Genomic DNA, 167,114 nt, shown 5'->3' on the forward strand with positions numbered 1-167,114 from the left:
CAGAGCGGATACGGCAACGCCTTGACCGGCGATGCTGAAGCTCTGTGTGCCACCTGTCAAAACACCGTCAAACACCACAGCGCCTGTCACACCCTCGGGAGCTGCGTAGGTGATGTTAATGGCCGCTCCGGTCGTGCCTGCAGCGCCCAAGCCGAACGTGGCCATAGTCGCGCCGGTGGTATTGGTGTCATTGAACGTCGTGGTGATGTTGCGACCATCAGCTGCGATCAGCTCGATACCCGAGCCAGTGTCTTTGGCGACCACACCTGTCACTGCCGACTTGGCATTGATGGCGTCGAGTGCGTTGGAGCGATTGGTTGTGGCATTGGTTGTGGCGCCAATAGTGATGTCAGTGCCATTGATGTTGACGGTAACATCACCAGGGGCGGTCACTTCTGTGCCGTCGGTTTGGGTTCCCTGGGCTACCGTTGTTTTGCCTGCGGTGGCCGACAGACCAGGTGCACCTGAGGCATTGATGGCTGCGGCAATGGCCTTGGCGTCGTTGGCGATGGTGCCAAGACTGTAGTCCGTGCCACCGATGGTGACTTTGGCTGCTGCTGTGGTATCGCTGGCAGTGCCGATGCTTTGGTTGGTTGCCAAGACGCCTTCAAACTTGCCCAGATCGCTGGTGCGTGCGCTGGCAATCTTGTCAATGGTGATGGTCTGGCCTGCATTGGCGCCGACTTGGAACTGCTCTGGGCCATTGGCTCCGAATGAGCCGTCCAACAGTTTTGTGCCGTTGAACTCGGTCTGGGTGGCAACCCGTTCAATCTCTTGAGCCAGCTGCGCCACTTCTTGCTGCAGTGCGGCGCGGTCCGACGCGCTGTTGGTCGCGTTGGCAGACTGCACTGCCAGTTCGCGCATGCGCTGCAGGTTGCTGGTCACGCTGGCCATCGCACCTTCCGCTGTTTGCGACAGGGAAATGCCATCGTTGGCATTTCGTATGGCCACATTCAGACCTCGAATTTGCGTGGTCATGCGCTCGGAAATGGACAAGCCGGCAGCATCGTCTTTGGCGCTGTTGATGCGCAGGCCCGAAGACAGGCGTTGCATCGAGGTGGCCAGCGAGTTCTGCGATGAGTTCAGATTACGCTGCGCATTGAGCGACTGGATGTTGGTGTTGATGATGGCTGCCATGGTGATAGCTCCTGAATAAAGCCCAAATTCAGCACACGGCCAGCAACTGTCAGGTCGCCTTCGGTGCCCACAACTTTGAGATGGAAGGCTTGGGGCTCCATCTCATATGGACTCATTTTGCTGAACTTCGCCTCGGCTCAATCGCGCCTAAAAGCGGTGATTCTTGGCCTACTTCTCGACGCTATCAAAAACAAAAAGGCGCAGAAGCCAAAGCTTCTGCGCCAAGTTGAAACGCCAGCCTCTTGGCGCGGTGGCGTTTAACTTTTTTCTCTTAACGAAGCAGAGAGAGCACACCCTGGGGCAACTGGTTGGCCTGGGCCACCATGGCAATACCGGCCTGCTGCAGAATCTGCGCGCGGCTCAGGTTGGCCGTTTCCTGTGCAAAGTCGGCATCCATGATGCGACTGCGCGATGCGGTCAGGTTCTCAGTGGTCGTTTGCAGGTTGTCAATGGTCGAGCTGAAGCGGTTCTGCACGGCACCTAGTGCCGCACGGCTGGAGTTCATAGCCGTCAAGGCTGCATCAATGGATGTCAGTGCTTCGTTTGCACCGGCGACGTCCGAGATATTCAGAGCGGATACGGCAACGCCTTGACCGGCGATGCTGAAGCTCTGTGTGCCACCTGTCAAAACACCGTCAAACACCACAGCGCCTGTCACACCCTCGGGAGCTGCGTAGGTGATGTTAATGGCCGCTCCGGTCGTGCCTGCAGCGCCCAAGCCGAACGTGGCCATAGTCGCGCCGGTGGTATTGGTGTCATTGAACGTCGTGGTGATGTTGCGACCATCAGCTGCGATCAGCTCGATACCCGAGCCAGTGTCTTTGGCGACCACACCTGTCACTGCCGACTTGGCATTGATGGCGTCGAGTGCGTTGGAGCGATTGGTTGTGGCATTGGTTGTGGCGCCAATAGTGATGTCAGTGCCATTGATGTTGACGGTAACATCACCAGGGGCGGTCACTTCTGTGCCGTCGGTTTGGGTTCCCTGGGCTACCGTTGTTTTGCCTGCGGTGGCCGACAGACCAGGTGCACCTGAGGCATTGATGGCTGCGGCAATGGCCTTGGCGTCGTTGGCGATGGTGCCAAGACTGTAGTCCGTGCCACCGATGGTGACTTTGGCTGCTGCTGTGGTATCGCTGGCAGTGCCGATGCTTTGGTTGGTTGCCAAGACGCCTTCAAACTTGCCCAGATCGCTGGTGCGTGCGCTGGCAATCTTGTCAATGGTGATGGTCTGACCCTTATTGGCTCCGACCTGGAATGCTTGACTGAGGAAGTCACCGGTCAGCAACTTGGTGCCGTTGAACTCGGTCTGGGTGGCAACACGGTCAATTTCTTGCGCCAACTGCGAAACTTCTTGCTGCAGTGCGGCGCGGTCGGAGGCGCTGTTGGTGGCGTTGGCCGACTGCACAGCCAGTTCACGCATGCGCTGCAGGTTGCTGGTGACACTGGCCATCGCACCTTCGGCCGTTTGCGCCAGGGAGATGCCATCGTTAGCGTTACGCGTGGCGACGTTCAAGGCGCGGATCTGGGTACTGAAGCGCTCGGAGATGGCCAAACCAGCGGCATCGTCCTTGGCGCTGTTGATGCGCAGGCCTGACGACAGGCGCTGCATCGAAGTGGCCAGCGAGTTTTGCGAAGACGACAGGATGCGCTGCGCGTTAATCGACTGAATATTGGTGTTGACTGACATAGCCATGATGATCTCCTAGTGTTTCAAAAGTCCCGGCGAGTGCCGCCGACAAACTGCAAGACCGTCGCTAGTCAACCGGATCATCTGCGTGGTTGAACCACCTGATGCATCGGCCGGCTAACCGGACCACGGGCCTCTTTGGAAGACCGTTGTTTTACTTATCGGCGAGCCCTTGCCAGGACTTGAGATCTTTTTTATCGGCTACGTCAAAACACCTTTTGCCCCGTCAACCTCTCATGCTCCCGCACCGCAAACCGGTCCGTCATCCCCGCGATGTAATCCGCCACAGCCCGATGCTGATCCTCGCGCTGCGCAAAGTCAGAAGGCATCCCTGACGGCTGCGCCACATACGCCGCAAACAACTCCGACAACACTTGCTTGGCCTTGGCGGTCGTCTCATTGACCTGCGGATGCCGGTACAGCTCCTTGAACAAAAACCGCTTCAAGGCCGTGCTGTCTTCCCGCATGGCGGTGCTGAACCGCACCAACGGCGGACACAACCTAGCCTCATCCGCCGATCCAGGCCCATGCTCCGCCAACAAGGCCTGCGTCGCGCCAATCACGTCGTACACCTGCTGCGAGAGCATGCGCCGAATGGTGTCAAACAACAGCCGGCGCCCTTGCAGTTGCGGAAACTCCGCCAGCGTTTCATCCCGAAAGCGCACGAACAGCGGCACCGCCTCCAACTGCTCCATCGTGATCAGCCCCGAGCGCACGCCATCGTCAATGTCGTGTGCGTTGTACGCAATCTCATCGGCCAGGTTGCACAACTGTGCCTCCAGGCTGGGCTGCGAGCCTTCCAGAAACCGCCGCCCCACGCCCCCCGGCTCTTGCGCCTCCAGCATCTCCGCATGCCGACGCGAGCAATGCTTCAAGATGCCCTCGCGCGTTTCAAACGCCAGGTTCAGTCCGTTGTACGCCGGGTAGCGCTCTTCCAGCTCATCCACCACCCGCAGCGACTGCAGGTTGTGCTCGAACCCGCCATGCCCTTGCATGCACTCATTGAGCACATCCTGGCCTGCGTGGCCAAACGGCGTGTGGCCCAGGTCATGCGCCAGGGCAATCGCCTCCACCAGGTCTTCGTTCAGCCCCAGCGAGCGCGCAATCGAGCGGCCCAGCTGCGCCACCTCCAGCGAGTGCGTCAGGCGCGTGCGAAACAGGTCGCCCTCGTGGTTCAAAAACACCTGGGTCTTGTACACCAGGCGCCGGAACGCCGTGCTGTGCACGATGCGGTCGCGGTCGCGCTGAAAATCGCTGCGGGTGGGGGCGGGCAGCTCGGGGTAACGACGCCCCCTTGTCTGCTCAGGATGACTGGCGTAGGGGGCGAGGGTCATGGTGCGTCCGGGTCAGCGCGTATGAAAGGCAATCACGTCGCGCACGACCGATTCGGGTGCGGGGCGCATCCCGGCTTGCCCCAAGGGCCCGATCACCACAAAGCGGATTTCGCCGCCTTCGGCCTTCTTGTCCACCTGCATCAGCTCCAGATAGCGGTCGGCGCCCAGGTCGGGCGCGGTCACGGGCAGGCCGGTGCGTGCGATCAGTGCGCGGATGCGCTGGGATGTCGCTTCGTCGATCAACCCCAGGCGGGTCGACAGATCGGCGGCCATCACCATGCCGGCGCCCACGGCTTCGCCATGCAGCCACTCGCCATAGCCCAGACCCGACTCGATGGCGTGCCCGAAGGTGTGGCCGTAGTTCAGGATGGCGCGCAGGCCGGATTCTTTTTCGTCCTGCCCCACCACCCAGGCCTTGATCTCACACGAACGCTGGATGGCGTGCTTGAGCGCGGCACGGTCGCGGGCCAGCAACTGGTCCATGTGGGCTTCCAGCCAGCTCAGGAACTCGGCATCGGCAATCGGGCCGTACTTGATGACCTCGGCCAGGCCGGCCAGCAGTTCGCGCTGGGGCAGGGTGTCGAGCGTGGCCAGGTCGCAGATCACGCGCTGGGGCTGGTAGAAGGCCCCGATCATGTTCTTGCCGGCCGGGTGGTTGATGGCGGTTTTGCCACCCACGCTGGAGTCCACCTGGGCCAGCAGCGTGGTGGGCACTTGCACAAAGGGCACGCCGCGCATGTAGCAGGCGGCAGCAAAGCCGGTCATGTCGCCAATCACGCCGCCGCCCAGGGCGTACAGCACGGTTTTGCGGTCAGCGGCTTCTTCCAGCAGCTTGGTGAAAATCTGGTTCAGCGCGGGCCAGTCCTTGTGCTGCTCGCCATCGGGCAGCTCCACATCCAGCACGGCTTTGTGGTGCGGCGCAATGGCGGCGCGCAAGGCGGCGGTGTAGAGCGGGCCCACCGTGGTGTTGGTGACGATCAGGGCTTTGGACGACTTGGGCAGGCCTGCAAACGTGGCTGGGTTTTGCAGCAGGCCTTCGCCAATCAGGATGTCGTAGCTGCGGTCACCCAGGTCAATGGCGACCGTGGAGGTGCCGGACGACGGGGTGGAGGCGGGCGGGAGGGGAGTCGATGCCATGAACGCAGTGGGTCGCAGGTGGAAACGTGGTGAGCACGCCCCGAACTTCGCGGAAGTTCGGTCCCAGCCGCGACGCATGGGGCATCAAACACAAAAATGAGGTGACGAGCCTGATCCTGGCACTGTTGGCTAACGGTTAGGGCTGCTTCGTTCCCGACCTGACCCGGTTGGCCGCGCCCCCATGCAGGGAGGCCCGTCACGGGCGATTATAGGTGATCCTGAGGCCTCAGGCTGTCGGCAATCCGTGACGCTCACGGGCGCGCAGGCACTGTGCGTCGCCCACTTGTACGGCGCGGCAGGTGCTGGCGCGCAAATCGTAGATCCGGCAAGACACCTGCTGGCCGACTTGTCCTTCCAGGGCGATGCAGTGGGGTCGCCGCGACGAGGTGCCTTGCATGCATCGCAGGTGGGGGCTGATGGCTTCGGTCAGCGCCACGGGCACCGTGCCGCCGGGGGCGTCGTCGGCTTCTGCCCAGTAAAACGAAACGCGGAACTGAGCGCAGCACGCGCCGCAGGTCTGGCAGTCAAACGCAGCGCTCACACACTCACTTGCTCAGGTGCTGTTGCAGGAAGCTGACCGTGCGCGCCCACGCCTGGGTCGCGCAGGCTTCGTTGTACACCTCAGGGCGCGTCTTGTTGACGAAGGCGTGGTCGGCCTCGTAGTGGTGGAGGTCGGGTGACTGCCCTGCCGCCTTCATGGCCGACTCCAGCTGCGCCACGGCGGCGGGCGTGCACCACCCGTCTTTCGTGGCGAAATGGCCCTGGAAGGGGATGCGGATCTGGGCCGGGTCGGCAAATTCAGCAGGGGGGATGCCGTAGAAGCACACGGCCGCCGAGACGCCCTTGAGGTGCACGGCCGCGGCCACGGTCAGTGCGCCACCCATGCAGAAACCCGTCACGCCCACAGGCTGGTCACGCTGGGCCAGGAAGTCCACGGCGCCGCGCAGGTCCTGGTGGGTGGCGTCGCCAAAGTCCAAGCCGGTCATCAGGTGGTTGGCTTCGTCGGCATCGGTGGTCAGGCGGCCACGGTACAGATCAGGCGCCAGCGTGGTCAGACCAGCGGCAGCCAGACGATCGGCCAGATCCTTGATGTGGTCGTTCAGGCCCCACCATTCCTGGATCAGGATGACGCCGGGCGCGCTGGCGCCTGCATCGGCCAGGTAGCCGCGGGTCGTGCCGCCATCCGGGCGGGTGAAGTCGATCATCTGTCCCATGGTCATGCTCCTCGTGTGGGCGGCGGGTCGATCCCGCCGCGGCAGGGTTCAAGCAGGTTCAGCGCAATTGCAGCTCTTCCGCGCCGTACACCACGTTCAGGGGCTCGATCACCACCTGCTTGGGGCCGTCTTCCACGCGGCCGGCCACCCAGGCGTCAATGCCCAGCGACTTGGAGATGGCGACCACGCGTTCGGCCTGTTCCGGCGCCACATACAGTGCGAAACCGGCGCCCATGTTCAACGTGCCATAGGCCTCGTGGTCGTCCAGTCCGCATTCCTGCTGCATGAAGGCCAGCACCGGGGTCTTGGGCGGCACGGTTGTGATGCGGTATGTCAGCTGCTTGGGGTGGCGCAGCAGTTTGCGCCAGCCGTGGCCGGTGACGTTGGCGCAGTAGTGCGGGATGATGCCTTCCTTGGCCATCGCTTCGGTCACAGGCGAATACAGCGTGGTGGGGGCGAGCAGGGCTTCGCCGTAGCTCTGGCCGTTGCCGATGTCGGTCAGGTAGCCCTGGGGCAGGCGCTCGGCCAGCTTGCGTGCCAGCGACAGGCCGTTGGCGTGGATGCCGCTGGAGGCGAGGAAAACGATGGCGTCGCCCGCGCCCAGTTCGTCACCCACGGACAGGCGGGTCTTGGGGCTGATGATGCCGGTGCACGATGCGGCCAGGTCGACGCGGCCGTCGGCCACGATGCCAGCCAGCGCGGGGGTTTCACCGCCACCCCAGGCGACGTTGCACACCTCGCAGGCTTTTTTCCAGCCGGCCACCAGGGCGTTGGCACGCACCTTGTCGCCAAACCAGTCGGAGCCGCCGGCAGCCCAGTAGGCTTGCACCACCAGGGGAGTGGCGCCCACGGTGATCAGATCGTTCACCGCCATGGCGATGGTGTCCTGTGCGATGCCGTCGTAGTAGCTCTTGCCCGTCAGCGTGGCCATTTCGTCGGCCACGAGGGTCTTGGTACCCAGGCATTCCACGATGGAGGCCAGGTACATCGGGCCCACATCGACCACATAGGCCGATTCGCCGCGCGAGGCCAGCACTTCGCTGAAGCCATGGCTGGCCAAGTGGCCACCGGTGGCGGCCGCAGCACGCTGAGCGGCCACCTTCAACGGGTCGATCAGGTCATAGTTGACACCGGCCTGGTCGTAGGTGAGGGGCGCGTTGGCGTTGTGATGCGGATCGGTGGGCGTGGTCATGGCGCGTCAAAGAGCTAGGGGTCGCAAAACCGTGATTATCCGGTAAGGCGGACCGCCTTGCGCGCGCGGCGCCTTGTCGATGCGACGCGGCTCCTCACTGGCTGAGCTTGCGCGCCTCTTCCACCTGGTATTCGAAATAGCGCTGCCCCGAAAAGGCAATGGTGGACATCAGCACGGTCGCGCCGACCAGCAGGGCCAGGATCACCCCGATGATGGCGGCCCAACCGCTGGGGCGGGCGGTACGAAGGTCGCGTCCGGCGTTGTAACGCGCGTGCCAGCGCTCGTCAGGCATCAGGCCGTAGACGATGGCTTGCAGCATGGTGCCTGCCACCATGAAGCCCAGTACCGGGATCAGCAGCCAGGACAGTTGGTCGTCGAGTCCGAACTCGGCCACGCGCCGCAGCCCCACGGCGCCCACCAGCGTGGGCAAAGGGTGCAGCCAGGCCCATACATCGTTCCAGCCGTACAGGTAAAACCGGTGTGCGCCCAGGGGGCCGCCCAGCAAGGCCAGCCAGGTGGCCACCGTCTTGGAGTGCAGCGAGGGAGGGGCGTCGGCGAGGGTGTCAGTCATGTGGGTGCGGGGACGCTTGGCGCGAAGCTTCAAGTCAGACTATAATTTGCGGTTTTCCGGCCCGAGTTGGGTGGTTTCCATGGCGAGCGCCTGGCAACACCTCAGCGCGTATCTAAACGGGACGGATGATTGGAGCGGTCGGGCGGGTGCCTGGCCGAGCCTTGGCTGCTTGACCCCGAGTGTCTCCCGGGAAGAGTGGTCGCCCATTCGATTTGAAGGACACATCATGGTCGTGATTCGACTTGCACGCGGCGGCTCCAAGAAGCGCCCTTTCTACAACATCGTCGTGGCTGAACAGAAGAACCGTCGTGACGGTCGCTTCCTGGAGCGCGTGGGTTTCTACAACCCCCTGGCTTCCGGCAACGCTGAAACCCTGCGCCTGGCGCTGGACCGCGTCGACGCCTGGGTCAAGAACGGTGCACAACCGTCTGACGCCGTGAACCGTCTGGTCGTGATCGCCCAGAAGGCTGCTGCGCCTGCTGCCTGATCGAGGCCGCATGAACGATCGCTCGACCTCTGCGCTGGTGCTGGATGACGGTGTTGTCTGGCCTGAAGATGCGGTGGAAGTCGGGCGCATCGTGGACGCCTGGGGCGTGAAGGGGGGCATCAAGGTGATGCCCTTTTCTTCTGATCCTCAGGCGCTCTTCTGTACGAAGAAATGGTTTTTGCGCCCGGCCGAACAGGCTGCGGGCACTTTGTCGCGTCCGTCTGCCAAGACCGGAGAAGCTGGCACATCGGTCGTGAGCAAGGCTGCTGCGCCCAAGGCGGCTGCACCTGCACGCCTGGCTGCCCCGCGCTTCCTGCAGATGAAGACGGTGCGCGAGCAGGGCGACATCATTGTCGGGACCGCCGAAGGGCTGGAAGACCGCAATGACGCCGAGGCCCTCAAGGGCGCCCGCGTGTTCGTGTCACGCTCGGCATTCCCGACGCCGGACGCCGACGAGTTTTACTGGGTCGACCTGATCGGCCTGAATGTGGTCAACCGCCAGGGTGAATTCCTGGGCCAGGTGGCCGACCTGATGTCCACCGGACCGCACAGCGTGTTGCGCTGCGTCGTGCCCGCGGCCGAAGGCCAGGACGTCACCGAGCGTCTCATCCCCTTCGTGTCGGCTTACATCGACAGCGTCAGCCTGGCTGACAAGCGCATCGTGGCCGACTGGGGTCTGGACTACTGACCCCCCTCGGATTTCACCGGAGGGCTGAGATGGCCGTTCGCTTCGATGTCATCACCCTGTTTCCCGAATTGTTCGCCCCGTTTCAGACGGTGGGCGTGACGCGTCGTGCTTTCGAAACCAAGGCGGTCGATGTGCGCCTGTGGCCGTTGCGCGACTTTGCCGAGGGGGTGTACCGTCGGGTCGATGACCGACCGTTTGGCGGTGGCCCGGGCATGGTCATGCTGGTCGAACCCCTGGTGCGTTGCCTGTCGGCGATCCGGTCGGATCAAGACGCCGCTGCCGCGCCACGCTTGCCTGTCGTGTTGTTCAGCCCCGCCGGCAAGCCTTTGACGCAGCAACGTGTGCAGCAGCTGGCCGAGGGGCCCGGCGCCGTGCTGGTGTGCGGACGCTACGAAGGCATTGACCAGCGTTTCATCGACGCCCATGTGGACGAAGAAATCAGCCTGGGTGACTATGTGCTGTCGGGCGGTGAGCTGCCGGCCTTGACGCTGATCGATGCGGTGACCCGCTTGCAGCCCGGAGTCTTGCACGATGCGGCCTCGCACGAGCAGGACAGCTTCTCCGACGGTTTGCTGGACTGCCCGCATTACAGTCGCCCGGAAGTGCTGGATTGGCCGGCCGATGGCAACGAGCGGGGCGTCGATGCGGCGGTGCCGCCGGTGCTGATGTCAGGCCATCATGCCCACATTGCGCGCTGGCGTCGTGAGCAGCAACTGCGGATCACGGCACTGCGGCGCCCCGAGCTGATCGAGTTGGCCAGGGCGCGTGGCGAATTGTCCAAACACGACGAACACTTTTTATCTCAACTCACGCTATAATCTGCGGTTTTCCGATCCTCTACCCGGCTACCATTTTTTCACCCCGGTCGAGATCCTTGTGAAACCCACGGGTGAGCACAGGGCGTCATGACTGGATTTTCAAGCGCGGGCAAGATCAATTAGGAGCTTTTGATGGCCAACATCATTCAACAGCTCGAGCAAGAAGAAATTGCTCGTCTGAACAAAGAGATCCCTTCTTTCGCCCCTGGCGACACCGTGATCGTTTCGGTCAACGTGGTGGAAGGTACCCGCAAGCGCGTCCAGGCTTACGAAGGCGTCGTGATCGCCAAGCGTAACCGTGGCCTGAACTCCAGCTTCATCGTCCGCAAGATCTCGAGCGGCGAAGGCGTGGAACGTACGTTCCAGCTGTACAGCCCCCTGATCTCCAAGATCGAAGTCAAGCGTCGCGGTGACGTCCGTCGCGCCAAGCTGTACTACCTGCGTCAGCGCAGCGGCAAGTCGGCACGCATCAAGGAAAAGCTCGCCTAAGAGCACAGCGTTGTTCTCCGTGGCCTTCGGGTCGCGGGCCAACCCCCCAAAGCCGCCTGCTGCGCAAGCCCAGGCGGCTTTTGTTATGGTGCTGCCATGGCTTTGAAAATCGACCCTCACCAAGCGGAGCATCTGGGCAGTGACGGGCATCTGCCCCCAGTGCCTCTGGAGCGTTTGACCCGTGATGCACTCATCCAGCGCTTTGCGGCGCCGCCGGCGTGGAAGACCGATGCCGACAACGAGTTGTGGATTCGTGCGAAGGAGTTCGTGCCTGCGTCGGTGCTGGTGCCTCTGGTGATGCGAGATCAGGTGTCGGTGCTGCTGACGCAGCGCACGGCGCATTTGAGCAAGCATGCGGGGCAGATCAGCTTCCCGGGCGGGCGACAGGAGCCGACCGATCCGGACCCGGTGGCCACGGCCTTGCGCGAAGCGCAGGAAGAGGTGGGCTTGGCGCCCTCTCGTGTCCAGGTGCTGGGCACCTTGCCGCCGTATGCCACGGGCACGGGTTTCATGGTCACGCCCGTGGTGGGCCTGATCGATCCGCTGGAAGACGAGATGCAGCGCCTGCGGCTGCAGGCGGATGCCAACGAGGTAGCGGACATCTTTGAAGTGCCGCTGCCTTTCCTGATGGACCCGCGGTTCCATCAGCGTCATGCGCTGGAGGTGAGCGGGGCGCGCTTCGAGTTTTTCTCGATGCCCTGGCGACCGCCGCAGGAGCAGCAGCGCGAGTACTTCATCTGGGGCGCCACGGCCGCGATGTTGCGAAATTTCTACCGCTTCCTGTCTGCCTGACGCACCGTACACGTTTCTGTCGCATGCCGGTGTGAGCAGGCGGCTATCATCACGCCATGAGTTTCTTTGCCGTGCTCTTCGCTTTGTTGGCGGAGCAGCTCAAGCCTCTTTCTTCGCTCAACCCGATTCACCAGGCTTTGACGTCTTGGGTGCGTTGGGTCGGCCGCAATTTTGATGCGGGTGCCGATGTGCACGCCCGCGTGGTTTGGGCCGTCACGGTGTTGGCCCCGGCCGTGCTGGTGGGGCTGCTCTATGTGGTGATCGACCGCTACAGCACCATTTTGGCTTTGCTGTGGGACGTGGCCGTGTTGTACCTGACGTTGGGCTTCCGGCAGTTCAGCCACAACTTCACGGCGATCCGCGATGCGCTGGAGCAGGGACGCGAAGACCGTGCCCGCGAGCAACTCGCGCATTGGCAGCACCTGGACGCCAGTGACCTGCCGCGCACCGAGGTGCTGCGTCATGTCCTGGAGTACTCGCTGTTGGCCGCGCACCGCCATGTGTTTGGCGTGTTTTTCTGGTTTGTGGCTTTGTCCACCGTGGGCCTGGGCCCAGCGGGCGCGGTGCTGTACCGCATGGCCGAGTTCGCCAGCCGCTATTGGTCGTACAAGAGCCAGGTGACCGGCGCGGCGACGCACGATCGCCTGATGAACCTCTCGCTCAAGTTGTTCAGCCTGCTGGATCACGTGCCTTCACGCATGACGGCCTTTGGTTTTGCGGTGGTGGGCAATTTCGAGGATGCCGTGGATGCTTGGCGCCGTCATGCGGTGCTGTGGGTGCGTCCGAACGAAGGCACCATCCTGTCGGCGGCGTCCGGCGCCCTGGGGGTACGTCTGGGCGGTCAGGCAGCACCGAGTGCCGATGGCCGTGACGTGAGCCGCACGCTGAGTCAAGGTGATGGCTCGGATGTGATCGACGCCGAGGGCAGCACCACCGGTGCCCCGCCTGAGTTGGCGCACCTGCGCAGCGTGGTCGGTTTGATCTGGCGCTCGGTGGTGTTGTGGATGCTGCTGCTGGCGCTGCTGTCGCTGGCCAACCTGATTGGTTGAGTGAACCGCTGACGAGACGGGCACCTCAACGGGTGCCCTGAGCCTGTCCTTTCAATTCCGCTTCGGTGTCGGCGGGTTCAGTGTCTTGTTGGACCAGTCCTGCGCGCGGGCCAACCACTCCACCAGAGCTGACACCATGTCTTCGCGGCTGAAGGAGCAGCTCTCTTCGCTGAACAGCGCGGCGCTTTCCAGTTGGTTCAACAAGCGTTCCAGCACGTCCAGGTAGCGGTCGGGCAGGGCAGGCTCGTGCTCTTGCGAGGCGTCGCGCATCGTGCGGGCCAGGTCTTCCAGCGACAAGGCGCCGATGGAGAAAGCGTCCAGGGCATCGGGGATCAGCGAGAGGGTGTCGTTCATGGTTGTCGTGCAGATCGGGTGTCGGCGGGGCCGTGTGTCAAATCTTCGGGCGTGAGCCGTGCATCACAGACGGGGGGATTACCAGCGCTGCTGGCTGAGCTCGTCAAACAGGCCGGTGTAGAGGCTCAGGCGCATGGGGCTGATCTCGCCGCGGTCGGCAGCAGCCCTCACGGCACAGCCGGGCTCTTGGCGGTGGGTGCAGTTGTAGAAGCGGCAGTCGGCGATGTGGGCGGCGATGTCTGGCATCCACTTGGCCAGCTCGGTGGGCGCGATGTGGTGCAGGCCGAATTCCTGAAAGCCGGGCGAGTCGATCACGGCGCTTTCGTGGCTGTCGTCCAGCCAGTACCAGAGGCTGGTGGTGGTGGTGTGGCGGCCGGAGTTGAGCGCCTGCGAAATCTCGCCCACCTCGGCGCGGGCGTGGGGCAGCAGGGTGTTGATCAGCGTGCTCTTGCCGGCGCCAGACGGCCCCAGCACGAGGCTGGCCTTGCCTTGCAGCAAGGGCATCACCTGGGCCTTGGCGGCCTCGGCGTCGGAGGTGAGGGACATCTCGACCACGGGGTAGCCCATGGCTCGGTAGGGCGCGAGGCGCTGGCGGGCGGTTTCGGCACCGGGCAGGTCCACCTTGTTGAGCACGATGGTGACAGGGATGTCGGCGTAGCGGGCGGCCAGCAGGGCGCGCGTGAGCTGTGCTTCGCTGAACACGGGCTCGACGGCGATCCACACCAGCATCTGATCCAGGTTGGCGGCAAAGGACTTGCTGCGCCATTCATCTTGCCGGTAGAGCAGGTTGCGGCGCTCTTCGACCTGCACGATCAGACCTTCGCCGCTGCCCTCCAGCGTGGGTTGCCACAGCACGCGGTCGCCCACGACGGCTTCACTCTTCTTGCCACGGGGATGGCAGATCAGACGGCCGCCTTGCTCGTCTTCAACGATGACGTGGCGACCGTGGGTGGAGACGACCAGGCCGCGCTGGCATTGGCTGGTGTCGGCGTCCTTGCCTTTGGCTTTGCGCAGGGGCGCGTTGTGGCCGTGGCGCTTCATGCCTGCATGGCCGCCAGGCGCTCGGAGGCGGGCGGGTGGGAGTAGTGGAAGCGGACGTACATGGGGTCGGGCGTGAGGGTGGACGAGTTGTCCTTATAGAGCTTGATCAGGGCGCTGGCGAGGTCTTGGCCGCTGGCCTGGGCGCAGGCGTAGGCATCGGCCTCGTACTCGTCCTTGCGGGAGAAGTAGGCGAACACCGGCGAGATGAAGAAGGCGAAGGGTGGCAGGGCCAGCATGAAGAGCAGCAGGGCCAGGGCGTCATTGGGGGCGCCAAGGTTGGGGCGCACGCCCAGGCCGGTGTAGAAGCCGACCTGCTGCGACAGCCAGCCCAGCAGGGCGAAACCGGCCAGGCTCAGAGCGAACATCATGACCATGCGCTTGAGCACATGGCGGTGCTTGAAGTGCCCCAACTCATGGGCGAGCACGGCTTCGACTTCGCCGTGGGTGAGCTTGCTCAGCAAGGTGTCGTAGAAGACCACGCGCTTGGCGGCGCCCAAACCCGTGAAGTACGCGTTGGCGTGGGCCGAGCGGCGGCTGCCGTCCATGACGAAAAAGCCCTTGGCGGTGAAGCCGCAGCGGGCCATCAGGGCGTTGACGCGCTCGATGAGGCCCTGGTCTTGGAGCGGTTCGAACTTGTTGAACAGCGGGGCGATGAAGATGGGGAAGATCACCATCAGCAGCAGGCTGAAAGCCACCCAGGCACCCCAGGCCCACAGCCACCAGTTGGCGCCGGCCGCACCCATGAGCCACAGGATGAGGGCGGCGATGGGGCCGCCGAGCAGCAGGCCCAGCAGCATCTGTTTGAACTGATCGCCCAGCCACATGCCCCAGGTCATGCGGTTGAAGCCGTGTTTTTGCTCCAGACGGAAGGTGTGCCAGGCTTCGAGCGGGAGCTCGATCAGGGCGCCGATCAGGGTGAAGGTGCCAAGCAGCACGAGCTGGTAGGGCAGGGCACCCCAGGTGGGCAGCACGGCGTCGCGCACGGCGATGTTGAGCGCGTCGAGGCCGCCCAGCAGGGTCCAGCCGATCAGCACAACGGTGCTGACGGCGGTGCTGAGCAGGCCAAATCGCAGCTTGTCGAGCGTGTAGTTGGCGGCCCGTTGGTGGCTGAGCGCGGGCACGTGCGGGGCGAAGGCCTCGGGCACCGTGTTGCGGTGGCGGGCCACGTGGCGCGCCTGGCGGGTGTCGAGCCAGAGTTTGGTGAGCAGGGAGGCGACGATGAAGGCCGCGAAAAGCAAGGTCAGGGTGCTGGATGGCATGACCGGGAGTGTACGTTTGCCCGCACAATCCGGGGCTCGTCCGGCGTGCAAATCCCTGTGCCCAGGTGCCTGTGCCGGAAAATGACCGACGCGCCTGTCTACCGGGCCGGACAACCGTTGTGTGTGATGCCCATGAGTGATGTGACCCCCGGCACGCCCGTGCCACTGGAGGCCCCGGCGACCCCGGTCTTGGCCAAGAGCGATTTGAACCTGATCTGGATCGACCTGGAGATGACCGGGCTGAAGACTCAGAGCGACCGCATCATCGAGATCGCGGTGGTGGTGACGGACCCGCAGTTGACAGTGCGCGTGGAGGGGCCGGTGCTGGCGATTCACCAGAGTGACGACGTGCTCAACGGCATGGACAAGTGGAACAAGGGCACGCACGGCAAGAGCGGGCTGATCGACCGGGTCAAGGCCTCGACGGTGACGGAGGCCGAGGCCGAGCACGCGGTGATCGCCTTCTTGAAGAAGTATGTGCCCACCAACAAGTCACCGATGTGTGGCAACTCAATCTGCCAGGATCGGCGCTTTCTGGCGAATTACATGCCCAAGCTGGAGGCGTTTTTTCACTATCGCAATCTGGATGTGAGCACGCTCAAGGAGCTGGCACGTCGCTGGCGGCCGGAGCTGGTGAGTGGCTTCAAGAAGGCGCAGAAGCACACGGCACTGGCCGACATCCACGAGTCGATCGACGAGCTGGCGTACTACCGCACGCATTTCCTGATCGATGTGGCGCCGGTGGTGGCGGCTGCCACGGATGCTGAGGCGGCTGCGGGTGTTGGGGAGGGCGCATGAGCGGGCCTGTACATGGCCTGCCGGGTGCACCGCTGCCTGCCATCGTGCGCTTTGATCCGCCTGCGCAGGGCGGCGTCATCGACCACCCCAAGCCAGAACGGCTGCAGCAGGGCAACCCTCGGCGCGAGACCTGGACGCTGTACGAGTCGGCCGATGGGCAGACGAGCGCGGGCATCTGGGCCTGTGAGGTGGGGCGCTGGCGCATCGTGTTTCCGGCCGACAAGGAAGAGTACTTCTTTGTGCTGAGTGGGCATGTGCGCCTGCACGACACAGCCGGCGGCTGGGTGGATGTGCGCGCAGGCGAGGGGGCGGTGATTCCGACCGGGTTTGAAGGCGCGTTCGAGGTGATCGAGCCGGTGCGCAAGCACTTCGTGGTGGTCGATCGGGGCTGAACCTGGGGTGCGGCCCAATCGTGAAAAGGGGCAGGGCCACACCGCAAGCCTACCGCGCTGCCGGTGCTTGCTGGGCGTGACTTAGCGCAACGGCCAGCGTGTCAGCTGGTCCTGCCAGGCCGTGACGGCGGCGGCCAGCCAGTCGCCTAGTGTGGTTCCCTCTGCGGACAGACCGAGGGCGCGGCCCGCTTGTTGCAAGGTGACCAGCGGGTCGTCGAGTGACAGGGCTTCGGCACCGTTCTGTTTGGACAACTTTTCCCCGTTGGGGCCGCACACTAATGGTGTGTGCAGGTAGCGCGGGGCAGTCAGGCCCAGGCACTGCTGCAGCCAGAGCTGGCGCGGCGTGTTGTCGGTGAGGTCCTCGCCGCGCACGATGTCGGTGACGCCTTGTTCGCCATCGTCCACGACCACAGCGAGCTGGTAGGCCCACAGGCCGTCGGCGCGGCGGATGACGAAGTCGCCCACGGCTTCAGCCAGGTTCTGGCTTTGCGGGCCGAGGCGGCGGTCATGCCAGTGCCACAGGCCGTCGGGTGCATCCGTCCGCGTCGGGACCTGCAGGCGCCAGGCGCGTGCGGGCTTGCCTTTCAGGCCGCCTCGATCGGGTCGGCAGGTGCCGGGGTAGACGAGGTCGCCGTGACGGGCCTTGTTCAGCCCCAGCGCCGCGTTGGCCTGGGCGATGTCGGCGCGGGTACAGCCGCAGGGGTAGGCATGGCCAGCGGCCACGAGGCGGTCGAGCGCGGCCTGGTACAGATCCCCGCGCTGGCTTTGGTACACGGGGGGCGTGTCGGGGTGCAGGCCGCAGGCGGCCAGCTGCGACAGGATCAGTTGGTCGGCGCCGGGCACGCAGCGTGGGGTGTCCACGTCTTCGATGCGCACCAGCCAGCGCCCGCCACGCGCACGGGCATCGAGCCAGCTGGCCAGCGCGGCCACCAGGGAGCCGGCGTGCAGCGGACCGGTGGGCGAGGGGGCGAAGCGGCCGATGTAGCTCACAGCAACAGGCCTCCGTGCAGGTCCATCAGGGCCTGGCGGGTGGTGGGGCTGCTGAGCTGGTGCAGCCACCAGGTCAGTGCCATGCCGGGGGGCGTCTCGCCCTGGCGCCATGCGTAGTGGAGGCGGGTGACGCGCGGCGGGCCGCTCACGGTCTTGCTGACGAGTTGCCCACTGCTCAGGTAGGGGCGCACCATGGGCTCGGGCAGGAAGCCACAGCCCAGGCCACGCATCTGCGCTTCGAGCTTGGACGACATGGACGGCAGGGTGAGCACGTCCTGACCAGGCAGGATGCCGATGGTCATGGGCTCGAGGCCGCGGGCGGTGTCGGCCACGGCCACGATGCGATGTTGGGCCAGCACGGTCTGGTTGACGGGTTCGGCCGCCTGGGCCAGCGGGTGATGCGGGGCGACCGCCAGCACGAAGGGCACGTCGCCGATGACCTCCAGACGCACACCGGGGGTGGTGATGCGGTCGCCCGGGATGCCGATGGCGAGATCGGCCGTGCCGGAGGCCAGCGCCTCCCAGGTGCCGTTCATGACCTCGCTGAGCATGCGCACACGCGTGGGGGGCTTGAGGGCGTAGAAGCCTTCGATCAGGTCGAAGATGGCGTGGGGCGCGATGATCTTGTCTACGGCGATGGTGAGTTCGGCCTCCCATCCCGAGGCCACGCGCTTGACCCGGTTGGCCACGGCGTCCATCTGTTGCAGCAGCAGGCGCCCCTCACGCAGCAGTTCGTCGCCGGCAGCCGTGAGGCGAGCCTGGCGGCTGCGGCGGTCGAACAGCAGCACGTCGAGCGCGTCCTCGAGCTGGCGCACGCTGTAGGTCAAGGCCGAGGGCACTTTGCCCAGTTCGCGCGCGGCCGCCGCAAAGCTGCCCGTGCGCGCGATGGTGTCCATCATCAGCAGGGCTTCAGGGGTGAGGGCTTGACGGCGTTCAGTCATGGCTTAGCTTCAATTTGTTTGAATGATGCTATCAGTCGCGCGCAGCCAAGAAGTGCCCCCGGGCTTCTACAGTCACCCGTAAAGGATGCACACATTGAAGGACCCACGCCATGTTGACCTTGCGCCGATCTGAAGAACGCGGCTATGCCGACCACGGCTGGCTGCAGAGCTTTCACAGCTTTTCGTTTGCCGAGTATCACGACCCGGCCCACATGGGCTTTGGGCCGCTGCGCGTCATCAACGACGACATGATCGCCCCGGGGCGCGGCTTTGGCATGCACGGTCACCGCGACATGGAGATCGTGACCTACGTGCTGCAGGGCGCGATCTGGCACAAGGACAACCAGGGCAACGATGCGCGCATCGTGCCGGGCGAGGTGCAGCGCATGTCGGCGGGGACCGGCATCCTGCACAGCGAGTTCAACCAGGCGCTGTACGACACCACGCACATGCTGCAGATCTGGATTCAGCCCGCGCAGCGGGGTTTGCGTCCAGGCTATGAGCAAAAGGGCTTTGCCGAGGCCGACAAGCGCGGTAGCTTGCGGGTGGTGGCCTCACCCGATGGGCGAGAAGGCTCGGTGACGATCCATGCCGACGCCACGCTGTATGCGGGGCTGTTCGACGGGGACGAGGCCCTGGAGGTGCCGCTGGATGCTGCACGCAAGACCTATGTGCACCTGGCGCGCGGCGAGTTGAGCGTGAATGGCCAGGCCTTGAAGGCAGGCGATGCCCTCAAGCTGGAAGGCGAGAGTCGCCTGAGTCTGAGTCAGGGCAAGCAGGCCGAGGTGCTGGTGTTCGACCTGGGGGCCTGATCGGGAGCACGGGCAAGCGTGGTGCTGCCCGCTCCCCAACCCGCTCAACTCTGCTGGGCTTCGAGCGTGTAGGCCGCGTGGTCATCCTGGCCGATGGTTTCGACCAGCCAGGGCAACGCCTCGGCCAGCTTGTCGTACAGGGTGTAGGGCGGGTTGATGATGAACATGCCGCTGCCGAACAGGCCGACGCCATCGCGCTCGGCGCCCTTGACGCGCAGCGTGGCGTGCAGCCAGTCAACCTTCGGTAGCTCAGAGGCCAGGCGCTTGAGTTGGGCCGGGAACTGGATGGCTTCACGGCGCGCCACTTCGGGGTACCAGATGGCGTAGGTGCCCGAGGTGAACTTGGGGATCGCGTCCTTCAAGGTCTGCAGGACGCGGCGGTAGTCGTCCTTGATTTCGTAGGGCGGATCGATGTGCACCAGGCCACGACGTGGCGGCGGTGGCAGGCAGCCCTTCAGACTGGCGAAACCATCGGCGCATTGGATGCTGACGCCGCGCTTGACGCCGGCGAAGTGGTTTTCCAGCAGCTTGATCTCGGTGGGGTGGAGCTCGAACAGGCGCAGGTGGTCACCTTCGCGCAGCATCTGCGCGGCCAGCTGAGGCGAGCCGGGGTACCACTTGAGCTCGTCGCCATCGTTGAGCGCGGCGACCTGTTTGAGCAGGCCGCGCACGGCTTCAGGGATGGACTTGTCGCGGCGCAGCGGCCACAGCGTGGCGATGCCGGTGGCGGATTCGCCGCTCTTGGTGGCGTAGCCGCTGGTGAGGTCGTAAATGCCCCCGCCCGCGTGGGTGTCGACCACCCAGAAGGGTTTGTCTTTGTGCAGCAGGTGCTCAAGCACCTGCACCAGCACCATGTGCTTGAGCACATCGGCGTGGTTGCCCGCGTGGAATCCGTGTCGATAACTGAACATGGCCCAAGCGTAGCGGTTTTATGGCCGCTTGCCTCATCGACCCCACCACATTTTTGGCAATCGAGGGGCCATTCGCTCCGGATTCAAGAGCCCAGGAAGGCGCGTACCGCCTGCAGGGTGGCTTCCGGGTCTTCTTCTTGAGGCAGGTGGCCCAGTTGGGGGAAGGTCACCAGGCGGCAGCGCGGGATGTCTTCGCAAAAGCGTGCGCCCAGATCGGGCGAGATCATCTCGTCACGCTCGCCCCACAGCACCAGGGTGGGCTGGGTGATGCGGCGGATGAGGGGCGCGCTTTCGCCGAAGGTGGCCTGGTCCATGCGCTGGAACAGGGCGCGGCGGTTGCCGACGCGCAGGTTCAGCTCGAAATACCGGTCGATCCGCTCGGGGGTGACCCGCTCCGGTTCACCGAACACGCTGCGCAGGCTGGCAGCCATCAAGGGGCGGGGCAGGATGCGTTCGGACACCCAGCGCAGGCCGCGCATGCTGGCAATCTGAAAGCCCAGGGGCATGGAGAGCACGGCGGGTTGGTAGCCATCGGCGTCGATCAGGATCAGCTTTTGAACGCGCTCGGGTGCCAGCAGGGCGGTCTGCCAGGCGATTTCGCCGCCCAGGGCATTGCCGGCGAGCACCACGCGTTTGACTTCCAGGGTGTCGAGCAGGCGAAGGATGAAGCGGGTGTAGACCTCGATGCGGTAGTCGCCCTGGGGGCTGGGGCCGGTCAGGCCGAATCCGGGCAGGTCGACGCTGATCACCCGTCGCTCGCCTTGCAGGGTACCTTGCCAGCCTTCGAAGCTGTGCAGGCTGGACGACATGCCGTGCAGCAGCACGATGGGGGTGGGGTCGTTGCGGGGGCCGGTGTCACGGATGTGCACCTGCATGCCGTCGAGTTCGATGAAGCGCGAGGGCTCGGGGGCCCAGCGGGCGACGAGTTCGCCCAGTTGCCGGTCGGGCTCCCAACTCCAGGCCACGGCGCCTGCCAACACCAAGGCCAGCACGATGGCCGACCACCACAAACGTTTCAACCAGTTCATGTGCGCATCATGCCTGCTGGGCGGACGAGGTCGTGGCACTGCGGGTGATGCGGGCGATGAAGTCACCGCAGTGGTGCAGGGTCTGGCGGGCCTCCGGCAGCATCAGCATGGTGGGCCACACGTGCGGCATCTTGGCTTTGAGGTGCAGTTCGCTGCGCACGCCTTGTGCCTGGGCGCGCTCGTGCAGGCGGGTCGAGTCGGCCAGCAGGATTTCGTGTTCGCTGGCGTGGATCATCAGCGGCGGCAGGCCGTGCAGGTCGGCAAACAGCGGCGAGGCCAGGGGCGTGGTGCTGGGCTGACCGGCCAGGTAGAGCGCCGCGGCCTCGGGCAGAGACTCGGGGTTGAACATCACGTCCACATCGGCCTTGGTGCGCATGGTCTCGCCCGAGCAGGACAGGTCGGTCCAGGGGGAGAAGAGCACGGCCCCGGCGGGCAGGGGCAGGCCCTGTTCGCGCGCGGCGAGCATGCAGGCCAGAGCCAGGCCGCCGCCAGCCGAGTCCCCGGCGAACACGACTTCCGAGGGCTGGAAGCCCTGGTCGAGCAACTCTTTCCACCAGGCAACGGCGTCGTTCACAGCGGCTGGGAAGACATGTTCGGGCGCCATGCGGTAGTCCACCGACAGCACGCGGGCCTGGGCGGTACGGGCCAGGTAGGCGCAGGTGGGGCGGTGCGTGTCCAGTCCGCAGAAGAAGTAGCCGCCACCATGGAAGTAGAGCACCGTGCGTTGCGGGTGGGCCACGCTGAGCCACTCGGCCGAACACAGGCCCGCGCCCGTGCGCCCTGCCAGCGGCGTGTGCGCGATGTCTTTGGGGGGCGGCGGGTAGCGCTTGGCCATCTTGTTGACCATGTGCCGCGCCTTGTGCACGTTCAGCGGCCCCCGCCCGGCGCGCTTGAACTGGTAACGCAGGACGAGGTTGGTGAGGACAGCTTGGATGCTCATGCGCGCACGACCCGTGAGTGGAGGGTTTACGTTGTGACAATTAATGTTGTCAAACTATAAGCTGACAATAGGGTCTGTGAATATAGGTCTTCCCATGGACGTCAGTCTTTCCGATACCCCCCCCTTGAACAAGCGTCGCTATGGCGGCGTGTTGCCCGAAGAGCGCCAGCGTCTGCGGCGCGCCAAGCTGATCGAAGGGGCGATCGAGGTGTTTGGCACCAAGGGCTTTCATGGCGCCACGGTGCGCGAGGTGTGCGTGGCCGCCCACCTGACCGAGCGTTACTTTTACGAGTCGTTCAAGACGCTGCCGGAGTTGTTTCTGGCGGCCTACAGCGAGTTGCGTGAGCAGTTGATGGCGCTGACGCTGGCCGCGATGGAACAGTTGCCGCGTTCGTCCGATCCGCTGGCTTTGTTGGCCCCGGCGATGCGGGTGTTCCTGGTCTTCATCCGCGATGACCCGCGGCGTGGCCGCATCATGCTGGTGGACTCTCTGGCGGTGAGCGACGAGGTGGCTGCGATGAGCGGGGCCACGGCGCGCGACTATTCCGCCTTGCTCAAGCATCATCTGACCCGTCTGCTGCCCCCCGAGCAACTGGAGGGCATCAGTCTGCCCTTGTTGGCCGACGGCATGATCGGTTTGAATGTGTTGCTGGCAGCGCGCTGGATGCAGCACGGGTTTGTCGAGCCGATCGACAAGGTGGTGCGGACCAATTTGCTGCCCTACCAAGGGTTAATGTATTTGGCCAAATGCAAAAAAGATGAATAACAGCTAAGGTCGGGCCTGGGCGACGTCGCCCGAGAGGAATCCTGACCCATGCAAGAACATTTACCTGACTGGATGGCTTGGCTGGAGCGCCATCCGGTGTCGTACACCGTGCTGGCGCTGGCGGCCTTGCTTGCCCTGGCGTGGCTGGCCGATTGGTTGACCAAGCACATCCTGTTGCGCAGCGTGGATCGGGTGTTGAGGTCCACGACGCTGGCCCATGACCCCGAGGTGAGGGCGCTGCGGGTGATCTCGCGCTTGGCCCATGTGGTGCCGGCTCTGGTGCTGACCTGGGGCATCCAGACCGTGCCCGAGTTGCCGGAGGCGGTGGTGACGGTGGTCCAGAATGTGTGCGGGGCTTTCATCGTGCTGACGGTGGCGCTGGCACTGGCCGGCTTGCTGGACCTGATCAACACCGTGTGGCAACGCCGGCCCGATGCGGCGCAGCGTCCCATCAAGGGCTATGTGCAGGTCGTCAAGATCGTCATCTATGCGCTGGCGGTGATCCTGATGATCGCCACGCTGATCGACCGCTCGCCGTTGATCTTGCTGTCTGGTCTGGGAGCGATGGCGGCGGTGCTGATGCTGATCTTCCAGGACACGTTGCTGTCGTTGGTGGCGAGCGTGCAGTTGAGCTCAAACGACATGGTGCGGGTGGGTGACTGGATCCAGATGCCGCAAATTGGCGTGGACGGTGGCGTGGTCGACATTGCCCTGCACACGGTGAAGGTGCAGAACTGGGACAAGACCATCACCAACATCCCCACCAAGCGGCTGATTTCGGACTCGTTCCGCAACTGGCGGGGCATGACGGAGTCGGGCGGGCGGCGCATCAAGCGCAGCGTTTACCTGGACCAACAGAGCATCCGCTTTTTGACCGACGCCGAAGCCCAGGCGCTGAGCCGCTTCGATGTGCTCAAGGACTATCTGGCCGCCAAGGAGGCGGAGTTGGCCGAATGGAACGCCCGCGCGCCGGGCACTGACCGGGATGTGGTGAACCGCCGCCGCGTGACCAACATCGGCATCTTCCGGATGTACGTGGAGCGCTACCTGCGCCGTCAGCCCGGCATCCACCAGGGCATGACGCTGATGGTGCGCCAGCTGGACCCCACCTCGGACGGCCTGCCGATGGAGGTGTACTGCTTTACCAACACGACGGAGTGGGTGGCCTACGAGGGCATCCAGTCGGACATCTTCGATCACCTGCTGGCCATCCTGCCGGAGTTTGGCTTGCGGGTGTTCCAGCATCCGTCGGGCGCGGACATGAGGGCCTGGTCCATGGGGCCGGCGCAGACCAGGGCCTAGGGTTCTTACAATGCCCGGATGCCTTTCGTTCACCTGCGCTCCCACTCCGAATATTCCGTTGTCGACGGCACCGTCCGCATCGACGACCTGGTCAAGGCCGCGGCCAAGGATGGTCAACCCGCCGTCGCCGTCACGGACCTGAGCAACCTGTTCGGGGCGCTCAAGCTGTACAAGAGCGCGCAGAAGAAGGGCGTGCAGCCCATCATCGGTGCCGATGTGTGGCTGGAGCCCGAAGAGCCAGGCAAGGCGCCCACGCGGTTGCTGCTGCTGGTTCAGAACCGCCAGGGCTACCTGCGCCTGTCGGAGCTGCTGGGTGAGGCCTGGACAGCGCCGGGCCAGCGCAGCCATGCCTGGGTGTACTGGGCCTCGCTGTGCGAGCGCAATGAGGGGCTGATCTGCCTGTCCGGTGCGGAAATGGGGCTGGTGGGGCAGGCGTTGTCCCACGGGGACGTGCCCAAGGCCGAGGCCCAGGCGCGCAAGCTGGCGGCCGCTTTCCCGAACCGTTTCTACATTGAGCTGCAGCGCAGCGGGCACGCCACGAACGAGCCCTATATCCGGGCGGCGGTGCCTTTGGCCGCCCGCCTGGGGCTGCCCGTGGTGGCCACCCATCCGATCCAGTTCCAGGAGCCCGACGATTTCGAGGCGCACGAGGCACGCACCTGCATCGCCGAGGGCGAGACGCTGGGCAATCCCAAGCGCATCAAGCGCTTCACGCGCGAGCAGCATTTCAAGACCACCGCCGAGATGGAGGCGCTGTTTGCCGACATCCCCTCGGCGATTGCCAACACGGTGGCGATTGCGCGCCGCTGTGCGCTGACCCTGGTGCTGGGCAAGCCGCAGCTGCCCAACTTCCCGACGCCGATCATGCCCAACGGCGAGCCGCAGCCGATGGAAGACTACTTCCGTGAGCTGTCGCACGAAGGCCTGGAAGAGCGCCTGCTGCACCTGTTCCCCGATGAGGCCGAGCGCAACGCGCAGCGCCCGACCTATGTGGAGCGCCTGGACTTCGAGATCAACACGATTTTGAAGATGGGCTTCCCGGGCTACTTCCTGATCGTGCAGGACTTCATCAACTGGGCCAAGAACAACGGCTGCCCGGTGGGGCCGGGCCGGGGGTCGGGCGCCGGCTCGCTGGTGGCCTATGCGCTCAAGATCACCGACCTGGACCCGCTCAAGTACAACTTGCTGTTCGAGCGCTTCTTGAACCCTGAGCGGGTCTCGATGCCCGACTTCGACATCGACTTCTGCCAGGGCAACCGCGACCGCGTCATCGACTACGTGAAGGACCGCTACGGGCGCGACGCCGTCTCGCAGATCGCCACCTTCGGTACGATGGCCGCCAAGGCTGCGCTGCGCGACGTGGGCCGCGTGCTGGGCATGGGCTATGGCCATGTGGACAGCATTGCCAAGCTGATTCCGGCGCCTCCGGGCAAGACCGTGACCTTGGCGCGTGTGCCCGAGAACCCCGATGGCGGCGTGATCTACGCCCGCAAGGAGGCGCCCGAGCTGGAAGAGCGCGAGAAGGCCGAAGAAGAGGTGGCCGCCTTGCTGGAGCTGGCCATGCGCGTGGAGGGCATGGTGCGCAACATCGGCATGCACGCCGGGGGCGTGCTGATCGCGCCGGGCAAGATCACCGACTTCTGCCCGCTGTACATGCAGCCGGGCAGCGATTCGGCCGTGAGCCAGTACGACAAGGACGATGTGGAAGCCATCGGCCTCGTGAAGTTCGACTTTCTGGGCCTGGCCACGCTGACCATTCTGGAGCTGGCCAAGGACTACATCGTCGCGCGGCACCCGGATCAGAAGGGCTTCGACTTCGCCAAGATCCCGCTGGATGACGCCAAGTCCTACCGGCTGCTGTCCGAAGGCAAGACCGTGGCCGTGTTCCAGCTGGAATCGCGCGGGATGCAGGGCATGCTGCGTGACGCCAAGCCCAGCGTCTTCGAGGACATCATTGCCCTGGTGGCGCTGTACCGTCCGGGCCCCATGGACCTGATTCCCTCCTTCTGCGCCCGCAAGCACGGCAAGGAAGAGGTGACCTACCCACACCCGCTGATGGAGACGGTGCTCAAGGAAACCTACGGGATCATGGTGTACCAGGAGCAGGTGATGCAGGTGGCCCAGATCGTGGGGGGCTACTCGCTCGGCGGCGCCGACCTGCTGCGCCGCGCGATGGGCAAGAAGAAGGTCGAGGAGATGCAGCACCACCGCGGCATCTTCGCGGAGGGGGCGGCCAAGAACGGCATCAGCACCGAGTTGGCCAACGAGATCTTCGACTTGATGGAGAAGTTTGCGGGCTACGGCTTCAACAAGTCGCACGCGGCCGCGTATGCCCTGCTGGCGTATCACACCGCCTGGCTCAAGGCGCACTACCCGGCTGAATTCTTCTCAGCCAACATGAGCGTCGCCAGCGACGACACCGACAAGCTCAAGATCTTCCACGACGATGCCACGCAGAACTTCGGCATCACCTTCACGCCGCCCGATGTGAACCAGGGCGCGTGGCGCTTCGTCCCGATCGACGACAAGACGATCTGTTACGCGCTGGGCGCAGTCAAGGGCACGGGGCAGGGGGCGATCGAGGCCATCGTGCGCGAGCGCGAGGCCAATGGCCCGTTCAAGAGCTTCTTCGATTTCTGTTCGCGCGTGGACCGCAAGCTGGTCAACAAGCGCGTGGTCGAAGCCTTGATCAAGGCCGGGGCTTTCGATTCGCTGGAGCCACATCGCGCCGGCCTGCTGGCGTCCACATCGCTGGCCTTCGAGTACGCCGACACGCTGGCGGCCAACGCCGACCAAGGCGGCCTGTTCGACTTTGGGGACAGCCATGCCGCGTCCACCAACGAGCCCGATCTGGTGCCCACCGAGCCGTGGACGCTGAAAGAGCGGCTGGGGCTGGAGAAGACCGCGATCGGCTTCTACCTGTCCGGCCACCTGTTCGATGAGGCTGAATCCGAGGTGCGTCGCTTCGCGCGCCAACGCATCGGCGATCTGAAAGACAGCCGTGAGCCCCAGGTGGTGGCCGGCATCATCAGCGAGCTGCGCGTCATCAATGGCACGCGCGGCCGGGTGGGCCTGTTCAAGCTCGACGACAAGAGCGAGACCATCGAGGCTGTGGCCAACCAGGACACGCTGGACGCCAACAAGGACCTGCTCAAGGACGACGAGCTGGTCATCATCACCGGCAAGGTACAGACCGATCGGTTCTCGGGTGGTCTGCGCTTGAATGTGCAGTCGGTGATGAGCCTGGCGGCGGCGCGTTGTCGGTTTGCGCGCTTCGTGCGCTTGACCGCGCGTGACGCCAAGCTGCCGGTGGACGAGTTGTTGCGCGAGTTCCCGGCACGGCGCATCGAGGCGCCTCAGCCGGATCTGCCCGACACCTACCAGGGCCTGAACCTGCGCGTGGTGGTGGAGCGCCGCACGCCCGAGATCTCGGCCCGCGGTGAGCTGGACCTAGGCGATCAGGCCCGCGTGTATCCCAGTGACGCCGCCTTGCAGCGTTTGAAAGAGCTGATGCCCGACGCCCAGGCCACCGTGGTCTACGGCGAAGGCTGATCGGGCAAGAAAAAAGGCGTGCCCCGTGGGGGACACGCCGTCAAAAGATGGGCCGGCACGCCCATCGTCGCATACCCGCTGGTGGGCGGATTCAGAACTGGTCGTCTTGCAGGGCCAGGGTGCTGATGGCGCCGTTGATCACGCGGTCACGCCAGCCATTGGCCTCGACCAGCACGTGGTACTGGTAGTGGCGCGCGGTGATGACCTTGGCGCTCAGGAAGGCATCGTCCTGACCGTTGTCGCTCAGCTGGCGCTGGGCGGCTTCGGCCGCGCGGTTCATCAGCCAGGCACCCAGCACCGTGCCGCACAGCTTCAGGTAGGGCACGGCACCCGCCGCGGTGGCGGCTGGGCTCTGGTTGGCGCGGGTCAGGATCCACTCGGTGGCTTGTGACAGCGCTTCCAGGCCGCGTTGCAGGCTTTGTCCCAGGGCTTGCAGCACGGGGTCCCCGCTGCCCACCTGGCGTTGCGCCTCGGCCGACACCGTGTGCAGCAGCGCCTTCATCGTCACGCCCTCGTCGCGCACCAGCTTGCGGCCGATCAGGTCGTTGGCCTGGATGCCGGTGGTGCCTTCGTAGATGGTGGTGATGCGGGCATCGCGCACATACTGCGCTGCGCCGGTCTCTTCGATGAAGCCCATGCCGCCGTGGATTTGCACGCCGTCAGCGGTGATGCCTTGGGCTTGTTCGGTGCAGCAGCCCTTGACGATGGGGATCAGCAGATCGACCAGAGCCTGGCTCTTGGCACGTGTGGCTTCGTCCGGATGGCTGTGGGCGCGGTCCATCTGTGCAGCGGCAAAGTAGGCCAGGGCACGCATGGACTCGGTGCGGGCCTTCATGTCCATCAGCATGCGGCGCACATCGGGGTGGCCGATGATGCCGCGGCTGCCTTCGGTCAGGGTGCGACCTTGCACGCGCTCGATGGCGTAGGCGCGGGCGCGCTGGTAAGCGCGCTCGGAAATCGCCACGCCTTCCAGACCCACGTTCAGGCGGGCGTAGTTCATCATCGTGAACATGTAGCCCAAACCCTTGTGGGGTTCTCCGACCAGATACCCGATGGCGCCAGGTCCGTCGCCAAAAGACATCACGGCCGTGGGGCTCGCATGAATACCCATCTTGTGCTCGATGGACGCACACACCAAATCGTTGCGCTCCCCCAATGAGCCATCGTCGTTGACGAGGAACTTGGGGCACACGAACAGCGAGATGCCCTTCACGCCTGCAGGCGCGTCGGGCAGGCGGGCCAGCACCAGATGGACGATGTTCTCGGCCATGTCGTGCTCACCCCAGGTGATGAAGATCTTGGTGCCGCTGATGCGGTAGTGATCTCCCTCCGGCACGGCGCGGGTGCGGATGGCCGACAAATCCGACCCGGCTTGTGGCTCGGTCAGGTTCATCGTGCCGGTCCACTGACCCGACACCATCTTGGGCACGAAACGCTGCTGCAGTTCGGGGCTACCGTGGTGCACCAGGGCTTCGATGGCACCCAGGGTCAGCATCTGACACAGCGAGAACGCCATGTTCGACGACTTCCACATCTCCAGCACGGCGGTCGAGACCAGCGTGGGCAGGCCCTGGCCACCGAACTCGGGCGAGGCGGGCATGCCGTTCCAGCCGGTTTCGCAGAAGGCCGCGTAGGCCTCCTTGAAACCGTCGGCCGCGGTCACGACCCCATTGTCCCAGCGGGCACCTTGTTGGTCACCCGGCCAGTTCAGCGGATCGAGCACGCCGGTGGCGAAGCGCGAGGCCTCTTCCAGCACCGCCTCGACCAGGTCGGGCGTGGTTTCTTCGAAACCGGGCTGGGCGCAGATGCCCTCCAGCCCAGCCACCTCCTTCATCGTGAACAACATGTCACGGACGGGGGCGTTGTAAGTCGACATGGCAAACGTCTTTCTTCAAACAATCGATCAGTGGGCGCTGGCAGCTGCGGCGCCGATGCCGGTCTGGGCACGCACGTTCTGGTCACGGAAGCCCGAGACGTCGACGGCGGCACGCGCGCTCTTATCCGTCACCGAGAACAGCCAGGTGAAGAAGAAGGCCAGTGGCATGGAGAACAGCGCAGGTTGCTCGTACGGGAAGACAGGCTTGTCAAAGCCCAGCACGACGACCCACACGGCCTTGGACAGCACGACGAAGGTCACGGCCGACACCAGACCGACGATGCCGCCGATCAGGGCGCCACGGGTGGTCAGACCCTTCCAGTAGATGGACAGCACCAGCACAGGGAAGTTGGCCGAAGCGGCGATGCCGAAGGTCAGGCCGACCAGGAAGGCCACGTTCTGCTTCTCGAACATGATGCCCAGGACCACCGCGACCACGCCGAGCACGATGGAGGCGATCTTGGAGACGCGCATTTCTTCGGCTTCCGACGCATGGCCCTTCTTGATCACGCGGGCATAGATGTCATGGGCGATCGACGAGGCACCGGCCAGCGCCAGGCCCGAGACCACGGCCAGGATGGTGGCGAATGCCACGGCAGACAGGAAGCCCAGGAACAGGTTGCCGCCGACGGCCTTGGCCAAGTGCATCACGGGCATGTTGTTGCCACCGATCAGCTTGCCGCCCACTTCACCGTTCTCGAAGAACTGGGGGTCTTGACCCACGATCACGATTGCAGCCAGGCCCAGCAGGCACACCACGATGAAGAACAGACCGATGAAACCACTGGCCACGAAGACCGACTTGCGGGCTTCCTTGGCGTTGGGCACGGTGAAGAAGCGCATCATGATGTGCGGCAGGGCGGCGGTACCAAACACCAGGCCCAGCGACAGCGACACGGCGGTCACCGGATCAGCCAGCAAAGTACCGGGGTGCATGATGGCGGCGCCATCCTTGTGGGCGTCCACCGCGCGGGCAGCCAGCGTCTCGATGCTGAAGCCGAAGTGGCTCATGGCCAGACCCAGCATCAGCATGCCGCCAGACAGCAGCAGCACGGCCTTGATGATCTGCACCCAGGTGGTGGCGATCATGCCGCCGAAGGTCACGTACACGACCATCAGCACGCCGACCACGACCACGGCGATCGGGTAGTCCAGACCGAACAGCAGCTTGATCAGCTGGCCGGCGCCAACCATCTGCACGATCAGGTAGAAGCACACCACCGTCAGCGAGCCGAAGGCTGCGAAGGTGCGGATCGAGCCCTGATGCAGGCGATACGAGGCGATGTCCGCGAACGTGAAGCGGCCCAGGTTGCGCATGCGCTCGGCCAGCAGGAACAGGATCACGGGCCAGCCGATGAAGAAGCTGATGGTGTAGACGAAGCCGTCGAAGCCGCGCAGGAACACCATCGAGCTCAGACCCAGCAGGGTCGCAGCCGACATGTAGTCACCGGCAATGGCCAGGCCATTCTGGAAGCCGGTGATGCCACCGCCAGCGGTATAGAAGTCAGAGGTAGAGCTCGTGCGCTTGGCTGCCCAGTAGGTGATGCCCAGCGTGAAGACCACGAACACCAGGAACATGGCAATGGCCGTCATGTTGACGGGCTGCTTGGCCACCTGGCCCACATCGCCGGGGCCGGCGAGGGCCACGCCCGCGCACAGCAGCATCAGCGCGCTCAGCGCGCCGGTTTTCATCAAAGGTTTCATTTGGCGCGCTCCGCGATGGCGTGGGTCAGTTGGTCGAATTCGGTATTGGCCTTGCGCACATACCAGCCGGTCAGCAGCCAGGAGCCGATGATCAGGGCAGCGCCGATGGGTGCACCGATGGTCAGGGTGCCACCTTCAAAAATCGTGGGGCTCAGCGCATGAGGCGCAAACGCCACCACGGCCATGAAGGCGTAGTACGCCACCAGGGTGGTCACCGACAGCAACATGGCCAGGCGGCCGCGGCGTTGCACCAGTTGCTGGTAGGCCGGGTCGGCCTCCACGCGACGGTAGATCTCATTCGACATGGGTCTTCCTTGTGGGAGAGATGGAGGGAGGGTGCCGGTGGGCACCCGGGTGTAAGCAAGGCGCGTGGGGCCTTTACTCGATGGCGCTGGCCGACTTCACCTGTTGGCGCAGCACGAACTTCTGGATCTTTCCGGTGGAGGTCTTGGGCAGCTCGCCAAAGACCACGCGCTTGGGCACCTTGAAGCGCGCCAGATGCTGACGGCAGAACTCGATCAGCTCCTCCTGGGTCAGCTGGTGACCGGGCTTGAGCTCGACGAAGGCGCAGGGCACTTCGCCCCACTTCGGATCGGGCTCGGCCACCACGGCGGCCGACATCACGGCGGGGTGGTGGAACAGGGCGTCTTCCACCTCGACCGACGAGATGTTCTCGCCGCCGGAGATGATCACGTCCTTGCTGCGGTCCTTGATCTTGATGTAGCCGCTGGCATCGCGCACGGCCAGGTCGCCGGTGTGGAACCAGCCGCCCGCGAACGCTTCTGCCGTGGCCTTCTCGTTCTTGAGGTAACCCTTCATCACCACGTTGCCGCGGAAGCAGATCTCGCCGATGGTCACGCCATCGCAAGGCACTGGCTCTCCCGTCATCGTGTCGAGCACGGTCACGTCTTCCTGCAGCGCGTAGGGCACACCCTGGCGGCCGTTCAGTCGGGCACGGTCTTCGATGGGCAAGGCATCCCACTCGGCGTGCTTGGCGCAGATGGCGGCGGGGCCGTACACCTCGGTCAAGCCGTAGACGTGGGTCAGGTTGATGCCGGCGGCTTCGCAGCCTTCGATCACGGCGACCGGGGGCGCTGCGCCGGCGATCAGGCCATTGACCGTGTGGTTCAGGCCCTCACGCAGCTTGGTCGGGGCACTGATCAACAGGTTGTAGACGATGGGGGCGCCGCACATGTGGGTGATGTGGTGCGCCTTGATCAGCGAGAAGATCACGGCCGGGTCGATGCGACGCAGGCACACGCTGGTGCCGGCGATCAGGGCCATGGTCCAGGGGAAGCACCAGCCATTGCAGTGGAACATCGGCAGCGTCCACAGATAGGTGGTGTGCTGCGGCAGGTTCCACGAGATCACGTTGCTGGCCGAGTTCAGGTAGGCGCCGCGGTGGTGGGTGACCACGCCCTTGGGGTTGCCGGTCGTGCCCGAGGTGTAGTTCAGCGAGATCGCATCCCACTCGTCGCCCGGCAGGTACCAGGGGTGCTCCGGGTTGCCTTCGGCCAGCAGGGCTTCGTAGGTGATCGAGCCCAGGTTGTCTCCCGGAGGCGCGGTCTCGTCTTCCACGTCCACCACCAGGATGTCGTTGCGGCCCAGCATGTCCAGGGCGGCGCGCATCACGCGGGCAAATTCGCGGTCGGTCAACAGGGCCTTGGCTTCACCGTGCTCCAGTTGAAAGGCGACGGCTTCGGCGTCCAGTCGCGTGTTGAGCGTGTTCAGCACCGCGCCGGTCATAGGGATGCCGAAGTGGGCTTCCAGCATGGCGGGTACGTTGGGCAGCATCACGGCCACGGTGTCACCACGGCCAATGCCGCGGGCTTGCAGGGCGCTGGCCAGACGGCGGCATCGTGCAGCGGTCTCGCCCCAGGTCTGACGACGCTCGCCGTAGATGATGGCCAGGCGGTCGGGATAGATGGCCGCGGTGCGCTTGAGGAAGCTCAGTGGCGAAAGGCTGACATGGTTCGCGGCATTTTTGTCCAAACCTGTTTCATAAGGGTTTATACTGATCATCACGGTCTCCATTGATTCGCTGTCGCGCTGACTCAAAGCGGCTCCGAAATACGGACGCCGACAGTCCTGTCCGAGGACGTCGGGGCGGATGATCGGGGAGGACTTTTTCACCACCTCCCAGCAAATGTGACGAATGTTTGCAAGCCGGATTCGGTGTGTTCCAGGCGCGGTGCGCTGCCTAGAATCAGCAGGCTTTGAGCCTCGCAACCGGAGACCCGCGTGACCCATCTAGATGCCGCATTGCAGACTGACACCGGCCACTGGCGTCAACAGACCTTGCAAGCGGGCCTCGACCTGCTCGACCAGGGGCTCACCGTTTTCGACGCCGATTTGAAGCTGGTCGCGTGGAACCGCGCCTTCCTGCAGCTGCTCGATTTCCCGGCGGATCTGGCCTTTGTGGGCGCCCCGTTCGAGAGCTTCATCCGCTACAACGCCCAGCGTGGCGAATATGGGGAAGACGACATCGACGCTGCCGTGGCCGCCCGCGTGGACAAGGCCCGCGAGTTCGTGCCGCACGACATCGAGCGTGTGCGCCCCGATGGCAGCGTGTTGCGCATCACCGGCCAGCCCCTGCCCGGACACGGTTTCGTCACCCTGTATTCCGATGTGACCGAGCAGCGCCGTGCCGAGCAGGCCTTGCGCCAAGCCAACAGCGAGCTGGAATCCCGCGTGCTGGCGCGCACCGCCGAGCTGCAGGCCAGCAACCAGCGCCTGCGCGAGGCACTGGAGGCCAACGAACAGATCACCGCCTCGCTGCGTCGCAGTGAGCACCAGATGCGCCTGGTCACCGACTCGATTCCGGCGCTGGTGGCCTATTTCCGCGCCGATCGCACCTACACCTACGTCAACCGCGGCTATCAGGATTGGTTCGGTCTCGATCCGCACAAGCCCGATGCGGTCAGCGCCCGCGAGTTCCTGGGCTCGGACGTGTACGAGCGCATCAAGCCCAACATCAGCCGCGCGCTGGCAGGGGAAGCCGTCACCTTCGACTACGAGCTGCACACCGTGGCCGGCCAGACCCTGGCCGTGCGCACCACGCTCGTCCCCGACATCGCAGCCGATGGGGACGTGGTGGGCTGCTTCGAGCTCACCTTTGATGTCACGCAGGAAAAGCAGTCACAGGCCCTGGTCGTGCGCGCCCAGAAGATGAAGGCCATGGGCCAGCTCACGGGCGGCTTGGCGCACGACTTCAACAACATCCTCACGGTCATCATCGGCAACCTCTCGGCCCTGGCCGATGCCCGCCCGCAAGACCCACTGGTCACCGAGTTCACCGGCCCGGCCATCGCCGCCGCCCGTCGGGGCGCCGAGCTGATCCGCGGCCTGATGACCTTTGCACGCCAGCAGCCCCTTCAGGCCGGGGCGGTTGATGTCACGGCGCTCACCCAGTCGGTGACCCGCCTGGTGCGGCCGGCTTTGCCAGTGACCCTGCAGTTGGATGTGGTGCTCGACCGTGAACCGGCCTGGACCTGGGTGGACGCGACGCAGCTCGAAAACGCCTTGGTCAACCTCATCCTCAACGCCCGCGATGCCACTCAGTCGCACGGTCGCATCGTCGTGCGCACGTCCACACACACCATCGACGAACGCCAGGCCGAACGCCAGCGTGTGCAGCCCGGCACCTATGTGTGCCTGGAGGTGGTGGACGACGGCGTGGGCATGGACGCGGCCACCGTCTCTCGCATCTTCGAGCCCTTCTTCACCACCAAGCAGGCTGGCAGTGGCACTGGCCTGGGCATGTCCATGGTGTACGGCTTTGTGCGCCAGTCGGGCGGCGCCATCCAGGTGAACAGCACGCCCGGGCAAGGCACCACCGTGTCGCTGTGCCTGCCTGCGATCGAGGTGCCCACCGACGTGCCGGCGCTCGATGACACCGATTTTGCGTCCGACCGCAGTCGCCGTGGTGTGGCGCTGCTGGTGGAGGACGATCCCGATGTGCGCCGTGTCGTGCGCCGCAGCCTGCTCGACCTGGGCTTTGCCGTCATCGAGGCCGCGCACGCGCAGGAAGCGCAGGCTATCCTTGCGCAGATGCCCGATATCAATCTGCTCCTGTCCGACATCATGATGCCCGGTGAGATGAACGGCGTAGGCCTGGCTCGCCTGGCGCGTTTGCAGCGACCTCAGATGCAGGTGTTGCTGATGAGCGGCTGTGCGCCCAGTGGGGACGAGCTCATGGACCTGCCCGTCTTGCCCAAGCCCTTCAGCACCCGCGATCTGGCGGCGGCCCTGGAAGGGCTGACCGCGTGAGCATGCCCCCGGCCCTGATTTACGTCATTGAAGACGAGCTCTCGATCGCCCGTCTGGTGCAATCCGTGCTCGTCGAATTCGGCTTCGAGGTGGAGTGTTTCCACACCGGCGCCAGCGCACTGAGCCGTCTGCCGGTCCGCCGCCCCGATCTGTGCATCATCGACCTGGGCCTGCCCGATATGGACGGCATCGACCTGGTGCGTCAGATCAGCCAGCAGTCTCCCTGTGGCCTCCTGATCCTCAGTGGTCGAGGGCACTCCGCTGACCGCATCATGGGTCTGGAGTTGGGCGGAGATGACTATGTCACCAAGCCTTTCGAGCCGCGTGAACTGGTCGCCCGTGTGCGCAGCATCCTGCGTCGTCGCGGCCAGGTGCCGGGCGGCGGCCAAAGCGAGTCGCGGCGCGTGGCACGCTTTCTGAACTGGACGCTGGACTGCTCGGCCAACACCCTGCGCTCCGACGAGGGGGGCGAGCATGTGCTGGGTGTGGCCGAAGTGCAGGTGCTGCGCACCTTCCTGGAGCGGCCCCATCAGATCCTCACCCGTGAACAATTGGTCGGACGGCGTGGCTTATCTCCCCTGGATCGCAGCATTGACGTGAGGATTTCACGCCTGCGCCGCAAGATCGAAGATGACCCGCTCGATCCGCGTATCATCAAGACCGTCTACGGCGCCGGGTACGTTTTCTCGGCGACTGTCATCTGGGGTTAGGTGCCTGGCGGCACCCGCGCGATGAGAGGGTCTCCATGCGATCTGCCAAGAAAACTGTGAATGTCTCTGGACTTGCCGCTCGCTGCGGGATGGCCTTGGCGCTGGCGGGCGTGCTGTCTGCGTGCACCTCGCTGTCCTTGCCTTGGTCTGAGCCCACAGGGGGCAACCGCCCCGAAACGGTCTGGGCGGTCACGGCCAACCACGAACTCATCCACTTCAATGCGGGCCAGCCTGGCAAGCTGCTCAGTCGCCGTCCACTGCAAGGCCTGAGTGAGGGCGAGGTCATCGTCGGCATCGATTACCGCGTGGCCCGTGGGGTGCTGTATGCCCTCAGCAGTGCCGGGCGCCTGTACACACTCGATACCGTTCAGGCACGTTTGAACTGGGTGCCGGCTCCACTGCTGTCTTTGTCACCGCAACAGGCCCACGGATTCGATTTCAATCCCACCGTCGACCGTATCCGCGTCATCAGCGAAGATGGGCGCAACATGCGTGTGCACCCCGATACGGGCGCGCTGGTCGATGGCGATCCTGCCCAAGCCGGTGTGCAGCCAGACGGTGCCCTGCGCTACGCCGACGCGACCGTTCGGCCGCGCGTGGCCGGCATGGCCTACACCTACAACACCCGAGATGACAAGTTGACCACCGGCTATGCCATCGACATGAGTCAAGGCACGCTGGTGACGTTGGGCAGCGCCGAGGGCGTCAGCCCTGTCGTGTCTCCCAATGGTGGCATGCTGTTCAAGGTGGGCGGCCTGGGCCTGGGGCCTTTGCGTGAGGTCTCCTTCGACATTTCGGACGTGCGCAACACCGCCTTGGCGGCCGTGGTCACGCAGGCCGAGGCCCGGACCCGCCTCTATCGCATTGATCTGCGCACGGGGCAGGCCTCCTTGCTGGGCACCGTGGGCCAGGGGCAATCCTTGCGAGGGGTGGCGATTGAGCCATAAGGGTTGGATCGCTTGGGGGCTCGCCGCATGCTTGAGCCTGGGCGTGGGCACCAGCGGTGCAGCCAGTTTGCAGGTCACAGTGGTGGACGAGCAAGGGCGTCCCGTACCCGATGCCGTGGTGTTCCTGGATTCGGTCCAGGCCAGCAAGGCCGTGCGTCCCATGGCGCAGGTCGACATGGCCCAGCAGAACAAGCGTTTTGTGCCCGATGTGCTCCTCGTCACACGGGGGACCCCGGTGGCCTTTCCCAACCGCGACACCGTGCGCCACCATGTGTACTCGTTCTCGCCCACCAAGCGGTTCGAGCTCAAGCTCTACGTCGGCACGCCTGCCCAACCGGTGGTGTTCGACCAGCCAGGTGTGGCCGTGCTGGGCTGCAACATCCACGATCAGATGATTGCCTGGGTCGTGGTGGTGGACACGCCATACCGAGCCCAAGCCGACGCCGATGGCCGTGTCGTGCTGGACAACGTCCCGCCTGATGCCTACCAACTGCGCCTGTGGCACCAGCGTCTGCCCGTGGGGGCGTCTGCCCAGGCTCAGGCGCTGAGCATGACGGACAAGTCCCTGGCGCTGCGCGTTGTGCTCCGCAAGCTGGAGGCGCCATGACCGACATGGCTCGCTCGTACTGGCGAGACATGTCGCTGTCCACTCGCATCGTGCTGGTCATGCTCATCTTGCTGCTGGTCGTGCAGGCGGCAGGTGGTGCGGTCGTGCGGGCCGCTGTCGAGCAACTGGTGCGGCAAGGGGTGCGCACCGAACTGGAGGTTGGCGAGCGCGTCTGGCAACGTCTGCTGGACTTGCGAGCACAGCGCTTGCAGGAGGCGTCGGTCGTGCTGGCGGCAGATTTCGGCTTCCGCTCGGCCATCGCCAGTGGCGATCAAGGCACCATTGCCTCGGCACTGGACAACAGCAGTGCCCGCATTGGCGCCACCTTGGCGGTGATGCTGTCGCCTGACTTCACGCAGTCCACTGTCAGTGAGGGTGCGCCACCGGTGCCCCACGAGGTGTTCCAGCACTTGGGCACACAGTTGGCTCGGGTGCCGCAAGGCGGGCGATTGGCCCGCATCGGGCCGCAGCCTTACCAGTTCGTCATGGTGCCTGTGAAGGCACCCGTGTTGATCGGCTGGGTGCTGATGGGTTTCCCGCTCGACCAACGGCTGGCCGAAGACTTTGTGCGCCTGTCCAATGTCCACATCGCCATCGTGTCCGAGCAGTCTGATCAGACCCTGGTGCCAGTCGTCTCGACCTTGCCACGGGTGCAGCAGGCCGCCCTGGTCGATGTGGTTCGTCAGCGCCTGTCGTCTGTCACGTTGGGCGAGGACATCTTCGCCGTGCGACAAGGCGCCATGGGCGCCACCGATGGCGCGATGCGCGCGATCTTCTTGCGCTCCATCTCTGAGGCAAGTGGGCCTTACCGGCAACTCCAGCTTCACCTGATCTTGATCACCTTGGGTGGTCTCTTGTTGTTCGCCGTGGGCAGTCACCTCGCCAGCCGACGTGTGACCCGTCCTCTCAAGGAGCTCACCGAGGTCACCGGGGTGTTGGAGCAGGGCCGCTTTGACATTGCCGTGCAAGGCACGCAGCGACACGACGAAGTGGGGCAGCTGGCCCGCGGTTTTGATCGCATGCGCACCAGCTTGGCCCAGCAGCATGAGCAGATCCTCAAGCTCGCCTACTGGGACCGTCTCACCGGCCTGCCCAACCGCGAGCAGTTCCGGGATCGCCTGGTGGCGGCACTCGATCAGGCAGGGCAAGGTCCCCTGGTGGTTCTCACCCTCAACCTGGATCGATTCAAACACGTCAACGAAGTGCTGGGCTATGCCTTTGGCGACGAGCTGCTCAAGGTGGTGGCCGCTCGCCTGCAGCAGCATGTGGGCACCGCAGCCGATCTGGTGGCGCGTGTGGGGGGCGACGAGTTCGTCATCCTGTTGACCCAGGCGGATGCCCAGGCCGCGCTGGCCGTGGCCGATCGCATCACCAGAGGTTTCGAGCACCCACTGGCGCTTGGGGAGCAGACGGTTGATCTCAGTGCCAGCATCGGTGCGGCCTGCTGGCCTGGCGATGGCGACGACGCCGACACCTTGATGAGCCGCTCCGAAGTCGCGATGCACGCTGCCAAGGCACGGACCACCGGCGTGGTGCTGTACGCCCCAGCGCTCGACTCGTCCAGCGCCCAGACCCTGTCTCTGCTGAGCGACCTGCGCCACGCACTGGCGCACGAGGAGTTGCGTTTGTACTTGCAGCCCAAGCTGCACACCGCTTCCGGGCAGATCAGTGCGGCCGAGGCTCTGGTGCGGTGGCAGCACCCTGAACGCGGACTCGTTCCCCCCATGGCCTTCATTCCGTTTGCCGAGCAAACCGGTTTCGTGCGCCAACTCACCTTGTGGGTGTTCGAGGAGGTGGCCCGTCAGTGGTCCAGTCTGCAAAGCGCCGAAGCTGGCCTGCGTGTGGCCATCAACCTGTCCACCCGAGATTTACTGGACCTGGATTTTCCGCAAAAGCTCAGCGCCATCATGGCGCGCCATGGTGTGCAGGCCGAGGCCTTTTGCCTGGAGATCACCGAGAGCGCGATCATGGACGACCCTCAGCGTGCCGAGAACACCCTCAACCGCTTGGCTGAGTTGGGCTTCAAGCTCTCCATTGACGACTTTGGCACCGGCTATTCGTCGCTGGCCTACCTCAAGCGTCTGCCGGTCAGCGAACTCAAGATCGACAAGTCTTTCGTGATGGGCATGGCAGACGACGACAGCGATGCCAAGATCGTCCGCTCGACCATTGACCTGGCCCACAACCTGGGCCTCAGTGTGGTGGCCGAAGGCGTGGAGACCGAAGCCATCTTGCAGCGTCTGCGCGATTGGCGGTGTGACGAAGCCCAGGGTTATTTGGTGAGCAAGCCCATGCCGGCGGCAGACTTCATCGCCTGGCGACAGCGTTGGCAGCGCCGTTGAGCGAGCCTGGTCAGAGTGGCTGACAAAATCCGTGTACTGTATGAAAATACAGTGCATGAGCGATTGGACGCCACCCCCTGATGCCCGTCTGCGTGCCATCCCCCTCAAGGGCCGTGGCACGGCCACCCGTTGGGCGCATCGCTTTGCGGCGCAGGCGCGCGAGGCGGTCGCCGATGGTTGGGAGCGCGAGGAGGATGAGACGACTGCGCGCCCCACCCAGGTCACGCCCGAGCAGGCCCGCAGCATCCTGTCGGGCAACCAGTCTCCCGACATCCCCTTCACCTGGTCCATCAACCCCTACCGCGGATGCGAGCACGGCTGTATCTACTGCTATGCCCGTCCCACCCATAGCTACCTCAACCTTTCGCCCGGTCTGGACTTCGAAACCCGTCTGGTCGCCAAGGTCAACGCTGCCGCCTTGCTGCGCCAGGAGTTGCAAAAACCCAGTCACGTGTGCAGCCCCATCAACATCGGCTCGGCCACCGATCCCTACCAGCCCATTGAACGTGAGTGGCGCATCACTCGCAGCGTGCTGGAGGTGCTGAACAGCTGCCAGCATCCCTACACCCTGATCACCAAGTCCAGCGGCGTAGAGCGCGACATTGACCTGCTGGCGCAAGCCGGTGCGCGCCAGCAGGCCTATGTGATGATCAGCCTGACCACGCTGGACGCCGCGCTGTGCCGCAAGCTGGAGCCCCGTGCGGCCGCACCGCACCGCCGCTTGCAGACCATCCAGCGTCTGTCCGAAGCCGGGGTCCCGGTCGGCGTCAACGTGGCGCCCATCATCCCCTTCCTCAACGAGCCCGAGATTGAAGCGCTCATCGAGGCCGCAGCACAGGCCGGTGCGCAGTCCATCCACTACACCGTGTTGCGCCTTCCCTGGGAGGTCAAGCCTCTGTTCGAAGAGTGGCTCGGCCACCATGTGCCCGACAAGGCCGCGCGCATCATGGCCCGCGTGCGTGAACTGCGCGGCGGCAAGGATTACGACGCCGACTTCAGATGGCGCATGAAAGGCGAGGGCGTCTGGGCGCAGTTGATCTCGCAGCGTGTGCGCAAGGCCGTCGCGCGTCATGGGCTGGAACGCCGTCTGCCGGTGCTGGACGGCAGTGCGTTCAATCCGGCCGCCTTGCGTCCGCCCTCTCCGCAGCTGGGCCTGTTCTGAACCGCCATCCCGGTCAACTGGGGCTGCGAGGGCGATTGTTTGCCGGGCAAGGCACGCCAGCAGAGCCGGGCGCGTCTAAAATCGACGCTTTCGTTTCTCTACCTAGACTCGACCATGTCCAAAACCGCCAAGCCCGTCAAGCCTGCCAAGGCTCCCAAGGCGGCACCTGCTGCCCAGCCGGTTGCTGCTCCTGCTGTTGCCTCCGACAAGGCCCAGAAGATCAAGAAGGTCGTGCTGGCCTACTCAGGCGGTCTGGACACGTCCATCATCCTGAAGTGGCTGCAAGACGAGTACAACTGCGAAGTCGTCACCTTCACCGCTGACATCGGCCAGGGTGAAGAGATCGAGCCCGCACGCGCCAAGGCCCTGAAGATGGGCATCAAGCCCGAGAACATCTTCATCGAAGACCTGCGCGAAGAGTTCGTGCGCGACTTCGTGTTCCCGATGTTCCGCGCCAACGCGCTGTACGAAGGCGAATACCTGCTGGGCACCTCCATCGCCCGTCCGCTGATCGCCAAGCGCCTGATTGAAATCGCCAAGAAGACCAAGGGCGACGCCATCTCGCACGGCGCCACCGGCAAGGGCAACGACCAGGTGCGTTTCGAGCTGGGCGCCTACGCCCTGATGCCTGGCGTCAAGGTCATCGCCCCGTGGCGCGAGTGGGACCTGCTGTCGCGTGAAAAGCTGCTGGCCTATGCCGACAAGCACGGCATCCCGGTCGACTTCAAGAAGCGCAAGGGCGGCGCCCCTTACTCGATGGACGCCAACCTGCTGCACATCAGCTACGAAGGCGGCGTGCTGGAAGATCCGAACTTCGAGCCCGAAGCCAATATGTGGCGCCTGACGGTGTCCCCCGAGAAGGCCCCCAACAAGCCCGAGATCATCGAGCTGACCTATGCCAAGGGTGACGTCGTCGCCATCAACGGCGTGAAGATGTCGCCTGCCACCGTGCTGACCAAGCTGAACGAAATCGGCGGCAAGCACGGCATCGGCCGCCTCGACAAGGTCGAGAACCGCTACGTCGGCATGAAGAGCCGTGGTTGCTATGAAACCCCGGGCGGCACCATCTTGTTGACCGGCCACCGTGCCATCGAGTCCATCACCCTCGATCGCGAAGTGCTGGCGCTGAAGGATGACCTGATGCCGCGTTACGCCCGCATGGTCTACAACGGCTACTGGTTCAGCCCGGAGCGCGAACTGCTGCAAGGCCTGATCGACGCCTCGCAAGCCACAGTCAACGGCACCGTCAAGCTCAAGCTGTACAAGGGCACCATCATGTGCGTGGGCCGTGCCTCCGCCACCGACAGCCTGTTCGATCCCACCATCGCCACCTTTGACGATGACGGCGGCGCCTACAACCAGGCCGACGCAGCGGGCTTCATCAAGCTCAACGCCCTGCGCCTGCGCATCGGTGCCAACGTCAAGGCCAAGCGTGTCGGCGCCAGCCGTGCTGCCAAGCCGGCTGCGAAGCCTGCGGCCAAACCCGCTGCCAAGCCCGCAGCGAAGCCCGCTGCACAGCCAGTGGCCAAGCCCGCTGCCAAGAAGGCGGTCGCCAAGCCTGCAGCCAAGAAGGCCGCTCAGTAACGCCCTTTGAAAGACCGGTGCCTGCGCACCGGTCTTTTGTCATTTTGGAGAGAGACACATGACCACCAACACCCTGGCCGGCACCGTCGCCACCCAAGCCAATGTCTATTTCGACGGCAAGTGCGTCTCGCACACCGTCACCCTGGCCGATGGCGTTCGCAAGTCCGTCGGCGTGATCCTGCCCGCCACGCTGACCTTCAACACCGGCGCGCCCGAAATCATGGAAACCGTTGCAGGCAAGGCCACCATCAAGCTGGCCGGCTCGGACGAATGGAAGACCTATGGCGCCGGCGAGAGCTTCAACGTGCCCGGCAATTCGTCTTTCGAGATCAAGGTCGAGGGCGAGCCCTACCACTACATCTGCCACTTCGGTTGATGCTTGCGGCGTGATGCGCCCATGAAAAAGCCGCTCTTCGGAGCGGCTTTTGTGTTCTGGGTTGCTGGTGCACCCAACATCCCTCGAGAGGCATCAAATCACCACGGGCTCCGGTTCCAGCCGGATGCCAAAGCGCCCGTACACACTCTCTTGGATCGCTCGCGCCAGCGTCACCACCTCGGCCCCGCTGGCGCCACCCCGGTTCACCAGCACCAGCGCCTGGCGTTCGTACACCCCGGCGCGGCCGATCGATTTGCCTTTCCAGCCACAGGCATCGATCAGCCAACCGGCCGCAAGCTTGAACGTGCCGTCCTCCAGGGGGTAGTGCACCACATGCGGGTCGCGCCCAATGATGTCGCGACACTGCTCGGCCGTCACCACCGGGTTCTTGAAGAAGCTGCCCGAGTTGCCGATCACGGCGGGGTCCGGCAGCTTGGCGCGCCGCACCTCGCACACCCAGTCAAAAATCTGCCGCGCATCCGGGGCGGTGATGCCGGTCTCGGCCATCTTGCGCTCCAGCTCCAGGTAGCCCAGCACCGGCTGCCAGGGGCGCGGCAGGCGCAGGCGCACCGTGGTGATCACGCTCTTGCCCGCCAGCGCCTGCTTGAAGATGCTGTCGCGGTAGCCAAAGCGGCACTGCGCGGCCGTGAGCGTGACCGTGCGCCCGGTGATCAAGTCCACCGCGTCCAATGACTCGAAGCGGTCTTTCAACTCCACACCATAAGCGCCGATGTTTTGAACGGGCGAAGCGCCCACCGTGCCGGGAATCAGCGCCATGTTCTCCAGGCCGGGCAAACCGTTGTCCAGACACCAGGCCACTGTCTCGTGCCACGATTCGCCCGCACCCACCTCCACGATCCAGGCGTCGTCACGCGTTTCCAGCAGACGTCGGCCTTTGATCTCCATCTTCAGCACGCAGCGGTCCACGTCCTGCGTCAGCACCAGGTTGCTGCCGCCACCAAGAATGAACTTCGGTGCTCGCCCGAGTTCCGGGTCGTTGACCACGCGCTTCACATCGGCCTCGGAGTGCACATGCACCAGCGTCTTGGCGGTCGCAGGCAGGCCAAAAGTGTTGAACTCACGCAGGCTCGCCTCCCGCTCCAGATCGAGCGAAACAGAAGAAACAGGCGAATCGGCGGCGCGAGAGGGTGTGTGCATGGCAGAATTTTCGCAGACAAAGGAGAACCCATGCCCAGTTTTGACATCAAGCTCGATCCCAACCTGGAAGCCGTCGGCAACGCCGTTGACACCAGCAGCAAGGAAATCGGCACCCGTTTCGACTTCAAGGGCACCAGCGCCGCCGTCGAGTTCAACAAGAAGGACAAGCAGGTCATCGTGTTCGGTGACTCGGACTTCCAGATCGACCAGGTGCGCGACGTGCTCTACAACAAGCTCACCAAGCAGAAGGTCGACATCCGTTTCATGGACGTTGGCAAGGTCGAGAAGATCGGTGGCGACAAGGTCAAGCAGGTCCTCAAGATCAAGGCCGGCATCGAAGCCGAACTGGCCAAGAAGATCACCAAGCTGATCAAGGACAGCAAGCTCAAGGTCAACGCCAGCATCCAGGGCGAAGAAGTGCGCGTGCAAGGCGCCAAGCGCGACGACCTGCAGGCGGCCATGGCCCTGGTCAAGAAAGACATCGCCGACGCCCCGCTGTCCTTCGACAACTTCCGCGACTGAGTCCACACCATGCGACACGCCCATTCGATTCCTCAGATCCTGTTGGGCGTGAGCCTGAGCTTGTGTGCCTGTGCCGCGATGGCGCAAAGTGTGGCCATGACCGGCGGCATGGGCAGCAAGGCCCTGCTGGTCATCAACGGGGGCCAACCCAAGGCCTTGGCGGCCGGTGACACGCACCAGGGCGTGAAGGTCATCAGCGTGACGCCTGATCAGGCCGTGGTCGACGTGGCAGGGCGGCGCCAGACTGTCACGCTCGGCGGCGCGCCAGTCAGCGTTGGGGGGCGTGGTGGCGCAGGCGGCGGCACCGAGATCGTGCTGACGGCAGGCCCGGGAGGGCATTTCGTCACGCAGGGCAGCATCAACGGGCGCGGCACGCAGTTTGTGGTCGACACCGGTGCGACCATGGTGTCCATGGGGGCAGCCGAAGCCCGTCGTCTGGGCATCAATTTCGAGACTGGGCAGCGCATGCAGGCCCACACCGCCAACGGCGTGACGACCGGTTATCGCATCAGCCTGTCGACCTTGCGCATTCAGGATGTCGAGGTTCACAACGTCGAGGCAGCGGTGATGCCCATGGGGATGCCCTACATTCTGTTGGGCAACAGCTTCCTCTCACGTTTTCAGATGAAGCAGGAGAACGGCACGATGACGCTCAAGCGTCGCTTCTGATCGCTCTCTTCACGAACGCGCGGGTCCCTGCGAGAGTCCATCGCGGTCGGAGTGGTAGCACAATGGCGGCCTCGCCCACTCGGGGCTGTCTCATTGCGTTCTCACACCATGGCCAAACGACCACGCCTGCCCGCCGGGCACAACACCCTCGATCAGATCCTGTTTGATCAGGGGTTTGGCGAACGCCGGGTGTGCGAGGGGCTCGTCCTCAACGGCCTGGTTCAGGTCAATGGTGAGGTGGTGGATGACCCGGATGCCGTGTTTCCCGAAGACCGTTTGTCCCTGAGCGTCGATGGCATGCCCTGGGTCACCCACGTCAAGGCGCTGATCATGCTGCACAAGCCGGCGGGCTACGAATGCTCGCTCAAGCCGGGTGCTTGGCCGGGTGTGCACAACCTGTTGCCTGTGCCGCTGCGTCGCCGGGGTCTCCAGCCCGTGGGGCGGCTCGATCAGGACACCACCGGCCTGTTGCTGCTGACCGATGATGGCCCCTTGCTGCACAAACTCACCTCACCCAAGCACCACGTGCCCAAGGTGTACGAGGTGACCTGCAAGCACCCGGTCACCTCGGTCATGTGCGAGAAGTTGCGCAAAGGTGTGGTGCTGGACGACGATCCGGCCCCCGTGCATGCGGATGCGGCCGAGCCGGTGGGAGAGGGCGAGACCTGCCATCTGCGTCTCACCTTGTTGCAAGGCAAATACCATCAGGTCAAGCGCATGGTTGCGGCCGTCAGCAACCGGGTCGAAGGACTGCACCGCAGCCAGATCGGCCGTCTGACGCTGCCCGACGACTTGGCGCCGGGGCAGTGGCGTTGGATCGAAGACCCGGCCATCGTGCTGCCCTGATCTGTTCGCCGGTTTTTTGACTCACTCGTGCGCCGAGGCGAGCAGCCGCAAGATCCTGAGGGGGCTCACAGAATGTTCTTGAAGTCCGTGTTCAGGTACTCGTCCTGCACGCTGGGCGCCTCCCAATCGCGCACCCATGCCACGAACGCATCGGGTGGCATGGGCCGGCTGATGAAGAAACCCTGCGCTTCATCGCAGTGCAGGCCCTCCAGCAGCTTCCAACTCTTGGCCGATTCCAGGCCTTCCGCCACCACACGCATGCCCAGGTTGTGCGCCAAGTCAATGACGGAGCGCACGATCTTGGCGTCGTTCAAGTCGTTTTGCATGTTCAGCACAAACGACTTGTCGATCTTCAACTCTTGAACCGGCAGTGTCTTCAGGTAAGCCAGTGAGGAATAGCCCGTCCCGAAGTCGTCAATCGACAGTTGGAAGCCCAGCTCGCTCAAGCGACTCAAGATTTGTTGACCGTGAACCGGATCGTCCATCGTCGCACCCTCGGTGATCTCCAGCACGATGGCACTCGCTGGCACGTGGTGACGTGTCACGATCGCATGCAGGTGTTGGGGCAACTCACGGTCCATCAGATCTCTGGGAGACAGGTTCACGGCGATCTTCAGATCCAGTCCCGCTTGCAGCCATGCGCGCCAGATGGCCGATGCCTGATCCACGGCCCACAAGGTCAGCACCCGCATGAAGCCGGTCTGTTCGGCAAATGGAATGAAACGATCGGGTGTGATGAGACCGTGCTCAGGATGCTGCCAGCGGATCAAGGCCTCCGCGCCGAGCACCGTGTTCGTGGCCAGGCAAATCTTGGGCTGCAGGAACAACTTCAGTTCATGGCGGTTCACGGCCTGCTTCAGCTCTGTCAGCAAACTCAGTGACGCGGCCTGGTCCGGATCCATGTCTGGGCTGTAGACCATCACACTGCTCATCTTCTGGCGGGCCACATTCATGGCCATCTCGGCATGTGACAGCAATTCATCGGCAGTGCGGCCATCTTCCGGGAACAGCGTGACCCCGGCTTGGGCCATCAGATCAATGGCCTGACCATCCAGCTCGAAAGGCGTGTCCATGTTGCGCAGCAGGGCTTTGGCCAGTTGTGTGGCACTCACCTTGTCCGCGCGAGGGACCAGGCATGCAAACTGATTGCCGCCGATGCGTCCCAGCACATGGTGGACGTCCGGCAGGCTGGCCGTCAGGCGATGTGCCACCTTGCGCAGCAGGGCATCACCCGATGCCTGGCCCAGCACGGCGTTGACGTGTTTGAAGCGCTGAATGTCCAGGGTGATCAGGGCGCCACTGCGCTGTGCTTTGCGCGCCTCGGTGATCTGTTGCGCCAGTCGCATCTGAAAGAAGGCGCGGTTGGGCAAGTGGGTCAGGGTGTCACGGAAAGCCGTCTGGCGAATGTCTTTTTCCCGCTCGTGACGGAACTGTGTGAGGCCCTGCATCATCTTGCCCAGATGGTGCAACTCCGCCGGCCCTGCTGGGATGGGCACATCGGGCCATTCCTCTTGTGTGGCCCGGTGTGTCCAGCCGCTCAGGTCGAGCAAGCCGCGCCGCACCCTGGCACCTTGTTGCCACAGCAGCGCCCCGGCCAACGAGAAGCCCCCTAGCGTCACCAGTGCCAACTGCCAGCGCGCCCGCGCCCAGCCAGGATCGGCCACGGCGGGCCCGGTTCGCAGCCACACCACCGCTCGTCCTCCGGGCAGTGCCGGAGCGCTCACGGACAAGGCAGCATGCAGCCAGCCATCGGCCTCAAACTCAAGGGGGGCGCCATCGCTGCGGTGAGCCGTGAGCGTGCGGCGCTCAGTCAGGCTCAAGGCCTCGTAAGCCGAGGTCCATGCCTTGGCATCCCCGTGGCTGGGTTGCCAGGCGCCATCCACGCGTTCTTGCGCGAGCACTGCCACCTGGACCTGGGGCATCAGGTGCAAGGCGTGTTGCAAGCCAGACTGCAGCGCCTCTGGCGATGCATGCAGGACGGCCGCCTGTCCATGCGGCGGCTGCAGGCCGTTTGGCTGGAGCATGACGCGTGCGACCTGCACACTCTGCCGCAACTCTTCGCGTGCATGGCGCAAATCTGCGCCCGCCTGCTGCTGGCGCAGCACCAGCCACACCAGGCCAGACACGGCCACCGCCAGAATCACGATCGGCAGGACCAGCAAGGCAGGCAGCGGGAGAGCAAGGCGCTTGAAGGGCATGGAGGCGTGGGCAAGGCGCAGAAATAGGTTGACCTTCATTCTCGGACAGAAGGCGGATCGTCGAATCTGCTCCTGCAGAGAATCGTGCTGAAAATTGCGTTTCTGTCACGCTCAACCAGCATCGTCGACGTCTCGGTGCAGGCTGGCCGGATAATGCGCCCCATGCAGATCTTTCGTGGATTCCATCATGCAGCACTGGCGCCCGCCTGTGCGCTGACCATCGGTAATTTTGACGGTGTTCATCGCGGACACCAGGCGATGCTCGCCCTGTTGCGCAACGAGGCCCAACACCGAGGGCTACCCGCGACGGTCCTCACTTTCGAGCCGCACCCGCGCGATTACTTTGCCGCGCTGACGGGCAAGTCCGACCTGGCGCCCGCGCGCATCGCCACCTTGCGTGACAAGCTCTCTGAGCTGGAGCGCTGCGGCGTCGACCAGGTCGTGGTCCTGCCCTTTGACCAGCGCCTGGCCAGCCTCAGCCCCCAGGCCTTCATCGACGATGTGCTGGTGAACGGCCTGAAGGCCCGCTACGTGCTGGTGGGGGATGACTTCCGCTTTGGCGCCAAGCGCGCCGGCGACTACGACCTGCTCGATGCCGAGGGCAACCGCCAGGGCTTCGATGTCGCTCGCATGATGAGTTACGAGGTCCATGGTCTGCGCGTGTCCTCCTCGGTCGTCCGTGACGCCTTGGCTGCGGGCGACATGCCCCAGGTCGAGCGCCTGCTGGGCCGCCCCTACACCATCAGCGGTCACGTCATCCACGGCGCCAAACTGGGCCGCAGCCTCGATTGCCGCACCCTCAACGTCCGCTTCGGGCACGAAAAACCCGCCACTTCAGGCATCTTCGTGGTCCGTGCCCACGGCTTGGCCGAGCAGCCCCTGGAGGGCGTCGCCAGCCTGGGCGTGCGCCCCACGGTGGAGGACGCCGGCCGCGTCCTGCTCGAGGTCCACTGCTTTGATTGGCCCAACACCCTCGGCAAGGAAGGGGGCTACGGTAAAATCGTGCGCGTAGAGCTCTTGCACAAGTTGCGAGACGAGGCCCGTTACGACGGCCTGGAGGCCTTGCAGGCCGCCATCCACCAAGACATTGCCGACGCGCGCGGGTTTTTCGAGGCTCAGCGGCGCGGCGTTTAAGCCGAACCCTGAGCCCCCATGAGCCAAGACCAGACCGCCAAGCCCGGCAAGAGCCAACAAGAAGCCAAAAAGGGCGGCGCCAAACCCGCCGAGGCACCCGAGTCCAAGTACCGCGCCACGCTGAACATGCCGGACACCCCCTTCCCGATGCGGGGGGACCTGCCCAAGCGTGAGCCCGGCTGGGTGGCCGAGTGGGAGCAAAACGGTCTGTACGACAAGCTGCGCGCGGCCCGTCAAGGAGCGCCCAAATTCGTGCTGCACGACGGCCCGCCGTACGCCAACGGCAACATCCACATCGGTCACGCCGTCAACAAGATCCTCAAGGACATGATCGTCAAGGCGCGCCAGCTCAAGGGCATGGACGCCATCTACGTGCCTGGCTGGGACTGCCACGGTCTGCCCATCGAGAACCAGATCGAGAAAACCTTCGGTCGCAACCTCAGCCGCGACGACGTGCAGGCCAAGGCCCGCGTCTACGCCGCCGAGCAGATCGACGGCCAACGCACCGACTTCAAGCGCCTGGGCGTGCTGGCCGACTGGGCCCATCCCTACCGCACCATGGACTTCGGCAACGAAGCCAACGAAATCCGCGCGCTCAAGAAGATCATGGAGCGCGGCTACGTCTACCGTGGCCTCAAGCCTGTCTACTGGTGCTTCGACTGCGGCTCGTCCCTGGCCGAGTTCGAAATCGAATACGCCGACAAGAAGTCGCAAACGCTGGACGTGGCCTTCCCGAGCGCCGAGCCCGCCAAGCTGGCGGCCGCCTTTGGCCTGAGCAGCCTGAGCAAAGACGCCTTCACGGTGATCTGGACCACCACCGCCTGGACCATCCCGGCCAATCAGGCCCTGAACGTCCACGCCGAACTCAGCTACGCCCTGGTCGACACGCCCAAGGGCCTGCTGGTGCTGGCCGAGTCGCTGGTCGAAAAAGCCGTGGCTCGTTACGGCTTTGCCGCCGACGACTGCAAGGTCATCGCAACGACCACCGGCGCCAAGCTCGAAGGCCTCAAGTTCAAGCACCCGCTGGCCCATGTGCATGAAGGCTACAACCGCGAAGCCCCCGTCTACCTGGCCGACTACGTCAGCGCCGAAGACGGCACCGGCATCGTGCACGCCGCCCCCGCCTACGGTGTGGACGACTTCAACTCCTGCATCGCCCACGGCCTGAAGTTCGACGACATTCTCAACCCCGTGCAAGGCAACGGCGTCTACGAGGCCGAACTGCCCCTGTTCGGCGGCATGCACATCTGGAAGGCCGCCCCCGTGGTGCTGGAGACCCTGCGCGAGCACGGCCGCCTGCTGGCCACCCAGGACATCGTCCACAGCTACCCGCACTGCTGGCGCCACAAAACGCCTGTCATCTTCCGCGCTGCCGCCCAATGGTTCGTGCGCATGGACGAAGGCGAGGGCGTCTTCACCACCGACAAGGCCGAGAAGACCCTGCGCCAGACTGCGCTGGACGCCATCGACCACACCACCTTCTACCCCGAGAACGGCCGCGCCCGCCTGCGCGACATGATCGCCAACCGCCCCGACTGGTGCATCAGCCGCCAGCGCAACTGGGGCGTGCCGCTGCCCTTCTTCCTGCACAAGGTCACGGGCGAGCTGCACCCCGACACCATGGCTCTGATGGACAAGGCCGCCGACCTGGTCGAACAGGGCGGCGTCGAAGCCTGGTCCACGCTGGACATGGCCGCCTGGCTGGGTGACCAGGCCGACGACTACGCCAAGTCCACCGACATCCTCGACGTTTGGTTCGACTCGGGCACCTCCTTCTTCCACGTGCTCAACCCTGCCCAGGGCAGCCACCCTGACGCCGGCCACGACGAGCTGCACGAAGCCGACCTCTACCTCGAAGGCCATGACCAGCACCGCGGCTGGTTCCACAGCTCCCTGCTGGCCGCCTGCGCCATCTACGGCCGCGCGCCCTACAAGGGCCTGCTGACCCACGGCTTCACCGTCGACGGCCAGGGCCGCAAGATGTCCAAGTCGGTCGGCAACGTGGTCGCTCCGCAAGAGGTGTCCGGCAAGATGGGCGCGGAAATCATCCGCCTGTGGGCCGCCTCCACCGACTACTCCGGTGACCTGGGCATCGACGACAAGATCCTCGCCCGCGTGGTCGATGGCTACCGCCGCATCCGCAACACCCTGCGCTTCCTGCTGGCCAACACGTCGGACTTCAACCCGGCGACCGACGCCGTGCCGCTGAGCGAGTTGCTCGAGATCGACCGCTACGCCCTGGCCCGTGCCTCGCAGTTGCAGGAAGACATCCTGGCCCACTACGAGCGCTACGAGTTCCACCCCGTGGTCGCCAAGCTGCAGGTGTACTGCTCCGAAGACCTCGGTGCCTTCTACCTCGACGTTCTGAAGGACCGCCTGTATACCAGCGCGACGAACAGCAAGGCCCGCCGCGCTGCGCAAACCGCGCTGTGGCACATCACGAACGGCATGCTGCGCTGGATGGCCCCGTTCCTGAGCTTCACCGCCGAAGAGGCCTGGAAGATCTTCAACGGTGGCGAGACCATCTTCACCGAGACCTACTGGGACTTCCACGAGGCCGACAAGGACACCGAGCTGCTGGCCAAGTGGTCGCGCATCCGCGCCTTCCGCGAAGAGGTCAACCGCCAGATCGAAGAAGTGCGCACCCGTGGTGAAGTGGGCGCCTCGCTGCAAGCCAACCTGTTCGTCACCATCAACGCCGACGACCAGCGCCTGCTGGCCGACCTGCGCAGCCTGGGTGACGACCTCAAGTTCGTGCTCATTGTCTCCAGCGTCGAGCTGGCCGAAGGCCACAGCACCCAGATTGAGGTCAACCCCTCCAAGGCCGTCAAGTGCGAGCGCTGCTGGCACTACCGTGACGACGTGGGCGTCAACCCCGAGCACCCGACGATCTGCGGCCGTTGCGACAGCAACCTGCACGGCGACGGCGAACACCGCGAGCACGCCTGATGGCCACCAAGAAGTCTTCCGGCGCCGCCGCGCGTGGCGGCAACCAGGGCTTGTTGCCCTGGCTCGGCATTGCCGCCATCATCATTCTGCTCGACCAGTTCACCAAGGTGCTCATCGTCGGCTGGATGCAGCACGGTGACAGCCGCGAGGTCTGGTCCTTCTTTAACATCGTGCGGGCGCACAACACCGGCGCGGCTTTCTCGTTCCTGGCGGGGGCGGGGGGCTGGCAACGCTGGTTCTTCGTCGGCCTGGGGGCTGTGGCCACCGTCTTCATCGTCTACATGCTGCGCCAACACGGCAACCAGAAGCTCTTTGCCTGGGCGCTCACGCTCATCCTGGGTGGGGCCATCGGCAACGTCATCGACCGCCTGGTGCACGGCTATGTGGTGGACTTTCTGGACTTCCACTGGGCCTTCCTCTCGGGCATCTTCCCCGGCGGCCATTTCCCGGCCTTCAACGTCGCCGATTGCGCCATCAGTGTGGGGGCGGTGTTGCTGATCCTCGACGAGATCCTGCGCGTGCGCCGCGGGGGCTAAACCCCGCTTTGCTCAGGGATGCGCCTGCGATGTGAGGGCAGGGCGGTGTGCTACGCTGAACGCAGTACATTGACTCTGCCCTTGATTGCCATGCCTGGACTGCTTCCCGCCATCGACCCTGACGGTCTGCTCGAGTTTTCGGTGGTCTACACCGACCGTGCGCTGAACCACATGTCCAAGCGCTTCCAAGGCGTGATGACCGACATCTCGGCCATGCTCAAGCGGGTGTACAACGCACATTCGGTCGCGCTCGTGCCCGGCAGTGGCACCTTCGGCATGGAGTCGGTCGCACGTCAGTTTGCACACGGCCAGCATGTTCTGGTGATCCGCAACGGCTGGTTCAGCTACCGTTGGACCCAGATATTCGACATGGGCCAGATCCCGGCCAGTCACACCGTCATGAAGGCGCGCCGCCTGCGCGACGACTCGCAAAGCCCCTGGGTGCCAGCCCCCATCGACGAGGTCGTGGCCACCATCGCCCGCGAGAAGCCCGCCCTGGTGTTCGCTCCCCACGTCGAAACCGCGGCCGGCATGATCCTGCCCGATGACTACCTCAAGGCCGTCGCCGATGCCGTGCACGCAGTCGGTGGCCTGTTCGTGCTCGACTGCATCGCCTCGGGCGCCATGTGGGTGGACATGAAAGCCACCGGTGTCGACATCCTGATCTCGGCACCACAAAAGGGCTGGAGCAGCTCGCCCTGCTGCGCCATGGTCATGCTCAGCGAGCGTGCCCGCCAGGCCATCGACGCCACCCAAAGCAGCACCTTCGCGATGGACCTCAAGAAGTGGTTGCAGATCATGGAAACCTACGAGGGTGGTGGCCATGCCTACCACTCGACGATGCCCACCGATGCCCTCGTGCGTCTGCGCGAGGCCATGGCCGAAACCGAGGCTTACGGATTCGAAAAGGTACGCCAGGAGCAGATCACCCTGGGCCTCGAAGTGCGTGCGCTGCTGGCCCGACACCGCTTCGAGAGCGTGGCGGCCGAGGGCTTCCAGGCACCCGGCGTCGTGGTCAGCTACACCACGGATCCCGATATTCAATCCAGCAAGAAATTCCTGGCTCTGGGCCTGCAAACGGCTGCAGGTGTGCCCCTGCAGTGTGATGAGCCGACCGATTTCCGCACGTTCCGTCTGGGCCTGTTCGGCCTGGAAAAATGGCACAACGTTCCGCGCACCCTGCAGCAACTTGACCAGGCCCTGACGACCATCCAGTCTGGCGCTTGATCCTGTCGCACGGGCGACCAGTGGGAGCGGGCTATGCCGTCGTGCCCGAGAGCCCTGTCCCCCGCAGGGCTGCGTGCTTGTCCCAATGACGATCCTCTTGCGGGGGCGTACTGTCTTGTCAACATGACTTCCGGCGGGAGGACGTATGGGCTCAGTGGGTCGCTTGTCGCATCACGTGCTTGTTTCGCGTCGGCGGGGAACCCGTCGGCGTTCGGTTCTCAAGCGCCACCATGGTCACTGGGCCGTGTCCTCTTACGGCCACCAGCGTGACGATCGGGATGCCACGCAGGCCACAGCATCCGACACCCTGGTCGACCGTTCACCCGCGGCGCGGTCCGACAGCGACCTCGTCACAGCGGAAGGCTCTCGCGCGCCCAGTGTCTTGGACATGCCTCAGGCCACTTTGTCGTGGTCAGATCCCTGGCGCTGGCTGCAGCGAGGCTGGTCCGACTTCCTGCACGCGCCTGCCATCGGCCTCTTTTATGGCGCCTGTTTTGTGCTGATGGGCTGGGCGCTCCTCGCGGTTTTCGAATTCGCGCCGCAGTACACCCTGGCCCTGTCGGCGGGATTTTTGCTGATGGGGCCCTTCCTGTGTCTGGGCTTGTACCAGGTCAGTCGTGGGCTGGAGCGTGGCGAGCCGCCCGACTTCTGGCGCTCTCTCACAGCGTGGCGCATCAGCAGCGCACAGTTGGCCATCTTCGCGGCCATCTTGCTCGTTCTGGAGATGCTGTGGGGGCGTGCCGCCATGATCGTCTTCGCGATCAGCTTCACCGGTATGCCAGACTTCACCGGCCCCCTCTCATCGTTCCTGACCGAGGAGTACCTGACCTTTTTCGTGACGTACACGCTGGTGGGCGGCATCTTTGCGGCGCTGATCTACGCCATCAGCGTGATCAGCATGCCGATGATCCTGGACCGAGGTGTCGATGCCATCTCCGCTGGTCTGGCGAGCCTGCGCCTGGTCAGCACGCAAACTGGCGTGATGCTGTTGTGGGCCGCCTTGATCTCTGGCCTGATCTTGTTGGCCTTGCTGCCTGGTTTCCTGGGGTTGCTGGTGGTTGGACCGGTGTTGGGGCACGCCTCTTGGCATGCCTATCGCGCGGTCATGCCAGTTGAGGTGCGACGCACCGAGGTCTCGTCGCCGCCCGGCACATGACGGGTGCGATGTGCTGGGTCACGGCCTGTGGTCAAGAATCAGAAACGACGCGGGCCGCGACCTGACTTGAACGGAGGTTGGCCGCGCCAGTAGCGCAGCATCAGCCAGCCTCCCAGCATGCCACCCAGGTGCGCGAAGTGCGCCACGCCAGAGGTGGTGCCAGTGACGCCCAAGAACAACTCCAGTCCGCCATACACCGCCACGAACACCTTGGCCTTCATCGGGATGGGAGGGAACAAGGGCATGATCGTGCGGTTAGGAAACATCATCCCGTACGCGAGCAGCAAGCCAAACAGGCCGCCCGACGCTCCGACGGTTGGGTTGCCCCATCCCCCTAGCATCGAGATGAACAACTGGCATGCGGCAGCCGTCAGCACACTGGCCAGCAGGAACTGCATGTACCGCCGAGGCCCCCAGATGCGTTCCAACTCGCTGCCGAACATCCACAAGCCCATCATGTTGAAAAAGATGTGACCCAGCGAGCCATGCATGAAGGCGTAGGTCACCACCTGCCAGGGCATGAAGTAGCCGCTTTGCAAAGGCCACAAGGCCATGTACTGAGACAACAGATGACCAAAAGCCAAGTCCAGGCAGAACAAAGCCACGTTGATCAGAAGCAGGGCCTGGGTGATGGGGGGCAAGGGAGGCATGCGTCGCGTCGGTCAAATTGCAAAAACGCATCATAGAACGCCGCGAGTCTCGTTACGCCTCGTCAGGGCGCCTTGGCTTGTGCTATCCTCTCGTTCTTCACACAGATGCCCTGGTGGTGAAATTGGTAGACGCGCCGGATTCAAAATCCGGTCCCGCAAGGGGTGCCGGTTCGAGTCCGGCCCGGGGCACCACTCAATGCCATCAAGAGCTCCGATCCAGGGGCTCTTTTTGTTTGCAGAGGACGGTTGGCCGCGATGACCTATCCCACGCTTGAAGACGCCATTGGCAAAACCCCTCTCGTGCGCCTGCAACGCATCCCCGGGGCTGACAACGCCGCCCGTGGCAACGTCATCCTGGCCAAGCTTGAAGGCAACAACCCGGCCGGCTCTGTCAAAGACCGCCCCGCCATCAACATGATCCGTCGCGCCGAAGAGCGTGGTGAGATCAAGCCCGGCGACACCCTCATCGAGGCCACCTCGGGCAACACTGGCATCGCATTGGCCATGGCCGCCGCCATCCGCGGTTACCGCATGGTCCTGATCATGCCGGAAGACCTCAGCATCGAACGCGCCCAGACCATGAAGGCGTTTGGCGCCGAGCTCATCCTCACGCCCAAGAGCGGCGGCATGGAGTACGCCCGCGATCTGGCCGACCAGATGGTGCGCGAGGGCAAAGGCGTCGTGCTCGACCAGTTCGCCAACCCCGACAACCCGGCGGTGCACTTTGAGACCACCGGGCCTGAAATTTGGCTGGACACCAAGGGGCAGATCACCCACTTCGTCAGCGCCATGGGCACCACCGGCACCATCACCGGCGTCTCCAAGTACCTGAAAGAGCAGAACCCGGCCGTGCGCATCGTGGGTGCCCAGCCGCAAGAAGGTTCGCGCATCCCCGGCATCCGCAAATGGCCCGAGGCCTACCTGCCCAAGATCTACGATCCCAGCCGCGTGGACGAGCTCATCTACGTCAGCCAGGCCGATGCCGAGGACATGGCGCGCCGTCTGGCGGCCGAAGAGGGGCTCTTCTGCGGCATCTCGGCCGCCGGTGCCTGCTGGGCCGCCCTGCAATTGGCGCAGAATCTGAGCAACGCCACCATCGTGTTCATCGTCTGTGACCGGGGTGATCGCTACCTCTCCACCGGGGTCTTCCCGGCCTGACTCACCCCGTCCGAGCCCTCCAGCCCGGCCTACCAGCCCGCATCGCCATGGACATCCACAAAGAACTCGACGCCCGCGGCCTGATCTGCCCCTTGCCCATCCTCAAGGCCAAAAAAGCCCTGTCGGACATGCACAGCGGCGAGATCCTCAAAGTCCTGGCCACCGACCCCGGCTCCGTGCGCGACTTTCAGGCCTTTGCCCGTCAGACCGGCAACGACCTGATTGACCAGCAAGCCCTGCAGGGTGATGGCCACGAGGAATACGTCCACCTCCTGCGCCGTCGCTGAGCCGGCGCCAATTCGCACGCTGATCAGTCCAGCAGGCTGTCTCCCTGAGGTGCCAGCAGGCCCAGATGCCGGAACGCTGCGGCCGTGGCAATGCGCCCGCGCGGTGTGCGCTGCAGGTAGCCCTGCTGAATCAGATAGGGCTCAATGACATCTTCGATGGTGTCGCGCTCTTCGCCAATGGCGGCAGCCACGTTGTCCAGCCCCACCGGGCCGCCGTCAAAGCGGTGAATGATGGCTTCCAGCAGCTTGCGGTCCATCACGTCAAAGCCTGCGGGGTCCACATCCAGCATCGCCAGTGCCTTGTCGGCCATCTCGCGCGTGATGCGGCCATCGCCCTTCACCTCGGCATAGTCCCGCACCCGGCGCAGCAGGCGGTTGGCAATCCGGGGCGTACCGCGTGAGCGCCGCGCCACCTCCATCGCCCCTTCCGCGTCAATCGGTGCGCCCAGCAGACCCGCTGACCGCGTCACGATGCGCTGCAACTCCAGCGCCGAGTAAAACTCCAGCCGGGCGACGATGCCAAAGCGGTCGCGCAGCGGGTTGGTCAACATGCCCGCGCGTGTTGTGGCCCCTACCAACGTGAACGGCTGCAAATCCAGCTTGATCGAGCGGGCGGCTGGCCCTTCGCCAATCATGATGTCGATTTGGTAGTCCTCCAGCGCGGGGTAGAGGATCTCCTCCACCACCGGGCTCAGGCGGTGAATCTCGTCAATGAACAAGACGTCATTGCGCTCCAGATTCGTCAGGATGGCCGCCAGGTCCTTGGGCTTCTCCAGCACCGGCCCGGAGGTCTGGCGCAGGTTCACTCCCAGTTCCGTGGCGATGATGTGGCTCAGCGTCGTCTTGCCCAGGCCGGGGGGGCCGAACAGCAGCACATGGTCCAGCGCCTCGCCACGCTTGCGCGCCGCGCCAATGAAAATCTCCAGCTGCTCGCGGGCCTTGGCCTGGCCCACGTACTCGTCCAGGTCCTTGGGCCGCAAGGCCCGCTCCATCACATCCTCCAGCGGCGACGTCACCGCCGCGCCCACCACGCGATCGGCCGCCTCGGTCACGAAGGGATTGGCGGAGGTGGAGCGTGCCCGGCGAGGGGCGTCGAAGTCGTCGGTCTGGATGCTCATGCCCGGATTATCCGCGGCGCAGGTGAGTTGCGCCCATGCAACACAATCGCGGGGGCCATGTCCATGTGACAACGCTGTCATCAGTAGTGTCACAGAACTTTGCTGGAATACCCCGAGTTTCAGCGGACTTCGGCCTGGCTCTCAGGTCCAACCACCGAGGTGCCAGTCACCCGTCCACCGTCTCACGACATCGCTGAAGCGTGTAGTTCAACTTTGGAGAATTCCATGAAAAAGACTCTGCTGGCTCTGGCCGCCATCGCCGCTTCCTCGGCTGTTTTCGCTCAATCTTCTGTCACCCTCTACGGCGTGGTCGACGCGTCGGTTGAAAGCGTCAAGGGCACCGACACCGTGACCCGTGTGTCTTCCGACAACCTGGCTTCTTCGCGCCTGGGCTTCAAGGGCACCGAAGACCTGGGTGGTGGCTTGAAGGCTAACTTCGTGCTGGAAGCAGCTCTGGCTGTGGACACTGGCGCAACGAAAGATCGCTTCTTTGACCGCGCTGCCTGGGTGGGCGTGTCGGGTGGTTTCGGTGAACTGCGCTTCGGTCGTCAGGACACCTCGATTGGTGTGTTGGCTGGTAACAGCAGCATCCTGGGCGCTCAAGCCTACGACGATCTGAAAATCGCCAAGACCTTTGCAGGTGATGAATATCGCCGTACCGACAACGCCATCACCTACATCCTGCCCAAGTTTGTGGACGGTCTGTCCGCTCAGGTGCAATACAGCACCGCATACGGTACCAAGGGCGCGCCCGTTGCTGCCACCCAAGAAAACGCTGACAAAATTGGCAGCCACTATGGCCTGAACGTTCAGTACGCAGCCAGTGGCTTCAGCGCTGGCCTGGGCTACATCCAAGCCAAGCGCACCGCCACCGTGGATGACACGGGCGTGCTGGCTTACCTGGGTTACGACTTCGGTGTGGCCAAGCTGACGGGTTACTTTGAGCAAGACAAGCGCGACGGCCAAGCTGAAAAGGTGCAAGTTGTGGGCGGTCGTCTGGATGTGCCGGTTGGCAAGGACGTCAAGCTGCAGGCTTCGGTGTCGCAAGTTAAGGACGGCAAGTTTGGCGCTAAAGCCAACGAAGACGCCACCATCGTCGCTCTGAAGGGTATCTACACCCTGTCCAAGCGTACCTCTGTGTATGCACTGTTCACCAACGTCAAGAACGACGACAACCTGAACCGTGACGTTGGCGCAGCTGTTGCCAACGGTGAGACCGCTCGCGGCTTTGCCATCGGTCTGAGCCACAAGTTCTGATTCACCTCAGACGTACAAGCAATGCAAAAGGGGCTTCGGCCCCTTTTTGCTGAGTACACTCAGGAGCTGTGTTGCCATTTGACTACATGCGCAATGTCGCTGACGATGCAAGCGCGTCAATCTCGGCAAATAATCCCTCATCACCGCCAACGCATGTTGGTGGCCCCTTTTTTCACCTTAACGGAGAAACCATGAACAAGAAACTGTTTGCTCTGGCCATCATCTCGGCTGCCTCGGCGGCTTCAGCTCAATCTTCGCTGACCCTGTACGGCGTGGTCGACGCTTCTGTCGAGAGCATCAAGGCTGACGACAGCGTGACCCGCGTGAGCTCCGACAACCTGGCCTCCTCGCGTTTTGGCCTGAAGGGCACGGAAGACCTCGGCGGTGGCCTGAAGGCTCTGTTCAATCTGGAAGCTTCCCTGAAGACCGACACCGGCGCCGCTGACTCCACGCGTTTCTTCGGCCGTCAGGCTTGGGTTGGTTTGAGCGGTGGCTTCGGTGAACTGCGTCTGGGTCGCACCGACTCTTCGATCGGTGCACTGGCTGGCAACACCGGCATCCTGGGTGCTCAGGACTATGACGACTTCAAGATCGCCAAGACCCTGGCTGGCGACAAGTACCGTCGTGTGGACAACAGCATCACTTATTTCCTGCCTAAGCTGGTGAATGGTCTGACCGCTCAAGTTCAGTACAGCGCTCAGTTCAATGGCAGTGAAATTGCTGGCAACAAGACTGGCCGCCTGTACGGCCTGAATGCACAGTACGCAGCAGGCGGTTTTGGCGCTGGCGCTGCTTACCTGGAAGCCAAGACCAACAATGTTGGTGGCAAGGACAAGTCGGCTCTGGCGTACCTGTCGTATGACTTCTCTGTTGCCAAGGTGACTGGTTACTACAACCGCAATGCTTCCGCAACGCTGGAAGGCGCTCGTGAACTGTTCGGTGCTCGTTTTGACGTGCCGTTGGGCAACGCTTTTGCACTGCAGGCCTCCGTGTCGCGTGCTCGCGACTATGGTGACGAACGCACTGATGCCGATTCCACCATTGTGGCCTTGAAGGGTATCTACAGCCTGTCCAAGCGCACCTCGGTCTACGCTCTGGCAACCACCGTGTCCAACGGTGACAACGCCAACATCAAGGTGGGCTCCAGCGCACCGACTTTGACTGACGGCGAGCGCGCCAGCGGCTTCGCTCTGGGCGTCAGCCACAAGTTCTGATCCACCTGTTGGATGTAAATGCAAAAGGGGCTTCGGCCCCTTTTGTCGTTTCTACGCCCCGATGAGTGTTACCAACCGGCCGAACTATCTTCACTGGGTGTAGTGCGCTGACCACACACTGGTGTAAACCCGTGAGCCCCTACGGGGGCGTGCCAGCAACAATTCACGACACCCTCCCTGGGTTTCATTAGGAGATTCAAGATGCAAAAAACCGCGCTGAACATCGCAGCTGCGCTCGCTCTGGCCACCTTCGGTGCCAGCACCGCTTTCGCTCAATCGACCCTGACCCTGTACGGCAACCTCGATGTTGCTGTCGATAACGTTCGCAAAGGTCAAGGTAATGTAGTTAGCGCACCTGGAAATTTGTTCATGAATCCTGCGTACGCGCCGAGTTTTGTGAACAAATCCAATACGACCCGGGTTACCTCAAGTGTGTCTTCTGTTAATTCTCTTGGCGTAAAGGGAACAGAGGATCTTGGTGGTGGCTACAAGGGCAGCTTTGTACTTGAAGGCCAAATGCAGTTGGATACTGGCGCACAAAGCGGTCAAGACGGACGTATGTGGGGGCGTCAAGCCTATCTGGGGTTGACGACACCCTTTGGTGAGGTGCGTCTGGGTCGCCAGTACGCTCCGATGTTTTACAGTTTTGCTTCCGCGACTGTTGAGGCCTTGGGCGGTGCGGACATTCAGGGTTCTGGTTTGATCGCAAACACCCTGCAAGTTCGCCAGGACAACCAAGTTAGCTATTGGCTCAAGAGTGGCGGTTTGACTGCATCTGTGTCCTATTCGCCTCAGGCTGGCGTGGACCAGAAGATCTCTTCTGCTCGTGCTTCCACTGGCACCTACACCCCGACCAGTGGTCAGATTGTTGGTGGTGCATCAGCGGGTACGGAAGCGACAAATGCCCAAGGTCGTGGTCGGACGCTGGGCTTGTTTGTAAACTACCTCGTGATGCCTGAATTGCTGGTAAACGGTAGTTATCACCATAACAAGTTTGGTGATGCAGTGTTGCAAACGGCGACGGGTGTGCCACTCTTCAATCTTGACAAGTACTCTGCATACTCGCTGGCTGCCAAGTACACTGTGCCGGGTTTGGGTACACAAGTGTCCGGAATTTGGCACGCAGGCAAGTTCTCGATGGACGATGGCAGCGATGTTAAGCTGGATACAATCGCCCTGGGCGTGAAGCATCCAATCGATAATTTTTCGGTGGGCGCTCAGGTCTCCCAGTCTAAGTTTACGAATTTCACCAAGGGTAAAGACACTGCGGTGATGCTGACTGGCGACTACAACTTTTCTAAGCGGACGAAGTTGTACGTCCGTGCCGGCTATGTTAAGGACGATCGCGGTGATCTCGCCCAGACTACAGCGGCAGGCGTTCCCATCGTTGGTGGTCCTCTGCCTTTGCTGACAGGTTTGGGTTCGATTGAAACCCCGTTCTTCTCGGGTGGTGGTGCTAACATCGATGCCACGACGCGCGTCATCGCAGTTGGTGTTCGGCATCAGTTTTGATTTGTTTTGCTAATCAGATCGAAAAACCGCCTTCGGGCGGTTTTTTTATTCCCGAAGCCAGATGTCATGGCGGCAAAAAAGCGCCCGAAGGCGCTTTAGGAAGATCTGCTCTGATGATGACTGGATCAGAACGCGTGGATCACACCCAGAACAAGCGCCGACTGCTTCTTATCGGCCACGCCGCCGACTGCAAACATGTAAGGCGTGAAGTTCACGCCCTTTGTCCCGTTGTCGGCCATGGCGATCATCGCGTACGTGGTCGTGCGCTTGGACAGGGCATATCGAGCCTGCAGGTTCAGCAGCGATGAATCCTGGTTGTTGTGCACATAGGTGGCAGAAACGATCGCTTGCGGGTTCACTTGGTAACCCACGCTCAGGTTGTAGCCGTGGCTTGAGGGAACCGGGATGGCAGTTGTGCCGTTTGATGCCTGTGCGCGACCCACATCTGCGTTGATGGCCGTGGTAGTTACTGTGTCCCCTTGGTCCACCTTGTACCAGCCTGCACCCAGTTTGAAGGCGCCCCAGGTGTACTGGCCGTTCACGTTGTACCAAGTCCGCGAGGTTTCTCCGTCCAGTCCCTCGACCTGCTGAGCGGCAGCAGCCAGTCGCAAGCCTGCGGTGGTGTAGACCAGTGACGCAGCCATTTTGCGGCCAGCGCCGGAGTCGCCTGCGACTTCGCCAGGGCTGTACTGCAGGGTGGCGCGAACGCCCGACATCACGGGCGAGTAGTAGGTGATGGCGTTCTTGGTGAAGAAGTCTGCCGCGGTGCCGGTAGCTGCCGCTGCCGAAACACCAATGCTGTTGCCTGGCGTCACCACACCACCTTGGGCGTTGGCAATGGCTGGCGACATCGTGCGGCCCAGGCGCAACTCACCGTAGCTCGCGCTGACCAGCGAAACGTTGGCTTCACGACGGAAGAAGTCAGCATTGCCAGCGCCGGTGTCGGTGCGGACATCGGACTGCAAGTTGAAGTTCACCTTCAGTCCGCCGCCAATGTCTTCGGAGCCGCGCAGGCCCCAGTAGGACGACTGCAGAGCGCTGTCGTTCATGTAAGTGGCAGACTTACCGGCGGCATTGGCTTTGTTCACATAACCCACGCTGGCATCCAGGATGCCGTACAACGTGACAGACGACTGCGCAAACGCGCCAGTGGTGGCGCTCAGTGCCGCGAGGGCGACGAGGGTCTTTTTCATGGTCAGGGTTCCAATCTTGGGTTGAGGCGGCGCGCTCGGTGGGTAACCTTGGGCGCTGTCACCCCTCATAAAGGGGGGGTATCTCGATTGAAACCGCCTGACCAACCTTGGCAACTAGGGGCACAGCCTAGGTTGACGCCATATTTGTCGTGTAGATGCAACGAAATTCAGGCGTTACCTGGTGTGCGATTCAGGGTTTCACTCTAATTTCTGCAGGGCAAAACCGGACACGCGTTGCCTGCCCGGTCCTGCATTGCTGGGCTGCGACTCACATGGCGTCGCAGCCGGCGTCGTGTGACAAGCCGTTCAATTCACCCGTTCAGAACGAGTGCATCACGCCAACTGCCACACCCGTTTGCTTGGCATCGGGAACGCCCTTGGCGGCATCGATGTACATCGGGATGAAGTTCACACCCTCTTTGCCGTTGTCGGCGCGGTTGAAAACGGCGTACACCGTCGTGCGCTTGGACAGGGCATAGCGAGCTTGCAAAGAAACGGCCGAGGAATCCTGCAGGCTCTTGATGAGGCCAGCGAACAACGTGACCTTGGGGTCAAGCTGGTAGCTGCCGTTGAGGATGTACCCTTGGTTGTCGACGGAGGTGGCTCCCGTGTTGTGGTCGACGTCGTAGTAGGATGCACCCAGTTTGACCTTGCCCAGCGTCACGGTGCCATCAATGGTGTACCACTTGCGGCCAAAGGCAGGTGTCGTGACACCGGTGAGGTCGTCCACGTTGACATACGCGCCACCGACAGTGAAGTTGCTGCCTTGGTACTTCACTGCGGCGTGGACAGCACTGCCATTGCTGCTGTCGCCAGCCTGCTCGCCAGGCGCGTACAACAGCGAAGCACGCAGGCCAGACAGCGATGGTGAGACGTAGGTGATGGCATTGGGTACAAAGAAGTCACCGGCCAAACCTGCACCGATCAGCATCGTGCCGTGCATGGCATTGCTCGGAAGGACGATGCCACCCGACACCAAGTGAGCCACCGCCACCGACGTGGCGCGACCCAGGCGCAGTTCGCCATATTGATCGCTGGCCAGGGAGACATACGCAGAGCGTCGGAACATGCCGGCAGGGTTGTTGGCCCCAGTCCCCATGTTCACGTCGCTTTCCAGGTTGAAGTTGGCCTTCAAACCACCGCCAAGATCTTCGGTGCCCCGCATGCCCCAGCGCGAGGTCGAGATGGCACTGTCGTTCAGATAGGTGGCCGACTTGCCAGTGTTGTCTGTGGGGTTCTTCACATACGCCACGCTGGCATCCAAGGTGCCGTAGATGGTGACGTTGGATTGGGCAAATGCGCCAGCGGCGGCGCTCACTGCGGCCAGGGCCACGAGGGTCTTCTTCATGAATCACTCCAATGTATTGACGTAAATCCGAGCAGTGGGCGAATACGTCGCCACTTGCATGGCCCCTGTTCAAGGGGTATCAGCATTGGAGCAAACGGGGTGATGTGGCGCTCTCAGGGCTCACCCTGAGATGCACCGGATTCGTCTCAATATGGCAACATGTTTACGTATATTGAAAACTCCATCCCAGGGTATACCTGGGGTTGGCATCAGTTGGGCAGCAAATGCTCGTGCTTGAACAGGTCGGCAGGCACTTCACGTTCCCGAATCACCCAGGCTTGTGAGCCATCCACCATCACCTCGGCTGCGCGACCTCGGGTGTTGTAGTTGCTGGCCATCGTCATCCCGTAGGCTCCGGCCGACAACACCGCCAGCACGTCCCCTGGTTGCACGGACAGTTGCCGATCTCGTCCCAGCCAGTCGCCTGACTCGCACACCGGCCCCACCACATCCCACACCTCCGTGGCGCCCTCACGGCGACGGGTGTTCACAATGCCCATGAAGGCCTCATACAGCGCAGGCCGCATCAGGTCGTTCATGGCGGCGTCCACCACGCAGAAATTCTTCTGCTCACCCGGTTTGAGGAACATCACTTCTGTCAGCAGCACGCCCGCATTGCCCACCAGCGAACGGCCGGGCTCGAACACGATCTCGCGATGGCCATGCCCGCGGGCATCGATTTTGGCTAGCAACTGGGCAATCAGCACGTCAGCCGCAGGCGGTGTTTCGTCGGTGTAGGTGATGCCCAGCCCACCACCCAGATCGAGGTGGTGCAAGGTGACTCCGGTCGCCTCGATGGCCTCCACGAGGTCCAGCACACGGTCCAGCGCATCCAGGTAGGGCGCAATCTCCGTGATCTGCGAGCCAATATGGCAGTCAATGCCCACCACCTCGATACCTGGCAGTTGGGCGGCGCGCTGGTAAGTGGCCACGGCCACCTCGTGTGCGACGCCGAACTTGTTGCCCTTCAGGCCGGTCGAGATGTAGGGGTGCGTGCCTGCGTCCACATCCGGGTTCACGCGCAGGCTCACCCGCGCCGTGCGGCCAATCTGTGTCGCCACCTCCGACAGCACTTCCAGCTCGGCCGTGCTTTCCACGTTGAAGCAGCGCACGCCAGCCTCCAGTCCCTGCTTCATCTCACGGCGCGATTTGCCTACCCCGGAGAACACCACTTTGCCCGCATCGCCTCCTGCTGCGAGGACACGCTCCAACTCACCGCCGGATACGATGTCAAATCCGCAGCCTGCCCGGGCAAAGGTCTGCAGCACCGCCAGGTTGGAGTTGGACTTCACGGCGAAGCACACCAGGTGAGGGCGGCCCTGCAGTGCCTTCTGGTAGGGGGCCAGTGCCGCCAGCATGGCGCGGCGCGAATACACATACAGCGGGGTGCCATGCTCGCGTGCCAAGTCGTTCAGCGAGAGGTCGTCCATGAACAGGTCTTGGCCGCGATAGGCCAGAAACGGGGCGCCGGGGAGTGTCATTTGGATGGGGGGGTAGAGGGTTGAGCGACGCTCGCAGCGGGGGCGGGAAGGTACAAGCCCCCCTTCATGCCGCAGCCTGTTGTCAGCAGGGTCATGAGCGAAAGACTGGCGATGGCCAGTGCGCCTCGTAGAATTTGTGTCTTGCTTTTCATTCCCGCATTCTAAGGAAGCCGACATGTCCCATCCCGATTCCCCTTACGGACTGAGCGACGCGCAGTACGACGCAGCCATCCGGTCGGCCCTGTCGCGCATCGAGTCGACGGTGGATCGGTGGCTGGAGGAGGATGTGGTTGACATCGACACGGCACGCACCGGCGGCATGTTGACGATGACCTTGCCCAATCGGTCCCAGTTGATCGTCAATGCGCAACCGCCGTTGCATGAACTGTGGTTGGCGGCGCGCCGTGGTGGGTTTCATTTCCGGCTGGATGGCGAAGGTCTCTGGCGTGACACCCGCAGCGGTGATGAATTTTTTGCGCTGCTGTCGGCCTGTGCCAGCGAGCAAAGCAAGCCCGGCCTGACCTTCTGACAGGATGCGGCTGGCGAGAACTTGGCCCGGGTGTGGGCCTCACTCACTCGCCGGCTTGCCAAACATGTCCAGAATGTCGCTTTTTTCGGATGCCGACGGGGCGGAAGGCGCGCCCTCTTCAGCGTCTGGGCTCTGAAGGCCCACGTCGCGCACCCCGCTGCTGCGGGTGTACTCTTCGTAGAACCATTCGCCGCCGATGTTGACCAAGCCCTCGGGCGGCGTGTACTCCACCACGGGCGTATGGCGCAGCGCGAATGCCATGTAGTCAATCCAGACCGGCAATGACAGCCCGCCGCCTGTCTCTCTGTCACCCAGTTTCCGTGGCTGGTCGTAGCCTATCCACACCACCGCTACCAGGTGGGGGTGGTATCCGGCAAACCAGGCGTCCATGGAGTCGTTGGTCGTGCCTGTCTTGCCATAAAGGTCGGGGCGCTTGAGGGTGCTTTGGGCGCGTGCGGCGGTGCCTGAACGTGTCACCTCTTGGAGCAGGCTGTTCATCACGAATGCATTGCGGGCATCAATGCCACGCATGCTTTCGTCCAGCACGTTGGGGCGGTACTGTGCCAAGGTGTGCCCCCGGCCGTCGGTCACCTTCAGTACCAGTGTGGGGTTGACGCGATAGCCGCCGTTGGCGAATACGGCGTACGCATCCGCCATCTGCATGGGGGTCACCGAGCCTGCGCCGAGGGCCATTGGCAGGTAGGGGAGGTGCTTGTCGGCGTCAAACCCGAAGTTGGTCAGCCAATTCTGTGCATAGTGGGTGCCCACCGATTCAAGCACTCGGATGGATACCATGTTCTTGGATTTGGCCAAGGCGCGTCGCAGGCTCATGGGGCCTTCGAATTTCCCATCGTAGTTTTTGGGCTCCCAGGCGCGACTGCCTGTGCTGCCTGCGTCATAAAACAGCGGCGCATCATTGACAACGGTGGCGGGGGTGAAGCCCTTTTCGAGTGCCGCGGAGTATATGAATGGCTTGAAGCTCGAGCCAGGCTGGCGCCAGGCTTGGGTCACGTGGTTGAACTTATTGCGTTCAAAATCAAACCCACCGACCATGGCGCGGATCAGGCCGGTGCGAGGGTCCATGGAGACAAAGGCACCTTCAACCTCTGGTAATTGTCGGATGGCCCATTTGCCATCACTGCCTTGCTCCAACCGAATCACGGCGCCACGACGAATCTGGTGCTTGGGGCTTGCTTGCTCAGTCAGGGCCTTTCCGACACTCTTGAGTCCGTCGGCGCCGATTTCCACCTGTTCTCCCGACTGCAGTGTGGCGCGCACACGTTGTGGGCTGGCATCGGTGACCAACGCTGCACGGATGGTGTCACTGTCGGGATGTTCTTCCAGAGCCTCGGCAATCATGATGTCCACCTGCTTCGGATCGGTGGGCAACTCGACATAAGCCTCGGGCCCGCGCCATGGCTGGCGTCGATCGAAATCGAGCAAACCCTTGCGCAGGGCTTTCGCCGCGATCGCTTGCTCCTCCAGGTCCATGGAGGTGTAGACGTTCAGTCCGCGTGTGTAAGCCTCGGCGCCGTACTGTTCATGCATCAGCGAGCGAGCAGCCTCTGCAACATACTCGGCATAAGGCGGGATGGGGGGCTTGGTTCGGTAGCGCAAAGCTTGCGCTTTCGCCTCATCGCGCTGCTCGGCGGTGATGAAGCGGTTCTCGTACATCCGATCAATGATGTACTGCTGTCGGATCGTCGCTCGGCGAGGGTTGCGAATCGGGTTGTAGGCCGAGGGGGCTTTCGGTAGTCCGGCCAGCATTGCGGCCTCGGCCACGGTGAGATCTTTGATGGGTTTGCCGAAGTAAATATCGCTGGCGGCCGCAAAACCATAAGCGCGTTGCCCCAGGAAGATCTGATTCATGTAGAGCTCCAGGATCTGATCCTTGCTCAACTTGCTTTCAATCTTCATCGCCAGCAAGATCTCGTAAATCTTGCGAGTGAAGGTTTTCTCTGAGGGGAGATAAAAATTCCGGGCGACCTGCATCGTGATGGTGGATGCGCCCTGGCTGCGAGATTCACCGAAATTGGCCAAACCAGCGCGCAAGACGCCGAGATAGTCCACGCCACCGTGTTGGTAAAAGCGTGCATCCTCAATCGCCAGCACGGCATCGCGCATGACCTTCGGGATCTCCGAAATCGGGAGGAAGTGTCGTTTTTCTTCCCCGAACTCACCAATCAGGGTGCCGTTGCTGGCGTAGACCCGCAGTGGCATCTTGGGCTGGTAGACCGCCAGTCCATGCACTTCCGGCAAGTTGGGGTAGGCCACGCACAGGCCGATACCGACCAGGAGCAAGACGCTCATGGCGCCGGCTGCGCTCAGGCCAATCACCGTCAGAATGGGGGTGAGCACCCAGCGACGCCACCAGGCCTTGGGTGCGATTGCGGGTTTGTCTTGGGGGGCTGAGGTGTTGGGCGAAAGCTCGGGCTGGCTCATGGGTTCATGCATGGATGCAGGTGGGATTATATGAAGCACCACCCTTGTGCCCGATCATCCACAACTGACACGATGCTTGCGTCAAGTCACGGGCTGATTGAAACTGCTTGTAAGGCGTGTGCATGGCGCAACGAATTGGGGATTACTCAGGGCAACTAAGCTCTCTGTTTGAAATCCTTTGCTGCTAGCATTGAAAGTGGTTTATTAACTTTCCAGCGTCTTTGATGGGCGCATGGGGGACGGTGTGAGCTTTCTTGATACGCTCCTAGGCCGAAAGCATCAGGCAATGATTGGGCTGGACATCAGCTCATCGGGCGTGAAGCTGGTCGAGTTGAGCCAGGCTGGGTCTGGCGAATTCATTCTGGATCGGTTTGCTTCAGAGTCTTTTGAAAAAGGCTGGATTGCTGACGGCCAGATCGAAAAGTTCGACGAGGTGGCCGATGCTGTCCGCAAGGTTGTGGCGAAAAGCGGCACCCGCACCAAGTTGGTGGCGATGGCCATGCCTCAGTCGGCAGTGATCACCAAACGGATCATGCTGCCCGCCGGACTCCGTGAAGAAGAGATGGAGATGCAGGTAGAGGCCGAGGCCAACCAGTACATCCCCTTCTCACTGGACGAGGTCAGCCTGGACTTCTGTGTCGTGGGGCCCAGTCCGACTTCGGCAGGCGATGTTGAGGTGCTGATCGCAGCTTCGCGCAAAGACCGTGTCCAAGATAGACAGGCCTTGGCGGAGGCCGCCGGGCTGAAACCAGCCGTGCTGGACATCGAGTCCTATGCATCGCGTCTGGCCATGCAGCGCATCGTCAGCGCGCTACCGGGGGAAGGCAAAGACGCCCTGATCGCCTTGTTTGAAATTGGCGCGGAAAACACCAGTTTGAAGGTGTTGCGGGACGACGAATTGCTGTACGACCGAGATCAGGCGTTTGGCGGCTCTCAACTCACGCAACTCATTTCCCGCCAATACGGTTTCTCCTTCGAGGAGGCGGAGGCCAAGAAGTTGTCCGGCGACCTGCCTGAGGATTACCAGTCCAGCATTCTGGGGCCCTTCGTTGACAGCCTCTCCCAGGAAATCGGACGAGCCTTGCAGTACTTCTTTACCAGCACGCCGCATCACAAGGTGCACTATGTCATGTTGGCGGGGGGGACGGCAGGTTTGCCGGGGCTCAAAGACCGGGTGACCGAGCTCACGGGCTTCGCCTCCATGGTTGTCAATCCGTTTGAAGGCATGAAGCTCGGGTCGGCTGTGCGCGAAAGCAAGCTCCGTCGTGAGGCGCCTTCTTACCTCACCGCTTGTGGCTTGGCCATGCGGAGGTTTCTTGCATGATCTTGATCAACCTTTTGCCTCACCGTGAAGAGAAGCGGCAACTGCGCAAGCAGGCGTTTTTTGCGGGCTTGGGTATTTCCGTCGCGGCAGGCGCAGTGGTGGTGGGCTTGTGGTATGCCTTCCAGCAGCAGATGATCAGCGGCCAACAGGCGCGCAACGATTTTCTGGCCGAGGCCAACCGCAAGCTCGATGCAGAGATCAAGGATGTTTCTTCGCTGAAAGCGGAGATCGAGGCGCTCAAGGCGCGCCAGCGCGCGGTAGAAGACTTGCAGACAGATCGGAACATGCCGGTTTACCTGCTCAATGAACTGGTCAAGCAGACGCCTGAGGGCATCTACCTGACCTCCGTCAAGCAGGATGGGCAATCGGTGATGGTCGCGGGCACAGCGCAGTCCAACGAGCGCGTCTCTGAGTTCTTGCGCAACACCAGCAATCACTCCGAGTGGTTGGAGCGCCCGGAGTTGCAGGAGATCAAGGCGGCCGTTCGTGCTGCCAAAGATCCTCGCGATGCCAAGCGGCTTTACGACTTCTCTGTGCGGATCAGCTTGAAGCGACCTGCTGACGTGTCGGCCGCGGCATCCGCTGCGAGCGGCGCTGCGCAACCGACCGCTTCTGCGGCTCATCCGTCCTGAGGTGCGCAAGATGGCAAATCCGAACATCAATATTGATTTGAACGAGTGGTTTGAGAAAGCCCAGGAGCAGTTCCGGGGTCTCAATCCCAACGAGCCTGGACAATGGCCCCTGTTGCCCAAGGTGACCGCCTTTGTGGCGGCGGCATGCTTTGTCGTGTTCCTGGGTTGGTACTTGCTGCTATCGGCACAAGCAGAAGAGTTGCAGGCTGAGCGCGACAAGGAAAATCAACTCAAGAGCGACTATCAGTCCAAGGTCGTTCAGGCTGTCAACCTGGGTGAGTTGCGCAAGCAACTTGTTCAGGTGGGTGAGTACGTCAAGCAGTTGGAGAAGCAATTGCCTGGCAAAGCTGAGATGGCGGCGCTGTTGTCTGACATCAACCAGGCTGGATTGGGGCGCGGCCTCGACTTTGACCTGTTCCGCCCTGGTCAGGTGGATGTCAAGGAATACTACGCAGAGTTGCCGATTGCCATCCGCGTTACAGGCCGGTACCACGACATCGGCGCGTTCACGGGCGACATCGCAAATCTGTCCCGTATCGTGACCTTGCACAACCTCAACATTGGCAGCTCCACCGGCAAAGACAGCTCCGGTACGCTGTTCATGGAGGCGACCGCTCGCACCTATCGTTACCTTGACTCTGCCGAGATCGATGCGGCTCGGGCCGAGCAGCAGAAGAAAGCAGGGGGCAAGTGATGCGTCAACCCCATTACAAACTGCTGGCCGTGATGGCTTTGCTCAGCCTGACGGCATGTGGTGGCGAGCAGGAAGAGTTGCAGGCCTGGATGGATCAGCAGCGACAGCAGGTGCAGCCGAGTATTCAGCCCTTGACTGAGCCTCAGAAATTTCATCCTCAGGCTTACACCGGCATGGAGTCCGAGGAGCCCTTCAGCCCGAACAAGCTGACCGGCGCTTTGAAGAACGAAGCGGTGCAGCCTAATTCCGCAGTGTCTGCGGAACTGAGTCGCCGTAAGGAACCCTTGGAGGCGTTCCCCTTGGATGCCATGTCCATGGTGGGCAGCGTGAACCGCAAAGGGGCGCCTTACGCGCTGTTGAAAGTGGACGACCTGTTGTACCAGGTGAAGGTCGGCGACTACCTCGGACAGAACTACGGGAAGATCCTCTCGATCACCGAAACCGAGATCACGTTGCGAGAAATTGTGCAGGACGCCGCAGGCGAGTGGATTGAACGTCCAACCACCCTGCAGTTGCAGGAGGGTGGACGATGAAGACGAAGCTGGAGACTATGAATATGAAACCGTGGCGCGTTGCGATGGCTGGCCTGTCCTTGGCTTTGGTCTCACCGTTGACTTGGGCGGCGGCAGCCATTCAGGCCATCACCAGCACCCAGCAGGCTGGGACCGACGTGGTGCGCATCGAGTTGTCTGAACCCTTGGCTGCCTTGCCTGCGGGTTTCATCGTCCAGACCCCACCGCGCATTGCCATTGACCTGCCCGGCGTGGGCAGCGATTTGGAGCGCAATGTCGTCGAGATCAACCAAGGCAATCTGCGCACGGTGAATGTCGCGCAAGCTGGGGAGCGTACGCGCTTGGTGTTGAACTTGCGCCAGGCCACGACCTACACGGCCAGCCTCCAGGGCAAGACTTTGCTGTTGAGCCTTGCACCCGCCGTAGCGACCAATGCGCCGGACGCATCCAGCCCGACGCGCATGGGCAGCGGTGAAGTGGTGCACTTTGCCGAGAACAAGAATGTCAACACCCTGGCCCTCAAGGCCATCGACTTCCGTCGTGGCCAGGATGGGGCCGGTCGGGTCGTGATTGACCTGCCGAACAACCAAGTTGGCGTGGACATCAAGCAGCAGGGGCAGGCGCTGGTCGTCGAGTTCATGCGGACAGCGTTGCCTGAGCGTCTGCGTCGTCGTTTTGACGTGACGGACTTTGGCACACCAGTTCAAAACATGACGGCTGAACAGGTGGGTGATCGCGTCAAGCTGACGGTCAAACCGAAGGGCGACTGGGAGCACTCTGCTTACCAGAGCGATAACCAGTTTGTCTTGGAAGTGCGGGCCCGCAAGGCTGAGCCCAACAAGCTGACCCCTGGCCCGGGCTACTCTGGTGAAAAGCTGTCCCTGAACTTCCAGAACATTGAAGTTCGTGCCTTGCTGCAAGTCATCGCCGACTTCACCAATTTCAACGTGGTGACCAGCGATACCGTCACCGGTACAGTGACTCTGCGCCTCAAAGACGTCCCATGGGATCAGGCACTCGACATCATCATGCAGGCCAAGGGCCTGGGGGTGCGAAAGACTGGTAACGTGTTGTGGATCGCACCGAAGGACGAGATTTACACCAAGGAAAAGCTTGATCTGGAAGCCAAAAAGCAGATTCAGGATCTGGAGCCGTTGCGCACGCAGTCCTTCCAGCTGAATTACGCCAAGGCTGAAGAGATTGCCAAGCGCCTGACCGGGGATTCTGGAACGGGTGGCAGCGGCACCAACACAAAGACGATCTCTCCTCGCGGCAGCGTTTTCCACGAACAGCGTACCAATCAGATCTTCGTCACAGACATCCCTTCCAAGCTGGAAGAAATCCAGCAGATGATCTCGAAGATCGATATCCCGATGCGTCAGGTGCTGATTGAAGCTCGTATCGTCGAGGCAACGGACACCTTCGGGCGTAACCTGGGTGTGAAGTTGGGCGCCCTGGACATGCGCGGTGTGCGTGGTGGTGTGCCAGGCTTTGGTGTGGGCGGCAACAATCGCGTGGCGATCACCGGCACCTACCAGGGCGTGGGCGAGCAGACGTTGCAAGCTGAAGAGTCGGATGGCAGCTACACGCCCAACACCTACTTCGTCAACATGCCAGCAGGTGGCATCAACGGGGTGAATGCGGCGTCCGTTGCCTTGTCGTTGTTTGGCGCCAACTCGAACCGGTTCTTGAACTTGGAGTTGTCGGCCTTGGAAGCGGAGGGCAAGGGCAAGATCGTATCGAGCCCACGCGTCATCACAGCAGACCAGGTCAAAGCTCTGATTGAGCAAGGCACCGAACTGCCATACCAAACGGCGACCTCCAGTGGTGCGACGTCGATTGCCTTCCGTAAAGCCAGCATGAAGCTGGAAGTAACGCCGCAGATCACGCCGGAAGGCAGCATCATTCTGGATGTGGACGTCAACAAGGACAGCGTTGGCCGAATCACGACAGCGGGCTATGCCATCGACACCAAGCATGTGCAAACACAGGTGCTGGTCGAGAACGGCGGCACGGTGGTGATCGGCGGCATCTACATGCAGAGCGAAACCGAGAACGTGTCGCAAGTGCCGCTGCTGGGAGACATTCCGGTGGTGGGCAATTTGTTCAAGACACGCGCCAAGGCGTCGGAGCGTTCCGAGTTGCTGATTTTCCTGACACCGAAGGTGATCACGGAAAAGGGCGCATTGCGCTAATTATTTGGGGTGGTCGTCACTGGGATTACCAGGCGAGGAAGCAAAATGAAATTGAAAGTATTGATCGCGGCCTTGTCGGCAGTGAGTTTGTTGGTTGCCTGCGGTGGCGGGGGCGGTGATGCGGGGACCAGTCCGTATGGTGGCGGTTCTGGGTCAGGTACTGGTGGTGTGGGGGGAGGAGGAACTGTGCCAGGCACAACGGAGCCTTCAGTGCCAGCAGCCATGACATTCGAGAGTATCTCGCCAACTAATTCTCTGTTGATTCAAGGCGCCACTGCGGCAGGGCGGACTGACACCGCCACTCTTACATTCAAAGTGGTAGACCAAGTCGGCGCGGTGGTTGCTGGTCAGGATGTGAATTTCACTGTATCTCCATCGACAGCGGTAACGTTGAATATCACGTCCGCGAAAACTGATGCAAACGGACTCGTTCAGACTTCGGTAACGTCAAAGACCGTGCCTACCACCGCCGTTGTGACAGCAGTTTTGGCGTCCAGTAGTGCAGTTCGGGCTGTTTCGAACTCCCTGAATATCTCTGGTGGTGATCCTGTCCCCGAAGCATTCCAGATTGTGGCTGAAGAGTATAACCTTGATGGTCGTTTCGTGGGTGATACTACAAAGGTGTCGGCTTTTGTGGGTGATATTAATGGCAACCCCGTTCCGGACGGATTTGCTGTGAATTTTACGACTGATGCAGGGGTGGTGGAGGGGGGGTGCTTGACTGTAAATGGCACTTGCAGCGTGAATTTCCGTGTGCAGGCTCCATATGGGAATGGGGTGGCAACCATTACTGCGACAGGGGAGGCCAGTGACGTATCAGTTTCTGATACTCTGAAGATTAATATGGCTGGCTCCGCGGGAGGTAATTATCAGTTGTCGGAGGTAAGCTCCGGCTCCCCTGCGGTGCAAAACACTACATTGAGTAACTGCAAGCAGGATGTGGTCTACTATTTGAGTGATGGCGGAGCGGTTGCCCGTGCAGTCGCTAAGGGCTCGACGGTGGCAGTCGCAACAACTGGTGGCGGTTCTGCTGCTTCAATTAAACTCGGATCACCGGTTTCGGATGCACTGGACGGAGACTTTGCCCCTACTATCGTGGTCGTCAGTTATGACCTGAGTAACCTGACTTCCAGTAAGAAATGTACTGTTGGTGGTTCCTCCACAGCCAGTGAGGCGAGTGTTGACTTTTTGTTGAAAACCCCAAACGGGATTGAGCAATTGCAAAAGATTACGCTTATTTATCCTTACGCACCTCCCGCACCGTGAACATCTCACTTGTCGGCCTTCCCGGCGGTGGCAAATCCACCGTCGGACGGCAACTGGCTCGACGCATCGGAGCGCGTTTCATCGACTCCGATGCTGTCTTGGAGGACCGGATCGGCATGCCGATCCGGTCCTTTTTCGAGCAATACGGTGAGTCTGCCTTTCGTGATCAGGAGGAAGTGGTCATTGACGAGCTGACGCGATCAGATCACGAGCCCAGGATCATCGCAACGGGTGGAGGTGCTGTTTTGCGTCAGGCGAACCGTGCGCACCTGCACGATCGCACGACGGTCATCTATCTGCGCTCGTCACCCGAAGAGTTGTACCGTCGGTTGCGACACGACACTCAGCGGCCTTTGCTGCAGGTGGATGACCCCTTGGCCAAGCTGCGTGAGCTTTACGATCAGCGCCACCCGCTCTATGAGGAGGTGGCGCATTACAGTGTGGACACGGGGCGTCCCTCGGTGGCCACATTGGTCAACATGATCATGATGCAGTTGGAGGTCGCAGGCTTGTTGCCTTCAGGCGTTCAGGTGGCCGGCAACGTATCTACTCAAAAGAATGGATGATTTCCGCGCGGCACATACCGCATGAAAACAGGGGCCTGAACGGCCCCTGTTTATTTTTGTGTTGCAGGCAAAGCCAAGACGATCAATCCAAGCGAAGCCCCAGCAGGTACTGTTTGAACCAAGCGCCGACCTGTGGGTGCTGCAAAGCCAGTTCGACGTTGGCTTCCAGGAAGCCCTCCTTGCTGCCGCAGTCGTAGCGCTTGCCTTCGTAGCGGTAGGCATACACCTTCTCGCTACGCAGCAGGCCCGCAATGCCATCGGTCAATTGAATCTCGTTGCCCACGCCACGCGGTTGTTGCCGGATTTGTTCGAACACGGCCGGGGTGAGGATGTAACGACCAGCGACACCGAGACGTGAGGGCGCGACCTCCGGGGCGGGTTTCTCGACGATCTGTGAGACGTCCATGACGCGATCACTCTGCATTTGACCGGCCACGATGCCATACCGCTTGGTGTGCTCCGCAGGTACTTCCTGCACAGCGAGAATCGACCCCTGCAGGTCTTCAAACTGTTGCACCATCTGCTTGAGAACGCTGGTCTCGCCCACCATCAGGTCGTCAGCCAGCAGCACAGCGAATGGCTCGCCACGCACCAGGCGTTCACCACACAGTACGGCGTGTCCCAGGCCCAAGCTTTTTGGCTGGCGCACGAACACACACTCCATGTCGGAGGGTTTGATGGAATGCACTAGTTCCAGCAGTTCGTTCTTGCCGGCTTGCGCCAGTTCGTGCTCCAACTCGAATGCCGTGTCGAAATGGTCTTCGATGGCGCGCTTGTGGCGGCCGGTCACGAAGATCATTTCACGGATGCCAGCGTCATAGGCCTCTTCCACGGCGTACTGGATCAGCGGCTTGTCCACGACGGGCAGCATTTCCTTCGGCTGCGCCTTGGTGGCCGGCAGAAAACGGGTGCCCAGGCCTGCGACGGGGAAGATGGCTTTGGTGATGCTCACAGATCGAATCCTTTGAAACTGCTCAAGGTTGGCATCAACCCAGGCGGTTGAACTGCTGTTGCACACGCTCCAGCGTGGCGCCGAAGTCGGCCAGGCGCTGCTTTTCTTGTTCGACCACGGCGGCGGGGGCGCGGGCCACAAAGCTCTCGTTGCCCAGCTTGGCTTGTGCTTTGGCGATCTCGCCTTCCAGGCGTTTGATCTCCTTGGTCAGGCGCTCCTTTTCGGCGGCCACGTCGATTTCGACGTGCAGTGCCAAGCGGGCGTCGCCTTGCACGGCGACGGGTGCCAGGGCAGTGGCTTCGGCAAAAGCAAGCTCGTCCAGCAACTTGACTTCGCTGAGCTTGCCTAGCGCCTTGAGCACCGGCGCGGCCTGAGCGATGAACTCGGCATCACCGGTGACCAGTAGCGGCATGCGCTCAGCGGGCGAGAGGTTCATCTCGCTGCGCAGGTTGCGGGTGGTGCCGACGATGGCCTTGAGCTTGGCCATCCAGGCGTCCGATTCCCCGCAGATCTTGCTGAGCTCCGCTTGAGGGTAGGGCGCCACCACGATGGTGTCGTCCGAATCTGCGGCCTTGCGACCGGCCACCGGAGCCACGACCTGCCAGAGCTCTTCGGTGATGAAAGGGGTGATGGGGTGCAGCAGGCGCAGCACGGTTTCCAGTACACGGATCAGGGTGCGGCGGGTGGCGCGTGCCTGGGCTTCGTTGCCGCTGTCCTTGGCCGCATTGAGCTGAGCCTTGGCTATTTCGATGTACCAGTCGCAGTACTCGTCCCACACGAACTGGTAGATGGCGTTGGCGACGTTGTCCAGGCGGAACTCGGTGAAGCCTTGTTCGACGGCGGCCTCCACACGTTGCAGCTCGGACACGATCCAGCGGTCAGCGGGGCTGAAGTCAAGGTAACCGTTGGCGGCGCACTGGCCGGGCACGTGCGAATCCAGGCCGCAGTCCTGGCCTTCGGTGTTCATCAGCACAAACTTGGTGGCATTCCACAGCTTGTTGCAGAAGTTGCGGTAGCCCTCGCAGCGCTTGCTGTCGAAGTTGATGCTGCGGCCCAGGCTGGCGAGTGCGGCGAAGGTGAAGCGCAGCGCGTCGGCACCGTAGCCGGGGATGCCGTCCGGGAACTCCTTCTCGGTGTTTTTGCGAACCTTGGGAGCTGTTTCGGGCTTGCGCAGGCCAGTGGTGCGCTTCTCCAGCAGCGGCGCCAGTTCAATGCCGTCGATCAGGTCGACAGGGTCGAGCACGTTGCCTTCGGACTTGGACATCTTCTGGCCTTGGGCGTCGCGAACCAAGCCGTGAATGTAGACGTGCTTGAATGGCACCTTGCCGGTGAAGTGCTTGGTCATCATGATCATCCGGGCCACCCAGAAGAAGATGATGTCGTAGCCGGTGACGAGCACGGACGAGGGCAGGAACAGGTCCATTTCCTTGGTCTGCTCAGGCCAGCCCAGGGTGGAGAAGGGCACCAGCGCGGACGAGTACCAGGTGTCGAGCACGTCTTCGTCGCGGGTCAGCTCGCCCTCGTAGCCGGCGGCCTTGGCGCGGGTGCGTGCTTCGTCTTCGTTGCGGGCGACGAAGATTTCACCGTTGCTGCCGTACCAGGCGGGGATCTGATGGCCCCACCACAGTTGGCGCGAGATGCACCAGTCTTGGATGTTCTTCATCCACTGGTTGTAGGTGTTGACCCAGTTTTCGGGCACGAACTTCACGTCGCCCGATTCCACGGCTTCGATCGCTTGCTCGGCGATGGACTTGCCTTGTGCGCCGGGCTTGGTCATGGCGACGAACCATTGGTCGGTCAGCATGGGCTCGATGATCTGGCCGGTGCGGGCGCAGCGGGGTACCATCAACTTGTGCTTCTTGATCTCGACCAGCAGGCCTTCGGCTTCGAGTTGAGCGACCAGGGCCTTGCGGGCCACGAAGCGGTCCAGGCCACGGTAGGCCTCGGGGATCTCGGGCAGGTGCGACACCACCTGCGCGTCGAGCGTGAAGATGGTGATCATCGGCAGGCTGTGACGCTGGCCGACCTGGTAGTCGTTCGTGTCATGGGCCGGGGTGACCTTGACGACGCCGGTGCCGAAATCTTTGTCGACGTGTTCGTCGGCGATCACGGGCACGAGGCGGCCGGTGATGGGCAGCTTGACCAGTTTGCCGATCAGATGCTGATAGCGCTCGTCTTCGGGATGAACCATGACGGCGGTGTCGCCCAGCATGGTCTCGGGACGGGTGGTGGCCACGACCAGGGTCTCATCGCTGCCATCGATCGGATAGCGGATGTGCCACATCGAGCCGTCTTCTTCCTCGCTTTCGACTTCGAGGTCGGAGACGGCGGACTTCAGGATCGGGTCCCAGCTGACCAAGCGCTTGCCACGGTAGATCAGGCCTTCTTCGTAGAGCTTGACGAAGGTCTCGGACACCACCTTGGACAGCTTGTCGTCCATGGTGAAGTACTCGTGTTCCCACGAGACCGAGTCGCCCATGCGGCGCATCTGTTGGGTGATGGTTGAGCCGGATTGCTCCTTCCACTCCCAGATCTTGGCGACGAAGTTCTTGCGGCCCAGGTCGTGGCGGTTTTGGCCCTTCTCCTGCAGCTGGCGCTCCACCACGATCTGCGTGGCGATGCCGGCGTGGTCGGTGCCTGGGATCCACAGGGTGTTGTGGCCCTTCATGCGGTGGTAACGCGTCAACGAGTCCATGATGGTCTGGTTGAAGGCGTGGCCCATGTGCAGCGTGCCGGTCACGTTGGGGGGCGGCAGCTGGATGCAAAAGGACGGCTTGGACTCGTCGAGCGTGGGCTTGTACAGGCCACGTTGTTCCCACTGGGGACCGTATTTGGCTTCAATGGGAGCGGGATCGAAAGATTTGGCGAGTTCGGTCATGGTGTGGGTCGGCAGGGCGCACCGGTGTGGCGCAGCAGTCTCAGCAGCAACGTGTCATTTTAGGTGCAGGCGTGGGTGTTGCCGCGCCGCTGCGTCACCTCTTGTTTCATGATCTGGATCAGGTTTCTGGACATTTCAGATCATGGTGTCATCATGTGGACTTGGCGCGAGCGGGTGATGGTCATAGGATGGGCATGAAGCCAGTCCACGATTGAGTGGCTGGCATGAGGTCACGGAGGTGCGCATGTACGAACATTTGTTGGTGCCGGTGGATGGCAGCGAGTTGTGCGACAAAGCGATTGAGCACAGCATTGGGCTGGCCAAGATGCTGGGGGCGTCGATCACGGGCTTCACGGCGGAGCCTCCGTTGCCCGTGCTGGTCGTCGAACAGGCTGCCGTGGCTTATGACGTGGAGACCTTTCAGGAGCATGAGAAGCGCTGTGAGGCGCATGCCCGCGAGATCTTGCTGGCCTTTGCCGAGAAGGCACGCCAGGCGGGTGTGGCTTTCGATGGTCAGTTCGTCATCACGGACAACGTGCAGCAGGCGATTGCCGACATGGCTGCGCAGCGGGGCTGTGATCTGATCGTGATGGCGTCACATGGACGCCACGGCTTGGATGCGCTGATCCATGGTTCGTTGACCAAGAGCGTGCTGGCGCACACCCAGGTGCCGCTGCTGGTGCTGCATTGATTTCTTTCCAACCCACAAGGAGTTGACCATGAGCGAACTGACCTCGATCCAGAAAGAGAAGCTGATGAGCGATCTGAAGCTGGTGATGGCCGATGCCGAGGCCCTGCTGGCTGCAACGGCGAATGACGCCAGCGGTGGCATTGCCGAACTGCGCACGCGTGTGCAGGCGACGCTGTCTCAGGCCAAGGATGGTCTGATCGATGCTCAGGCTGCTGTCGTCGACAAGGCCAAGGCCGCGGCGAAAGCCACCGACGGGTATGTGCACGACAACCCCTGGAAGTCGGTGAGCATTGCCGCCGGTGTGGGATTGTTGGTCGGCATCCTGATCGGGCGTCGTTGATTTCACGGTGTTGAGCCCAGCATGACCGATTCGTCCAACGGGACTTCATCGCAAGGGCGAGGGCTGGGCGCTTCGCTGCAAGGTTTGATGGCCACGTTGTTGGCCATCTTGCACACGCGGCTGGAGTTGCTCGCCACCGAAATCGAGGAAGAGAAGCGGCGCGTTCTCGCCACGGTGGCTTGGGGCGCGGTGGCTGTCTTGGTCGGTTGCTTTACTTTGGCTTTCGCCGCGGTGTTCATCACCGTGCTGTTTTGGGACAGCCACCGGCTCTGGGTGCTGGGCATGATGACCTTGGCCTTTGGCGCGATCAGCGCTTGGGCGATGCACCGGGTCAAGACGCTGATGCGGGAGTCGGGCGCGATGTTGTCCGCCACGCTGTCGGAGTTGGATGCAGATCGGCGGGCATTGATGCCGACGCCTGCGGTTGATGCCGCTCCTTCTAGCGCGAAGGAGTCGTCGTGAGCCGGTCATCACATGACGATCTGCGCTTGCGCAAGCTGATGTTGCAGCAGCGCAGCGCGGTGCAGCGGCAGATCCTGGGGATTCAGTCGCGGCAGTTGCTGGCCCCGGTCGTGCAAACGGTGGGGCGTGTGAAGGCCGGCGGGCAATGGGTGCGGGAGCATCCTGCCTTGGTGGCGGGTTTGGCGGCGGTGCTGGTGGCGTGGCGACCGAAGGCCGTGTTGGGCTTGGCGGCTCGCTCGCTGGGGCTGTGGTCGACCGTGCGGCGGGTGTTGCCCGTGGCCGTCCGTTTATGGGCCCAGTGGCAGCAACGTTCGAGCCAGCGCTGAGATACAGCCGATGCTGACCGGCGCGTCGGCTCAAGGTATTCGCAAGAAGGAGTGCGTGCGATGCACATGACGTTCTATGGCGCGACCAACACGGTCACGGGTTCCCGGACGCTGGTGGAGGTGGCTGGCAAGCGCTTGCTGGTGGATTGCGGACTGTTCCAGGGCTTCAAGGCACTACGTGAGCGCAATTGGGACGAGTTGCCGTTTGATCCTCGCAGTCTGGACGCGGTGTTGCTGACCCACGCACACATTGACCACAGCGGTGCTTTGCCCTTGCTGATGCGCAACGGTTTCAAGGGACCGGTCTGGACGACGTCGGCGTCGGCGGATTTGTGCGAAATCCTCTTGATGGACACGGCCCATTTGCAGGAGGAAGAGGCGCGTTATCGCAATCGACACAAGGCCACGCGCCATGAGCCGGCCGAGCCCTTGTACACGGTGCGCGATGCGCAACTGTGCCTGTCGCATCTGAAGCGGGTACCGCAAGGCGGGGTCATTGAATTGGGCGACGATGTGCGGGTGAGGTTCACGCGGGCGGGGCACATCCTGGGCGCGTCCAGTGTCCACATCGAGCATCGCGGCAAGTCGGTTCTTTTCTCGGGGGACTTGGGGCGTGATGACGACCTGGTCATGTACCCCCCGGATACCGGTCAGCAAGCGGATTGGGTGGTGGTGGAGTCCACCTACGGCGACCGCTTGCACCCGGCCACCGATGCGATCGACAAGTTGGGCGACATCATTCGTCGCACGGCGGCCCGGGGCGGGGTCGTGCTGATTCCAGCTTTTGCGGTGGGGCGCTCTCAGGGCCTGATGTATGCGCTGTATCGACTCAAGCAGGCGCGTGCGATTCCGGATCTGCCCATCGTGCTCGACAGCCCGATGGCGATTTCGGCCACCGAGGTGTACGACCGCCATCACGAGGAGCATCGCCTCACGCCCGAGGAGGTCCAAGGCATCCGTGACATGACGCGTTTTGTGCGCACGGTGGACGAGTCCAAGGCCCTGTTGAGGCAGCGCTACCCGATGGTCATCATCGCTGGCAGTGGCATGGTCACGGGTGGTCGCATCTTGCATCACCTGGCTTACTACGGTCAGCACTCGCGCAACACGGTGGTGTTGAGTGGGTTCCAGGCAGGTGGTACACGGGGCGCGGCCTTGGCGGCCGGTGCCACCTCGCTCAAGATGTTTGGCGAGTACGTGCCCATCCGTGCGGAGGTGGCGCAGATCGAGGGCCTGTCGGCGCACGCGGACCAGGCAGATTTGCTCCACTGGTTGGGGGCTCTGGGCAAGAAACCTCAGCAGGTGTTTGTCACGCACGGCGAGCCCCAATCGGCGGACACCCTGCGCTTGCAGATCAAGGAAAAGCTGGGCTGGAAAGCACGGGTGCCCGATTACCGTGAAACGTTCAAGCTGGACGAGACTTGACCTGACGCAAGACCTTGCTGGCGTCAGGCGACTACCTTCGGGTTCCTGTTTGTGATGGAACCCGACCATGTCTGCCAATCTTGCCGAGCCTCTCACCCTGACTTCTGCTTACATGGACGAGGCCTTGGCCGCTCAGTTGAGCGACAGTGGGCTGAAGTCCATGACGCTGGGTGGGCGTGAGTTGCTGCCCATCGTGCAAGGCGGCATGGGCGTGGGCGTGTCGGCGCACCGCTTGGCGGGCACCGTGGCAGCCATGGGCGGCGTGGGCACCTTGTCGGCGGTCGATGCGCGCCGGCACCATCCTGATCTGATGGCTCGCACCGAAGGGCTGTCCAGCCGTATTGGTCAAGACGAAGACACCCGTCGTCAGGTTGACGCCGCCAACCGCGAGGCTGTGGCACGCGAGATCCGTGCAGCGCGCGATGAATCGCAGGGGCGGGGGCTGATTGCCATGAACGTGATGCGTGCCGTCAGCGATTACGCAGGCTATGTGACCGCCTCGCTGGAAGCTGGTGTCGATGCGGTCGTGGTGGGGGCGGGCCTGCCGCTGGACCTGCCCGACTTGGCGCAAGATCACCCGAATGCGCTTCTGATTCCCATTTTGTCGGACGCTCGTGGGGTGCAACTCATCGTCAAAAAATGGGAGCGCAAGAAGCGCTTGCCCGATGCCATCGTGATCGAGCATCCACGTTTGGCAGGGGGGCATCTGGGCGCGGCCAAGATTGCCGACCTGAACGATCCGCGCTTTGACTTCGAGCGGGTGATTCCCGAGTCGCTGGCCTTTCTGCGTTCGGCCGGCATCGAGAAAGAGATACCGCTGATTGCGGCGGGTGGCATTCGCTCTCATGCCGACATTCAGCGCGTGCAGTCGCTGGGTGCCGCTGGCGTGCAGTTGGGGACACCCTTTGCAGTGACCGAAGAGGGCGATGCTCATCCTGAGTTCAAGCGCGTGCTGGCCGAAGCGCGCGACGAGGACATGGTGGAGTTCACCAGCGTGGCCGGTTTGCCTGCGCGTGCGGTGGCCACGCCCTGGCTCAAGGCCTATCTGAAGATCGAGGACCGCTTGCAGGCCGTGGTGCACGCCAAGAACCGCTGCACCAAGGCGTTTGACTGCCTGGCGCAGTGTGGCCTGCGCGATGGCCTGGCCGGTTGGGGGCAGTTCTGCATCGACAACCAGCTGGCTGCCGCCCTGCGTGGTGACCTGAAAAAGGGTTTGTTCTTCCGTGGCGTGGGCGAGTTGCCCTTCGGGTCGCAAATCCGCTCGGTGCGCGAATTGATGGAGCGTCTGCTGACCCGTTCGGTGGCTTTGCGCGCGGTCTGATCACGACCGGGACACGAGGTAGCGGCCGGGCGCCTAAAATTCCCGGATGATTGAGCACAGCGCGACCTCCGGTTTGTTTCCCTCCGCGGCCCCTGGGGGCCATTCTCCCTTGCTGGCGGGCCTGAACCCGGAACAGCTGGCCGCCGTGACGGCGCCACCGGGGCCCGCGCTGATCCTGGCAGGGGCCGGATCGGGCAAGACGCGGGTGCTGACCACGCGCATCGCCTGGCTGTTGCAAACGGGCCAGGCCTCGCCCGCCGGCATCATGGCGGTCACCTTCACCAACAAGGCCGCCAAGGAGATGCAGGCGCGTTTGTCGGCCATGCTGCCGGTGAACACGCGCGCCATGTGGATCGGCACCTTCCACGGCCTGTGCAACCGCTTCTTGCGGGCGCACGCGCAGCTGGCCGGTTTGCCGCAGGCCTTCCAGATTCTGGACACGCAAGACCAGTTGTCGGCCGTCAAGCGCATCATCAAGGCGCTGAAGTTCGACGAAGAAAAGTGCATCCCCAAGCAGACCAGCTATTTCATCGCCAACGCGAAGGATGCGGGTCAGCGTCCCAAGGACCTGGCACCGCGTGACGAGCTGGGCCGCATGCAACTGGCCGTCTACCAGGCGTACGAAGACCAGTGCCAGCGTGAAGGCGTGGTGGACTTTGCCGAGCTGATGCTGCGCACCTACGAGATCATGCGCGACCACCCCGAGGTGCGCGAGCATTACCAGCGCCGCTTCAAGCACATCCTGGTCGACGAGTTTCAGGACACCAACCGCTTGCAGTACATGTGGTTGAAGATGTTCGCGGGCAACCCCGCCGTCACCGGCAACAGCGTGTTCGCCGTGGGCGACGACGACCAGAGCATCTACGCCTTCCGCGGCGCGCAGGTCAGCAACATGGCCGATTTCGAGCGCGAGTTCCGCGTGCAGAAGGTCATCAAGCTGGAGCAGAACTACCGCAGCCATGGCCACATCCTGGATGCGGCCAACACCCTGATCGCGCAAAACAGCCAGCGCTTGGGCAAGAACCTGCGCACCGACGCGGGGCAGGGCGAGCCGATTCGCATCTACGAGGCCGCCAGTGACTACGCCGAAGCGCAATGGGTGGTGGACGAGGCCCGCCAGTTCAAGCGCGAAGGCCAGCCTTTGCACGAGGTCGCCGTGCTGTACCGTAGCAACGCGCAGTCGCGGGTGATTGAGTCGGCGCTGTTCAACGCCGGTGTGCCCTACAAGGTGTATGGCGGACTGCGCTTCTTCGAGCGCGCCGAGGTGAAGCACGCGCTGGCCTACCTGCGCCTGATCGAGAACCCCAACGACGACACCAGTTTCTTGCGCGTGGTGAACTTCCCGGCGCGCGGCATCGGCGCTCGCAGCGTGGAGTTGGTGCAAGACGCCGCGCGTACCAGCGGTCGCAGCCTGTCGCAGAGCGTGACCGCCGTGCCCGGCAAGACCGGGGCCAACCTGCAAGGCTTTGTCGCCCTGGTGGACGCCATGCGCGAGGCCACACGGGGTCTGACGCTGCGCCAGATCATCGAGCATGTGCTCGACACCTCGGGCCTGCGCGATTTCTACCGCAACGAAAAGGACGGCCAGGACCGCCTGGAGAACCTGGACGAACTGGTCAATGCCGCCGAGGCCTTCGTGACCCAAGAGGGCTTTGGCAAGGATGCCGTGGCCCTGCCGGTGGACGAACCGGCCGGCACCATTGCCACTGGTTTGCCTGCCGCCGTGGCCTCGGTGGACATGCTGCCCGACGCGGAAACCGGCGAGATCATCTCGCCGCTGCTGGCCTTCCTGACCCACGCGTCGCTGGAGGCGGGTGACAACCAGGCCCAAGCCGGCCAGGATGCCGTGCAGTTGATGACCATCCATGCTTCCAAGGGGCTGGAATTCAACAACGTCTTTTTGACCGGTCTGGAAGAAGGCCTGTTCCCGCACGAGAACTCGGCCACGTCGACCGAGGGCTTGGAGGAGGAGCGTCGCCTGATGTACGTGGCCATCACCCGGGCCCGTCGTCGCTTGCACATCAGCTTCTGCCAGACGCGCATGTTGCACGGGCAGACCCGTTACAACATCAAGAGCCGTTTCCTGGATGAGTTGCCGGAAGGCGCCCTGAAGTGGCTCACACCGCGCAACCAGGGCTTCGGCTCGGGTTTTGGGCAGTCGTACCAAGACGCCTGGTCCAGTGGGAAAGGCATGGGGTCGATGGTGGGGGCAGGGGCACAACCCTATCGCTCATCGGGTGTTGGCGGCTCGTCGAGCTATGGCGGTGGCAGCCGCGGAGGCTATGGCGGACAGGCCTATGGCGGTGGCTACGCCAAGCGTGAGGAGTCTTTCAAAGACCTCACTGCGCCCATCCCCAAGGCCATGGCCCAAGCCAAGTCGGAGGCGGGCTTCAAGGTCGGTCAGGCCGTGTTCCACAACAAGTTCGGCGAAGGTGTCATCCTCACGCTGGAGGGCAATGGCGGCGATGCCCGCGTGCAGGTCAATTTCGGCCGGCATGGCACGAAGTGGCTGATGCTCAGCGTGGCCAAGCTCACGCCCATCGAGTGACGGTCAGGGCCTGGTGCTCCGAGGTGCCCAGGCTGCCCCGCGTCGCGGTCCCCGACGGCTTACACCAGACCGTTGCGGATCGCGTACACCGTGAGCTCGGAGTTGTTGGTCAGGCCGAGCTTTTCCAGCACTCGGGCCCGGTACACGCTCACCGTCTTGGGACTGAGCAACAGCTGTTCGGCGATGTCCGACAGGCGCTTGCCCGAGGCGATCATCACCAAGGTCTGCAACTCGCGGTCGGACAGCTTTTGGTGTGCGTCTTCCTGTGTGGGCGTGGTCAGGTTGTCCACCAGCATCTGGGCCATCTCGGGCGTCACATACTTCTTGCCGAGGGCCACAGTGCGTACCGCAGCCACGATCTGGGCCGCGTCGCTGCCCTTGTTCAGATACCCAGATGCCCCTGCCTTCAGCGCCCGCATGGCGTACTGGTCTTCGGGGTACATCGACACCACCAGCACCTTGAGCGTGCTGCCTTCCTCTTTGAGCACGTGCAACACGTCCAGCCCACTGCGGCCCGGCAGGTTGATGTCCAGCACCAGCACGTCGCAGGACTTGTCGCGCAGCAAGGCCCGCAACTCGCCATAGTCACCGGCTTCGCCGACCACCTCGATGTCTTCCGAGTCGGACAGCGTGTCGCGGATCCCGCGGCGGATCAGGGCATGGTCGTCGCAGAGAATGACTTTGATCATAGATTGCCCCATGTCGTGGGGTCGTCGTGGTCGTTGTCCATCATGCCAGTGTCGTCGGGCAGGCCGGTGAGCAGAGCGTCGATGAAGCCATTTTCATCGCCAGACAAGGGCACCGACAGGATCAGACTGGTGCCTTGCGGGTTGCTGCTGATGTCCACCCAGCCGCCGACTGTCTCGGCGCGTTCGTGCAGACCCCGGATGCCGAAGGAGCGCGCCTTGGCCAGATCTTCGCTGTTCAAGCCGCGGCCATTGTCGGTCACCTCGATGGACAGCACGCCGCCCGCCTGCGTCAGGTCCACGCTCACCTTGCTGGCCTGAGCGTGTTTGGACACATTGGTGAGGGCCTCCTGGGCAAAACGGTAGGCCACCAAGGGCACCCCCGAAGCCAGATCCGGCTTTTCGTGGCTGGCGCGGAAGGTGGTCTCGATGCCCGTGCGCTTGGCGAAACGATCGGCCATCCACTGAAGGGCCGGCACCAGACCTTGCTCCAGGATGGCGGGGCGCAGGTTGTGCATGATGCGCTGGCTGGCTTCGTGCGCATGCCCCACGGTCTCCAAGGCGCGCCGCGCGCGCTCGGCCACCTGCGGGTTCTCGGCGTGTCGCACGATCCACTCAAGGTCAAACTTCACCGCCGTCATCGCCCCGCCCACATCGTCGTGGATCTCACGCGCGATGGCCGCACGCTCTTGCTCGATGCTCGCCTGCAAGTGTTGCGCGAGCTCGCGCAGTTGCTGGCGCGAGCGACTCAGGGCCAAGTCGGCCCGCTGCTTGGCAATGCGGGTGCGGTTGGCCTCAATGGCCAGCATGGCGGCCGGTGCGAGGCGGGCCAGATTGCTTTTGAGCAGGTAGTCATTGGCGCCATTGCGCATGGCCTGGACCGCAATGTCCTCACCAATCTCGCCGGACACCAGGATGAAGGGCACCAGTTTGCCCAGTGCGCGCACCTTGTCGAGCGCCGCCAGCCCGGAGTAGCCGGGCAAGTTGTAATCACACAGGATCAGGTCCCAGTCCTCGAACAGCGCCTCGTTCAACTCTGGCTCGCTGTCGATGCGACGGATGTCCGCATTGATGCCGCCGCGGCGCAAATGAACGGCGACGAGGGCATGATCCTCCTCGTTGTCTTCAATATGCAACACCTTCAGGCGCAGCGGTGGCATGGAGGGTACATCTCCAGCGAGGGCCGGTGAACCGGACGAGTGATCTGTCACTGAAAACCTTCCATCCTTCGATTTGCGCCAAGTTTTACCGACTCACTGTCGCCTTCTGGAGCGAAGAAACTGAAAAATTCTAACAACCGCCTCATGATGGAGGTTGTTACGGTGTCAAGCGTCGGCACAATAGATCGACAATCCGGACACAGATCCGTTTGCATTGACTGCAAGAGCCCCAAACCCGGTCACGTGGAGCCATGATGAGCTACGACGATCCCGTCGCCAACCAGTCTGCCGAGATGCCCCTGTTGCTCGCGGCCGAGCTGCAGGATCACCTGATGATGGCCTCCACCGATCTGGAGCGCCTGCAGCGCCTGTTGGACGATGCCTGCCTCGCCCTCATCGAGGGCTTTCACAGTTCGGCCGGGCAACTGGCCGAGGTCATTGATCAGGGGCACGAGATCACCCCGGAATTGCAGGAGGTGCGCCACAAGCTGTTCAAGGCCGTCACAGCCTTGCAGTTTCAAGACATGGCCACCCAGTTGATCGCGCACACGAGTCAGCGCCTGCGCAGCTGCGCCGACCAAATTGCCCGTGATGCCCTGGGGTCGGACGATCCAGACGGCGATGCCGTGGTGGAATCCGTTCCCCTCAAACCCAACCCGGTGACCCAGGACGAAATGGACGCAGGATCGGTGGAATTGTTCTGAGAACAAATTCTGCTTGCTGAAATCCTGCCAGACTCGGACTGGTCATAACATCCACCATCTGCTCACAAAGCACTGTTCATTCAAGCACCGGAGAGCGACATGCACTCGATTCTTGCCGTCGACGATTCTGCATCCATGCGTCAAATGGTTTCTTTCACGCTCAAGAGCGCTGGCTACAACGTCGTCGAGGCTGTTGACGGACAGGATGCATGGGAGAAAGCCGGCGGGCGCAGCTTTGACCTGGTCTTGACCGACCAGAACATGCCCCGCATGGACGGCATCAGCCTGACCAAGAAATTGCGCGAGAACCCCCAGTTCAAGACCACGCCGATCCTGATCCTGACCACCGAGTCCAGCGATCAGATGAAGCAGGCTGGCCGTGCCGCGGGCGCAACCGGCTGGCTGGTCAAGCCCTTTGACCCCAACAAGCTGATCGAGGTCATTCAGAAGGTGATCCGCTGATCATTGGGGTGCACCGTGATGGACGGTGCCGCGACGACATTCAGGAGCCGCCATGGCAGAGATGAGCACAGACAACAGCAGCGCTTCGGCAGGCATCGACCTCAGCCAGTTCTATCAGGTCTTCTTTGAGGAGGCCGGCGAGAACCTCGACAACATGGAGCAACTCCTGTTGAACGTGGATCTGGCCGCAGCCGACGATGAAGAACTCAACGCCATCTTCCGTTGCGCCCACTCCATCAAAGGGGGGGCTGCCACCTTTGGTTTCAGCGATGTGGCCGAGTTGACCCACCAGATGGAGACGCTTCTGGACAAGCTGCGTCGACATGAGCTGATTCCAACCTCCGCCATGGTGGACGTGTTGTTGCAATCAGGTGACGCCTTGCGCGCCATGTTGGGCCGGCACCAAGGCTCCGGGGCCGATCCGGTCGACACCGCTGACCTGCTGGTGAACATTCGCGCCATGGTTTCCGGGGAGGGCGCGCCGGCACCCAGCGCGCCTGCGCCGGTCGTACCGGCACCTGCGCCCACACCGACATCCGCTCTCGTGGCCGTCGAGCCTGCCCCGACGGCAGGCGCCCGTACCGTCGAGTTGCGCGTTGGGCCAATGAGCGACGGCAGCCAAGCTGACAATTTGGTCGAACTCTTCAAGGAGATCACCGATCTTGGCACCATCGAACCTTTGCCGGATGAGCCAAGCTTGGCTGGCATTCGCCGCTTCAAGGTGGTGACCAGCACGCCAGAAGGCGATTTGCTGGATTTGTTCACCTTCCACGTTTCTCGCGAGCAGGTGGCTTTCCTGCCGTTTGGCGCGCCGGCCGCACCCAGTGCTCCTGCCGCAGATCCGGGCTACGGTTTCTTTGACGACGAGCCCGCACCAGTTCAGGCGGCACCGGCTGCCCCCATGGCAGACAAGGCCGCGCCAGATGCCGGTTATGGCTTCTTCGATGATGCGCCCGGTGCACCGAATAAGCCAACCAATCAGGTGGTCGAGACGGCTGCACCCGCACCGAAGCCCGCTCCCGCACCGGCCAAGCCTGCGGCTGCACCCAAGTCCGATCGCCCGGCTGGCGGCCTTGAGGCCTCCACCATCCGCGTCTCGGTCGAGAAAGTTGACCAGCTCATCAACCTGGTGGGCGAACTCGTCATCACCCAGGCCATGTTGGCGCAAAACAGCCGGGGTCTCGATCCGGTGGTCTACCAGCAACTGGTGGCTGGCCTGACCGATCTGGACCGCAATACCCGCGACCTGCAAGAAGCTGTGATGTCGATCCGGATGATTCCGATGTCGACCGTCTTCAGCCGCTTCCCGCGCATGCTGCGCGACCTGGCCAACAAGCTGGGCAAGAAGGTCGAGCTGGTGACCCAGGGTGAAGCGACCGAACTGGACAAGGGCTTGGTCGAGAAGATCACCGATCCGCTGACTCACCTCGTGCGCAACTCTTGCGACCATGGCATTGAAATGCCGTCCGAGCGTGTGGCCAAGGGCAAGCCAGAGGTGGGCACCATCACGCTGGCAGCCTCGCACCAAGGTGGCTCCATCGTCATTGAGGTGCGTGACAACGGCAAGGGCCTGTCGCGCGAGAAGCTGCTGCGCAAGGCCCGCGAAAAGGGTCTGGACGCACCTGACTCGCTGACCGATCAAGAGGTCTGGAACCTGATCTTTGCGCCGGGCTTCTCGACGGCCGAAGAGGTCACCGACGTGTCGGGTCGCGGTGTCGGCATGGACGTGGTGAAAAAGAACATCACCTCGCTGGGTGGCACGGTCGAGATCGACTCGGCCGAAGGCTACGGTATGCGCGTGGCAGTGCGCCTGCCGCTGACCCTGGCCATCATGGACGGGATGAGCGTGGGCGTGGGCGAAGAGGTCTACATCCTGCCGCTGTCGTCGGTGGTCGAGTCCTTCCAGGTCAGCCCCGAGATGATCAAGACCATCGGTGGCTCCGGTCGTGTGGTCGAGGTGCGTGACGAGTACATGCCCGTCATCGAGCTGGAAAAGGTCTTCGATGTGCCCCGCTTTGACTGGGAGCACAACAGCGGCATCATGGTGGTCGTCGAGGCCGAAAGCGGTCGTGTGGCCCTGCTGGTTGATGAACTGCTGGGCCAGCAACAGGTGGTGGTGAAGAACCTCGAAACCAACTATCGCAAAGTCAACGACGTGTCGGGTGCGACGATCATGGGAGATGGCCGCGTGGCGCTGATCCTGGATGTGGGCAGCCTGGTGCGTCGCTCGCGCCACTGAGCGGCGCGGGCCTCATCTGATTGGAGAATGTGTTCATGGGAAGCTTGAGCGTGGTCGAACAGCCAGACTCGCAAGCCAGTCTGGCGCGCGAATACCTGACGTTCCGTCTGGGCGATGAAGAGTACGGCATCGACATCCTGAAGGTGCAGGAAATCCGTGGGTATGAAAACCCCACGCGCATTGCCAATGCGCCGCACTTCCTCAAGGGTGTCGTCAACCTGCGTGGCACCATCGTCCCCATCGTGGACCTGCGTCTGCGCTTCGGTTGCAGCTCGGCCGAGTACAACTCGTTCACGGTCAGCATCGTGTTGCACATTGGCCAGCGCACCATCGGCACCGTGGTCGACTCGGTCAGCGACGTGATGGAGATCCCGGCCGAGGCGATCCGCCCCGCACCGGAAATGTCGTCGGCGATCGATGCAGCCTACATCCGTGGTTTGGCTCAAGTCGGCGAGCGCATGGTGGTCTTGCTCGACATCGAAAGCATGTTGATGAGCCCGGACATGGGGCTGGTGGACTGAGCGTTCAGGTCATCAAGCCATGAAAAAGGGCGCCTGCGGGCGCCCTTGGTGTTGGTGGGTGGCAAGCGGATGGCCAAGGTTTGGCCACAGCGCCAGAGGCCATCAGTTCGCGTGGCTGGTTTCCTCAAACGCTGCCACGACGGCCGCATCGACCTGCACCAAGGGTACCGACAGACGCTGCGCCGCATCGCTCACCTCGCGCTGTTTCGGAGCCCAAATTGGCGCAGGCCAACGGGCATCCCAGTCATAGCGTGCGATCACGTGCCAGTGCAGGTGCGGCACCACATTGCCCAGCGAGGCCAAATTCACCTTGGTGGGCTGCAAGACCTGGCGTAGCACGGTTTCCACCTTGGCCACGGCTTGCATGAGGTGGCTGCGGTCGGTCGGCGCCAGATCGGTCCATTCCGCCACATGCTCGTTCCAGATCACACGGTAGAACGCCGGATGATCGGCATCCACCGCGCGGATCACACGGAACTTCTCGGTGCGCCACAGCAGGATGCCGCCATCCTGCTCGCACAGTTCACAGCCTGGTACCAAGGTGATGCTCATGACAGCTCTGGTTTTGGGTTAACGGGTAACGCACAGTGGCCAGCATGCCTCAGCCCGACCCAACGGACGCCGCAGATCCGGCTTGGCCGGTCTGCCAGCGTCCGCCCCCTTGAGGGGGCGCGCGAAGCGCGTAGGGGGTGGGCCTGTCAGACCAGGACGCGCTCAATGCCGCCGTTGTTGGCCTTGGCCACATACTCCGGCATCCAGTTTTCACCCAGGATCTGCTTGGCCATCTCGATGACGACATAGTCGGCTTCCAGCAGGCCGGTCTGGGCGTCATCCACATAGCGACTCAGACCTTGCAGGCAGGCCGGGCAGGACGTCAGGATCTTGGCGTTGTCCTTGGCACCGATCAGGCCTTGCTCGCGCAGTGCGGCTTCACCCTTGCGGATCTCCTCTTCCTTGCGGAAGCGCACTTGCGTGGAGATGTCCGGGCGGTTGACAGCCAGAGTGCCGGCCTCACCGCAGCAACGCTCCGACTTGATCACGCCATCGCCCAGCAAGGCCTTGACGGTCTTCATCGGATCCTGCTGCTTCATCGGGCTGTGGCAGGGGTCGTGGAAGAGGTAGCCGCCGGCCTTGGGCAGGGTGATGCCCTTTTCCAGCAGGTACTCGTGGATGTCGATGATGCGGCAGCCGGGGAAGATCTTGTCGAACTGGTAGCCCTGCAACTGGTCGTAGCAGGTGCCGCAGGACACAACCACCGTCTTGATGTCCAGGTAGTTCAGCGTGTTGGCCACGCGGTGGAAGAGCACCCGGTTGTCGGTGATCATCTTCTCGGCCACATCGAACTGGCCGGCACCGCGTTGCGGGTAGCCACAGCACAGGTAGCCCGGCGGCAACACGGTCTGCACGCCGGCATGCCACAGCATCGCCTGCGTGGCCAGGCCCACTTGCGAGAACAGACGCTCCGAACCACAGCCCGGGAAGTAGAAGACCGCTTCGGTGTCCGACGTGGTGGCTTTGGGGTTGCGGATGATGGGGACGTAGTCCTTGTCCTCGATGTCCAGCAAGGCGCGCGCGGTTTTCTTGGGCAGGCCGCCCGGCATCTTCTTGTTGATGAAGTGGATGACCTGTTCCTTGAGGGAGGCCTTGCCCACCGATGCCGGCGGGGCGCTGGTCTGCTTGCGTGCGGCCAGCTTCAGCACATCATTGCCCAGACGCTGCAGCGGCATCGCCACGTCCACCAAGGCGCTGCGGATCACCTTGATCGTCTGCGGGTTGTTGCTGTTGAGCATGGCCATGCCGGCCGCGCCCGCAGGGCGGAAGGACTTCTTGCCCAGCTTGGTCAGCAGGCTGCGCATGGCCATCGACACGTCGCCGAAGTCGATCTTGACCGGGCAGGGCGTCAGGCACTTGTGGCAGACCGTGCAGTGGTCGGCCACGTCCTCGAACTCTTCCCAGTGCTTGATCGACACGCCGCGGCGGGTCTGCTCTTCGTACAGGAAGGCCTCGACCAGCAGCGAGGTGGCCAGGATCTTGTTGCGCGGGCTGTAGAGCAGGTTGGCGCGCGGCACGTGGGTGGCGCACACCGGTTTGCACTTGCCGCAACGCAGGCAGTCCTTGACGGAGGTGGCGATGTCGCCAATGTCCGACTGCTGCATGATCAGCGATTCGTGGCCCATCAGACCGAACGAGGGCGTGTAGGCCTCGGTCAGGTCGGCGGCGTGCACGTCGTCACCCAGTGCCTTCAGAGCAGCACCACGCAACAGCTTGCCCTTGTTGAAGCGGCCTTCCGGGTCCACCTTCTGCTTGTAGGCGGTGAAGTTGGCCATTTCCTCGTCGGTGAGGAATTCCAGCTTGGTGATGCCGATGCCGTGTTCGCCCGAGATCACGCCGTCGAGCGAACGGGCCAGCTTCATGATGCGGCCCACGGCTTCGTGCGCCGTTTGCAGCATCTCGTAGTTGTCGCTGTTGACGGGGATGTTGGTGTGCACGTTGCCGTCGCCGGCGTGCATGTGCAGCGCCACCCACACGCGGCCACGCAGCACCTGCTTGTGGATGCGCTTGAGCTCGTCCAAGATGGGGCGCAGGGCGCCACCATTGAACTCGTGGGCCAGCACGTCACGGATCTCGCGCTTCCAGCCAGCACGGATCGTCCAGGTCTGCAGCAGGTTGAAGACCGTGTCACAGGCTTCGGGCGTGTATGTGCCGTTGCGGTGCTGCTGGTAGCCATGGGCCACCAGTTCTTCGTCTACTTCGGAGATCGGGGTGTCGATGTGCTCGTACAGGAAGGCCCAGCGGGCGCGCACCGTGGTGAGGTGGGCCTGCGCGGTGGCGATCTTCTCGGCCAGGGCTTCGGCGCTGGGCAACTCTTCCTCGTCTTCGACCTTGCCCATGAACGAGGCAATGTGCTGAGGACCGGTCTGGAAAAAGGCTTCTAGCGCATCGATCAGGGCCAGCTTGTTGCGCAGGCTCAGTTCGATGTTGATGCGCTCGATGCCCAAGGTGTACTCGCCCATGCGCGGCAGCGGAATCACCACGTCTTCGTTCACCTTGAAGGCGTTGGTGTGCTTGGCGATGGCGGCGGTGCGCTTGCGGTCGGCCCAGAACTTCTTGCGGGCCTCACCGCTGACGGCCACAAAGCCTTCGCCCGAACGGCCATTGGCCAGGCGGATGACTTCGCTGCTGGCGCGGGCCACGCGGTCTTCGTCGTCACCCACGATGTCGCCGATCAGCACCATCTTGGGCAGGGTGCCGCGCTTGCTCTTGGTGGCATAGCCCACGGCGCGCAGGTAGCGGTCGTCGAGGTGCTCCAGGCCGGCCAGGATGGCGCCGCCCGGTTGCTTCATCTCCTCGAACATGAAGTCCTTGATCTCGACGATCGAGGGCACGCCTTCCTTCGGGTTGCCAAAGAACTCCAGGCACACCGTGCGCACGTGCTTGGGCATGCGGTGAACAACCCAGCGGGCGCTGGTGATCAGGCCGTCACAGCCTTCCTTCTGGATGCCGGGCAGGCCGGCGAGGAACTTGTCGGTGACGTCCTTGCCCAGGCCTTCCTTGCGGAAGGTGCGGCCGGGGATGTCCAGGCGTTCGGTGCGGATCGGGGTCTTGCCGTCGGCTTCGAAGTAGCGCAACTCGAAGCTGGCGGTTTCCACGTCATGGATTTTGCCGAGGTTGTGGTTCAGGCGCACCACTTCCAGCCATTGCGCGTCGGGCGTGACCATGCGCCACGAGGCGAGGTTGTCCAGGGCGGTGCCCCAGAGCACGGCCTTCTTGCCGCCGGCGTTCATGGCGATGTTGCCGCCCACGCAGGAGGCCTCAGCCGAGGTTGGGTCCACCGCAAACACAAATCCCGCGCGCTCGGCCGCATCGGCCACGCGCTGCGTGACCACGCCCGCACCGGTCCAGACGGTGGCCACGGGCTGGTCCACGCCCGGCAGGTTCACCATCTCGACTTCGGTCATCTGTTCGAGCTTTTCGGTGTTGATCACCGCGCTCTTCCAGGTCAGCGGCACAGCACCGCCGGTGTAGCCCGTTCCACCCCCGCGCGGGATGATGGTCAGACCGAGTTCGACGCAGCCCTTGACCAGGGCGGCCATCTCTTCTTCCGTGTCCGGTGTGAGGACGACAAAGGGATACTCGACACGCCAGTCGGTGGCGTCGGTCACGTGCGAGACGCGGCTCAGGCCGTCGAACTTGATGTTGTCGTGGCGGGTGACCTTGCGCAGCACACGCTGAGCGCGCTCACGCAACTCGCCCATCTGTTCGAACGCGCGGGCAAAGCGGTCTACAGCCGTACGGGCCATGCCCAACACCTCCCCCACCAGGGCGTCGCGGGCGCTGTCGTTGCTGGGGGTGCGACGCTTGTCGACCTCGCCCAGGCGGTGGTGCAAGGCTTCGATCAGCTGGCCACGGCGCTTGGGGTTGTCCAGCAGGTCGTCTTGCAGATAGGGGTTGCGCTGCACGACCCAGATGTCGCCCAGCACTTCGTACAGCATCCGGGCAGAGCGGCCCGTCATGCGCTCGGTGCGCAACTGGCTCAGCGCGTCCCAGGCACGTTGGCCCAGCAGGCGCTGGACGATCTCGCGGTCCGAGAACGAGGTGTAGTTATAGGGAATCTCGCGCAGGCGTGGCTGGCCGTCCGTGTGGGCGTCGGCAGCCTGGGCAATCATGTGGGTCAACTCGGTGGGTGCGTTCATGAGGGCGCCAGACGCGAAGGGCCGGATTTCAGAAATGCGCAAGGCACCTGGGGGCGATGGATCACACCCAGGCGCTGCTGTGGGGGTGGTTTTCGCGCCTGAGGTGAGATGGTAACGCAGCAGGTCATGCCCTTAGTCAGAAAAGGGCGCTTAGTCCGGCCTTATGGCAGCGTTTGGGTGCGTTTGAAGTCGTTATGCTGACAACACTGACACCTCGATGACCTTTTGCCGAGCCTCCCTATGCACGCTGCCGCTCCGAATGCCGCCTGGCCTTATCCCTGCTGGATTGCCCACCGAGGTGCGGGGGAGTTGGCGCCCGAGAACACCATGGCAGCCTTCCGTTTGGGCGCCGAGCATGGGTTTGCCATGTTCGAGTGCGACGTGAAGCTGAGTGCCGATGGTGAGCCGTTTCTGCTGCACGACACCGACCTGAATCGCACGACCAACGGGCAGGGCGACGCGGGGTTGTTGACCTGGGATGCACTCTCACGTCTGGACGCCGGCAGTTGGCATGGCCGCCCGTATGCGGGGGAGCCGCTGCTGCGCTTGGAGTCCTTGGCCCGTTGGCTGCAGGCCTTGGGCATGATGGTCAATCTGGAAATCAAGCCCACACCCGGTGACGAAGTGCGCACGGGACGGGTGGTGGCGCAGCATGTCGCGCGACTGTGGTCGCAAGCTCACGTCAAGCCTCTGCTCAGCTCGTTCAGCACCGTCGCCTTGGAGGCCGCTCGCCAGACGCAGCCGGAGCTGCCCCGGGCCTTGCTGCTTGATACGTGGACCGATGGCAGCATCGGCACCGCCGTGCGACTCGGATGTGTTGCCGTGGTCGTGAACCATGCTCATTTGAACGCCGAGCGCATCGCTGCGATCCATGCGGTCGGCATGAAAGCCTTGAGCTACACCGTCAATCAGGCGTCACGCGCCAGCGCATTGTGGCGCGCCGGCCTGGACGGGCTGATCACCGATCGGGTGGACGTGTTTGAACCCCAGGCGCGTCTGGGGGCCAATCCGGCGCGGCTGATGGTGGAGGCCGAGGCCTTGATGGCTTGAGGCGCTGCACCCCCAGCGGTGCAGGTGGCGCAGGCTCAGCCCTGCGCCAAGGCGTTCAGCAACTTGTCGTGAACGCCGCCAAAGCCGCCATTGCTCATGCACAGGACGTGGTCGCCTGGCTGCGCAGCCTTGACGATCTTGCTCACCAGCGTGTCGATGTTGTCGGACATCACGGCGCGATCCCCCATCTCCAGCAAGGCCTCTGAAGCATCCCAACCCAGGCCGCCACTGTGACAGAAGGCCAGATCGGCTTCCTCCAGTGACCACGGCAGTTGCGCCTTCATCGTGCCCAGCTTCATGGTGTTGGAGCGCGGCTCGAACACTGCCAGGATGCGGCTGTCTGGTCCGACCTTGCGGCGCAGGCCGTCCACGGTCGTGCGGATGGCCGTGGGGTGATGGGCGAAGTCGTCGTACACCGTGATGCCACGCACCTCGCCCTTCAATTCCAGGCGGCGTTTGACGTTGGCAAATTGCCCCAGCGCTTCGCAGGCCTGCTGTGGCGTCACGCCCACATGCTCGGCGGCGGCGATCGCTGCCAAGGCGTTCAACTGGTTGTGTTCGCCCAACAGGGCCCATTCCACGCGACCGACCAGCACACCGGCTTTCAGCACGTCAAAGGCGTGCGGCTCGCCGCGGGCGCGGAAACCGGGCGCGTCGCGCCGCTCGCCAAAACGCACCACGTCGCTCCAGCAACCGCGCTCCAGCACGCGGCTCAAAGCCTCCTCGCGTGCATTGACAACGAGACGGCCACTGGCGGGCACGGTGCGCACCAGGTGGTGGAACTGTGTTTCGATGGCGGCCAGGTCTGCAAAGATGTCGGCGTGGTCAAACTCAAGGTTGTTTAGGATGGCCGTGCGTGGACGGTAATGCACGAACTTGCTGCGCTTGTCGAAGAAGGCCGTGTCGTATTCGTCCGCCTCGATCACGAAGGGGTGACCCGTGGCCGGACGGCTGGCCGCTTCGGTGTTGCCCAGTCGCGCCGACACGCCAAAGTTCTGCGGCACGCCACCCACCAAGAAGCCCGGCTGCAGCCCGGCAAACTCCAGGATCCAGGTCAGCATGGACGTGGTCGTGGTCTTGCCGTGCGTGCCTGCCACGGCCAGCACATGGCGGCCTTGCAGCACGTTCTCGCTCAACCACTGCGGACCGCTCGTGTAGGGCAGCCCCGCATCCAGAATGGCTTCCATCAATGGGTTGCCACGCGAGACCACGTTGCCGATCACGAACAGATCCGGCTGGAGCGACAGCTGCTCGACCCCATAGCCTTCGATCAGGTCGATGCCCAGCGCGCGGAGCTGGTCGCTCATCGGCGGATAGACGCCTGCATCGCAGCCGGTGACACGGTGGCCCGCCTCGCGGGCGAGCGCAGCCACGCCACCCATGAAGGTGCCGCAGATGCCAAGAATGTGGATGTGCATGGAAACGTCAGAGTTGGCGGAACGCCTCGGCAGCCGCAGCCACCGTGTCGGCAATGTCCTGTTCCGTGTGGGCCGCGCTCACAAAGCCGGCTTCGTACATGGCGGGGGCGAAGTACACCCCACGGTCGAGCATCAGGTGATAGAAGCGATTGAAGCGCTCGCTCCCCTTGGCCATGACCTGCTGGTAGTTTTGTGGCAGTGCCTCGGCAAAGAAGAAGCCGAACATGCCGCCCTGGCAATCGGTGACCAGGGGGATGCCGGCTTGCGCCGCTGCCTGCGCCATCCCGTCCATCAGGCTGCGGGTGCGGGCCGACAGGGCTTCGAAAAAGCCTTCGCGCTGGATCAGCTTGAGCGTGGTCAGGCCGCAGGCCGTGGCCACCGGGTTGCCCGACAGCGTGCCAGCCTGGTAGACCGGGCCCAGGGGGGCCAGCTTGGACATGATCTCGCGCGAGGAGGCGAAGGCAGCGAGTGGCATGCCGCCACCAATGACCTTGCCGAACACACTCATGTCGGGCTGGAAGCCCGGGATCTCGCGTGCGTAGATGCTCTGGGCGCTGCCCAAGGCCACACGGAAGCCGCTCATGACCTCGTCAAAGACCAGCAAGGCGCCGTGTTGGTTGCACAGCTCACGGATGCGCTTCATGAACGGTACGCTGGCGCGCACGAAGTTCATGTTGCCGGCAATCGGTTCAATCATCACGCAGGCGATCTCGTCTCCTTGCGTGGCGAACGCCTCTTCAATCTGCGCGATGTTGTTGTACTCCAGCACCAGGGTGTGCTGCACCACCTCAGGTGGCACGCCTGCGCTGGTGGGGTGTCCAAAGGTGGCCAATCCCGAGCCAGCTTTGACCAGCAGCGCATCGGCGTGGCCGTGATAGCAGCCTTCGAACTTGATCAACTTGCTGCGACCGGTGTAGCCGCGCGCCAAACGGATCGCACTCATGCCGGCTTCGGTGCCCGAGCTCACCAAACGAACCTGCTCGGCGCTCGGAGCCAGCTTGAGAATCTCTTCGGCCAACTCGATTTCGCGCTCGGTCGGGGCCCCAAACGAGAACCCATCCAGCGCCGCCTTTTGCACGGCTTCCAGCACTTCCGGGTGGCCGTGACCCAGGATCATCGGTCCCCATGATCCGATGTAATCGATATATCGGGAGCCTTCGGCATCCCACATGTACGCGCCTGCTGCGCGAGCAATGAAGCGGGGGGTGCCGCCCACGGCGCGAAAAGCGCGTACGGGCGAGTTGACACCACCGGGAATGACGCGCTGAGCGCGTTCGAACAGGGAAACGTTAGTGGACATTGCGTGAATGCAGAGGAGGGACGGTGTCGTCGAGCAGGTCGACGGACTCTTCGGGAGCGGGCCCCTCGGGGGGCTCTTCACCGGGAGGCAGGGCCCAGAAGAAGCGGTCAGGGATGACGCCACCCATGCCGGGGCGGAAGCCGGCATCCAATGCCTGATCCAGAAAACTCAAAGCCTCCGCGGCCGCGACATCCAGTGCGGTCCCGCTGGAGAGGATCGCAGCCAGTGCCGCCGACAGCGTGTCACCAGCGCCGACAAAACTGGCTTCGAAACGTTCAAAACGCTCACCGCACATGGCCCCTTGAGGCGATGCCAGCACGTTGTCAATGAACTGGTCGGGCAATTGCACGCCCGTCACCAGCACGTAGTCGGTGCCGTGCTCGGCCGCGGCCACGGCCAACTCACGCGCAGACGGCGGACGTTCAGCGTCCCATTCTGGCAACAGGAAGTCAGTCAGGGTATTGTGGCTCCCGACCAACACCATCGTGGCTGGCAGGATCAACTCCCGAAAGGCATCAAGGTAGGCCATCTGAGCATCGTCATCCATCCACGACAAGTTGGGCAGATACGACACCAATGGCACATCGGTGTAGTCGGAAAGGATCTCGGCCACGGCGCTCACGCCCTCGGCGCTGCCCAGGAAGCCCACCTTCCACGAGGCGATGGTGGCATCCTCCAGCACGGAACGCGCCTGGTCCACCACGGCCTCAGAGTCGAGTTCGTGGGCTTCGAAGATCTCCGCGGTGTCGCGTACCAGGATGCTGGTGACCACGGGCAGGGCGTGGGCTCCCATCGCAGCGATCGTCGCGATATCAGCCCCGATTCCAGACGCACCGGTGGGGTCGCTGGCGTTGAAACTGAGGACACAAGCCGGTGCCCCGGCATCTTGCTCTTCGGCCGCCAGTGTGAGATCTTGTCCGATAAGTTGAGAATTCATGGCGGTTTTATCGAAAGATAAGGTCTACTTGCCCACAAACCCTTGGATTTGCGCGAAAGACCGATGGCTACAATCAGTCCATTGTATTCAAGCTGGTTTAAGTCGACGTGAACGAATTTCGTACCTGGATGTGCCTGATCTGCGGCTGGATTTACGATGAAGCGGCAGGCTTGCCCGAAGAAGGCATCCCGGCAGGTACCCGCTGGGAAGATGTGCCCATGAACTGGGTCTGCCCGGAGTGCGGTGCGCGCAAGGACGACTTCGAGATGGTGCAGGTTTGATCCGAAGTGTTTGAGCGTGCTGTAATGGTTCGGGAGAAGCCCGGTCTGGGACACAGTTTGGAGGAACGCTTTCGTGCCTGAAGTTGACAGCCCCGAAATTCGGGGACCCAAGAAGATTCTCGTCATTGATGACAGCAACACCATTCGGCGCAGCGCCGAGATCTTCCTCAAGCAAGGGGGATATGAGGTGGTCTTGGCCGAAGATGGTTTTGATGCTTTGTCCAAAGTCAATGACCATGCACCAGATGTTATTTTTTGTGACATCCTGATGCCGCGCCTTGATGGCTACCAGACTTGCGCCATCATCAAGCGCAACCCGAAATTCACCAACACGCCCGTCATCATGCTGTCCTCCAAGGATGGTCTCTTCGACAAGGCGCGTGGCCGCATGGTGGGTTCACAGGATTACCTGACCAAACCTTTTACCAAGGACCAACTCTTGCAAGCGGTTGCCCAGTACGGCGGCTGAAGGCCTGAGACGGTTTGCTCACCGATCACTGCCAGGGATGAATGTTGATCACGCGAGAGTGTCTGCACCAAGTTGGCGCTCCCGCATGAAGAAGGTTGGATATGCCGATTCAAAAAATACTGCTTGTTGATGATTCCAAGACCGAACTGCATGTGCTGTCGGAACTTCTGACCAAGAACGGTTATGCCGTGCGCACAGCCGAAAACGGCGAGGAGGCCATGCGCCGCCTGCAGGAAGAGAAGCCCGACTTGATCCTGATGGATGTGGTCATGCCTGGCCAGAACGGCTTTCAGCTCACCCGTGCGATCACCCGTGATCCGCAGTTTGCCAACGTGCCGGTGATCATGTGCACCAGCAAGAACCAGGAAACCGACCGGGTCTGGGGTATGCGCCAGGGGGCCAGCGATTACGTCGTCAAGCCGGTGAATCCGGAAGAGTTGCTCCGCAAGATCAAGGCATTCGGCTGAGATCGGGGGCGCACAGATGGCCAACAAAGAAGCACTCCGGGCTCTGCAACAGCGTCTGGCGGAGCGTTTGCAGACCGTGCGGGAGCATGCGCCAGCCCGAAACTGGCTGGCGGTTGAGATTGCCGGCCACGGTTTTCTGATGCCGCTGGAGCAGGCTGGCGAGATTTTCCCGCTGTCGCCTGCGCAGCATGTGCCGCACAGTCAGCCCTGGTTCCTGGGCGTTGCCAATCTGCGCGGTCAACTGCACGGCGTGGTCGACACGGCCATCTTTTTGGGGCTTTCCGATCGTGCCGGGCGCAACCTGACTGACGTCGGGGTGCGTGATGCAGGACGTTTGGTGGCCCTCAACACCGCCCTGCAACTCAATGTGGCGTTGCTGATTGACCGCTTGCTGGGTTTGCGTAACGCCAGCATGTTGAAGCCGGCCGCCAGGGAGGCGTCCGAAGGCAAACCTCACTTCATCGGACAGGCCATGACCGATGATCAGGGGCGAGTCTGGTACGAGCTGGATTTGGCCGCCCTGTCGGCCGACGAGGCATTTTTGAAGATCGATGTCTGACGGTGTCACCCGTCGAGCGCTGTATACATCTGACCGTTTGGAGCACAAGAACATGAGTTTCCTCAGTCGTATCAAGGAAATGGGCAAAACCAAGGGCGACGACGAAATCCCCTCGGAAGCCTTGAGCACGGAAGGCATGGTCTCGGCGTCGGGTGCTCAGGTGGTGGACACCGAAGCAGGCGCGTCGACAATCCAGCCAGGCAGCAACGAGGCCATCATTTCCGAGTCGGCACCGTCCGAGTTCCCGGCCGACTATCAGCGCCCCAGCGATGACATTTCGGAAGCCAGTCTGATGGAGCCGCGTTCTGGCTTGCCCCTGGTCGGGCACCTCAAGCTTGATCGGCAACAACGTGTTCTGGGTATTGGCTTGGCCGTTGGCGTGCTGGGTCTGGTGCTCAGTGCTTTCCTCTCGGTGAACTCGGCTGACCGTCGCGCAGGACAGTCTGCCGCCACCGGTCAGGCGCTGATGCAATCGCAGCGTTTGGCGAAATCGGTGTCGCAGGCCTTGATCGGTCGCGCGCAGGCGTTCGACGAAGTGAGCGAGAGCTCCAAGGTGCTGGCCAGCAACGTGCGCGGTTTGGCTGCCGGCGATGATGAACTGGATCTGAAGGCCGTACCTGGCAGCGTTCAGGAAACCCTGGCACCGTTGCTGCCGCTGGTGGATCGCGCCGAGAAGAACGCCAAGTTCGTGTTGGGTCAGAAGCAAACCCTGATTCAGGTGAGCCAGGCTCTGCGCGAGGTGAACACCCAGTCTTCCGAGTTGTTGGACTTGGCCGAAAGCATCACGCTCACTCGCATTGAGTCCGGTACGCTGACGGCGGGTGAAGCCTCGGCGCTGAGCCAGTTGGTCATGCTGACGCAGCGGATCGGTAAGTCCGCCAACGAATTCCTGACGGTGGAAGGCGTGTCGACCGAGGCTGTGTTCCTGCTGGGTAAGGACTTGAACGCTTTCCAGGAGCTCGCAGAAGGTCTGCTCAAGGGCAATGCTGAACTGAAGCTGTCGCCGGCCAAAAACCCTGAAGTGCGTGAACAACTGGAAGCCTTGCTGAAGATCTTCGAAGGCACTCGCACCCAAGCGTCTTACATCCTCGGCTCGCTGCAAGGTCTGGTGGCCGCTCGCGATGCTCAGGTCCACATCATTGATGACAGTGAACCGCTGCGCAAAGGCTTGGAGCAGGTTCAGCAGCGCTTGTCGCAAGGCGCTGGTATTGGCGGTTTCAACATCGTCCTGATTCTGGCTTTCCTGCTGTTGTCCGCCGCTTCGGCCTATGGTCTGCTGCGCGTGTTCGTGACCGACAACCGTCACCGCGCTCAGATTGCTGAGTATCAGCGCCAGGAAGCTGAGCGTCAGGAGCGTGAGGCCAAGCGCGTGAACGACGCCAACCAGGCGGCCATTCTGCGACTGATGAACGAACTGCAACTTGTTGCTGAAGGGGACTTGACGCAGCAAGCAACCGTGACCGAGGACATCACCGGCGCCATTGCCGACTCGGTGAACTTCACGGTGGAAGAGCTGCGTACCCTGGTGGCCCAGGTGCAAGGCACGGTGCAACGGGTGACCGAAACCACTGGTCAGGTGGAAGCCACCTCGACCGAACTGCTGGCTGCCTCCGACGAGCAGCTGCGAGAAATTCGCGAAACCGGTGAGTCGGTGCTGCACATGGCAGGTCGAATCAACGAAGTGTCTGCACAAGCTCAGCAGTCTGCTGAAGTGGCCCGCCAATCGCTGTCTGCCGCTGACTCTGGTCTGCAGGCCGTACAGAACGCCATCGGCGGTATGAACACCATCCGCGAACAGATCCAGGACACCTCCAAGCGCATCAAGCGACTGGGCGAATCGTCACAGGAAATCGGTGAAATCACCGAGCTGATTTCGGACATTACCGAACAAACCAACGTGCTGGCTTTGAACGCGGCCATCCAGGCTGCGTCTGCTGGTGAAGCCGGTCGCGGCTTCTCTGTGGTGGCCGAGGAAGTGCAACGTCTGGCTGAACGCTCCGCTGACGCGACCCGTGAAATTGCCGCGCTGGTGCGCACCATTCAGACCGACACCCAGGATGCCGTGGCCGCTATGGAACGCTCCACGCAGGGGGTGGTGGAAGGTGCTCGACTCTCCGACGCCGCCGGTTCTGCACTGGGTGACATCGACCGCGTGTCACGTCGTTTGGCAGAACTGATTGAACAGATCTCCGAGCAGGCCTTGAAAGAAGCCGAATCCGCGAACGTGGTGGTTGCCAACATCCAGCACATTTTCGCGGTGACCGAGCAGACCGGCGAGGGTACCCGCTCCACCACACAACTGGTGCGCGAGTTGTCTCGGACCGCCAACGAACTTCAGCAATCCGTGTCTCGATTCAAGATTGCCTCCTGAGCTGGATGATTCATGGACAGCCTGCAACAAGACGCCTCCCTGCCTTCGGATGACCTCAGCGCCCTGGCTTGGGTGCATGAGGAGTTGCGCAAGTCGCTGGACCTCGCGCACAAGGCCTTGCATCGGTGCCTGAAAGACGCCACGGCCGTGGGCGTGTCCGACATGGACGCGCTGGACCCGGCCGTCCTGCGTACCGCCCGGCAACAGATCCACCAAGGTGTGGGTGCGCTGGAGCTCGCGGGTTTGCCTGCCGGTGCGACCGTGCTGCGGGCCAGTGAGGCGGTGGTGCAGAAGTTGGTCAGTCGCCCGCAGTTGATCGACGAAGACGTGGTGCGCGAGATTGAGCGCGCCTCGTTCGCACTGCTCGACTACATCGCGCGCCGACTGGCGGGTAAGTCTGTGTCGGCCATGGCGATGTTTCCGCAGTACGAGGCCCTGGTGGCACGTGCGGGTGGTGGCATGGCACGTCCGACGGATCTGTGGAATCAGGATTGGCCCACTTTGTCGCTTGAAGCGCCCCTGGCCCCGCCAGAGGGTGTGACGCCCCGTGCGCCCGATGCGGCCACGGTGGAAGATTTCGAGATGGGCATTCTCAAGCTGATGCGTCGCAATCAGCCCGATGACGCGGTGGCGTTGGCGGATCTGTGCGCGTCGCTTGCCAGCGATGCCTCGCAGCGTCACGCGTCGCGTGAGTCGGCGACTTGGATGCTGGCCAGTGGCTTCCTGGAGGCGCTGGCGGGCAAGTATGTGCCGCTGAGCGTGCATGCCAAGCGTGTGCTGTCTTCCTTGTTGAGTCAATTGCGCGTGCTGACCAAAGGGCAGGACGTGCCGTCCGATCGTTTGGCCAGCGAGTTGCTGTTCTTTTGTGCGCAGGCAGGTGACGTGCCGGCCACCGAACGCTCGGTGCTGGCGCGTGTGCGTCGGACGTTTGGCTTGGCCAGACATCAGCCGGTCAACCTGTCTGCATCCAGCCTTGGACGCTTTGATCCAGCCTGGGTCACGCAGGCCTTGAAGCGGGTGGCCGGAGCCAAGGACGGTTGGTCTGCCGTCGCGGGTGGTGAGTTGCTGCGTTTGGGCGGCCTCAACGAGCAATTTGCACTGGTGTGTGACTCCTTGCGTCGTCTCTTCACGCAAGGAGATGTGTTGGCTTCGGCACTGGCCGACGCCGCGCAGCAAACTGTGGCCAAGGCGTCTGCACCCGAGCCGAGCTTGGCGATGGAAGTGGCCACCAGCCTCTTGTACATGGAGGCCAGCCTCGAAGATGGCGAGTTTGACCAGCCTGAGCAGCAGCCACGGTTGCAGCGATTGGCCGAGCGGATCCAGGCCGTGGGACAAGGGCAGCCTGCCCAGCCTCTGGAAGTCTGGATGGAGGACCTGTACCGTCGTGTCTCCGACCGTCACACCATCGGCTCTGTGGTGCAGGAGTTGCGCACCACGCTGACCGATGCAGAAAAGCACATCGACCAGTTCTTCCGCGACCCGCAGGATCGCACACCGTTGGCGAGCGTGCCCACCATCTTGCAGTCCATGCGGGGTGTGCTGGCCGTGTTGGGTCTGGATCTCGCCGCACAGGCCAGCGTGCGCATGCGCGATGATGTCGATCACCTCTTGCTGGAAAGCACCGATCTGGACGACGCCGCACAGCGTGGCGTCTTTGATCGCCTCGCCACCAACTTGGGGGCCTTGGGTTTCCTGATCGACATGATGGGTGTTCAACCCCAGTTGGCGAAGTCGCTCTTCAAGTTCGACTCGGAGACGGGGGTGCTTTCGCCCTTGATGGGACGTGAGAAGAAGTCTCTGCCCCAGACCGACGATCCGGTTGAGGCCGTGGCGCAGCATGTGCAACAGGTTCAGCAGGAAGAGGCTTTGGCTGTGGCCGATGAGGTCGTTCAGAGCCTGGAGCGCAGCGATGTGCCGCTGAGCGAAGTCTCCGATCAGCTCAACCGCTTGGCCGAGACGCGTCACGTGCAGGAGCAGCGCGAGCTCGCGGACAACCTCGCGGCGGCTCAGGCCGCCTTGGCGACGGCACAGACCTCGGACGACGAGGCATCGGTGGCGGCAGCACGTGAGCAACTCGCCCACGTTTTGTCGGATCTGACCCGCGCCGAGGAGCCCGAGCCCGAAGAGAAACCAGTGGCGCCCGCGCCGCTCCTCGCACCGACCGTGGCTGCGGCACCCGCTGAGACCGGCCTGGAGGAAGACGACGAAATGCGCGAGATCTTCCTGGAGGAAGCTCGCGAGGTGATCGAGACAGCACAGGCCAGCTTGGCGCATCTGGCGCAACAGCCTGGCGATCTCGAATCCCTGACTTCGGTTCGCCGTGCTTTCCACACGCTCAAGGGCAGTTCACGCATGGTGGGTTTGACCCAGTATGGTGAGGCCGCTTGGGCATGTGAGCAGTTGTACAACGCTTGGCTGGCCACGCAGGAGCCCGCCAGCCCGGATCTCCTGGGTGTCAGCAACGAGGTTCTGACGCACTTCTCTGCGTGGACCGACGCGATCGCTGAGGGGCAGGCGTCTGACTGGCGTCATGAGCCTGTGACTGCGGTGGCCGAAGCGCTGCGCCTGCACGGTCAGCGCCTCAGCTTGGATGAGGCGCGCACGCCTGCGGCGACACCAGAGCAGGAGCCTGCCTTGGCCTTGGATCTGCCAGTGCAGTCCGACGAGGTGGTTCTGCCGGATGTGGTGGTGGCCGAGGTGTCGCCGCCAGCAGTCGAGGCCATCGATTCCTTCGAGCTCGATCTGTCGGCCGATGACCTGGGTGTGGCCGAGACGGCGGCAGTCCTGGACCTGACAACACAAGGTGACGAGGTCGAGGTGCGTGACGAGGTCGCTCCGGATGACTCGGATGCCGCCAGTGCGCCCGACGCTGCCTTGCCTGTGGTCAACATTGCCGATTTCGGCATCGAGTTGGATCTGTCTGCGCCCGACGCCGAACCTCCTCTGGTGTTGGATGAGACCGTGGCCGCCGCCGACAGCACGTCGCTGGACGTCTCGGTTGACGAGGAACAGCCGCTGAGCGTGCACATCCTCGAGCCCAAGCATGTCGTGCAGTTGGAGGACGACGATCCCACGGTCTCCGGTGACCTGTACGAAACGCCGGCCAGCGATCTGGCCGACGCATCTGAGGAACTCGCTTTGTCGGCCTCCGACGAGACCCAGGTGGAGGCGGTGTCTCTGCCAGACCTCGTGGTAGACGACCAGGCGGTGGTTGAGCCCGACAGGCTCGCACTGCCGGTGTTGTCGGCAGAGTTCACTGACGATGAGCCTGTCGCGCTGGAAAGCTCTGACGCCGATGCCTTGCTGGATCTCCCGCTTGAGGTTGTGGGCGAGTCGGTTGACTTCCCCGAGTTGGCCGATCAGTCCGTGATCGAGGATGCGGCAACGGAGGTACTGGAAGTCGCCGCGTCGCCTGAACCCACACCGGTCACAGAGACTGGCGACGAACAGTACAAGATGGTGGGCGATCTCCGCATCGGCATCCCACTGTTCAACATCTATCTCAACGAGGCTGACGAGCAGTCGCGTCGTCTGAGCACCGCGCTGAACGAGTGGGCGATCGAGATCCAGCATCCCGTGAGCGACGAGGTCATTGCCTTGGCGCACTCGTTGGCGGGCAACTCTGGCACGGTGGGCTACACCGAGCTGTCGAAGTTGGCGCGCCTGCTGGAACACGCGCTCATGCGCTCGCAGGCCCTCGGCGTGGGTGAAGTCGACGCGGCTTTCCTGTTCAATGAGGCCGCCGACGAAATTCGAGGTCTTTTGCATCAGTTCGCTGCCGGCTTCCTCAAGTCGCCAGACAGCGAACTCATGGCCCGTCTCGAAGACTATGAGCATGAAGCTTCACGTCGCTTCGAAGCGCGCAGCCTGGTTGCCGATCAGGAACCCGCCGAATCCGAGTTGGGTGACTTGCCCCTGCTCAGCGAAGATGGGCACGAGTCGGCGCCAGACCTCGTACTGGATGCCGCCCCCGAAATCGCGGTCTCTGGTGTGGAGGCCGACATCGATTTGACGGTGGTGCAGGATGTGGCGCCCTTGGGTGTCGCCGAGTTCAAGGCTTTCGACGAGCTCCCGGCACAGGCTGTCTCTGCGCCAGGTGGTGTTCGCGCGCCTGCCGTTGTCTGGGACGACGGCGAAGCCATCGACGCCGTCGACAGTGTGGACGTGGACCTGTTCCCGATCTTCGAGGAGGAGGCGCTGGAGTTGTTGCCGCAGTTGGGTGCGCAGGTGCGCGACTGGCTTGCGACGCCGGACAACCCGGCAGCTGGCACGGCTTGCATGCGCACGCTGCACACCTTCAAGGGCGGTGCACGTCTGGCGGGGGCCATGCGATTGGGTGAGCTGGCTCACCGCCTGGAAAGCGCCATCGAGCATCTGGTGGCTGCTGAGACCGTGACGCACGATGACGTGGCGCCGTTGGAAGCGCGCGTCGACCGTTTGCTGGAAGTGTTCGAGGCGCTCCGTCAGCAAGACGCACAGAGCTACGAGGCTCAGGTGGCGCATGCCGAGCAGGCCGCAGAAGCCGAGCAGCAAGCCGATCCGGTCTTGGACGGCGCTGTCGAGGTGAGCAACGATGCCATGCAGGACGCGTGGCCCTCGCCTGCCTTGGAGAGTGTCCCTGATGCCATGGCGGACGAAGGGGTGCAGACCTCGTCTGTGGGCGCCGAGTCACCCAAGCGCGGGGTGGGGCGCGAGGCAGCCGAGTTGCAACTCACGCCCGTCGATTGGGCCGCTTTGCAGGGCAAGGCCTGGCAGGGATCGCAGCGCGTCGTGCGCGAAGCGCAGCAAGGTGCTTCGCAGGCGGCGGTGCGGGTGCGCCCTCAGTTGCTGGACCGTCTGGTGAACCATGCGGGTGAGGTGTCCATCACGCGCACACGACTGTCGTCGCAAGTGGGGCAGATCCGCAACTCGCTCAACGACCTGACTGACAACCTGGAGCGTCTGCGACAGCAGTTGCGTGACATCGAATTGCAGGCCGACACGCAGATGTCGACCCGCATGGAAGCTGCACGTGCCGCCAGCCAGGAATTTGATCCGCTGGAGTTCGATCGCTACACCCGTTTCCAGGAGTTGACCCGCATGATGGCTGAGTCGGTGAACGACGTGGCCACGGTGCAGCGGACTTTGCAGCGCAGCTTGGAAACCGCTGAAGACCAGTTGGCTGTTCAGGCTCGTTTGACGCGAGACTTGCAGGACGATCTGCTGCGTACCCGCATGGTGGAGTTCGAAGGTTTGTCCGACCGCCTCTATCGTGTCGTGCGTCAGGCCGCCAAGGAAACAGGCAAGCAGGTGCGCCTTGACATCGTGGGCGGCGCCACCGAAGTGGACCGCGGGGTGCTTGAGCGCCTGACCGGCGCTTTCGAGCACCTGCTGCGCAATTGCATCTCTCACGGCATCGAGATGCCGGACGTGCGGGTTGCTGCCGGCAAGGAGCCTTCGGGCCTTGTGACGGTGGCCTTGCGCCAGGAGGGCAACGAAGTCGCCATCGAGTTCCGTGACGACGGTGCGGGCCTGAACCTCGCAGGCATCCGCCAGCGCGCCGTGTCGATGGGTTTGTTGCAAGAGGGGCAGGCTGTCAGCGATGCCGAGTTGGCGCAGTTCATCTTCATGCCCGGCTTCTCGACTTTCGACAAAGTCACCGAACTGGCCGGGCGTGGCATCGGCATGGACGTGGTCCGTTCCGAGATCAACGCCATGGGTGGGCGCATCGAAACAGCGACCAGCGCAGGACGAGGCACCAGCTTCACGCTGATCGTGCCTTTGACGACGGCGGTGACGCAAGTGGTGATGCTGCGTTGTGGCGCGCACACGGTGGCCGTGCCGACCCACTTGATCGAGATCGTGCGCCGCGCCAAACCGGAAGAGGTTGAGCACGCTTACCAGCAAGGCAGCTATGTCTATGGTGAGCACGCCTTGCCTTTTTACTGGCTGGGTGCCTTGCTCGACTTCAGCCCGCGCAGTCATGAAGGTGGGCGAACCCTGCCTTTGGTGATCATCCGCTCGGCGCAGCAGCGTGTTGCACTGCACGTGGATGAAGTGCTGGGCAACCAGGAAGTGGTGGTCAAGAACCTGGGTGTCCAGATGTCGCGCATGCCGGGTTTGGCTGGCATGACCTTGCTGGCTTCAGGTGCGGTGTCGCTGATCTACAACCCTGTGGCGCTGGCGACTGTGTACGGCAACCATGCTCAGGCCTTGACCTCGCACGCGATGGCGGCAGACAGCGCAGCCCATGACGGCTGGCTGCAGTCCGGCGCACCGGCTGATGTCGTGGAAGAGGTGCCTGATGAGGCACTGGCACCTCTGGTGCTGGTGGTCGACGATTCGCTCACTGTGCGTCGTGTGACCCAGCGTCTGTTGGCGCGCGAAGGCTACCGTGTCACCTTGGCCAAGGATGGTCTGGAAGCCTTGGAAGCACTGGCGCAGGAGCGGCCGGCAGTGGTCTTGTCTGACATTGAAATGCCGCGCATGGATGGCTTTGACCTGGTGCGCAATATCCGTGCTGATGAGAAGATGGCAGACATGCCTGTCATCATGATCACTTCACGCATTGCGCAGAAGCACCGCGACTATGCGCAAGAGTTGGGGGTGAACCACTACCTCGGCAAGCCGTATGGTGAAGAAGAGTTGCTGGAACTGGTGGGTCGCTATGCGGCACATCCGGAATTGGCCTGAGCACGCTGTCACATTGTCCCCACCGCATGGAATCTCACATCGAAGCCCCCGCCCAGGTAGATGACCACATCTCCCACCTCGCTGCGCTCACGGCCCAGCGAGATCGGGAAATGCTGGATGTGTCCCTGGCACAAGGGGTGTTGGAACTGTTGCCAGCAGCCAGCGTGGGGGTTTACCGTCTGGTGGGGCCAGACGAGGACTCTCAGCGTTGGCTGTGCTGCGGCTTAGCACGACGCGGTGAATTGACGGTCAGTGATCCGCCGTGGGTGGATCTGGATTCATTGCCATCCGTCACAGCTTACCCCTTGCGACAGTTGGTGCTGGACTCCCGTTTGCTGGAGCAAGCGGAGTTGCCTACGGCCAGCCTCATTGACCCGACACAGCGTTTTGTCACGGTCCTGCCCCTGATGGTGGAATTGGGGCTGCCCGGTGTGCTGGAGGTGATGTCGGACAAGCCTTTGGCCATGGAGGCCCTCAAGCCTATCCAGACCTTGCTGAGGGTGTTTGCCAACTTCCAGAACCTGTTGGAGTCGAGTCAGCGTGATTCGCTCACAGGATTGCTGAACCGGCAGACGTTCGATGCCACCTTCCTCAAGGCGTCGATGCCGACACAGCACGATCCGGGCCTTTCCATCGAGCGGCGGACCTCGCCTGCCACCGGCTATTGGCTGGGTGTGGTGGACATCGACCTTTTCAAGCTGGTCAATGACCGGTTTGGTCACTTGATTGGTGACGAGGTGCTGGTGTTGGTAGCGCGCATCATGCGCCAATCGTTCCGACACTACGATCGCCTCTACCGCTTTGGTGGCGAAGAGTTTGTGGTGTTGCTGCGCGGTGGCACGGAAGAAGATGCGATGCAGGCGTTTGAGCGTTTCCGTCGCAATGTGGAAACCTATGTCTTTCCGCAGGTCAACAAGGTCACCATCAGTCTCGGTTTCACCGAGGTGATGCACAACGACACGCCCAGTGTGGCGTTCTCGCGGGCCGATCAGGGGGTGTACCAAGCCAAGCACCAAGGACGTAATCAGGTCTTGTGTTACGAGGCTCTGGTGCGCGATGGCGTGCTCAAAACCGAGGCCGCCCACGTGGGCGATGTCGAGTTGTTCTGATGGCTGGTATCAGCCCGCACGCTTCGGGCTGCGTGTCCGGGGTGCTGCGCCGTCCTTGATCTTGTTCTCACTCACCACTCCATAACGCGCCAAGGTTTCGGTGCGGGCCTCATCGTGCTGCACGATCGGCTGCGGGTAGTCGCGGCCCAATACAACGTCGTCAGCGCTGGCCAGATCGGCTGGGCGGGTCAGCCAGGGGGCGTGCAGGGCCTTGTCGGGCAGGGCGGCCAGTTCGGGCACATAGCGGCGGATGAACTTGCCCTGGGGGTCGAACTTTTCGCTCTGGGTGATGGGGTTGAAGATGCGGAACCAGGGCTGGGCGTCACAACCCGTCGATGCCGCCCATTGCCAGCCGCCGTTGTTGGCGGCGAGGTCAAAGTCCAGCAGCTTTTCGGCGAAGTAGGCTTCGCCGCGGCGCCAGTCGATCCCCAGGTCTTTGATCAGAAAACTGGCGGTCACCATGCGCAGGCGGTTGTGCATGTAGCCGGTCTGGTTGAGTTGGCGCATGGCCGCATCTACCAGTGGGTAGCCGGTGCGACCCTCGCACCAAGCCTGAAAGTGGGCGTTGGCCTTGGCGCCGTGGGCCCACTTGATGCGGTCGTACTCGCGCCTGTAGGCGTTGCCCACCACGTGGGGGTGGTGAAACAGAATCTGGCGATAAAAGTCGCGCCAGATCAGCTCCGACAGCCAAACCTGTGCCCCGGCGGAGCCCGCTTGGGCACGCTGCCACGCCAGATCGACCAGGTGGCGGATCGAGACGGTGCCAAAGCGCAGGTGGGTGGACAGGTAGCTCGGGCCCTTGAGGCCTGGAAAGTCCCGCGTGCTGTCGTAGCGGTCGATGCGGTGAAGGAAGTCGTCCAGCAGGGCCTGCGCCCCGGACATGCCCGGGGCCACCTTCAGCGGCCCGACCTCTTCGAAGCCGATGTCGGCCAGCGTGGGGATGTGGTCGGCGCCCATGCCGTCCACCGCAGGGGGCACCGGCGCGAGGTGCGCGGCGTAGGGCATGATGGGATAGGGCTTGACGTAGAAAGGCTCCAGCTTCTTGAGCCAGGCGTTCTTGTAGGGAGTGAAGACGCCGTAGGGGGTGTCGTTGCCGGTGAGCACCTCGTTGCGCTCGAAGATCACGTGGTCTTTGACGGTGTAGAGCGCCACGCCCAGGTTGCTCAAACGGCCGCGCACCTGGGCGTCGCGGTCTTGCGCGTCCGGCTCGTCGTCGTGGCTGGCGTACACCGACTGCACGCCCAGCTCGCCCGCAAGTTGCGGGATCACCGAGCGGGCCGAGCCATAGCGCACGATCAGGCCCACCCGCTCGGGGTGGGGCACGCCGACGTTCAGTGCCAGCTCGCGCAGGCCTTGGTCCAGTTCGACCAGACTGTCGCGGATGAAGGCGACACGGCGATCCTGGCGGGGCAGGGGTTCGAGGATGTCGCTGTCAAAGACAAAGGCGCACCAAACCCGACGGGCGTGTTTCAGGGCGTGAAACAGGGCCGCGTGGTCCGTGCAGCGCAGGTCGCGGCGGAACCACACCAAGGCCGAGGCATTCGATTCGCTCATGGTCGTCTAATTCACAGATAGTCGGTACGGATCAGCGTGGGCGTCTAAAATCGGCGCATGTCCCTAAGCGCATCTTCCCCCATCAACCTGACCAATCAGTTTCTCATCGCCATGCCCGGCATGGTGGACGGCAATTTTGCCGGCACTGTGGTCTACATGTGCGAGCACAACGACAAGGGGGCACTGGGACTGGTCATCAATCGACCGATTGACATCAATTTGAAGCACCTTTTCGAGAAGGTGGACTTGCCGCTGGAGCGCAGCGACCTGGCCGAGCGCCCGGTGTACCTGGGCGGGCCGGTGCAGACCGAGCGTGGTTTTGTGCTGCACGAGCGCCTGGACGACGAGGGCGGGCACTACAACTCCACCTTGAAGATCGAGGGCGGCTTGGAGATGACGACCTCGCGCGATGTGCTGGAAGCCCTGTCGAACGGCGCCGGTCCGCGCAAGGTGTTCATCACGCTGGGCTATTCCGGCTGGACCGCCGGTCAGCTCGAAGAGGAAATCTCGCGCAATGGCTGGCTGAACGTCGACGCCGACCCGCAGATCATTTTCGACACCCCGGTGGAGCAGCGCTACGACAAGGCCCTGTCCCTGCTGGGCATCGATCGCAGCTTCCTGATGGGTGAGGCTGGTCACGCATGAGCGTCCAGCCCATCTCGGCGATCCGGCATTTCCTCGCCTTTGACTATGGCCTCAAGCGGGTCGGCGTGGCCACGGGCAACAGCCTGACGCGCCAGGCCCAGCCGCTGCGCACGATCGCGGCCGAGGGGGCAGAGCGCTTTGCTCAGATCGGCAAGCTGATCGACGAATGGCGCCCCGATGCGCTGGTCATCGGCGTGCCGTTTCACCCCGACGGGGCCGAACACGAAAACACCCAGCGTGCCCGCAAGTTCGGCGGCCAATTGCGCGGGCGGTTTCACCTGCCGGTGCACGAGGTGGACGAGCGCTATTCCACGACCGAAGCCCAGGGCTTTGGCGCCCAGGATCTGGACGCTGCCTCGGCTGCCATCTTGCTGCAACAGTACTTCAACGATCATCCTGGGGATGACATCCGGAAAGAGGCCTGAGTGAGCACTTCGCCCCATACCCTGCACCTCGACGCCGAGGCCCTGTATGCCAACCTGCTGCAAGGCGTGCGCCGCATCGTGACCCCCGAGACCGTGCTGGTGGGCGTGTGGTCGGGCGGCGCCTGGCTGGCCGAGCGCCTGAACGCCGACCTGGGCCTGAAGACCCCGCACGGCGTGATCTCCTCGGCCTTGCACCGTGACGACTTCGGCTCGCGCGGCATGGTCTCGTCCAAGGACGCGACGCACCTGCCGTTCGAGGTGGACGGTGCCCACATCCTGCTGATCGACGACGTGATCTACACCGGGCGCACCACGCGTGCGGTGCTCAACGAACTGTTCGATTTCGGCCGTCCGGCCAGCGTCACATTGGCCGTGCTGGTCGACCGTGGCGGACGCCAACTGCCTTTCGAGCCGGCCCTGTCGGCTGCCCGTATCACCCTGCCGTCTGAAGAGCGTGTGGCACTGGTCCGCGCCGACGACGGCCGATTCCAATTCCATTTCGAGAGGGTTTGATGACCGCCATCCGGAAACCCCAGCGCAACCCGCAGCTCAACAGCCACGGGGAGCTGATCCACCTGCTGTCCACCGAAGGACTGCCCAAAGCCATCATCCACCAGATCCTGGACACGGCGGAGCAGTTCCTCAGCGTCAACGACCGCGAGGTCAAGAAGGTGCCCTTGCTGCGTGGCAAGAGCGTGTTCAATCTGTTCTTCGAGAACAGCACCCGCACCCGCACCACCTTCGAGATCGCGGCCAAACGCCTGAGCGCTGACGTGATCAACCTCGACATCGCGCGCTCGTCGGCGTCCAAGGGTGAAAGCCTGCTCGACACCATCGCCAACCTGTCGGCCATGAGCGCCGACATGTTCGTGGTGCGCCACTCCGAGTCGGGGGCCCCCTACCTGATCGCCCAGCACGTGGCGCCGCACGTGCACGTGGTCAACGCCGGTGACGGTCGCCACGCGCACCCGACGCAGGCCCTGCTGGACATGTACACGATCCGGCACTACAAGAAGGACTTCACCAACCTGACCGTGGCAATCGTGGGCGACATCGTGCACTCGCGCGTGGCCCGCTCCAACATCCACGCGCTGACCACCCTGGGTGTGCCCGAGGTGCGCGTGGTGGGCCCCCGCACCCTGGTGCCGGGTGACCTGCGCGAAATGGGCGTGCGCGTGTGCCATGACATGGCCGAAGGCATCAAGGATGCGGACGTGGTCATCATGCTGCGCCTGCAAAACGAGCGCATGAATGGCGGCATGCTGCCCAGCGCGGGCGAGTTCTTCAAGGAGTTCGGCCTGACCGAGTCCAAGCTGGCGCTGGCCAAGCCCGACGCCATCGTCATGCACCCCGGCCCCATCAACCGCGGTGTGGAAATCGACTCCGCGGTGGCCGACGGCAAGCAAAGCGTCATCCTGCCCCAGGTCACGTTCGGCATCGCCGTGCGCATGGCCGTGATGTCCATCCTGGCTGGTAACGAGGCCTGATCCCATCATGAAGATCCTGATCAAGAACGGCCGACTGGTCGACCCTGCTTCCGGCCTGGACCAGGTCGGTGACCTCGCCATCACGGCCAGCCGCATCACGGCACTCGGCAACGTCAGCGCCGATTTCGAACCCGACCGCGTCATCGACGCCACCGGCCTCATCGTGGCGCCTGGCCTGGTGGACCTGGCTGTGCGCCTGCGCGAACCCGGTCACGAGCACGAAGGCATGCTGGAGTCCGAACTGGCCGCCGCTGCTGCGGGGGGCGTGACCAGCGTGGTCTGCCTGCCCGATACCGACCCGGCCCTGGACGAGCCAGGTCTGGTCGAGATGCTCAAGCTGCGTGCGCGCAAGCTCAGCCGCTGCCGCCTGTTCCCGCTGGGCGCCTTGACCCGTGGCCTCAAGGGCGAGAACCTGACCGAGATGGCCGAGCTGCAAGAAGCCGGCTGCGTGGGCTACTCGCAGGCCGAATCGCCCATCAAGGACACCCAGGTGCTGCAGCGTGCCATGCAGTACGCCTCCACCTTTGGCTACACCGTGTGGCTGCGCCCGCTCGATCCCTGGTTGGGCAAGGGCGTGGCGGCCAGTGGCGCCGTCGCCACCCGTTTGGGCTTGTCCGGCGTGCCGGTCAGCGCCGAGACCATCGCCATTCACACCATCGTTGAGCTGGCGCGAGTGACCGGTGCGCGCGTGCACCTTTGCCGCATCTCCAGTGCCGCTGGCGTTGAGCTGGTGCGCCAGGCCAAGGCCCAGGGCCTGCCCATCACCGCCGACGTCAGCATCAATTCGCTGATGCTGACCGATGTGGACATCGGCTATTTCAACTCGTCGATGCGCGTGACGCCGCCGCTGCGCCAGGGCCGCGACCGCGATGCCTTGCGTGCTGCGTTGCTGGACGGCACGCTGGACGCGTTGGTGTCGGACCACAACCCGGTCAGCGAGGACGAGAAGCTGTTGCCTTTCGGCGAAGCCACACCGGGTGCCACCGGCGTGGAACTGCTGCTGAGCCTGGCCATGAAGTGGTCGGGGGCGGACCAACAAGATCAGCCGGCAGCCGACAAGCTGCGTCAAGCCCTGTCGGTGGTCACCCAAGGGCCGGTCAAGGTGCTGGGCGACGCGCTGGGCTCCCTGACCCACAGCGCGGGCCGCTTGGTCGAAGGTGGCGTGGCGGACATCGTTCTCTTTGACCCCGCTGAGCGTTGGCAGGTGCAGCCTTCCGCCCTCGTGAGCCAAGGCAAGCACACACCGTTTGCTTTCGAATCCACCGGTTTTGAGCTGGCCGGTCGCGTGCGCCTGACCCTGGTGGCAGGGCAGGTGGCTCACGATGCGCAGGATCGTCCAGGGGCATGAGCCTGGTGCCTTCTGAGTCCGCCAGCGGGGCGCAGGCCGTTCGCGGCGGGCGCTGGACTGCAGCGCCACGCGCGGCTTGGCGACTCAGTCGCGTTCTTCTGCACGTTTTGTACGGGTACGTGCGCTCGTGGCTGGTCTGGCCTCGCTTGAGTGCGTCTGGTCGTGATGCTGAGTGCATACGCTGGTCGCGTCACCTGCTGCGCATCCTGGGGATTGGTGTGGTGATCCAGGGCCAGGCGCGTCCGGGGGCCAAACTGGTCGTCGCCAACCATGTGTCCTGGCTTGACATCGTCGCGATCAATGCGGTGGTGCCGTCTCGTTTTGTTTCCAAGGCGGAGGTGGCTGACTGGCCGATCGTGGGGCGCATGGTCACACAGGCAGGGACTTTGTACCTCACACGAGAACGCCGTCGGGACGCCATGCGGGTGTTGGGACTCATGGCCAAGGGGCTGCGCGAGGGGCACACTGTGGCCGTGTTTCCGGAGGGAACCACGGGCACCGGTCACGGCGTGCTCCATTTCCACCCGAATCTTTTGCAGGCTGCGATCGATGCGTCCGTTCCGGTCCAGCCTGTGGCGCTGCGTTACGCGGATCCCGTTCACCAGGTCAGCCCCCTCGCTGCTTATGTGGGCGACACCAGCTTGTTCCAGTCACTGTGGTGGGTGGTTTCCGCGCAAGGACTGACGGTGCACGTGCATGTTTTGCCTCCGCAGGCCACCACGCATGCCGATCGCAGAGCCTTGGCCGCCTTGCTGCAATCCCAGATCGGGTCCGCGGTGATGCCCTGAGTACCTTGCAAGGCATCTTCTCAAAGAAAATCGGACATTTCGTGCTTACTGCAGGCCGGCCCTTTCTTGGTGGCTGGTCGCATGGGCGTCCGTCGGCTACATTGCTCCGCGTGATGCGGCGCTTTTTCTTGTCCTGGGTTAAGCGCCCAGGCTGGGGGATCTCTACAATCCGCCGTCCTCCTGAAAGGTTTTGAATGTTTGATATCGGGTTTTGGGCTTCGCTGCACGACAGCATCGTGCAGTGGGCCATTCATGGCTGGACCGGCGCCAGCGGCTGGCAGATCCTGGCCTTCACCCTCATCGTGACGCACATCACCATCGCGTCCACGACGATTTTCTTGCACCGCTCCCAGGCGCACCGTGCGCTGGAGTTGCATGCGATTCCGTCGCACTTCTTCCGTTTCTGGCTGTGGTTGACCACCAGCACCGTGACCAAGCAGTGGGTTGCCGTGCACCGCAAGCACCATGCGAAGTGTGAAACTGCTGACGACCCTCACAGCCCAGTGACTCATGGCATCAAGACTGTGTTGCTGCAGGGGCGAGAACTCTACCGTGATGAGGCCATGAAGGCCGAGACCCTCAAGAAGTTCGGGCACGGTACACCCGATGACTGGCTGGAGCGTCATCTCTACACCCCGCGCAACAATTGGGGCCCCATCGTCATGTTGTTGATCAACCTGGCCTTGTTCGGTGCGATCGGCATCACGGTCTGGGCGGTGCAGATGGCCTGGATTCCCATCACTGCCGCCGGCATCATCAACGGGTTGGGTCACTGGTGGGGTTATCGCAATTTCGAGGCCCCGGACGCGTCAACCAACATCTCCCCTTGGGGCATCATCATCGGCGGTGAAGAGTTGCACAACAACCACCACACCTACCCGACGTCAGCCAAGCTCTCCGTCAAGCCGTACGAATTCGACATTGCCTGGGGTTACATCCGCGGGCTGGAGATGATGGGGCTGGCCAAAGTGCGCAAGACCCCGCCACGTTTGACCCTGGGCGACGTCAAGCCGGTGGCCGACGCCAAGACCCTGGAGGCCATCGTGGCCAACCGCTACGAACTGATGGCTGGCTACGCACGTGAGGTACGCCGTGCATGCGCGAGTGAGGTCACGCGCCTGAAGGCCAACGGTCAAGAAGCAGCTGCTGCGCAACTCAAGCGCGTGCGTCGCTGGGTTCACCGTGATGAGGCTCAGATGCCCGTGGGCATGGCCCAAGAAGTGCAACAGGCGTGTGCCAACCTGCCGCAACTCGACAAGCTCATCGCCATGCGTGAAGAGCTGAGGGCGTTGTGGACCCGTACCAACGTGTCTGCCGAGCAATTGGTTCATGACCTTCAGGAGTGGTGCCACCGCGCTGAAAGCAGTGGGATCGCCGCTTTGCAGGAGTTCTCCCGCAAGCTCCGTGCCGCTCACGCCTGAAGGCGCGGTACTTTTCCCAAACTCAAACCCCGCAGCCGCGGGGTTTTTTGTTGTCTATCGGAGCTCATCAGGGCAAGCCCTGAATGTTTTGCGTGCCGTCACATCTTGTAACGTGAACTTTGGCGCGTTGGCCGTTGTTTTCACATCTCGGATGCCGATTTCCCCCAAGTGGGTGTACCTGATCTGTCCTGTAACCTGAAGTCATTCTGTCAGCACGGGCCTTGAATCTGTTGAAAGGTGAAAGGTCAGCGAATCAGAATCGGGCTGCGCCAGCGCGGCCACGTGACATCAGTGACGGCAAAGGTTCGAACATGTGGCTTGAATTGGGTATCGGTGTCTTGGGTTGCATCCTTGGCGCAGGGGTGACCTGGTGGTACCAGCAGCGCGCATGGCGGGCCCGCGGTATCTTGGTGCCGCAAGCCGAGGTGCTCGCACAACAGCAAACGTGGCAAGGCCGTGTGGATGAACTGCAGGCTCAGTTGCAAGAGCAGGAAAGCGCCCGGCTTCAACAGGACTCTCAGGCGCATCTGCAATTGAGCCAGTTGCGCACCGATCTGGAGGCCCAACTGCATCAGGTGCAGAGCGGTGCCTCGCTGTCGCGTGAACAGGCCCTGCACCTCTGCAACCAGCTCGGCGATGCGATTGACAAGCTCATGGGGCTGATCAAGACCTTCGAGCGTTGGCATGCGGACATGAACGTGCTGATCTCCCATAACCGCGAGATGCACGATCGCAACGACGAGTTCGCCTCCATCGTGAGGCAGGTGATCATCGTGGCGCTCAATGCGTCCATTGAGGCGGCCCGCGCTGGCGAGATGGGCAAGGGCTTTGCGGTGGTGGCCAACGAGGTCCGCAGCCTTGCCAACCGCGCCGAGGCCCTGTCCAAGGACTACAGCAACAACCTGCACAAGAACGACCTGATCACCACCACCACCTTCCAGGACTTGCAGGCGGGCGGCAAGATGATCATCGGCGCCGTGACCGAGTTGCAGTCGCTCAACAGCAAGGCCCGCGCCATCCTGGCCACTGAATCTGTCTGACCGCCATGATCAGCCACCAAGCCAAGGCCGGATTCGAGTTCTTCGTCACCAACGCATTGAAGGCCGCGTTGTCATCGTCTTCTGACGATCAGGTGGACGTCACCCCCCTTGAGGACAGCAGTGAGATCAAGGAGCAGCGTCTGGTCATCCTGACGGTGTCGTCGTACCTGTTTCGTGCGCTCACTTTGATGAGCTTCACCTTGGACGCCCCGACGCGTCGCCACCTTGCGGCCATCCACCACAGCACGCCAGAGGCGATGTCGGAGGCCGACTATCTCGACGTCATTGGCGAGGTGGGCAATATCTTCTGCGGCACGCTCAACCGTGACCTGTCGCACCACTTTCCGTATCTCGGCATGTCGACGCCCAATGTGCTGGAGCGGCAGTGCATCGATCACCTCAGCGAGCTTGATGCCAGCTACATCCAGCACTTTCGTGTGGTGGTCAACGGCAGTGTCACGTTCCATGCCAGCTTGTGCGTCTGCGATTTCGCTGACATCGATTTCCAGGTGGATACCACCGTGACCGAAGAAAGTCACGGGGAACTGGAACTGTTCTGAACCTCCTTGTCTGAACCCTTTGCGAGAGAACTCCCACATGCAAGAAGCAGCTCAACTCGTCAGCAAAGTGCTGGTGCTCAACGATGATGCCGAGGTTCGCGGGCACATCAAGGCCTTCTGTGACGCCCACCATCTCATCCCCGTGAAGCCGCAGGCCGGTGCGGCGCTCTCGGTGCTCAAATCCAACGTGGACTTGGGCGCCATCTTCATGCAAGAGACTTACACAGGGGAGGGCGGCAATGCGCTCGAACTCGCGCGTGCCATTCATGCCATCCGTCCTGAATTGCCGATCTTCTTGCGCCGTGAAGCGGCATCCCATCTGGATGATCTGCCCGATCTGTACCGCGGCATCTTCACCGCCGCTTACACCACCAGCACCATCGATGAACTCGCGCCGCTGATTGACAAGAACATCTTCAGCTTCCAGTACCCCAATGCGCTGGTGCGGGGCATCACCGAGATCACCAAAACCACGCTGGAAACTCAGTTCAAGGGTGTTGAGGTCCGGACCGAGGCCCCCTACATGGTGCGGGATCGCATCATCTACGGTGAGTTGTTCACCCTGATCCCGCTGGAGAGCACCTGGTGCCGCGGCTACATGATGCTGCAGACCGAAGAGGGGCCGCTCATCAAGTACGTCGAGGACGGACGCACCCATATCTCCCGTGACCCGGCCAACTTCCGTGACATCAACCATGTCATGGGCGAAGTGACCAACCTGATCTGGGGTGCCTTCAAGAACCGCTTCATTTCCAATGAACCGGTGGACTGGCGGCAGTCTCAGGTTCCGCTCATCGTCAACCACGAGCACCGCTACATCTCGTTCGGTTCGGAAGATCCGCAACTGTGCTTCCGCTACACCCTGGTTGATCCGAACGGTGAGGCGACCCCCCTCGTGCTCTACCAGCGCTTTGTCTTCAACCTCAGTTGGGCCCCTGAAAAGTTCAAGGAGAACGAAGTGCTCACCGAGGACCTGTTCGAGTCGGGTGAACTCGAGCTTTTCTGATCCATTTTTCTCAAGAGGTGATACACCATGGCACAAGTACTCGTCGTCGATGACTCGGCAACCGTCCGCAACGAAGTCGGAGACTTTCTCAAGAAAAATGGCCTGGACGTGGTCACAGCGGTGGATGGCCGCGACGGCCTGGACAAGCTCAAGGCAGATGCACGCATCAAGCTGGTGGTCAGTGACGTCAACATGCCGAACATGGATGGCCTGACCATGGCCGAGAAGATCCGCGGCGAACTGCGCAACAGCACCGTCAACATCATCATGCTGACCACCGAGAACACCCCCATCATGAAAGAGCGGGGCAAGGCTGCCGGCATCAAGGGCTGGATCGTCAAGCCCTTCAAAGGTGAGGCTGTGATCGCCACGTTCAAGAAGCTTGCTGAAGGCTGAGCCATTCGCTCAGCTGTCATCTGGTTCACCACACGCAGACAGGCGTTGCTGTATCCGCTGTTTGCCATCTCGTCTGCTTACCCTCCATCAGAGAGGAACACCACATGTCCATCAGTCGTTTTCTGATGCTGGCTTTGCTGGGAATGTTGTTGTCCTGGACCGCACGCGCTGCCGACACCCGTCCCGATTGCCACTCCTGTCACATTCAAATCCAGTCGCTCGACAAGCCGGTCAAGCTCGTGGGCAAATGGCTGTTCACGCGTGACGACCGCCCTGAGAACAAAGATCCGGTGCTGGACACCCAGGACTGGAAGCTGATCATGGCGCCTGGTCCCTGGAAGCCCGCCTACAACGATGGCAAGGTGTTCACCGTGGGCTGGTACCGCGGCAACCTGAAGTTCAACCCTGACCTCATTGGTCAGGAAGTGGTTTTCATGGTCAACACCTACATGGCGCGCATGCACGTGTATGTGGACGGCCAGGAGGTCTACCAACGTCCTCACGATATCAATGTGGAACGCTACTACTCGATCCAGCCGATTCCGGTGCGCTTCAAGGTGACCAAGCCCGAGCACGTGGTCGCCTTCCGTGTCGAGACACCCCTGATGACCGGTGTCTATCAGTTGCCATTCGAGGTGCATCGCTACGACCAGCACGACAGCAGCCTGGCGCTGTGGCAGTTTTGGGGCGGCGAGGCTCGCACCATTGCGGCCTACGTGATGTTCGTGTTCGGCTTGTTCTTCCTGCTGGTCTATTCCAAGACCCAGTACCCCCTGTACATGATGGCGGCCTTGGCAGGCTTGCTCATCTTCCCCTTCTTCGGTTCGCCCGGCGACTACTTCATGAAGGTCTTCAGCCCGGACGTGATGCTCTACTTGCATTACGTCGGCCTGATGGGCATTTTCATGTTCTACATGTTCGGGCAGTACATCACGCACCGTTTCCTGCCTCGACTCAACTGGGCCATGGGTGCCTTGTACATCGTCCTGTGCGCCACAATCGGAAGCATGATGTTTGTGCCGAACGTCGAGTTGTTCCAGAAGGTGCGACCCGTCCTGTTCATTCTGGCCATCATCACTGGATCCATCTGTTTGTGTCAACTGCTGCTGGCCTGGCGCGAGGGCAAGTCCGGTGCGGCCATTCTGTCGGTGGCCATGCTCATCTTCCTGGCGACGGGCGTCAACGACGTGCTCCTCGCCTTGGGCAAGATCTCATCGGTGTCGCTGATCTTCACGGGCGTGTTGATCTACATGAGTGCCATGATGTACGTGGCGTCGACCCGCTTTGCCAACACCTTCATGGAGAACCGCAAGCTGGTCAAGGACCTGCAGGTCATCAACGACAACCTCGAAGGACTGGTCAGCGAGCGTACCGCTCAGCTGCGTGAAAAGAGCCAGGACATCCAGAGCATGCTGGAGAACCTGCCGCAAGGTGTGTTGACCGTCACCGGCAGCAACGAGGTTCACCCCGAGTACTCGGCGTACCTGGAGACCATTCTCGAAACCAAGGACATCGCAGGCAAGAATTTGATGACCTTGCTGTTCAGTAACAGCTCGCTCGGCTCAGACGCTCTGTCCTCGGTGGAGGCGGCTGCGGCCAGCTGCGTCGGCGAAGATGTCATGAACTTCGAGTTCAACAGCCATCTGATGGTCACTGAATTTGACAAGACCATGCCCGATGGGCGTGTGAAGTCGCTGGCCCTGAGCTGGTCGCCCATCTGCAACGAGGATGACACCGTCGACAAGCTCATGCTCTGCGTGCGCGATGTCACCGAGCTCAAGCGACTCGAACAAGAAGCCTCTGAGCAGAAGCGCGAGCTGGACATCATCGGTCAAATCCTGCCGGTGACCCAGGAAAAGTTCAGCGACTTCATCGAGGGCTCACGTCGCTTCATCGTCGAGAATCGCCAACTCATCGAGCAAACCTCAGGCAAGGACGCGGAAGTCGTGGCGCTGTTGTTCCGCAACATGCACACCATCAAGGGCAATGCTCGTACCTACGCCTTCATCCACCTGACCAACCTGGTGCATGAGGCCGAGCAGGCTTACGACCAGTTGCGCAAGGATCCTGATGCTGTCTGGGATGCCGCGGCCTTGCTTCATGCCCTGGACGGCGTTGAGGCGATGGTCGAGGAATATGCGCGCATCAACGACAACGTGCTGGGCCGCAAGGGTCCGGGTCGTCGCGGCAGCGTTGAGAAGTACGCGCTCGTGGATCGGGAGGACTTGGCTGCATCGCTGGACTTGTTGTCTGGCGTGAACCTGAACGATCCGGCTGCCCTGCGCGGCGTGCTGCAGCAGGTCAAGCTCACCCTCAGCCAGATCGGGACGGAGCGTCTTGAGGGCGTGCTGGCCGGCCAACTGGATTCCTTGCCCTCGCTGGCACGTGAACTGGGCAAGGAGCCGCCTGTGGTCCAGGTGGTGGACCACAACGTGGTGGTTCAAAATCAGATCGCGCCCTTGCTCAAGAACCTGTTCACCCATCTGCTTCGCAACGCGATGGACCACGGACTGGAACCCGCTGCAGAACGGGTGGCCGCGGGCAAGCCAGCAGCAGGCCGCATCGATGTCGAGATGAAACTTGATGTCGGCGGTTTGCGTATCCGCCTGCACGACGATGGACGGGGCTTGGCCTTGGCGCGCATTCGCGGTCGTGCGATGGAGCAGGGCTTGCTGAGTGCCGATGAGGCTGGCTCCGACGAGCGTGTGGCGCAGACCATCTTCCAATCCGGCTTCTCGACCGCTGAGCAGGTCACCGAGGTGTCGGGGCGTGGTGTGGGCATGGATGCCGTGCGTGGCTTCTTGCAGCGTGAGGGCGGGGATGTGCACATCCACTTCCGTGACGCCAACACGGGCGCCGACTATCGCTCGTTTGAACTGGTGGTCAGTCTGCCTGCCCGCTTTGGCACGCAACTGGACCAACCTGGCGCTGCGGCCGCGCCTGATCTGGAAGCTTCGGCCCTGGCCGTGTGAGGCCATCCGGCCAATAAAAAACCCGCCGGTTTGCACTGGCGGGTTTTTTTGTTTCTGCTGGCTGCGAGAGCCAGACAGAACAGCGAGACTGAATTACTTCAGCTTCACTTCCTTGTAGGCGACGTGCTTACGTGCCTTGGGATCGAACTTCATGAATTCCAGCTTTTCAGGCGTGGTCTTCTTGTTCTTGCTGGTGGTGTAGAAGTGGCCGGTACCCGCAGTGGATTCCAGCTTGATCTTTTCGCGTCCGCCTTTTGCAGCCATGATTCAGTCTCCAATTACAGTTCGCCGCGGGCGCGCAGGTCAACCAGGACCTGATCGATGCCCACCTTGTCGATCAGACGCAAAGCGGCCGTGCTGATGCGCAGACGCACCCAGCGGTTTTCGCTTTCGACCCAGAAACGACGGTACTGCAGGTTGGGCAGGAAACGACGCTTGGTCTTGTTGTTGGCGTGGGAAACATTGTTCCCGGACATCGGGCCCTTGCCCGTGACTTGACAGACGCGTGCCATGACGCTTCTCCGTTCGCTGTAATTGCGCTTATGTTGCGAATCGGTGCCCAGAGCAGGGGTGATCATTGCTGAACCGGACCCTGTTGAAGCACCCTTCCGGAAGCATCGACGTCAAAGCCACCAGGTGACTTATGAATGACGCAGCTACTCCGGGACGAATTGTGCAAAAACCGAGATTATAGACAGATTCTTCGGTCTTGGCAAAGAGGCGGCGACAAACAAGCCGCCAACCTTTGATCAGGTCGCACCCTGCTCCAGAAAGCGCTGAGCATCCAGCGCAGCCATGCAGCCGGTGCCGGCACTGGTGATGGCCTGGCGGTAGACATGGTCCTGGACGTCGCCAGCAGCGAACACGCCGGGAACGCTCGTCATGGTGGCAAAACCATTGTTGCCACCGCGCGTGACGATGTAGCCGTCCTTCATCTCCAGTTGGCCCTTGAAAATGTCGGTATTAGGCTGGTGGCCGATCGCGATGAAGCAGCCCTTAAGTGGCAGTTCCTTGACGCTGTTGTCTTCCACGTTCTTCAGGCGCACGCCAGTCACGCCGCTCTGGTCGCCCAGGACTTCGTCCAGCACATTGAACACATGCAACTCAATCTTGCCGGCGGCGACTTTTTCGTAAAGCTTGTCCACCATGATCGGCTCGGCACGGAACTTGTCACGGCGGTGGATCAGGTGCACCTTGCTCGCGATGTTCGACAGGTACAGCGCTTCTTCGACAGCGGTGTTGCCGCCACCTACCACGCAGACCTCCTGGTTGCGGTAGAAGAAACCGTCGCAGGTGGCACAGCCGCTCACACCGCGGCCCATGAAGGCTTCTTCCGAGGGCAGGCCCAGGTATTTGGCCGATGCGCCGGTCGCGATGATGAGGGCTTCGGTCGTGTAGGTGCCGGCGTCGCCCTTGAGGGTGAAGGGGCGCTTGGACAGGTCCACCTCATTGATCTGGTCAAAGATCATGTTGGTATGGAAGCGTTCTGCATGCTGCTGAAAGCGCTGCATCAGGTCTGGACCCTGCACGCCATGCACATCGGCAGGCCAGTTGTCCACTTCGGTGGTGGTCATCAATTGGCCACCCTGGGCAATGCCGGTGACCAGCGTGGGTTTCAGGTTGGCGCGTGCCGCGTAAATGCCGGCGGTGTAGCCAGCCGGGCCGGAGCCCAGGATCAGGACTTGGCTGTGTTGAGGAGTGCTCATGACTTGACCTTTCTGTGAGTGTGTATGCTACAGCCACGTCAGTGACCGTTGCGCACAAGGGCAATTTCCGATGGGCCGCATCATGAGCCCTCGTTAAAGTGCTGAAAAATAACGGTGTATCGACGAAAATTGTAGAGACAGGTTGTTTGTTGCACCGGTTCCGGGTGGGAAAACCCATCCCATTCCATGTTTCTGACTTGAGCACCCGCCTGATAAAAGAGGAGCGTTTATGGCCATGCTGTCCAATCTCGACCTGATCCGTCGAGTCCCGTTGTTCTCCATGCTGACGCAGGCCCAGGCTGAATCGATCGCCGAGGGTGTGGTCAAGCGGCGTTACCGCCGCGGTGAGCTCATCGTTGAGCGCGGTCGCAAAACCAACGCCTTGTTCATCCTTTTGACCGGGCGTGCCCGTGTGGTGGCTGCGGACGAGCGTGGTCGTGAAGTCATCCTGGCCGTTCTGGAGGCTGGTGACTATCTGGGCGAGATGAGCCTGATCGACAACGAGCCACACTCCGCCACAGTACGTGCCGAGGTGCAGACCGACGTGCTGGTGTTGGGGCGCCCCGAGTTCGCGAGGTGTTTGCCCGAGAACTCGTCGCTGTCCTACGCCATCCTGCGCGGCCTGGTGCAGCGCTTGCGTGCCGCCGATCGCCAGATCGAATCCCTCGCCTTGCTTGATGTGTACGGCCGCGTGGCGCGTGCCTTGCTCGACATGGCCGACGAGGATGCTGGCGAGAAGGTGATCCGTGGCAAGGTCTCTCGCCAGGACTTGGCCAAGCATGTGGGTGCATCCCGCGAAATGGTCAGCCGCGTCATGAAAGATCTGGAAGAGCGTGGGCTGATCGAGACCCAGGAGACCGGCAGTGTGGTGCTCAAGGAGCGCCTGTCCAACACCGCCTGAGGTTGCGCTGGGGCAGCTTTGTTTCGCCCTGCCGTGCTGATTGAGCGAATGCCCCTCGCGAGGGGCATTTTGCTGTGCGCACGCTCGGTCCGAGCATGAGCAAAATGCGCTCACAATGCAGGCATGACATTTCCGTTGGGATCTCTTCATTCAGATGCCGCAGGCGGCAGCAAAGGCGCTGACCGTCGCGCCGACTCCTCCAGTTCGGCTCGGGTGACCGGCCGCTTACACCGTGTGCCCCAGGCTCCCGTGGTGGCGCCGGTCGAGCCAATTGAGCAGACCTTGCGCTTTCAGGCCGCGCTGTTGTTGGGGGGCGTGCTGTGGATTTTGGTGGTTCTGGCCATGGCCAGTCACGACCGATTCGACCCGGCATTCACCACATCTGGTCAACACGCGGTGCCGCACAACTGGGTGGGGCAGTTGGGGGCCTATGTGGCCGACATCCTGCAGATGCTCTTGGGGCATTCCGCGTGGTGGCTGCCGGTGGTCGGTCTGAGGGTCTGGTTGAGCGCCTTGGCGCGCTGGATGCGACGCGATGTCGCCCCAGCCGGTGTGCGTGTGCCGCCCACTGCTGCACAGGGTGCCGAGGTCCGCGGCGGGGGCTGGCGTGTGGTGCTGGGTCTGGTGCTGTTGCTGGTGGCCAGTTGTGCCTTGGAGTGGTCACGTTTGTATCGCAACGAGGTGATGCTGGCGGGCGAGCAGGCCGGCGGCGTGCTGGGCATGGCGTTGGGGCAGTGGGGCATGCACTGGCTCGGCTTCAACGGCTCCGGTGTGCTGTGGATTGCCTTGCTGGTGGCCGGCAGCGCCTTGGCCTTGCGGTTTTCCTGGCTAGATCTGGCCGAGCGCATTGGCCAGTTGTTTGACCGCCTGCGTCAAGAACGTGAAACCCAGCGTGAGGTGGCGCAAGACATCCGCATTGGTGAGAAGGCCGCCATCGAGCGTGAGCGTGTTGTCGAAGAGGTGCGCCAGGAGTTGCCGTCTGAGCCCATTCCCTTGATCATCGAGCAGCCGGTGGTCGAGGTGCCCAAGTCCGAGCGGGTCAACAAGGAAAAGCAAAAGCCGCTGTTTGCCGAGATGGCCGATGGCAAGCTGCCGCAGATCGATCTGCTCGATTCGGCGCCGGGCCGCACCGAAACCATCACCACCGAGTCGCTGGAGATGACCTCGCGGCTCATCGAGAAGAAGCTCAAGGACTTTGGCGTCGAAGTGCGCGTGGTGGCGGCCTCACCGGGGCCCGTCATCACCCGCTACGAGATCGAGCCTGCTACCGGGGTCAAGGGCTCGCAGATCGTCAACCTGGCCAAGGACCTGGCCCGCTCGCTGTCGCTGGTGTCCATCCGCGTGGTTGAAACCATCCCCGGCAAGAACCTGATGGCGCTGGAGTTGCCCAATGCCAAGCGGCAGATGATTCGCCTGACCGAGATCCTCGGCTCGCAGGTGTATCACGAGGCCCAATCCATGCTGACCATTGGTCTGGGCAAGGACATCGTGGGCTCGCCGGTGGTGGCGGACCTGGCCAAGATGCCTCACTGCCTGGTGGCCGGCACCACTGGCTCCGGTAAGTCGGTGGGCATCAACGCCACCATCCTGAGCTTGCTCTACAAGGCCGAGGCGCGCGATGTGCGCCTCATCCTGATCGACCCGAAGATGCTCGAAATGAGCATGTATGAAGGCATCCCGCACCTGCTGTGCCCGGTCGTGACCGACATGAAGCAGGCTGGCAACGCCCTGAACTGGGCGGTGGGCGAGATGGAGCGTCGCTACAAGCTCATGTCCAAGATGGGCGTGCGCAATCTGGCTGGCTTCAACAAGAAGATGGACGAGGCCAAGGCGCGCGGCGAATTGATCCCCAACCCCTTCAGCCTCACGCCGGACGAGCCCGAACCGCTGGACCGCATGCCGCACATCGTCATCGTGATCGACGAGTTGGCCGACCTGATGATGGTGGTGGGCAAGAAGATCGAAGAGCTGATCGCACGCTTAGCCCAGAAGGCCCGCGCGGCCGGCATCCACCTGATCCTGGCCACGCAGCGCCCGTCGGTGGACGTCATCACCGGCCTGATCAAGGCCAACATCCCCACGCGCATCTCCTTCCAAGTCTCCAGCAAGATTGACAGCCGCACCATCCTCGACCAGATGGGCGCAGAGGCGCTGCTGGGGCAGGGCGACATGCTCTACCTGGCGCCGGGTTCCGGTTTGCCGATGCGGGTGCATGGCGCCTTCGTCAGCGACGACGAAGTGCACCGCGTCGTCGAGTACATCAAGTCGCAGGGCGAGCCCAACTACATCGAAGGCATCCTCGAAGGGGGCAACCTCAGTGATGAGGGCAGCAACCTCGATGGCTCCCCGATGGGTGGCGGCGACGGTGAGCAAGATCCGATGTACGACAACGCCGTGGCCGTCGTGCTGCAGCACCGCAAGGCGTCGATCTCGCTGGTGCAGCGCCATTTACGCATCGGTTACAACCGTGCGGCGCGCCTGTTGGAACAAATGGAAAAATCCGGACTCGTATCGAGCATGGCCACCAATGGCAACCGTGAACTGATCGTGCCGGCCCGTGGTGGCGATGGCGGTGCCACCTCGGCACCCTGGGATGAGGCCTGAAGCAATGCAATCGAAGTGGACAGGAATGGGGCGCGCCAGCGTGTTGGTGCTGGGCATGACGCTGGTGTGCAGCGTGGCACAGGCCGATGCCGTGGCCAGTTTGCGCGCCTTCGTCAAAGACGTGCAAAGCGGTCGGGGGGGGTTCACCCAGACGGTGATCTCGCCCGACGGCAAGAAATCGCGCAAATCCAAGGGCTCGCTGGAGTTCCAGCGCCCGAACCGATTTCGCTTTGCCTACACCACGCCCACGGAGCAACTCATCGTGGGCGATGGCAAACAGGTGTGGCTGCACGATGTGGACCTGAACCAGGTGACCGTGCGGCCGATGAGTGAGGCGCTGGGTGCCACTCCCGCGGCGTTGTTGGCCGGTGGGACGTTGGACAAGGACTTCACCCTCCGCAATGTGCTTGCGTCCTCATCGGGTGCGGCGGCCGCGACCCCGATGGTTCAACAAGCAACGTCTTTGGAATGGGTGGAAGCCTTGCCGCGCCACAAAGAGGGGCAGTTCCAGTCCGTTCGCGTCGGATTCAGAAAAGGGCAACTCGCCGCCCTGGAAATCCTGGACAGCTTTGGCCAGCGCTCGCGGCTGGAGTTTGCGCAGTTTGAATCGAAGGTGGCCTTGCCGGTCACCCGTTTTCAGTTCACACCGCCCGCAGGGGCCGATGTGCTCAAACAGCCTTGACGCTGTGGGCGTCAGGCCCGCTTCCTGAAGTTTTGAATGAATCAGGCCCGTTCGTTGCGGGCCTGTTTTTTTGGGTCTGGCTCAGGGCGACCACCAAGGCCGCCCTGTGATGATCAGGATCTGATCAATCAGCCTTCACGCTTGCCGAAGCCGGGGCGCTTGCCACCAAAACCAGGCTTGGCACCGCCCGACTTGAAGCCAGGCTTGCTGCCAAAGGGCTTGCCGCCGAAAGGCTTGTCGCCAAACGACTTCTCACCGAAGGACTTCTCGCCAAACGACTTGCCGTGAGCCGGCTTGCCGCCAAAAGGCTTGTCACCGAACGGCTTGCCGTGCGGGCGGTCACCGAAAGCGGGACGATCGCCGAAGGCAGGGCGGTCACCGCGGGGGCGATCACCAAAAGCCGGACGGTCGCCGAAGGCCGGGCGATCACCGTAGGGGCGGTCGCCACGAGGTGCTTGACGGTCACCGAAGGCCGGGCGGTCGCCATACGGGCGATCCTGGCGGGCACGGTCACCAAACGCCGGACGATCACCGCCGAAACCACCACGTTCACCACCGAAGTGGCCTCGGTCGTTGCCGCCAAAGCCGCCTTCGCGCTTGCCGCCAAAACCACCGCGGTCGCCGCCGAAGCCACCACGATCACCGCCAAAACCGCCACGGTCACCACCGAAGCCGCTGCGATCGCCGCCACGGTCACCAAAGCCGCCTTCGCGGTGGGCGCCAAAGCGCGGTGCGCCACGGTCTTCACGGTTGCGGTGACCCGGCATGGGCTTGCCCATGCGAGGACCACGGCTGTCCGCGTAGCCGCCCGACTTCATCTTGGGCTCCAGGCCTTCGATCGCCGACTCGGGGATGCGCTGCGTGGTGTAACGCTCGATGCGACGCACCATGCCAATGTCACGGCGCTCGGCCAGGGTCACGGCCAAACCGCTGCGACCAGCACGACCGGTGCGGCCAATGCGGTGCACATAGTCTTCGGCCTTCATCGGCATGCCGTAGTTGATCACGTGGGTGATCGTGGGCACGTCGATGCCACGGGCGGCCACGTCGGTGGCGACCAGCACGCGCAGCTGGCGGTTGCGCAGGGCTTGCAGCACGCGGTTGCGGCGGCCTTGCGGCATGCCGCCATGCAGGGCGGCCACGGCGTGACCCATGTCGGCCAGACGGTCAGCCAGGATGTCGGCGTCGCGCTGGGTGCTCGTGAAGATGACGGCCTGGTCCACGGCCTTGTCGGCCAGCAGGTGGTCCAGCAGTTCGTTCTTGTGCTGCAGGCTGTCGGCCAGGTGCAGACGCTGTTCGATGTTGTCGTGGCTGTCGGTGTGCGAGGCCACTTCGATGTTCACGGCATCACGGGTCAGGCGCTGGGCCAGCTGGCCCACGTGACCGGCGAAGGTGGCGCTGAACATCAGAGTCTGACGCTCGGCCGGCGTGCGCTCCACGATGGTTTCGATGTCATCGATGAAGCCCATGTCCAGCATGCGGTCGGCTTCGTCCAGGATCAGCACTTCCAGGTTGTCGAGCACGGCGGCACCGGTGTTCAGGTGGTCGAGCAGACGTCCGGGGGTGGCAATCAGCACATCCAGCGGACCCTTCAGGGCCTTGAGCTGGTAGGCGTAAGGCACGCCACCCACGACGGTGGCCACACGCAGACCTTGCATGTGACGGCCGTAGGTGTCAGCGGCCTTGGCCACCTGCATCGCCAACTCACGAGTGGGGGCCAGCACCAGCACGCGGGGGCCATGGACCTTGCCCTTTTCGCGACGCTTGGTGTTGTCGCCACGGGCGGCAATGATGCGCTCCAGCGAGGGCAGCATGAAGGCGGCGGTCTTGCCGCTGCCGGTGCTCGAGGCCACGCGCAGGTCGGCGCCGTTCATCGCAGCCGGGATGGCCTGCACTTGCACGGTGGTCGGCTGGGTATAGCCGGAGTCAGCCAGTGCCTTGCACAGGGCGGGGCTCAGGCCCAGGTCTTCGAAGCGGGCGCCGGTGGGTTCGGCGGCCACCTCAGCGGCCTCGTTGCCGAACACTTCGGCTTCGATGCGTTGAGCCAGGGCGTCCAGTTGCGAAGGGGCGCTGGTGTTGATTTCGTTTTGATTCGACATAACTTCTTTCAAGCAATGCAAAGCGCTGCCGCTTGTCGACGGTTCGACAAGAAACAAACGCCACGGCCAAGGCCTGATCACACGATCAAAGGCCTGAGCCAGGTGGAGTCGCTATGGATTTCGTGTACAGACTTCGTGGCAGGTGCGCTCGGCACAGAGAAGGGCCACGGTGAGTCGGTTGGAAAGCGACGGCATCGCCGCCAACCGGAACTCAAGACACGCTCTTGGCAGGTACCCGACGGTACTGCCCGGCTTGAAAAAGGTCAGAGGGGATGAACTTTGAATTCGTGTCGTGCAAGTTGCAAAACAGCGAATTCCAAGAGTTTCCCATAAGTGACAGGGTTTGTCCAGTGCTGTTTGTCGGTGATGTGTTCGGGTGGCCCGGCAACTGCGACAATCATCACCATGCAAGAGAGTCTCTCCCTCGATCTGCCGGACCCCACGGGCGGCACCGGCGCGGCCGGTTTTCGCTCGGGCACACCCGAGGCGTCAAGTCTGGGGGCGCCGCTGGCCGAGCGCCTGCGCCCACGCACCATCGACGAGGTCGTCGGGCAAGATCACCTGCTGGGCCCAGGCCAACCCTTGCGCGTGGCTTTCGAGTCGGGGCAGCCCCATTCCATGATCTTGTGGGGCCCGCCTGGCGTGGGCAAAACCACGCTTGCTCGACTGATGGCCTACGCCTTCGATGCCCAGTTCCTGGCCATCTCTGCTGTGCTGGGAGGCGTCAAGGACATCCGCGAGGCGGTCGAGCAGGCGCAGGCGGCACGGCGTGCGGGGCGCCGCACCATCGTGTTCGTGGACGAGGTGCACCGTTTCAACAAGGCCCAGCAAGACGCCTTCCTACCCCACGTCGAGTCCGGCCTGTTCACCTTCATCGGCGCGACCACTGAAAACCCATCGTTCGAGGTGAATGCCGCCTTGCTGTCGCGCGCCACCGTGCATGTGCTGCGTGCCATGGACGAGGCCGCCATGCAGACCCTGTTGGCGCGCGGCCAGGCCGAGTTGCAGGGCCCCAGCCTCACGCCCGAGGCGCGCACCCGACTGATCGCCTATGCCGATGGTGATGCCCGCCGCGTGCTGAACACCTACGAGACCCTGGCCGGGATGCTCAAGGGCCGAGACACCATCGACGAAGCAACGCTGGAGAAGTCGCTGGGCGAGCAGCTGCGGCGTTATGACAAAGGCGGCGATCAGTTCTACGACACCATCTCGGCCTTGCACAAGTCGGTGCGCGGATCCGACCCGAATGCTGCGCTCTACTGGTTTGTGCGCATGGTCGATGGCGGGGTGGACCCGCGCTACATCGTGCGACGCCTGATCCGCATGGCCAGCGAAGACATCGGTCTGGCCGACCCCCGCGCCTTGCGCATGGCGCTGGATGCCGCCGAAACCTACGAGCGCCTCGGTTCACCCGAGGGCGAGCTGACCCTGGCTCAATGCGTGATCTACCTGGCGGTGGCGCCCAAGAGCAATGCCGCCTACATGGCGTACAAGGCGGTGCGTGCCTGGGTCAAGCAGGACACGACCCGGCCTGTGCCGATGCACCTGCGCAATGCGCCCACCAAGCTGATGAAGACGCTCGGGCACGGTGAGGGCTACCGTTATGCCCATGACGAGCCGGACGGCATTGCCGCCGGTGAATGTTATTTTCCAGATGGCATGGCGCCCCAGGCTTTCTATCAACCGGTCCAGCGCGGCCTGGAACTCAAGATCGGCGAGCGTGTGCGTCAACTGCGAGAGATGCTCGGAGATGGTCGTGCAGGAGCGCAGGACCAGAATCCCGTCGCTTGATCGGCGGGACAGCCTGGGTCTTCAGGGCAGGGTGATCGTGATGTTGGCCACCTGCGGTGCCAGTTGCACGATGTGATGCGCCTGCCCCAGCGCCGTCGAAGCGTGCTGACCTAGCTGCCAGCGCAAGCCGATGAATGCCAGCAGCGCCATCAGGCCGAACACCGACCCGACCACCCACAGCGGCAGCTCATTCTTGAGTTGATGCTGGATGCGGTCAGGCGCAGCCCAGTTGGGCGCAAAGCCAGCGCCTTGGCCCTTGATGCGCGCAATCTCGTCCCCCAGGCGCGCGGTCAGATAGCCCAGCTTTTCGGAGCCTTCGATGAGGTACTTGCCCTGAAAGCCCAGCAGCAGGCACATATGGAACACTTCCATGGCCTGAACGCGCGGGGCGCCCTGGCGCCGCAGCTCTTCCAGCTTTTCAAAGAACTGCTCTCCAGCCAGTTGCTCACCAAAGAACTGGACCTGCAGCGGCAGGCGCTGCCAAGCTTCCTTGATCTTGAAGCCTGACATCAGAACAGCCTCGTCAACCGTGGCACAGAACGCGTACTTGCAGGCATAGACATCTTCGGCTGACGCATTCATGCGGGTGGCGCCCCGCTCAAATGCCGTCAGGAACTGCTTGATGCGCTCGCGAAACACCTCTGCATCCATTGGGGCATGCTTGCCCTTGAGCAGGAACAGCAGGTAGAACCCGTCATACATCAGGTCCAGCAGGTTATGCGCCTCTGTGTGTGTCGCGGGTGTCTGGCCTGGAGCGTGAGATGGTGGCTCGCCAGCGAAGAGTGAGGGGGCTCTCGAAGTCATCTGCAGCGTACTCGTTAATTGTTCACGGCGACCAACTCCAGCCGCAGGTCTGGTAGGCCGGTGGGGGCGTAAACGGTCATGGCATGTGCCTGAAGCATGCGCTCGTACAGTGTTCCGCGCGGCTCCAGAGAGAAGTAATAGCTGCCCGGCCGGACCGGTACCGCCGCGGGGACCTGCGGTGCATGGATCAGACGCACCCCCGGCATTGCCGAGAGGACCAGCTTCTCTACGTCATCCGGGGCGCCGATCTTGAAGCGCTGCGGTACGACCTCCACCAGCTCTGCAGGCGCCATCGCTGCGCTCACGCCAAGGTACAGCTGTGTCTGAGGCGTGATCTGTTCGGCATCCAGACGTCCCAGGTGGAAGGACGGCTGGGTCTCGGTGAGGGAGATCGAGAAGTAGCGGGTCGAGATGACCGTTTCCAGTAACTCGCGCACGATCTGATCCAGGCGGGTGAAGCCTGGGCCCGGATTGCCGTGATCGTAGGCTGGCAAGTCGGCAAGCGTGAAGGTCTTGGAGAACGTCATCAGGGCGCCAGCCAGTTCAAGCAGCTTTTCGAACAGACGCTCGGGGTGGAGTGCGGCGTGCCGGGACAAGTGAGATAAGCCAGCAAAGGCCGAGCTGGCCGTGTGCAGAAGCCAGAAAGAAGCGACGTCGCCAGATCGAAACTCAATGATGTTCTTGCTGGGTTCGCGATGCATGCCATAGAGTGCGTCGACCTTGGCTTGCAGCACATCCAGCAAACGACGCAGGTACAAGAACATGGATGGCGAGGACTGAATGCTCAGGCTGGGGGGCATGAAACGTCCGTCAACCTCGAATCCGCCTGTTGAGGTTCTGCGCAGGCGAACCAACGGAAGGCTCACCAAATGAGCTCTTGGTGCGTGGTCTGGCAGAACTTGGGCGGACTTGCGCAGGACCACCAATTCGGCTGGAACTGCATCGGTGTAGCTGTCTGCGGCCTGGATGGGCGTGCGGAAGTAACGCACCGCAGTGTCTGCCTCGTGCTGCGTGCTGGCCATGTTGGTGCCGCTGGCTCTGACTGGTGCCAAGGCAAGGTGAAAGAGTACTTCGCCGCTGCCATCGTGCCCCAGTGTGGACAGTGACACAGGGGGCGGCAGTTCGTCTTCGCCGGGGGCGTTGAACATCTCGCCGTCGGGCAGGACCACCTGCAATTCAAGCAAGCGCAGCAGACCGGTCTGTAGGGCATCCGGGTCTACCTTGAGGTGTCGAACGCCCCAGGCATAAGGGTGCAGCAGGCGCGACATTTGAGCCAGGCGCCACTCGTGGTAACCGTCTTGTTGCTGGAAGTGTTGGGGGCGCAGGAAGAGGCCTTCTCCCCACAGGATTTTGGGTGACTGGATCACACGGAACCTTCTGTGAGATGGGGGTGTTGTATCAGGGGCAGCTCACGGCGGCGGAGCGCACCACCTTGACTGGCTGACCGATCGGCTCGCCCGCTTGCACGCTGATGGCGCAGGCGTGAGCCCCCAGCGTCAAGCCGCTGAACTCTGCTGCGGCCGCGCTGAAGGCATAGCGCCACCGGTTGCTGGCTGGCGATCTGAACAAGCCAACGATTCCGACATAACGCACGTCTCTTGGCACCTTCTCGGTGGCTTCGTACTGCTGGCCTGGAACGAGTTGAACCTCGCGCACCGACACAAGATCATCGCCAAGCACCTCCTTCTCTTTGGCCGTATCGCCAAAGGTGTCTGGTGCGGCCTGGAGGAACGCGTCAGGGCTACGCAGCCGATACAGCCGAGTGAGCAATGCCAGGGACTGCCCTCTCTCTGTCACATTCAGCGAAGGGCTGGCGTGAATGCGCCATTCAAGGCGTCGGTCAGGTAGGGCGCTATCGGGGACCTTGGGCAACTCTGGGGCTTCGGGCTTCTTCAGGCCCGTGGCTTCGAGTGCCTTTTTGCCCAGGTTGCCCAGGTAGCCCATCACGCCACCGCTTTCGCTGACGCTGCTCGCCTCTGCGCTGCGCTCAGCGAACTCCTTGGGGACGGATGTGGGCAGGGATGATGTGTTCGTGGGCATGCTGCTGCAACCCATCAGCGTGCTGACCCACATGCAGCAAATCGCGGCGCGCCAACCCTGTGTGTGTGTGTTCATACATCGTGGGCGGAGCAAGGGGTGCTCTTCGCCGGCGGGTAGTGTAAGAAGCCGATGCCTATTGAAGTTGCGGCCTCCCCCAACAGGAGGGGGAGGTATTTGCAACGAGTTGAAAGAGTCTGTAAATCACCCCCGAATGGGGGCAGGCGCTCGAAATGAATTCCGCTTTAATCCGCGCAGTCGATTGGGGTGCATTGCGCCGAATCGCATTCATAAGTCATTAGGGAGTATTCGATTGACGCTGCACAACGTACGCCGCGGCATGGGCCGTGCGGTGATGGTTTCCTTGTTGTCTGCCTTGGCAGCCTGTTCATCACTGCAGAAGCAGGACACCGAGTCGGCCCAGAAGGCCATTCGCGAGAAGGTCGATGCACGTGTGACAGCAGCTGATGAGGCGCTGAAGCAGGGGCAACCTCAACAAGCCTTCGAGCAACTTGATCAGGCCATCAAGATCGACCCTTCTGCCAAGCAACCTTGGCTGCGCAAAGCTCAGATTCATTTTGAGGCGCGCCAATACGGTCATGCCATCAACGATGCGCAGGAAGTACTGCAACGTGATGTGAACGATCTGACGGCTCAAAGCATTTTGGCGGTCAGTGGCCTGCGAGTGAGTGCCGATGCCTTGGCGCATCTGCGCAAGGTCAACGAGGTCAAAGGCTCCACCCGCAACGAGGCCGAGAGCGTTGCGAAGCTGATTCGGGAGGCTCTGGGAGAGCCCATTCTGGTCACGCCACAGGCGGAGGTTGCGCCTGCTCCAGTCAAGCCGGTGCGTCGTGCCGTGCGTCGTGCCGCAACACCTGCGCCGGCCAAGGCGTCCACTGATTCAGCCAAGGCTGTGCCCGCCGCGGCAGGCACTGCACCTGCGTCTAACGCTGCTGCGCCTGCCAAGCCTGCGCCGACGCCAGCAGCCAAGCCTGCCGCTGTCTCAAAGCCCGTGGCGAACAACGCAGGACGTGCCAATCCGTTCGGCGCCCTGCAATAACACACATCAGGAAGGAGGCTGCTCATGGCCAAGAAAGACAGCGTTCAGCAACGACTCGGGCGTGTGCGCCCACCACGTGTCCAGCTCACCTATGACGTGGAAGTGGGGGATGCAACCGAGCAGAAGGAGATTCCTTTTGTCGTTGGGGTGATGGGGGATTTCGCGGGGCAGCCAGATCCTGACAAACCTCTGCCCAAGCTGAAGGACCGAAAGTTCGTCAGCATCGACATGGACAATTTTGACGAGGTGATGGAGGGGATCGCGCCGCGAGCCAGCTATCGCGTCAAAAACAAGCTGTCTGCCGAAGGCGGTGAGTTTGGGGTGAATCTCGAGTTCAAGAGCATTGAGGACTTCCGTCCGGAGTCCGTGGTGCAGCAGGTTGAGCCGCTGCGCAAGTTGCTTGAGGCGCGCACCAAGCTGTCTGACTTGCGTAACAAGCTCGCAGGCAACGAGAAGCTCGAAGACGCCCTGGCTGAGGTGCTGAGCAGTACCGAGAAGCTCAAGCAATTGAGCGCCGAAGCTTTGCAGCCTGAACAGGAGTGATGCGATGAGTGCACAACTGCAACCCCAGACCGGTGCTGTGCTCGAGAGCGTCAGCCTGTTGGACGATATCGTGGCCCGCAGTAAGGTTGCCAAGACCGACAGCGAGCACGCGCGTGCGAAAGACATCATTGGTGAGCTGGTCAAGGAAGTGCTCGATGGCACGGTGGTGGTCTCCGACAACCTGTCGGCCAATATCGATGCGCGCATTGCAGAGATTGATCAACTGATCTCAGCTCAGCTCAGCGAGGTGCTGCATGCCCCCGAGTTCCAGAAGATCGAGTCCAGTTGGACGGGCTTGCACTACCTGTGCAAGCACACCTCGACCGGTGAGCGTCTGAAGATCAAGTTGCTGAACACGAGCAAGAAGGACATCGTCAAGGACTTCAAGACGGCCATTGACTTTGACCAGTCAGCGCTGTTCAAGAAGGTGTACGAAGAAGAGTTCGGTACTTTTGGGGGATCGCCATTCGGCGCACTGATTGGAGACTTCGAGATCGGTCGTGGTGCCGAGGACATGTACTTCGTCGAGCAGATGTCGCATGTGGCTGCAGCCGCACATGCACCGTTCATTTCTGCAGCCTCCAGCGAACTGTTTGGCCTGGAGGCCTTTACCGACCTCGGCAAGCCCCGTGATCTGGCCAAAGTGTTTGATACGGTGGACTATGCAAAGTGGAAGTCCTTCCGTGAATCGGAGGACGCACGCTACGTCGGACTGACGGTCCCACGGTTCCTGGGCCGTTTGCCCTATGACCCCAAGGAAGGCATGACCACCGAGGGCTTCAACTTCGTTGAGGACGTCGATGGCACCGATCACAGCAAGTACCTGTGGGTGAACACGGCCTACGCATTGGGTGCGCGCCTGACAGCCGCTTTCGAAACATACGGCTGGTGTGCCGCCATTCGCGGGGTCGAGGGCGGTGGCTTGGTCGAAGACCTGCCCACGCATACCTTCAAGACCGATGACGGAGAGCTGGCACTGAAGTGCCCCACCGAAGTGGCCATCACGGATCGTCGCGAGAAGGAGCTCAGTGACCTGGGTTTCATCCCGCTGGTGCATTGCAAGAACACCGACTATGCCGCTTTCTTTGGTGCGCAATCCGCTCAGAAAGCCAAGAAGTACGACAGTGATGCGGCGAATGCGAATGCAGCCCTGTCGGCTCAATTGCAGTACATGTTTGCGGTCTGCCGCATTGCGCATTACATGAAGTCGATGATGCGCGACAAGGTAGGCAGTTTTGCCAACACGCTCGACGTCGAGCGTTATCTGCATAACTGGCTGATGCAGTACGTGGTGGACTCTCAGGACGCGTCACAAGAAATTCGCGCCCAGAAGCCGCTGCGGGAGGCCAGTGTCGAGGTCAGCGAAGTGCCGGGTCGTCCGGGTGCATATCGGGCCGTGGCCTTCGTGCGTCCCCATTACCAACTGGATGAACTGTCGGTGTCGCTGCGCCTGGTTGCCGAGATGCCACAAGGCTCGAAGTGATCAGGTGAGTTCAAGCGGGGGTGATGCTGTCGGCGATTGCCTCCGCCCCCTTCACGATGAAATCAAGGAGTGATACCCACATGAAAGACATTTACGTCAAGTTCAACAAGCCGTTGAATGGCAAGGACATCAAGGGCGAGTCGCGTGACGCTGGTACCGGTCAGACCCATCCTGCTCCGTGGTTCGAAGCCACGAGTTGGCAGCACTTCATTCGCCAGCCCAAGTCCGCTACGGCCTCGACCGCCGGTGGTCACACGGCCGAGCGTTGCGAACACGGCGAAATGATCTTCACCAAGGATCTTGACATGGTCAGCCCGCAGCTGTGGGAGTCCTGCTCGGCCGGTACGCTGTATGACGATGTGGAGATCCACTTCATGCGCGCGAACGGCACGAATGACCGCGTCCTGTATCTCAAGATCCAGTTGAAGAAGGTCATCATCTCTCAGGTGGTGCCGTCGGTGGACAAGGAAGGCCTTCCGACCGAAACCTTCGGCTTGAAGTACTCGGCCGTGCAGTGGACGTACACCCAGCAAACGATGGACGGCAAGTCCAAGCCGGGTCAAGTGGCTTCCTGGAGCCTCGCCACCAACAAGGCCGCCTTCGACGCTCCGAACTGATCGGAGTGATCACATGAGCGCACTGTGTGCGTGACCGGGATGGGGCCTCGTGCCCCATCTCTTGCTTCAGGCTGTGTGAGAGATGTCTTCTGCCGTGCGCATTCGTCGCAGCGTGTTCGACCGCTTGCTGGACAACAATCCTGATCTGCCGGAAGGTCTGATGCAGACCTGCAGCGTTGAGCAGTTGCGTGATGCGGTGGCGCGCGATCTGGAAAGTTTGCTGAATTCCCGTGCAGCCATCAACTTTGATGCGTCGGATCTGGGGCCTCATACGGCCCGCTCAGTGTTGTGTTTTGGGGTGCGTGATTTTGTTGGGCGGGTGTTGTCCAGTTCCGAGGACCGTCGGCACATCAGCAGAAGCCTATCGCATGCCATCGAGACCCATGAACCGCGACTGCAGAACGTTCAGGTGCAGTTTCATGACACACAGACCTCACAGAGCTCCTTGGCCTTCACCATCCGCGCCATGCTGGTGGTGCGCCCCACGCGCGAGACGGTGAGTTTTGATGCTGTGCTGCAGCCTTCACTGTCTAGTTATCGGGTCATGCAGGCGCGCTTCGCGTCGGCTTGAAACTTGATGTCGTTGTTTTCGCCAGGCACCTGTCATGGATGAGTTGTTACCCCATTACGAGAGAGAGCTGGCATTTCTACGCACGCGTTCGGCTGACTTCGCGCGGCGCTATCCCAAGATTGCGGGACGTCTGCAGCTGACCGGGGATGTGGGTGATGACCCGCACGTCGAGCGTCTGATGGAGTCCTTTGCCTTCCTCAGTTCGCGCATTCACAAGCGGCTCGACGATGACTTTCCGCTGTTCACCGAGTCGTTGCTGGAGGTTCTGTATCCCCATTACCTGCGGCCCTTCCCATCGTGCGCGATTGCCTCGTTGGATATGGGGGCTGCGGCAGGTCAGATGAGCAAGAGTGTGTTGTTGCCGCGTGGCTCGTCCATGACCAGTCGGGCGGTGAAAGGGGTGAGCTGCCGCTTCCGCACCACACAAGATGTGCGCCTTTTGCCTGTGCGTGTCAGCGAGGTGGTGTTTCGCAATGCGTTGGGAGCCCCCCCGGGCAGTCGTGTGCCCGCGGGGGCCAGCTCGGTGCTGTCCATCACGCTGGACAAACTCTCGCCACAGATGTCTTGGCAAGCCATCTTGAGCGAGCCCTTGAGTGTGTACCTTGATGGCGAGGCCTCTCAGGTCAGTGCGTTGAGGGAGGCGCTGTGCAACAAGGCGCTGGCGGTGATGGTGCAGTGGCAAGCGCATCATCCCTGGCAACTGGCGCCGGCCGCGATGGATGGACGTGTTCAGTTGCCGAGCCTGCGCGGTTTCGCCGACAGTGAAGCCTTGATCGATTGGGATGATCGAGCCAATCCGGCTTACCGCCTTCTGACCGAGTACTTCGCCTTTCCGGAGAAGTTCAATTTTGTCGACCTCCCAGTATGGGTTTCGGCGTCGGGGGCATCGATGGACGCCGATGGTGACGGATCTCGTTCGGTGGTGCTTCATGTTCCGCTGCGCGATGTCCGTGCTGATTCGGACGAGTCTCGCTTGTTGGAGACGGTGGCAGCTCACAACCTGGTACTGGGCGCCACACCGGTGGTGAATCTCTTCACGCAGGCGGCCGACCCCATCCGGATCACGCACAAGTCGGCCGACTATCCGGTGGTGGTGGACGCACGCAAGGCCTTTGGGTATGAGTTGTACTCGTTGGATCGGGTGTACAGGGTCCGGCAGACGGCGGCTGGGGAGGCCGTGGACGAGGTGCGTCCTTTCTTCTCCTTGCGTCACGATGAGTTGTGGTCTGCTGAGGAGCAGGGCGAAGAGGGCTTGCCTGCGACTCTGGCCGAAGCGCGCACCCGCCAGCGTCGTGCCGGAGGGCGCTGTCTGGCTTACTGGCAATTGCGTCGCGATGAGGATGTAGTCCAACACAGCCCAGGATACGAGGTGTCGTTGACGCTGGTGGACCAGTCCTTTGATCCGGTCTTACCCAGCGTCGAGACACTGTCGCTTGATGTGACGGCCACCAACCGAGATCTGCCAAGCTTGCTCTCGCCGGGCACCTTAGGGGGCGACTTGTTCATGGAAGGTGGCGGTCCGGCCAAGGAGATTCGGCTGTTGCGCAAGCCCACATCGAGTCAGCGCTTCGAGCGGGGGCGGGGGGCTTTGTGGCGGTTGATCTCTCACTTGTCACTCAATCACCTGTCCTTGTCAGGAGGGGGCATCGATGCCCTCAAGGAGATGCTGCGTCTGTATGACCTTCCGCGCAGTGCCAGCAATCGTCGGCAGATTGATGGTCTGGTGGCGATTGAGTTCCGGCCCGCGACGGCATGGTTGCAGGGCGAGCCCTATGCGAGCTTTGTGCGAGGGACGGAGGTGCGGCTGACCGTGGATGAAAGCAACTTTGTGGGCACGGGCCTGGGGTTGTTTGCCGCCATGCTGGATCATTTCTTTGGCCTGTATGTGCACGCCAACAGTTTCACGAAGCTGACCCTGGTGTCGGCTCGTACGCAGGAAGAGGTGCTGACATGTTCACCCCGCAACGGCGACTTGCCGCTGGTGTGATGGAGGAGCTGCTGCAGTCACCGCAGCAGTTCAGCTTCTTTCAGGCAGTCCGGCTGTTGGATCGCTGGCTGGCCGATGGCGATCGGGCTGGACAAAGTTTGTCGCGCGTGAACTTTCGCAACACGCTGTCTTTGTCGTTTCCCGCCAGCGAGATCGAGTCCTTGGTGTTGCATCGTAAGGGCGATGTGCGCGCGGATGAGTCAGGCAGCGTTCAGCGCGATCAAGTTGAGCGGATTGACCTCACACCGGCGTTCATGGGCTTGCTCGGGGTCTCAGGCGCTTTGCCGCTGTATTACACCGAGATGTTGGCTCAGCGAGAGCACGATCACAAGGATCACGCAGCACGTGCTTTTCTGGATGTGTTCAGTCACCGAGCGGTGGCCTTGTTCTATCAGGCTTGGCGCAAGCATCGGCTGGCCGTGCAATACGAGGGGGCGCACCGACAGCGTTTCCTGCCTGAAGTCCTGGCCTTGGCGGGGTTGGGGCAGCGTGGCTTGCGTGAGCGTTTGACTGGCGCCCTCGGTGATGTGGATGATGAGGCTTTGGCATTCCATGCCGGGGCGCTGCAACGTCGCACCTTGTCGGCGCGGCAGTTGCAGCAGGTGCTGCAGTCCTACCTGAAGGTGCCGGTGCGCATCGAGCAATTTGTGGGGCGCTGGTATCGCTTGCCGGATGCAGCCAGAGGCTATCTCGGTGTGATCGCCGGTGGGCGAGGTGGGCAGGTGCCGACCACAGGGGTGTTGGGGCGGTCCGCCATGCTGGGGGAGCGGGTCTGGCAACGCGATATGCGCGTGCGGGTGGTTTTGGGGCCACTGGACAGCAACGGCTTGCAGCGCTTCTTGCCTGGTGGACGTGGGGCTGCAGCGCTGAAGTCCTGGCTGACCATGCTCAATGGTGTGGCGCTGGAGTACGAGGTGAACCTGACTTTGCAGCGCGAGGCGGTACAGGGCTGTACGTTGCATTCGCAGCGACCCTCGCGTGAGTCCCGCCTGGGGTGGGACACCTTTCTACAAACCAGACCTGCAGCGCATGACCGTTCGGATGTGCATTACGACATCCATGCGGCGGCCTGAACAGGCGTTCTTTCATTGCATTTTCAAACGCTGTCATCACCATGAGTCAGAACCTCAAGACCTTGATCTCCAAGCTCAACGACACCACGCGGCGCGCGGCCGAGCGGGCTGCCAGCCTGTGCATGGCGCGTGGGCACTTCGAGGTGGACCTGGAGCATTTCATGCTGGCGCTACTGGAACAGCCTCAGACCGATCTGGCGGTGCTGTGCCAGCGCTTCGAGGTGTCCGTGACGGCGTTGCAGCGTGATCTGGAAACCGAGCTCAGCCAGTTCAAGGACGGGAACACGCGCACGCCGGTGTTCTCGGCGCACCTGCCGGTGTTGCTGGAGCACGCCTGGCTGATCGCCTCGTTGGAGTCACATGCTGCGCGCATCCGCAGTGCGCATGTGCTGCTGGCGCTGTTGACCGAGCCGAGCCTGAGCCAGTTGGCCCGTCGCGTGTCCAGCCAGTTTGCGCGGTTCAAGCTGGAAGAGCTGAAGCACCGCTTGAACGACATCACACAGGGTTCGGTGGAGGCGGCGCAGTCGGTGCGGGACGCGCAGGCGCCTGCGGCCGGTGGTGAGGCCGAAGGCGCGGAGCCCACGGGGGCGGCGCTGGGTGGCAAGACGCCTGCGCTCGACCAGTTCACGACCAACCTGACGCAGCGTGCCCGCGAGGGCAAGGTGGACCCGGTGATCGGCCGGGACAGCGAGATCCGCCAGGCCATCGACATCCTGATGCGCCGTCGGCAGAACAACCCAATCTTGACCGGTGAGGCGGGCGTGGGCAAAACCGCGGTCGTCGAGGGCTTGGCGCTGCGTGTGGCGCTGGGCGACGTGCCGGTGCCTTTGCAGGGCGTGGCCATCCATGTGCTGGACATGGGCCTGTTGCAGGCCGGGGCTTCGGTGAAGGGCGAGTTCGAGAACCGACTGAAGAACGTGATCGATGAAGTCAAGCGCAGCCCGCATCCGATCATCCTGTTCATCGATGAGGCGCACACGATGATCGGTGCGGGTGGACAGGCTGGGCAGAACGATGCGGCCAATCTGCTCAAGCCGGCTTTGGCGCGCGGTGAGTTGCGCACGGTTGCCGCGACCACCTGGGGCGAGTACAAGAAGTATTTCGAGAAGGATGCAGCGCTGGCGCGACGCTTCCAGGTCATCAAGGTGGAAGAGCCGAGCGAGGAGCTGGCCTGCGCGATGCTGCGGGGCATGGCGCCCTTGATGGAAAAGCACTTTGGGGTGCGCTTGCTGGACGAGGCGATTGCAGAGGCGGTACGTTTGTCGGCTCGCTACATCAGCGGGCGGCAGCTGCCGGACAAGGCTGTGAGCGTGCTGGACACCGCGTGTGCCAAGGTGGCCTTGGGCCAGAGCGCCACGCCGGCGCGCATCGAAGAGACCCGTAAGCACCTGGAGCGCCTGGATGCGGAGGCGGCGGCGCTGTTGCGCGAGGTGGCCGCGGGGGCACGCCATGACGACCGGCTCAATGAGCTGCGCCTGACCCGCGAGGCGCTGGAGGCGACGCTGAAGGCCGACGAGGCGCGCTGGGTGCAGGAGCAGCAACTGGTGCAAGACATCCGGGTGCTGCGCGATAAGCTGGAGCACCAGGCGGGTGGCCTGTCGATGGCCGAGGCGGAGCAAGCGATGCAAACGGGTGCTGCTGCCCAAAGTGGGACCACGTCGGCGAAGAATGGAGGGTTGCAAGGGGGCGCATCCGTGGCAAGCGAGGCGGCCGCTGAGGCTGCCGCACCGACCCCGGCGCCGGCTGCGACGAAGAGCCGCAAGAAGTCAGGGTTGTCGGTGTTCGCCAGCGCCGACCACGAGTTGCTGGCCGCCAAGCAGGCTGAGCTGGCCGCGCTGCAGGGCGAAGCCCCGCTGGTGCCGATGCAGGTGGATGGCCATGTGGTGGCCGAGATCATCGCGGCCTGGACGGGTATCCCGCTGGGCAAGATGGTGAAGGACGAGATCCAGACGGTGCGCAATCTGCAAGCGACCCTGCAGGAGCGGGTGATCGGGCAGGACCACGCGTTGGCGGCGATCGCGCAGCGGGTGCGCACCGCGCGTGCCGGGCTGGAAGATCCGAACAAGCCCAAGGGCGTGTTCCTGTTCGTGGGGCCGAGCGGTGTGGGCAAGACCGAGACCGCGCTGGCGTTGGCCGACATCCTGTATGGCGGTGAGCGCAACCTCATCACCATCAACATGAGCGAGTACCAGGAAGCGCACAGCGTGAGCGGCCTGAAGGGCTCGCCCCCCGGCTACGTAGGCTATGGCGAGGGCGGCGTGCTGACCGAGGCGGTGCGTCGCAAGCCTTACAGCGTGGTGTTGCTGGACGAGGTGGAGAAGGCTCACCCCGACGTGCTGGAGATGTTCTTCCAGGTTTTCGACAAGGGCTTGATGGATGATGCCGAGGGGCGTGAGATTGACTTCCGCAACACGGTGATCATCCTGACTTCGAACGCGGGCTCGCAGCACATCATGCAGGCCTGCTTCCAGCAGGACGAGGAGCTGGGGGGGGCGGTGATGAAGTCTGCCGAGGCGCTGCCGGATGCCGACACGCTGGCCGAAGTGCTGCGCCCGACGCTCTACAAGACCTTCAAGCCGGCCTTTGTGGGGCGGACCAAGGTGGTGCCGTACTACCCCTTGAACGACGATGTGCTGGCCGACGTCATCAAGCTCAAGCTCGACCGTATTGCGGCGCGTGTGAAGGCCAACCATCAGGCTGAACTGGCCTATGACGATGCCTTGATCGACACTGTGCTGGCACGTTGCACCGAGGTGGACACGGGCGCGCGTGCGGTGGACCACATCCTCAACGGCGCCTTGTTGCCTGAGGTGGCCGACAGCGTGCTGGCGCGCATGGCCGAAGGGCGCCCGATCCAGAAGATCAAGGTGTCGGCCGGCAAGGACGGTCAGTTCAAGTTCAAGGTGAGCTGAACGGCCGGTTCAGGCGCGTGACGCTCACCGTGATGAGTTGTACCCACCTGCACCGTCCGGATTCATTCGGTTCGGAGTGCGACGCTGGCCGGAGGGTTCGCGGTCGTGGCGTGCGGGCTCAGTCCGACAGGATGAGCAGCGCTTCGTCGCGCCAGTAGGTGGTGGCGGCGTAGTAGCCCTCCCAGACGCAGCCGTTGCAGCCGCGGCCGCAGCAACTGGTGGGCTCGGGAGGCGGGGGGCGCAGGCTCAGGCCTTGGGCTTCGGCCCGCGCCTGCAGGGCGGCGAACATGGCCCGGGCAGAGGGCAGGTCGTGAAAATCGCCATCTTGCGGGTTCATGGGCGACACAGGTCTCGTCGAAACGACCCATTTTACCGAGCCGGACATGGCATAGTCGATTGGTGACCCAAACGCCCTTTGACCCGTCTGACACCCCTGACATGCCCGCACCCCACACGCCACCGAGCCATGACCCGATGCTGGCGGTCTATGGCCACGCGGTGACTTGGAAGCACCTGATCCTGACGGCCGTGGCCTTGCTGTTGCTGATGTGCGGGGTGGCGCTGGCGGCGGGCTGGTGGGCCTGGCAGAACCTGGCGGCACGGGTGGTCTTGCAGGAGCAGGGCGTGCAGATCCGCTTGCCCCAGGAACTGGCGGTGGAGGCCGAGGTGAGCCGCAAGATCCAAGTGCAGGTGGACCAGACGGTGCCGTTGCGCGTGCCGATCCAGCATGACCTGGACATTGCGCTGAAGCAGGCGGTGCCGATGACCGTGAGCATCGACACGGTGGTGCCGATCCGGATGACGGTGCCGGTCAAGCAGGTGATCGAGGTGGATCAGGTGATCGACCTGGACACGCAGGTGCAGACCAAGGTGATGGGCATTGCGATGACCTTGCCGATCCAGGGCAAGGTGCCGGTGAAAGCCTCGGTGCCGATCGATCTGAACATCCCGATTCAGCATGATCTGCCGGTGGCGCTGGTGCGCACCGCCCAGGTGACGATGCAGGCGCCTTTGCGCACGCACATCGACACGGTGATCGAGACTCAGGTGCCGATCCGCCAGGCCTTGGCCGTGCCCTTGATGGCGCCGGTGAGCGCCAAGCTGACCTTCCCGCAGCCCACGGTGCAGGCGGGGCTGGACTTGATGGACCTCACCATTCCGTTCCGCTCGGTGACGCTGGGTGTGAGAGAGGCGTCGGCGCCGTGATGACCCGCACCTTGAACGCACGAGACAGGGCCTGCGCACGATGAGCGTCCACCCCGCCACGGCTGACGCCCCGCGCGGCTGGCATCGACCGGTGCGGCCGGGTGCGTTGCTGGCTGTGGTAGTGGGCTTGCTTCTGCTCTGGCTGGCTTTGATGGCAGGTGGGGTGATATGGTTTTACGCGCACTTCGAGAGCCACATCACCGTGCGCGAGCAGGCGATACGGCTGCGCTTGCCATCCGGGCTGCCAGCCCTGGCGGAGGTGTCCTCGCCCTTGACCTTGCAGGTGCCATCCACCTTTCGGGTACAGGTGCCCGTGCGCCAGGAGGTGCCAGTGACCTTGCACGACAGTGTGCACGCGCGGGTGCGCTTGGCCACGACGCTGCCGGTGTCCACCGAGGTGCAGGTGGCGCACGAGGTGGAGGTGAACACGGTGGCGCGACTGCATGCGCCGGTGCACCGCTGGTTGCCCGCGCTGGATGTGACGGTGCCCGTGCAGATTCGTTTGCCGGTGCGCTTGAGGGTGCCCGTGAACACGGCGGTGCCGCTGGACCTGGACCTGGCGGTGAGCGGCGAGCTCAATGAGACGGTGCGGGTGCCGGTGGACACGGTGATGGCGCTGCGGCCTCAGGTGCGGGGTGACGTTATCGCGCAGATGCGGTCGCAGGCAGCGTTTCGGCTGTTCGGGCCGCAGGAACTGGTGCCGATGACGATCACGGACACGCGCTTGCGTCTGCCGTTTGACCTGGCCTGGATCACCACCCAGGCAGGATCCGTCAAGGCGCCTTGACGCACGCCTTTATTGGGCGTCGGCCGTCGGTGGGGGCGCCAGGGCCGCGGGTTCGTCGTCCTGGAGCACCTTCAGGGCTTCCTGGCACCAATGCACCCAGCTTTGCTCGTACATGATCCCGGTCTGCAGGATCAGGTGCTGGATGCGGGCCTCGCGGGTGAGAACCTGCTCAGCCGGGAAGTCGCGGGTTTCGATGGCGCGGTAGGCAGCGAGCTTGGTGCTGTGCAGGGCCAGTCGGCGCTCGATCTCGGCATGCAGGCCCAGAGGGCCGATGACGGCGTCGGCGCGCAGGCGCACCATGAACTCGTCGCGCATGTCCACGAGAGGGGCGGGCTCGCGGGCCCAGCGTTCCAGTTCGGCGCGGCCGGCGTCGAGCACGCGGTAGATCTTCTTGCGGGTGCGGCCGCCGTCGGGGGCCGCTTCAGAGGAGATCCAGCCGGCCTTTTCCATGCGGGCCAACTCACGGTAAATCTGCTGGTGGGTGGCGCGCCAGAAGTAGCCGATGGACTTGTCGAAACGGCGGGCGAGGTCGTAGCCTGAGGACGATTTTTCCAGCAGGGACGTCATCAAGGCATGGGAGAGCGACATGGCGCCAGTCTACGTGGCTCGTCTCAACTATGCAACCAGTTGCATAGCGCCCGCGAATCCCCTAATATGCATTCATGCAACTGGTTGCATAGTTGCTGCATCGTTCAGAAGTGCCGAATCAACCGGCCATCCCCACCCTTCATCACCAGAGAGCCATTCCCATGAGCGCCTATCCCCACCTTTTGCAACCGCTTGACCTGGGTTTCACCACACTGCGCAACCGTGTCCTGATGGGCTCGATGCACGTGGGCCTGGAAGAGGCCAAGGATGGCTTCGAGCGCATGGCCGCGTTCTATGCCGAGCGTGCTCGTGGCGGGGTGGCCCTGATGGTGACGGGCGGCATTGCGCCCAACGACGATGGCCGTCCGTACCCCGGTGGGGCCCGCATGGCCACGGAAGAAGAGGCCGCCCAGCACAAGGTGGTGACGGATGCCGTGCACGCCGCAGGAGGCAAGATCGCCATGCAGATCCTGCACTTTGGCCGCTACGCCTACCACCCTGGCCTGGTCGGCCCGAGCGCCATCAAGGCACCGATTTCGCCGATGCCCCCGCGCGCGCTGACCACCGAAGAGGTGGAGCGCACGATCAATGACTACGCGCACAGCGCAGCCATGGCCCAGAAGGCCGGCTACGACGGCGTGGAGATCATGGGCTCGGAAGGCTACCTGATCAACGAGTTCATCGCCGCGCGCACCAACCAGCGTGACGACGAGTGGGGCGGCTCCTACGAGAACCGCATGCGCTTCCCGGTGGAGATCGTGCGCCGCACCCGCGAGCGCGTGGGCCCGAACTTCATCATCATCTATCGCCTGTCCATGCTGGACCTGGTGGAAGGTGGCTCGACATTTGACGAGGTGGTGCAACTGGCCCAGGCGGTGGAAGCCGCCGGTGCCACCATCATCAACACCGGCATTGGCTGGCACGAGGCCCGCATCCCGACCATCGCCACCAGCGTGCCGCGCGGTGCCTTTGCCTGGGTGACGCAGAAGATGAAGGGCAAGGTCAAGATCCCGCTGATCACGACCAACCGCATCAACACACCCGAAGTGGGCGAGAAGATCTTGGCCGAAGGCTGTGCCGACATGGTGTCGATGGCGCGTCCGCTGCTGGCCGACCCGGAGTTCGTGAACAAGGCGGCGGCTGGCCGTGCCGATGAGATCAACACCTGTATTGGCTGCAACCAGGCCTGTCTGGACCACACCTTCAGCGGCAAGATCACGTCGTGCCTGGTGAACCCGCGTGCTTGCCACGAAACGATCTTGAAGATCGAGCCGGTGACGACGAAGAAGCGCGTGGCCGTGGTGGGCGCGGGCCCGGCCGGCTTGGCTGCATCGACAACGGCGGCTCGCCGTGGTCACGACGTGACGTTGTTCGAAGCCGGTGAGGACGTCGGAGGCCAGTTCAACATCGCCAAGCAGATTCCGGGCAAGGAGGAGTTCTACGAGACCCTGCGTTACTACCGCAATGAGCTCAAGGCCTCGGGTGTGAAGGCGCAGTTCAACACCCGCGTGTCGGTGGACGACCTGGTCAAGGGTGGCTTCGACGAGATCATCCTGGCCACCGGCGTGTCGCCGCGTACGCCCGCCATCGAAGGTGTGGACCATCCGAAGGTGCTGAGCTACCTGGACGTGTTGCGTGACAAGAAGCCGGTGGGCAAGACCGTGGCCGTGATCGGCGCCGGTGGCATCGGCTTTGACGTGTCGGAGTACCTGACGCACGAAGGCGAGAGCCCCTCGCTGAACCTGGCGAAGTTCAATGAGGAATGGGGTATTGACTCGGGTTACGCCGAGCGTGGTGGCATCAAGGCGCCGCATCTGCCCAAACCGCCGCGTCAGATCTTCCTGCTGCAGCGCAAGACCAGCAAGGTGGGTGATGGCCTGGGCAAGACCACGGGCTGGATCCACCGCACCTCGCTGAAGAATCGCAATGTGGAGATGATTGCCGGCGCGACCTACAACAAGATCGACGACGCAGGCCTGCACATCAGCGTGGGTGGCAAGGACGTGCTGTTGCCCGTGGACAACGTGGTGCTGTGCGCCGGCCAGGAGCCCTTCCGCGAGTTGCAAGCCGGTCTGGAAGCGGCTGGCCAGAAGGTGACCCTGATCGGTGGTGCCGACGTGGCCGCCGAGCTGGATGCCAAGCGCGCCATCAAGCAAGGCACCGAAGTGGCTGCGGCGCTGTGATCATGGCGATGTCACCCAACTTGAATCCGCAGGTGGCGGCCTCGCTGGCGCTGTGGCACGAGATGGTGGCGCAGCAGGATCTGGGGCGCTTGCCCTCGATCCTGCGCGACGATGCGGTGTTCCGCTCGCCGATGGCGTTCAAGCCGTATGTGAGCGCCACGGCGGTGAACCTCATCCTGACCACGGTGCTGCAGGTCTTCAAGGACTTCACCTATCACCGCACCCTGGTGTCCGACGACGGCCTCAATGTGGTGCTGGAGTTCAGCGCCACGGTGGCCGACAAGCAGCTCAAGGGCATCGACATGATCCGCTTCGATGAAGACGGCAAGATCGTGGACTTTGAGGTGATGGTGCGACCGATGAGCGGGCTGCAGGCCCTGGGTGCCGAGATGGGTGCACGCCTGGCCGCGTACCTGCCGGCCTACAAGGCCCAAATGTCTCAACCTGGACAGTGAGAAATCCCCATGCAATTTGAAACCCTGGCTGTGTCGGTGGACCAGCACATTGCCACCGTCAAGCTCAACCGGCCGGAGAAGGCCAATGCCATGAACTGGCAGATGTGGCAGGACATCCGCAGCGCGATGCAGTGGGCCGACCGCACGCCCGAAGTGCGCGTGGTGATCGTGGAAGGTGAGGGCAAGCACTTCACCTCGGGCATTGACCTGACGATGATGATGGGCCTGCAAGCCCAGATCAAGGACGACTGCGATGGCCGTTCGCGCGAGAAGCTGCGGGCGCTGGTGCTGGAGTTGCAGGACACGCTCAGCAGCATCGAGCGCTGCCGCAAGCCGGTGCTGGCCGCCATCCACAACGGCTGCGTGGGCGGCGGGGTGGACCTGATCAGCTGCACCGACATGCGTTATTGCTCGGCTGATGCGTACTTCACGATCAAGGAAATCGACATTGGCATGGTGGCCGACGTGGGCACGCTGCAGCGCCTGCCCAAGCTGATCGGCAACCAGGGCATCGTGCGCGAGATGGCGTTCACGGGTCGCAAGGTGCAGGCCGATGAGGCGCTGCGCATCGGCTTGGTCAACCAGGTGTTCGAAACGCGTGAGGCGATGCAGGCAGGTGTGCGCGAGATGGCGGCCCTGATTGCGTCGAAGTCGCCGTTGTCGATTCGCGGCACGAAGGAAATGCTGAACTACAGCCGCGACCACTCGGTGGCCGATGGCCTGAACTACATCGCAACGTGGAATGCGGCGATGTTGATGTCCAGCGACCTGACGACGGCGATGATGGCCAGCATGGCCAAGCAGACGCCGCAGTTCAAGGACTGATCGCTGCGACCGGTAGCGGAGGGCGATAAGGTGGAACGTTGGTTGCACGGGGCCCTCACGCTGGGTCTGGCGCCGCTGCTCTTGGTGCAGGGGCGCTGGGTGCGGCGACGCACGCAGTTGTTGCCCGAACCACCGGGGCCGCGCGCGGGCGTCATCGGCCAGGGGCCGGTGTTGCGCTTGCTGATCGTGGGCGACTCATCGGCCGCGGGGGTGGGCGCTGCGCATCAGGATGAGGCGCTGAGCGGGCGTTTGACGAAGGCTTTGGCGCGCGACTTCACGGTGCATTGGCGGCTGCAAGCCTGCACGGGTCACAAGCTGGCCGATGTGCGGGCAGCGGTGCGGGGGCTGCCCGCTGAGCCTTTCGATGCGGTCGTGGTGGCTGTGGGCGTGAACGATGCCACGGGGCGCACGCGCATGGCGCATTGGCTGCACGGCCTGCAGTCTTTGGTGACAGAGTTGAAGCAGCGGCATCAGGCTCAGCAAGTGATCCTGTCGGCCTTGCCGCCGGTGCATTTGTTTCCGGCCTTGCCGCAGCCATTGCGGTGGTATCTGGGGCGGTGTGCCACACGTTTAGACCAAGCCCAGCGGCGCTGGGTGGCCGGTCAGCCAGGCTGTGAAGTGGTGGGCGCGGGCTTTCCGATGGACTTGCGCTACATGGCGCACGATGGGTTTCATCCGGGGCCGTTAGCGTATGAGGCTTGGGCGGGGGCGTTGGCAGAGCGGATTCGGGCGCGCCAGAACCGCCTTGGTTCGTTGCCACAGCACGTCGAGTGACCGTTCCGCAGCGTTCTCTGCCCTTCGACCTCGGCTGCATTACGCACGCTGATAGCCCCACAGCGGTCATTGACGTACCGAGACCGCGATCAAGTGAATGACTGGTTCATCGTCCTCTGCGGTCATGAGCTGCGCCTTAGCTGTGCTTCCAGAGCATCGCGTCATCTGCATGTCGATGAGTACTGCTCTTCCAGCAGCTTGCGGTCAATGCCGGTGCGTATGGTGCGCATCCGGCACATGTGGATGGCTGTGCTGCATGGGCTCGTGCTCATGCCGGTGGCTGTGTGCCCCCGTCGGCATCGGCTCATGGTGATGGAGGTGATGGAGGTGATGGCCATCGTCATGCCGGTGCGCATGTTCGTGCACCAGCCGTTCATGCACATGCTCGTGCTCATGCGCTTCCATGAGGTGCAGCACGACGCCCGCGCCCATCAGCAGACACCCGACCAGCATGCCCCAGCCGCCTGAGCGGTCGCCCAGCCACCAGGCCAGCGCCGCGCCGATGAAGGGGGCAAAGGCATACACAGAGCCGGTCCGGGCTGCGCCGAACGAGCGTTGCGCCAGCAGGTAAAAGCGCAGGCTCAAGCCATAGCCCGTGGCCCCCACGGCCAGCAAAGCTAGGCCAGCGTGCCAGTGCGGCGTCGGCTCGCGCGTCAGCCAGGCCAGTGCCAAGGTGGCCCCCGTGCCCAGAGCGGACTTGGCTAGCACCACCTGCGCCGGGTCGCGCTCGGCCAGGGCCCGCGACAAGGTGTTGTCGATGCCCCAGGCGGTCGTGGCGACCAGCACGGCCAGCAAGCCCCAGACCGAGGCCTGCGGCGCGGCGGGCTGGGCGCCTTGGTCCAGCACCAGCGCAATGCCGCCGGCCAGCAACAGGGCGACGGCAGCCCAGACCCGACGGTCCATCGACTCGCCGTAGAGCCAGCCCGCCAGCAAGGCCGTGAACACGGCCTCCAGCGTGAGCATCAGAGAGGCCCCGGTGCCGCTGGTGTGCTGCAGCCCCCAGGCCAAGGCCACAGGCCCCAGCACCGCCCCGAAGAGGGCCACCCAGATCAGACGCACCCCATCGCTGCGCTGCAACCTCGCTTCGCGCGCAGCCGGCTGGCGCAGCAGGGCTCCCATCACGGCCGCCCCGCCATACAACAAGGCGGCGGTGGTGAACGGCCCCAGGCCCGCGCCCCAGCGTTGAACCAGAGGCGTGCTGGCCCCGAAAAGCAGGGCTGCCAGCAGGGCCAGCACGCCGCCCCGGATTGCCGGCCGACGTGTGGGCAGCAGCGGATGGGATGGCTGAGTCATGCCGGGCTCACTTGACCGAGAAGCGCACCGTCACGGTCTTGCCTTCGACGTTGTTGAGCACGGCCACGACCTTGGCCCCCTTGCTCACCGTCACGCCAGTGGCCTTGAGCTGGTTGTCTCCAGCTTCCTTGAGGTCCGCTTCCGTTTTCTTGCCACCTTGTAAGACGGTCAGCTTGCCCGCGATGCCTTTGGACGGCATGGGCTGGTCGTGGTCCACCAGGTAGATGATCACGCCATCGGCCGTGGCCACCAGCTCGAAGTTCACGTCATGGGCCACCTGCACCACGCCCCCATGGCGAGCCTTGCCAGCGCCATGCGCCATCGCAGGGTTCAGGCTCAGCGCGCACAAGGTCAGGGCGGCGATCTGGATCAGTTGCTTGGTTGTCATCGTTGCATCTCCATGCAAGGCGCGGTGCGCTTGAGGGCGGCACCGCCAGGCCCATGGTGTCAGATCAGAAGGCTTCTGGTGCTCTGGCCTCGGCGGGGGTGTGGCTTTGCGCTTCCGCATGGGCTTCGGCCAGCAGACGCTCGGTGGCCTCACGCCCCAGCAGCCAGAACAGCACGGGCGTGAGCAGCGTGTCCAGCAAGGTCGAGCTGATCAGCCCCCCGAAGATCACCACCGCCACCGGGTGCAGGATCTCCTTGCCCGGTGCGTCGCCCGCCAGCAGCAGCGGCGTCAACGCAAAAGCCGCGACCAGGGCGGTCATCAGCACCGGGGTCAGGCGCTCCAGCGAACCCCGCACGATCATGGCCTGGCTGAAGGTCTCACCTTCCAATCGGCACAGGTTGATGTAGTGGCTGATCTTGAGGATGCCGTTGCGCGTGGCGATGCCGGTCAGTGTGATGAAGCCCACCATGGCTGCCACCGACAGGCTCACCCCGGCGATCCACATGGCCACGACACTGCCAATGAGCGCCAACGGGATGTTGGCCATGATGACACCCGCTAGAACTGCCGAGCGATAGCGTGAGTACAGCACCAGGAACATCATCGCCAGCGACACCAGCGACAGCCCGAGGATCAGTTGGGTGGCCTGCTCCTGGGCCTGGAACTGGCCTTCCAGGCTGATGAAGCTGCCGGTGGGCAAAGAGGTCTTCGCAATGACCTGGCGGATGTCGGCGATGACGCGCCCCATGTCCGACCCATCGGTGTTGGCATAGACCACGATGCGCCGGCGGCCGTTTTCCCGGCCGATCTGGTTGGGGCCATCGGCCTCTTCGACGGTGGCGAAGCTGGATACCGGCAGGCGGCCCGCTGGCGTGTCCACCAGCGTGCGGGCCAGGTCCAGCGGACCTCGCTTGTCGTCGGGCAGTCTCAGCACCAGCTCGTAGCGGCGCGAGCCGTCCACGATCTGCGCGCCATGCGCCCCATCGGTCAAGGCCTTGAGGATGCGGATGGCCTCGCCGGGTGCCAGCCCGGTCTGGGCCAGGCGCTGCGGGTCGAGGCGGACCATCACCTGCGGGATCAGCACCTGCTTTTCCACCGTCAGGTCCACCAACCCCTTCACGCCCGAGAGGTTCTGGCGCATCTGCTCGGCCAGGCCCCGCAGCGTGTCGGTGTCGTCCCCGTAGATCTTGACGGCGATCTGGGCCCGCACGCCCGACAGCAGGTGGTCCAGCCGGTGCGAGATGGGCTGGCCGATGGCGACCTGCGCAGGCAGCACGGACAGCTGCGCGCGGATCTGGGCCATCACGGCCTCGCGGTCCACGGGCGGGCCCTCGCGACGCAGGTCCACGTCGATCTCGGCCGAGTGCACCCCTTCGGCATGCTCGTCCAGCTCGGCCCGGCCGGTGCGCCGGCCCACCTGGGTCACACTCGGCACTTCGCCAATCAGCTTCTCGGCCAGGGCGCCCATGCGGTTGGCCTCGGCCAGCGAGGTGCCCGGGTTGAACATCAGGGACAGCACCAGAGAGCCCTCATTGAAGGCCGGCAGGAAAGCCCGCGGGAAGAACGGCACCGAGGCCGCGGCCGCCGCCACGGCCAGGACCGCTGCGCCGATCAGCAGCCGGGCGCGCGGAAAGGACCAGGTCAGCAGCTTGGCATCCCAGCGCTTGAGACGAGCGACCAGCGGGCTGTCGCCATGGCCGAGTTGCTTCATGCGGGGCAGCAACTGGCTGCACAGCACCGGCGTCACCGTCATCGACACCAGCATCGACGCCAGGATGGAGACGATGTAGGCAATGCCCAGGGGCGAGAACAGTCGACCTTCGATGCCCGGCAGGGCAAACAGCGGCACGAACACCAGCACGACGATGACCGTGGCGTAGACGATGCCCGAGCGCACCTCGACGCTGGCCTGGCGCACCACCTCCAGCACGGGGCGGGGCTGGGGCAGCAGGCTGTTGTCCTTGAGGCGGCGCAGGATGTTCTCCACATCCACCACCGCGTCATCGACCAGTTCGCCAATCGCGATCGCCAGGCCGCCCAGGGTCATCACGTTGATGGACTGGTCCAGCAGCCTGAAGACCAGCGCGGTGACGGCCAGTGACAAGGGGATGGCGACCAGCGAGATGAGCGTGGTACGTGCCGACAGCAGGAAGGCAAACAGCACGATGGCCACCATGATGGCGCCGTCGCGCAAGGCCTCGGTCACGTTGCCGATGGAGGCCTGGATGAAGTCCGCCTGACGGAACAGCACCTGGGGCGCGGACAAGCCTTTGGGCATGCCCGCCTTCAGTTCATCGAGCGCCTGCTCGATCTGGCGGGTCAGTCGCACGGTGTCGCCCGCAGGCTGCTTCTGCACGCTGACGATGACGGCAGGCTGGCCCTTGTAGCCCGCATCCCCGCGCTTGAGGCCCGGCGCAAAGCGCACCTCGGCAACCTGGCTGAGCTGCACCGGTCGCCCATCCTTCCAGGCCACGGCCACGCCTTGCAGGTCATCGACCCGGTTGGTGCGGCCCAGGTGGCGGATCAGGTACTCGCGGCTGTTGAGGTCGATGAAGCCGCCCCCGGCGTTGCTGGCAAAACCTTGCAGCGCTTGCTCGATCTGCGTCAGCGAGATGCCGAACTGAGCCATGCGGCTCGGGTCCGGCTCGACGCGCAGCTGGCGCACATCGCCCCCAATGGGGATCACCTGCGACACCCCGGGGATGGCCAGCAGCCGCGGCCTGAGCACGAAGTCGGCGTACTCACGCGCCTGCATGGGCGTGGCCGCGTCCTTGGCCCCGTCCAGCGGCAAGGCGATCAGCATGACCTCCCCCATGATGGACGACACCGGCCCCATCACTGGTGTGATCTCGTCGGGCAATTGCCCACGCAGCTGGGCCAGGCGCTCGGCGACGAGCTGGCGGTTGCGGTAGATGTCGGTGCCCCAGTCGAACTCGGCGTAGACGATGGACAGGCCCACGCCCGAAGTCGAGCGCACCCGGGTCACCCCCGGCATGCCATTGAGCGCGGTCTCGATGGGAAAGGTGACCAGTTGCTCCACCTCTTCCGGCGCCATGCCGCCCGACTCGGTCAGCACCGTGACCAGGGGCTTGTTGAGGTCGGGGAAGACATCGACCGGCGTGCGCCAGGCGGTCATCCCGCCATAGACCAGCAGCAGGGCGGCAAAGGCCAGCACGAAGAGCCGGTTGTGCAGGCTGTATCGAACGATCCAGTTGAACATGCCGCGCTCCTCAGCGGATCTGTGCGACGAGCGCCGCACCTCGGACCACGACGCGGTTGTCCGCCGCCAAGCCCTGGGTCACCAGCACGGTGTGGGCGTCCAGCGGCTGAACCTGCACGGGCTGCGGCACATAGCGCTCAGCGCCCACCTTGATCCACACCACGGACTCATTGGCTGGGCTGCGCACCACGGCTTCGGCCGGCAACACGATGCCCTTGCGCTGACGCTTGAGCGCCGCCACCACGGTCACGGGCTGCCCCACGGCCAGCACGGCATCGCCACGGGTTCGCACCTTGAAGGTCAGTGGCAGCACCCCATCGCGCAGCGAGCGGGCCGCCCCGACGAGCTGCAGTTGCACATCGGCTTGGCCCAGCAGGTTGGCCTGGGCGAGCTGACTGGCCAATTGGACATCGGGGGTGGTGGCTTCGACCAGCATGCGCGTCGGATCGACCACCTCGATCAGCACCTCCCGAGGCTCGACCACCTGCCCCACCTTCAGGTCGGCGCGCGCGATGACCCCGGAGACAGGCGCCCGCAAGGCCTCGCGTGCGGCCAGGCTGGCGCCGATGCCGCGTTCCCGCTCAGCCAGCGACTGGGCCTCGATGCGCGCGGCGTCGATGTCCTTGCGTGGCACCGAGCCTTCCAGAGATTCCAGGCGCTTGAGTCGCTGCTCGGCCAGTTCACGGGCGGCACGCAGTTCGCTGCGTTGCGCCTGCTGGGCGGCCAGCGCGAACGGCTCGGCATGGTGGCGTACCCAGGCCAGCACGTCGCCTTGACGCACGGCCTGGCCCGCCACGGGCAAGCCTTGCGGACCGGCCTCGATGCGACCGCCGTGCATCGACTGCACCAGGCCGCTGGCGTTCGGATCGGCCACCACCCGACCGGGCAGTTGCACCGTCACAGCGGCATCGGTTTCCGGTGCGATGAGGGTGCGCAAGCCCATGCGGCGTTGCGCGATCTTCGGAATGTGGACGCTGCCATCGGGCAGTCGGCTCAAGCCGGATGTGTTCGGCGCCGCAGCCTGATCCAGGTGTTCGCCGTTGGGGCCATGGGCGCCCGGCCCGGCGTGAGCGGCGTGCAGGCTCAAGCTCAGGACGAACAGTGTTGTCAGGGTGCGCAACTGGAGGTGCATGCGTTGACATATCTGAATCGGGTTCATGCGGCGTCTCCCTTGTTGGTTTCAGCGTGGGCGGTGTCTGCCGCGCGTTGGCGCCAGCGCCACGCGGCGATCACGCCCAGCCCCAGCACGAGCACGCCCCCGGCGGCCCAGCGCCAAGCGGTGCCGGCATGGGCGTCATCGTGGGCGGGGTGGTCGTCCGCACCGTGTTCGTGCCCGTGGTCATGCGCCTGAGTGGCGGCCTGGGCCTGGCCAGCCCCGACACGGAGCACGGCATCCAGCAAGTCGCTGTCATCGCCCGCCACCACGGTGACGACAACGGCATGCTCGCCGGGTTGGGACAGCAGCTTCAGCATCGCCGGGTCGTCCACCGCGTAGTCGCCCAGGTCGGGGTGGAACTTCGCCTTCGCTTTCAGCGCGCCGGACTCGACCTCGACGTCGGCTTTCAAGACAGGTTCGTTGGTCGCGAAGCGGTCGATCAGGATGGACAACTCGCCACCACTGAGGCGCGCGACCAGCTCGAACAGCTCGGATTGGGCTTCCATCTTCGGTACGGTGGAGGTGGCGGTGCTGGTCGCTGGTGGACCGTCGAGGTGTTCGCCATTGGGGCCGTGAGCGCCCGGGGCAGCCAGCGTCACGTTGGTACCGAGGCTGAAGACCAAGGCCAGCACGATCTGGCGCAAGGGAGTGAGGAGGTTGAGTCGGCTCATAGGGGTGAAATCAATGCGGCTCATGGCAGTTGTCCAAGGGCATGTTGGAGGCGGGCCAGGGCTTGGACCAGGGCGGCGTGTTGACGTGCAGCAGCTGCGTCGGCCTGTGCGGCGGACGACAGGGCACGCAGGAGTTCTGGCAGGGACGATTCACCGGCCTGAAAGGACCGAGTCAACAGCCGGGCGCGCTCGCGCAACAGGCGTGCACGCTCGGCTTCCGCTGCGGCTTGGTCGGTGGCCGCGCTCACATGTCCGCGTGCCAAGGCTTGCTCCGCTTCAAGCTGCTGGTGCATGCGTTGAAGGGCCATCTGCGCGCGGTCCAGGTCAGCCAAGGCTGTGGCCAACCGGGGCGCGTTGTGGGGATCCGTGCCAAATGGCACGCTCACGGACAGGGCGACGCTGCTTTGCCGGGGCTGCCCCGAGCCGGGCTGCTCCTGGCGCATGCCCATGCCGAGTTCGGGCGCGGCCCCACGTTGGGCTTGCACCTGAGCCACCCGTTGCTGGGCACGCGCTACCGCTGCGGCGGCCAACTGTGCTTCAGGGTGTGCCTCAAGTGATGCACTCTGGGCCGTATCGTCGCGCGGAGATAGCGCCTCGGGCTCAGGCAGCGCGGTCCATCCGGTCAACAGGGTCCAGGCGCTGCGCTGTGCGGCCAAGGCCCGTTCGGCCTCAAGCGCCAGACTGCGAGCAGCGAGCATCTCGGCCTGGGCAGCCATAGCGTCGGTGGGAGCCAAATCGCCCGCCCGGACACGCCGCTCGACATCGGCACTGAGCGCTTCCAAGGTCTTGCGCTGTTGGGCCGCCTGCAAAGCACTGGCCTCGGCCTGCTGGAGTTGGGCGGCCTGCTCCCGCAGGCGCGTGGCCAGCTGCAGGCGCGCGGCGCGTTCCGAGGCACCCGCCCAGTCGGACTCGGCTTGCGCCACTTGGGCGTTGAGCTTGCGTTGACCCGGGCGCCACAGCGGCAAGGCGATGCCCAGCTCGGTCTCGCGCGCGCCTGCGGCCGCAGAACCGCGACCCTCGCGTCGGGACAGTGCCAGCGAGGGCGCCGCAGCCAGCCAAGCGTCGGCCAAGCCTTGCTCGGCCAGCACCTGACGTTGACGGCCCGTCGCTTCGGCGGACGCCAGGGAACGATCCCACGCCGCAGCGAGGGCTTGCGCCATGGTCAAACGCTGGGCAACGGAGGAGGAAGTGGCCGGGGACGAGGTCGCCGAAACCGGGGGAACAGGTGGCGCAGCCTGTGCAGCGCCAACCAGCGCGCTGCCTGCAAGCATGCAGGCAAGGCGCCATGGGGTGAACCATGGAGATGAATTCACGATCATCCTGACAGAAGTGTGGTGCGGCCCCGCCGGCATTCAGCCGGACATCGGGTCGCTACCGCTCAAACCAAACGCGCAGGGGTCAGCCCCGCGCAACACGGCGGTGTCAGGTGAGTGATTGCGGAGGTCGCTCTGGGCCGCTCAAGAAGGGCTGCGGCGGCTCGGTGGGATGAGCGATGACCGGTGGCGCCGAACCGACGCGCAGAACCGGCAAAACGGCGGCAGTCAGCAAGGCCGGCGCGGACAGGCATGCATCGCTCATCACATGCTCTGTTGATTCGTCGGAATCATCCTGATGAAACCCCGCATCGTGGTCGTCATGGACGTCGTGGTGATGCGCAGAGCCGTCAAAGTGAAGCAACGCATGCACCACTTCCTCGCCCTCGGCCGCCCACACGCCCAGCCCCGCATGGGCCAGCGACTGCCAGCACACGCAGAAAACGAGGAGGATGGAAAGCCAACGACGCATAGCTTATTAGTCTAGCAGGGAGGGTGAACCGAAGGCCCACATAACCCCATTCTTCGAGGGATCTGGCTTGTCAGGACCAACCGACCGACTGCAACTGCATGCGAACCGGTCAGTCGTGTCTTCGCCAATCGAATGGCCGGTGATGACCAATCGCTGCCATTCGGCCTTGAGGTCTCAATGACCGAGTTCAGCCTT

The 167,114-nt window shown here is 63.1% G+C and carries 144 protein-coding genes, 1 tRNA gene and 1 other RNA gene; 91 read left to right on the forward strand and 55 right to left on the reverse strand.

What is annotated here, in order from left to right:
- The 9 genes from WIT60_RS10920 to WIT60_RS10960 form a co-directional block, all read right to left on the reverse strand.
- Nucleotides 1–1,137, reverse strand: a 1,137-nt coding sequence (locus tag WIT60_RS10920; RefSeq protein WP_339583955.1) for a flagellin N-terminal helical domain-containing protein, incomplete at its 3' end; no start/stop codon positions are given.
- Between the two features lie 271 nt (nt 1,138–1,408).
- Nucleotides 1,409–2,833, reverse strand: a complete 1,425-nt coding sequence (locus WIT60_RS10925) for a flagellin (RefSeq protein WP_339583956.1) — start codon at nt 2,831–2,833, stop codon at nt 1,409–1,411.
- 200 nt (nt 2,834–3,033) lie between these two features.
- Complete coding sequence (locus tag WIT60_RS10930) at nt 3,034–4,161, reverse strand: deoxyguanosinetriphosphate triphosphohydrolase (protein WP_339583957.1); 1,128 nt, start codon at nt 4,159–4,161, stop codon at nt 3,034–3,036.
- A 12-nt stretch (nt 4,162–4,173) separates the two neighbouring features.
- Entirely contained in the window at nt 4,174–5,298 is a 1,125-nt protein-coding gene (aroB, locus tag WIT60_RS10935) for a 3-dehydroquinate synthase (RefSeq protein ID WP_339583958.1), read from the reverse strand.
- A gap of 100 nt (nt 5,299–5,398) precedes the next feature.
- An RNA gene (ffs, locus tag WIT60_RS10940) (signal recognition particle sRNA small type) lies at nt 5,399–5,496 on the reverse strand.
- Nucleotides 5,497–5,524: 28 nt separating this feature from the next.
- On the reverse strand, nt 5,525–5,839 hold the full coding sequence (locus WIT60_RS10945) for a YkgJ family cysteine cluster protein (protein ID WP_339583959.1): 315 nt from the start codon (nt 5,837–5,839) through the stop codon (nt 5,525–5,527).
- A 4-nt stretch (nt 5,840–5,843) separates the two neighbouring features.
- On the reverse strand, nt 5,844–6,512 hold the full coding sequence (locus tag WIT60_RS10950) for a dienelactone hydrolase family protein (RefSeq protein WP_339583960.1): 669 nt from the start codon (nt 6,510–6,512) through the stop codon (nt 5,844–5,846).
- Between the two features lie 58 nt (nt 6,513–6,570).
- On the reverse strand, nt 6,571–7,704 hold the full coding sequence (locus WIT60_RS10955) for an AIR synthase-related protein (protein WP_339583961.1): 1,134 nt from the start codon (nt 7,702–7,704) through the stop codon (nt 6,571–6,573).
- Between the two features lie 94 nt (nt 7,705–7,798).
- Nucleotides 7,799–8,275, reverse strand: a complete 477-nt coding sequence (locus WIT60_RS10960; RefSeq protein ID WP_339583962.1) for a TM2 domain-containing protein — start codon at nt 8,273–8,275, stop codon at nt 7,799–7,801.
- 226 nt (nt 8,276–8,501) lie between these two features.
- Between WIT60_RS10960 and rpsP the strand changes: the two genes are divergently transcribed.
- The 6 genes from rpsP (at nt 8,502) to WIT60_RS10990 (ending at nt 12,598) form a co-directional block, all read left to right on the forward strand.
- Nucleotides 8,502–8,762, forward strand: coding sequence for a 30S ribosomal protein S16 (rpsP, locus tag WIT60_RS10965; protein ID WP_339583963.1), 261 nt, complete (start codon nt 8,502–8,504; stop codon nt 8,760–8,762).
- Nucleotides 8,763–8,772: 10 nt separating this feature from the next.
- Nucleotides 8,773–9,450 (forward strand): ribosome maturation factor RimM, encoded by a 678-nt coding sequence (gene rimM, locus WIT60_RS10970; RefSeq protein ID WP_339583964.1) that lies wholly within the window; start codon nt 8,773–8,775, stop codon nt 9,448–9,450.
- 29 nt (nt 9,451–9,479) lie between these two features.
- Entirely contained in the window at nt 9,480–10,268 is a 789-nt protein-coding gene (trmD, locus tag WIT60_RS10975; RefSeq protein ID WP_339583965.1) for a tRNA (guanosine(37)-N1)-methyltransferase TrmD, read from the forward strand.
- A 132-nt stretch (nt 10,269–10,400) separates the two neighbouring features.
- The gene (gene rplS, locus WIT60_RS10980) at nt 10,401–10,757 is read left to right on the forward strand and encodes a 50S ribosomal protein L19 (protein WP_339583966.1); all 357 of its coding nucleotides are present in this window, start codon (nt 10,401–10,403) and stop codon (nt 10,755–10,757) included.
- A 96-nt stretch (nt 10,758–10,853) separates the two neighbouring features.
- Complete coding sequence (locus WIT60_RS10985) at nt 10,854–11,549, forward strand: CoA pyrophosphatase (RefSeq protein WP_339583967.1); 696 nt, start codon at nt 10,854–10,856, stop codon at nt 11,547–11,549.
- A gap of 56 nt (nt 11,550–11,605) precedes the next feature.
- On the forward strand, nt 11,606–12,598 hold the full coding sequence (locus WIT60_RS10990; RefSeq protein ID WP_339583968.1) for a CobD/CbiB family protein: 993 nt from the start codon (nt 11,606–11,608) through the stop codon (nt 12,596–12,598).
- A gap of 51 nt (nt 12,599–12,649) precedes the next feature.
- Here WIT60_RS10990 and WIT60_RS10995 read toward each other — a convergent pair whose 3' ends face one another.
- The 3 genes from WIT60_RS10995 to WIT60_RS11005 all read right to left on the reverse strand — a co-directional run bounded on the left by WIT60_RS10995 (nt 12,650) and on the right by WIT60_RS11005 (nt 15,252).
- Nucleotides 12,650–12,952 (reverse strand): hypothetical protein, encoded by a 303-nt coding sequence (locus WIT60_RS10995; RefSeq protein WP_339583969.1) that lies wholly within the window; start codon nt 12,950–12,952, stop codon nt 12,650–12,652.
- Between the two features lie 78 nt (nt 12,953–13,030).
- Nucleotides 13,031–13,993, reverse strand: coding sequence for a ribosome small subunit-dependent GTPase A (rsgA, locus tag WIT60_RS11000; RefSeq protein ID WP_339583970.1), 963 nt, complete (start codon nt 13,991–13,993; stop codon nt 13,031–13,033).
- Nucleotides 13,990–15,252: a M48 family metallopeptidase gene (locus WIT60_RS11005; protein ID WP_339583971.1), complete on the reverse strand. Its 1,263-nt coding sequence runs from the start codon at nt 15,250–15,252 to the stop codon at nt 13,990–13,992. Before WIT60_RS11005 ends, rsgA begins: the two co-directional genes overlap by 4 nt.
- A gap of 132 nt (nt 15,253–15,384) precedes the next feature.
- On the opposite strand from WIT60_RS11005, the gene orn reads away from it, so the two are divergent.
- Nucleotides 15,385–16,050, forward strand: a complete 666-nt coding sequence (orn, locus tag WIT60_RS11010) for an oligoribonuclease (protein WP_339583972.1) — start codon at nt 15,385–15,387, stop codon at nt 16,048–16,050.
- Nucleotides 16,047–16,442, forward strand: coding sequence for a cupin domain-containing protein (locus WIT60_RS11015; protein ID WP_339583973.1), 396 nt, complete (start codon nt 16,047–16,049; stop codon nt 16,440–16,442). The genes orn and WIT60_RS11015 overlap by 4 nt, the downstream gene beginning before the upstream one ends.
- Nucleotides 16,443–16,523: 81 nt before the next feature.
- Here the strand turns inward: WIT60_RS11015 and gluQRS are convergent, their stop codons facing one another.
- Nucleotides 16,524–17,432 carry a tRNA glutamyl-Q(34) synthetase GluQRS gene (gene gluQRS, locus WIT60_RS11020; protein ID WP_339583974.1) on the reverse strand — a complete coding sequence of 303 codons (909 nt, stop codon included), beginning with the start codon at nt 17,430–17,432 and terminating at the stop codon, nt 16,524–16,526.
- Nucleotides 17,429–18,373 (reverse strand): LysR family transcriptional regulator, encoded by a 945-nt coding sequence (locus tag WIT60_RS11025; protein ID WP_339583975.1) that lies wholly within the window; start codon nt 18,371–18,373, stop codon nt 17,429–17,431. The genes gluQRS and WIT60_RS11025 overlap by 4 nt, the downstream gene beginning before the upstream one ends.
- Nucleotides 18,374–18,483: 110 nt before the next feature.
- Here WIT60_RS11025 and WIT60_RS11030 point away from each other — a divergent pair, with 110 nt between their 5' ends.
- Nucleotides 18,484–19,185: a pirin family protein gene (locus WIT60_RS11030; protein ID WP_339583976.1), complete on the forward strand. Its 702-nt coding sequence runs from the start codon at nt 18,484–18,486 to the stop codon at nt 19,183–19,185.
- Between the two features lie 44 nt (nt 19,186–19,229).
- On the opposite strand, the gene WIT60_RS11035 is transcribed toward WIT60_RS11030, so the two are convergent.
- The 3 genes from WIT60_RS11035 to WIT60_RS11045 form a co-directional block, all read right to left on the reverse strand.
- Nucleotides 19,230–20,096, reverse strand: coding sequence for a 23S rRNA (adenine(2030)-N(6))-methyltransferase RlmJ (locus tag WIT60_RS11035; protein ID WP_339583977.1), 867 nt, complete (start codon nt 20,094–20,096; stop codon nt 19,230–19,232).
- An 83-nt stretch (nt 20,097–20,179) separates the two neighbouring features.
- Nucleotides 20,180–21,124: an alpha/beta fold hydrolase gene (locus WIT60_RS11040; protein WP_339583978.1), complete on the reverse strand. Its 945-nt coding sequence runs from the start codon at nt 21,122–21,124 to the stop codon at nt 20,180–20,182.
- Between the two features lie 7 nt (nt 21,125–21,131).
- Entirely contained in the window at nt 21,132–22,064 is a 933-nt protein-coding gene (locus WIT60_RS11045) for an alpha/beta hydrolase (RefSeq protein ID WP_339583979.1), read from the reverse strand.
- Nucleotides 22,065–22,158: 94 nt separating this feature from the next.
- Between WIT60_RS11045 and WIT60_RS11050 the strand changes: the two genes are divergently transcribed.
- Genes WIT60_RS11050 through dnaE form a run of 3 tightly spaced genes read left to right on the forward strand, consistent with a single transcriptional unit; the run spans nt 22,159 to nt 27,684 of the window.
- A complete protein-coding gene (locus WIT60_RS11050; protein WP_339583980.1) occupies nt 22,159–22,830 on the forward strand; it encodes a TetR/AcrR family transcriptional regulator in 672 nt (223 codons plus the stop codon).
- Nucleotides 22,831–22,878: 48 nt separating this feature from the next.
- Entirely contained in the window at nt 22,879–24,132 is a 1,254-nt protein-coding gene (locus WIT60_RS11055; RefSeq protein ID WP_339583981.1) for a mechanosensitive ion channel family protein, read from the forward strand.
- Between the two features lie 18 nt (nt 24,133–24,150).
- Nucleotides 24,151–27,684: a DNA polymerase III subunit alpha gene (gene dnaE / locus WIT60_RS11060; RefSeq protein ID WP_339583982.1), complete on the forward strand. Its 3,534-nt coding sequence runs from the start codon at nt 24,151–24,153 to the stop codon at nt 27,682–27,684.
- Nucleotides 27,685–27,775: 91 nt separating this feature from the next.
- On the opposite strand, the gene WIT60_RS11065 is transcribed toward dnaE, so the two are convergent.
- From WIT60_RS11065 to WIT60_RS11080, 4 genes are all read right to left on the reverse strand, one after another.
- Entirely contained in the window at nt 27,776–29,560 is a 1,785-nt protein-coding gene (locus WIT60_RS11065; RefSeq protein ID WP_339583983.1) for an acyl-CoA dehydrogenase, read from the reverse strand.
- A 27-nt stretch (nt 29,561–29,587) separates the two neighbouring features.
- Nucleotides 29,588–31,264 (reverse strand): cation acetate symporter, encoded by a 1,677-nt coding sequence (locus WIT60_RS11070; protein ID WP_445207688.1) that lies wholly within the window; start codon nt 31,262–31,264, stop codon nt 29,588–29,590.
- Entirely contained in the window at nt 31,261–31,569 is a 309-nt protein-coding gene (locus tag WIT60_RS11075) for a DUF485 domain-containing protein (protein WP_339583984.1), read from the reverse strand. Before WIT60_RS11075 ends, WIT60_RS11070 begins: the two co-directional genes overlap by 4 nt.
- Nucleotides 31,570–31,642: 73 nt before the next feature.
- The gene (locus tag WIT60_RS11080; RefSeq protein ID WP_339583985.1) at nt 31,643–33,286 is read right to left on the reverse strand and encodes an acyl-CoA synthetase; all 1,644 of its coding nucleotides are present in this window, start codon (nt 33,284–33,286) and stop codon (nt 31,643–31,645) included.
- A gap of 219 nt (nt 33,287–33,505) precedes the next feature.
- Between WIT60_RS11080 and WIT60_RS11085 the strand changes: the two genes are divergently transcribed.
- The 8 genes from WIT60_RS11085 to ppnP all read left to right on the forward strand — a co-directional run bounded on the left by WIT60_RS11085 (nt 33,506) and on the right by ppnP (nt 43,261).
- On the forward strand, nt 33,506–35,533 hold the full coding sequence (locus WIT60_RS11085; RefSeq protein WP_339583986.1) for a PAS-domain containing protein: 2,028 nt from the start codon (nt 33,506–33,508) through the stop codon (nt 35,531–35,533).
- A gap of 2 nt (nt 35,534–35,535) precedes the next feature.
- Nucleotides 35,536–36,243, forward strand: a complete 708-nt coding sequence (locus WIT60_RS11090) for a response regulator (protein WP_339584080.1) — start codon at nt 35,536–35,538, stop codon at nt 36,241–36,243.
- A gap of 35 nt (nt 36,244–36,278) precedes the next feature.
- Nucleotides 36,279–37,190 carry a DUF4394 domain-containing protein gene (locus WIT60_RS11095; protein ID WP_339583987.1) on the forward strand — a complete coding sequence of 304 codons (912 nt, stop codon included), beginning with the start codon at nt 36,279–36,281 and terminating at the stop codon, nt 37,188–37,190.
- A complete protein-coding gene (locus WIT60_RS11100; protein WP_339583988.1) occupies nt 37,180–37,797 on the forward strand; it encodes a methylamine utilization protein in 618 nt (205 codons plus the stop codon). Before WIT60_RS11095 ends, WIT60_RS11100 begins: the two co-directional genes overlap by 11 nt.
- Entirely contained in the window at nt 37,794–40,139 is a 2,346-nt protein-coding gene (locus WIT60_RS11105; protein ID WP_339583989.1) for a putative bifunctional diguanylate cyclase/phosphodiesterase, read from the forward strand. Before WIT60_RS11100 ends, WIT60_RS11105 begins: the two co-directional genes overlap by 4 nt.
- A 55-nt stretch (nt 40,140–40,194) precedes the next feature.
- On the forward strand, nt 40,195–41,301 hold the full coding sequence (locus WIT60_RS11110) for a PA0069 family radical SAM protein (RefSeq protein ID WP_339583990.1): 1,107 nt from the start codon (nt 40,195–40,197) through the stop codon (nt 41,299–41,301).
- A 114-nt stretch (nt 41,302–41,415) separates the two neighbouring features.
- Nucleotides 41,416–42,885 carry an argininosuccinate synthase gene (locus tag WIT60_RS11115; RefSeq protein ID WP_339583991.1) on the forward strand — a complete coding sequence of 490 codons (1,470 nt, stop codon included), beginning with the start codon at nt 41,416–41,418 and terminating at the stop codon, nt 42,883–42,885.
- A gap of 58 nt (nt 42,886–42,943) precedes the next feature.
- Nucleotides 42,944–43,261, forward strand: a complete 318-nt coding sequence (gene ppnP, locus WIT60_RS11120) for a pyrimidine/purine nucleoside phosphorylase (RefSeq protein ID WP_339583992.1) — start codon at nt 42,944–42,946, stop codon at nt 43,259–43,261.
- Between the two features lie 93 nt (nt 43,262–43,354).
- Here ppnP and murB read toward each other — a convergent pair whose 3' ends face one another.
- On the reverse strand, nt 43,355–44,419 hold the full coding sequence (murB, locus tag WIT60_RS11125; RefSeq protein WP_339583993.1) for a UDP-N-acetylmuramate dehydrogenase: 1,065 nt from the start codon (nt 44,417–44,419) through the stop codon (nt 43,355–43,357).
- A 30-nt stretch (nt 44,420–44,449) separates the two neighbouring features.
- Here murB and WIT60_RS11130 point away from each other — a divergent pair, with 30 nt between their 5' ends.
- From WIT60_RS11130 to WIT60_RS11140, 3 genes are all read left to right on the forward strand, one after another.
- Nucleotides 44,450–44,941 (forward strand): YajQ family cyclic di-GMP-binding protein, encoded by a 492-nt coding sequence (locus WIT60_RS11130; RefSeq protein ID WP_320362774.1) that lies wholly within the window; start codon nt 44,450–44,452, stop codon nt 44,939–44,941.
- 9 nt (nt 44,942–44,950) lie between these two features.
- A complete protein-coding gene (locus WIT60_RS11135) occupies nt 44,951–45,610 on the forward strand; it encodes a retropepsin-like aspartic protease family protein (RefSeq protein ID WP_339583994.1) in 660 nt (219 codons plus the stop codon).
- A 108-nt stretch (nt 45,611–45,718) separates the two neighbouring features.
- A complete protein-coding gene (locus WIT60_RS11140) occupies nt 45,719–46,456 on the forward strand; it encodes a pseudouridine synthase (RefSeq protein ID WP_339583995.1) in 738 nt (245 codons plus the stop codon).
- 65 nt (nt 46,457–46,521) lie between these two features.
- On the opposite strand, the gene WIT60_RS11145 is transcribed toward WIT60_RS11140, so the two are convergent.
- Complete coding sequence (locus WIT60_RS11145; protein ID WP_339583996.1) at nt 46,522–48,654, reverse strand: putative bifunctional diguanylate cyclase/phosphodiesterase; 2,133 nt, start codon at nt 48,652–48,654, stop codon at nt 46,522–46,524.
- A 162-nt stretch (nt 48,655–48,816) separates the two neighbouring features.
- On the opposite strand from WIT60_RS11145, the gene WIT60_RS11150 reads away from it, so the two are divergent.
- The 5 genes from WIT60_RS11150 (at nt 48,817) to WIT60_RS11170 (ending at nt 55,656) form a co-directional block, all read left to right on the forward strand.
- On the forward strand, nt 48,817–49,788 hold the full coding sequence (locus tag WIT60_RS11150; RefSeq protein ID WP_339583997.1) for a bifunctional riboflavin kinase/FAD synthetase: 972 nt from the start codon (nt 48,817–48,819) through the stop codon (nt 49,786–49,788).
- A gap of 126 nt (nt 49,789–49,914) precedes the next feature.
- Nucleotides 49,915–52,737, forward strand: coding sequence for an isoleucine--tRNA ligase (ileS, locus tag WIT60_RS11155; RefSeq protein ID WP_339584081.1), 2,823 nt, complete (start codon nt 49,915–49,917; stop codon nt 52,735–52,737).
- A complete protein-coding gene (gene lspA, locus WIT60_RS11160; RefSeq protein WP_339583998.1) occupies nt 52,737–53,273 on the forward strand; it encodes a signal peptidase II in 537 nt (178 codons plus the stop codon). Before ileS ends, lspA begins: the two co-directional genes overlap by 1 nt.
- A gap of 90 nt (nt 53,274–53,363) precedes the next feature.
- On the forward strand, nt 53,364–54,500 hold the full coding sequence (locus WIT60_RS11165) for an aminotransferase class V-fold PLP-dependent enzyme (RefSeq protein WP_339583999.1): 1,137 nt from the start codon (nt 53,364–53,366) through the stop codon (nt 54,498–54,500).
- A gap of 244 nt (nt 54,501–54,744) precedes the next feature.
- Complete coding sequence (locus tag WIT60_RS11170; RefSeq protein WP_339584000.1) at nt 54,745–55,656, forward strand: DUF2189 domain-containing protein; 912 nt, start codon at nt 54,745–54,747, stop codon at nt 55,654–55,656.
- A gap of 38 nt (nt 55,657–55,694) precedes the next feature.
- On the opposite strand, the gene WIT60_RS11175 is transcribed toward WIT60_RS11170, so the two are convergent.
- Entirely contained in the window at nt 55,695–56,306 is a 612-nt protein-coding gene (locus WIT60_RS11175) for a rhomboid family intramembrane serine protease (protein ID WP_339584001.1), read from the reverse strand.
- A gap of 107 nt (nt 56,307–56,413) precedes the next feature.
- On the opposite strand from WIT60_RS11175, the gene WIT60_RS11180 reads away from it, so the two are divergent.
- The 3 genes from WIT60_RS11180 (at nt 56,414) to WIT60_RS11190 (ending at nt 57,751) form a co-directional block, all read left to right on the forward strand.
- Nucleotides 56,414–56,498, forward strand: a tRNA-Leu gene (locus tag WIT60_RS11180).
- Between the two features lie 63 nt (nt 56,499–56,561).
- Nucleotides 56,562–57,464 (forward strand): cysteine synthase CysM, encoded by a 903-nt coding sequence (gene cysM / locus WIT60_RS11185; protein ID WP_339584002.1) that lies wholly within the window; start codon nt 56,562–56,564, stop codon nt 57,462–57,464.
- A 47-nt stretch (nt 57,465–57,511) separates the two neighbouring features.
- On the forward strand, nt 57,512–57,751 hold the full coding sequence (locus tag WIT60_RS11190; RefSeq protein WP_306563789.1) for a sulfurtransferase TusA family protein: 240 nt from the start codon (nt 57,512–57,514) through the stop codon (nt 57,749–57,751).
- Nucleotides 57,752–57,774: 23 nt separating this feature from the next.
- Here the strand turns inward: WIT60_RS11190 and ruvB are convergent, their stop codons facing one another.
- The gene (ruvB, locus tag WIT60_RS11195) at nt 57,775–58,869 is read right to left on the reverse strand and encodes a Holliday junction branch migration DNA helicase RuvB (RefSeq protein ID WP_339584003.1); all 1,095 of its coding nucleotides are present in this window, start codon (nt 58,867–58,869) and stop codon (nt 57,775–57,777) included.
- Between the two features lie 225 nt (nt 58,870–59,094).
- Here ruvB and WIT60_RS11200 point away from each other — a divergent pair, with 225 nt between their 5' ends.
- From WIT60_RS11200 to WIT60_RS11210, 3 genes are all read left to right on the forward strand, one after another.
- Nucleotides 59,095–60,126 (forward strand): porin, encoded by a 1,032-nt coding sequence (locus WIT60_RS11200; protein WP_339584004.1) that lies wholly within the window; start codon nt 59,095–59,097, stop codon nt 60,124–60,126.
- Between the two features lie 191 nt (nt 60,127–60,317).
- Complete coding sequence (locus WIT60_RS11205) at nt 60,318–61,340, forward strand: porin (RefSeq protein ID WP_339584005.1); 1,023 nt, start codon at nt 60,318–60,320, stop codon at nt 61,338–61,340.
- 201 nt (nt 61,341–61,541) lie between these two features.
- Nucleotides 61,542–62,852: a porin gene (locus tag WIT60_RS11210; RefSeq protein ID WP_339584006.1), complete on the forward strand. Its 1,311-nt coding sequence runs from the start codon at nt 61,542–61,544 to the stop codon at nt 62,850–62,852.
- 125 nt (nt 62,853–62,977) lie between these two features.
- Here WIT60_RS11210 and WIT60_RS11215 read toward each other — a convergent pair whose 3' ends face one another.
- From WIT60_RS11215 to lysA, 3 genes are all read right to left on the reverse strand, one after another.
- Nucleotides 62,978–64,045: a porin gene (locus WIT60_RS11215; RefSeq protein WP_339584007.1), complete on the reverse strand. Its 1,068-nt coding sequence runs from the start codon at nt 64,043–64,045 to the stop codon at nt 62,978–62,980.
- 319 nt (nt 64,046–64,364) lie between these two features.
- A complete protein-coding gene (locus WIT60_RS11220; protein WP_339584008.1) occupies nt 64,365–65,393 on the reverse strand; it encodes a porin in 1,029 nt (342 codons plus the stop codon).
- Between the two features lie 209 nt (nt 65,394–65,602).
- Nucleotides 65,603–66,874: a diaminopimelate decarboxylase gene (lysA, locus tag WIT60_RS11225; protein ID WP_339584009.1), complete on the reverse strand. Its 1,272-nt coding sequence runs from the start codon at nt 66,872–66,874 to the stop codon at nt 65,603–65,605.
- Nucleotides 66,875–67,049: 175 nt separating this feature from the next.
- On the opposite strand from lysA, the gene cyaY reads away from it, so the two are divergent.
- The gene (gene cyaY, locus WIT60_RS11235) at nt 67,050–67,403 is read left to right on the forward strand and encodes an iron donor protein CyaY (protein ID WP_339584011.1); all 354 of its coding nucleotides are present in this window, start codon (nt 67,050–67,052) and stop codon (nt 67,401–67,403) included.
- A 39-nt stretch (nt 67,404–67,442) separates the two neighbouring features.
- Here the strand turns inward: cyaY and WIT60_RS11240 are convergent, their stop codons facing one another.
- Entirely contained in the window at nt 67,443–69,845 is a 2,403-nt protein-coding gene (locus tag WIT60_RS11240) for a penicillin-binding protein 1A (protein ID WP_339584012.1), read from the reverse strand.
- A 286-nt stretch (nt 69,846–70,131) separates the two neighbouring features.
- On the opposite strand from WIT60_RS11240, the gene WIT60_RS11245 reads away from it, so the two are divergent.
- From WIT60_RS11245 to WIT60_RS11275, 7 genes are read left to right on the forward strand one after another with little or no spacing between them, the layout of a single operon-like run.
- Nucleotides 70,132–71,169 carry a pilus assembly protein PilM gene (locus WIT60_RS11245; protein ID WP_445207689.1) on the forward strand — a complete coding sequence of 346 codons (1,038 nt, stop codon included), beginning with the start codon at nt 70,132–70,134 and terminating at the stop codon, nt 71,167–71,169.
- Complete coding sequence (locus tag WIT60_RS11250; protein ID WP_339584014.1) at nt 71,166–71,801, forward strand: PilN domain-containing protein; 636 nt, start codon at nt 71,166–71,168, stop codon at nt 71,799–71,801. Before WIT60_RS11245 ends, WIT60_RS11250 begins: the two co-directional genes overlap by 4 nt.
- Before the next feature lie 10 nt (nt 71,802–71,811).
- Nucleotides 71,812–72,495 (forward strand): type IV pilus inner membrane component PilO, encoded by a 684-nt coding sequence (locus tag WIT60_RS11255; RefSeq protein ID WP_339584015.1) that lies wholly within the window; start codon nt 71,812–71,814, stop codon nt 72,493–72,495.
- The gene (locus tag WIT60_RS11260) at nt 72,495–73,028 is read left to right on the forward strand and encodes a pilus assembly protein PilP (RefSeq protein WP_339584016.1); all 534 of its coding nucleotides are present in this window, start codon (nt 72,495–72,497) and stop codon (nt 73,026–73,028) included. The genes WIT60_RS11255 and WIT60_RS11260 overlap by 1 nt, the downstream gene beginning before the upstream one ends.
- Before the next feature lie 23 nt (nt 73,029–73,051).
- On the forward strand, nt 73,052–75,202 hold the full coding sequence (locus WIT60_RS11265; protein ID WP_339584082.1) for a type IV pilus secretin PilQ: 2,151 nt from the start codon (nt 73,052–73,054) through the stop codon (nt 75,200–75,202).
- Nucleotides 75,203–75,247: 45 nt separating this feature from the next.
- Nucleotides 75,248–76,468: an Ig-like domain-containing protein gene (locus WIT60_RS11270; RefSeq protein WP_339584017.1), complete on the forward strand. Its 1,221-nt coding sequence runs from the start codon at nt 75,248–75,250 to the stop codon at nt 76,466–76,468.
- Nucleotides 76,465–77,034: a shikimate kinase gene (locus tag WIT60_RS11275; protein ID WP_339584018.1), complete on the forward strand. Its 570-nt coding sequence runs from the start codon at nt 76,465–76,467 to the stop codon at nt 77,032–77,034. The genes WIT60_RS11270 and WIT60_RS11275 overlap by 4 nt, the downstream gene beginning before the upstream one ends.
- Nucleotides 77,035–77,116: 82 nt before the next feature.
- On the opposite strand, the gene galU is transcribed toward WIT60_RS11275, so the two are convergent.
- Both galU and WIT60_RS11285 read right to left on the reverse strand, forming a co-directional pair.
- Entirely contained in the window at nt 77,117–77,986 is an 870-nt protein-coding gene (gene galU / locus WIT60_RS11280) for a UTP--glucose-1-phosphate uridylyltransferase GalU (protein ID WP_339584019.1), read from the reverse strand.
- A 34-nt stretch (nt 77,987–78,020) separates the two neighbouring features.
- Nucleotides 78,021–80,864, reverse strand: a complete 2,844-nt coding sequence (locus tag WIT60_RS11285) for a valine--tRNA ligase (RefSeq protein ID WP_339584020.1) — start codon at nt 80,862–80,864, stop codon at nt 78,021–78,023.
- 244 nt (nt 80,865–81,108) lie between these two features.
- Here WIT60_RS11285 and WIT60_RS11290 point away from each other — a divergent pair, with 244 nt between their 5' ends.
- From WIT60_RS11290 to WIT60_RS11320, 7 genes are all read left to right on the forward strand, one after another.
- Entirely contained in the window at nt 81,109–81,555 is a 447-nt protein-coding gene (locus tag WIT60_RS11290) for a universal stress protein (protein ID WP_339584021.1), read from the forward strand.
- A 28-nt stretch (nt 81,556–81,583) separates the two neighbouring features.
- The gene (locus WIT60_RS11295; RefSeq protein WP_445207690.1) at nt 81,584–81,895 is read left to right on the forward strand and encodes an ElaB/YgaM/YqjD family protein; all 312 of its coding nucleotides are present in this window, start codon (nt 81,584–81,586) and stop codon (nt 81,893–81,895) included.
- A 21-nt stretch (nt 81,896–81,916) separates the two neighbouring features.
- Nucleotides 81,917–82,357, forward strand: coding sequence for a phage holin family protein (locus tag WIT60_RS11300; RefSeq protein WP_339584022.1), 441 nt, complete (start codon nt 81,917–81,919; stop codon nt 82,355–82,357).
- A complete protein-coding gene (locus tag WIT60_RS11305; protein WP_339584023.1) occupies nt 82,354–82,683 on the forward strand; it encodes a YqjK family protein in 330 nt (109 codons plus the stop codon). The genes WIT60_RS11300 and WIT60_RS11305 overlap by 4 nt, the downstream gene beginning before the upstream one ends.
- Before the next feature lie 60 nt (nt 82,684–82,743).
- Nucleotides 82,744–84,108: an MBL fold metallo-hydrolase RNA specificity domain-containing protein gene (locus WIT60_RS11310; protein ID WP_339584024.1), complete on the forward strand. Its 1,365-nt coding sequence runs from the start codon at nt 82,744–82,746 to the stop codon at nt 84,106–84,108.
- Nucleotides 84,109–84,175: 67 nt separating this feature from the next.
- Nucleotides 84,176–85,429: an NAD(P)H-dependent flavin oxidoreductase gene (locus WIT60_RS11315; RefSeq protein ID WP_445207691.1), complete on the forward strand. Its 1,254-nt coding sequence runs from the start codon at nt 84,176–84,178 to the stop codon at nt 85,427–85,429.
- A gap of 46 nt (nt 85,430–85,475) precedes the next feature.
- Nucleotides 85,476–87,977: a UvrD-helicase domain-containing protein gene (locus WIT60_RS11320; protein WP_339584025.1), complete on the forward strand. Its 2,502-nt coding sequence runs from the start codon at nt 85,476–85,478 to the stop codon at nt 87,975–87,977.
- A gap of 59 nt (nt 87,978–88,036) precedes the next feature.
- Here the strand turns inward: WIT60_RS11320 and WIT60_RS11325 are convergent, their stop codons facing one another.
- The gene (locus WIT60_RS11325) at nt 88,037–88,666 is read right to left on the reverse strand and encodes a response regulator (protein ID WP_339584026.1); all 630 of its coding nucleotides are present in this window, start codon (nt 88,664–88,666) and stop codon (nt 88,037–88,039) included.
- Complete coding sequence (locus WIT60_RS11330) at nt 88,663–89,823, reverse strand: hybrid sensor histidine kinase/response regulator (RefSeq protein ID WP_339584027.1); 1,161 nt, start codon at nt 89,821–89,823, stop codon at nt 88,663–88,665. Before WIT60_RS11330 ends, WIT60_RS11325 begins: the two co-directional genes overlap by 4 nt.
- A gap of 254 nt (nt 89,824–90,077) precedes the next feature.
- Between WIT60_RS11330 and WIT60_RS11335 the strand changes: the two genes are divergently transcribed.
- The 4 genes from WIT60_RS11335 (at nt 90,078) to WIT60_RS11350 (ending at nt 93,749) form a co-directional block, all read left to right on the forward strand.
- Entirely contained in the window at nt 90,078–90,527 is a 450-nt protein-coding gene (locus tag WIT60_RS11335; RefSeq protein ID WP_339584028.1) for a hypothetical protein, read from the forward strand.
- 99 nt (nt 90,528–90,626) lie between these two features.
- Nucleotides 90,627–90,989 carry a response regulator gene (locus WIT60_RS11340; protein WP_339584029.1) on the forward strand — a complete coding sequence of 121 codons (363 nt, stop codon included), beginning with the start codon at nt 90,627–90,629 and terminating at the stop codon, nt 90,987–90,989.
- A 52-nt stretch (nt 90,990–91,041) separates the two neighbouring features.
- Nucleotides 91,042–93,228: a chemotaxis protein CheA gene (locus tag WIT60_RS11345; RefSeq protein ID WP_339584030.1), complete on the forward strand. Its 2,187-nt coding sequence runs from the start codon at nt 91,042–91,044 to the stop codon at nt 93,226–93,228.
- 44 nt (nt 93,229–93,272) lie between these two features.
- Entirely contained in the window at nt 93,273–93,749 is a 477-nt protein-coding gene (locus WIT60_RS11350; RefSeq protein WP_339584085.1) for a chemotaxis protein CheW, read from the forward strand.
- Between the two features lie 102 nt (nt 93,750–93,851).
- Here the strand turns inward: WIT60_RS11350 and WIT60_RS11355 are convergent, their stop codons facing one another.
- Both WIT60_RS11355 and WIT60_RS11360 read right to left on the reverse strand, forming a co-directional pair.
- Nucleotides 93,852–94,301 (reverse strand): HIT family protein, encoded by a 450-nt coding sequence (locus WIT60_RS11355; protein WP_339584031.1) that lies wholly within the window; start codon nt 94,299–94,301, stop codon nt 93,852–93,854.
- Nucleotides 94,302–94,447: 146 nt separating this feature from the next.
- Entirely contained in the window at nt 94,448–98,443 is a 3,996-nt protein-coding gene (locus WIT60_RS11360) for a DUF3683 domain-containing protein (RefSeq protein WP_339584032.1), read from the reverse strand.
- A gap of 240 nt (nt 98,444–98,683) precedes the next feature.
- Between WIT60_RS11360 and ugpQ the strand changes: the two genes are divergently transcribed.
- Nucleotides 98,684–99,493 (forward strand): glycerophosphodiester phosphodiesterase, encoded by an 810-nt coding sequence (gene ugpQ / locus WIT60_RS11365; RefSeq protein ID WP_339584033.1) that lies wholly within the window; start codon nt 98,684–98,686, stop codon nt 99,491–99,493.
- A gap of 35 nt (nt 99,494–99,528) precedes the next feature.
- On the opposite strand, the gene mpl is transcribed toward ugpQ, so the two are convergent.
- The 3 genes from mpl to thiD are packed head-to-tail and all read right to left on the reverse strand — an operon-like array spanning nt 99,529 to nt 103,148.
- Nucleotides 99,529–100,911 carry a UDP-N-acetylmuramate:L-alanyl-gamma-D-glutamyl-meso-diaminopimelate ligase gene (gene mpl / locus WIT60_RS11370; RefSeq protein ID WP_339584034.1) on the reverse strand — a complete coding sequence of 461 codons (1,383 nt, stop codon included), beginning with the start codon at nt 100,909–100,911 and terminating at the stop codon, nt 99,529–99,531.
- A 7-nt stretch (nt 100,912–100,918) separates the two neighbouring features.
- Nucleotides 100,919–102,211: a glutamate-1-semialdehyde 2,1-aminomutase gene (gene hemL / locus WIT60_RS11375; protein ID WP_339584035.1), complete on the reverse strand. Its 1,293-nt coding sequence runs from the start codon at nt 102,209–102,211 to the stop codon at nt 100,919–100,921.
- Nucleotides 102,201–103,148 carry a bifunctional hydroxymethylpyrimidine kinase/phosphomethylpyrimidine kinase gene (gene thiD / locus WIT60_RS11380; protein ID WP_339584036.1) on the reverse strand — a complete coding sequence of 316 codons (948 nt, stop codon included), beginning with the start codon at nt 103,146–103,148 and terminating at the stop codon, nt 102,201–102,203. The genes hemL and thiD overlap by 11 nt, the downstream gene beginning before the upstream one ends.
- A 128-nt stretch (nt 103,149–103,276) precedes the next feature.
- On the opposite strand from thiD, the gene WIT60_RS11385 reads away from it, so the two are divergent.
- The 7 genes from WIT60_RS11385 (at nt 103,277) to WIT60_RS11415 (ending at nt 115,076) form a co-directional block, all read left to right on the forward strand.
- On the forward strand, nt 103,277–103,429 hold the full coding sequence (locus WIT60_RS11385; protein ID WP_339584086.1) for a rubredoxin: 153 nt from the start codon (nt 103,277–103,279) through the stop codon (nt 103,427–103,429).
- Nucleotides 103,430–103,502: 73 nt separating this feature from the next.
- Complete coding sequence (locus tag WIT60_RS11390; RefSeq protein ID WP_339584037.1) at nt 103,503–103,898, forward strand: response regulator; 396 nt, start codon at nt 103,503–103,505, stop codon at nt 103,896–103,898.
- 101 nt (nt 103,899–103,999) lie between these two features.
- The gene (locus tag WIT60_RS11395) at nt 104,000–104,365 is read left to right on the forward strand and encodes a response regulator (RefSeq protein WP_339584038.1); all 366 of its coding nucleotides are present in this window, start codon (nt 104,000–104,002) and stop codon (nt 104,363–104,365) included.
- Between the two features lie 16 nt (nt 104,366–104,381).
- On the forward strand, nt 104,382–104,924 hold the full coding sequence (locus tag WIT60_RS11400) for a chemotaxis protein CheW (protein WP_339584039.1): 543 nt from the start codon (nt 104,382–104,384) through the stop codon (nt 104,922–104,924).
- Between the two features lie 52 nt (nt 104,925–104,976).
- Nucleotides 104,977–107,295: a methyl-accepting chemotaxis protein gene (locus WIT60_RS11405; RefSeq protein WP_339584040.1), complete on the forward strand. Its 2,319-nt coding sequence runs from the start codon at nt 104,977–104,979 to the stop codon at nt 107,293–107,295.
- 12 nt (nt 107,296–107,307) lie between these two features.
- Entirely contained in the window at nt 107,308–113,967 is a 6,660-nt protein-coding gene (locus tag WIT60_RS11410; protein ID WP_339584041.1) for a hybrid sensor histidine kinase/response regulator, read from the forward strand.
- Nucleotides 113,968–113,993: 26 nt separating this feature from the next.
- Nucleotides 113,994–115,076 (forward strand): GGDEF domain-containing protein, encoded by a 1,083-nt coding sequence (locus WIT60_RS11415; RefSeq protein WP_339584042.1) that lies wholly within the window; start codon nt 113,994–113,996, stop codon nt 115,074–115,076.
- A 9-nt stretch (nt 115,077–115,085) separates the two neighbouring features.
- Here WIT60_RS11415 and WIT60_RS11420 read toward each other — a convergent pair whose 3' ends face one another.
- Nucleotides 115,086–116,630 carry a cryptochrome/photolyase family protein gene (locus tag WIT60_RS11420; RefSeq protein WP_339584043.1) on the reverse strand — a complete coding sequence of 515 codons (1,545 nt, stop codon included), beginning with the start codon at nt 116,628–116,630 and terminating at the stop codon, nt 115,086–115,088.
- A gap of 57 nt (nt 116,631–116,687) precedes the next feature.
- On the opposite strand from WIT60_RS11420, the gene WIT60_RS11425 reads away from it, so the two are divergent.
- From WIT60_RS11425 to WIT60_RS11480, 12 genes are all read left to right on the forward strand, one after another.
- Nucleotides 116,688–117,275, forward strand: a complete 588-nt coding sequence (locus WIT60_RS11425; RefSeq protein WP_339584044.1) for a YqgE/AlgH family protein — start codon at nt 116,688–116,690, stop codon at nt 117,273–117,275.
- Nucleotides 117,272–117,700 carry a Holliday junction resolvase RuvX gene (gene ruvX / locus WIT60_RS11430; protein WP_339584045.1) on the forward strand — a complete coding sequence of 143 codons (429 nt, stop codon included), beginning with the start codon at nt 117,272–117,274 and terminating at the stop codon, nt 117,698–117,700. Before WIT60_RS11425 ends, ruvX begins: the two co-directional genes overlap by 4 nt.
- Complete coding sequence (pyrR, locus tag WIT60_RS11435) at nt 117,701–118,213, forward strand: bifunctional pyr operon transcriptional regulator/uracil phosphoribosyltransferase PyrR (protein ID WP_320362699.1); 513 nt, start codon at nt 117,701–117,703, stop codon at nt 118,211–118,213.
- Nucleotides 118,213–119,187 (forward strand): aspartate carbamoyltransferase catalytic subunit, encoded by a 975-nt coding sequence (locus WIT60_RS11440; RefSeq protein WP_320362698.1) that lies wholly within the window; start codon nt 118,213–118,215, stop codon nt 119,185–119,187. The genes pyrR and WIT60_RS11440 overlap by 1 nt, the downstream gene beginning before the upstream one ends.
- Before the next feature lie 7 nt (nt 119,188–119,194).
- Nucleotides 119,195–120,535: a dihydroorotase gene (locus WIT60_RS11445; protein ID WP_339584046.1), complete on the forward strand. Its 1,341-nt coding sequence runs from the start codon at nt 119,195–119,197 to the stop codon at nt 120,533–120,535.
- The gene (locus WIT60_RS11450) at nt 120,532–121,323 is read left to right on the forward strand and encodes a lysophospholipid acyltransferase family protein (protein ID WP_339584047.1); all 792 of its coding nucleotides are present in this window, start codon (nt 120,532–120,534) and stop codon (nt 121,321–121,323) included. The genes WIT60_RS11445 and WIT60_RS11450 overlap by 4 nt, the downstream gene beginning before the upstream one ends.
- A 194-nt stretch (nt 121,324–121,517) precedes the next feature.
- Nucleotides 121,518–122,744 (forward strand): DesA family fatty acid desaturase, encoded by a 1,227-nt coding sequence (locus tag WIT60_RS11455; protein WP_339584048.1) that lies wholly within the window; start codon nt 121,518–121,520, stop codon nt 122,742–122,744.
- A gap of 311 nt (nt 122,745–123,055) precedes the next feature.
- Complete coding sequence (locus WIT60_RS11460) at nt 123,056–123,784, forward strand: methyl-accepting chemotaxis protein (protein ID WP_339584049.1); 729 nt, start codon at nt 123,056–123,058, stop codon at nt 123,782–123,784.
- Nucleotides 123,785–123,789: 5 nt separating this feature from the next.
- The gene (locus WIT60_RS11465; protein WP_339584050.1) at nt 123,790–124,344 is read left to right on the forward strand and encodes a hypothetical protein; all 555 of its coding nucleotides are present in this window, start codon (nt 123,790–123,792) and stop codon (nt 124,342–124,344) included.
- 37 nt (nt 124,345–124,381) lie between these two features.
- Nucleotides 124,382–125,350 (forward strand): chemotaxis protein CheX, encoded by a 969-nt coding sequence (locus tag WIT60_RS11470; protein WP_339584051.1) that lies wholly within the window; start codon nt 124,382–124,384, stop codon nt 125,348–125,350.
- A gap of 27 nt (nt 125,351–125,377) precedes the next feature.
- Nucleotides 125,378–125,746 (forward strand): response regulator, encoded by a 369-nt coding sequence (locus tag WIT60_RS11475; protein ID WP_339584052.1) that lies wholly within the window; start codon nt 125,378–125,380, stop codon nt 125,744–125,746.
- 104 nt (nt 125,747–125,850) lie between these two features.
- Complete coding sequence (locus WIT60_RS11480; RefSeq protein WP_339584053.1) at nt 125,851–128,718, forward strand: ATP-binding protein; 2,868 nt, start codon at nt 125,851–125,853, stop codon at nt 128,716–128,718.
- Between the two features lie 93 nt (nt 128,719–128,811).
- On the opposite strand, the gene rpmG is transcribed toward WIT60_RS11480, so the two are convergent.
- The 3 genes from rpmG to trxB all read right to left on the reverse strand — a co-directional run bounded on the left by rpmG (nt 128,812) and on the right by trxB (nt 130,424).
- The gene (gene rpmG, locus WIT60_RS11485; RefSeq protein ID WP_058087945.1) at nt 128,812–128,982 is read right to left on the reverse strand and encodes a 50S ribosomal protein L33; all 171 of its coding nucleotides are present in this window, start codon (nt 128,980–128,982) and stop codon (nt 128,812–128,814) included.
- A gap of 14 nt (nt 128,983–128,996) precedes the next feature.
- Nucleotides 128,997–129,230 (reverse strand): 50S ribosomal protein L28, encoded by a 234-nt coding sequence (gene rpmB, locus WIT60_RS11490; protein WP_290731615.1) that lies wholly within the window; start codon nt 129,228–129,230, stop codon nt 128,997–128,999.
- Between the two features lie 237 nt (nt 129,231–129,467).
- On the reverse strand, nt 129,468–130,424 hold the full coding sequence (gene trxB / locus WIT60_RS11495; RefSeq protein ID WP_339584054.1) for a thioredoxin-disulfide reductase: 957 nt from the start codon (nt 130,422–130,424) through the stop codon (nt 129,468–129,470).
- A 229-nt stretch (nt 130,425–130,653) separates the two neighbouring features.
- Between trxB and WIT60_RS11500 the strand changes: the two genes are divergently transcribed.
- The 3 genes from WIT60_RS11500 (at nt 130,654) to lolA (ending at nt 134,611) form a co-directional block, all read left to right on the forward strand.
- Nucleotides 130,654–131,325 (forward strand): Crp/Fnr family transcriptional regulator, encoded by a 672-nt coding sequence (locus WIT60_RS11500; RefSeq protein WP_339584055.1) that lies wholly within the window; start codon nt 130,654–130,656, stop codon nt 131,323–131,325.
- 123 nt (nt 131,326–131,448) lie between these two features.
- Entirely contained in the window at nt 131,449–133,929 is a 2,481-nt protein-coding gene (locus WIT60_RS11505; protein ID WP_339584056.1) for a DNA translocase FtsK, read from the forward strand.
- 25 nt (nt 133,930–133,954) lie between these two features.
- The gene (gene lolA / locus WIT60_RS11510) at nt 133,955–134,611 is read left to right on the forward strand and encodes an outer membrane lipoprotein periplasmic chaperone LolA (RefSeq protein ID WP_339584087.1); all 657 of its coding nucleotides are present in this window, start codon (nt 133,955–133,957) and stop codon (nt 134,609–134,611) included.
- A gap of 128 nt (nt 134,612–134,739) precedes the next feature.
- Here lolA and WIT60_RS11515 read toward each other — a convergent pair whose 3' ends face one another.
- The gene (locus tag WIT60_RS11515; RefSeq protein WP_339584057.1) at nt 134,740–136,710 is read right to left on the reverse strand and encodes a DEAD/DEAH box helicase; all 1,971 of its coding nucleotides are present in this window, start codon (nt 136,708–136,710) and stop codon (nt 134,740–134,742) included.
- A gap of 399 nt (nt 136,711–137,109) precedes the next feature.
- On the opposite strand from WIT60_RS11515, the gene WIT60_RS11520 reads away from it, so the two are divergent.
- Entirely contained in the window at nt 137,110–138,501 is a 1,392-nt protein-coding gene (locus tag WIT60_RS11520) for a replication-associated recombination protein A (protein WP_445207692.1), read from the forward strand.
- A gap of 21 nt (nt 138,502–138,522) precedes the next feature.
- Here WIT60_RS11520 and icmH read toward each other — a convergent pair whose 3' ends face one another.
- From icmH to tssJ, 3 genes are read right to left on the reverse strand one after another with little or no spacing between them, the layout of a single operon-like run.
- Nucleotides 138,523–139,305, reverse strand: a complete 783-nt coding sequence (gene icmH / locus WIT60_RS11525) for a type IVB secretion system protein IcmH/DotU (RefSeq protein WP_339584059.1) — start codon at nt 139,303–139,305, stop codon at nt 138,523–138,525.
- Between the two features lie 14 nt (nt 139,306–139,319).
- The gene (tssK, locus tag WIT60_RS11530) at nt 139,320–140,672 is read right to left on the reverse strand and encodes a type VI secretion system baseplate subunit TssK (protein WP_339584060.1); all 1,353 of its coding nucleotides are present in this window, start codon (nt 140,670–140,672) and stop codon (nt 139,320–139,322) included.
- A gap of 31 nt (nt 140,673–140,703) precedes the next feature.
- Complete coding sequence (gene tssJ, locus WIT60_RS11535) at nt 140,704–141,345, reverse strand: type VI secretion system lipoprotein TssJ (RefSeq protein ID WP_339584061.1); 642 nt, start codon at nt 141,343–141,345, stop codon at nt 140,704–140,706.
- A gap of 310 nt (nt 141,346–141,655) precedes the next feature.
- Between tssJ and WIT60_RS11540 the strand changes: the two genes are divergently transcribed.
- The 8 genes from WIT60_RS11540 (at nt 141,656) to tssH (ending at nt 151,588) form a co-directional block, all read left to right on the forward strand.
- Nucleotides 141,656–142,402 carry a tetratricopeptide repeat protein gene (locus tag WIT60_RS11540; RefSeq protein ID WP_339584062.1) on the forward strand — a complete coding sequence of 249 codons (747 nt, stop codon included), beginning with the start codon at nt 141,656–141,658 and terminating at the stop codon, nt 142,400–142,402.
- A gap of 24 nt (nt 142,403–142,426) precedes the next feature.
- On the forward strand, nt 142,427–142,945 hold the full coding sequence (tssB, locus tag WIT60_RS11545) for a type VI secretion system contractile sheath small subunit (RefSeq protein ID WP_339584063.1): 519 nt from the start codon (nt 142,427–142,429) through the stop codon (nt 142,943–142,945).
- Nucleotides 142,946–142,949: 4 nt separating this feature from the next.
- On the forward strand, nt 142,950–144,428 hold the full coding sequence (tssC, locus tag WIT60_RS11550; protein ID WP_339584064.1) for a type VI secretion system contractile sheath large subunit: 1,479 nt from the start codon (nt 142,950–142,952) through the stop codon (nt 144,426–144,428).
- An 80-nt stretch (nt 144,429–144,508) separates the two neighbouring features.
- Entirely contained in the window at nt 144,509–145,045 is a 537-nt protein-coding gene (locus WIT60_RS11555) for an Hcp family type VI secretion system effector (RefSeq protein WP_339584065.1), read from the forward strand.
- A gap of 82 nt (nt 145,046–145,127) precedes the next feature.
- Nucleotides 145,128–145,616, forward strand: a complete 489-nt coding sequence (tssE, locus tag WIT60_RS11560) for a type VI secretion system baseplate subunit TssE (RefSeq protein WP_339584066.1) — start codon at nt 145,128–145,130, stop codon at nt 145,614–145,616.
- A gap of 34 nt (nt 145,617–145,650) precedes the next feature.
- Complete coding sequence (gene tssF, locus WIT60_RS11565) at nt 145,651–147,603, forward strand: type VI secretion system baseplate subunit TssF (protein ID WP_339584067.1); 1,953 nt, start codon at nt 145,651–145,653, stop codon at nt 147,601–147,603.
- The gene (tssG, locus tag WIT60_RS11570) at nt 147,567–148,676 is read left to right on the forward strand and encodes a type VI secretion system baseplate subunit TssG (RefSeq protein ID WP_339584068.1); all 1,110 of its coding nucleotides are present in this window, start codon (nt 147,567–147,569) and stop codon (nt 148,674–148,676) included. The genes tssF and tssG overlap by 37 nt, the downstream gene beginning before the upstream one ends.
- A 41-nt stretch (nt 148,677–148,717) precedes the next feature.
- Nucleotides 148,718–151,588 carry a type VI secretion system ATPase TssH gene (gene tssH / locus WIT60_RS11575; protein ID WP_339584069.1) on the forward strand — a complete coding sequence of 957 codons (2,871 nt, stop codon included), beginning with the start codon at nt 148,718–148,720 and terminating at the stop codon, nt 151,586–151,588.
- A 118-nt stretch (nt 151,589–151,706) separates the two neighbouring features.
- Here the strand turns inward: tssH and WIT60_RS11580 are convergent, their stop codons facing one another.
- Nucleotides 151,707–151,925 (reverse strand): oxidoreductase-like domain-containing protein, encoded by a 219-nt coding sequence (locus tag WIT60_RS11580; RefSeq protein ID WP_339584070.1) that lies wholly within the window; start codon nt 151,923–151,925, stop codon nt 151,707–151,709.
- A gap of 101 nt (nt 151,926–152,026) precedes the next feature.
- Between WIT60_RS11580 and WIT60_RS11585 the strand changes: the two genes are divergently transcribed.
- The gene (locus WIT60_RS11585; protein WP_339584071.1) at nt 152,027–152,794 is read left to right on the forward strand and encodes a hypothetical protein; all 768 of its coding nucleotides are present in this window, start codon (nt 152,027–152,029) and stop codon (nt 152,792–152,794) included.
- A gap of 40 nt (nt 152,795–152,834) precedes the next feature.
- On the forward strand, nt 152,835–153,581 hold the full coding sequence (locus tag WIT60_RS11590; RefSeq protein ID WP_339584072.1) for a hypothetical protein: 747 nt from the start codon (nt 152,835–152,837) through the stop codon (nt 153,579–153,581).
- Nucleotides 153,582–153,590: 9 nt separating this feature from the next.
- Here WIT60_RS11590 and WIT60_RS11595 read toward each other — a convergent pair whose 3' ends face one another.
- The gene (locus WIT60_RS11595; protein ID WP_339584073.1) at nt 153,591–154,169 is read right to left on the reverse strand and encodes a PadR family transcriptional regulator; all 579 of its coding nucleotides are present in this window, start codon (nt 154,167–154,169) and stop codon (nt 153,591–153,593) included.
- A gap of 161 nt (nt 154,170–154,330) precedes the next feature.
- Between WIT60_RS11595 and WIT60_RS11600 the strand changes: the two genes are divergently transcribed.
- Genes WIT60_RS11600 through WIT60_RS11615 form a run of 4 tightly spaced genes read left to right on the forward strand, consistent with a single transcriptional unit; the run spans nt 154,331 to nt 158,406 of the window.
- A complete protein-coding gene (locus tag WIT60_RS11600; protein WP_339584074.1) occupies nt 154,331–156,352 on the forward strand; it encodes an oxidoreductase in 2,022 nt (673 codons plus the stop codon).
- Between the two features lie 2 nt (nt 156,353–156,354).
- Nucleotides 156,355–156,807 (forward strand): nuclear transport factor 2 family protein, encoded by a 453-nt coding sequence (locus WIT60_RS11605; protein WP_339584075.1) that lies wholly within the window; start codon nt 156,355–156,357, stop codon nt 156,805–156,807.
- Between the two features lie 9 nt (nt 156,808–156,816).
- Nucleotides 156,817–157,632, forward strand: coding sequence for a crotonase/enoyl-CoA hydratase family protein (locus WIT60_RS11610; RefSeq protein ID WP_339584076.1), 816 nt, complete (start codon nt 156,817–156,819; stop codon nt 157,630–157,632).
- A 30-nt stretch (nt 157,633–157,662) separates the two neighbouring features.
- The gene (locus WIT60_RS11615) at nt 157,663–158,406 is read left to right on the forward strand and encodes an SGNH/GDSL hydrolase family protein (protein ID WP_339584077.1); all 744 of its coding nucleotides are present in this window, start codon (nt 157,663–157,665) and stop codon (nt 158,404–158,406) included.
- Between the two features lie 204 nt (nt 158,407–158,610).
- Here the strand turns inward: WIT60_RS11615 and WIT60_RS11620 are convergent, their stop codons facing one another.
- The 7 genes from WIT60_RS11620 to WIT60_RS11650 form a co-directional block, all read right to left on the reverse strand.
- Nucleotides 158,611–159,699, reverse strand: coding sequence for a DMT family transporter (locus WIT60_RS11620; protein WP_339584078.1), 1,089 nt, complete (start codon nt 159,697–159,699; stop codon nt 158,611–158,613).
- Nucleotides 159,700–159,706: 7 nt separating this feature from the next.
- On the reverse strand, nt 159,707–160,087 hold the full coding sequence (locus WIT60_RS11625) for a hypothetical protein (protein WP_339583788.1): 381 nt from the start codon (nt 160,085–160,087) through the stop codon (nt 159,707–159,709).
- Between the two features lie 64 nt (nt 160,088–160,151).
- Nucleotides 160,152–163,307 (reverse strand): efflux RND transporter permease subunit, encoded by a 3,156-nt coding sequence (locus tag WIT60_RS11630; RefSeq protein WP_339583789.1) that lies wholly within the window; start codon nt 163,305–163,307, stop codon nt 160,152–160,154.
- Between the two features lie 10 nt (nt 163,308–163,317).
- Complete coding sequence (locus tag WIT60_RS11635; RefSeq protein WP_339583949.1) at nt 163,318–164,439, reverse strand: efflux RND transporter periplasmic adaptor subunit; 1,122 nt, start codon at nt 164,437–164,439, stop codon at nt 163,318–163,320.
- A 23-nt stretch (nt 164,440–164,462) separates the two neighbouring features.
- Complete coding sequence (locus WIT60_RS11640) at nt 164,463–165,158, reverse strand: hypothetical protein (protein ID WP_339583790.1); 696 nt, start codon at nt 165,156–165,158, stop codon at nt 164,463–164,465.
- Entirely contained in the window at nt 165,155–166,294 is a 1,140-nt protein-coding gene (locus tag WIT60_RS11645; protein WP_339583791.1) for a TolC family protein, read from the reverse strand. Before WIT60_RS11645 ends, WIT60_RS11640 begins: the two co-directional genes overlap by 4 nt.
- A 262-nt stretch (nt 166,295–166,556) precedes the next feature.
- A complete protein-coding gene (locus WIT60_RS11650) occupies nt 166,557–166,919 on the reverse strand; it encodes a hypothetical protein (RefSeq protein WP_339583792.1) in 363 nt (120 codons plus the stop codon).
- Nucleotides 166,920–167,114 lie beyond the last annotated feature (195 nt).

It is taken from the genome of Aquabacterium sp. G14, from assembly GCF_037482285.1.
GTDB lineage: Bacteria > Pseudomonadota > Gammaproteobacteria > Burkholderiales > Burkholderiaceae_C > Aquabacterium.

Coding starts and splice junctions, on each gene's coding strand:
- ruvB (WP_339584003.1), bottom strand. CDS start 58,869: ATGAGCATCCAGACCGACGACTTCGACGCCCCTCGCCGGGCACGCTCC.
- WIT60_RS11505 (WP_339584056.1), top strand. CDS start 131,449: ATGACATTTCCGTTGGGATCTCTTCATTCAGATGCCGCAGGCGGCAGC.
- ppnP (WP_339583992.1), top strand. CDS start 42,944: ATGACCACCAACACCCTGGCCGGCACCGTCGCCACCCAAGCCAATGTC.
- trmD (WP_339583965.1), top strand. CDS start 9,480: ATGGCCGTTCGCTTCGATGTCATCACCCTGTTTCCCGAATTGTTCGCC.
- WIT60_RS11215 (WP_339584007.1), bottom strand. CDS start 64,045: ATGAAAAAGACCCTCGTCGCCCTCGCGGCACTGAGCGCCACCACTGGC.
- WIT60_RS11015 (WP_339583973.1), top strand. CDS start 16,047: ATGAGCGGGCCTGTACATGGCCTGCCGGGTGCACCGCTGCCTGCCATC.
- WIT60_RS11250 (WP_339584014.1), top strand. CDS start 71,166: ATGATCTTGATCAACCTTTTGCCTCACCGTGAAGAGAAGCGGCAACTG.
- WIT60_RS10960 (WP_339583962.1), bottom strand. CDS start 8,275: ATGACTGACACCCTCGCCGACGCCCCTCCCTCGCTGCACTCCAAGACG.
- WIT60_RS11445 (WP_339584046.1), top strand. CDS start 119,195: ATGAAGATCCTGATCAAGAACGGCCGACTGGTCGACCCTGCTTCCGGC.
- WIT60_RS10925 (WP_339583956.1), bottom strand. CDS start 2,833: ATGGCTATGTCAGTCAACACCAATATTCAGTCGATTAACGCGCAGCGC.
- cysM (WP_339584002.1), top strand. CDS start 56,562: ATGACCTATCCCACGCTTGAAGACGCCATTGGCAAAACCCCTCTCGTG.
- WIT60_RS11030 (WP_339583976.1), top strand. CDS start 18,484: ATGTTGACCTTGCGCCGATCTGAAGAACGCGGCTATGCCGACCACGGC.
- WIT60_RS11635 (WP_339583949.1), bottom strand. CDS start 164,439: ATGCACCTCCAGTTGCGCACCCTGACAACACTGTTCGTCCTGAGCTTG.
- WIT60_RS11090 (WP_339584080.1), top strand. CDS start 35,536: ATGCCCCCGGCCCTGATTTACGTCATTGAAGACGAGCTCTCGATCGCC.
- icmH (WP_339584059.1), bottom strand. CDS start 139,305: ATGACTTCGAGAGCCCCCTCACTCTTCGCTGGCGAGCCACCATCTCAC.
- WIT60_RS11150 (WP_339583997.1), top strand. CDS start 48,817: ATGCAGATCTTTCGTGGATTCCATCATGCAGCACTGGCGCCCGCCTGT.
- rimM (WP_339583964.1), top strand. CDS start 8,773: ATGAACGATCGCTCGACCTCTGCGCTGGTGCTGGATGACGGTGTTGTC.
- mpl (WP_339584034.1), bottom strand. CDS start 100,911: ATGCACATCCACATTCTTGGCATCTGCGGCACCTTCATGGGTGGCGTG.
- WIT60_RS11425 (WP_339584044.1), top strand. CDS start 116,688: ATGTCCCTAAGCGCATCTTCCCCCATCAACCTGACCAATCAGTTTCTC.
- WIT60_RS11480 (WP_339584053.1), top strand. CDS start 125,851: ATGTCCATCAGTCGTTTTCTGATGCTGGCTTTGCTGGGAATGTTGTTG.
- rpsP (WP_339583963.1), top strand. CDS start 8,502: ATGGTCGTGATTCGACTTGCACGCGGCGGCTCCAAGAAGCGCCCTTTC.
- WIT60_RS11580 (WP_339584070.1), bottom strand. CDS start 151,925: ATGAACCCGCAAGATGGCGATTTTCACGACCTGCCCTCTGCCCGGGCC.
- WIT60_RS10990 (WP_339583968.1), top strand. CDS start 11,606: ATGAGTTTCTTTGCCGTGCTCTTCGCTTTGTTGGCGGAGCAGCTCAAG.
- WIT60_RS11065 (WP_339583983.1), bottom strand. CDS start 29,560: ATGTCGACTTACAACGCCCCCGTCCGTGACATGTTGTTCACGATGAAG.
- WIT60_RS11265 (WP_339584082.1), top strand. CDS start 73,052: ATGAAACCGTGGCGCGTTGCGATGGCTGGCCTGTCCTTGGCTTTGGTC.
- WIT60_RS11415 (WP_339584042.1), top strand. CDS start 113,994: ATGGAATCTCACATCGAAGCCCCCGCCCAGGTAGATGACCACATCTCC.
- rpmB (WP_290731615.1), bottom strand. CDS start 129,230: ATGGCACGCGTCTGTCAAGTCACGGGCAAGGGCCCGATGTCCGGGAAC.
- WIT60_RS11585 (WP_339584071.1), top strand. CDS start 152,027: ATGCCCGCACCCCACACGCCACCGAGCCATGACCCGATGCTGGCGGTC.
- WIT60_RS11035 (WP_339583977.1), bottom strand. CDS start 20,096: ATGTTCAGTTATCGACACGGATTCCACGCGGGCAACCACGCCGATGTG.
- WIT60_RS11165 (WP_339583999.1), top strand. CDS start 53,364: ATGCCTGGACTGCTTCCCGCCATCGACCCTGACGGTCTGCTCGAGTTT.
- rplS (WP_339583966.1), top strand. CDS start 10,401: ATGGCCAACATCATTCAACAGCTCGAGCAAGAAGAAATTGCTCGTCTG.
- lolA (WP_339584087.1), top strand. CDS start 133,955: ATGGGGCGCGCCAGCGTGTTGGTGCTGGGCATGACGCTGGTGTGCAGC.
- WIT60_RS11135 (WP_339583994.1), top strand. CDS start 44,951: ATGCGACACGCCCATTCGATTCCTCAGATCCTGTTGGGCGTGAGCCTG.
- WIT60_RS11115 (WP_339583991.1), top strand. CDS start 41,416: ATGTCCAAAACCGCCAAGCCCGTCAAGCCTGCCAAGGCTCCCAAGGCG.
- WIT60_RS11440 (WP_320362698.1), top strand. CDS start 118,213: ATGACCGCCATCCGGAAACCCCAGCGCAACCCGCAGCTCAACAGCCAC.
- WIT60_RS11245 (WP_445207689.1), top strand. CDS start 70,132: ATGATTGGGCTGGACATCAGCTCATCGGGCGTGAAGCTGGTCGAGTTG.
- WIT60_RS10950 (WP_339583960.1), bottom strand. CDS start 6,512: ATGGGACAGATGATCGACTTCACCCGCCCGGATGGCGGCACGACCCGC.
- WIT60_RS11460 (WP_339584049.1), top strand. CDS start 123,056: ATGTGGCTTGAATTGGGTATCGGTGTCTTGGGTTGCATCCTTGGCGCA.
- WIT60_RS11175 (WP_339584001.1), bottom strand. CDS start 56,306: ATGCCTCCCTTGCCCCCCATCACCCAGGCCCTGCTTCTGATCAACGTG.
- WIT60_RS11400 (WP_339584039.1), top strand. CDS start 104,382: ATGGCCAACAAAGAAGCACTCCGGGCTCTGCAACAGCGTCTGGCGGAG.
- WIT60_RS10985 (WP_339583967.1), top strand. CDS start 10,854: ATGGCTTTGAAAATCGACCCTCACCAAGCGGAGCATCTGGGCAGTGAC.
- WIT60_RS11070 (WP_445207688.1), bottom strand. CDS start 31,264: ATGAAACCTTTGATGAAAACCGGCGCGCTGAGCGCGCTGATGCTGCTG.
- WIT60_RS11590 (WP_339584072.1), top strand. CDS start 152,835: ATGAGCGTCCACCCCGCCACGGCTGACGCCCCGCGCGGCTGGCATCGA.
- WIT60_RS11080 (WP_339583985.1), bottom strand. CDS start 33,286: ATGATCAGTATAAACCCTTATGAAACAGGTTTGGACAAAAATGCCGCG.
- WIT60_RS11395 (WP_339584038.1), top strand. CDS start 104,000: ATGCCGATTCAAAAAATACTGCTTGTTGATGATTCCAAGACCGAACTG.
- WIT60_RS11470 (WP_339584051.1), top strand. CDS start 124,382: ATGCAAGAAGCAGCTCAACTCGTCAGCAAAGTGCTGGTGCTCAACGAT.
- cyaY (WP_339584011.1), top strand. CDS start 67,050: ATGTCCCATCCCGATTCCCCTTACGGACTGAGCGACGCGCAGTACGAC.
- WIT60_RS11285 (WP_339584020.1), bottom strand. CDS start 80,864: ATGACCGAACTCGCCAAATCTTTCGATCCCGCTCCCATTGAAGCCAAA.
- tssB (WP_339584063.1), top strand. CDS start 142,427: ATGGCCAAGAAAGACAGCGTTCAGCAACGACTCGGGCGTGTGCGCCCA.
- tssJ (WP_339584061.1), bottom strand. CDS start 141,345: ATGCCCACGAACACATCATCCCTGCCCACATCCGTCCCCAAGGAGTTC.
- WIT60_RS11220 (WP_339584008.1), bottom strand. CDS start 65,393: ATGAAGAAGACCCTCGTGGCCCTGGCCGCAGTGAGCGCCGCCGCTGGC.
- WIT60_RS11410 (WP_339584041.1), top strand. CDS start 107,308: ATGGACAGCCTGCAACAAGACGCCTCCCTGCCTTCGGATGACCTCAGC.
- WIT60_RS11140 (WP_339583995.1), top strand. CDS start 45,719: ATGGCCAAACGACCACGCCTGCCCGCCGGGCACAACACCCTCGATCAG.
- WIT60_RS11595 (WP_339584073.1), bottom strand. CDS start 154,169: ATGTCGCTCTCCCATGCCTTGATGACGTCCCTGCTGGAAAAATCGTCC.
- WIT60_RS11605 (WP_339584075.1), top strand. CDS start 156,355: ATGGCGATGTCACCCAACTTGAATCCGCAGGTGGCGGCCTCGCTGGCG.
- WIT60_RS11075 (WP_339583984.1), bottom strand. CDS start 31,569: ATGTCGAATGAGATCTACCGTCGCGTGGAGGCCGACCCGGCCTACCAG.
- WIT60_RS11335 (WP_339584028.1), top strand. CDS start 90,078: ATGAGCTACGACGATCCCGTCGCCAACCAGTCTGCCGAGATGCCCCTG.
- WIT60_RS11145 (WP_339583996.1), bottom strand. CDS start 48,654: ATGCCCTTCAAGCGCCTTGCTCTCCCGCTGCCTGCCTTGCTGGTCCTG.
- murB (WP_339583993.1), bottom strand. CDS start 44,419: ATGCACACACCCTCTCGCGCCGCCGATTCGCCTGTTTCTTCTGTTTCG.
- WIT60_RS11500 (WP_339584055.1), top strand. CDS start 130,654: ATGGCCATGCTGTCCAATCTCGACCTGATCCGTCGAGTCCCGTTGTTC.
- tssH (WP_339584069.1), top strand. CDS start 148,718: ATGAGTCAGAACCTCAAGACCTTGATCTCCAAGCTCAACGACACCACG.
- WIT60_RS11405 (WP_339584040.1), top strand. CDS start 104,977: ATGAGTTTCCTCAGTCGTATCAAGGAAATGGGCAAAACCAAGGGCGAC.
- WIT60_RS11295 (WP_445207690.1), top strand. CDS start 81,584: ATGAGCGAACTGACCTCGATCCAGAAAGAGAAGCTGATGAGCGATCTG.
- WIT60_RS11645 (WP_339583791.1), bottom strand. CDS start 166,294: ATGGCGCAAGCCCTCGCTGCGGCGTGGGATCGTTCCCTGGCGTCCGCC.
- WIT60_RS11420 (WP_339584043.1), bottom strand. CDS start 116,630: ATGAGCGAATCGAATGCCTCGGCCTTGGTGTGGTTCCGCCGCGACCTG.
- dnaE (WP_339583982.1), top strand. CDS start 24,151: ATGCCTTTCGTTCACCTGCGCTCCCACTCCGAATATTCCGTTGTCGAC.
- WIT60_RS11045 (WP_339583979.1), bottom strand. CDS start 22,064: ATGAGCATCCAAGCTGTCCTCACCAACCTCGTCCTGCGTTACCAGTTC.
- tssF (WP_339584067.1), top strand. CDS start 145,651: ATGGATGAGTTGTTACCCCATTACGAGAGAGAGCTGGCATTTCTACGC.
- WIT60_RS11310 (WP_339584024.1), top strand. CDS start 82,744: ATGCACATGACGTTCTATGGCGCGACCAACACGGTCACGGGTTCCCGG.
- WIT60_RS11330 (WP_339584027.1), bottom strand. CDS start 89,823: ATGCCACCGCTGCGCCTGAAGGTGTTGCATATTGAAGACAACGAGGAG.
- WIT60_RS11465 (WP_339584050.1), top strand. CDS start 123,790: ATGATCAGCCACCAAGCCAAGGCCGGATTCGAGTTCTTCGTCACCAAC.
- WIT60_RS10930 (WP_339583957.1), bottom strand. CDS start 4,161: ATGACCCTCGCCCCCTACGCCAGTCATCCTGAGCAGACAAGGGGGCGT.
- aroB (WP_339583958.1), bottom strand. CDS start 5,298: ATGGCATCGACTCCCCTCCCGCCCGCCTCCACCCCGTCGTCCGGCACC.
- WIT60_RS11005 (WP_339583971.1), bottom strand. CDS start 15,252: ATGCCATCCAGCACCCTGACCTTGCTTTTCGCGGCCTTCATCGTCGCC.
- WIT60_RS11600 (WP_339584074.1), top strand. CDS start 154,331: ATGAGCGCCTATCCCCACCTTTTGCAACCGCTTGACCTGGGTTTCACC.
- WIT60_RS11450 (WP_339584047.1), top strand. CDS start 120,532: ATGAGCCTGGTGCCTTCTGAGTCCGCCAGCGGGGCGCAGGCCGTTCGC.
- rpmG (WP_058087945.1), bottom strand. CDS start 128,982: ATGGCTGCAAAAGGCGGACGCGAAAAGATCAAGCTGGAATCCACTGCG.
- WIT60_RS11610 (WP_339584076.1), top strand. CDS start 156,817: ATGCAATTTGAAACCCTGGCTGTGTCGGTGGACCAGCACATTGCCACC.
- WIT60_RS11130 (WP_320362774.1), top strand. CDS start 44,450: ATGCCCAGTTTTGACATCAAGCTCGATCCCAACCTGGAAGCCGTCGGC.
- lspA (WP_339583998.1), top strand. CDS start 52,737: ATGGCCACCAAGAAGTCTTCCGGCGCCGCCGCGCGTGGCGGCAACCAG.
- WIT60_RS11050 (WP_339583980.1), top strand. CDS start 22,159: ATGGACGTCAGTCTTTCCGATACCCCCCCCTTGAACAAGCGTCGCTAT.
- WIT60_RS11205 (WP_339584005.1), top strand. CDS start 60,318: ATGAACAAGAAACTGTTTGCTCTGGCCATCATCTCGGCTGCCTCGGCG.
- WIT60_RS11340 (WP_339584029.1), top strand. CDS start 90,627: ATGCACTCGATTCTTGCCGTCGACGATTCTGCATCCATGCGTCAAATG.
- WIT60_RS11255 (WP_339584015.1), top strand. CDS start 71,812: ATGGCAAATCCGAACATCAATATTGATTTGAACGAGTGGTTTGAGAAA.
- tssG (WP_339584068.1), top strand. CDS start 147,567: ATGTTCACCCCGCAACGGCGACTTGCCGCTGGTGTGATGGAGGAGCTG.
- orn (WP_339583972.1), top strand. CDS start 15,385: ATGAGTGATGTGACCCCCGGCACGCCCGTGCCACTGGAGGCCCCGGCG.
- WIT60_RS11040 (WP_339583978.1), bottom strand. CDS start 21,124: ATGAACTGGTTGAAACGTTTGTGGTGGTCGGCCATCGTGCTGGCCTTG.
- WIT60_RS11515 (WP_339584057.1), bottom strand. CDS start 136,710: ATGTCGAATCAAAACGAAATCAACACCAGCGCCCCTTCGCAACTGGAC.
- WIT60_RS11640 (WP_339583790.1), bottom strand. CDS start 165,158: ATGAGCCGCATTGATTTCACCCCTATGAGCCGACTCAACCTCCTCACT.
- WIT60_RS11300 (WP_339584022.1), top strand. CDS start 81,917: ATGACCGATTCGTCCAACGGGACTTCATCGCAAGGGCGAGGGCTGGGC.
- ugpQ (WP_339584033.1), top strand. CDS start 98,684: ATGCACGCTGCCGCTCCGAATGCCGCCTGGCCTTATCCCTGCTGGATT.
- WIT60_RS10995 (WP_339583969.1), bottom strand. CDS start 12,952: ATGAACGACACCCTCTCGCTGATCCCCGATGCCCTGGACGCTTTCTCC.
- rsgA (WP_339583970.1), bottom strand. CDS start 13,993: ATGAAGCGCCACGGCCACAACGCGCCCCTGCGCAAAGCCAAAGGCAAG.
- WIT60_RS11105 (WP_339583989.1), top strand. CDS start 37,794: ATGACCGACATGGCTCGCTCGTACTGGCGAGACATGTCGCTGTCCACT.
- tssE (WP_339584066.1), top strand. CDS start 145,128: ATGTCTTCTGCCGTGCGCATTCGTCGCAGCGTGTTCGACCGCTTGCTG.
- trxB (WP_339584054.1), bottom strand. CDS start 130,424: ATGAGCACTCCTCAACACAGCCAAGTCCTGATCCTGGGCTCCGGCCCG.
- hemL (WP_339584035.1), bottom strand. CDS start 102,211: ATGTCCACTAACGTTTCCCTGTTCGAACGCGCTCAGCGCGTCATTCCC.
- WIT60_RS11110 (WP_339583990.1), top strand. CDS start 40,195: ATGAGCGATTGGACGCCACCCCCTGATGCCCGTCTGCGTGCCATCCCC.
- WIT60_RS11200 (WP_339584004.1), top strand. CDS start 59,095: ATGAAAAAGACTCTGCTGGCTCTGGCCGCCATCGCCGCTTCCTCGGCT.
- WIT60_RS11095 (WP_339583987.1), top strand. CDS start 36,279: ATGCGATCTGCCAAGAAAACTGTGAATGTCTCTGGACTTGCCGCTCGC.
- WIT60_RS11360 (WP_339584032.1), bottom strand. CDS start 98,443: ATGAACGCACCCACCGAGTTGACCCACATGATTGCCCAGGCTGCCGAC.
- WIT60_RS11055 (WP_339583981.1), top strand. CDS start 22,879: ATGCAAGAACATTTACCTGACTGGATGGCTTGGCTGGAGCGCCATCCG.
- WIT60_RS11260 (WP_339584016.1), top strand. CDS start 72,495: ATGCGTCAACCCCATTACAAACTGCTGGCCGTGATGGCTTTGCTCAGC.
- thiD (WP_339584036.1), bottom strand. CDS start 103,148: ATGAATTCTCAACTTATCGGACAAGATCTCACACTGGCGGCCGAAGAG.
- WIT60_RS11385 (WP_339584086.1), top strand. CDS start 103,277: ATGTGCCTGATCTGCGGCTGGATTTACGATGAAGCGGCAGGCTTGCCC.
- WIT60_RS11210 (WP_339584006.1), top strand. CDS start 61,542: ATGCAAAAAACCGCGCTGAACATCGCAGCTGCGCTCGCTCTGGCCACC.
- WIT60_RS11345 (WP_339584030.1), top strand. CDS start 91,042: ATGGCAGAGATGAGCACAGACAACAGCAGCGCTTCGGCAGGCATCGAC.
- lysA (WP_339584009.1), bottom strand. CDS start 66,874: ATGACACTCCCCGGCGCCCCGTTTCTGGCCTATCGCGGCCAAGACCTG.
- tssC (WP_339584064.1), top strand. CDS start 142,950: ATGAGTGCACAACTGCAACCCCAGACCGGTGCTGTGCTCGAGAGCGTC.
- WIT60_RS11355 (WP_339584031.1), bottom strand. CDS start 94,301: ATGAGCATCACCTTGGTACCAGGCTGTGAACTGTGCGAGCAGGATGGC.
- WIT60_RS11325 (WP_339584026.1), bottom strand. CDS start 88,666: ATGATCAAAGTCATTCTCTGCGACGACCATGCCCTGATCCGCCGCGGG.
- WIT60_RS11625 (WP_339583788.1), bottom strand. CDS start 160,087: ATGACAACCAAGCAACTGATCCAGATCGCCGCCCTGACCTTGTGCGCG.
- WIT60_RS11240 (WP_339584012.1), bottom strand. CDS start 69,845: ATGAGCCAGCCCGAGCTTTCGCCCAACACCTCAGCCCCCCAAGACAAA.
- ileS (WP_339584081.1), top strand. CDS start 49,915: ATGCCGGACACCCCCTTCCCGATGCGGGGGGACCTGCCCAAGCGTGAG.
- WIT60_RS11455 (WP_339584048.1), top strand. CDS start 121,518: ATGTTTGATATCGGGTTTTGGGCTTCGCTGCACGACAGCATCGTGCAG.
- WIT60_RS11630 (WP_339583789.1), bottom strand. CDS start 163,307: ATGTTCAACTGGATCGTTCGATACAGCCTGCACAACCGGCTCTTCGTG.
- WIT60_RS10955 (WP_339583961.1), bottom strand. CDS start 7,704: ATGACCACGCCCACCGATCCGCATCACAACGCCAACGCGCCCCTCACC.
- WIT60_RS11320 (WP_339584025.1), top strand. CDS start 85,476: ATGATTGAGCACAGCGCGACCTCCGGTTTGTTTCCCTCCGCGGCCCCT.
- WIT60_RS11620 (WP_339584078.1), bottom strand. CDS start 159,699: ATGACTCAGCCATCCCATCCGCTGCTGCCCACACGTCGGCCGGCAATC.
- ruvX (WP_339584045.1), top strand. CDS start 117,272: ATGAGCGTCCAGCCCATCTCGGCGATCCGGCATTTCCTCGCCTTTGAC.
- WIT60_RS11190 (WP_306563789.1), top strand. CDS start 57,512: ATGGACATCCACAAAGAACTCGACGCCCGCGGCCTGATCTGCCCCTTG.
- WIT60_RS11025 (WP_339583975.1), bottom strand. CDS start 18,373: ATGACTGAACGCCGTCAAGCCCTCACCCCTGAAGCCCTGCTGATGATG.
- WIT60_RS11475 (WP_339584052.1), top strand. CDS start 125,378: ATGGCACAAGTACTCGTCGTCGATGACTCGGCAACCGTCCGCAACGAA.
- WIT60_RS11650 (WP_339583792.1), bottom strand. CDS start 166,919: ATGCGTCGTTGGCTTTCCATCCTCCTCGTTTTCTGCGTGTGCTGGCAG.
- WIT60_RS11290 (WP_339584021.1), top strand. CDS start 81,109: ATGTACGAACATTTGTTGGTGCCGGTGGATGGCAGCGAGTTGTGCGAC.
- WIT60_RS11555 (WP_339584065.1), top strand. CDS start 144,509: ATGAAAGACATTTACGTCAAGTTCAACAAGCCGTTGAATGGCAAGGAC.
- WIT60_RS11315 (WP_445207691.1), top strand. CDS start 84,176: ATGTCTGCCAATCTTGCCGAGCCTCTCACCCTGACTTCTGCTTACATG.
- WIT60_RS11270 (WP_339584017.1), top strand. CDS start 75,248: ATGAAATTGAAAGTATTGATCGCGGCCTTGTCGGCAGTGAGTTTGTTG.